Origin of the sequence: Agromyces lapidis (assembly GCF_009749405.1) — a bacterium.
GTDB lineage: Bacteria > Actinomycetota > Actinomycetes > Actinomycetales > Microbacteriaceae > Agromyces > Agromyces lapidis.
Map to the genome: position 1 here is coordinate 280,269 of NZ_WBIQ01000005.1, position 183,108 is coordinate 463,376.

A 183,108-nucleotide genomic window follows, 5' to 3' on the forward strand; every position below is an offset into this window, starting at 1 on the left:
GTGCCGAAGGGCGTCGAGCACTGCCCGCGGGCCGACGCCGAGGTGCACGCCGTGCTCATCGAGCGCCGCGGCACCGTCAACACCGGGGATGCCGGGGGCGAACGCACCTCGCCGCTGCGCGAGCTCGACTGATCTTCAGACCCGCGAACGACGACACCGCCCGCACCCCCTGAGGGGCCGGGCGGCGTTCGAGGTGTTGCGCTCGAGGAGCCGTCAGCTCATCTTGCGCTTGTAGATCGCGATCGCCCAGACGTAGGCGACGACGAGGATGCCGACGAGCCAGGCCAGTGCGACCCAGATGTCGCTGCCGACGGGCTGCCCCGCGAACAGCGCCCGGATCGAGTTGACGATCGAGGTCACCGGCTGGTTCTCGGCGAACCAGGCGACCGGAGCGGGCATCGAGTCGGTCGGCACGAAGGCCGAGCTGATGAACGGGAGGAAGATCAGCGGGTAGCTGAAGGCGCTCGCGCCGTCGACGGTCTTCGCCGAGAGGCCGGCGATCACCGCGAGCCAAGTCAGGGCGAGGGTGAAGAGCACCAGGATGCCCGCGACCGCCAGCCAGACCGCGACGGATGCCCCGGTGCGGAACCCCATGAGCAGCGCGACGCCGATGACGATCGCGACCGAGATCAGGTTCGAGACGAGCGAGGTGAGCACGTGCGCCCAGAGCACGCTCGACCGGGAGATCGGCATCGACTGGAAGCGCTCGAAGATGCCGCCCTGCATGTCGAGGAAGAGCCGGTACGCGGTGTACGCGATGCCCGACGCGATCGTGATGAGCAGGATGCCGGGGAGCATGTAATCGATGTACGACTCGTCGGACCCCGTGTTGATCGCCCCGCCCAGCACGTAGGTGAAGAGCAGCATCAGCGCGATCGGCGTGACCGCGGTGGTGATGATCGTGTCGGGGCTGCGCAGGATGTGGGTGAGCGAGCGGCCCGTGAGAACCCGGGTGTCGCTCAGGACGTGGGTGGTCATCATGAGTCCTTTCCGTTGTCGTTGCCGGCGCCGGCGCCGACGAGCGTGAGGAAGACCTCTTCGAGCGTCGGCTGCTTCTCGACGTACTCGACCGTGGCGGCCGGAAGGAGTTGCTTGAGTTCGGCGAGGGTGCCGTTCTGGATGATCGTGCCCTCGTGGAGGATGGCGATGCGGTCGGCGAGCTGCTCGGCCTCGTCGAGGTACTGGGTCGTGAGCAGCACGGTCGTGCCGCGGTCGGCGAGCTCCTTGACGGTCTGCCACACCTCGATGCGCGCCTGCGGGTCGAGCCCGGTGGTCGGCTCGTCGAGGAAGATGATCGGCGGGTCGCCGATCAGGCTCATCGCGATGTCGAGCCGGCGGCGCATGCCGCCCGAGTAGGTGCCGGCCTTGCGCCCGCCCGCCTCGGTGAGCGAGAACCGGGCCAGCAGTTCGTCGGCGATCGCGCCCGGGTTCTTCAGGTGCCGCAGCTTCGCGATGAGCACGAGGTTCTCGCGGCCGGTGAGCACCTCGTCGACCGCGGCGAACTGCCCGGTGAGGCTGATCGACTCGCGCACGTCGCCGGGGGCGCCGGCGACGTCGAAGCCGTGCACGGTCGCGGTGCCGGCGTCGGACTTCAGCAGCGTCGAGAGGATGCGGACGAGGGTGGTCTTGCCGGCGCCGTTCGAGCCGAGCAGGGCGAAGATGCTGCCCCGCGCGACGTCGAAGTCGACGCCCTTCAGCACCTGGAGGTCTTTGAACGACTTCTCGATGCCCTGGACCCGGATGGCGGGTGCGGTGACGGTGTTCATGACTGCTCCTTCTTCGCCTCGTCGATCGCCGTGTTCAGGCGAGCGCGCTCCTTGTCGATCCACTGCTTGCCGCCGTACGCCTGCGTGAACTCCTCGGCGAAGGCGACGGGGTCGTCGCCGACGATCTCGCTGACGGGCGTGCCGTCGATCGCGGCGCGCTCCCACAGGTCGGCGAAGTCCTCGAGCATCTTCACCATGGTCTCGCCGTCGGTGATGCCGCCGGCGTACATGAAGTACCGGTCGAGCGCCTTCGCGCTGCCGCGATACGGCTCGGGGAGGCCCTCGATGCGGGCCTTGTACTGCTTGTACTGCTTCTTCTGCTCGAGGGAGCCGGTGAGGGCTTCGATCCACTTTGCAGCCATGGTCACTTCTCCGTTTCGTCGGTCTGGTGGAGCTGTTCGATACGTTCTGCGAGGAAGCTCCACGTCCTCCAGAACTCTTCGAGTTCGCCTCGGCCCCGCTCGTTGAGCGTGAAGACCTTGCGCGGCGGGCCCTTCTCGGAGGGCACCTTCTCGACGTCGACGAGACCGCGCTGCTCGACCCGCACCAGGAGGGCGTAGATCGTGCCCTCGGCGATGTCGGTGAAGCCGCGCTCTCGCAGCCGCGCCGTGATGTCGTAGCCGTAAGCCGGCTGTACGGCGAGGATCGCAAGGACGATGCCCTCGAGCGTGCCCTTGAGCATCTCGGTCATCTGCTTGCCCATGGAACGCTCCTTTCACTTTCACTACTTAGTGGTGCTGGTAATCAGTGTTGCTGACTACCACTACAAAGTAACACTGAGTACCGGTACTTAGCAACACTGAATACCAAATTTCGTTCGAGGAGATTTCGAGTGCGGCGAATTCGACGGCGCGCAGCAGGCCGCGGAGGCCTCGGCACCCCGCGGCTCGAGGGCGCGCCGAGAGGCCGCCGTTGCGGACGGGCACGACCCCGACGACCGTCCCCGCGCGAGCCCGGCGTCAGCCGCGGGCGGGTAGGACCGTCTTGCGCATCACGGTTTTGCTCTTGCCGATGTGCCGCTCGAAGGTGAACCCGGCCTTCTCGAACATGGCCCGCGTGCCGTTGTGGAGGAACGACGACGACGTCCTCTTGTCGGGGGCGAGCTCATTGGGGAACGAGACCACCTCGCCCCCGCCGGCCCGCGCGATCAGCTCGAGCGCGCCCTCCAGCGCCTCGCGCGCGACTCCTGACCGTCGGTGATCGCGGTCGACGAAGAAGCAGGTGATGCGCCACGGTGCCGGCGTGGTCTCGCCCGCCTCGTACTGCTTGCGGTGGTAGATGTTCGGCAGCTCGACCGGACTGCCGTACTCGCACCACGCGATCGCACGGTCGCCGTCGAAGACGAGCGCGGCGTGCGCGACACCCTCCGCCACGAGTCGCTGCTTGAACATCGGCCGGTCGAAGTCTTCCTTGGCGGTGTGCTCCGTGTCATCGTGGAAGTACGAGCAGTAGCACCCGCCCCACACCCCGTTGTGCTTCTGCGCGAGCGCCAGCCACGCGGGGAAGGTCTCGAGCGTGAGCGGCTTGATCACGTGCGAGGTCGTAACGCCCCCCATGGCAGTCTCCCTTGCGTCCGTGCCGCCAGTCTGCCGACTGGCTCCGACTTCGACAAGGTCGGGCCAGGACTACATCGGAGCCATGTCAGCGAACTTGGAGAAGTGCCCCTGGAACGCGACCGTGATGGTGCGGGTCGGACCGTTACGGTGCTTGGCCACGATGAGGTCGGCCTCGCCCGCGCGGGGGCTGTCGCGCTCGTAGGCGGCCTCGCGGTGCAGCAGGATCACCATGTCGGCGTCCTGCTCGATCGAACCCGACTCGCGCAGGTCGCTGATCGCGGGCATCTTGTCGGCGCGCTGCTCGGGGCCACGGTTCAGCTGCGAGAGGGCGATGACCGGCACCTGCAGTTCTTTCGCGAGCAGCTTCAGCGCGCGCGAGAACTCCGAGACCTCCTGCTGGCGGCTCTCGACGCGCTTGCCGCTCGTCATGAGCTGCAGGTAGTCGATGACGACCATCTTCAGCCCGACCTTCTGCTTGAGGCGGCGGCACTTCGCGCGGATCTCGACGAGAGTCATGTTGGGGGAGTCGTCGATGTAGAGCGGGGAGTCGTTGATGCGACCGCGGGTCGAGGCGATCGTGGTCCAGTCGCGGGAGTCGACGGTGCCCTTGCGCATGTTCTGCAGGGGCACGTTCGACTCGGCCGAGAGCAGGCGCATGGCGATCTCGCTCTTGCCCATCTCGAGCGAGAAGAAGACGGAGGGCAGGCCGTTGGTGATCGACGCCGCGCGTGCGAAGTCGAGCGCGAGCGTCGACTTGCCCATGGCGGGGCGCGCGGCGACGATGATCATCTGGCCGGGGTGGAACCCGTTCGTCAGGTCGTCGAGGTCGGCGAAGCCGGTCGGAACACCCGTGAACTTGCCGTCGGTGTGCTTGGCCGCTTCGATCTCGTCGATGGCGACGGTGACCGCTTCGGAGAGCGGCACATAGTCTTCGGTCTCGACCGAGCCGGTGACCGAGTAGATCTCGGCCTGGGCGTTGTTCACGAGGTCGACGACCTCGCCCTCGCCGGCGTAGCCCATCTGCACGATGCGCGTGCCCGCCTCGACGAGTCGGCGCAGCAGTGCGCGCTCGGCGACGATCGAGGCGTAGAAGCCGGCGTTCGCGGCGGTCGGCACGAGGCTCGTGAGGGTGTGGAGGTACTCGACGCCGCCGGCGCGCTGCAGGTCGCCGGTCTTCGTCAGCTCGTCGGTGACCGCGATGACGTCGGTCGGCTCGCCGTGCGAGTAGAGCGTGAGCACCGCGTTGAAGACGACCTCGTGCTTGGGCACGTAGAAGTCGATGCCGCGGATCGTCTCGATGACGTCGGCCACGGCGTCTTTCGAGAGCATCATGCCGCCGAGTGCGCTCTGTTCGGCGAGGAGGTCGTGCGGAGGGACTCGTTCGCCTCGTCGGGCGTCGGTCTCATCGACCGGTTCGGCGAGCCCGATATGCGCGATCGACAAGTGAATGACCTCCGTGTTCGAGCTCGTACGGGCGAGCGACCCGCGCCCGCACTTCAGTGTCATCGGAGCCACCGACACCGGCTCATCGACGCGAGGAAGATCCACTGTTCGTGGGACGCTGCTTCACGATATGAGGGGCCCGTCCACAGCACAAGCCGGCCTGTGGATAACTCTGGGGAGAATCTGGGCGAAACGCCGTTCAACATGTGCATTCCACCTGTGGAGAACTGTGGAATTCGTGTGAATTACATTGGTTGAATTCTGATCTGATCAGGCGTAAAAACTGTACACACCTGTGGGGAAAAACTTCTTCAGAAGTATTCCCCACCGAGTTCTCCACCTGTGTACAACAGTCACAGGGAACCCGGATGTGGACTTGCGCGCAGGCCGCGCACGGGTGTAGGCGCAGCGCGCGTTTCCGACACACGCAGCGCCCGTCCGGGGGACGCCCCGAAGCAGCCCGACGCAGCCCCGACGCACCCCGAAGCGACGAAGCGGCGGCCGGGAGCCGAAGCTCCCGACCGCCGCTCGCGATCTCTCGGGCGATTACTTCGCCGCGACCACCTGAAGGGTGATCGTCGCGGTGAGCTCGTCGTGCAGACGAACCGTCGCCTCGTGGTCGCCGACCGACTTGATCGGCGTGGGGATCTGGATCTTGCGCTTGTCGATCGAGCCGAGGCCTGCGGCCTCGACTGCGTCCGCGACATCCGCCGTCTTCACCGAACCGAACAGGCGGCCGCCGAGGCCGGCCTTGACGGCCAGCTTGACCTTGCCCGACTCGAGCTTGGCCTTGAGGGCCTGCGCGTCTTCGAGCGAGTGCAGGGCGCGAGCCGCACGGGCGGCCTTGATCTGCTCGACCTGCTTCTCGCCACCGCGGGTCCACGGCGTCGCGAAGCCCTGGGGAACCAGGTAGTTGCGCGCGTAGCCGTTCTTGACCTCGACGACGTCGCCGGCCGTGCCGAGGCCGGTGACCTCGTGCGTGAGAATAACCTTTGCCATTGTCGTGCTCCTTAGCGGCCGGAGCCCGAGTAGGGCAGGAGGGCCATCTCGCGCGCGTTCTTCACGGCGCGGGCGATGAGGCGCTGCTCCTGCACGGAGACACCGGTGATGCGACGGGCGCGGATCTTTCCACGCTCCGAGATGAACTTGCGAAGGGTCGCAACGTCCTTGTAGTCGATGATGCCGACCTTGATCGACTTCGCCGGGGCGGCGTTCTTCGCGCCCTTCCCGCGGCTCGGCTTGCGGCGATCGCCGCTGCTCTTTCCAGCCATTGGTTTTCCTGTCTTGAGGATGCGGGCCGCAGGGCCCGCCGAATATTAGAAGGGGGTCTCGTCGCCGTAGCCGGTGCCCGGGGTGTTCCAGACATCCCCGCCGCCCTGCTGCTGCTGGGCTGCGGGAGCGCTGGGCGCCCATGCGTCGTCGGACTGGCCGCCCCCGAAGGAGCCACCGCCGCCGACCGCACCGCGGTTCGACTGCGCACGAGTGACGGAAGCGGTGGCGTACCGGAGCGAGGGACCGATCTCGTCGATCTCGAGCTCCATGGTGGTGCGCTTCTCGCCTTCCTTCGTCTCGTAGGAACGCTGCTTGAGACGCCCGGAAGCGATGACCCGGGAACCCTTGGTGAGTGAACCGGCGACGTGCTCGGCGAATTCACGCCAGCAGCTCGCGCGCAGGAACAGCGCTTCACCGTCTTTCCACTCGTTCGCCTGACGGTCGAACGTACGGGGAGTGGAGGCGATGGTGAAGTTGGCAACCGCCAGACCGTTCTGCGTGTAACGCAGCTCGGGATCTGCAGTGAGGTTGCCCACCACGGTGATGATGGTCTCGCCGGCCATGGGGACTAGGCGTCCTTCTTGGCGGTGGCCTTGGCGGCGGCGGCGGCCTTCTTGGCAGCCTTCGCCTCCTGAGCCTTCGCGTGAGCGGCGACCTGTGCGATCGCCTCTTCGGCGCGGAGGACCTTGGTGCGCATGACGGCCTCGCTGAGGTTCAGCTGGCGGTCGAGCTCATCGGTGGTCTTGGACTCGGCGGTGAAGTCGACGACGGCGTAGATGCCCTCGTTCTTCTTGTTGATCTCGTAGGCCAGACGACGACGTCCCCAGATGTCGACCTTGTCGACGGTGCCGCCATCGTTACGGATGACGTTGAGGAACTTGTCAAGGCTGGGAGCAACGGTGCGCTCATCGATCTCGGGATCGAGGATAACCATCAGCTCGTACTGGTGCATGACTAACCCACCTCCTTCGGACTCAAACGGCTACAGGATCTCTGCAGCAGGAGGGTTGTGCATACGTCGCACCGAGGAGGCCTCGCAATCGAGGCGCACGGGCAACCTGTCAATGGTAACGGATGCCCCGCGCTCGCGCCATTCGTGCTGCTCACGCCGCGCCTCCCGACCCCTGCGCCCTGCCCGCCCCTTGCGCTCGGCATCCGCCCCTTGCGCCGTGCATCCGCCCCTTGCGCTCGCTCCGGGGGTCGTTGCCCGACACCGCTCCGGGCCGCGCGCGAGCTCGGTGTCGCGAATCGACCCCGCGAACACCGCGGCGGCTGCGATCACGACGCGGGGAGCTCCCCCGAGACCTGGGGGAGTCCGGATTCGAGGAGCGTCGAGCGAAGCAGCGCGCGAGAGCGCGCGATCGGCCAATCCCATCGGATCGATCGACGCCGATGCCGTCGACAGATCGCATCGGCCCGCTTCTTCTCGTCGAGGATGACCTCTTCGATGGTTCGGCGTCCACGGAACGCCGGGTCGAGGTATTTCAGGTCGCCGTCGAACTCACCGAAGATCCCGTACTCCGGCCAGTCGAAGTCGACGCGATCGATGCGACCGTCGCTCCGCCCGAACTCGACCTGCAGCAGCGGACTCGGAAACCCGAGCAGATGCATCTGACCCCGACTCAGTGATTCACCGACCGACTCCGACCGCGCGTCTGCGAAGGCGATCGCCCGGTCGGCGGAACGGGCGCCGCTCCGACGGCCCGAATCGCGCACCCGCGCAGCGAGTGCCATCGGGTCGACACCCGGCATCCGCCGATCACCATCGGCCCGCAGCACCGGTGCGACTGCGGCGTCGAGCGCGACGACCGCGTTCAGGAACGATCTCGTGCACGCGATGTCCACGAGCGTCTGCGCGAGACCCGTGACGAGGTACCCGTCGAGTTCGACGACTTCGGCGGGATCGAACGGCGTTCTCCTCCAGACGACCCCGTTGCGGGATCGCGGCCTGGTTCCCCGGGCGTCGGCCACCTCGACCGGCTCGGGCCAGCGCCCGAGCCGCGGCAGCCCCCACAACAGCGCCGCGGACTCATGGGAGAGCACGACGCGATCGCGGCGGGTGCAGACGACGGCCGCAACGCGCCCGAGTGCACGTTGCCGGTCTGAGGTCGACCCCCAGGCGCGTGCATTGGCGAATGCCCCTGAGCGAACTCGATGCAGGCGTCCGTCAGAAGCATCCCGTTCGAGGGTTCTCGATGACGTGAACGGCGACTCAGCGGCGCAGGAGAAGAGCAGATCGAGGGCCGGTGCGTCGCGGTGGAACTCGGACATGCCGGTGATCCTCGCAACGAACGGCGGCGCGAGAACCGTTCCGCGGCAGACTGCAGCCGATCCTGCTGACGCTCCTCTGTGGAGGAGGGGTACGCCTCGTTCGCGGGGTCGATTCCCGACAGGGAGCGGCCGCGACGACGAGGATCGTGTCGGGAAGCGACCCCGGGAGCGGCGCAGGTGAGCCCGGACACCCCGGGAGCGGCGCAGGTGAGCCCGAACACCCCGGGAGCGGCGCAGGTGAGCCCGGGAGCGGCGCAGGTGAGCGCTACGCCCCGCGCGCGGCCCACCAGGCGCGCAGGCGATCGGCCGCGGCATCCTCGCCGATGGGACCCTCATCGAGGCGCACCTCGAGCAGGTACTTGTAGGCCTCGCCGACGACGGGGCCGGGCGTGATGTCGAGCAGCTTCATGATCTGCTGGCCGTCGAGCTCGGGCCGCACCGCGGCGAGTTCCTCCTCCTCGGCGAGCATCGCGATGCGCTCCTCGAGGTCGTCGTAGGCGAAGGCGAGCTGGTCGGCCTTGCGGCGGTTGCGGGTGGTGACGTCGGCGCGCGAGAGGATGTGCAGCCGCTCGAGCTGCTCGGCGTCGCCCGCGTCGCGCACGTAGCGGCGCACGGCCGAATCGGTCCACGCGCCGTCGGTGTAGCCGAAGAACCGCAGGTGCAGCTCGATGAGGCGCGAGACCGCGGCGACCGTGTCGTTGTCGAAGCGCAGCGCGCGCAGGCGCTTGCGGGCGAGCTTCGCGCCGACGACGTCGTGGTGATGGAAGCTGACGGCGCCGCCCGACTCGTAGCGGCGCGTGGCCGGCTTGCCGATGTCGTGCAGCAGCGCCGCGAGCCGCAGCACGAGGTCGGGGCGACCCGGCACAGCGCGCTCGCCCTCGTAGTCGATGGCCTGCTCGAGCACGGTGAGGCTGTGCTCGTACACGTCCTTGTGGCGGTGGTGCTCGTCGCGTTCGAGGCGCAGCGCGGGCAGCTCGGGCAGCACGCGGGCGGCGAGCCCCGAGTCGACGAGGAGACGGAGGCCCGGGCGCGGCGCGTCGGTGAGCAGCAGCTTGCCGAGCTCGTCGCGCACGCGCTCGGCCGAGATGCGGTCGATCTCTGGGGCGAGGTCGCTCATCGCCTGCGTCGTGTCGTCGTCGACCTCGAAGCCGAGCTGCGAGGCGAAGCGCGCCGCACGGAGCATGCGCAGCGGGTCGTCGCCGAACGACCGCTCGGGCGAGGACGGGGTGCGCAGCACCCTCGCCACCAGGTCTTCGACGCCGCCCGACGGGTCGACGAGCTCGAGCTTCGGCAGCCGCAGCGCGAGTGCGTTCACGGTGAAGTCGCGGCGGGTGAGATCGGCCTCGAGCGAGTCGCCGAAGACCACCTCGGGCTTGCGCGAGTCGCCGTCGTACGCGTCGGCCCGGTAAGTCGTGATCTCGACGGTCTCGCCGGCGACCTTCGCCCCGATCGTGCCGAAGGCGCGGCCGATGTCCCAGTGGGCCTCCGCGATCGGCTTCACGATCGCGAGGATCTCGTCGGGCGTGGCATCCGTCGTGAAATCGAGGTCGTTCATCTCGCGGCCGAGGAACGCGTCGCGAACCGGGCCCCCGACGAGCGCCAGTTCGTGGCCGGCGCGCTCGAACGCCTCGGCGAGCTTCGCGACGGTCGGCGAAGACGCCGCCTCGGCCAGGCGGTCGAGGGCTGCCGCGACACTCTGCATGCCTCCCATGTTAAGCGGGCGGGTCGACGACGCGGGGGAGCGGCCGCCCGGCGGGAGGGCATCGAGCGGACGCCCGGCTCGCTCACCGTAGAATCGCCTGCATGGCAGCCGACCGGACTCCTGCGCGCGCGCGCGGCGATCGGCTTCCCCCGACGGCATCGGTGGGCGGTGCGGATGCCACGGAGCGACGTGCGCGCCCGATCGACGCGCCGCGCGCATCGGCCCGAGCAGCCGGCACGGGGCGTCGCCGCGGCGTCGCTCTCGGTGTCGCCGCCGCTGCGGTGTGCGCGGTCGTCGCCGCACCGCTCGGGGCGCTGGCCGTCGCGGGCGGGCCCGACGGCGAACGTCGCGCGGCCCCGATCCCGGTGCAGGTCGCCGCCGACGATCCCGAGGGCATCGCACTGCACGTCGCGCCGGTGAGCACGACGACGATCACCGCCGGGCAGCCGCTGACCGTGCAGGTCGAGGTCGAGAACACCACCGCCGAGGCCCTCGCCGCCGGCACGGTGCGCCTCACCCGCGCCGACGGCGTCATCGATGACTCCGACGAGCTCGACGCCTGGCTGGCGAGCGCCGGCTCGACCGACGAGAGCGCCGCCCCAGACGGAGTGGCGCTCGGCGAAGCCGAGACCCGGCCCGTCGCCGCGGGGTCGAACACCATCGTCTCCTTCACGGTTCCCGCGTCGGCGATCACCGCGGCGGGCGACGCCCCCGTGCTCGGGCTCGGCGCCGAGCTCGTGGTCGACGACGTGCTGGTCGCCTCGGGCGCCGACGCCTTCGCCACCTCCACGGCACCTGCCGCGAGCGGCACCTCTGTCGCCCTCGTCTACCCGCTGACCGTGCCCGCGAGCTCCTCAGGACTGTTCGACGCCGAGACGCTCGAAGAGTGGACCTCGCCGCTCGGGCTCCTCGACCGGCAGCTCGACGCCGTCGCAGGGCGTCCGGTCGCGATCGGCGTCGACCCCCGCATCATCGCCTCGATCCGCGTGCTCGGCAGCTCGGCGCCGAGCTCGGCCGTCGACTGGCTGAACCGCCTCGGCGAGGCCGGCAACGAGATATTCCCGCTCGCGTATGCAGATGCGGATGTCGCGTTGCAGGCCCAGCTCGGACTCGCGACCCTGCTCGGACCGACCGGCTTCGCCGACGCGCTCGATCCCGACGACTTCGCCGAGCAGCCCGGCCCCGACGGCGAGGGCGAGGGTGAGGGCGACCAGCCCGGCGAGACCGAGGCCCCGGCCGACGGCGCCACTTCGACGCCCGCGCCGAGCGAGACCGCCCCCGCCGAGCCCGAGCCCACCCCGCCCGCCCCGGGCGAGGTGCCGAGCACCGAGATGCTGCTCGACTGGCCGTATACGCGAACCGACATCGCCTGGCCGGCCGACGACACGGTCGCCGCCGGTGATCTCGCGGTGCTCGACGCCGCCGGACTCACGACGACCGTTTTGTCGCCGGGCAACGTCACCTCACCGGGCGGCCGCGTCGGCGCCGCCGCGTCGATCGACGGCTCGACCGCCGTGGTCGCCGACGCACGGCTGACCGCGCCGCTGCGCGAGGCATCCGTCGCCGACTCCGACACCGAGTGGCGCTCGGCGACCGGTCACCTCCTCGCCGAGCTCGCACTCGATTCGGGCGATTCGCCCTCGGCGCTGCTCGCGACGTTCGGCCGCGACGCGGGCGACCACTCGACTCGTGTCGCCGCGACGCTCGACGAGCTGACGAGAGCGTCGTCGGCTCGCACGGCCGGCCTGGCCGAGGCGATCGGCGCTCCGCCGACCTCCCGCGCACTCGTCGACCTCGCCGAAGACGCATCCCGGGTCGACTCCGCACAGCGGATGCTCGAGGCCGAGGACTCGGTCGCCGAGTTCGCCACCGTGCTCGACGATCCCGCCCTGCTGACCGATCCGGTTCGCCGCGATCTCCTCGCAATGCTCGACGTCGCCTGGCTCACCGACCGTGCGGCGTGGGAGACCGCGGTCGCGGAGTGGCTCGCTGCTCGGCGCGCGACGACCGAGGCCGTGTCGGTCGTGCCCTCCTCGAGTGTCAACATCTTCGCGCGCGAGACGCCGTTGCCCGTCACCGTGCTGAACGCCCTGCCGTACCCGGTGACCGTGATCGTCTCGGCCGACCCGTCGAACGGCCGGCTCGTCGTGGAGGAGAGCGTCACCGCGACCATCCCCGCCGAATCCCGCAGTACCGTGCAGGTTCCGATCACCGCCGGCGTCGGGCGCGGCGAGGTGACGATCGCGATCTCCCTCTCGTCGCCGACCGGGGTCGCCGTCGGGCGCACCGTCTTCATCAGCGGCAACGTGCAGGCCGACTGGGAGGGCCTCGGCGCCGGCATCCTCGCCACCGCGCTCGTGCTCTTCTTCGGCTTCGGCATCTGGCGCAACATCCGTCGGCGTCGCAAGCAGCGCGCGGCGGAAGCGAGCGGTGCGGTCGACGCCCCTGCCCTGCATGACGTCGCGGATGACGCCATTGCCGAGCCGGCCGATGACATTACTGAGACGAACGACCCCGTTGACGACCCCACCGAAACTCCCGACCCCGAGGACCCCAAGCGTGACTGACGACCGTATCGGCCGAGCCAGCCTGTTCCTCGCATCCGGCACGATCGTCTCCCGCGTGCTCGGCTTCGTGAAGGCCGCGGTGCTTGTGAGCGCGATCGGCCTGACGAAGTCGCCGAGCGCCGACGCGTTCGCTGTCGCGAACCAGCTGCCGAACACGGTCTACGTCGTCGTCGCGGGCGGCGTGCTGAGCGCGGTGCTCGTGCCGCAGATCGTCCGGGCTGGACTGCACGCCGACGGCGGCAAGGCCTACATCAACCGCCTGCTCACGCTCGCACTCGTCGTGCTCGCCGGCATCACGATCCTGGCCACGATCGCGGCGCCGCTGCTCACGATGCTCTACGGCATCAGGCTCGACGAGTCGACGCGCAACCTCGCGACGCTCTTCGCCTACTGGTGCCTCCCGCAGATCTTCTTCTACGGCCTCTACACCCTGCTCGGCGAAGTGCTCAACGCCCGGCGCAGCTTCGGCCCCTTCACCTGGGTGCCCGTGCTCAACAACGTGGTCGCGATCGCAGGCCTCGTCGCCTTCATGGCGATCTGGGGCAGCGACCCCGACGGTCACCGCGCACCCGAGGCCTGGGACCCGGCGATGATCGCCGTGCTCGCCGGTTCGGCGACCCTCGGCATCGCCGTGCAGGCACTCGTGCTGTTCTGGTTCTGGCGCCGGATCGGCCTCAGCTACCGCCCCGACTTCCGCTGGCGCGGCGTCGGGCTCGGCGATGCCGGGCGCATGGCGAGCTGGACCTTCGGCATGCTCCTGCTCACGACCTTCGCGGGACTCGTCGAGACGAACGTGGTCGGCATCGCGTCGGGCCAGGGCGCGTCGGTCGCTGCGCTCGGCAACGCGTGGCTCATCTTCATGCTGCCCCACTCGGTCATCACGGTCTCGATCGCGACCGCGTACTTCACGCGAATGAGCGAGCACGCCTCGCACGGCGACCTCGACCGGGTCCGCGCCGATCTCTCGAGCGCCGCGCGCGGCGTCGGCCTCATCATCGTGCTGGCCGCGATCGTGCTCGTGATGTGCAGCTACCCGTTCGCGACCGCCTTCGCGAGCACCGCCTCGTTCGAGACGCACATCGAGTTCGGCAACGTCGTCGTCGCGTACATGCTCGGGCTGCTGCCGTTCAGCCTGCTGTTCATCGTGCAGCGCACCTTCTACGCCCTCGGAGACACGAAGACCCCCTTCTTCTTCACGCTGTTCCAGGTAGTGCTCTTCAGCGCCGGCGCGCTGCTGCTCGTCAACGTCCTGCCAGAGTTCATCGCGATCGGCATCGCCCTGCTCACCTCGCTCGCGTGCTGCGCCCAGGTCGTGCTCGCCTCCGTGCTGTTGCGACGCCGGCTCGGCACCCTCGACGGCTGGCGCATCGCGTCGAGCTTCGTCCGCTACACGCTCGGCGCCATCCCGGCTCTCATCGTCGGCTTCGTCGCCCTCGTGCTGCTCGGTGGCGTCTCGCCCGACGGTTTCGCGATGTCGGGCCTCATCCCGTCGCTCATCTCGATGGCCGTCATCGGCGTCGCGATGTCGGCCGTCTACTTCGCCGTGCTGTGGCTCATCCGCACCCCCGAACTCCGCGGCTTCGCCGAGCCGGTGCTGCGTCGCCTCCGTCGCAGCTGAGTCGCGCGGCGAACGCCCGCCCCGAGGCATCCGTCACACTCTGCGCGCGCTCAGGCGGCAGGAATACCGGCCGCTTAGACTGTGTTGACCATGGCGTGTCCTCCGGAATCTCCGGGGGCCGCACCACTGCAGCACCGCTGAGAGCATCTAGGAGCATCGTTGCGCGACATCATCATCATCGGTTCGGGCCCGGCCGGCTTCACCGCCGCGATCTACGCCGCCCGCGCGCAGCTGAAACCCCTGCTCATCGCGAGCTCGGTCGAGATCGGCGGCGAGCTCATGAACACCACCGAGGTCGAGAACTACCCCGGGTTCCCCGAGGGCATCATGGGCCCCGACCTCATGACGAACTTCCAGCAGCAGGCCGAGCGCTTCGGCACCGAGGTGGTCTACGACGATGTCGTCGAGCTCGAGCTCGACGGCCCGGTCAAGCGCGTCAAGCTCGGCAACGGCGAGACCCACGAGGCCGCGGCCGTCATCTACGCGACGGGCTCGGCGTACCGCAAGCTCGGTCTTCCCGAAGAAGAGGTGCTGTCTGGCCACGGGCTCTCGTGGTGCGCGACCTGCGACGGCTTCTTCTTCCGCCAGAAGACCATCGCGGTCGTCGGCGGCGGCGACTCGGCGATGGAGGAGGCGACCTTCCTCACCCGTTTCGCCGACAAGGTCTACGTGATCCACCGCCGCGACTCGCTCAAGGCGTCGAAGATCATGCAGCAGCGCGCCTTCGACAACGACAAGATCGAGTTCATCTGGAACGCCGAGATCGCGGCGATCCACGGCACCGACGCGGTCACCGGCGTCACCCTGCGCGACACGGTGAACGGCGACGAGCGCGGCCTCGACCTCGACGGGCTGTTCGTCGCGATCGGCAACGACCCCCGCACCCACCTCGTGCACGGCAAGCTCGACCTGACCGCCGAAGGCACCATCGCCGTCGACGGGCGCAGCTCCCGCACGAGCGTTCCCGGCGTCTTCGCCGCGGGCGACGTCATCGACCCCAGCTACCGCCAGGCGATCACCGCCGCCGGCTCCGGCGCCGCAGCGGCCCTCGACGCCGAGCACTACCTCGCCGCACTCGATGCGGGCGACGACGAGGAGGCTGCACCAGTGGCCGCCCCCGAACTCGCCGGCGTCGCGGCCGAATAGACGACCGGCCGCGGCATCCTCCGGGCCCGCGGCGCCGGAACCGACCCAGCATCCACTCTTCCACTAAGGAGAACGCAATGTCCGCACGTGCAGTGACCGAAGCCACCTTCGAGCAGGAGGTCCTCAAGAACGACAAGCCCGTCATCGTCGACTTCTGGGCCGAATGGTGCGGCCCGTGCCGCGCGGTCAGCCCGATCCTCGACCAGATCGCGACCGAGCACGCCGACAAGATCGACATCGTCAAGCTCAACGTCGACGAGCACCCGAACCTCGCGATGAAGTACCAGATCACCGCGATCCCCGCGTTCAAGGTGTTCAAGGGCGGAGAAGTCGTGCAGAGCTTCGTCGGCGCGAAGCCCAAGCCGGCCCTCGAGGCCGACCTCGCCGCCTACATCGCGTAGTCGGCGGTCGATTCGTACGAAGACCCGTCCGGCGAGAGCCGGGCGGGTCTTTCGCATCCCCGGCGGATGCCACGTGTCATCCGTCATCCCGCCGGTTCACCGGCAACTAGCATGGAAATCCCGAGCAGAACGGAACTCGCAGTGACCTCTGACGGCGTCCCCCAGCGGACCGGCAACAATCTCGACCCCTGGTACGCGAACTACGCCGAGCGAGCCGCCGGGCTCGCCGCCTCCGAGGTCCGAGCCCTGTTCGCCGTCGCCTCGCGCCCCGAGGTCGTCTCGCTCGCCGGCGGCATGCCGTTCGTCTCCGCCCTCCCGCAGGATCTGATCGTCTCCTCGATGGACAAGGTCATGCGCGAGCAAGGACCGGTCGCGCTGCAATATGGCTCTGGTCAGGGGATTCCCGCGCTTCGTGAGCAGATCCTCGAAGTCATGGCCATCGAGGGAATCCGTGGTGCGGTCGACGACGTGGTGACGTCGACCGGCTCGCAGCAAGCACTCGATCTCGTCGCAAAGCTCTTCCTCGACCCCGGTGACGTCGTGCTCGCCGAGGCGCCCTCCTATGTCGGGGCCATGGGGGTGTTCCGCTCCTACCAGGCGAACGTGGTGCACGTCGCGATGGACGAGCACGGACTCATCCCCGAAGCCCTCCGCCAGACCATCGCGCATCTGCGCGGACAGGGGCGGCGCATCAAGTTCCTCTACACGATCCCGAACTTCCACAATCCGGCCGGGGTGACGCTCTCCGCCGAGCGGCGGCCCGAGATCCTCGAGATCTGCCGGTCGAACGAGATCCTCATCCTCGAAGACAACCCCTACGGCCTGCTGCACTTCGACGAACCGGCCCCGAACGCGCTGCGTTCGCTCGACCCCGAGGGCGTCATCTACCTCGGCTCGTTCTCGAAGACGCTCGCGCCGGGCTTCCGGGTGGGCTGGGCGCTCGCACCGCACGCGATCCGCGAGAAGCTCATCCTCGCCGCCGAGTCGGCGATCCTCTCGCCGTCGTCGTTCAGCCAGCTCGTCGTCTCCGAATACCTCGCGACCGCCGACTGGCGAGCGCAGATCGACACCTTCCGCGGCGTCTACCGCGAACGCAAAGATGCGATGGTCGAGGCGCTGGGGGAGTATCTGCCGCAGCTGTCGTGGACGAACCCGAACGGCGGTTTCTACGTCTGGGTCACCATGCCCGATGTGCTCGATTCGAAGCAGATGCTTCCGCGTGCGGTGAAGGAGCTCGTCGCCTACACGCCGGGCACCGCCTTCTTCGCCGACGGTCGCGGCCGCCACGCGATGCGACTGTCCTTCTGCTATCCGACGCCCGAGGCGATCCGACTCGGCATCCGCCGGCTCGCGACCGTCGTCAACGGCGAACTCGACCTGCTCGACACCTTCGCCGGCACGGGCACGCTGCAGCTGCCACCGAGCGCGGGCATCGAGTCCGCACCGCCTTCCGACCTCAAGTAGACCCCGATCTCAACCTCTCTGAGCGGAGAATCCCTGATCATGAGCGAATCCACCGGATTGCACGTCGTCGTTCTCGCGGGCGGCATCTCGCATGAGCGGGATGTCTCGCTGCGCTCCGGCCGTCGCGTCGCCGACGCCCTGACCGCGGCGGGCCACCGAGTGACGCTGCGCGATCCCGACGCCGGGCTGCTCCCCTTCCTCGCGAGCGAGCGACCCGATGTCGTGTTCCCGGCCCTGCACGGGTCGAGCGGCGAAGACGGCTCCCTGCTCGATCTACTCGCCGCGCTCGGGGTGCCGACCATCGGCTCCTCCGGCCCGGCCGCCCGGCGCGCCTGGTCGAAGCCGGTCGCGAGTTCCCTGCTCGCCGAGGCGGGCGTCGCCGTGCCCGAGTCGATCGTGCTGTCGCACGAGGCGTTCCGCGAACTCGGTGCCTCGAGCGTGCTGCGCGTCGTGCGCGAGAAGCTCGACGGCGAGCTCGTCGTGAAGCCGGCGTCGGGAGGATCCGCGCAGGGCGTGACCATCGTCGAGACCACCGACGAACTTCCCCGAGCCATGGTCGAGGCGTTCACCTACGCCGACGTCGCCGTCGTCGAACGACGCATCGTCGGCACCGAGATCGCCGTGACGGTCATCGACAACGGCGACGGCCCGACCACCTTGCCTGCCGTCGAGATCGAGCCGACCACCGGAATCTACGGATTCCAGGCTCGCTACAACGCGGGGGAGACCACCTTCTACGCTCCGTCACGCCTCGGCGAGGCCGAACTCGCGGCCGTCACCGACGCGGCGATCATCGCGCACCGCACCCTCGGCCTGCGAGACCTGTCGCGTATCGATTTCATCGTGGATGCCTCGGGCACCCCGTGGTTCCTCGAGGCGAACGTGCTGCCGGGCCTCACCGAGACTTCGCTCGTCCCCCTCGCGATCGAGGCCTCCGGATCGGACGCGGCATCGATCTACGGGCAACTCGTCCGCACTGCGCATGCGCGGTCGAGAGGTTCGGTTTCGGGTTCGGGTCCGGGTTCGGGTTCGCCCCAGAATTGAGCTGACCGACGAGAACGGGGGTGGTCTCAGCCACCCCCGTTCTCGTCTTTCCGCACCCTCGAAACCTACGGTTTCAGTTCGTCAGGAGCGATTCTGCGACGAATTCACTATCAGACGCCGTCGAGTTCCTCACCGAGCTCGCTCAGGATGCGCCGCAAGTCCTGAACCGTGGCGAAATCAATGCTGATCTGGCCTTTTCGAGCGCCGAGCGCGATCTTCACCCGCGTGTTGAGACGATCGCCGAGTCGCGTCGCCAGATCATCGAGAAAGTCCTGTCGCTTGCCGGCCGAGGGCTTGATGCGCGACGGCTTCGGCTCCTTGGTCGCGATCGACTCGGCAGCACGCACCGACAGTTCCTCGTTCACGATCTTGTCGGCGAAGCGCTGCATCTCGTCGGTGTCGCCGCCGACCGAGAGGATCGCACGGGCGTGGCCCGCGGTGAGCACGCCGGCGGCGACGCGAAGCTGCACCGGCTCGGGCAGCTTCAGCAGCCGAAGCGTGTTCGAGATCTGCGGACGCGACCGGCCGATGCGGGTCGCGAGCTCCTCCTGCGTGATGCCGAAGTCGGCGAGCAGCTGCTGGTACGCCGACGCCTCCTCGAGCGGGTTGAGCTGCGAACGGTGGAGGTTCTCGAGAAGGGCATCGCGCAGCATGTCCTCGTTCGCGGTGTCCTTGACGACCGCGGGGATCGTCTCGAGGCCGGCGGCCTTCGTCGCTCGGAGTCGTCGCTCGCCCATGACGAGCTCGTACTTGCCCGCTTGGTCGGGATGCGGACGAACGACGATCGGCTGCAGCACTCCGAATTCGCGGACGCTGTGCACGAGCTCGGCGAGGTCCTCGGGGTCGAAGACGCTTCGCGGCTGCACGGCGTTCGGCACGATGTCGTTCGGGTCGAGTCGGGCCAGGCGCGCGCCGGGCACCGCGATGAGGCCTTCGCTGTCTGCAGCCTGTTCGACGACGGCGACAGCGACGGGGGAGGGGGCGGTGTCCGAATCAGGGAAGAACACGTCGACCGGGCGGCTCGCCCGCGTCGCATCGTCACCGCTCGGGATCAGTGCGCCGATGCCGCGGCCGAGTCCGGTTCGCTTGCTTGCCATCAGTTCGACTCCTCAGTGGTGACCGCGCCACGACGGGCGATCTCGGCGGCGGCTTCTCGGTATGACAGGGATCCGGTCGACGCGAAGTCGTAGCTGATCACGCTCTGCCCGTAGCTGGGAGCTTCGGAGACGCGCACCGACCGCGGGATGATCGTCTGCAGCGTCTGGACCGGGAAGTGATCACGCACCTCTTGCGCGACCTGCTGGGCGAGGTTGGTGCGGGAGTCGTACATCGTCAGCAGGATCGTGGAGAGGCGGAGCTCGGGGTTGAGGTGCTTCTCGATCAGTTCGATGTTGCTGAGCAACTGAGAGAGGCCTTCGAGCGCGTAGTACTCGCATTGAATCGGGATGAGCACCTCGCGCGCGGCGACGAATGCGTTGATCGTCAGCAGACCCAGCGACGGCGGGCAATCGATGAAGACGTAATCGTACGCACGCTCCATCGTTGCGAGATGGGTGTCGAGCGCGCGCCGGAGGCGCTGCTCGCGTGCCACCAGAGAGACGAGTTCGATCTCGGCGCCCGCAAGGTGAATAGTGGCCGGGACGCAGTCGAGTCGTTCGTGCTCGGTGGAGGGACGGATGACCTCTGCGAGGGCGAGATCGGCTACGAGTACTTCGTAGACGCTCTTCTGCTCGGACCGGTGGTCGACTCCGAGAGCCGTTGAGGCATTGCCCTGGGGGTCGAGGTCGATGACGAGCACCTTCGCGCCGGAACGCGCGAGTGCTGCCGCCAGATTCACGGCGGTGGTCGTCTTTCCGACGCCGCCCTTCTGGTTCGAGATCGTGAGCACTCGAGTGGCGGGCGGCAACGGCAACACCGATTCCTCGAGCGCGATACGCCGACGCGTTTCATCGGCAAGTTCGTAAGCCAGGGGAGTTCCTCCGTGATCGATCGACGTTTCACGTGAAACATCGGGGGCTGCGGACGGCTGGGCCTGTGCAGGCGCCGCCGTTTCCGTGGGGATCTCTTCCGGCGAAGCCGGAGAAAATTCTGCGGGCTGAACGGTTTCACTGACGTCGCCCGCGGTGCGGTCTGCAGGGACGGGTACGGCGCGCTCGGCGTCCACTGGCTCGGCTTCGTGCCAGGTCGAGCCCTCCATCGGTGCCGCCGGATGCATGGAGTACTCGGTCTGCGAGTCCTCGGAAGCCTGCGCCGCGCCGACGAGCGACTTCTCGTCTTCAGGCACTGCTCGGGGACTCGTCGCTGTGGCAGGCGCCCCCGAGTCGACGTGCGGCTGCACCGCAACCGGCGCGGTCTGCAGTGCCGTGGCAGTGTCCACGGCGGCATCGCCGACGATCTCACGAATGAGGTCCTCGAGCAGGCGGTCGGCTCCGTGCGCGTGGTCGACGGCATGTGCCGTCGAGCCGCCGTCTTCCACCGGTTCGTCCGAGAGCGCCGCAGCAGTGGCGGCGTCCCAGTCGATACCGGGGGAGTACGCCTGCGCTTGCGGCCGGCTCTGCTCGCTCGGCTCGGAGCGCGGCACCGCAGGGCCCGATTCGGCGCCCGCATCTTCGAGGGGAGCGATCGGATTCGAGGTGGCTGGGACCGGGCTCTCGGGAGCAGGCGGGGGCGAAACGATTGAGGAGTCAGCTGGGCCGTTCGCGCCCGCAGCAGCGTCGTTCTGGTGGGGGCGTTTGCGATGAAACCATCCACGTCCCCCGCCAGGTGTCATGCCCTCTGCTCCAAACCGATGATGCGTCGCGGCCCCTCTTCGTAGGCCTGACCCGAGAGATAAGCCTAACCGCCCCGACTGACTTGCGGAGATCGAAAACCCCGCCAGTGACGATGAGAATCGAGCAAACCATGCCGCGCCCGACGCTGACCCGCGCAGCTCGTGACGAAGAAGTGAGGCTGCAGTGTTTCACGTGAAACATCGTCGAGGGTGAGGTTTGGGGCCGCGTGGTGAAGGCACATCCTCGGCCCGAAACTGCCGGCGAACACCGAGCTGTGTGGCAGTGATCGCGGCTCTCGGCTCGTTGCCCACCACTCACGACCGAAGCTCCCTCCGACATGAGGCGGTCACGCGGAACGGCTTCCAGATGCTCAGTGCTGCCGTGCTCTGGCCGGACGGTTCGACGGTTCAGCGACCGACCGCCATGGGGCGCGTTTCACGTGAAACACTCGTGCCCGGGTGGGGCGGCTGGCCTATGCACCGGGGAACGAGTGATCTGCCCACCCGGGTCCGGCAGGCATCCGAACCCCCAACGGCCGCGTCGGCCGACGATCATGTCATCGCCGACTGCACCGCGTACTCCACCAACAGTGCCCTCGATCCACCATCTCCATCGCCTGCCGTGTCCTCCGCGACGGAACGAGACACGCGACCGCGCCAAAGCCGGTAGGCGAGGCTGCCCCGCCCATACGTCCCCAGTTGCACAGCACCGTAGGCAGGCAGGCCAGCCGCTGACATCCGGCAGGCGTCCGCGTTCTCCCGTCTCTTCATTCGCCCGTCCTCTTGACGAAGCTCAGCCGCACTTCATGAGGTCAATCCGCCTCCCTGGAAGAGAGGCGACGCCACCGTGCCGCCCCGCGGCCCCGGACGCAGCCGCGCCGCTGCCCAGGCCCAGGCTCAGACCCGGCGCGGTCCGGGAGATACTGAGTCATCGCAGCCACCGCGTGCTCCGTGTCCCATGCGCCGCTCGCACCTCCGTTTCACGTGAAACGTCTCGGTCGTCTTCGCGCAGCCCGACCGCGAGCACGTGCGTGCCCAGCTCGACGAGGTCGTCCGGATGCTCGAGCGCGCGCACCCGAAAGCAGCCGCGATGCTTGAGGACGCCCGGGCAGATCTGCTTGCGTTCGCGTTGGTTCCGACTCGGCACTGGCGGCAGGTGAGGCCCGCGAACCCGCTCGAGTGAGTGAACTAGGAGATCAAGCTTCGCGACGATGTCGCTGGAGTGTTTCCCAACCTTGCTGCCCTGCGCCGCATCGCTGGAGCAGTCCCACTGCCTGAACTGAATGCTGCCTAGAGGAGGTCGATACGGAAGACCGGAAACCCCGGGGCGATCTCCGCGATCTTCTCGTTCGGCGAGGTGGCATCGACGCCATCGAAGAAGCGGCCGACCTCCCAAGACCACGCCTTGAGGTACGCCCTCAGGATGGGCGCCTTGTTCACGTCGGCGACCTCGACCGCGCGGAACGACGTCACACGTCCGCGCACCCGCAGCTCACCGCCACCGGCCACGCGAAGATTGCGCACCCACTGCGTCTGTCCACGCGGCGCGACAAGGTACAGGATGCCCTCAACACGCAGCGGGTTCACCGGAGTCGTGCGCCACTCACCGCTGGAGCGCCCACGCACGGCGAGTACGCGGCTCCCCGCGAGCGGAAGCCCGATATGGGTCAAGAAGCCGACGACGCTGTTGAACACCGCGTCCACCGCGGTGGGCCGCACAAACCGCTCGCTCATGCCCTCATTCTGCCGTCGACTCGCAGAGGAGCCACATTCGACACCAGGCACCGCGGTCCGAAGACAGGCGGATCTGACGGCCATTCCGGATGCCGTCCTCAGATATGCCGAAACCGCACACGGCACGGCGTCGAGAGACTCCACCACCCAGCGGAACGCCACGAAGGTCCTCGGCCGGAGAGCTCGAACCACTCCCCACCCCAGAGAGACGCCCACCGGGGAGTACACCCACGCGAAATCTGACGCTTCACGTGAAACACCGGAAGGAGCAAGCGTGGGTGGGGGGCGCTCGGCACGGGCCTGTCTCCATCCACTGCGCCGAGGGCGGCAGACTCCCGCCAACGCTGTACCGAGGCCGACGACGAGCTGGTTCGAGGTCCCCAACAGCTCACCGCCCATACCCGACCCGCAGCGAAGAACGACGCTCAGTTCGACCCGGCTGATGCCACCACTGCATGACAGCGATCGCCGTCGACGAGCGCTGACGAGCCCACCGCATTCAGACGGCCTGAGAGAAACCTCGACGACGACGCGAACGCAGGCAGATCAACGCGCCGTTTCACGTGAAACATCGGTGGGAGGCAGGCAACCCCGGCGCGCATCAGCGGGCGCCCGCGGGCTCTCCGCTCAGTCGACCTTCGCGCGGAAGACCCGGGTCACCTCGGAGTCGGGAACGATTCCCTCACCGAGCACGAGGACCTCGACGTCGCTCAGCTTGTACTTGCGAATGACCTTCTCGGCCGAGCCGATCTCGCCGTCGACACCGGCGCCCTTCATGAGCACGAGTTCGCCACCGGCGCGCAGCAGGGGAGCGGTCACCGGGATCAGCGTGCGCAGCGCGCTCACGGCTCGCGCGGTCACCTGGTCGAGCGAATCACCGAGCTTCGAGTCTTCGGCGCGCGCGCGAACCACCGTGACATTCGTGAGTCCGAGCTCCTCGGCCTGACGCTCGAGCCATGCGACTCGGCGCTCCATCGGCTCGATCAGCGTGAACTCGACATCGGGCCGCATGATCGCGAGCACGAGCCCAGGCAGGCCCGCTCCGGAGCCGACGTCACCGACACGCCCTGGGCGAAGGAGCGGGGCGACGAGCGCGCTGTTCAGCACGTGCCGCGTCCACAGCCTCGGGAGTTCGAGCGGACCGATGAGCCCGAGTTCTTCGCCGTGCCGCGCAAGCGCCGTGGTGAAGGCGCGCCCCTGTTCGAGGTGCGGGCCGAAGAGCTCCGCGGCCGCTGCGGGTTCGGGCTCGAGTCCGTCGATCATCGTTCCGTGCGAGAGGTCAGGCGCCGCGGGTGATGACGGTGTGACGGTCGGAACCCTCGCCGCGCGACTCCGAGTGGAAACCGTGCTCGGCGACGAGGTCGTGCACGAGCTTGCGCTCGTACGACGACATCGGGGGCAGCGAGGCTTCAGCGGCACCGGCCTCGATGCGCTCGACTGCGCGGGTCACGAGAGAGGCGAGTTCATCGCGACGCGCGTCGCGCGAGCCGCCGATGTCGAGGATCAGGCGGGAGAACGCGCCGGTCTTCGTCTGCACGGCGAGGCGAGTGAGCTCCTGCAGCGCGCTGACGGTGTCGGGCTTCGACAGGAGGTTCAGGTTCGCACCGGCGCCGGCGTTCACCGAGATGTAGGCCCGGCCGTTGCGCGCGTCGATGTCGATGTCGCCGTCGAGATCGGTGATGTCGAGGAGCTCTTCGATGTAGTCGGCGGCGATGTCGCCCTCTTCTTCGAGCTGCGAGGTCGAACGTTCGGCTGCGTCGTGCTGCACGTCGGTCATGTCTACTTTCCCTGCTTCTTGGCGCGCGACTTGCCCATCGGCTGCTGGCGCTGAGTCTTCTTGGCCTCTTCGACGACGGTCGTCGTGCCCTCCGCCTTGTCTTCGACGACGAGCTTGCCCTTCTTCGCGAGGCGCGCCTCACGGGCCTTCGCGGCGTCACTGCCCGGCGTCGGCATGTTGCGGATGACCACGAACTGCTGGCCCATCGTCCAGAAGTTCGAGACGAGCCAGTAGAACATGACGCCGAGCGGGAAGGCGACACCCGAGAACGCGAAGACGAGGGGGAGCAGGTACAGCAGGATGCGCTGCTGACGGAACATCGGGCTCGCCTTGGTCTCGGGCGACATGTTCTTCGAGACGATCTGGAGCTGCGTGATGAACTGCGAGGCGGTCATCAGAACGATCATCGTGAGCGCGATGAGCATCACGTTGAGGCTGAAGACATCGCCGGCGACCATGAGGTTCCACTCGCCGATGAACGTCGCCTTCAGCGGGGCACCGAGGAACTCGGCGTTCGCGAACGAGTTCGCGAGCTCCTGCGTGAACACGCCCACGCCGGCCTTGTCGTGCTGCGCGTCGTTGAGCACCGAGAAGAGGCCGAAGAAGATCGGCATCTGCAGCAACAGGGGGAGGCACGAGGAGAGCGGGTTGGTGCCCGTCTTCTTGTAGAGCTCCATCGTCTCGCGCGACATGGCCTCGCGCGAGTACTGGTCCTTCTTGCCCTTGTACTTGTCCTGGATCTTCTTGAGCTGCGGCGCAACCTCGAGCATGCGGCGCTGGCTCTTGATCTGCCGGACGAAGATCGGGATGAGCGCGGCACGAACGACGATCACCAGGCCGACGATCGAGAGGACCCAGGTGACACCCCCGTCGGGATCCATGCCGATGAAGGTCCACAGCGAGTGGAACGCGACGAGGATCAGCTCGATGACCCACTTGATGGGCCAGAGAATCAGGCTGATGATGTCCATTTGGCGGTGTCAGTCCTTCCGGGACATGGTGGGGGAGGCGGTGACGATCGCCGCATCGTTGCGGGTCGAAGACTGAACCGGGGCGAGACCGGCGGATGCCACGTGGTGCGCGTGATCATGGACGTGCGCGTGCGGCGCCGGCGCCGAGGCATCCGTGTGCCCGGAACCCGCCGGCACGACCCAGCCGAAGGGGGTGACGCGATAGCGATCGTGGCGCGCAGCTCGCACGTCGTCGACGCCGCCGGGCGACCAGGGGTTGCAGCGGAGGATCCTCCACGCCGTGAGGGCCGAGCCCACGAGAAGCCCGCGCTGCTGCACGGAGCCGAGTCCGTAGGCCGAGCACGAGGGGTAGTAGCGACAGACGTCGCCGTACAGGGGGGAGATCAACGCGCGGTAGCCGCGGATCAGCAGAACCCCGGCGTTCCGGGGAATGAGCGCGACGAAGAGCAGAGCATCACGCATGTCATCCGCCCTTCACCCGGTCTTGGACGCGGCGGTCCGAAACGGCGCCGATCACATCGGAACGGAGCGCCGTCCAGTCGGCGGCGGCCGCTGACGGCAATGCTCGCACGACGATGTCGACTCCGTTGAACCCGTCGCCGAGCACCTCGTGGCACACGGCCTTGAGCCGGCGACGGACGAGGTTGCGGCGAACGGCACCGCCGACCTTCTTCGAGACGATGAAGCCGAAGCGCGCGTCGGTGCCCGACTCCCGTGAGCGCACGTAGCTCACGGTGTGGGCACCGGCGACCTTCGCACCACGGCGCACGATGACTCGATAGTCGTCGGCGTTCGTGATGCGATTGGCTTTGGCGAGCACCGAGAAGTTACGCGGAGAGTTCGGTGCGGCCCTTGGCGCGACGTGCCGACAGGATGGCACGGCCCGCGCGGGTGCGCATGCGAAGGCGGAAGCCGTGCTTCTTGGCACGACGACGGTTGTTCGGCTGGAACGTACGCTTGCTCATTCTTCTTCTCCGGCTGGTCGAATCTCCTCGCCGGGAGATGGCTGCGACAGGTGCTGCAGCTCGGCGGCGGGAAAACTGGGTGCCCGAAAGGGCTGGGTCAACTGATTAAAACTACGGCCTCGCACGCGAACGGTCAAACCGAGACGCCGAGATCGAGGTGCAGTGCGAACCCGACAGTATCCCGTGAACCTCGACATCACCTGTGGAACGACACGCCGAGGCCATCGAATCCTCGAATCGGCATTTGTCGGCGGGGCCTTCCTCGGATAGCGTTTGACACCAGTTATCCCCAGCTTCGTGCGCGGAAACACGGGCAAGTCCCCGAATCTCCCCACAGGGGGTGGATAACACTGTGAACACTCGCCTCGCGCCGCTTGCTTTCGTCGATGGGGGATCGATGAGCGGCGCACGAGACCACCAGAGCCTGATTGCGGGGAACGATGACAGAACAGCCCATTTCCGACACTTGGGCGACGATCCTCGATCGACTGTCAGACGACGACGCGATCACCCCGATGCTGCAAGGGTTCCTGAACCTGGTCGAACCCAAGGGCATCGCAGCCGGCACCTTCTACCTCGAGGTGCCGAACGACTTCACCGCGAGCATGCTGAACCAGCGCATGAGGGTGTCGCTCCTGTCCGCGATGAGCACCGTCGAGGCGCCCTCACCCGTCACCTCCTTCTACGTCGTCGTGAACCCCGAACTCGAAGAGGCGGCGCGCACGGCCGACGTCCAGCCGGGCTACGGCAACGAGCCAGACCCGGTCGAACTGCCGGCCTCGCCGCAATCGGTGTTCGAGAACACCAGTCCGGTCTCCTCGCGCGATACGCGGCTGAACCCGAAGTACGCCTTCGAGAGCTTCGTCATCGGTCAGTCGAACCGCTTCGCCCATGCGGCGGCGGTCGCGGTGGCCGAGGCGCCGGCCAAGGCGTACAACCCGCTCTTCATCTACGGCGACTCGGGCCTCGGCAAGACCCACCTCCTGCACGCCATCGGCCACTACGCGATGAGCCTGTATCCCGGCATCCGCGTGCGGTACGTCTCCTCCGAGGAGTTCACGAACGACTTCATCAACTCGATCGCGAACAACCGCGGCTCGCTGTTCCAGCAGCGGTACCGCAACATCGACATCCTGCTGATCGACGACATCCAGTTCCTGCAGGGCAAGGCGGAGACGCAGGAGGCGTTCTTCCACACCTTCAACACGCTGCACGACCACAACAAGCAGGTCGTGATCACTTCGGATGTCCCGCCGAAGCACCTCACCGGCTTCGAGGACCGCATGCGCAGCCGCTTCGAGTGGGGGCTCATCACCGATGTCCAGGCGCCCGACCTCGAGACGCGCATCGCGATCCTCCGCAAGAAGGCCCAGTCCGAGCGCCTCCAGGTGCCCGACGACATCCTCGAGTACATGGCGTCGAAGGTGTCGTCGAACATCCGCGAGCTCGAGGGCACCCTCATCCGCGTGACCGCGTTCGCGAGCCTCAACCGCACGCCGGTCGACATGCCGCTCGTGCAGACGGTGCTGAAGGACCTCATCACCGACGACTCCGACAACGTGGTGGCGCCGGTCGACATCATCACGGCGACGGCCGACTACTTCAAGCTCACCGTCGACGACCTCTACGGCTCGAGCCGCTCGCAGGCCGTGGCGACGGCGCGCCAGATCGCGATGTACCTCTGCCGCGAGCTCACGAACCTCTCGCTGCCGAAGATCGGCCAGCTGTTCGGCAACCGCGACCACACGACGGTGATGTACGCGAACAAGAAGATCTCGGAGCTCATGAAGGAGCGTCGCTCGATCTACAACCAGGTCACCGAGCTCACCGCGCGCATCAAGCAGACGACCCGCTACCGCTGATCGTTCGCCGGCCGAGCGCATGCGGTCGTCCCCGGGTCGAGACCTCGACGCTGCGACGACACGCCCGTTCGACGACCCCGAAAGTGCTCTGCAGCACCCGTGCAGACCGATCTCAGCACGCTTCCCACAGTTGTGGAGAACCTGTGGATTGTTAACGAGCAACCGCCTGATGACTGTTGAGACGCGACGCCGGCCTGTGCAGAACGGTGTGCTGCGTTCCCGTTCGCCCCGACGCGGTCGCACTCGAATCCACACACCGTGCACAGATCGAATGGGCCGCGATCGGCGTCGTTCCGGGGGACTCTGAACACCATCCACAGTTTCCACAATGGTTAACACCGTTAAGAGAGAGTTGTTTAAGGGGGATTCCCACAACCTCGTCGTCGGCGAGCCTCGAGCGAGGGCTCGATCCGGTCGAACGAGCTCCGCGATCGCCGGATTCTCCGACGCCGTCAACAGTCGTGCGGATAGCATGGGAGCCACCAAGCGACATCCACGACGGGAGAACCGTGAAGTTCCAGGTCAATCGCGACGTCTTCAGTGAGGCCGTTTCCTTCGCCGTGAAGCTGCTTCCGCAGCGCACGACGCTGCCGATCCTCTCCGGCGTCCTCATCAAGGCGACCACCGATGGACTCGTGCTGTCCTCCTTCGACTACGAGGTGTCCTCGCAGACCGAGATCCAGGCCGACGTCGAAGAGCCCGGTACGGTGCTCGTCTCGGGTCGCCTCCTGGCCGAGATCGCCGGACGCCTTCCGAACGCCCCCGTCCGCATCGCGACCGAAGAGAGCCGCATCTCGGTGAGCTGCGGCTCCGCGAGCTTCACGCTGCTCTCGATGCCGGTCGAGGAGTACCCGTCGATCCCCGAGATCGGCGAGCAGTCCGGGCTCGTTCCCGCAGAGGAGTTCGCGGCCGCCGTGGCGCAGGTCGCCGTCGCGGCCTCGCGCGACGACGTCACTCCCGTCATCACGGGCGTGCAGCTCGAGGTCCGCGAGAACAGCCTCGGGCTCGTCGCGACCGACCGCTACCGCGTCGCCGTGCGCGAGATCGACTGGGACGGCGGCAACGTCGCCGCCGGCGAGGAGGCGATCACCGCGCTCGTCCCGGCCCGCACGCTGCAGGAGGTCGGCAAGACCCTCGGCAACGCCGGCAACATCTCGGTCGCGATCACCAGTCGCGACGACCGCGAGCTCATCGCGTTCAGCGCCGACAAGAAGACCGTGACCTCGCTGCTCATCAAGGGCAACTTCCCGCCCGTGCGCCGGCTCTTCCCCGAGACCGTCGACAACTACGCCGTCATGAACACCGCCGACCTCATCGAGGCGACCCGTCGTGTCGCCCTCGTCCTCGAGCGCGAGGCGGCGCTGCGCTACAGCTTCACGGCCGACGGCCTCACTCTCGAGGCGATCGGTTCCGAGCAGGCCCAGGCATCCGAGTCGATCGACGCGATCCTGACCGGTGACGACACCGTCGTCTCGCTGAAGCCGCAGTTCCTCCTCGACGGCCTCGGCGCCGTGCACTCCGAGTTCGTTCGGATCTCGTTCACGAAGACCGAGAACCCGAACAAGCCCGGCCCGGTGCTCATCACGAGCCAGACCTCGCGCGAGCAGGCAGGCGCCGACAGCTACCGGTACCTGCTGCAGCCGAACCTGCTGCTGCGCTGACCCGCGGGGGCGGCGCGACGTCGACTCGATCTCCACGACCGGGGTCGAGTCGGCTTTCGTCCGGTCGATGAACGGGTGGATGCCACGTGCCGCGCTGTCGGCGGGCGCCGGTAGCGTAGGCGTGGTCGAACGAGAGGAGCGGTGCCCGTGCACGTCGCCCGACTCTCCCTCACCGACTACCGCAACTACGAGCGCGCCGAGCTCGAGCTCGGGCCGGGCGCGACGGTGCTCGTGGGCCGCAACGGCCAGGGCAAGACCAACCTCGTCGAGTCGATCGGCTACCTCGCCACGCTCGGATCGCACCGCGTCTCGGGCGACCAGGCGCTGATCCGGGCGGGCGCCGATGCCGCGATCGTCCGGGCGCTCCTCGCCCACGGCGACCGCGAGCTGCTCGTCGAGTTGCAGCTCAACCGCCAGGGTGCCAACCGGGCGCAGCTCAACCGCTCGCCCGTGAAGACCCGCGAACTGCCGCGCTACGCGCACAGCGTGCTGTTCGCCCCCGAAGACCTCGCGATCGTCCGCGGCGAGCCGGGGGTCCGTCGGCGCATGCTCGACGAGCTCCTCGTGCAGCGCACCCCGCGGCTCGGCGGGGTCATGGCCGACTACGAGCGCGTGCTGAAGCAGCGCAACACCCTGCTGAAGAGCGCTCGCGCCCGGGGCCTCGCGGCCGAGAAGCTCACGACGCTCGACATCTGGGACGAGCGGCTGATCGCGCTCGGCTCGGAGCTCATCGACCAGCGGCTCGCGCTCATCGCCGAACTCGGCGATCCGGTGGCGGCCGCCTACCACTCGATCGTCGATGCCGATCACCGTCCCGAGCTCCGGGCCGTGCTCTCGATCGACGGCGGCGACGCAGAGGGCGACGAAGGCGGTGTCGACGCGAGTCCGAGCGCGTCGGGCACGGCTCCGTCGACGTCGTCGACCGCCGAGCGCTTCGCCGCCGCGCTCGGCGCGCTGCGCGGCAAAGAGCTCGAGCGGGGCGTCACCCTCGTGGGCCCGCACCGCGACGACGTCCTCCTCCTCCTCAACGGGCTGCCGGCGAAGGGCTACGCCAGTCACGGCGAGTCCTGGTCGTTCGCCCTGGCCCTCCGCCTCGCCTCGGCCGAGCTGCTCCGCCGCGACTCGAGCACCGGCGACCCCGTCCTCGTGCTCGACGACGTCTTCGCCGAGCTCGATCGCTTGCGACGCGAGCGGCTCGCGACCGCGATCGCGGGCTTCGAGCAGGTGCTCGTCACGGCGGCGGTCCTCGAAGACGTGCCGTCGCCCCTCGTCGCGCGTATCGTGCACATCGAGTCGGGGCGCATCGTCGAAGCCGCGCAGACGAACGACCTCGACGTCGACGCTCGGTCCGACGTCGGCGAGGCATCCGATCGAGAAGGCGACCATGCCGATGGCTGAGGCATCTGAGGCATCCCGGGTCTACCGGCACTTCCGCGAGATCTTCGGCGGAGAGCCCCGGTTGCGTACCGGGCGTGCGACGAGGGTGCGCACTCGCGACGACGGCGAGAACCAGCCGTTCACCCCGGGTCGCGACCCGAAGGCGCTCGGCGCGACGCTCGACGGACTGAGCGCGCAGCTCGGCTGGACGGGGCCGCTGTCGCAGCACGACGTGCTCGCCTCATGGGCCGAGATCGTCGGCGAGGAGACCGCGCGGCACTCCGAGGCGATCGCGATCGAGGGCGGCGTGCTGCAGGTGCGCTGCGAGTCGACGGCATGGGCGACCCAGCTCAGGCTGATGCGCACGCAGCTCGTCACCGAGATCGTCTCGCGGTACCCGGGGGCGGGCGTCGAGACCATCCGCTTCCAAGGGCCAGACGCCCCCACCTGGAAAAAGGGCCCCAGATCGGTTCCAGGGCGCGGTCCGCGCGATACCTACGGCTGACAAGGCCAAAACGGTCACTGAACCCGATTCGTTGCGCGAGAGCGGCCTTTCACGGCCTTTCGGCACTGCCTCTTTGATAGGATCGAGAGTCGCCAGTGCGACGGTTTGGAGCCTGATTCACCCATGACAGCGGAACCGACGAAGCCCGAGAGCGCGCCCGAATACGGTGCAGACGCGATCCAGGTTCTCGAGGGCCTCGAAGCGGTACGCAAGCGGCCCGGCATGTACATCGGCTCGACCGGGCCACGAGGACTCCACCACCTCGTCTACGAGATCGTCGACAACTCCGTCGATGAAGCACTCGCGGGCTACGCGACCGCGATCGACGTGACGATCCTCGCCGACGGCGGCATCCTCGTCGTCGACGACGGCCGAGGCATTCCGGTCGGCATCCACAAGACCGAGGGCCGCTCGACCGTCGAGGTCGTGCACACGGTGCTGCATGCCGGCGGCAAGTTCGGCGGCGGCGGCTATGCGGTCTCGGGCGGTCTGCACGGTGTCGGCGCCTCCGTCGTCAACGCGCTGTCGTCCCGATTCGAGGTCGAGGTTCGTCGTGAGGGCCATGTCTGGCGCCAGGCGTACGAGATCGGCGTTCCGCTCGCGCCGCTGTCGAAAGACGAGGAGAGCGACCAGACCGGAACCACGACGACGTTCTGGGCGAGTCCCGAGATCTTCGAGACGGTCGAGTACGACTACGAGACCCTTCGAGCGCGCCTGCAGCAGATGGCGTTCCTCAACAAGGGCCTGCGCATCACGCTCACCGATCTGCGACACGCGAGCGACCCGGCGGATCCGGCCGACGTCGAGAACCTGACGGATGCGCCGCTCGAGGGCCCGCGCACCGACACCTTCCACTACGAGCGCGGCCTCGTCGACTACGTCGAGTACATCAACCGCGCGAAGAAGTCCGACGTCGTCAATGACGAGATCATCTCGTTCGAGACCGAGGACACCGAGCGCAAGATCGCGCTCGAGGTCGCGATGCAGTGGACCACGGCGTACACCGAATCGGTGCACACCTACGCGAACACGATCAACACGCACGAGGGCGGCACCCACGAAGAGGGCTTCCGAGCGGCGCTCACGACGCTCGTCAACAAGTACGCCCGCGACAAGAGCATCCTGAAGGAGAAGGACGACAACCTCTCCGGCGACGACGTCCGCGAGGGGCTCACCGCCGTCATCTCGGTGAAGCTCAGCGAGCCGCAGTTCGAGGGGCAGACGAAGACGAAGCTCGGCAACACCGAGGCGAAGTCGTTCGTGCAGAAGGTCACGGCCGACCAGCTCGGCGACTGGTTCGAGCGCAACCCGACCCAGGCCCGTGAGATCATCCGCAAGGCGATCCAGGCCGCGACCGCTCGCATCGCCGCGCGCAAGGCGCGAGAGGCGACCCGTCGCAAGGGACTCCTCGAGTCGGGCGGCATGCCCGGCAAGCTGAAGGACTGCTCCTCGAAGGACCCGTCGCTCTCCGAGATCTTCATCGTCGAGGGCGATTCGGCCGGCGGCTCGGCCGTGCAGGGCCGAAACCCCGAGACCCAGGCGATCCTGCCGTTGCGCGGCAAGATCCTCAACGTCGAGAAGGCCCGCCTCGACCGCGCGCTCGGCAACGCCGAGGTGCAGGCGATGATCACGGCGTTCGGCGCCGGCATCGGCGAGGACTTCAACACCGAGAAGGCCAGGTACCACAAGATCGTGCTCATGGCCGACGCCGACGTCGACGGCCAGCACATCACGACCCTGCTGCTCACGCTGCTGTTCCGGTACATGCGGCCGCTCATCGAGCTCGGCTACGTGTACCTCGCGCAGCCGCCGCTGTATCGCCTGAAGTGGACGAACGCCGACCACGAGTACGTGTACTCCGACAAGGAGCGCGACGCCCTGCTCACCGCGGGCCTCGCGGCGGGCAAGCGCATTCCGAAGGACAACGGGGTGCAGCGCTACAAGGGTCTCGGCGAGATGAACCACCAGGAGCTGTGGGAGACCACGATGAACCCCGAGACCCGCACGCTGCTGCAGGTCACCATGGACGACGCGGCCGCCGCCGACGAGATCTTCTCGACCCTGATGGGCGAAGACGTCGAGAGCCGCCGCAACTTCATCCAGAAGAACGCGAAGGACGTGCGTTTCCTTGACATCTGATGTGATCGAGCCCGGCGCGAACGGCGAAGACCAGAACGGCCCCGGCATCCACGGCAGGATCGACCAGGTCGACCTGCAGCTCGAGATGCAGCGCTCGTACCTCGACTACGCGATGAGCGTGATCGTGGGCCGTGCGCTGCCCGAGGTGCGCGACGGCCTGAAGCCCGTGCACCGCCGCGTGATCTACGCCATGTACGACGGTGGATACCGACCCGACAAGGCGTTCTCGAAGTGCGCCCGTGTCGTCGGCGACGTGATGGGCCAGTTCCACCCGCATGGCGACACCGCGATCTACGACGCGCTCGTGCGACTCGTGCAGCCGTGGAGCCTCCGCTACCCGCTCGCGCTCGGACAGGGCAACTTCGGCTCGCCCGGCAACGACGGCGCGGCCGCCCCCCGGTACACCGAGACGAAGATGGCTCCGCTCGCGCTCGAGATGGTGCGCGACATCGACGAGGAGACCGTCGACTTCCAGGACAACTACGACGGCCGCACCCAGGAGCCGGCGATCCTGCCTGCGCGGTTCCCGAACCTGCTGGTCAACGGCTCGGTCGGCATCGCGGTCGGCATGGCGACGAACATCCCGCCGCACAACCTTCGCGAGGTCGCCTCGGGCGCCCAGTGGTACCTCGAGCACCCCGAGGCATCCCGCGAAGAGCTGCAGGAGGCGCTGCTGCAGCGCATCAAGGGTCCCGACTTCCCGACCGGGGCGCAGATCCTCGGCGTGAAGGGCATCACCGACGCGTACCGCACGGGCCGCGGCTCGATCACGATGCGCGCAGTCGTGAGCGTCGAAGAGCTGCAGGGCCGCACCTGCCTCGTCGTCACCGAGCTGCCGTACCAGGTGAACCCCGACAACCTCGCGATCAAGATCGCCGACCTCGTGAAGGACGGCAAGATCGGCGGCATCGCCGACATCCGCGACGAGACCTCGGGCCGCACCGGTCAGCGCCTCGTGATCGTGCTGAAGCGCGACGCGGTGGCGAAGGTCGTGCTGAACAACCTCTACAAGCACACGCAGCTGCAAGAGAACTTTGGCGCGAACATGCTCGCGATCGTCGACGGGGTGCCCCGCACGCTCTCGATCGACGGCTTCATCGCGCACTGGGTCGACCACCAGATCGACGTCATCGTGCGTCGCACGCGGTACCGCCTCCGCAAGGCGGAGGAGCGCATGCACATCCTGCGCGGGTACCTCAAGGCGCTCGACGCGCTCGACGAGGTCATCGCGCTCATCCGCGCCTCGGCGACGGTCGACGACGCTCGTGCGGGCCTGAAGGACCTGCTCGACATCGACGACCTCCAGGCCGACGCGATCCTCGCGATGCAGCTGCGCCGCCTCGCGGCGCTCGAGCGCCAGAAGATCATCGACGAGGCGCAAGAGCTCGAAGCCGAGATCACCGACTTCAAGGACATCCTCGCCCGCCCCGAGCGCCAGCGCACGATCGTCTCCGAAGAGCTCGCCGAGATCGTCGACAAGTACGGCGACGAGCGTCGCACGCACATCATGCCCGGCTTCGACGGCGACATGTCGGTCGAAGACCTCATCCCCGAAGAGGAGATGGTGGTCACGGTCACCCGCGGCGGCTACGTGAAGCGCACGCGCAGCGACAACTACCGCTCGCAGCACCGCGGCGGCAAGGGCGTGAAGGGTGCGCAGCTGCGCGCCGACGACGTGGTCGAGCACTTCTTCGTGACGACGACGCACCACTGGCTGCTGTTCTTCACGAACATGGGCCGCGTGTACCGGGCGAAGGCGTACGAGATCCAGGAGGCCGGCCGCGACGCGAAGGGCCAGCACGTCGCGAACCTGCTCGAGATGCAGCCCGACGAAGAGATCGCCGAGATCCTCGACATCCGCGACTACGGGGTGGCGAAGTACCTCGTGCTCGCGACCCACGACGGTCTCGTGAAGAAGACCGCGCTCGAGGAGTACGACACCAACCGCTCGCGCGGCGTCATCGCGATCAAGCTCCGCGAGGGCGACGAGCTCGTCTCGGCGATGCTCGTCGACGAGCACGATGAGATCCTGCTCGTCTCGAAGAAGGGCATGTCGCTCCGCTTCGAGGCGACCGACGAGGCGCTGCGTCCGATGGGCCGCTCGACCTCGGGCGTCAAGGGCATGAGCTTCCGCGACGGCGACGCGCTGCTCGAGGCCTCGGTCGTTCCGGGCTCGGGTGCCGCCGGTGAGATCGCTGAGAATGAGCCGGATGTCTCGGGCGACGTCGACGGTGCGCAGTACGTGTTCGTCGTCACCGAGGGCGGCTACGCGAAGCGCACCGCGGTCGACCAGTATCGCCTGCAGAACCGCGGCGGACTCGGCATCAAGGTGGCGAAACTCAACGAGGATCGCGGCGATCTCGCGGGCGCCCTCATCGTCGGTTCCGACGACGAGGTGCTGGTGGTTCTTGCCAGCGGCAAGGTGGTACGCTCCGATGTCGCCGAGGTTCCTGCCAAGGGCAGGGATACCATGGGCGTCGTCTTCGCGAAGTTCGCGGTGGACGACCGCATCATCGCCATCGCGAAGAATTCCGAACGGAATCTCGTGGAGGAGGCGGCAGAGTCCGAAGCGGCCGAATCCGCCGGAGAGGGAGTAACCGTCAATGAGTAGCGTCGCCGAGAAGCTGGCCCGCAAGTCGAGCAAGCGCGCCCCGGCCAAGCAGGTGCGCCTGCGGCTGGTCTACGTCGACTTCTGGTCGGCCGTGAAGCTGTCGTTCCTCGTGGCCGTCTGCCTCGCCGTCGTGTCGATCGTCGCGACCTTCCTCATCTGGACGGTGCTCAACTCGACCGACGTGTTCGCGAAGCTCAACGAGCTCGTGAAGGACGTGGCCGGCACCGGTGGCGACCTGTCGTCGATCCTGTCGCTCGGCAACGTGATGGGCTTCTCGGTCGTCGCTGCGCTGCTGAACCTCGTCGTGACGACCGCGCTCGGCGCGATCGTGGCGGTGCTCTACAACCTCAGTGTGAAGATCACCGGCGGCATCCTGGTCGGGTTCACGAACAACTAGGCGCCCTGGGTGGGGCGCTGCGCGCCCTGCCGATGGCCGAGTTCGGCTCGATTCGGATATTCCTGAACTCTCAGGTAGTCTGTCCTTCGGCCGAAACACGGGGATATAGCTCAGGCGGTTAGAGCGCTTCGCTGATAACGAAGAGGTCCGAGGTTCAAGTCCTCGTATCCCCACTCTGAAAATTCCACAACACCACGGATGCCTCGCATCCGGCCCGGGGCCTTAGCTCAGTTGGTAGAGCGCCTGCTTTGCAAGCAGGATGTCAGGAGTTCGAATCTCCTAGGCTCCACTCCAGAAAAACACCTCCCTCGCGCTGCAGCATTCGATACTGTTGGCTCAACCCGGTGATCTTGCCGCGGTATCGCCGTCAGGGGGAATCTACATGGCATTCGACACCAACTTCTGGGATGTCTTCAGCGGTCTGTTCGGCTTCTTCGTCTTCGTCGCCTATCTGGTGGCGCTCTTCTCGGTCATCGCCGATCTGTTCCGCGACCCGAAGCTCGCCGGTTGGGCGAAGGCGATCTGGCTGCTGTTCCTGATCTTCGTGCCGTTCATCACGGTGCTCGTGTACCTGATCGCTCGCGGCAGCAGCTTCGCGGCCCGCGAGAACGCCCGGCGCAGCGCGTATCACGAGTACATCGACGACCACGGCGACGTGTCGGCGTACAACCCGAATGACGAGGTCGCGAGGGCGCAGGGCCTCGGTGGCGACCCGACGATCAGCGGCGCGCAGTTCGACGAGGTGCAGCGCGACTCGATGCGCGAAGGCTGAGCCGCGCTCGGTGCGCTCGTGATCGATCCTGCTCACGCGGGTAGGGTGACGGGATGGACATCCGCATCGCCGCGTATGGCGTGATCATCCGCGACGAGCACATTCTGCTCGCGCACTGGAACGAGCACGGCCGATCCGGCTGGACGCTGCCGGGTGGCGGTGTCGAGGGCAGCGAGCACCCGGTCCAGGCGGCGCGGCGCGAGATCGCGGAGGAGACCGGGTACGAGGCATCCATCGATCGCCTGCTCGGCATCGACACGATGGTGATCCCGGCGTCGAAGCGTCGGACGGGCGCAGCCCCGCTCTACGCGATGCGGGTGATCTACCGTGCGAGCGTCGTCGGCGGCGAACTGCGCGACGAGGTCGACGGTTCGAGCGATGAGGCGCGGTGGGTGCCGCTCGCGGAAGTCTCGACGCTGCACCGCGTGAGCCTGCTCGACATCGCGCTGCGTCTGAACGCGGCGGAGCCGCCGGACGGGGTGCCGCCGACCGCATAGGGCCGCGACACGCTCGCCCCCGACGTCGAGGCTCCGGCCGCGATGGCGGCCGAATCGTCGGCGACGGGGGCGAGGGCGGCGCAGTGCCGCGCGAACGGCGCCGCCGCGAGGGCGACGGCGCCGTCCGGTGCTGGGCTGGTCGTGATGGCGTTCATGCGATCACGACTCAGAGGTTGGGGCCGAGGAGGGCGATCCGCTGGAGATCGCCGGCACGGACCCGGTGCGCGAGCGCGGTGTTCTGCTGGCGCAGGAGCACGGCTTCGTGCGAGACGCGCTCGCTCTGTCGACGGCTCCACGCGATGAGTGCGAGGCCGGCGCGCAGGGCGATCCGCTCGTTGAGTCGGCGTGCCTGGGCACGCATGGCGATGGCCTGCCCGGAATCGGACTGACCGAGGGCGAGAGAACTGGTGTTCACGTCGTTTCCTTCTTTGGGTGTGGTTGGGTGCACCGGTCGGTGCGGGGCGCCGATCGACCGGGTGGCCGAAGGCGTCGTCTGAGAGGGGTGAGCGCCGGCGCGGGAGCCTCGCAACACGTGCGGGGGAGCGTGCCGGGGAGCGCGGCTGAGCCGCGGGCCTTCGATCGGGCTGCTGGGCGACCCGGCGACCGTGTGATCGACTCGATCAGTCGATGACGGATGCCGCGGATCGCAGCAGCTCACACCTCGAAGGCGGAATGGCAGTCGCGCACGAGAGACGCGTCGCCGGGGCGGAGAACTAGCAGGCCGGAGCGGTGAGGAGGATCACCGTTCGACCAGCGGTAAATGCTGGGGTGAAGATGTGCTTCATCATCGGGATCAACTCCTCTCTGTGGCTCTGGCGCGTTTCGCACCGGTCATTGACACTAGCGGTGGATTCACACCGACCGCAAGGCATTTCTTCAGATTCGTGAAAAATCAGTGCCGGCCCTGAGATCGCGGCGCGTCTCAGGCCTCGGACTCACCGACTGCAGTGGCTGCAGTGGCCGCCTCGGCCACGCGTTCGGCCGACTGGATGACGGCCTCGACGCCGAGCATGAACAGCTCGCGGTCCTCGAGGTCGACGAGACGCGAGTTGATCGAGGTGATCAGCGGGTAGCGTCGAGGGTCGGCGAGGATGGGGCCCTCGAACCAGGGGCTCGGGGCGAACTCGTCTTCCATCACCCCTCGGTCGCGCTGCTCACCGCGGGCGCGGGCGATGCCCGCGGCACTGGAGAGCACGTGCGCGGCGAACAGCGCGTAATGGCGCACGAGGTCGTCGCCGCTGAGGCCGGCGCGGGTGAAGGCGTCGAGCATGAGTTCGACGGCGTCGAGTTCGCCTTGGCCGTGGGTGGTGAGCACGGTCGCCTCGACACCGATGGCCGGATGTTTCGCGAAGAGGTCGAGGGTCGCGATCGCCAGTTGCCGGAGTCGATCGCGCCAGGCTTCGGGCGGGGCCGTGACCGTCTGCAGGCCGCGGAGCGTCAAGGCGTCGAGGAGCGCCTCCATGAGCTGCTCCTTGTTGCGGAAGTGACGGTAGATCGCGGTCGGATCGGCGCCGAGGTGCGCCCCGAGCTCGCGCACCGAGAGCGACGACGAGGCGGCGGTCGCGGCGAGTTCGATCCCGGCGGCCACGATCGAATCGCGATCGAGCCGGGCCTTTCCCTGCCCGCCGTTCGCGCGGCGTCGTGGGGTGCTCGTCGTGGGCATTCGCCCCTCCTCATCGGCTGCAGTGCCTCTTCATGCTGCCACGCCCGCGACCCCTGTGTCGCGATGACCTCGCAGGCGCGGCAGCCGGATCAGCATAACAATCGGATCAAGGGTGATGTCAACGCCGTTGACATCACCTCGGGTGCGGGCTAACGTCGCCTCGTCCGACCCATTCGATGAGGAAACGAGGAGCCGACGTGCCAGCTGATGCGGTGTTCACCGGGGGAGCAGTCTTCACAGGGACGGGGCAGCCCTTGCAGGGTCGTGCCGTCGTGGTGACGGGCGGCGTCATCACCGCGATCGTGGACGAGGCGGAGGCATCCGCCTTCATCGATGACGACACGCGAGTGGTCGAGCTCGGCGGCGCCCTGCTCAGCCCCGGCTTCCAGGACGCGCACATCCACCCCGTCGGCGGCGGCGTCGAGCTGCTGCAGTGCAACCTCACCGAAGCGGGCGACGCCGACGAGGCCGTTGCGATGATCGCGGCCTACGCCGCGGCGAACCCCGACGAGCCGTGGATCCTCGGGGGCGGCTGGTCGATGGATCACTTCCCGGGCGGCGCGCCCGTGCGCGCACTGCTCGACGCGGTCGTGCCCGACCGGCCGGTGCTGCTCGCGAGCCGCGACCACCACAGCGCCTGGGCGAACACCGCGGCGATGCGGATCGCCGGCATCGACGCAGACACCCCCGACCCCGAAGACGGCCGCATCGAACGCGAGAGCGACGGACACCCTGCCGGCACCTTCCACGAAGGTGCCGCGGAGCTCTTCGCCGAGGTGCGGCCCTCGAACGACCCCGAACTCGTCTACCGAGGACTCCTCCGCGCGCAGGAGGAGCTCATCGCCCTCGGCATCACGGGATGGCAGGACGCCCTCATCGGCTCCGCCGCGGGCGTGCCCGACGCGTACGCTGCGTACCTCCGTGCGCTCGACGAGGGCGCCCTCAAGGTGCACGTCGTCGGAGCGCAGTGGTGGGAGCGCTCGGGCGGCCTCGAGCAGGTCGCCGAGATGGTGCGACGCCGCGAGGAACTGCGCGCCCTCGGCCACGGCGACCGGTTCACCCTCGGCGCCACGAAGATCATGGTCGACGGCGTCGCCGAGAACCAGACGGCGGCGATGCTGACGCCCTACCGCGACGCGCACGGCCACGACACGCACAACCACGGGCTCTCGTTCGTCGATCCGGCGATGCTCGCCGAAGCGGTCACGGCGCTCGACGCCGAGGGTCAGCAGGTGCACATGCACGCGCTCGGCGATCGTGCCGTGCGCGAGGCGCTCGACGCCGTCGCGGCCGCCCGCGCCGCGAACGGGCCGAGCGATGCGCGCCACCACCTCGCGCACCTCCAGATCGTCGCCGAAGCCGAGACGGCGCGGTTCGCGGCGCTCGACGCGGTCGCGAACCTGCAGATGCTGTGGGCCACCCACGAGGACCAGATCGACGAGCTGACCCTGCCGTTCCTGCAGGACGGCCAGGAGGCGCGGCAGTACCCGTTCGGCGATCTCGTCCGCGACGGCGCGCGACTCGCGGCCGGCAGCGACTGGCCCGTCTCGACGGCCGACCCGATCGCCGCGATCCACATCGCGGTCACCCGCGTCGCGCCCGGCGTCGACGCGGGCCCGCTCGGAGGCGCGCAGCAGTGCCTCGAGCTCGCCACGGCGCTGGCCGCCTACACCTCCGGCACCGCCTACGTGAACCACCGCGATCACGACACCGGGTACATCCGCGAGGGGTACCTCGCGAACCTCGTCGTGCTCGAACCCGATCCCTTCACCGTTCCCGCCGAGGAGATCCATCGCACGACGGTCGCCTCGACGTGGATCGAGGGTGAAGCGGCCTACCACCGCGACGCCCTGCCCAGCACCGTCCCGTCCCTCACCGCCTGACCCCTGAGGAGAACACCCGCATGTCCAACCTCCGCACCCCCGCCGGCCGGCGCAACGTCGCGCTCGTCGCCGGAGGCGTCGCCGCGTTGCTCGCGCTCACCGGCTGCACCTCCGATCCTGCAGCCGACGAGCCGGCCAGCGCGGAATGGGAGCTCTCGACCGAGACCCCCGCGCCGTCCGGCGACATCGACTCGTACAGCTGGGTGAGCTACGCCGAGCCGTACTCGCTCGACTACGCCTACGCCTTCGACTACGCCGACAACCAGGTGCTCGCGAACGTCTGCGAGTCCCTGCTCCGGCTCAACCCCGACTACTCGCTCAGCCCTGGACTCGCCGAGTCCTTCGAGCAGACGAGCCCGACCACGTGGGTCTACACGCTCCGCGACGGCGTCACCTTCCACGACGGCACGCCGCTCACGGCCGCCGACGCCGTGGCGTCCATGAGCCGCCACCTCGATCCCGCAGTCGGCTCGTCGTGGTTCTCGGTGTACCAGAACGTCGCCTCGATCGAGCAGACCGGCGACCTCGAGGTCACCGTCACCACGACGATCCCCGATTCCCAGTTCAACCAGGGCATGGGCGGCTCGGCCGGAGTCATCGAGTCGGCGGCGACGCTCGCCGAGAAGGGCGCCGACTACGGCAACTCGACCGGCCTCGTGAACTGCACCGGCCCGTTCGAGCTCACCGAGTGGAAGTCGGGCGAGTCGGTCACCCTCACCCGCTACGACGACTACTGGGACGACGAGCTCGCCGCCAAGTCGGGCGAGGTGAAGTTCGTCTTCATGGGCGACTCGACCGCCCGCGTGAACGCGCTGAAGTCGGGCGACGTCGACGGCGGCTGGATGCTTCCCGTCGACGGGATCGCCCAGCTCCAGCAGACCAGCGGCGACGTGTACTTCGGACTCAGCACCGCCGTCTCGAGCCTCATCGTGTCGAACCTCGACGGTCCGCTCGGCGACGTGCGGGTGCGCCAGGCGCTGCTCATGGCGCTCGACCGCGAGGGCATCCTCGACGCGGCGGCGAAGGGCTTCGGCGAGGTGACGAACGCGCTCACCACCGAATCGGTCTGGGGCGCCGCGAGCGACGCGACCCGCGAGGAGGCCTTCGGCGGCCTCGCGGACTACCCCTACGACGTCGAGGCCGCGAAGCAGCTCGTCGAGGAGGCAGGCGCGACCGGCCAGAAGATCGTCATCAAGACGGCGCCGATCGGCAACGACTTCGCCGTGATCTCGCAGGCGACCGTCGCGGCGGCCCAGTCGATCGGGCTCGAGGCCGAGATCGAGACGGTCACGCCGAGTGCGTACACGGCGCTCTTCAGCGACCCGAGCGCACGCGAGGGCGTCGACCTCTTCTACACCGTCTGGTACCTCTCGAGCCCCGACCCGCTCGAGATGTACGGCGTGCTGCGCACCGGCGAGTTCAGCAACTACGGCGAATGGTCGAACCCCGAGTTCGACGCGATCGCGGACGAGGCGGTCGGCATCGTCGACCCCGACGAGCGCGCGCAGAAGTCGGCAGAGCTCCAGCACATCGCGAACGAGGAGCTGCCGTGGCTGCCCCTGTTCACCGGCCCGACGACGCTCTTCCTCGGTGAGCGCATCACCGGCGTCGCACCTTCGATCAACTACCTCTACTACCCCTGGGCGGCCACCATTGGCGCTCGATAGTTCCACGGTCGCGGTCGCCGCTCAGAATGCGGCGGCCGCGAACCCGCGGTTCGGCGGCCGGTTCACGGCCGCCGGACTCCGGCGGGTCGCCGGCAAGCTCGGCAGCCTCGTCCTGACGCTCTTCCTGGCATCCCTGCTCGTCTTCTTCTCGCGCTTCCTCGTGCCGGGCGACCCGGTCACCTTCCTGCTGCGGGGCCGCAAGCCGAGCCCCGAGGCGATCGCCCAGGTGACCGAGCAGTACGGCCTCGACCTGCCGCCGTGGCAGCAGTACCTGAACTGGCTCGTCGGCGCGGTGCAGGGCGACTTCGGCCGTTCGCTGCAGTACCGGCAGGACGTCTCGACGGTGCTCGGCGAACGACTGCCGGTCACCCTGATGCTCGTCGTGATGGCAGGCCTCCTCATCGCGATCGTCGGCCTCTCCGCCGGCATCGTCGCCGCACTCAACCGGGGCAAGGCGCTCGACCGCTTCACCCTCATCGGCCTGACGATGCTCAGCGCAGTCCCGTCGTTCGTCGGTTCGATCGTGCTCATCGCGATCTTCGCGGTGCAGCTCGGCTGGTTCCCGACCTTCGGTTCGGGCGAGGGCTTCGGCGACATGGTCTACCACCTCGTGCTGCCGTCGATCGCGCTCGCGATCGTGTTCGTCGTGCTCGTCGGCAAGGTCACCCGATCCTCGATGGTCGAGCAACTCGACCGCGAGCACGTCGAGGTGGCGATCAGCCGCGGACTCAAGCGGGGCACCGTGATCCGCCGCCACGTGTTCCGCAACGCGCTCGGCCCGATCCTCACCGTGAGCGGCATCCTCGTCGCCGGTCTGCTCGTGGCCTCGACGATCGTCGAGGCCGCCTTCGGACTCGCGGGCATGGGCTCGCTGCTCGTGCAATCGGTCGACCGGCTCGACTTCCCGGTGGTGCAGGCGATCGTCATGTTCGTCGTCACCGCCTTCGTCGTCGTCAACGCGATCATCGACATCGCCGAACCCTGGATCGACCCCCGATCCGCCGCTGGAGCTGCTGCCAGATGACCACCCCGACCCCCACCCTCGCCGTCGAGGTCATGCGGGCGCCGCGCCTGCGGCCCGCGGGCATCACCTTCGGCATCGCCCTCGGCATCGTCTCGGTGATGACGCTCGCTGCGATCTTCGCCCCCTTCATCGCGCCGTACCCGCCCGACCAGCTCGACTTCGCCGCGGTGAACGCCGGGCCGAGCGCCGCCCATTGGCTCGGCACCGACGCACTCGGTCGCGACCTCCTGTCGCGACTGATCTACGGCGCGCGCACCGCCCTCCTCGGTCCGCTCCTCGTCGTGATCGGCTCGACGATCATCGGCATGCTGCTCGGCCTGCTCGCGGGCTGGCGCGGGGGATGGATCGACTCGGTGCTCGGTCGCGTCTTCGACGTGCTGTTCGCCTTCCCGTCGCTCCTCCTCGCGATCATGGCCGTCGCGCTCTTCGGCAAGGGGCTCATCGCGCCGGTGATCGCCATGAGCATCGCCTACGCGCCGTTCGTCGCACGCCTGACCCGGGCGCTCGTGAAAGCCGAGCGCACGCGGCCGTACGTCTCGGCGTACCGGGTGCAGGGCTTCAGCGGTCCGTGGATCGCCCTCCGGCGGGTGCTGCCGAACGTGACGCCGATCGTCGGCGCGCAGTCGACGCTGAACTTCGGCTACGTGCTCGCCGAACTCGCCGGCCTCTCGTTCCTCGGCCTCGGCGTGCAGCCGCCGACGCCCGACTGGGGTGCCATGATCAACGAGGCCCAGCCCGGCATCGTCGGGGGCTTCTTCCTGCCGGCCATCGTTCCCGCCGTCGCGGTCGTGCTCGTGGTCGTCGCCGTCAACATCATCGGAGAAGAACTCTCCGAGCGCATCGGAGGGGAGATCCCCGCATGAGCCTGCTCGACATCTCGGAGCTCACGCTCGACCTGCCGAACGGCACGCGCCTGCTCGACGGCATCTCGCTCTCAGTGGACGCGGGGGAGACCGTCGGCCTCGTCGGCGAGTCGGGTTCGGGCAAGTCGCTCACCGCGCGGTCCGTGCTGGGCCTCACGCCCGACGGGGCCCGGCTCGGCGGCCGCGTCGAGCTCGACGGACGCGAGGTGATCGGTGCGAGCGCCGCCGGCATCCTCGATCTGCGTCGCCACGCGGCATCCATGATCTTCCAGGACCCCAGAGCGGGCATCAATCCGATGCGAACGCTCGGGGACCACATGACCGAGACGCTGCGACTCTGCGAGGGCCGGTCGAAGGCCGACGCGACGGCCCGCGCCGCCGAGCTGCTCGCCTCGGTGCAGCTGCCCCGCCCGGAGGAGCACCTGAAGCAGTACCCGCACGAGTTCTCGGGCGGCATGCTGCAGCGCGTCATGATCGCCGGCGCCCTGACGAGCTCGCCCAAGCTGCTCATCTGCGACGAGCCCACCACGGCGCTCGACGTCACCACGCAGGCCGAGATCATCCGGGTGCTCATCGAGCAGCGTTCGAGCCGCGGCATGGGCATGCTCTTCATCACGCACGACCTCAACCTGGCGGCCTCGATCTGCGACCGGGTCGTCGTGATGAGCGCGGGACGAGTGGAGGAGACGGGTGACGCGCGCCGCGTCTTCAGCGCCCCGCAGGGCGAGTACACGAAGCGCCTCGTCGCGGCGACGCCGACGATCGCGGCCGCCACCGGCGCCACCGGCGTCGACGTGATCGATGTGCGCGCGGTGCCGAGCATCGAGACCGAGCGCTCCGACGCGGAGCCGATGCTCGCGGCGAACGGCATCTCGAAGACGTACCACCTGCGCGGCAAGACCGAGGTCAACGCGGTCGTCGACGCTTCGATCTCGATCGCGCGCGGCGGCGCCCTCGCAGTCGTGGGGGAGTCGGGCTCGGGCAAGTCGACGCTCGCTCGCATGATCGTCGGCCTCGAACAGGCGGATGCCGGAGACATCCGCATCGCCGGCCGCGAACGCACCGAGATCCCGCGCGGACGCGCGGCGCGTCTCGCCCACGCGCGCAGCGTCCAGATGGTGTTCCAGGATCCGTACCTCTCGCTCGATCCGCGCATGACGGCGGGTCGTTCGATCGAGGATGCGCTGCGACTGCATACGAAGCTCTCGACGTCCGACGCGCGAGCCCGTGTGCTGGCCCTCCTCGAGCAGGTCGGCCTCGGTGAGAAGCACGCGCAGGCCCGCCCTCGAACGCTCTCGGGCGGTCAGCGGCAGCGCGTCGCGATCGCCAGGGCGCTCGCCATCGATCCCGATGTGCTCGTGATGGACGAGGCGACTAGTGCACTGGATGTCTCGGTGCAGGCGCAGGTGCTCGACGTGCTCGCCGAGATCCGTCGCGAACGCGGCCTGACCGTGCTCTTCATCAGCCACGACCTCGCCGTCGTGCGTCGGGTGTGCGAGGAGACGGTGGTGATGCGCCGCGGTCGGATCGTCGAGCGCGGGCGCACCGCGGCGCTCCTCGCGGCCCCGGAGCATCCGTACACGCAACTGCTCATCGACTCGGTGCCGCGGCCCGACTGGGCGGTCGACCCCGTCGCCGACCAGAAGTCCGCCTGACCGGGCCGCGGCGAATCCTCGCGGCGCGCTGCAGCGGAAACACGGAACGGCCCCGCACCTGCGGGGCCGTTCTGCGTACTCCTCCGTCGACTCAGACGGTCGTCGTGCCGTTCGGCTCGTCGTCGGCGACCCACAGTTCGTCGTCGGCGCGGAACGTCTGCCAGACGGCGTAGGCGACCCCGGCCGCGGCGATGATGCCGGCCCCGATCGCGAGGTAGGTGCCGACGCCGGGGCCCTGCTTCTTCTCGACGACGGCGACGGCGCGCGGCGAGACGCGCTCGACCGCGCGGCGCACGCGCGCGTCGTTGGCGATGTCGCCGATCGAGAGGATCGAGCCGAGCACATTGCCGAGCCCCTGCTCGACGTTGTCGCCGGCGACCTTCGCGGCCTGACCGACGCGCGCGACGCCCGGCCGGACATAGCTCTCGTAGCCCGTGCGGACCCTCGGCACGACTTCTTCACGCGTGAGGTGCCCCAACTGACGACTGGCCTCCCGTGCGACGGCATTCGCGTGCTCGAGCACGATCTGCTGGTTCCCCCAGAGGTCCTCCGCGCTGCTCTGCAGTCGCTTGAGTTCCTTCCGACGCTTGCGTGACAGGCTCATCTCGACCTCCATCGTTGTGCAGCGAACTCCTCCATCTTGCCACCGAACCGGCTGGAAGCGAGGTGAGAGTCTCATTCCGGCATGCCGCCTTGCGAATCCGTGCATGACAGAATATGAGGATGCCGATTCACACCGCAGTCGCGACGCTCAACACCAACCACGGCCCCATCAAGGTCGACCTCTACGGCGACCACGCACCGAAGACCGTCAAGAACTTCGTGGGCCTCGCCACGGGCGAGATCGAGTGGACGCACCCCGCCACCGGCCAGAAGACCACCGACCCGCTGTACGACGGCGTCATCTTCCACCGCATCATCCCCGGCTTCATGATCCAGGGCGGCGACCCGCTCGGCCAGGGCATCGGCGGCCCCGGCTACCAGTTCGACGACGAGATCAACCCCGAGCTCGACTTCACCGAGCCCTACGTGCTCGCCATGGCCAACGCGGGCATCCAGATGGGTCGCGGCACCAACGGCTCGCAGTTCTTCATCACGGTCGGCCCCACCACCTGGCTGCAGGGCAAGCACTCCATCTTCGGCAAGGTCACGGATGCCGAGAGCCAGGCGGTCGTCGACAAGCTCGCCACCGTGGCGACCGACGGCCGCGACAAGCCGCTCGAGGACATCGTCATCGAGAGCATCACCGTCGAGCAGGTCTGACCGAGCGGTGAGCACGGTTCCTTCAGCCGGTGCCGGTCCGGCTGATCGGTCGAACTTCTGCTATCGGCACCCCGATCGGCAGAGTTTCGTGCTGTGCCAGCGCTGCGGGCGCACCATCTGCCCCGAGTGCATGACGCAGGCGGCGGTCGGCGTCATCTGCCCCGAGTGCATGCGCGAGCAGCGCGCGAGCGCCCCCCGCACCAAGCCGGCCGTGCTCACGCGAGTGCGCTCGGCGGCGGGGCGCGGGGCCCCGGTCGTGACGTATTCGCTGATCGGCATCACGCTCGCGGTGTTCGTGCTGCAGCTGATCCCGGGGCTCGCGATCACCGATCGCCTGCTGTACGCCGGCGTCTACTCGATCCCGGGCAACCTCGAGCCGTGGCGCATGATCACCTCGGTGTTCGTGCACTCGACCGGGCTCATCTTCCACGTGCTGCTCAACATGTACACGCTGTGGATCTTCGGCCAGCTGCTCGAGGGCCTGCTCGGACGCTGGCGGTTCCTCGCGCTGTACCTGATCTCGGGCCTCGGTGGTTCGGTCGGCGTGCTCTGGCTCTCCGACCCGCGCGTCGGCGTCGTCGGGGCATCCGGTGCCATCTTCGGCCTGATGGGCGCGTTCCTCGTGATCCAGCGCCGTCTCGGCGGCCAGACCACGCAGTTGTTCGTGCTGCTCGGCATCAACCTCGTGATCGGCTTCGTGCCGGGGTTCAACGTCGCGTGGCAGGCGCACCTCGGCGGGCTCGTGACCGGCGCGCTCATCGGACTGATCTTCGTCGAGACGCGCAAGCGCTCGCAGCAGGCGCTGCAGGTCTGGCTGCTCGTGGGCGTGGTCGCCGTGCTCCTCGTGCTCAGCCTGCGGTACTTCTTCTTCCCGGTCTTCTGAGGGCGGGGCGAGGCGCTCCGCCCGCACGGGCACTTATCCACAGCACTGTCCACAGCTGTTGAGAGTTACACCGGTGTTATTCCCGAGATCCCAGTAATCACGCGGAATTCCACTTGTGCACAACTGTGGAGAACTGTGGAGAAGCTTGTGGATGGGGTCCGGAGGCATACAGAAAGGGCGGATGCCGAAGCATCCGCCCTTCGCGTGTCGAGCGCCGGCGTCAGCGCCAGCGAGTGGTCATGAGGAAGCCGACGAAGGCGATGCCGAAGCCGATCAGGATGTTCCACGAGCCGAGGTCGGCGATGGGGTAGCGGCCCTGGCTGATGTAGAAGACCAGGATCCACGCGAGTCCGAGCAGCATGAAGCCGAACATGACGGGCTTGAACCAGACGGGGTTCGGCGCCTCTTCGCCGCTCGCTGCGACTTCAGCGCGCGCCGGCTTCGATGATTTCGTACGTGCCATGCCCGCGATTCTATCCGAGGCTGCCGTGCGCTCACAGCGAGAAGTCGTTTCGGCCGAATAGAATCGCCCCTATGTCCGAGTCGCTGCCCGACGGCCGGCGCGCGCGTCGTGCCGCCGAGGAAGCCCCCCGCACGCGCCCGAAGCCGCGCGTGAGCGTGGTCGGCGTCCTCGGCGAACTGCTGCTGACCGCGGGCGTGCTCATCCTGCTGTTCCTCGGCTGGCAGTTGTGGTGGAACGACGCGATCATGGCCGGGCAGCAGTCGCAGGCGGCCTCGGCGCTGAGCGACGACTGGGCCGCGCAGGATCGCGGTGCCCGCGGCGACACCCCGCCGCCCGCGCCCGAAGACGCGGGTGAGCCCGTCGTCGACACCACCGAGTACGCGAACGCCGAGCCGTTCGCCGTGATGTACGTGCCGCGCTTCGATACTCCCGGCACGCACGACTCGGTGCGCAACATCGCCGAGGGCTACGGCCTCGACGTGCTCAACAGCTTCGAGCTCGGCGTGGGCCACTACCCGGGCACCCAGATGCCCGGCGAGGTCGGCAACTTCGCGATCGCCGCGCACCGCAGCGCCTACGGCGGCGGCATGCACGAGATCGAGCAGCTCCAGCTCGGCGACGCGATCTACATCCAGACGAAGGACGGCTGGTACACGTACCGCTTCCGCGACTTCGAGTACGTGACGCCGGCGACGACCGAGGTGCTCTCGCCCGTGCCGCACCACCCCGAGCTCCAGCCGACCGACCGCATCATCACGCTCACGAGCTGCAACCCGCTCTACTCGACCGACGAGCGCATCATCGCGTACGGGGTGCTCGAGTCGTGGCAGCCCGGGGCCGCGAACCCGCCCGCCGAGATCGCCTCGGTCGTCGCAGAATGGGGTGACTGAGATGTACGGCGCACTCTGGCGCATCCTTCCCGGCCCGGTGTGGCTACGAATCATCCTGCTGCTCGTGCTCATCGTCGCAGCCGTCTACGCGCTCTTCACGTGGGTGTTCCCGTGGGTCGACGCGCAGCTCAATCCGATCAACGTCACGGTGGAAGAATGACCCGCATCCTCGTCATCGACAATTACGACAGCTTCGTCTACACGCTGAACGGATACCTGCGCGAACTCGGTGCAGAGACCGACGTGGTGCGCAACGACGAGATCCCGGTCGACGAGGTCGCCGAGCGCATCGCGCAGTACGACGCCGTACTGATCTCGCCCGGCCCCGGCAAGCCCTCCGACGCGGGCGTCTCCATCCCCGTCGTCGAGGCGGCGCTCGCGAGCGGACAGCCGATCCTCGGCGTCTGCCTCGGACATCAGGCCATCGCCGAGGCGTTCGGCGCGGTCGTGACCAACGCCGAAGAGCTCATGCACGGCAAGACCTCGCGCATCGAGCACGACGGCAGCGCGTTCTACGACGGCGTGCCGCAGCCGTTCACCGCCACGAGGTATCACTCGCTGGCGGTGGTGGATGACACGGTGCCGCCCTCGCTCGTCGTGACGAGTCGCACGAGCGGCGGCGTGATCATGGGACTCCGGCACGAGTCGGCGCCGATCTTCGGTGTGCAGTTCCACCCCGAGTCGGTGCTCACCGAGGGCGGTTACCGCATGCTCGGCAACTGGCTCGCCGTCGCGGGGCTGCCCGAGGCGCGCGAGCGCGCCGAGCACCTGAGCCCGCTGGTCCGCGCGAACGCCTGACTTCGCACTGGGCGGCGCCTCTCGTAGTTCGGCCGATCTTCGCGCCTGCGCCTGCGCCGTCGCCGTCGCGGTGCGATGCCGCCGTGGTGAACCGCGGTCGCGCCGCGGCCCGAACCGTGCCCGGAGTCAGCCCGCGCAGTAGGTCAGCTCGACGTCGGAGCGCTGCGGAACGCCGCCGGGAGCGAGCGACTGCTGCGTGACGGGTGAACCGGGCGCCGTCGGGCACGAGGGGTCGGGCTTCGGGATCGGGTTCAGCTGCAGCTCGTCGGAGGTCAGGAAGTCGGATGCCGCGGACAGCGTCTGCCCGGTCAGGTCGGGCAGCGTGACCTGGCCGTTCGACAGCACGAATTCGACGGTCGAACCCTTCTCGACCGATGTTCCGCCCTCGGGCGAGGTCTGCATCACGGTGTCGGCCGCGACGCTCGGCGAGTTCTCGCGCATCTCTTTGCCGGCGACGAGGCCGGCGGCCTCGAGCGCGGCCTTGGCTTCGGTCAGCGACATGTTCACGGTGTCGGGTACCGTGACGGCCTCGCGCCCGGTCGAGATGTAGACCGAGATCGCGGTGTTCGCGTCGACGATCTCGCCTGCAGCGGGATCGGTGCGGACCACCTGATCGGCCGGCACCGTCTCGCTCGTCTCCTCGAGGCGGGTGGCGGGAAGCCCCAGCGACTGGAGCTCTTCGACGGCCTGCTCGTAGGTCATTCCGGTGAGTACCGGTACCTCGCGCGCATTCGACGGGAGGTCGTCCTTCGGCTGCAGGTTGAAGGCCCAGTACATCACTGCGATCACGATCACGACGACGGCGATGATGCCCGCCCAGATCCAGATCGCCGGCGGGCGTCGCTGCGTGCGCGACATCGTCTCGTCCTCGGTGAGCTGGCGCAGTGCGAGCTCCGAGCTCGAGAGCGACGCCGTCGGCGCGCCGAAGAGCATCGTGGCCTGGTCGGGTTCGCGGTGCACGGGCACCCGACCGGCCGCGGCGGTGTCGACGTCGGCACGGAACTCGACGGCCGTCTGGTAGCGCTGCTCGCGATCCTTCGTGAGCGCGTGCAGCACGACCGCGTCGAGTGCGGGAGACACCTTCGGATTGATGATGCTCGGCTTGACCGGTCGTTCGCTGACGTGCTGATAGGCGACGGCGACCGGGGTGTCGCCGCGGAACGGCGGACGCCCGGTGAGCATCTCGAAGAGCACGACGCCCGTCGAGTAGAGGTCGGTGCGCGCATCGACCGTCTCGCCCTTCGCCTGCTCGGGCGAGAAGTACGAGGCGGTGCCGAGAATCGCGGTCGTCTGGGCGACGGTCGTCGCCGAGTCGGAGACCGCACGTGCGATGCCGAAGTCCATCACCTTCACCTGGCCGGTGGTGGTGATCATGATGTTGCCCGGCTTGATGTCGCGGTGAACGACCCCGGCGCGGTGGGAGTACTCGAGCGCGGTCAGCACCCCGTCGATGACGCGCACGGCCGCCGCGGGCTCGAGCGGACCGTCGTGGATGATGTCCTTGAGAAGGCGCCCCTCGACGAACTCCATGACGATGAACGGCAGCTGCACCTCTTGGCCGGCCGAGTCGACCACGGTCTCCTCGCCGGCGTCGAACACGCGCACGATCGTCGGGTGCGCCATGCGCGCGGCCGACTGCGCCTCCTGGCGGAAGCGCATGCGGAACGCCGGGTCGGTCGCGAGCTGCGGCTTCAGCAGCTTGATCGCGACCTGGCGGCCGAGCCGGGTGTCGGTGCCGACGTGCACATCGGACATGCCTCCGCGACCGATGAGGGCGCCCACGCGATAACGTCCGGCGAGGACGCGTCCTTCATCGCTCACGGGGGCGGTTCCTTTCATTCGGTCGGAAGGTCGATGTTCTACTTCTGCAGTCGCGTTGCGGAGCGCTCGACGGGACGAGCGCCCACAGTCAATCGGTCGCGGGCCCCTCGATGATCGTCACCGTCGCGGCGGGCGACGTCGGGGAGTTCAGCTGACCGCAGAAGTACTGGTAGGTCACGTTGATCGTGTCACCGGGTGCCGCGTCGGCGTTCGTCGTGATCGTCACGTTCGTCGCGCCGGCGCCGAGCGGCGGTGCCGCCGCGGCGGGGCCGTCGACGTTCACCTGATATCCCGAGAGCGTCTGCCCGGCAGGGCACTGCGCAGCCGACCACTTCACCTCGAACGAGGCACCTGGAGCGACCTCGGCCGGTGTCACGGTCGGCGCCGAGCCCGGAGCAGCGGGCGTCTCGGGCGAGGCGTAGTACGTGATCGTCACTTCGCTGCCGATCGGAACCGGCCCGGTCGGGTTGACCTCGTACACGATGCCGGCCTGCGACGGGTCGGTCGCCGCATTGCCCTCGACCGCGTTCGCGACCATGTCGAGACCATCGAGCTTGGCGCGTGCGTCGTCGACCGACAGGCCGACGAAGTCGGCGCTGTTGATCTGTGCCGTCGTCGGTGCCTCGCTCGTCGGCGGAGGGGTCGTGGCGGTCTCAGATGGGGTCGACGGCGGCGTCGACGGGGTCGACGACTTGACCGGGTCCTTCTCGCCAGAGTTCAGCGCGATGGCGATGATGGTGCCGATCAGCACGATGGCGAGCAGCGCGATGAGCACGATCAGCGGCCACGTCCACGGGCTGCGCTTCTTCTTCTCGGGCTCGCCGTCCTCGCCGAGCTCCTCGCCGTCGGCGGCCGTCGGGAGGATCGTCGTGGCGGCGGTCGCGCCGGCCTGCGGCATGAGCATCGTCGCTGCGGTGAGACCGGCCGCACCGAGCACCGCCGGCACCGCCGCAGAGGCCGCCTGCACGTCGCCGCGTCGGAGCGCGGTCGCAGCACGGGCGAGGTGCGCCGCGGTCTGCGGCCGGTCGGCCGGGTTCTTCGCGATGCACGAGTAGACGAGGTTGCGCACCGGCTCGGAGACCGTGACCGGAAGATCGGGCGGCGTCTCGTTGATCTGCGCCATGGCGATGGCCACCTGCGACTCGCCCGTGAACGGGCGACGGCCGGCGAGGGCCTCGTAGGCGACGATGCCGAGCGAGTAGATGTCGGTCGTCGGCGACGCCGGGTGTCCGGAGGCCTGCTCGGGCGAGAGGTACTGCACCGTGCCCATGACCTGGCCGGTCGCGGTCAGCGGCACCTGGTCGGCGATGCGCGCGATGCCGAAGTCGGTGATCTTGACGCGTCCGTCTGGCGTGATCAGCAGGTTGCCGGGTTTGATGTCGCGGTGCACGAGGCCCGCCGCGTGCGCGGCCTGCAGGGCAGCAGCGGTCTGCGCCACGATGTCGAGGACCTTGTCGGTCGACAGCACGTGCTCGCGCTCGAGGATGGTCGAGAGCGCCTCGCCCGGAACGAGCTCCATCACGAGGTAGGCGCTGCCCTCCTCCTCGCCGTAGTCGAAGACGTTGGCGATGCCCTCGTGGTTGACGAGTGCGGCGTGACGGGCCTCGGCGCGGAAGCGCTCGAGGAAGCCCGGGTCGCCGAGGTACTCGTCCTTCAGGATCTTGATCGCGACCTGACGGCCGATGACGAGGTCGGTGGCCTGCCACACCTCGCCCATCCCGCCGATCGCGATGCGGGATTGCAGCTCGTAGCGCCCTCCGAAGGTGAGCCCTGCGCTCGGTCTCATTTGTTCAGCACCGCCTCTAGTACCTGCTTTGCGATGGGTGCGGCTATGAGATTGCCGTACCCCTCCTGACCAAGTCCCCCGCCATCCTCCACGAGCACCGTGATTGCATACTGAGGGTCGTCCGCGGGGGCGAACCCGGTGAACCACAAGGTATACGGGTCATCCTCGCCGTTCTCCGCGGTTCCGGTCTTCCCGGCCACGCTGACGCCGTCTATTCTTGCATTACTCGCGGCCCCGTTCTCGACGCCGTTGACCATCATCTGCACCATGGTGTCGGCCGTCGCCTCGCTGATCGCCCGACCGAACTCGCTCGGCTCGAACTCCTCCAGCGGGCGGAGGTCGGGCGCCGTGATCTGATCGACGAGGTCGGGGTTCATCACGATGCCGTCGTTCGCGATCGCGGCCGACACCATCGCCATCTGCAGCGGGGTCGCACGCACGTCGCCCTGGCCGAACGCCGTGAGCGCGGTCTGCGCGTCGTCGAGCCCCTGCGGGTAGGTGCTCGGCTCGGTCTCGGTGGGGATGAGGAACTCGCTGTCGAAGCCGAACTTCTCGGCCTGGTCGCGGATCGCGTTGTCGCCGAGTTCGATGCCGAGCTCGGCGAACGGGATGTTGCACGACAGTCGAAGCGCGTCGGCGAGGGTGACGGTCGCGCCGCCGCCGCAGGTGCCGCCGCCGGAGTTGCGCACGACCGAGGTCGACCCGGGAAGGGTGAACTCGCCGGGGTTCGGGAAGGTGGAATCGGGGGTGTACCGGCCCGACTCGAGGGCGGCGGCCGTGACGACGAGCTTGAAGACCGAGCCGGGCGGGTTCATGTCGCCGCCCGTCGCACGGTTGAACAGGGGGTCGCCCGGGTCGGCGAGGAGGCCCTCGTAGGTCGCCTGCACCTGCTCGCCGTCGTGCACGGTCATGGTGTTCGGGTCGAAGGTGGGCTTCGTGACCATCGCGAGGATCCGCCCGGTCTCGGGCTCGGTGACGATGACGGCGCCGGTGTAGTCGCCGAGCGCATCCCAGGCGGCCTGCTGCGCGACCGGGTCGATCGCCACCTCGACCGAGGCGCCGACCGGGTCCTGTCCGGAGATCAGGCGGTTCAGCTGGTCGAAGAACTGGCTCGACGACTGCCCGCTCAGGTAGTCGTTGAGCGAGCGCTCGAGGCCGGTCGCCTCGCCGTTGACCGGGATGTATCCGGTGACGGGCGCGTAGAGCGGGCCGTTCGAGTACGTGCGCTGGAAGCGGTAGAAGTCGTCGGTCGCCGTCGAGTAGGCGATGGGGTCGCCGTCGACGAGGATCGGTCCGCGCTCGACCGAGTAGCTCTCGTACAGCGTGCGCGAGTTGCGGGGGTCGGCGGCGAGGCTGTCGGCCTGCACGAACTGGATCAGCGTCGACGACACGAGGAGCGTCACGAACATGATCAGTGCGACGATCGAGACGCGCTTGAGCTCCCGGTTCATCCGTCGATCACCAGCCTCGGATGGTTGCGGACGGTGTCGGAGAGCCGCAGCAGCAGGGCGACGATGATCCAGTTGGCCACGAGCGAGGAACCGCCCGCCGCGAGGAACGGCGTCGTGAGGCCGGTCAGCGGGATGACCCGGGTCACGCCGCCGACGACGATGAACACCTGCAGGGCCACGACGAAGGCGAGGCCGACGCCGAGCAGCTTGCCGAAGTCGTCCTGGCCGGCGAAGCCGATGCGGAAGCCGCGCGCCACGAACAGCAGGTAGAGGGCGAGGATGGCGAAGATGCCGGCGAGGCCGAGCTCCTCGCCGAGGCTCGCGATGATGTAGTCGCTCTGCGGCACCGGCGTGAGGTCGGGGCGCCCCTGGCCCCACCCGGTGCCGATGAGTCCGCCGTTGGCGAGGCCGAACAGCCCCTGCACCAGCTGATAGCTGCCGCCCGGGTCGGCGTTGAAGCGCTCGTCGCTGAAGGGGGTGAGCCAGTTCGCGAAGCGGTTGCCGACGTAGTCGAGCGTCTGGCTCGCGATGATCGCGCCGGCGAGGAACAGCGAGAGTCCGAGCACGACCCACGAGAGCCGGCTCGTCGCGACGTAGAGCATCACGAGGAACAGGCCGAAGTAGAGCAGGGCCGTGCCGAGATCGCGCTGGAACACGATGACCGACATCGAGAGCGCCCACACGATGAGCAGCGGGCCGAGATCGCGGGCGCGGGGGAACTGCATGCCGAGGAACTTCTTGCCCACCATCGACAGGGAGTCGCGGTTGCGCACGAGGTATCCGGCGAAGAAGACCGCGAGGGCGATCTTCGCGATCTCACCGGGCTGGAAGGTCGCGATGTCGCCGAAGCCGATCCAGACCTGGGCGCCGCCGCGCGACTGCCCGAGCCCGGGGACGAGCGGCAGGATGAGCAGGATGATGGCGACGAGGCCCGCGAGGTAGGTGTAGCGGAAGAGCACCCGGTGGTTGCGGATGACGAAGATCGTCGCGATCGCGCAGATGATGGCGATCGCGCTCCACGCGATCTGACGCACCGCCGCGCTCTCCCAGCCGGCGTCGCCCTCGGCGATGTCGATGCGGTAGATCATCGCGATGCCGAGGCCGTTCAGCACCGTCGCGATCGGCAGCAGGAAGGGGTCGGCGTCGCGGGCGACGAAGCGCATCGCGATGTGCAGGCCGAACACGAGGACCGAGAGGCCCGCACCGAGGAGCACGAGCTGGGTGTCGATGCGGCCGAGGGCGCCGAGCTGCACGAGCACGATCGCCGAGGCGTTGATGAAGCACGCCACGATGAGCAGCCAGAACTCGAGATTGCGCAGCTTCTGGGGGATCCGGATGCGCCGGATGCCGCTCGGCGGCGTCGCAGGGCGCGCCGGAGCCCCGCCGTCGCCGGCGGTGGTCACGCGACCCGTCGCGGCGTGGTCAGTCAAGGGACTCCTCCAAGCGCTGCACGATCTGGAAGGCCTCCGTGAACGACCCCGCGCTGATCGTCTGCACGACGCGCTGCTGGTCGTAGGTGCGCAGTTCGGCGATGTCGATGTCGGTCTCGGTGTGCAGCTCGTGCAGCGAGATCGGGCCGAGATTCTGCTGGATGCCCTGGTAGATGGCGACCCGGCCGTTCGACTCGCCCACGTAGTAGCGGGTCTGGGTCCACTGATAGCTGAGCAGGATCGCGGCGAAGATCGCCGCGATGAACATCGCGATCCAGAAGCCCCACACCCAACGGCGGCGACGGCGGCGACGGGCGTCCTCTTCGATGATCTCGTCGAAGTAGTCGGCCGAGTCGGGTTCGAAGTGCGTCTCCTGCACGGGGTGCGGCCTGAACGGCGTCAGTCGGATGCCTCGTGGCCGCACCGGTTCGAGGGCCGCGCCGAAGGCGAGCGGAGCCGCGGCCGAACCGACGATGAGCGGCGGCGTCGCGGGCGCGGCGGGCTCGCCGATGTCGACGAGCACGACCGTGACGTTGTCGGGGGCGCCGCCGTCGAGCGAGGCCTTCACGAGGCGGTCGGCGACCTGCTTCGCGCCGACGTCGGCCGACATGAACTCGTGGATCTCGTCGAAGGAGACGACGCCCGACAATCCGTCGGAGCACAGCATCCACCGGTCGCCGTCTCGGGTGTCGAGCACCATCTGGTCGATCTCGGGTGACGCCTCGACGTCGCCGAGCACGCGCATGAGCACCGAGCGGCGGGGGTGCACCATGGCCTCTTCGGCGGTGATGCGGCCGGCGTCGACGAGGCGCTGCACGAAGGTGTGGTCGGTCGAGATCTGGCTGAGCTCGCCCGAGCGCAGCAGGTAGATGCGCGAGTCGCCGATGTGCGAGATGACGACGCGGTCGCCGAGGTACAGCATCGAGCTGACCGTCGTGCCCATGCCGGTCAGCTCGGAGTGCTCGGCCACCGTCTCGGCGAGGCGCCGGTTCGCGGCGATGAGGGCGCCCTCGAGCGCCGCCGCAGCCTCGGGTGCGCTGTCGTAGTCGACATCGGCCTCGGCGATGCGACGCGTCGCGATCGCGCTCGCGACGTCACCGCCGGCGTGGCCGCCCATGCCGTCGGCGACGAGGAACAACCGGCGCCCGGCGTAACCGGAGTCCTGATTGTTCGAGCGGATCCGCCCGACGTGCGAGACCGCTGCGCTCGCCTTCACCGTCGGCATGGACTACCGCCGCAGCTCGAACGTCGTCGCTCCGACCTTCACGGTGGCTCCGAGCGGGATCGGGGTGGGCACGGTCACTCGGGAGCCGTTGAGGAAGGTGCCGTTCGTCGAGTCGAGGTCCTGGATCATCCAGCGGTCGTTCCAGAGCATCAGCCGCGCGTGGTGGGTCGAGGTGTAGTCGTCGCGGATGATGATCGCCGAGTCGCTCGAGCGGCCGATGGTGATCTCGTCGCGCCCGAGCGGGAACTCGACGCCCGACTTCGCGCCGCTCGTGATCACGAGCCGCGTCGCGTTGCTGCTCGACGCGAGCTCACCGGCGCCGCCGGAGGCGGTCGGCGTCGAGACCGGCGCCGTGGGCGCCGCAGCGGGCACGGGGGAGCTCGGGAACGCGGAGGCCGCGGCGGGGGCGGCGGTCGCCGTCTCGGGCTGCAGCTTGCGCACGCGCTGGCCGAACAGGTCGCTGCGCAGCGCGTAGACGATCGCGAAGATGAACACCCACAGGAGGATCAGGAAGCCCAGTTGCAGGACGACCAGGGTCAGTTCGCTCATTCGCCGGCTCCCCAGAATCCGCCCATGTCGTGGCGCTGCGTCGCCGGCGCGGCGCGGCGCGGTTCGCCTGCGCCGCCTGCGGCCTGCGCGAGCACCCGGAACACGATACGCGAGCGACCGATCGTGATGACCGAGTCGGGTTCGAGGATCGACTCCTTCACGGCGGCACCGTCGAGCTGCGTGCCGTTCGTCGAGCCGAGGTCGCGCACCCGGGCGCGCGAGCCGTCCCACTGGACTTCGGCGTGGCGGCGCGAAGCGCCGGAGTCGTCGAGGGTGACGTCGGCCTCGCTGCCGCGACCGATGACCGTGCGGCCCTTGAGGATCGGGTAGCGCTTGCCGTCGACGTCGAGCACCGGGGTCCAGGCGACCTGGCCCTTCACGTTCTGCGAGTCGACCTGCACCATTCCGACGCTGAGGCTCTCGTCGGAGCGGAGCCCGATCGTGATGCCGCCGGCGAACTGGAAGTGCTGGCTCGCCGCGTGCCGCTGCACGAGGTCGACGAGCTCGTCGATGAGCGCCGGCCCGAGCGACGACATGCGCTCGTGGTCGGCCGGCGACATGCGCACGGTGAAGTTGTTCGGCACGAGCACGCGGTCGCGCGACACGACCGCCGCCTTGGTGTCGATCTCTCGCTTGAGCGCCGAGGTGATCTCGACCGGCTGCAGCCCCGAGCGGAAGGTCTTCGCGAACGCGCCGTTGACGGCGCGCTCGAGACCTTTCTCGAAGTTGTCCAGTAGGCCCACAGGTCTCCCGATTCCGGTGTCTGACTTCGCGTCATGTTAGCGCGAGCGGCTGGCAACACCCCGGATCAGTCGATCGGGATGACCGTTTCGATGTCGTCGGCGTCGAGTGACAGGGTCGGGATCGACGCCGTCAGCAGGGTACCGTCCGCCCGCCTGGTGCCCGTGACATCCCGCATCGTCGGCGAGCCGTAGCGGCGCGGACCCTGCCCGTCGAGCGGCACCGTCACCGGGAGGCCGGACGAGATCGTCACCTCGGTGCCGCGCACCGAGACGGTCGCCTCGATGCCCTCCTCGACCGCGAACGTGATGGCCTCGGGCTCGAGCTCGGCGCGCAACCGGGTGCCGCGCAGCGTCACCCGGAAGGTGAGCCGCGACCAGCCGTCGGGCAGGCGCGGATCGAAGGTGAACCGTCCGCCGTGGTCGCGGAATCCGCCGAAGCCCGAGACCAGCGCGCTCCAGACGCCACCGGTGGATGCCACGTGCACGCCGTCGGCCGCGTTGTGATGCAGGTCGGCGAGGTCGACGAACAGCGCCGAACGGAAGTAGCGCATCGCGAGCTCGTGATACCCGACCTCGGCCGCGATGATCGACTGCACGACGGCCGACAGCGTGGAGTCGCCCGTCGTCAGCGGGTCGTAGTACTCGAAGTTGGCCCGCTTCGCCTCGGCCGAGAAGCGGTCGCCCTGCAGGTACAGGGCGAGCACGACGTCGGCCTGCTTCAGCACCTGGAAGCGGTAGATGACGAGCGGGTGGTAGTGCAGCAGCAGCGGCCGGCGGTCGTCGGGGGTGTTCTCGAGGTCCCACAGCTCCTTCTGGAGGAAGGCGGAGTCCTGCGGGTGGATGCCCAGCTGCTCGTCGAAGGGGATGTGCATGTGCGCGGCGGCGCGGCGCCAGCTCGCGACCTCGGACGGCGTCACGCCGAGCCGCTCGACGAGCCGGTGGTAGCCCGGGGCGTCGTGCACCTGCAGGGTGTCGATCGCGGCGGCCGCCGCGGCGAGGTTCGCCCGTGCCATCACGTTCGTGTACAGGTTGTCGTTCACGACCGTCGTGTACTCGTCGGGGCCGGTGACGCCGTGGATGTGGAACACGTCGTCGGCGTTCGAGCGCCAGAACCCGAGGTCCTCCCACATGCGGGCCGTCTCGACGAGGATGTCGATCGCGCCGCGCGCGAGGAACTCCTCGTCGCCCGTGGCCGCCACGTACTGGCAGAGCGCGTAGGAGACGTCGGCGTCGATGTGGTACTGCGCCGTGCCCGCCGCGTAGTAGGCGCTCGACTCCTGCCCGTTGATCGTGCGCCAGGGGAAGAGCGCGCCGCGCTGGTTCAGCTCGAGCGCGCGCGACCGGGCGGCGTCGAGCATGCGCTGCCGGAAGCGCAGCACGTTGCGGGCGACGATCGGGGCGGTGTAGCTGAGGAACGGCATCACGTACACCTCGGTGTCCCAGAAGTAGTGGCCGCCGTAGCCCGAGCCGCTCACGCCCTTCGCGGCGACCCCGCCGCCGTCGGTGCGCGCGGTCGCCTGTGCGAGCTGGAAGAGGTTCCACCTGGTCGCCTGCTGCAGCACCGGCTCGCCCGCGATCTCGACGTCGGACCGCGCCCAGTAGTCGTCGAGCCAGGCCCGCTGCTGTGCGAACAGCTCGCCCGTGCCGAGCTCGGCCGCCCGGTCGAGGGTGCGGTCGCAGCGGTCGACGAGCTCGCGAGCCGGCACCTTGCGGGCCGTGTGGTAGCTCACCGTCTTCGTGATGCGGATCGGCATGCCCTGCTTCGCCTGCACCCGGTACACGTGCTTGGCGAGGTCGTCGCCGATCGTGCCCGTCTCGGTGAACGGGTTGTCGGTCGTGATCTGGTGCTCGGCGCCGACCGCGAGGGTCATGCCCGAGTTCGTGCACTGGTAGCCGAGCACGTAGCGACCGCCCTGGGCGCGATTCACGCGCGGCTGCAGCACCCGCTCGGTGAACTGCTCGGCCCGCCGCGGGTCGAACGTGCCCGGCGACTCCTGCATCACGCCGCCGCGGTACTCGTCGCGGCCATCCTGACGGTTCAGGATCTGGCTCGAGATCGTCACCGCCGCATCGGCGTCGAGCAGCTCGACCTCGTAGTCGATGACTGCGAGGTGGCGGTCGGTGAAGCTCGTCATGCGGCGGCTCGTGATGAGCACGCGCTTGCCTGCGGGCGTGCGCCACTCGATCGACCGGCTGAGCGCCCCCAGGCGGAAGTCGAGTCGGCGCTCGTACGAGCGCAGCTCGGCCTCGGTGAGCACGAGCGGCTCGTCGTCGACGTAGAGGCGGATGATCTTGGCATCCGGCGCGTTGACGATCGTCTGCCCGACCCGGGCGAAGCCGAACGCCTCCTCGGCGTGGCGGATCGGCCACGTCTCGTGGAACCCGTTCACGAACGTGCCGTGCATGTGGCCGTCGCGGCCCTCCTCGACGTTGCCGCGCAGGCCCAGGTAGCCGTTGCCGACCCCGAAGAGCGTCTCGGTGCGACCCATGTCGGCGTCGCCGAACTCGGTCTCGACGAGCGCCCACTCGTCGATCGGGAAGCGGCTGCGGTTCAGCGGGTCGTCGTCGGCGAACCTCATGCGTCGTCCTCTCGGGTGGCGGGTGAACTCTCTTCTGGCGAGAAGTCGAGTGTCGGGATCAGTTCGTCGAGCTCGTCGACCACGACGTCGGCGCCGAGGCGCTCGAGCGTGCCTCGTCCGACCCCGCGGTCGACGCCGACCACGAGCCCGAAGTCGCCGGCGGCGCCGGCCTGCACGCCCGACTCGGCGTCCTCGACGACGGCGCACGCGGTCGTCGGCAGTCCGAGCAGTTCGGCGGCCCGCTCGTAGGTGTCGGGGGCCGGCTTGCCGGGCAGGCCCTCGGCCGCGGCGTAGCCGCCGTCGACGACGACCTCGAAGCGATCGGCGAGGCCTGCTGCGGCGAGCACGGCCGGGGCGTTCTTCGAGCTCGAGACGACGGCCACGAGGCATCCGGCCGCCTCGACCGCGTCGAGGAATGCGACGCTCGCCGGATACGGCGCGACGCCCTCGTCGGCCAGGGTCTCGTTGAAGGCGGCGTTCTTGCGGTTGCCGAGACCGTGCACGGTGTCGAGCTCGGGCGCGTCGCTCACCTCGCCCTCGGCGATGCGGATGCCGCGACTCGCGAGCAGGCTGCGGACCCCGTCGTAGCGCGGCTTGCCGTCGATGTGGGCGAAGTAGTCGCCCTCGGAGTACGGGGCGGCGCCGTGCAGCTCGAGGTAGGGGGTGAAGAGCCGCGCCCAGGCGTGCATGTGCACGATCGCCGTGGGCGTGAGCACGCCGTCGAGGTCGAAGAGCCAGCCGCGGATGCCACGGAGATCGAGTCGCTCGTCGGGGGAGTGGGTCACGTGGGCGCTCCTTTCGTCGCATCGGTCGTGGGCGCCGGTACCCGGGTCTCGATGCTATTCCCGGGCGGCGGCCCGGCGCGAGGTACGGCCGGGACTCTGAGGGGATGCCAAGGGTTCGTGCGGGTCGCCGCCGCGCGCTTTCGTCGAGTCGTACGACGATCCGGTCGACGCGCCGGGGGGTCGCGGCGGGTCGCGCGGATCATGGTGCAACTCGACACGCACTGGGGCCGTTGGGACGGGCGGATGCGTGGGCTGCCGCCTCGAATGGAGTTGTGGCGCGCGAGATGTTAGGCTCTCGTGGCTGGACGCACTTCGGTGCGACCACACATGCGCGAGTGGCGGAATTGGCAGACGCGCTGGCTTCAGGTGCCAGTACTCGCAAGGGTGTGGGGGTTCAAGTCCCCCCTCGCGCACAAACGAAGGCCCCCGATCCGTCGGGGGCCTTTCGCGTTCCCGGGAGGAGTGCGGCGTCTCACGTGAAAGTCGATCACGATTCGGGATCGGACCCCGGCGCATCGATCCTCCAGATGCTTGGATGGATCGCCCGACCGTCCCCGGTGCGCCCCCGAAGGCGCACCGCCCCTACTCCGAGGTGATGATTGACCGACCCTGCACCCCCGAAATACGGTGTCCGCCTCCCGAGCGAGGAGTCTCCGACGGAGTCCGTGCTGCCGACCCCGGATTCCCTCGCCGTCGATGCCGAGGCATCCGTCGCCCCCGTGCGACGCCGGCGGTGGGGCGCGATCATCGCGATCTCGCTGCTGGGCGTCGCGCTCGCCGGTGCCGTGGCCGGGTGCGCCTGGTTCTTCCTCCAGCTCGACGCCGCGCAGAACCGGATCTCCGAGCAGGAGCAGGAGCTCGAGCAGCAGCGTGAGCTCATCGACGAGAAGGAGACGTTCGGCGCGGCAATGGATGCCCTGCTCGAGTCGACCGTCAAGTTCGACGACGTGCTCACCGCCTCGGTCGTGCCGTGGGAGGACTACCGGCGTCTCGCCGTGCAGGCGTGGGCGCATCGTTGGGACGCCGATGCGGTCGCGAGCGACACCCGGGCCGTCGAGCAGGCGGCCGCCGAGCTCGACGCCAGCTGGAACGAGGCTCAGCAGCAGGCGGGGTCGAACGCGAGCGGTTCGGGCTACGAGGCGGTCATCGACCGACTCTCGGGCGGCTTCGTGAGCTCCGTCGTCGATGACGCGAAGGCGATCTGCGCAGATGGCGACGACGGCGGCGACCGCGAACTGCTCGCGTGCGTCTTCAACGACGACCCGTACGTCGTGCACTTCGACGCGGCAGCGGATTCGGTGCCCTACATGAACGACGAACTCCGTGCCGGGATCGCGTACCACGAGTTCGCGCACGTGCTGCAGATCACGAACCCCACCGCCACCCGGGAGGCGCTGCCCGCGTTCGACGGCGACGGCGAAGTCATGGCCGACTGCTTCGCCCTCACCTTCCTCGACGGATGGCAGCTCGACCACCGCATCTGGACCAGCGACTACGAGTACTGGGACGTGAACATCGGCTACGGCACGGCCTGCACCGGTGCACAGCAGCAGGTGGTCCGCGACTGGCACGCGAAGCTCGGTGTCGAGCTCCAGCCCGTGTCGAGCAAGGCGCTCTGAGGCGACGGGCGCGGCACGCGGCATCCGCTGCCTCGGAACGGAAGAGTCCCCGCCGCAGCGGGGCTCTTCGTCGTTCGGGGGCACCTGCGGCCGAGGCTACTTCGCGAGGAAGGCGAGCAGCGCCTCGGTGACCTCGTCGCCGTGCGTCCACAGCAGTCCGTGAGGAGCGCCCTCGATCTCGACGTACTCGGCCGAGGGGAGTCGCTTGGCGAACTCGCGGGCGGTCGCGTCGATCGGGAGGATGCGGTCGGCCGTGCCGTGCAGGATCAGGCTCGGCACCGAGACCTTCGCGATGTCATCGCGGAAGTCGGTGAGCCACGACTGCACGACCGCCGAGGAGGCGAACCAGGAGGCGCCTGCCGCAGTGTTCCAGCTCGCGCGCACCGCGGCCTCGCTGATTCGGCTGCCGAGCGTCTCGTCGAGGTTGTAGAAGTTCTGGAAGAAGTCGTCGAACCAGGCGTAGCGGTCGGCCTTCGCCGCCTGCTCGATGCCCGCGAAGACCTCGGCGGGAACGCCGGTCGGGTTGTCGTCGGTCTGCAGCAGGAACGGCTCGAGCGAGGCGAGGAACGCGGCCTTCGCGATGCGCTCGTCGCCGTAGGTGCCGAGGTAGCGGCCGAGTTCGCCGGTGCCCATCGAGAAGCCGACGAGCACGACGTCGCGCAGGTCGAGGGTCTCGAGCACCGCATTCAGGTCGCGCGCGAACGTGTCGTAGTCGTAGCCGGTGGTGGGCTGGCTCGACTTGCCGAAGCCCCGACGGTCGTACGTGATGACGCGGTAGCCGGCCTCGAGGAGCGCGGCCGACTGCTTCTCCCAGGATGCTCCGCTGAGCGGGTAGCCGTGGATGAGCACGACGGGCTGACCGGAGCCGTGGTCCTCGTAGTACAGGTCGATGTTCTGCGAGTTCTCGGTTCCGACGGTGATGTACGACATGGCGTCCTCCTGCTTGCTCGTTCATATCTAACTGGAATAGTGAATTGATCCGGTTAGTTCTGGTGAGTGCAACGCTATAACCCGATAGCTATTCCATGCAAGTTAGAATTTGGACACACTGGTTGAACCCCGAGGAGTCGACATGACGGAACCCATTGAGACGGCAGGGTTGCTGCTCGACCTCGTCAACTCCCGTCTCGTCTACGACGAGCGGGTCGAAGACGAGCTCGACGACGAGCACGGGCCGACCTGGCTGCGCGCGCACGGAGCGCCCGCCGAAGCCGCGGACCTCGCCGACGCCCGAGAGGTGCGCGACGCTCTCGTCGCAGTCTTGCGGGGCACTCGCTCGCCCGACGCGCTCGCGCCCTGGCTCGCCGAGATGGCCAGTCGGCCGGAGCTCGACGCCGAGGCCGGGCTCGTCTGGCGCGATCGCGACGGCGACGGCCGCCGTATCGGCGGCGCGGCCATCCGCGAGTGGGCGGCGTTGCAGTCACCGTCGGGCTCCCGCATCCGCCCGTGCGCGGCACCCGACTGCCAGCACTTCTTCATCGACACGAGCCGTGCGAACGCGCGACGCTGGCACTCGATGGAGACCTGCGGCAATCGCGAGAAGGCTCGTCGGCACTACGCGAAGACGGTCGTCTGAAGCCGGGCCGCGCCCCGGAGACTCCGCCGGTTCAGCGTGCCGTGGCCGATCGCGCCTTGCCCTCGTCGGACATGAGCAGCTGTCGAGCCGTCTCATAGACGTGGTGCCAGCGACGCTCGAACTCGAGCTCGTCGATCTTGCCGTCGCTCAGCTGCGACTCCGCGGCGTTCATCGTCGCGACGAGCCGGTTCGCGGTGGCCTGGCGCGCGAGCAGCCCGCCGTCGCGGGTTCCCGGCGGCACCTCGGTCATCAGCTGGACGACGGAGCGGCGCAGGCGCCGGCAGCGGGAGCCGAGGGCGACCAGGAGCGCGATGATCACCCCCGCTGTGACCGCGAAGGCGGCCGGTATCGGCATGGTCGTGCTGAATCCGGCCAGACACAGCCAGAAGAGCATGACGGCGAACAGGGGAGCGGATCTCCAGGCGCGAAGCCATCGTCGTTCGCCGGTCGAGGATCCGGGCGGGTAGACGGTGACCGTGCGGACGACGACGCCGTACCTGCCCACGATCGCCGAGGTGTCGCCCCAGCGGTGACGGCCGTCTCGGAGCGCGACCCACTCGCGGGCGCACGCGGCTGTGATGGTCATGTTCCCGGTCTACGCCGAGCAACCCTGCGGCGGCTCGGTCTCGACGATTCCGAAACGCCCGGGGGCCGGAATCAAACGCTCTCCTCACGCTCGCCCGGTCGGAGGCCCTCGCGGACTCGGGCGCGGCACGCGGCATCCAGTACCTCGGAATGATTGCGCCGGGGAGCCGGGCCAGACATCCTTGATCGGAGCCTTGCCCGAACCCACCCGAACGAAGGAACCCCGTGCTCGAGTTCTTCGCCGCTGCCCCGATCATCGGCATCATCGTCCTCGTCGTCATCGCCGCCATCATCCTGTGGATCTGGGCGAAGGTGCTGTACCGCAACGTCTCGCCCGACGAGGCGATCGTCGTCACCGGCAAGCGTTCGCGCCGCCGCATGGTCGACGGCGTCGACACCGAGGAGTCGGGCCAGCGCGTCGTGCATGGCCAGGGCGTGTGGATCATGCCCTTCTTCCAGAAGGCGCACAAGATCTCGCTGCGCTCGCGGGCGATCGAGATCCGCGCCGAGGCGCAGACCAACAACGGCATCACCGTGCACGTCGACGCCGTCGCGATCGTGAAGGTCGGCGACTCGGCCGCCTCGATCCGCGCCGCCGCGCAGCGGTTCCTCGGGCAGGACAAGAACATCGACATGTTCGCCCAGGAGGTGCTCTCGGGTTCGCTTCGCGCCTCGATCGGCGCGACCGACGTGCTCACGATCATCAACCGCCGCGACGAGCTCTCGGCCGCCGTGCTCGGCGTCGCCCGCGAGTCGCTCGTCAACCAGGGCCTCGACGTCGACTCGTTCGAGATCAAGGGCATCTCCGACACCAACGGCTACATCGACGACCTCGGCCGTGCCGAGCAGGCGAAGGTGCGCAAGCAGGCCGAGATCGCCGAGGCCGTCGCGCAGCGCGAGGCCCGCGAGGCCGTGATCGCCGCCGAGCAGACCGTCGCCGAGCGCGAGGCCGAGCTCGCCCAGCGCAAGGCCGCGCTGCAGCGCGAGACCGACAAGGCGATGGCCGAGGCCGCCGCCGCCCGCCCGCTCGCCGAGGCGCTCTCGCAGCAGGAGGTCGTCGCCCAGCAGGAGATCACCGCCCAGAAGAAGGCTGCGCTACGCGCCGCCGAGCTCGACTCCGAGGTCAAGGCCGTCGCCGACGCGCAGGCGTACAAGGTGAAGGTCGAGGCCGAGGCCTCCGCCGAGGCGGTGCGCATCGCCGCCGACGCCGACCGCATCGCCCGCACCGCCTCCGCCGAGGCGCTCAAGGCCGAGGGCCTCGCCGAGGCCGACGCGATCCAGGCGAAGGGTGCCGCCGAGGCAGCTGCCACGAAGGCCGCGGCCGAGGCCGTCGCCCAGCAGTCCGAGGCGCTGCTGCAGATGCGGGTCATCGACGCGCTGCCGCTCATCGCCCGCGAGCTCGCCGCGCCGATGTCGAACATCGACCAGCTCACCGTCGTCTCGACCGACGGCGCCTCGCAGCTCGCGAAGAACGCCGTCTCGGGCATCACCGAGGTCGACGCGATGCTGAGCTCGACGATGGGCGTGGGCCTCCGCGAACTCCTGGGCTCGATCATCGGCGGTGCCGCCGCCGGCGGTGCCGCCGCGCGCGCCTCCGAGCGCGACGGTGCCGAGGTCGTCGCCGGACTCGGCGCGAGCGTCGGAGCCGGTGTCGGCGCCGGCGTCGCCGAGGCGATCTCGCCGATCGCCGACCGGCTCGAGGGGCTGCAGTCGCAGCTCGACGACGACGCCGCCGACGCGAACCGCTCCTGACCGGCCCGCGGTTCCGACCGCGCTGATCGATGCCGAGTGCCCCGTACCCGGGTGCTCGGCATCGTGCGCGCGTCGATCGTGCGAGCGGCGGAGCGGCATCGCGGCAGGGCGGTAGAGCAGCCGAGCGGCACGGCGTCAGCCCGGCGCGGTCGGCTCAATCGTTCGATCGATGTGGCGCGCGCGGCATCCGGCCATGCTTGAAGGAACGCCGGAAGGGATCGTCATGCTCAAGTTGTTCTACGCCGCGTTCGCGTACATGGTCGTCGGGGTGGCCTCGGGCCTGTACTACCGCGAGCTCACGAAGTCGCAGGGCTTCCCCGAGGGGGAGTTCACGCAGCTGGGGCTCGCGCACACGCACCTCCTGACGCTCGGTTTCATCGTGCTGCTCATCGTGCTCGTGCTCGAGAAGGTGTTCGAGCTGTCGAAGAGCCCGCTGTTCGGCTGGTTCTTCTGGGTCTACAACGCGGGCGTGATTCTGACCTCGGCGATGCTCGTCTGGCATGGCACGCTCACGGTGCTGGGCGAGGATTCGGGCGCCGCCATCGCGGGCATCGCGGGCCTCGGCCACATCGTGGTGACGGCGGGCATGGTGCTGCTGTTCCTCGCGCTGCGCACCCGCGTCGTCGCCGCGGTCGCCGCCAAGCGCGCTGCCGACACGGTCGACGCGGGAGTTGCGGGGTAGCTCGCCGCACCGTGGCGGAGCCCGGTACCCGCTTGCCATTGGAGAGTTTTGTTGCAAAACTATCTCTGCGCAGCGGGCACGAGCGACGAGTCCGATGACGCGCACCTGACAAGGAGGCCATGGTGAAGATCGTCATCGCAGGAGCGGGTATCGGCGGGCTCGCCGCAGCACTCAGCCTGCACCGCGCCGGATTCCGCGACATCACGATCTACGAGCGGGTGCGCGAGCTGAAGCCCCTCGGCGTCGGCATCAACCTGCTGCCCCACGCGGTGCGCGAACTGACCGAGCTCGGCCTCGCCGACGAGGTGGCCGCGATCGGGGTGCCGCCGAGCCGGCTCTCGTACTACAACCGGTTCGGCCAGCCGATCTGGTCCGAGCCGCGCGGACTCGACGCGGGCTACCGCTGGCCGCAGCTGTCGGTGCATCGCGGCGAGTTCCAGCTGCTGCTCGCGCGCGAGGTCGAGCGCCGCCTCGGCTCCGACGCCATCCGGCTCGGCTGCCGGCTCGTCTCGGTCGAGCACCTCGACCCCGCGTCGCCCGAGGCTCGAGCCGCCGGCCACGCCGAGTTCGCGCGCTTCGTGCGCGAGGGGGCCGGGGGCGGGGCCGAGGAGGTCGAGGTGGCCGCGGACGTCGTGATCGGCGCCGACGGCATCCACTCGGCGATGCGCGCCCAGGCCTGCCCCGACGAGGGCGGGCCCGTGTGGAACGGGCTCATCCTCTGGCGCGGCACCGCGACCGTGCCCACGTACCTCGACGGCCGCACCATGATCATGGCGGGCGACGGCGAGCAGAAGTTCGTCTCGTATCCGCTCGTCGCGCCGGGGGCCGATGCGGGCGCCACCCGACTCAATTTCATCGCCGAGCGCCGCGCCCCCGAGGGCGTCGACGAGACGGCCGACTGGAACCACGCCGTCGACCCGGGCCCGATCGAGCAGCTCTTCGCCGACTGGAGCTTCGACTGGCTCGACGTGCCCGCGGTCATCGCCGCAGCCGACGAGATCCTCGAGTACCCGATGGTCGACCGGAACGCCCTGCCGCAGTGGACCTTCGGCGGTTCGACCCTCATCGGCGATGCCGCGCACGCGATGTACCCGAACGGGTCGAACGGCGCCTCGCAGGCGATCATCGACGGGCGCACGCTCGCGTTCCACCTCGCGAACGAGACGGCGGGTCGGGATGTCTCGACCGACGTCGCCCGGGCGAACGCGGTGCGCACCGCGCTCGAGGCGTACGAGGCCGACCGTCGTCCGGCCACTGCCCGCCTGCTCGAGATGACCCGCCAGCTCGGCCCGGAGAAGGTGATGCAGCTCGCGTACGACCGCGCACCGCAGGGCTTCGCGCACGTCAACGACGTCATCCCGGCCGACGAGCTGCAGGAGGTCGCCGACGGCTACAAGCGCGCCGCCGGCTTCCACCCGTCGGCCCTCAACGAGCGGGCGTCGCTCACGCCCGAGTCGGCACCCGAGGTGGAAGACTGAGGCGATGGAACAGCGCCGGCACGAGGCCTCCGAGGTCGAGAACACGGATGCCCCGGACCCGGCCGATTCCTCGGCCGGACTCGCGCGGCTGAACCAGGTCATCTCGCCGCTCCGGCGAGGCTTGCTGAAGGCCGCCCGGGCCGCCGAGCAGCTGCCCGATCTGCCCGACGCGCAGATCGAGGTGCTGCGCGCCCTGCCCGCCGGCGTCGTGCGATCGCCCGGCGAGCTCGCGGTCGACCTCGGCCTCAGCCGGCCGACCGTGAGCAACCTGCTGAAGGCGATGGAGGCGGCGGGCCTCGTGACGAGGGAGGTGCCGACCGGCGACCGGCGGCGGGTCGAGGTGCACGCGTCGAAGCGGGCGCTCGGCCTCTTCGATCGATTCGATCGGGCGAGCGCGAACGTGCTCGACGAGGCGCTCGCGGCCCTCAGCGACGATGACCGCGCCTTGCTCGCCGACGCGCTGCCGGCGCTCGAGCGACTGCGCGACGTCGTGCAGGACGCGGCGCGCGGGAGCGCCTCGTGAGCGGGACGGTCGCAGGGGCATCCCACCCCCTGATGGCACCCGAGCTCGAGTTCGTCTTCGAGCTGCGCGTGGCGGTCGGGCCGGAACAGCACGTCGGCCGCGGACCTGGCGAAGAGCTCGGCTTCACGCCGATCACCGGCGGCACCGTGTCGGGCCCCGCGCTCGACGGCGAGGTGGTCGCGGGCGGCGGTGACTGGTGGGTCTACCGCGGCGACACCACGCAGCTCGATGCGCGCTACCTGCTGCGCGCGTCCGACGGTGCGGTGATCGACGTGATGAACCGCGGCTACCATCGCGCCGATGAGGCGCTCGCGCGACGGCTCGAGGCAGGCGAGCCGGTGACGGAACAGGAGCTGTACTACCGCACGGCGCCGGTGTTCCAGACGGATGCGCCGGCGCACCGCTGGCTCGCCGAGCACCAGTTCATCGGCCTCGCGCGGCCCGAGCCGGGGCACGTCTGCATCCGCGTCTTCGTCGTACGGTGACGGGGCCGGTCTGGCGCCCCGGTGAGGTGCGTCAATCGACCCCGCTGGGCGATCACGCGTCGAGAGGCCGCCACATGGTGGTGACCGGGGCGCCGTCCAGGGGAGAGGCGAAGCCGCCGACCCGGCGGAATCCGGCCCGCTCGTAGCGGCGGTCGTTCTCGGGGTTCGTCGATTCGAGGTAGGCCGGGAGGCCCTCGGCGGCGAAGGACCGCAGGTTCTCGGCGAGCATGCGCTGCCCCAGCCCCTCACCGCGGCGCGACGGGTTCGACGCGAGCAGGCTCAGGTACATGTGCCTCTCGCCGTGAGGGTGGTTCGACTCGAACGCCGCCATGAGCCCGTCGAACGCGCGCCGCTGTTCGGCGTCGAGCCGGGCCTCGACGATCGCCTCGACCTCGGCGAACTGCTGCTCGGTCATCTCGGGCTCGCCCGAGGGCAGCCACACCGCGACCGCGTCGCCGTCGTCGACGACCCACACCGTCCGGTACGGCAGGGCGCCTTCGACGAAGCGGCGCCAGAGGGGTTCGAGATGACTCGTGTCGCCGTCGGGGCGGCGCAGCACCGGACCCCAGACGGGGTCTTCGGCGAAGGCGAGGGCGAGCGTGGTGGCGATTGCGGGGGCGTCGGCGTCGTCGGCGAGTCTGAGGTGCACGGGTTCATCGTCGCACGGCGCACGCGCCCGCGCCGCTGTCAGCCGCGTGAGGCACACTGGTGCGGTGATCGCCGACCATGCCCTCGAATGGCGGCCGCGGCATCCGACCGATCTCCGACAGACCCTCGGAAGCCTGCGCCGGGGCTTCGGCGACCCCGCGTTCCACCTCGACCGGGCGGGTGCGGTGTGGCGCGCGGTGCGCACCGTCGACGGCGATGCCACGATCCGCGTGCGGCAGCTGCCGGGCGGTCTGCTGCGCTGCGAGGGCTGGGGGCCCGGGGCGGGCCTCGCGGTCGAGCAGGCGCCCGAACTGCTCGGCGAGCACGACGACCCGAGCGGGTTCGTGCCGCTGCTGCCCGTGCTCGACACAGCCCACCGCCGCAATCCGGGGTTGCGGGTGCCGCGCACGGCGCAGGTCTTCGAAGCGCTCGCCGCCTCGATCCTCGAGCAGAAGGTGATCACCCAGCAGGCGCACGACTCGTGGCGCCGACTCGTCGTCCGCTTCGGCGCGGTCGCGCCCGGGCCGACGCCCCGGCCCATGCACGTGGTGCCGAGCCCCGAGCAGTGGCGGGCGATTCCGAGCTGGGAATGGCACAAGGCCGGCGTCGACCCGCGACGCGCGGCGACGGTGCAGAACGCGGCCCGGCATGGGCGGCGCCTCGAGGAGGCGGCAGGCATGAGTCAGGCGGATGCCACGGCGCGCCTGGTGCTCATGCCCGGCGTCGGGCCGTGGACCGCCGCGGAAGTCGCGCAGCGCGCCCTCGGCGATGCCGATGCCGTGTCGGTCGGCGACTACCACCTCTCGAACTACATCGGGCATGCGCTCGCCGGGCGTGACATGAGCGACGAGGAGATGCTCGAGGCGTTGGCGCCCTGGGCCGGGCACCGGTACCGAGTGGTGCGCCTGCTCGGCGCGGCCGGCGTGCGCGGGCGACCGCGGCGCGGACCGCGGATGCCCTTCGTCGACCACCGAGCCATCTGAGGCGGGCCCCGGCCCGGGGCCCGCGGGGCGGGGCCCGCGGGGCGGGGGTCGAGGGCAGGTGGCGGGCGGTGTGCGGTTCGGCATCGGCGGGGAGACCTATCATCCGTCGAACCTTCGGTACTTCGGTACCGGTGTCGCGCAAGAGAAGGTCCCGGTGGCGCGGTGGGGGCGGTGGGGCGTTGGCCCGGAGCATCCGCAGTGGGGCGTCGGCCGGGCGTCCTGCGGGGGTACGGCGACGTCACCGGGAGAGCTCGCCCGAGCGGACTCGCCCGCGTTGCCGGCCCCGAGCGGCTACGAGCCGAGCGGGCGGTGCAGCAGCGCGGCGGCGGTACTGGTGAACTCGTCGAGGATCGCGGCGACGGGGCGCGATTCGCGCAGGAGTCCGACGCCCTGACCGGCGTCGACCGGAATGAGCGCATGGTCGCCGTCGCGGTTGGCCGCCACGATCGCGGCGCGCAGGGCGACGAGGTCGGCGCCGTCGATCGCGACCGCCTCAGTGCGCAGCTCGTCGACGCGTTCGAGCCACTCGTCGACCAGGTCGTTGCGGATGACACGCTCGGGGAACCGTTCGGGCCACGGGAGCCCGAGCGCGGCATCGAGCGCGCTCGTGTTCACGGTGTCGTCGCCGGTCGCGGCGAGCAGCACCTCGATCGCCGCGGGCGGGGTGAGCGTCTCGGTCGAGGCGGAGAGCGCGGTGCCGATCCAGGCGCCCGCGGCGCCGGCCGCGAGCACGGCCGCGAGGGTGCGGCCCGAGCCGATGCCGCCGGCCGCGAGCACCGCCGGCCGGTCGGGCGTCGGAGCACCGCCCGTCGTCGTGCCCCCGCCCGGCGTGACCCCCAGCGGCTCGATCGCATCGAGCACGGCGTCGAGGAGTGCGAGCGTGCCGATGCGGGGATCGCCGTGCCCGCCGCCGTCGGATCCGCGCGCCACGATGACGTCGACGCCGGCGTCGGCCGCGATCAGGGCCTCGGCCGCCGTGTAGACCTGCGTCGCCGCGAGGGCGCCGATGGCGTGCACGCGGTCGACCCACTCGAAGCGTTCGGCGAAGCTCACCGAGACGAGCGCCGGGCGCGCCTCGAGCGCCACGTCGAGCAGCGCGGGATCGCGTTCGATGCCCCAGTGCACGAGCCCGATGCCGAAGGGCTCGCCCGCGCGGTCGCGTTCGAGTTCGACGAGTTGCGCGGCGAGCTTCGCCGCCGACCCCGCACTGCCCATGCCGATCATGCCGAGGGCCCCGGCCCGCGACACCGCGCTCGCGAAGCGGCCGCCCGCGACCCCGCCCATCGGCGCGCTCACGATCGGGGTCGTGAGACCGAGCGACGCCGACCACGGTGTCGAGAGCGTCGGGGGAGCGGCCGGGTGCCGGCTCACGGCTGCAACTCCTGCCGCGCGGCCCACTCGAGGAACGCGGGGTCGGCCGAGACGATGCGCGACACCTCTTCGCCGCCGTCGCAGCGGCAGAGGCTCACGATCGCCCCGTCGGCGCCGAGCTGACGCACGGCCCAGGTGCCGCCGAAGCCCTCCCACCGGTCGAGCTCGTCGAGCGGGGAGGCGGGCAAGGCGGGCGACGCGGGCCAGGCGGAAGCGGGCGATGCGGAATCCGGAGCGGATGCCGCATCCGGCACCGGCTCGCGCGTGTCGGGCGGGCCCGGCGCGATGGGCGACTTGCGGGTCCAGCCGACGTGCTCGCCGCGGTCGAAGAAGTGGCGGAAGCTGTAGATCAGCGGGTGCCAGGCGTGCGGGTCGATGTGGTTCGTGCCGGGCACGACGAGTTCGGGCAGCGCATGCACGCGCACCACCTCGACCTCGACCATGAAGTAGCCGGGATCGACGCCGGCGGTGGTGCGCCGCACCTCGCCCTCGAACTGCAGCGGTGCCTCGCGCACGCGCGGAGGGGACACCAGCTCCGAGGGTTTCGTCGTGAATCCGGCGAGTTCGAACTTGCGCGGTTCGAAACGATACTGCCCGGCCTTCGCCTCGGGCACCGGATCGCGGCCGGTCGCCGCCGAGAGCCGCTCGACCCCGCGCCACTGCGTCGCGGCCGGGAAGTTCACCGTCAGCTGAGGACGTTCGGCGAGGTTCGCCGCCGTCTGCCCGTCGGCCTCGAGCCCGAGCACGAGCATGCGGCCGAGCGCCCAGTGCGAGGAGGCGGGGGCGAGGTTCGGCGTGCCGTCGGGGTTCTCGGTGACGACGAGGTAGACCGGCGTGCCGACGTAGAGGACGCTCGGCTCGATCACGAGGTGGTCGGAGGTCTCGGCATCCATCGTGCGCCCTTCTCTGCGGATGCCCTCACGCTACGCCCGCCCGTGGGCGATCTCGGCTCTGTGACGCCCTTCACCGGAGAGGCATAGCCAACACATACCTTCGTCGCCTACGGTCGTCAGGGCGGCGAGCCGCGCCGCACCCCCGACCCGAAGGACCACTGTGACCTCGAACACCCCGACCCGCGCCCTGCCCAACCTGCCGCTCATCGGCACCTGGGTCGCCGCCCTCGCACTGCTCGGCGTCGGCCTCTGGCTGCTCAACACGTCGAACGCGTCGCAGGTCGAGCTGTACACGTCGCAGTCGCAGGACTACGCGGCCTACCTCGGCGCCCAGACCGGCACGACCGTCGGCGGCCTGCTGATCGCGGTCGGCGCGCTCGCCATCGTCATCGCCGCGGCGACGCAGGCGGTCGCCTGGTCGATCGCGCGCCGCGCATCGCAGGTGGAGGCCGCGGCGCCGGTCGAGTTCGACGAGGTCGACGAGTTCGAGGTCGAATTCGCCGAGGCCCCGGTCGCCACGGCCGAAGCTGCGCCCGAGGCGCCCGAGGCGCCCGAGGCGCCCGAGGCGCCCGCCGCCGAGCCGGTCGCGCCCGCCGCCGAGCAGGTCGCGCCCGCAGAGCCCGCCGCCGAGCAGGTCGAGGCCGACGCACCCGAGCAGGCCGACAAGAAGTAACCCGCAGAACAGGTGTCAGCCGGCCGGGCGCTCGATCGAGCGCCCGGCCGCTGCGTTCCCGGCTCCTGTCGCGCTCTCGAGGCCCCACTCGACGAGCGGCTGCAGCAGCTCGATGAGCCTGAGCCCCGCCGCGCTCGGCGTGTAGGCGATCGTCACCGGCGTCGTCGCCTTCACGTGCCGCTCGATCATGCCCTCGGCCTCGAGTTCGCGCAGCCTGGCCGCGAGCAGGCGATCGGAGATGCCCGTCACCGTGGCCCGGTACTCCGAGAACCGTCGGGCGCCGCGGACGCCCGCGAGCAGGATCGCGCCGTTCCACTTGCGGCCGGCGAACTCGATCGTCGTCTGGAATCGTCGGCACGCCTCGTCGTCGATGTGCCCGAGCCCCTCGAGTCGCGCGCGATGCGCGGCGAGATCGTCGCTGCCCGGGGCGGGCGCGGGAATGATCGGCTGCTCAATCTCGCTTACCACAAGTAAGCAGCTTACCCGAGAGGCGCGGATGAGGCATCCGTGCAGCATGCTGGGGGAGACGTGGAAAGGGACCCGCACGATGCACTACGGCCATGAACTCGAGTTCGGCACCTTCATCACCCCGACGAACGACCCGCCGCAGGCGCCGGTGCGCCTCGCCGAGCTCAGCGAGGCCGCAGGCTACGACCTGGTCACCTTCCAGGACCACCCGTACCAGCCGCGCTTCCACGACACGCAGACGCTCATGACGTGGGTCGCCGCACGCACCGAACGCATCCGCATCGCGGCGAACGTCGCGAACGTGCCGCTGCGCCCGCCCGCCGTGCTCGCCCGCTCGGCGGCGAGCATCGACCTGCTCTCGGACGGGCGCTTCGAACTCGCGCTCGGCGCCGGCGGCTTCTGGGACGCGATCGAGGCGATGGGCGGCCGCCGACTCACGCCCGGGCAGGCGGTCGACGCGCTCTCCGAGGCGATCGACGTGATCCGCGGCGTGTGGGATCAGGGCGAGCGCGCCCGGTTCCAGCTCGACGGCGACTACTACCGCATCGACGGCGCCAAGCGCGGACCGGCTCCGGCGCACAACATCCCCATCTGGATCGGCGCGTTGAAGCCCCGCATGCTCCGCCTCATCGGCCGTAAGGGCGACGGCTGGCTGCCCTCGCTCGCCTACCTGCAACCCGGCGACCTCGCCCGTGCGAACGCGACGATCGACGAGGCGGCCACCGCCGCCGGGCGCGACCCGCGCGAGATCCGCCGCCTGCTGAACGTCGGCGGCCGCTTCTCAGCGGGCGGTCGCGGCGGCATGCTCGACGGACCCGCCGAGCAGTGGGTCGAGCAGCTGCTGCCGTACGTCGTCGACGACGGCGTCAGCACCTTCATCCTCGCGAGCGACGACCCCGGCACCATCCGTCACTTCGCCGACGAGGTCGCGCCAGGCCTCCGCGAGGCGGCCGCACGCGAGCTGGGGGCGAGCGCCGGCACGGCATCGGATGCCTCGGGGTCGACCTCGCTCGCCGGCGCCGCGCCCGGTCGCAGCACCGCGGTGCGGGCCAAGCGCCGCGACGGCATCGATTACGACGCACTGCCCGCCCGGCTCGCCGCCCGGGCGATCGAGCCGGGCGACGCGGGCTACGCCCGGGTGAAGTCGACCTATCTCCGGGGCGGCGCCCCCGGTCTCGTGCTGCAGCCGACCACCGCGACCGAGGTCGCCGACGCCGTGCGCTTCGCGGCGCGGCACCCCGAGGTGCCGTTCGGCGTGCGCAGCGGCGGCCACGGCATCAGCGGCCGCTCGACGAACGACGGCGGCATCGTCGTCGACCTCTCGAAGATGCACGGCATGAGCGTGCTCGACGAGGCGAGCCGGCTCGTGCGCATCGAGGCCGGTGCGCGCTGGAAGGACGTCGCCGCGTTCCTCGCCCCGCACGGCTGGGCGCTCAGCTCGGGCGACTACGGCGGCGTCGGCGTCGGCGGCCTCGCGACGGCGGGCGGCATCGGCTACCTCGCCCGCGAGCACGGACTCACCATCGACCACCTGCGGGCCGCCGAGCTCGTGCTGGCCGACGGTCGGGTCGTGCGGGCCGATGCCACGGAGCATCCCGAACTCTTCTGGGCCGTGCGGGGGGCCGGTGCGAGCTTCGGCATCGTGACCGCGTTCGAGTTCGAGGTCGGCTTCGCGCAGCTCGCGTTCGATGCGAGCGACCGCGCCGGGTTTCTCGAGGCGTGGGGCAGGTGGGTGGTCGAGTCGCCGCGCGACGTGACGAGCTTCCTCATCATGGGCGGCACCCGGCCCGGGCAGCCGCCCGTCGCGAACGTCATGACGATGATCGACTCCGACGACCCCGACACCGTGCTCGAACGCCTGCAGCCGCTCGCCGACGCCGCCCCGCTCATCGGGCAGGACGTGCGCCTCTCCACCTACGACGCCGTGATGGCGAACGCGGGCGACGAGAGCCACGGCGCCGAGGGCGAGCCGACCTCGCGCTCCGGCCTCATCGGCCGGGTCACCCCCGAGTTCGCGCGTGCTGCGGCCCGGTACCTCGACGAGGGGGCGAGCTACTTCTTCCAGCTGCGCGCGGTCGGCGGGGCCGTGCACGACGTGCCCGCCGACGCGACCGCGTTCGCGCACCGGTCGGCCGAGTTCTCGGTCGTCGCGTTCGGCTCGTCGAGCATGCGCACGAGCGAGCGGTGGGACGAGCTCATCGCCCCGCACACCGCGGGCGCCTACCTCAGCTTCGAGACGATGCAGGGCGAGCGGGCCGTCGCGGCGGCGTTCCCGCCGGCGACGCTCGAGCGCCTGCGGGCGCTCAAGGCCGAGGTCGACCCGGGCAACCTGTTCCGCGACAACGCGAACCTCGGGGCGGCGGCCGGGTAGCGCGCGCCGCCGGCGTCAGGCCCCGAGCAGGGCGTCGAGGCTCGGGTGCAGGTGCCGGGTGACGAGCACGGATGCCGCGTGCCGGGCGCCCGCCTCGAGCGCCTCGTCGAGCCCGGAGCCGGCGAGGGTCGCGTCGAGCACGCCCGCCATGAACGCGTCGCCCGCGCCGTTCGTATCGCGCACCGTGGTCGGCACGGCCGCGACGTCGTGCCGGGTCATCCGCTCGTCGAGCGCCACGGCCCCGTCGGCGCCGAGCGTGCAGACGACGAGCGAGGCGCCGCCCTCGATGCACGAGCGCATGAACGGCAGCGGATCGTCGCCGATGCGGTCGGCGTTCATGAAGATCGCGTCGGCCGCCTCGATGAAGGGGCGGTGGAACCCGCTCTCGCCGTCGTAGTCGTGGATATCGGTCCAGATGGGCCGTCCGCTCGCCTTCGCCGCCGGGATCAGCCGGCGCGAGAGCTCGGAGAGGTCGAGGATCAGCGCCGAGGCATCCGCCATCGTGTGCCGCAGCTCGGCGTCGAGCTCGGCGTCGCTGCCCTCGCCGGGGTCGGCGGGAGTCGAGAGGAACAGCGAGACCCGCTCGCCCGCGCGCGTCATGAGGTTGACGTGGCGTTCGGTGACGCCGCCGTCGCCCGCGATGAGCGCGACGCCCGCCTGCGCGAGCAGCCGCTTCACGCGCGCGCCGTCGTCGTCGGCGCCGAAGAGCGCGTGCAGGCGGACCCGACGGCCGAGGCCGACGAGGCCGAGGGCCTTGCCCGCCGAGGTCGCGCCGACGGTCTCGTACTCCTCGAGTGCGAACTGCATGTGCGGCACCGGCTCGGGCAGCCGGTCGAGGACGACGATGCGGTTCCACGAGGCCGGCCCCGCGATGAAGACGTGTTCGCTCACCCGCCCCATTCTGGCGGATCGCCGCTCCGATACGCTGAATTCTCCGCCGAGCGAAGGATGCCACGTGCCACGACTTGATGCGCCGATCGACGAGCTGCGCGACTACCGCCCCGCGGTCGCCGAGCCGGCCGACTTCGATGCGTTCTGGGCGCGCACGATCGCGGATTCGCGGGCCCTCGCACGTGCGCCGCGGCTCGAACGCGTGGCGTCGCCGCTCACGGCGGTCGAGGTGTACGACCTCGAGTTCAGCGGCTTCGGGGGCGACCCGGTGCGCGGGTGGTTCCTCGTTCCTTCGGGCACCCGAGGGCGGTTGCCCGCGGTGGTCGAGTACCTCGGCTACGGCGGCGGCCGGGGCCTGCCGCACGAGCGGCTCAGCTGGGCGGCATCCGGCTACGCCTACCTGCTCATGGACACCCGCGGGCAGGGGTCGGTCTGGGGCACCGGCGGCGCGACGCCCGACCCCCACGGCACCGGCTCGTCGGCGCCCGGGTTCATGACGCGCGGCATCGACGACCCCGCTGCGTACTACTACCGGCGCGTGTTCACCGACGCCGTGCTCGCGATCGACGCCGTGCGCAGCCTCGAGCGCGTCGACCCCGATCGGGTCGCCGTCGCCGGCACCAGCCAGGGCGGCGGCATCTCGATCGCGGCGGCCGCGCTCGCCGAGGGGCTCGTCGGGGCGATGCCCGACGTCCCGTTCCTCTGCCACTTCGAGCGCGCGGTCGGCCTCACCGATCGCGACCCGTACCAGGAGATCGTGCGGTACCTCGCCGTGCACCGCGGTGCGAGCGAGCGGGTGTTCGAGACGCTCTCGTACTTCGACGGCGCGAACTTCGCCAAGCGCGCCCGCGTGCCCGCGCTGTTCTCGGTCGCGCTCATGGACCCGGTGTGCCCGCCGTCGACGGTGTACGCCGCGCGCAACCTCTGGGGGGCGAGCGCCGAGATCGTCGAGTACGCGTTCAACGAGCACGAGGGCGGCCAGGGCGAGCAGTGGCAGCGCCAGGCGGCGTGGCTGGCGGCGGCGCTCGCGGGCTGAGCCCCGTCTCCCGGGTTCCGGGGCACCCCTGATTCGGTGCGCCGGCGTGAGGAGTACACCCGAAGCTGAGTGAACCTCAGTGAAAGGGGTGCATCATGCCACTGCGCATCGGCGGCGTCGAGTTGTTCATGGGGCCCAGCTCGGTCGGCGGACCAGACGACCTCGACCTCGCCGTCCGCGAGTTCATCGCGGGCGCGAAGCACAGCCTCGCGATCGCGGTGCAGGAGATCGACTCCCGGCCCATCACCCAAGCCGTGCTCGACGCGAAGCGGCGGGGCCTCAGGGTGCGCGTCATCCTCGAGGGCGACTACCTCACCGAGGAGAAGGCGCTCGCCGACCCCTGGAACAGCCTCGGCGCCCACGAGGAGAACCGCACCATCCACGGCGCGCTGCTCAAGGCGAAGGTCGACGTCATCAGCGACCTGAACCCGAAGATCTTCCACCAGAAGTTCATCGTGCGGGACTCGGGCAAGACCAAGGCCGCCGTCCTCACGGGCTCGACGAACTTCACCCACACCGACACCGGCACGAACGCCACCTCGGGCCGGGGGAGCGGCCAGAACCTCAACCACGTCGTCGTGCTGCACGGGCAGCGCGCCGCGACCGAGTACCTGCGCGAGTTCGAGCGCATGCGGTCGGGCACCTTCGGCGAGCTCCACGAGCGGGTCGAACCGAAGCCGAAGGAGTTCGGCCTGCCCGCCGTGCGCGTGAAGCCGCTGTTCGCGCCCCGCCACGGGCCCGAGATGGAGATCATGAAGCAGATGCTGAAGGCCCGCGAGTCGATCGACTTCGCGATGTTCACCTTCGCCCAGTCGTCGGGGATCGACGACACGATGATCCGCCTGCGGCCGCTCGTGCAGCGGATCCGCGGCGTGCTCGATCGCGACCAGGGCGCCGCGAAGTGGGCGGCGACGAGCGACCTCGGTCGCGGCGACGTCGAGCTGTACGCCAACAAGCGCGGCACCGGGGTGCGCAAGCTCCACCACAAGCTCATGGTCATCGACGAGCGGCTGCTCATCGTCGGCAGCTTCAACTACACCGAGCCCGCCAACACGATCAACGACGAGAACATCATCGTCATCGGCGACCTCGAAGAGCAGGATGCCGCGGCGGAGGCCGCGCAACGGCAGCTCGCCGCCTACGCGCTCACCGAGATCCAGCGCATCGTCGACGAGCTCGCCGTGCCGATCCCGGTCGCCTGAGCGGCGGCGCCGCGGCGCCCGTCACATCGTGTCGAGGATCGAGACCAGCTGCTCGAACGTCGTCATCGGGTTCACGATCGCGAATCGGGTGTTCGGCCGGCCGGCGTGCGAGCTCGGCGTCACGAACGCGCGCTGCTCGTCGAGCAGCTTCGCCGACCAGCGCTCGTAGTCGTCCATCGTCCACCCCTCGCGTTCGAAGACGACGATCGAGAGCTGCGGGTCGCGCACGAGCTTCAGCTCGGGGCGGTTGCGGATCTCGTCGGCGATGCGCTGGGCGAGCTCGAGCGAGTTCGTGATCGCGTCGCGGTACGCCGCCGCGCCGTACGTCGCGAGCGAGAACCAGAACGGCAGCCCGCGGGGGCGGCGGGTGAGCTGCACCGCGTAGTCCGACGGGCTCCACTCGGGCTTGCCGGTGAGGGTGTCGAGGTACTCGGCGTGCTGGGTGTGCGCGCGGCGCCCGATCTCGGGGTCGCGGTAGATGAGCGCGCACGCGTCGAAGGGGGCGAAGAGCCATTTGTGCGGGTCGACGATGACCGAGTCGGCGCGCTCGACGCCCGCGTAGCGCTCGCGGGCGAGCGGCGAGAGCATGCCGGTCAGGCCGTAGGCGCCGTCGATGTGCAGCCAGAAGTCGAACTCGTCCTTCAGTGCCGCGATGGAGGCGACGTCGTCGACGATGCCGAAGTTCGTCGAGCCGGTGGTCGCGATGACCGCGAAGACGTCGTCGCCGTGCTCCTCGAGCGCCGCGCGCACGGCGTCGCCCCGGAGCATCCCATCGTCGCCCGCGGGCACGAGCACGACGTCGACGTCCATGACCTTCGCGGCCGACTTGTTCGACGAGTGCGCCTCGCTCGAGCAGACGAGCTTCCAGCGTGCGGGCATGGGCTCGCCCGCGGCGGTGCGCTTCTCGCGGGCGACCTCGCGCGCGGCGACGAGCGCCGAGAGGTTGCCGATCGTGCCGCCCTGCACGAAGACGCCGCCGGCGCCGGCAGGCAGGCCGAACTCGTGCGCGAGCCAGGTGAGCACCTCGTTCTCGGCGTGCACCGCGCCCGAGCCCTCCATCCAGCTGCCGCCGTAGAGGCTCGATGCCGAGACGACGAGGTCGAACGCCATGGCGGCCTTCGTCGGCGCCGCGGGGATGAACGAGAGGTACTGCGGGTGGTCGATCGTGATGCACGCGGGCGCGAGCACGTGCTCGAAGATCGAGAGCGCGCGCGTCGCGCCGATGCCCTGCTCGTCGATGGTGCGGCCGGCGAGGCGGGTGAGCTCGGCCTCGGTCTCGGGCTTGTCGAGCGGGGTGTCGGTCGAGAGCAGGCGGCGCCGCGAGTAGTCGAGCACGAGGTCGACGATGGCCTCGGTCTCGCCGGTGACGGCGTGCATGCGGGTGGGGCCCTGGGATGCCTCGGGCCGGCGACGCCCGAGGGAGGCGTCGTTCTCGGGCGCGAGTTCGTGGTCGATGGTCACTGGAGTCTCCGGCGGGTACGTCAGGTGGTGGCGACACAAGTGTGAACACCCGCGCGCCAGAACGCAAACTTTCGGCAGAGAATCATGTTCTGGCGCACGATCCCGACGAACTGGACGAGGTCTCGCAAGAATCATGCGCCCTGCGACGGATCCGCGCAGCCCACCTCGACTGCTCGCTTGCGCAGCGAGGTTCACCGTTCTAGACTGACTAGTCAGTACAAAACGAAGGATGCATCGTGCCGATCATCGTGCGGGCGCATGAACTCGCCCTCCACTCCAAGCGCGGCCCCGTCTACGGGCCCGTCTCGCTCGTCGCCGACTCCGGCCTCACCGTCGTCGCCGGCCCGGCCGGCAGCGGCCGCACGAGCCTCCTGCTCACGCTCGCCGCGCGCATGAAGCCCTCGAGCGGCCACCTCGAGACCCTCGGCTACGACCTGCCCCGCCGTGCGCGGCCGGTGCAGCGCGCCACCGCCATCGCGGGGTTCCAGGGCATCGACACCCTCGAGGAGTCGGTCACCGTGGGCGCTGCGATCCGTGAGCGGGCCGCCTGGCTCTCGCCGTGGTGGGCCTTCATCCGGCGCACCGACGAGGCAGAGCTCCGTCGCGTGCTCGCCCCGGTCTTCGGCGAGGTGCCGCTGCCCGCCGTCGACACCCTCATCTGGGACCTCGACGAGGTGCAGACCGTGCTTCTCCGCATCGCCCTCGCGATGATGAGCGAGCCCGACGCGCTCTTCTTCGACCAGATCGAGCAGTTGCAGTCGCCAGAGGCGCGCCGCACGCTCTGGCTGCGCCTCGACGCGATCACCCGCGCGGGCACCGCCGTCATCGCCTCGGCGGCCGCACCCGAACTCGAACTCTGGGCCGAGCTCGGCCTCGCCCCGCACGTCGTCGACCTCACCGCAGCGGCGGGCGAGGCATCCGCTGCACCGCGCGACGACGCGTCCGACCTCACCGACCTCATCCTGGAGCACGCCTGATGTTCGCCTTCCTCTCCTCCGGCACCGAGCTGCGCCGCTTCCGCAAGGGCGTGCTGCCCAAGATCGCGCTCGTCGTGCTGCTGTTCATCCCGCTCATCTACGGCGCCCTCTACCTCTGGGCGTTCTGGGCGCCCACCGACGAGATGAAGAACCTCCCGGTCGCCCTCGTCAACGAGGACGCGGGCGCCACGGTCGGCGGTGAGCGGCTGACGGCCGGCGACGACCTCGTCACCGAGCTCACCGACCGCGGCGACCTCGACTGGCAGGTCACCGACGCGGCGGATGCCACCACCGGCGTGCAGGACGGCGACTACTACTTCTCGGTGACCATCCCCGAGGACTTCTCGGCCGACGCCGTCTCCGTCGCCGACGACGACCCGACGCCCGCGACGGTCGAGGTCGAGTACAACGACGCGAACAGCTTCCTCGCCTCGACCCTCGGCAAGCAGGCCATGGTGCAGCTGCGCGACACCGTCGCCGAGAACGTGAGCAAGCAGACCGCCGACACCATGCTCGTCGCGATCGGGGAGGCGGGCGACGGCATCCGCGAGGCCGCCGACGGTGCGGGCACCCTCGCCGACGGCCTCGCGACCGCCGACGCCGGCGCCGGCCGACTCGTCGTCGGCCTCGGCGACCTCACGAGCGGGGCGGGGGCGCTCGACGCGGGCGCGATCCGGCTCGCCGACGGCTCGGGCACTCTTGCCGACGGGCTCGACCAGCTTTCCGCGGGTGCGGGCAGCCTCTCGAGCGGTACGGGCACCCTCGCGGGCGGGCTCGGGCAGCTCGCCGGCGGCGCGGGAACGCTCTCGAACGGCACCTCGACCCTCGCGGGCGGGCTCGACCAGCTCGCCGCCGGTGCGAGCGGGCTCTCGACCGGTGCGACGAAGGTCGCCGACGGGGCCGGGGCGCTCTCGACGCAGCTCGGCACGGCCGCCGCCGGCGCAGGGCAGCTCGCGACCGGTTCGCACCAGCTCGCCGACGGTGCAGGGCAGATCGCCACGCAGACCGAACAGCTCGCCGGCGGCAGCGCCCAGCTCAGCGGCTCGCTCGACGCGCTGCTCGCCGCCGCGCAGGCGAACCCCGACGTCCCCGTCTCCGCCTACCTCGATTCCCTCCAGCAGGCGGCCGACGGCGCCGCGACCCTCGACGCCGGGGCGCAGGCCGCGGTTCCGCAGGTGCAGGGCTACGCCGCAGGCACCACCGCGTTCGCCGGCAAGGTCGACGCCCTCTCGGCCGGGCTGAACGCCGGCGTCCCGAAGGCCGCCGACCTCGCCAGCGGCTCCGCGCAGCTGCGCGACGGCGCGGCGACGCTCGCCCAGAAGTCGGGCACCGCCGCATCCGGAGCGCACGACCTCGCGAACGGTGCCGCGACCCTCGCCCAGAAGTCCGGCGACGCGGCATCCGGTGCGACGACCCTCGCGAACGGCGCGGCGACCCTCGCCGGCAAATCGGGCGACGCCGCCTCCGGCGCACACACCGTCGCCGACGGCGCCGCCCAGCTGAGCGCCGGCACCGGCGACCTCGCCGACGGCGCCTCGCAGCTCGCCGAGGGCGGCACCACCCTCGCGGCGGGCACCGGCAAGCTGGCCGACGGCAGCCGCACCCTCGCGGACGGGCTCGACGAGGGTGCCGAAGCCGCACCGAACATGAGCGAGTCCGACATCGAGGCGAAGGCCGAGGTGATGGCCGCGCCCGTGCAGCTCGACGAGAGCTCGCAGAACGCGGCGTCGAGCTTCGGCGAAGGGTTCGCCCCCTTCTTCATCGCGCTCGCGACCTTCGTCGGCGGCCTGATCATGTGGCTCATCCTGCGTGCGCTGCCGACCCGCGCGCTCGCCGCCTCGGCCAGCGGTCTCCGCGCCGTGATGACCGGGTTCCTCCCGGCGATGGCGATCGGCCTCGGGCAGGTCGTGATCATGGTGCTGGTGCTCGTCTACGGCATCGGCCTCGAACCCGAGTACTGGCTCGCGACGAGCGCGTTCATCTACCTCGTGACCCTTGCGTTCCTCGCCCTGCAGCAGATGTTCATCATCGTGCTCGGCACCGCGGCCGGCCGCGTCGTCAGCCTCGTGCTGCTCATGCTGCAGCTGAGCTCGTCGGGCGGCACGTACCCCGTCGAGACGACGCCCGAGTTCTTCCAGGTGCTGCACCCGTTCATGCCCGCCTCCTACGTGGTGAGCGGCCTGCGCGAGCTCATCACCGGCGGGGTGGACTCTAGACTGTGGCTCTCGGTGCTCGTGATGGCCGGCATCCTCGTCGGCTCGCTCGCGATCAGCGCGGGGAGCGCCGGCAAGCAGCGGATGTGGAGCGTCAGCCGCCTGCACCCCGAGCTCGCGATCTGACCTGAGGAGCGACCATGGCCCGCGCGAACACCACCAAGCGCGCCATCCTCGACGCCGCGCTCGAGCTGGCGGCGACGAAGGGCATCACCGGCACCACGATGGACGAGGTCGCCGAGCTCGCCGGAGTCGCGAAGGGCAGCCTGTACTACAACTTCAGCTCGAAGGACCAGCTGTTCGAGGCCATGCTGCAGGAGGGGGTCGGCTCGCTCGCCGACTCCCTCCGCACGGCCAAGGGCGAGCTGCGCGGCTGGCCGGCGATCGAGGCGCTCGTGCGCCAGCTGCTCGACCGGATCGCCGCGAACGCACCGCTCGCGAAGCTCATGGCCTCCGAGATCTTCCGCACCGACCGGGCCTGGCAGCAGACGCTGTTCGCCCTGCGGCACGAGGCGCTCGCCGTGTTCGAGGCGGCGATCGACGAGACGGAGGTGCCGGCGGGCCGTGCGGGCATCATGGCCTCGAGCGTCTTCGGGGCGGTGCTCCTCGCCGGTCTCGAGTGGCTCGTCTTCGAACCCGAGCGGTCGCGCGACGAGGTCGCCGCCGGCATCCTCGCGACGCTGAACACGTCGGCGCCCATCGAGTAGCGTCGTGCCTGCCAGACTCATCGGATGGCCTGGCTCTTCCTCACGCTCGCGATCGCCTTCGAAGTCGCGGCCACCAGTTTCATCGGCAAGACCGAGGGCTTCACGAAGCCCTGGTGGACGGTCGGCGTGCTCGGCCTCTACGGCGTCTCGTTCGCGATGCTCGCCCAAGCGGTGCGCGAACTCGAGATCGGCATGGTCTACGCCATCTGGTCGGGCGTCGGCACCGCGGCCATCGTCGCGATCGGCGTGCTGTTCCTCGGCGAGAGCCTCACGGTGCCGAAGCTGTTCGGCATCGGCCTGATCGTCGCCGGGGTGCTCGTGCTGAACCTCTTCGCGGCGCCCGCAGCGCACGGCTGAGCCTGTTCATCGCCGCGGGCGTCGCGCACCGAGCACCTGACCGCGACTGGCTCGCGTGCGCGCGGACCATGCCGCAGTGCGATGGGTGGCCTCCGATTCGGTGAGGTCGGTTGCGCCTCACCCGGTGAGCGTCAGCGCCCCGTGCTGCGATGGATGCTTCCTCTTTCGCGTATGCCAGTTGCGCCTCAGCCGGTGGGCGCGCGAGTCGCGTGCGGCTCAGGGCGCCTCATTCGAGCGAATGACCCACCCAGTGAATGAGGCGGAACTGGCATTGCGTGAAGGGCAACCTCTCCGCGAGTCGGCGGGGGCGAGCCAAGCGAAGGCGGCTCGGACAGAGCCGCGCGCAGAGCGGGCCGGCCTCGGGGGATGCCGGGCATCCTGCCTCAGATGCCTCGACTCACTCGTCGTCCTTGCGGCTGCCGAAGCGCGGCGGGTTGTCGACCGCCGGCCGTTCGGCCACGACCGGGAACGCCCCGGTGTGCCCCTCGCGCTCCTTCGCCGCGGCGGCGATGCGCCCGCGGAACGCGAACCACCCGATGATGAGCATCGGGATGAGTGCAAGGCTGCAGAGCAGCACCCATCGGCCGGTCTCGGAGAACGCCATGGTGACGAGCACGAACGCGAGGAAGGCGAGCGTGAGGTATCCCGTATAGGGGGCGCCCCACAGGCGGAACGCCGGCCGCTCGAGGCGGCCCTGCCTCGCCCATCTCGCGAGCTGCATCTGGCACAGGATGATCGTCGCCCAGCCGCCGATGATGCCGATCGCGGCGACCTCGAGCACGATCTCGAACGCCTGCGAGGGCACGATCGCGTTGAGCCCGACGCCGAGCAGCGTGACGACCGCGGTGAGCAGGATGCCGCCGTACGGCACGCCGTTGCCGCTCATCCGCTCGGTGAACCGCGGCGCCGAGCCGTTGACCGCCATCGAGCGCAGGATGCGCCCGGTCGAGTAGAGTCCGGCGTTCAGTGACGAGAGCGCCGCCGTCAGCACCACGAAGTTCATGACCGAGGCCGAGACCGCGGCCGCGTCGGGGGAGCCGAGGTGCGAGAAGAAGGTGACGAACGGCGACTCGCCGGCCTCGTACGAGGTGTACGGCAGCAGCAGCGAGAGCAGCAGCACCGAGCCGAGGTAGAACACCGCGATGCGGAGTACGACGGTGTTGACGGCCTTCGGCATGACCTTGCGCGGTTCGGCCGTCTCACCGGCCGCGGTGCCCACGAGCTCGATCGCGGCGTACGCGAAGACGACGCCCGAGATCGCGAGGATCGGCGCGACCGCGCCCATCGGGAACCAGCCGCCGTTGTCGGCGATGACCGAGAAGCCGGTCGGGCCGACGTCGGTCTGGCCGCCGAAGACGATGAACAGGATGCCGAAGACGAGGAAGACGAGGAGGGCGGCGACCTTGATGAGCGCGAACCAGAACTCCATCTCGCCGAACATCTTCACCGAGACGAGGTTCAACGAGAGCACCACGACGAGGGCGATGAGCGCGATCACCCATTGCGGAATCGCCTGCAGCGGGGGCCAGTACTGGGCCCAGAACTTCACGTACAGGGCCGCGGCCGTGACATCCACGATGGAGGTGAACGCCCAGTTGAGGAAGTACAGCCAACCCGCGGTGTACGCCATCTTCTCGCCGTAGAACTCGCGCGCGTACGAGACGAACGAGCCCGAGCTCGGTCGATGCAGCACGAGCTCGCCGAGTGCACGCAGGATGAGGAACGCGAAGAACCCGCATACCGCGTAGACGATGAGCAGCGACGGCCCCGAGCTGTTCAGCCGCCCGCCCGCACCCATGAACAGGCCCGTGCCGATCGCGCCGCCGATCGCGATCATCTGGATCTGCCGCGCCTTCAGCGTCTTGTGGTAGCCGTGCTCCTCGTTCGAGAAGTCCTGCACGGCGAGCATCTCGTCGCCGATGCGCTCCCGGTAGTTCTCGAAGTCGTCGGCCGGGTCGTGCTCCGGGATGTGGTCGGGCGTGTGCTGCGTCGTCATCGTGCTCCCCCTCAACCAAGGGCGGTCACGGTGACGGGAACGTCACATGCGCGACCTCCGGCTTGGTCACACGATACGCGCGGGAGGGTTTCGCGTGGATGCCGCGGGGTGCTCCGCTGCCGCGCGTCAGGCTGCGCGCCGCGCGTGCACTCCGGTGGACGGGACGAAGGTGAACCGCGTGCGCGGCTGTGCCCGTCGGCCGGGGCGCATCCGCTCGGCGCGCCGCGCGGGCAGCGCGGCCGCGAGGCGCGCTTCGTCGAACTCGTCGGCGACGCGGCTCTCGGAGTTCGGCCGCAGGTGGCTGCCGTCGCGCGGGCAGGCGCAGGCGAGGCGGGTCTCCTCGCCGAGCGGTCCGTACACGAACTCGATGTGGTGGGCCATGGCGCTTCCCCTTCCCGTCGGCAGAACAGATGGCTCTGCTTGAGAGATGCGCGCGGGCGCAGATCATGACGCGGGTCGGGGATGCTTCGTTCCGCACGTTTCAGGACGAGCGGGCGCTCAGGCGCCGTCGAGGCCCTTCAGCTCGACGCTGATCTGCTCGGCGTCGAGGTCTTCGAGGGCGGCGCTCAGCGCGGCGGCGCTGAACCGGCCCTCGTCGCGGGCGTCGAGCAGGGCGGTGCGCTCGGCCTCGATCATGCGCAGGCGAAGTCGGCGCACCTGCTCGGGGTCGACACGGGGCGCGGATGCCTCGCGGCCGGTGGGTTTCGCACCGCCGATGCCGCCGACGCCCGCGGCATCGGCCTCGTCCGTGGCATCCGTCTCGCCGGCGCCCTCGTCGTTGGAGACCTGCCAGGCCGCACGCATGCGCTCGGCGATCATGCGCGACTGCGCGTCGCCCGACTCGGCGAGCTCGTGCATCGCGGCCGCGCGCAGCAGGTCGCGGAGCTCGCGCCGCTCGGCGGCGCCCGGGCCGGGATCGCGTGCGGGGATGAGCCAGCGCACGAGCCAGGGCAGCGTGCTGCCCTGGACGAGCAGCGAGGTCACCGCGACGAGGAACGCGATGAAGACGAGCATCGAACGGTTCGGGGTGTCGGCCGGCAGGGTCTGCGCGGCGACGAGCGTCACGACGCCGCGCATGCCGGCCCACACGATGATCGTGCCGTCGCGCCAGTCGAGCGACTCGTCGACGTAGTAGTCGAGGTCGGCGACCCGCCGCCGCAGCATCGAACGGAATCGTGCCGACCTCGCGTGGTCGGGTGCACGGCCCGCGCGCAGCGCGAACGCTGCGGTGTCGGTGGGGAGCGCCTGCAGCTGCTCCTTCACGCGGGCGCCGCGCTGCGCGCGCCGTCCGAGCGTCCGGATCAGCGGGGCCACGTACGCGGCGCGGACCAGCGTGACCGCGACGAGCGCGATCGCCGCGATGCCGACCGCCCCCCAGGTGCCGGTGTGCCCCTGCTCGACGTCGTCGACGAGGGCGGTCAGCTCGAGCCCCATCACGAGGAACACCGCGCCCTCGAGCACGAGCTCGACGGTGCGCCAGTTCTGCACGTCGGAGAGGCGATGCCGGGGACTCAGGTACTTCGCCGCCCCGCGCCCGGTGATGAGACCGGCGACGACCGCCGCGACGAGCCCCGAGGCGCCGAGGAGCTCGGCGGGGATCGAGGCGAGGAACGGCATCGTGAACGAGATGACCGTGTTCACCGTCGGGTTCGAGACCCGGGCGCGGACCCGCAGGCTCACCCAGCCGACGACCGCGCCGATGGCGGTCGCCACGGCGACCGAGTACACGAAGGTTCCGGTCACGCCCCAGATCGAGACGGATGCCGCGGCCGCGGCGATCGCGGAACGCAGGAGCACGAGCGCCGTCGCGTCGTTGAGCAGGCTCTCGCCCTCGAGCATCGCGACGACCCGCGGCGAGACGCCGAGGCGTTTCACGATCGAGGTCGCGACCGCGTCGGTCGGGCTCACGATGGCGCCGAGGGCGATGCCGATCGCGAGGTCGATACCCGGGATGATCCACGTGAACAGCAGCCCGAGCAGCACCGAGCTCACGACCACGAGCACGACCGAGAGGCCGCCGATCGCGCCGAAGTCGCGGCGGAACTCCATCGCCGGCATCGACACCGCCGCCGAGTACAGCAGCGGCGGCAGCACCCCGGCGATGATCCACTCGGGGTCGATCTCGATCGGCGGCACCGAGGGGAGCAGGCTGACCCCGAGCCCGGCGACGACGAGCAGCAGCGGCGCCGCGACGCCGAGCTTCGGTCCGATCGCGGTCGCGGCGGCGATGGCGAGGAGCGCGAGCACCCCGGCCAGCAGCAGGTCCATTCGCCCATTCTGGCTCCCTCCGCGACCGCGGCGGCATCGGCGTCGGCGGTGTGTGGTGTGCTGGGCGCATGGGTTTCGACGCGCAGTTCCTGGGAGTGACGGCCCCGATGCCGCGGCCGAAGCCCGGCCCCGAGGCATCCGAGTGCGTCGACCTCGCCTACGTGCACTTCTCGGTCGTGCTCGACCCGGTGCGGCGGTTCGCCCGGGTCACCGGCGTGAACGTCGACGGGGCCGCACTGCTCGATCTCGCGCGCGGCGGCGACGAGTGGCGGCTCGACGAGCGGGTGCCCGCCGACTGGCAGGCCGGCCCGGCGGTCTACGCCGCGAACGACCTCGATCGCGGCCATCTCGTGCGCCGCCGCGACCCGGTCTGGGGCGAGCCGGTCGTCGCCGCCCGGGCGAACGCCGACACCTTCCACTACACGAACGCCGCGCCCCAGGCCGCCGGGTTCAACCAGTCGAAGGAGCTCTGGCTCGGCCTCGAAGACCATGTACTCGCCTACGCCGAGACGACGGCGCAGCGGCTGAGCGTCTTCACCGCCCCCGTGCTCGGCGACGACGATCCCGGGTACCGCGGCATCCGGGTGCCGCTGCAGTTCTGGAAGGTGGTCGCGTGGAACACGGGCGCCGCGCTCGCCGCGACCGCGTTCGTGCTCGACCAGTCGCCCCTCGTCGACACGAGCGAGGTGCGCCCGCCCGAACCCGGTGCCGTGCCGCCGCTCGGCCCGTTCCGCACCTTCCAGGTTCCCGTGGCCGATGTCGCGGCGCTGGCCGGCCTCGAGATGCCCGAGCTCGTCGCGGCCGACGTGCTGCCCCCGACCGCGGTCGTCACCGGCTGGCGCAGGATCGAGTCGGCCGAAGAAGTGCTGCTGCCCGGGGTGCCGTCGGTCGGGTAGGCGCCGTGCGATGTAGCGCGAGCACGTGCCGCTGGTCTCGATACGCGCGCTCGTTCGTCGCGGCTACTCGACAGGCGGGTGTACTCGTTCGTCGCGCGCTACTCGACCGGCGGTAGCGGCGGTGCCACGATGGAGGCATGGACGCAGTGAGCGGCTCCATCACGACCGACGTGCTCATCGTGGGTGCCGGCCCGAGCGGGCTCATGCTCGCGGCCAGCCTTGCGAGACTCGGCGTCGACGCCGCGATCGTCGACGGCAAGGACGGCCCCACCCGTGAGTCGCGGGCCCTCGGCGTGCAGGCCCGATCGATGGAGCTCTACGACCAGCTCGGCCTCATCGACCGTGTGCTCGCCGAGCGTGCCCCGGCTGCCGCGATCGCGCCCGGCGCGGGTCGGCGGGCGTTCGGCACGATCGAGTTCCGCGGGCTCGGCGCCGGCATCACGCCGTACCCCGACATCACGGTGTTCGAGCAGAGCCGCAACGAGCATCTGCTCGTCGACGCGCTCGCCGAGGCGGGCCGCGAGGTGCTGTGGGGGCATCGCCTCGAACGACTCGTGGTCGAGCCCGGCGCTGGCGCCGAGGCATCCACCGTCGTCACCGAACTGGCCGCGCCGGGCGGTGAGCGCCGCACGGTGCGTGCGCGGTACTGCGTAGGCGCCGACGGGGCGCACTCGCGGGTGCGCGAGTCGCTCGGCATCGCCTTCGAGGGCGTGACGAACGAGTACACCTTCTACATCGCCGACGCGCTCGACGTGACCGGGCTCGTCGGCGACGCCATCAACCTGCGCTTCACGACCGAGCACTTCATCCTGGCGTTCCCGATGGGCGGCATGCGCATGCGGCTGCTCGGCGTCGTGCGCGATGCCGACCTCGACGCCGACGGGAGCCTGCGGGAGGAGCGCGTGCGCGAGCTCGTCGGCCGCGAATTCGGGGTCGAGTACTCCGACAGCGCGTGGTTCACGACGTATCGCGTTCACCACCGGCTCGCGGCCCGGTTCCGGGAGGGCCCGTGCTTCATCGTCGGCGACGCGGCGCACATCCACTCTCCGGTCGGTGCGCAGGGCATGAACACCGGACTGCAGGAGGCGCACAACCTCGCCTGCGCGCTCGCCGACGTCATCGTCGGCGGCATGCCCGACGCCCGGCTCGACCGGTACGAAGCAGAGCGTCGCCCGGTCGGCGAGACGCTCGTCGCGACGACCGATCGGCTCTTCGGCGAGGTCACCTCGCAGTCGAGGTTCGCCCGATTCCTGCGCGGCCGTGCCCTGCCGGCGCTCGGCCCGATCGGGGTGCGGCTGCTGCCCGTCATGGCGGGCCGCCGCGTGTTCGGCTACCTCTCCCAGACGCGCATCAGGTACGAGGTGCCGGATGCCTCGGGCTCGCGCCGATCGCGGCGCGAGCGCCGCCACAGCGGAGTCGTCGGGGTGCGGCTGCCGTGGACCGGTGACAACTTCGACGCGCTGCGGTCGATGCAGTGGCAGGTGCACGGGTACGGCGTGCCCGAGCGGGTGGTGCTGCGCATCGCGCGCGAGCTCGGCGTCGAGGCGCACGTGTTCCCCAGCGATCGCGGGGTGCGGGGTCGCCCGCGGCTGCGGCACGACCGGGTGTACCTCGTGCGCCGCGACGGCTTCGTCATGGCAGAAATTCGCGCGCCGGGGGTCGGCGCCGACCTCGACGCGGCGAGGGCCGCACTGTTCGCGCCCGCGTCGGTCGAGTAGGCGCGACGCGCCGCCCCAGGCGGATCCCGGCGTATCGTGGGAGCGCGAAAGCACTTCACGTCGACGAGGTCGGGAGGGCAGGCCCATGGCGAACATCGCCTGGATCGGACTGGGGCACATGGGCGGACCCATGTCGGGGAATCTCGTGGCGGCCGGCCATGCGGTCCGCGGCGTCGATCCGATGCCCGAGGCGCGGGAGGCCGCCGCAGCGCACGGTGTGCGCGTGGTCGACTCGATCGCCGATGCGGTCGCCGACGCCGACGCGGTCTTCACGAGCCTGCCCCGCAGCGAGCACGTGCGCGAGGTCTACGCCGGTGACGGCGCGGTGTGGTCGACCGCGCCCGCGGGCGCGCTGCTGCTCGACACCTCGACCGTCGACGTCGAGACATCGCGCTGGTGCCATGAGGAGTCGGGGTCGCGCGGCTTCCGCTTCGTCGATTCGCCCGTCTCGGGCGGGATCGCGGGCGCGGCGGCCGGCAGCCTCACGTTCATGCTCGGCGGCGCACCGGATGCCACGGCCGACGCTCGCGAGCTCGTCGAACCGATGGCCGGTCATGTCTTCGAGCTCGGCGGCCCGACGCTCGGCATCGCGGCGAAGCTCGCCAACAACCTCATGCTGTTCGTGTCACTGCTCGGAGTCTCGGAGGGTGCCGCGCTGGCCGACTCGCTCGGGCTCGACCCCGCGAAGTTCTTCGAGGTCGCGTCGGTCTCATCGGGGGAGTCCTGGCCGCTGCGCATCTGGTATCCGGCGCCGGGCGTGGTCGAGACGAGCCCGGCGAACCGCAACTACGATGCGACGTTCACGACCCTCCTCGCGGAGAAGGACCTGTCGTTCGCCGTCGCGGCCGGCACCGAGGCCGGCCTGCCGATGCCGGCCTCGCGCATCGCGCTCGAGCAGTTCGGGCGCCTCATCGAGGAGGGCTTCGGCGGCAAGGACGCCAGCCTCATCGCGAAGTTCGCAACCGCCGACGGTGGTGTTCGGGGGTTCACGCCGCCCGTTGCCTGACGCCGCGCGCCGCAGCGCGCCGCAGCGTGCCGCTGCCCGGCGCTGCGTGCCGCAGCCCGGCGGCGTGGCCGTCTGCTCCCGGCGTCGGAACCCTCATCGACCTCGATTCAGAAGGGTGGCGGGTCGGTGTAGTCGCGACCCGTCGGGCTCGTCCAGGTGACGGTGTCGTCGGGGTTCTTCGTCGGCGTGAGCCAGGTCGTGTGTTTGAGGCGATGGTCGCCGCGGCATTCGGGGCAGAGATTGTCGGGATTCGATCGGCCGAGGCGGGCCCAGTCGTCGATGTGGTCGATGTCGGCAGTGACCGCGAGGCGGTTGCAACCGGGGCGAGTGCAGCGGCCGTGGACGAGAGCGAGCCAGATGCGCTGCGCCCTCGTGGGGCGGTACCGCTTGCGGTCGAGCGCGAGAGGTGCGGCGGTGATGGGGTCGACGGCGAGACGCCGGAACGAAGACGCATCGGCGAACAATTCGCGAGCGGTGGCGTCGTCGATGGGGCCGACGCCGTCGAGCATCGGGAGCTGGGCGGAGGCGGCGGCGATCGCACCATCGAGCGCGGTCGGGTCGAGCACCGGGTCACTGGGCGGGTTTGCGGCCGCCTCGGACGCGCCCTCGGAAGGCCCGCAGCCGGAGTGACCGGCGAACGGGATGTCGGTGGTGTGGCCGCGCATCGCCGAGGCCGACTCGGCCACGGTGAGGATCGGCACGGTGACGATGATCTCCGTGCGGGCCGCGGTCGGCGTGCCCTTGCCGGTGAGCCAAGCGGTCGCGGTGTCGGCGCGGAGCTGGTCGAAGCTTCGGGACTCGTCGGGGACGCCCCGGTCGCGGCGGGCGGTCGCGTCGAGCCGTGCAGTGATCTTCGCGATCTCGATCTGGGAGGTGTAGAGGTGCAGCCAGCCCATGCCGTCGTCGACGTGCTCGACCGTGACGCGTCGATCGTTCATGCCGCGGGCGTGGCGCTCTTCGAGTCGATCGCGTTCGAGCTTCGCGCGCACGATTCGGGCCTTCTGGCGCAACCGGGTCGTGGTGACGGTGCCGATGATCGCGGCCAGTACCTCATCGAGTTCGGGCAGGCGGGCGTCACCCGTGGGAAACCCGGTCGCCGTATCGACCGCGACTCTGGCGTCGAGGTAGCAGACGACCCCGTCGACGAACCTCGCCCAGACGGCGGGAAGCCGGTCTTGGAGGACGGCCGCCTCATGGGCGCGGCCGCGGATCGTGCCGACCGGGACATGCAGCCGCATCGAGAGTTCGGTCGCGGCGGCCCGCACCGCGAGTTCGGTCGCGTCTGGCGCGCCGAGCTGTTGGGGTCGGAGGTACACGGCGGGGTTGCGTGCCGCGACGTCGAGCGCGCGGCGGGCGGCGGCGAGGTGGGCGGCCATCGCCCGGTTCGCGGCGAACTGCGCCGCTTCGGCGCCGTCGAGCGCGCTGCAGAGCTCGGCGAATGCGTCGACCGAAGCCGCGACCCCGGCGAACTCGTGCGCGGCGTCGAGCGCGAACGGGTCGGTGACCAGGTCGGCCGGGTCGATCGCGTCGGCCGGGTCGATCAGGTCGGCCGGGTCGATCAGGTCGGCCGGGTCGATCGCGTCGGCCGTGTCGAGCAACGCGACCTCCGCCGATCCGGTCTCGAACACCTCCGCCATGAAGCGATCCTCGCACCACCCACCGACATCGGGGAGCTGGTCGGAAAGCCAGGTCAGCCGGCCGATCGGCGCCACTCCGAGGCATCCGCGAGCGACCGGTGCGAACCCGCCGCACCGGTTCGGCTGCCCCGATCGCGAAAGAGATCGCGGCAGGTGTCGATCCGCGACATCCTCATTCGACGCCTGAGTGAGGGTGCCTCCGAATCGCACCCGAAGACGAGAGGGAACAGAACCATGACGCAGTACTTCCTGACCATGCCGCACGATTCCGCCGAGGAGCCGACCATGGAATCGATGCAGGCGTTCGACCCGGCCGAGTTCGAGGCCGTGATCGCCGCGGTCGGCGCGTTCAACACCGCCCTGAAGGACTCGGGGGCGTGGCTGTTCGCCGGCGGGCTCAACCCGCCCTCGACCGCGAAGACGGTCGATGCGTCGGGCGGTGACGTGCGCGTGCGCGACGAGCCGTTCGTCGAAGCCTCGTCGTACGTCGGCGGCTTCTGGGTGATCGAGGCGGTCGACGAGGCCGCCGCCGTCGAGTGGGCGGCGCAGGCCTCGACGGCCCTCGGCAGCCGGATCGAGGTGCGCGCGCTGCAGGAGGCTCCCGCGTGACCCGAGCCCGGCAGCGTGTCAGGCGGTGTGTCAGGAGGGCCGCTGCACTGCCGCGATCACCTCGGTGAGCCGGTCGCGCAGGGCGCCGAGTTCGGCGAGGTCCATGCCGAGGCGGTCGACGACCTGGGGCGGGATCGCGAGCGCGCGCTCGCGGAGCGCGCGGCCGGTCTCGGTGAGGGCCACGTCGAGGGCGCGCTCGTCGCGTGCATTGCGCTCGCGCGTGAGGTAGCCCTGCGCCTCGAGGCGCTTGAGCAGCGGCGAGAGGGTCGCCGGTTCGAGCTGCAGCGCCTCGCCGAGGTCGCGCACGGTGCGGGGGCTGCGCTGCCAGAGCGCGAGCATGACGAGGTACTGCGGGTGGGTGAGCCCGAGGGGCTCGAGGATCGGCCGGTAGATGCCGATCACGCCGCGTGCGGCGACGGCGAGGGCGAAGCAGACCTGGTTCTCGAGGGCGAGCAGGTCGGTGCCCTCCTCGACGGGCCCGGTGGATGCCTCGGGGCCCGCGTGTGCGGCGGGTGCTGCCTGCGTGGTCATGGGGCTCCATCGTGCGCCGGGTTTGGTTAGTACCCTAACGATTCTGCCATGGGAGTGGACGCGGCGTCGAGAGTTCGTCGGCTTTCGCGCGTGAGGCAGGGCTGCGGGCCGCTGGGTCGCTCAGGCGCGGGGCCGCTCGGGCGCGGGGCCGCTAGGGCGTGACGCTGCGGCGGCGGGCGAGCTGTCGCAGTCGCACGACGAGGAACGTGCCGACGGCGGCCGCACCCACCACGATCACGATCCACTTGAACACCTCGGCGTACTGCTCGACCACGTGCCAGTTCTCGCCGAGGAGGAAGCCCGCGACGACGAAGATCGTGTTCCAGATCGCGCTGCCCGCGGTCGTGAGGAGGGTGAAGCGCAGCAGCGGCATCCGCTCGACCCCCGCCGGAACCGAGATCAGGCTGCGGAACAGCGGAATCATGCGGCCGAAGAACACGGCCTTGTCTCCGTGCCGCTCGAACCAGGCCTCGGCACGCTCGACATCGGAGACGTTCACGAGCGGCATGCGGTCGACGATGCGGATCAGCCGGTCGCGGCCGAGCCACGCGCCGAGGCCGTAGAGCGCGAGCGCGCCGAGCACCGAGCCGAGCGTCGTCCAGAAGAGCACCTCGATGAGCCCGAAGCTGCCGAGGCTCGCCGTGAACCCCGCCATGGGCAGGATGATCTCGCTCGGCAGCGGCGGGAAGAGATTCTCGGCCGCGATCGCGAGGCCGGCGCCGGGCGCGCCGAGCCACTCCATGAGCGAGACCGCCCATTGGGCGATCGCATTCAGGTTCTCGGTCTCGGCTGCCATGCCCTCGACGCTACGGCGGCGCGGCTGGGAAGCCGGTGCACGGGGCTCAGTCGCGCGACGGCCGTGCCAGCCGACGACTCACCCAGCGGGAGTACTGCGCCCACGGGTCGTGCACCCCGGCCGAGAGCCCCGCGATGTGCTCGAGCAGCGCCTCGTGCACCTCGAACCACTCGGTGCCCGCGCCGCGGAACGCGGCGAACTGCTCGTGCCGCGCACGCTCGAGGAGACGGCCGCCCTGCTCGAACGCGAGCACCTCGTCGTGCGGCAGGCTTGCGACCCGGCGCCGCGGATTCGCCGAAGTGCCGATCTTCACCTGGTCGCGGTAGCGCAGGTAGTAGACGACCTCGACCGGATCGTCGTCGAGCGTGCGGTCGGGCAGCTCGCCGTAGCGCCACTCGCACTCGGCGCAGATCCAGCCGCTCGGGTAGCGCACGCCGACGCGCGAGCCGCAGGCCGGGCACGGGCCCGGCAGCAGGTCGGTCGTGCCGACCTCGCGCTCGACCCAGTCGTGGGCGAGCAGCAGGTGCCCGGCGCACAGCGGCAGCGGCGCGGCCGGCTGGGCCGGGTGCGGGCAGGCGCGGCCGTCGTCGTCGACGAGCCCGCAGCGTCGTTCGACGTCTGCCCCGCCGCTCGCCCCGCTCGGCCCGCCGTTCGCCCTGACCGCCACTCACGCAGGCTACGCCCGACCGGCGACACCGGCGCGAGACCGCCGTCGGTCGCCCCGGGCGCCGCGTCGGTCGCCCGCGATAGGCTCGTTCTCCGACGCCGATCGGCGTCGGACATCGACGTTCACGGGGTGGGGTCATGCCGTTCTGGCGCAAGAGGCGGGCGAAGCGGTTCAAGCCGTTCGACCGCAGCGCCCTGCCCGAAGTCACCCCTCCGACCTTCGACGAGATGCTCGCCGAAGGCCTGCTCGTCGCCGAGGCCGCCGGGCGCATGGCCCTGCGCAACCGCTTCGTCATGCATGCGCTGCGCGGCGACGAACCCTTCGACGCCGAGCGCGCCGCGGCCGCCGCGCGCGAGGTGCTCTACGAGCTCGTGCAGGAGGCCGACGAGGTCGCCGAGCGCACGGCAGAAGACCGCGCCGCCGCGGCACGCCGCGAGGGTCGTGCATCGAACGAACACGACTACCGACGGGCCGATGCTGCGAACCTGCGTCGGCGCGAGCAGGTCTACGCCGCGGTGGCGAAAGAGCTGTGGGCCAGGCGCGGCGACCCCGAGTACCTCGCCGCCTTCGCCGAACGGGCCCGCGCCGAGGCGTGGGACGACGTCGCCGGAGCGATCGACGCGCGTCTCGCCCGCGAGTGGGGCGGCGGCTGGCCCGAGATCGAGGTCGACGAAGAGTACGAGGCCGAGCGCGAGACACGGCTGGCCGGTCTGCTGCTCGACCTCGACGACGAGCTGCGCGCGGTCGAGCGCGAGCGCGAGCGGCGCGCCGAGCAGAACGACCCCTTCCGGGGGTTCGTGGGCTGAAAGGTGCCGACGAGGCATCCTGCACTGCGAACGTCGCGCACCGCAGCATGCTCGGGCTGTCATGATGGCCTCATCGACGACCGGGGGCCGCATGATGAGCGAGGTGTTCAGCGAGCCGGGGCGCATTCGCCCGCTCGTCGACCGCGACCGCTTCGGGCGCGTGATCGAGCGGGCCGACGGCGTCGACTTCCCCTTCTACGACGGGGCGCCGATCGAACTCGCGACCTGGCGCTGGGTCGTCGTCTGGGCGGCGTGCATCGCGGGATTCCTCGTGCTGACCTTCTTTCCCCAGCCCGGCAACGTCGTCGCGATCGTGCCGCGAACCCTCTTCGTCGCGATTCCGCTCGCCGTGCTCGCGCTCGTCGCCGGACGCCACTGGACCGCGCCGTTCCGCAGGGTGGGCTGGCGCGACCTGCTCGCAATGGTCTTCTTCGCCGTGCTGAACATCGTCATCACGTTCACGGTGGGTGCGATCGTCTCGATGCTGTTCCGGGTGACCCCGAATACGACGATCGCCGCAGCGGGAGAGGCAGGAAGCGTCGACGCGATCGCCTTGTACGCGGGCAGCGCCATCCAGCTCGTCGGCGAGGAGGTGTTCACCCTGCTCCCGTTCCTCGCGGTGCTGTACCTGCTCTTCGCGAAGGGCGGGCTCTCGCGCAGGGCGGCGGTGGTGCTGGCGTGGATCGCCTCCGCGCTGTGGTTCGGGGCGGCGCACCTGCCGACCTACGACTGGAACGTCGCCCAGGCGTTCCTCGTCATCGGCTCGGCACGCATCGCGTTCACGCTCGCGTTCATCCGCACGAAGAACCTGTGGGTCGCGGCCGGGGCGCACATCCTCAGCGACTGGGTGTTCCTCACGGCGGCGGTGGCGGGGCTCGCCGGGGCTTCCGCGCTAACGTGATCGGCATGTCTGCGCGCGCGATGGAGTGGAACGACGGCCGATGGACCCGGGAGCCCGAATCGGTGCGGCCCGACGGCGACGCGCTCGTCGTCACCGCAGCCGAGGGCAGCGACTACTGGCGCACCACCCACTACGGCTTCGTGCACGACGACGGGCACGGGCTGCTCGCCGACTGGCCGACGGGCAGCGCGTTCGAGGTGAGTTTCGACACCTCGACGCTCACCGGGCTCTATGACCAGGCCGGCATCCTGCTCTTCGCAGGCGAGGAGCATTGGGTGAAGGCGGGACTCGAGGTCTCGGACGGGGTGCTGCACCTCGGTGCGGTCGTCACGAACGGCGTCAGCGACTGGTCGATGGCACCCGTGCCCGACTGGGCAGGCGAGGTCGTCACCATCCGCGCGAGCCGCGGCGGCGTGGCAGGCGACGCGATCACCCTGCGCGCGCGCACCGAGACGAGCGGGTGGCGCACCCTTCGCGTCGCCCCGTTCACCGCCGGAGCGGCGCAGGCCGGGCCGATGATCTGCGCGCCGCTGCGGGCCGACCTCACCGTGCGGTTCACCCGGTGGGTGCTCACCGACGCCGATCTCGACCTGCACGAGGATCCGCCGGTCGCCTGAAGGTGGCTCGACGGGGCTCGACGGCTCAGGCCGGTTCGAGCATCGAGCCGATCTCGGGGACCGACGTCGCGTAGGTGTCGAGCAACGATCGGGCGACGCTGACCGAGTCGACCAGTGGATGCGCGGCGAACGCTCGCCACGCGAGCTCGCGCGACCGTTCGTTCACGGCGCCGATGATCAGTCGCTCGGCGGACTTGACCTGCGTCATCAGCCCGAGCATCTCGCCGGTGACCGGGGCGATCGGCCACGGGTGCACGCCGTCCGCGTCGACGACGCAGCCGACCTCGACGACCGCGTCGTCGGGCAACTGCGGGACGAGGCTGTTGTTGCGCACGTTGAGGATCATCGTCGACGGACGTCCGCTCGCGAGTGCGGCCATCAGGTCGAGCGCGACCTGGTGGTAGCCGCCGCCGTCGACGTCGGACTCGTGGCGTTGTTCGTCGTCGCCGCGGCTCTCGGCCATGTAGCTCGACTCCCGCTCGTGGCGGGCGCGCAGCCAGGTCTCGAGGGGGTCGTCGCCGGGCGCGGCGTAGAAGGTTGACTGCTGCCGGTCGAGGAACTCGCCCCTCGTCGACTCCGCCGCCCGGATGCTGGCCGTCGCCTCGCGGGTGAAGTAGTAGTAGTACAGGTACTCGTTCGGCAGCGCTCCGATGGCCCGCACCCAGTCGAAGCCCATCAACCGGGCCTCCTCGATGGTCGCCAGCGAGGTGTCCGACGCGAGCAGGCGCGGGAGGAGGTCTTCGCCCCCTGCGGTGATCGACCGCAGCCACCCGAGGTGGTTGAGCCCGACGTAGTCGAACGCGATGCCGTTCGCCGCACTGCCGGTCGCGGACGCAGCTCGGCGCATGAGCCCGATCGGAGTGTCGCAGATGCCGACGACCCGGTCGCCGAGCACTCGTTGCATCGCCTCGGTGACGATGCCGGCCGGGTTCGTGAAGTTGATCACCCACGCCTCGGGTGCGACCCGGCGGATCGTCTCGGCGAGCCGCGTCATGAACGGCACGGTGCGCAGCGCGTAGGCAAGCCCGCCCGGGCCGACCGTCTCCTGGCCGAGCACGCCGAGGTCGAGCGCGGTGCGCTCGTCGAGGATGCGGCCGCGGGTGCCGCCGATGCGCACGGCGCTGAAGACGAAGTCGGCGCCGCGCAGCGCTTCGTCGAGGTCGGTGGTGGTGGTGATCGCCGGCACGTGCCGACGCTCCCGGGCGAGGCGCGTGAGGATCGCGCCGATCGTCTCGAGCCGCGACGCCGACACGTCGTAGAGGGCGAGCTCGTCGATGCGCACGGGGGCGTCGTCGGCGGCGACCGCCTCGAACACCTGGGGCACGCGGAACCCGCCGCCGCCGATGATGGTGAGCTTCACGCGGTCATCACCTCGACTCCCGATCCGCGGAGGAGGTCGAGGGTCGCGGAGTCCGCGTCGTCGTTCGTGACGACCGCCGAGATCCGGTCGGGTCCGCACACGCTCAGCACCCCGACGCCGGGGAACTTCGAGGAGTCGGCCAGCACGACGGTGCGCTGGGACGACTCGATCATGGCCCGTTTGACGGGCACCTCCATGCCCGTGGTGTCGCTGATGGTGCCATCAGAGCGGATGCCGCTCGTGCCGAGGAAGCACGTCGTCGCCCGGATCTGCGCGAGCGCCTGCTCGGTGAGCGTGCCGATCATCGAGTTGTAGTTCTTGCGCACGGCACCGCCGAGCACGATCAGCTCGACGACGTCGTCATCGCGCAGTTCGTCGATGACCGCGAGGCTCGAGGTGATGACCGTGATGCGGCGGCCGCGCAGCTGCGCGGCGAGCAGCGCGGTGGTCGTGCCGATGTCGATGATGACCACATCGCCCTCCGCTACGAGTTCGGCCGCGCGTTCGGCGACCCGCGACTTCTCGGGTGCGTGCTGGCGCTCGACGTCGGTGAACGGGATCTGGTCGGGCTCGATGCTGCCGCCGCCGCGCACGCGACGCAGGAGGCCCTCTGCGCTGAGGGCGTTGAGGTCGCGGCGGATCGTCGAGAGCGAGACGCCGAACTGCACGGCGAGCTCTTCGACGGTGACTTCGCCGTCGGTGCGCAGGGAGTTCAGGATCTGAGCCTGTCGCGTTGCTGTGAGCATGAGCACGATGTTAGCAGTCAACTTCGAGCATGAATCGACGCTTTCGAGCACGAATTGACGCAGAACCGTTCATTCGAGAGTATGTTCAGTCAAAGCCGATCTCGTGATCGCGCGGGTGATGCACTCAAGGAGGATGCGTGGCAGAACGGGTGGCCGACGGCACCGTCGACGTGCTCCTCACCGGGTCGGTCTTCTTCGACCTGGTGCTCACCGACTTGGCCGGAACGCCTCGGCCCGGCACCGAGATCTACGCCGACGGCCTCGACTCGAGTCCCGGCGGGGTCGCCAACCTCGCCGTCGCCACCGCACGGCTCGGCCTCACCACGTCGCTGGCGGCGACGCTCGGCGACGACGTCTACGGTCGCTGGTGCTGGGAGTTCCTCGCCGATCGCGAGGGCATCGACCTCGGCCGATCGCGGCTCGTGCCCGGCTGGCCGACGCCCGTCACGGTCTCCATCGCCTCCGGTGGGGACCGCAGCATGGTCACCCGCGAGAAGCCCGCGCCGTACACCGCCGGCGAGCTCGTCGGCGACGACGCGCGGGCTCGCGCGGCCTTCGTCGACCTCGGTGCCGCTCGCGGTGGCCGGGCCGACGACGCATGGTGGCGTACCGCAGCGCACGCGGGCACCAAGGTCTTCGCCGACCTCGGCTGGGATGCGACCGAGCGGTGGGACCCGGCCGACCTCAGCCCTCTCGCCGACTGCTTCGCCTTCACCCCCAATGAGACCGAGGCCATGGCGTACACGCGCACCGACTCCGCCGTCGCCGCGGCCCGCGCGCTCGCCGAACTTGTGCCGCTCGTCGTGGTCACCCGCGGTGAGCACGGCGCCGTCGCGATCGACTCGACCCGCGGCGAAGAGGTCGTCGTGGACGCGGTGCCGTCGAACGGACGGGATGCCACGGGCGCCGGCGACGTCTTCGGCGCAGCCCTCGTCTACGGAACCCTGCACGAGCTGCCGCTCGTCGACCGGCTCTCGTTCGCGGCGCTGTGCGCAGCGCTCGCGGTCGAGCACCCGGGCGGGGCCGTCGGTGCGCCCGGCTGGGGCGACCTCGCCGACTGGTGGGATCGCACGCAGCACGGCACCGACGCGGCGCTCGCGGCGCGATTCGGCTTCCTCGACGACGCCGTCCCCGAGGCATCCGGGCGCCGCAGAGCGGAGCTCGCCTTCCCCTTCGCCGACTACGCCACCACAGCGGCCCGGCGATCGAATCCCGAGAAGAGAGGTACATCATGAGACGGAACACCCGACTGACCGCGGTGGCGCTGAGCGGCGCCGCTCTCGTCGTCGCCCTCACGAGCTGCGCCCCCGGCACCGGTGCCGACACCGGCAGCACCGCCGACACGGGCGACATCAGCACCGACATCTCGGGCGTCGGCGACGTGACGCTCACCGTCTGGGACCAGGAGGTGCGCGGCGGCCAGAACGAGCAGATGGAGCAGCTCAACGAGGCGTTCATGGAGAAGTACCCAAACGTCACGATCGACCGCAACTCCCAGTCGTTCGACGACCTCGCCACGACGCTGCGGCTCGCCCTCACCGACGCCGACGCGCCCGACGTCGTGCAGGCGAACAACGGTCGCAACACGATGGGTCAGTTCGTCGCCGCCGAGCAGCTGCGCGCGCTCGACGACTACGCCGAGGCGTACGGCTGGTTCGACCGCTATTCGCCGTCGGTGCTGCAGTACTCGACCTACAGCGACGACGCCAAGGTGTTCGGCGACGGCAATCTCTACGGCCTCCCGCAGGTCGGCGAGGTCGTCGGCGTCTTCTACTCGAAGCAGAAGCTCGCCGACCTCGGCCTCGAGGTGCCCGCCGACTGGACCGAGTTCGACGCCGCGCTGAAGACGGCGAAGGCCGCGGGGGAGACCCCGATGCTGCTCGGCAACATCGAGAAATGGCCGGCGCTGCACGTGTTCGGACCGGTGCAGGGTGATGACGTCGAGGCCGACGTCATCACCGACCTCGGCCTCGGCAACGCCGGCCAGAGCTGGACGACGCCCGAGAACGTCGCGGCCGCGACGACGCTGCAGGACTGGGTGAACGCCGGCTACTTCAACGAGGGCGTGAACGGCACCGACTACGACGCGGCCTGGCAGTCGCTCGCGGCCGGCGACGGCGTGTTCCTGATCGGCGGCTCGTGGCTCGCCGCCGACCTCGCCGACGCGATGGGCGATGACGTCGGCTTCTTCATCCCGAACACGGGCGACGGCACGCCGGCCACCACGGGCGGCACCGGCCTGCCCTTCACCATCACCTCAGCCGCCGAGAACACTGACGTGGCCGCCGCGTACATCGACTTCATCACGAGCGACGAGGCGATGGACGTGCTCGCCGAGACCGGCAACCTGCCGGTCAACCGCACGGCCGAGCTCGCTCCGAGCGAGGGCGTGATGGCCGACGTGTTCACCGTCTTCGGCGAGGTCACCGGCAACGGCAGCCTGCTGCCCTACCTCGACTACGCGACGCCGACCTTCGGCGACACGATGGGGCAGGCGCTGCAGGACCTGCTCGCGGGCCAGACGACGCCCGAGAAGTTCACGGAGACCCTCGAGGCCGACTACTCGGAGTTCGTCGCAAGCAATGAGTGACGGCACGACCACGATCGGGCGGAGCGCCTCGCGGCGTTCCGCCCGATCGGCGTGGGTCCCCTGGGCGTACCTGGCCCCCGCCCTCCTGCTCTACGGCGCCTTCCTGCTCTTCCCGCTCGTGCGGGCTGCGCAGTTCTCGCTCTTCGAATGGGACGGGCTCGGGGCATCCACCTTCGTCGGCTTCGACAATTACGTCGAGATCCTCGCCGACCAACGCCTGCGCGAGGCCTTCTGGCATGCCCTCGTGCTCGTGTTCTTCTACGCGGTGCTGCCGCTCGTGATCGGCCTGCTGCTCGCGAGCCTGCTGACGCGTGCACAGGTGCGCGGGCTCGGCTTCTTCCGCAGCGTGATCTTCCTGCCGCAGGTCATCGCGATGGTCGTCGTCGCCGTCACCTGGCGGCAGATCTACGCCCCCGACGGGCCGCTCAACGGGTTCCTCCGCATGATCGGGCTCGGGTCGCTCGCGCGGCCGTGGCTCGGCGACTACGTGTTCACCCTGCCCGCGGTCGGACTCATCGGAACCTGGGTCTGCACGGGCCTCGTGACCGTGCTGCTCATGGCCGGCATGAGCCGCGTGCCGCGCGAGCTGTACGAGGCGGCGCGCCTCGACGGCTCCGGGCCCGTGCGCGAGTTCTTCGCGATCACGCTGCCGATGGTGCGCGGCGAGATCACGGTCGCGCTCACGCTCACGATCGTCGCCGCGCTCAAGACGTTCGACCTCGTGTACGTCACGACGAGCGGCGGACCTGGCACCTCGACCACGGTGCCGAGCTACGAGATCTACCGCCGGGCCTTCGAGCTCGGCGAGGTCGGCGTCGCGACCGCCGTCGGCGTCGTGCTCACCCTCATCGTCTTCGCCATCAACGGCGTCGTGAACATGATCGGAGACCGCAAGTGAAGGTGTCCCCGATCGAACGCGGCGCGAACTACGTCGTGCTCGTCGCGTTCGCGCTCATCGTGCTCGGCCCGGTCGCCGTGATCGTCTCGCTCGCGTTCGGGCCGCAGAGCGCCTCGGTCGCCCGCGAGGGCGGCTGGTTCCACCCCGAGAACTTCCCCGAGGCGTGGGAGATCGGCCGCTTCGGCCAGTACATGCTGACCTCGGTCGTCGTCGCGGTCGTCGTCGTCGTGATCTCGGTGCTCGCGTCGATCCTCGCGGGGTACGCGCTCGGCACGATGAGATTCCGCGGCGCGACCGTCATGTTCTACGTGTTCCTGCTCGGCATCATGGTGCCGACCGAGGCGTTCATCGTCCCGCTGTACTTCGACCTGCGGGTCGTCGGCCTCACGAACACCGTCTGGGGCGTCGCCGCCCCGCAGATCGCGATGTCGATCGCGTTCGGCACCTACTGGATGCGTACGTACTTCCGCACGTCGAGCCGCGCGCTCATCGACGCTGCGCGGCTCGACGGCGCCGGCTCGATGCGCATCCTCTGGCAGGTGCTCGTGCCGATCGGCCGGCCCGCGATCCTCACCCTGGTGCTCCTCACCTTCATGTGGACGTGGAACGAGTTCCTGATCCCCCTCGTGATGTCGCCGAACGGCTCGGTGCGCACGGCGCCGCTCGGTCTCGCGTTCTTCCAGGGCCAGTACACGCAGGGCACGGCGCTGCTCGCCGCGGGCGCCGTCATGGTCGCGCTGCCGGTCGTGCTGCTCTACGTCTTCCTGCAACGGCACTTCATCAAGGGCATGATCGAGGGCGCCGTGCGCGAGTGAGCCGGGCGCGCCGACCGGCGCGGGAGCGGGGTGCGCGCGTCGCGTGGGCGCGACCCTGCTCCCGCCTGCCTTCGCGAGCAGATACGCGCAAATCAGAATGCGTGATACTGCGCGAAACTGCTTGATTCTTCGATCGTTCCTGCTCTAGCTTGAGGGGAATGATCGGACGGCAGTCCGTCGTCCGAGTGTCCAACGGAGGACCTCATGAAACGACCTCACGCCATACTGCTGACCTCGCTGGTCGCGGCAGCCGTGCTCATGGCGCCCGGTACCGCACTCGCCGCGACGGCGGCTGCCGCTCCGGCGGCGCCCGCCGACGCCGCCACCAAGCTCGAGGTCGGCGACCCCGCGGTCGCCGTCGACACCGATCGCGGAAAGATCGACGTCATGGGCATCTGGGCCCATCCCGACGACGACGCCGGATTCACCACGCCCTGCGGCGTGTGGAATGACCTCTACGGCGTGCGCTGCGGCATCATCATGGCCACGCGCGGCGAAGGCGGCTCGAACTCGGTCGGCCCCGAGGCGGGGCCCGACCTCGGCGTCCGCCGCGAGAACGAGGACCGCACCTCGCACATCCGCTCGGGCACGGTAGACATCTTCAACCTCGACCGCGTCGACTTCTACTACAACACCTCGGCGGCGCTGACCGCACAGGTGTGGGACGCCGAGGAGACGCTGCGGCGCACGGTGCGCATCATCCGCGAGACGCAGCCCGAGATCCTCGTCGGCTCGACGCCGTCGCTCGCGGCCGGGCACGGAAACCACCAGTACGCGCAGGGCCGCATGATCTGGGAGGCCGCTGCGGCCGCCGCCGATCCCGGGATGTTCCCCGAGCAGCTCGAGGGCACCGGCGCGGTCGACGCCTGGCAGGTGAAGAAGATCCTCGCCGGCGGCCTGACGACCGGTTCGGGCGGCGCCGCGGCGCCGAACTGCAACACGGGCTTCGCTCCGGCCGCGACGAATCCGTTCACGGTCGTCGGCACCTGGACCGGCTACGACTCGCCGTACGCCTGGGCAGAGGGCAACGTGCAGGGCCAGCAGGCCGGCACCGCCAAGACGTGGGCGCAGGTGGGCCGCGAGGGCGGCCGCGCGCACCCGACGCAGGCGCGCGTGATGGAGAAGGGCCTCGTCAACCCGAGCTGCCAGCGCTACGGCGCCTCGCAGTCGATCGTGCCGATGCAGCCGAACAGCTCACCGGCCTCCGCGAACGACGATGCCGTGCTCTACGGCGCCGTCGTCGCCGACCCGGGCGGCATGCCGCTGGGCTCGGAGTTCTCGCTCGCGGTCGACGAGTACTACCAGGCTCCGGGCGAGCCGTTCGAGGTCACCGTCTCGGCGCGGTCCGGCGAGGGCCGGCTCGGCGGCGGCACGGTGAGCCTCACGGCGCCGGCCGGGTGGCAGGTCTCCGAGCCCGTCGAGCTCGACGGCATCGGCGACGAGGATGTCTCGGAGGCGACGTTCACCGTCACCCCGGCGGCGGACGCCGCCGTGGGCGTCTCCAAGCTCGCAGCCTCCTTCGACGGCGAGGTCACGGCGTACAACGACACCCGCGTCGCGCTCGTCGCGCCCGTCGAGGGCCGTTTCGAGCGCTGGGGCAACATGGCCGAGTACGAGCAGTGGACCCGCGATCACGACGCCTACGTGGGCGGCCGCTCGAACGCCGTGGCGCAGATCGGCGCGGGCGAGACCATGACCGTGCCGGTCGAGGTGACCAACCGCACCGCCGCGACCGAGTCGGGCGAGGTCGCGCTGACGGTGCCCGCCGGATTCGTCGTCGATGCGGCGTCGAAGCCGTTCGAGGGCCTCGCCCCGGGCGACACGACGACGGTCGAATTCGTCGTCACGCACACCGACCCGGCCGACCCGGGCAGCCGCACGGTGACCTTCACCGCGACGACGACCTCGGGCGCGGGAACGTCGAGTGAGAACGAGACGGTCTACCTCGTGCCGACGGTCGTGATCCCCGAGCTCGCCTCGGCACCCGCGATCGACGGCGCGGCCGACGACGTCTACACCGGTGACGCGGTCGACGTCGGCACCCGCTGGGAGGGCGCAGCCTGCGCCGTGGAGGGCGTCGACTGCGGCGACGGAAGCCTGGCGAAGCTCGGGTGGTTCGACGACGCGCTGTACGCGCAGATCCGCGTGACCGACGACATCGCGAGCGCGGCGGCGACGCCCGACCGCTGCTTCGGCCACTGGCTCGTCGACTCGGTCGAGCTGCTGCTCGATCCGCGCGGCGACTCGGTCGACACCTCGTCGACGTTCAAGCTCGGCATGTTCCCGTTCACCGACGACGCCGAGGGAACGAACGGCAACGGCGAGGACGGCCCGTGCTGGTCGCGCGATGCCGACAACCACCAGGGCTTCTCGACGGGTCCGCTCGCCGAGACCGTCGAGGGCGGGCTCAACGCCGTCGGCGTCGAGGTGGCGGTTCACGTGGCTCGCCAGGCCGATGGCACGTACGCCGGTGGCGGCTACGAGCTCGAGGTCAAGGTGCCGCTCTCGGCGCTGCCCGCCGCGGCCGGCCCGACGAGCGCCGTCCCGTCGGGCGACGCCGCGGCGAACGAGGTCGACCCGACGTATCTCGGACTCAATGTCACGCCGTACGACTCCGACACGCAGGACTTCATCGGGCAGACCCGTACGGCGTGGTCGGCCTTCGGAAGCCAGCAGTCGGAGCCGTACCGCTGGGGACATGCGTACCTCGACGGCTACGTGCCTCCGGCCGACCGGTCGACCGAGCCCTCGGCGCCGATCATCCCCGACACCGCCCTGCAGGGCGTGCAGTCGCCGCAGACGGTCGCCCAGTCGGCCACACGCGGCGGCACGATCTCGGGGGTGCAGCCGAGTGACGCGCTGAACGTCACGGACGTCAAGATCCAGCAGAAGCACGTGCGCGTCTCGTACGCGGCGAAGGAGGCGGGCGCAGTGCGCGTGTTCCTCTGGAAGGGCGACACGACGTTCATCCCGGTCTGGACGACGAGCTGCGCAGGCGACGTGTACGGCTTCGAGGCGTGCTCGGCGACCGACGGCGCGGCCCCGCCGTGGGCGCCCGACATGAGCGGCCGCCTGCTGGGCTCGTTCGAGGAGGCGGTCGACGCCGGCACGGGCAGGCTGACCATCCCGCTCGACGCCGCCACGCGGGCCGCGCTCGCCGATGACGCCAGGATCCTCGTGTCGTACGCGGAGCAGGACGGCATCGACTCGGGCACCGGGGACGGCGTGAACGCATGGAGCTTCCCGATCGAGGCGACTCGGCCGGGCAAGGGCTGAGCCGACGCCGCACCGAACACCCGGCCCTCCTCGCGAGGGCCGGGTGTTCGCATGTTCGGCGACGAATGTCACCCGACTTGTAAATATGTCAGAACCTAGTATCTTGAGTTCTCGGAAGACGCGCAGTGGCGTCCTCCAGGTCGAGAGGAAGCTCGGTTGATCCGAACAGCGAACGCCCCAGTCAGCTACGGCGTCTTCGAACTGTCCATCCCCGGTCTCGTGCCGCTGCCCGACGGCGATCAGCTCGCCGCCTGGGTCGCCGAGGCGGGCTACGAAGGCATCGATCTGGGCCCCGTCGGCCTGTTCGGCGACCGCGACACCCTTCCCGAGCTCCTCGGGCGGCACGGCCTCGCCCTCGCCGGCGGTTGGGTCGATCTGCCCTTCGCCGCCGCCGACGACGAGTTCGACGCATCGTTCGCCGGGCTCGCACCCGTGCTCGACCTGTTCGCCGCTGCGGCCGCTGCGGCACCGGCCGGCACCTTCGCGCCGAAGCCCACGATCGCCGACTCCGGAGCCGCCGAGCGGAAGGCCCGCCCCGGCGGGGCACCCGAGCTCGAACTCGACGACGAGCGTTGGGCCCGCTTCGCCGCCCGCGTGCAGCGCGTGGCCGACGAGACCCGCGCCGCGGGTCTCGAACCCACCTTCCACCACCACGCCTGCACCTACGTCGAGACCCCGCGTGAGATCGACCGGCTGCTCGCCGACACCGACATCGATCTGACCTTCGACACCGGCCACCTGCTCATCGGCGGCGGCGACCCGGTCGCCGACTTCGCGCGCTGGGCGGGCCGCATCAACCACGTGCATCTCAAGGACGCCGACCGATCCGTGCTCGCCGCCGCCGAGGGCTCCGATGACCCCATGCGCGACGTCTGGCAGCGCCGGATGTTCGTCGCGCTCGGCGAGGGCGACCTCGACGTCGACCGCATCGTCGACGAGATCGTCGACTCCGGCTACGACGGCTGGCTGGTCGTCGAGCAGGACGTGATCCTGCAGGACGCGGCCGACGTCGACCGCGCCCGCACCGATCAGGTCGCCAACCGCGAGCGTCTCCGGCGGTGGTTCGCATGACCGGCTTCGACGCACCCGACCGCACGGGCGAACAGGCGGATGCGACGGCCCACGAGCGCGTGAACCTCGCGGTCATCGGGCTCGGCGCGATCAGCCAGAGCGTGCACCTGCCGCTCATCCGTCGCAACGCCGACCGCATCGCGCTCACCGCCGTCGTCGACCTCTCGCCCTCGCGGGCGCACGGCATGGCCGCCGCCTCGGGCGCCGGCGTCGCCGCGTTCGACTCGATCGACGCGCTCATCGCGGCCGTCACGGCGGGCGAGGTCGCCGTCGACGGCGCGATCCTCGCGACCAGCGGTTCCCACGCCCCCGACGTCGCGAAGCTCGTCGGTGCCGGAATCCGCGTGCTCGCCGAGAAGCCGCTCGCGTTCTCGCTCGCCGAGGTGGAGGTGCTGCGCGCCGTCGCCGACGAGCGCGGCGTCGACCTCGCCGACTGGGTGCGGGTCGGCTACATGAAGGAGCACGACCCGGCCACCGCCGAGGCGAAGGCCCTCCTCGAGCGCGTCGAGCTGCGCGCGGTGACGGTCGAGGTGCTGCATCCCGCCGACGGCGCCCAGCTCGCCTTCGCGAACCTGCAGGCACCGCCGACCGACGTTCCCGCCGACCTCGTCGCCGCGCTCTCGGCGGCCACCGACGCTGCGGTCGAGACCGCGATCGGCGACGCAGCCGGCGACCTGCCCAAGCTCTACACGAACGTGGTGCTCGGCTCGATCGTGCACGACACGGGCCTTCTCCGGCACGTGGTCGGCGGCATCGGCACGGTCGACCGCGCCCGCCACACGGGCGGGTTCCCCGGCTCGCTGAGCCTCGGCGGCGCCCTCGCGGAGCACGCCGACGTGCAGTGGTCGGTCGACTGGCACTTCATCCCGAAGTACCCCGAGTACCGCGAGACCGTCACCTTCCACCACGAGGAGGGCAGCATCTCGCTCGTCTTCGCGGTGCCGTACGTGCTCAACGTGCCGACCGTGCTCACCGTCGTCGAGAACGCCGACCGGCTCGGCGCCCGCCGCTCCGAGACCCGCTGGATGCAGGAGGAGGCGTTCGAGCACGAGCTCCGCGCCTTCGCGGCGCTCGTCGCCGGGCTCCCGGCACCGGGGCCCTCCGTCGACGAGGGCGCCGCCGACATCGTCGTGGGCCAGCGGATGCTCCGCGCCCTCGCCGAGGCACTCGGCACGCCGATCGACGCCGGCAGCGAGGCATCCGCCTCGTACCCCTGAGCGCACGCGCTCGGGACGCACGCACCGAACCCGACAGCACCACCCGACCGCCGGTCACCCTGCCGGCGGCGTACCAGAGAGAGGTCGAAGATGATCCATCACAGCAGGCGCAAGACCGTCGCGGCGATCGCACTCGCCGCGGCCGGAGCACTCGTGTTCACCGGATGCTCCGGTGACTCGGGCGAGGACGAGAACGGGCCCGTCACCCTCACCATCACGGCGAACGCCATCACCGGCGGCAAGAACGCGGCCGAGGCCGACTGGGTCACCGACTGGGTGATCCCGAACTTCGAAGCCGCGATGGAGGACGAGGGCAAGGACGTCACCGTCGAGTTCGAGCCGCAGGGCGTCGACGACGAGAACTACAAGACGAAGATCGCGCTCGACCTGCAGTCGGGTGAGGGCGCCGACATCATCGGCATGGACGGCATCTGGGTCGGCGAGTTCGCCGAGGCCGGCTACATCAAGCCGCTCAGCGACGTCGGCGGCGACGCGGTCGACGGCTGGGAGGGCTGGGACCAGATCCCCGAGGCCGTGCAGAACGCGGTGTCGTTCGACGGCGACCGCTACGGCGTGCCGCAGGGTGCCGACGGCCGTGTGCTCTACTACAACAAGGACCTGTTCGAGCAGGCCGGGCTCCCGGCCGACTGGCAGCCCGAGAGCTGGGACGACGTGCTCGAGGCCGGGGAGGCGCTGAAGAAGCTCGACGGCGTGACCCCGATCCAGCTCAACGCGGGCACCGCGATGGGCGAGGCGACGACCATGCAGGGCATGCTTCCGGCGCTCGTCGGCACCGGTGAGCAGGTCTACGAGGACGACAAGTGGGTCGGCGACACCGACGGCATGCGCGACGTGCTCGACCTGTACAAGACGATCTACGTCGACGAGAAGCTCGGCGACGCCGTGCTCCAGCAGGAGGCGGCCGGCCGCGACACCTCGTTCCAGATGTTCGCCGCGAACCAGATCGGCATCCTTCTCGAGGGCGACTACTTCTGGCGCAGCGTGATCAACCCCGAGGAGGGCGTCGGAACCGCGCCGATGGCGAACCGCGACGAGGTCGTCGGCTACACCAAGATCCCCGCGATGGAGCCGGGCGACGGCATCAACGGCCAGGACTTCGTGTCGATGTCGGGCGGCACGGGCCGCGTGCTCAACCCGAACAGCGACCACCCTGAGCTCGCCTGGGAGCTGCTCGCGTTCATGAACTCGAAGGAGGCCTACGAGGCCCGCAACGAGGGCACGATCTCGATCACCCCGCGTACCGACGTCAACGACGAGATCCTCGCCGAGGACCCGATGCTGACCTACGTGAGCGAAGAGGTCCTGCCGATCACCGCCTACCGTCCGCCGCTCGCGGCGTACCCGCAGGTGTCGACGGCCATGCAGCAGGCCAGCCTCGACGTCGTCTCGGGCACGAGCGTGGACGACGCGCTCGCGAGTTACGTCGACTCCCTCAAGGACATCGTCGGCGACGACGCGGTCTCGGGTGACTGATGTCCACTAGCACCACCACGACGCCGGCGGGGAGCGCGATCGCTCCCCGCCGGCGGCGGGCCGACGACGTCGCGGGCCTGGGCACGGCCCGCGCCGGGATCTTCGTCGCCCCCGCCCTGATCCTCATCGGCCTGTTCCTCCTGTTCCCGGCGATCTGGACCATCTGGCTCGGCATGACCGACTACCGGCTGACGGGCCTGCAGGCCGCGTCGCCCGAGTTCGTCGGCCTCGACAACTACGTCGAGGCGCTCACGGACCCGTCGTTCTGGAACTCGCTCTGGTTGACCCTCGTCTTCGTGGTCGCCTCGGGCATCGTCGGCCAGACGCTCATCGGCTTCGCGCTCGCCTGGTCGGTGCGCAACATCCACGGCTGGGTGAAGGCGCTCATCGAGGGCCTCGTGCTCGCCGCCTGGGTGATCCCGGCCTCGGTCGCCTCGTTCCTGTGGCTCGTGCTCATGGATCGGCGCTCGGGAACGCTCAACGGCCTCCTCGGCACCGACGGCTATGCGTGGCTGATCGAGCACCCGATGGAGGCGATCATCCTCTTCAACATCTGGGTGGGCACCGCCTTCTCGATGCAGCTGTTCTCCTCGGCGCTCAGCGCCGTGCCGCCCTCGCAGATCGAGAGCGCGAAGATGGTCGGCGCGTCGGGCTGGCAGCAGCTGCGCGACGTGATCATCCCGAACATCAAGGGCCACATCCTCACGAACACCCTGCTCATCACGCTGTGGACGTTCAACACCTTCACGCCCTACCTCGTGACGGCGGGCGGCCCGAACGGCAAGACCGAGATCCTCTCGGTGTACATCTACGAGACCGCGATCCCCGGCGGCCAGCTCGGCCTCGGCGCGGCGATCTCGCTCATCATGCTGCTCATCAACCTCGTCATCGCGCTCGCCTACATCCGCGTGTCGAGAGGAAGGAAGAAGGCATGACCGCCACCACCGCAACCGTGCGCAAGGTCGCGGCGAACACGTCCGTCCGGCACTACCTCGCCCGTGTCGCCTTCGGCCTCGTGCTCACGATCGTCGGCCTGCTGTTCGCGCTGCCGCTCGTGTGGCTCGTGCTCGCGCCCTTCGACGCGACGCCGTCGCTCTCGCTCCAGTGGCCCGACTGGACGCTCGACAACTTCGCTCGCCTCTTCCAGAACCCGTACGCCATGCGCTCGATCGGCAACTCGCTGCTCCTCGGCATCGGCACGATGATCATCGTCGTCGTGCTCGGCGCGCTCGCCGCCTACGCGATGAGCCGCATCCGCATCCCGGGGCGCGACGGCATCCTCTACGGGCTGCTGCTGCTCTCGTCGATCGTGACCGGCACCGCCGCGATGGTGCCCACGTTCCAGATCATCACGTCGCTCGGGCTCATCAACACCTACACCGGCGTGCTGCTCGTGCTCGCCGGCGGAATCCTGCCGACCGTCATCTTCATCCTCAAGGACTTCATGGACTCCATCCCGAAGTCCTACGAGGAGTCGGCGCGACTGTACGGCGCCGGGCCGTTCCGCATCCTCCGCGACGTGGTCGTGCCGATCGCCCGCCCGGGCCTCGCGTTCATCGCGATCTGGACGATCGTGCAGGTGTGGGGCAACTTCCTGGTCCCGTTCATCCTGCTGCGCAGCCCCGACCTCCAGCCGGCGGCCGTGCTCATGTACACCTTCTACACCGAGAGCGGACAGGCCGACCTCCGGCTCATCTCGGCCTTCGCCCTGCTGTTCTCCGCTCCCGTCCTCATCATCTACTTCGTCGTGAACCGTCGCTACGGGTTCCGCTTCCATGGAGGTATCAAGTCCTGATGGCCGGTATCAACGCCACCCGACTCGTCAAGGAGTACCCCGGCGGGGTGCGCGGCGTCGACGAGGTCGACGTCGAGATCATCGACGGCGAGTTCTTCGCCCTGCTCGGCCCCTCCGGCTGCGGCAAGACCACCCTGCTCCGCTCGATCGCGGGCCTCGAGGCGATCTCGTCGGGGCAGCTCATCATCGGCGACCGGGATGTCACGGACGCCGAGCCCGGTGCCCGCGGCGTTGCGATGGTCTTCCAGGACTACGCGCTGTTCCCGCACATGGACGTCGCCGACAACATCGCCTACCCGCTGCGCATCAAGCGTGTGAAGCGCGACGAGCGCCGGGCGACGGCCGAGAGGGTCGGCGACGGGCTCAGCCTGCAGGGGTTGATCGAGCGCCGCCCCGGCCAGCTCTCGGGCGGCCAGCAGCAGCGCGTCGCCCTCGCTCGCGCGGTCGCGACACGGCCCGACGTGCTGCTGCTCGACGAGCCGCTCTCGAACCTCGACGCCCGCCTGCGGCTCGAGGCGCGCACCTTCCTCAAGGAACTGCAGCGCGACCTCGGCGTCACGACGGTGTTCGTCACGCACGACCAGGCCGAGGCGCTCGCGCTCGCCGACCGCATCGCGGTCATGAAGGCCGGCAAGCTGCAGCAGATCGGCACGCCGCGCGAGGTGTTCCAGCGCCCGAACAACACCTTCGTCGCCGGGTTCATCGGGTCGAACCCGATGAACCTCGTGCCGGCGACCGTGTCGGCCGGCTCCATCGCGATCGGCGACGGTGTCTCGACGGCGCTGCCGCCCGGCACCGAGGACCACGTGCGCGAGGGCCAGGCGGTCGTCTGGGGCGTGCGCCCCGAGTACCTGCGCTGGACCACGACCGAGGAGCCGGGCGCGATCGCCGCCGAGGTCAGCGTCGTCGAGAACCTCGGCGCGAGCGTGCTCATCGCGGTGAACGTCGACGGCCACAAGCTGCAGGTCGTCGTGCCCGAGGACCACGAGCCCGCCCCGGGTGACCGTGGCTTCGTCGTGCCGACGGGCTCGAAGACCCTGCTGTTCGACGCCGAGTCGACCGAGCGCATCGGCTGACGCGGTGACCACGATCCGCCGCACGATCCCGGTCACGGTCGAGCTCCAGAACGAGCAGCGCTACCTGAACGTGCCGTTCGAGGTGCCGCCGGGCACCGACTCGCTCGAGGTCGTCATCCGCTTCGACCCGAGCGAGTCGGGCATCGACCTCGGCTGCGTCGGCGCGGGCGGATGGCGCGGCTGGTCGGGCGGCGCACGCACCGAATACCTCATCACCGCGACGGATGCCACGCCGGGCTACCTGCCCGGCGTCCCCGAGCCGGGGGAGTGGAACGTCGTGCTCGGCCTGCACCGGGTGCCGAGCGCGGGGGTCGCCGTCGAGGTCGAGATCACGATGCCCGCCTCGCGCCCGGTGCCGCCCGTGCCCGAGTCGGCGCCCGTCGCCCGTGCGGTGCGCGGCAGCGACCGCGCGCTCCCGGCCGAGCCGGGCCTCACCTGGTTCGCGGGCGACTTCCACGGGCACACGATCCACTCCGACGGGCGCCTCCCGATCGGCGGGCTCGCGGCGCTGGGCGTGGCATCCGGCCTCGACTTCATGGCCGTGACCGACCACAACACGGTGAGCCACCACGCCCACCTGCCGGGCGAGGGCGCGAAGCACGGAATCACGTTGCTGCCCGGCCAGGAGGTGACGACCCACCGCGGGCACGCGAATGCGTTCGGCGACATCGGCTGGATCGACTTCCGGGAGCCCGCGCAGCACTGGGTCGACGAGGTCGAGCGTCGCGGCGGAACGCTGAGCATCAACCACCCCATCTCGGGCGACTGCTCCTGGCTGCACCGCCTCGAGCGGCGCCCGGCCGCCGTCGAGCTGTGGCACGCGACCTGGTACCGCGAACTGATCTCGACGGCGCCGTTCGCATGGTTCCGCACCTGGCCGGCGGGCGCGACCCTGCTCGGCGGCAGCGATGTGCACATGCTCGAGGAGCCGCAGCGGCCGGGCACCCCGACGACCTGGGTCGCCGCCGAGGACGCCTCGGCCGAGGCCATCCTCGAGGGCGTGCGCGCCGGTCGGACCGCCATCACGGGCAGCGCCCATCTCGACGGTGCCGCGCTCATGCCCGAGCTGATGCGGGCGCCCGCACTCGTGCGGCTCGGCGACGAGGTCATGGCGGTCGACGCCGAGGGCCTCGTACTCGTCGACGGCTTCGGCCGCCGCCGCTCGGTGCGGTCGGCGCGCGAGTCGTTCTCGGCCGACCCGGCCGACGGGCCGTTCGCGCTCCTGCTCGCCGACCGGAGCATCATGGCGCTCTGCGCCTGAACACGCTGATCGCCTTCCTTCCCTGCACCCTTCCCACTTCACTCTGGAGCCACCCATGGAGACCCCCGACGAACTCGTGATCGTGCCGCACACGCACTGGGACCGAGAGTGGTACGAGCCGCACGACGTGTTCCGGCTGCGGCTCGTGCACATGGTCGACCGCCTGCTCGACACGCTCGAGCAGAACCCGGGGTACCGCTTCACGCTCGACGGGCAGGCCGCCGCGGTCGACGACTACCTCGAGATGCGGCCCGAGCAGCGTGAGCGCGTCGCGTCGGCGGTCGAACGGGGACAGCTCGCGGTGGGCCCGTTCCTGATCCTGCTCGACGAGTTCCTCTGCGACGGCGAGACGATCGTGCGCAACCTCGAACTCGGCCTGCGGTCGAGTCGCAGCCTCGGCCCCGAGATGCGGCTCGGCTACCTGCCCGACATGTTCGGGCACTCGGCGCAGATGCCGCAGCTGCTTCGCGGGTTCGGCGTGCGCGACGCGATGATGTGGCGGGGCGTGCCCGCCCGGATCGACTCGCACGCCTTCGCGTGGGTGGCCCCAGATGGGTCGACGGTGCGCGCCGAGTACCTCATGGACGGCTACGGCAACGCCCTCGACCTGTTCGCGCTGCCCGGCCAGCTCGACGGGCTCGTGCGCGAGTACCGCGACCAGGTCGCGAGCCGGTACGGCTCCGAGCCGATCCTCGGGATGCTCGGCACCGACCACAGCGCACCGCCGGCCGACCTCATGCAGGTCGTGGCGGCGGCGAACGGCGATGCCGGCGACGGCGGACGCGCCGACGCCGGTCGCGTCGTGCTCACCGTCGACACCGCCGAGGGCTACGTGCGCCGGGTCGCGCCCGAGTGGGCCGCGGGCGACGACGACGCGCTCGCCGGACTCCCCGTCGTCGAGGGCGAACTGCGCTCACACGCGCGGGGGAACCTGCTGCCGGGCGTCTTCTCGATCCGCACCAACCTGAAGCAGGCGATGGCCGACGCCGAGCGCCGATTGAGCGTCGCCGAGCGGCTCGACGCCGCGTTCGGCTCCGACGACCACCGCGCGTTCTTCGACACGGCGTGGTATCGCCTCGTCGAGTCGACCGCGCACGACTCGGTGACCGGCTGCGGCGTCGACGCGACCGCGAACGAGGTCGAGGGCCGGCTCGCGACCGCCGCCCACGTCGCGCGGGGCGTCGGGCTGCGCACGATGGAGCGCATCGCCGCCTCGACCACGCCCGACCGGCACGTCGTCGCCAACCCGACCGGGTTCGCCCGCCGCGCCCATGTCGAGATCCGCCTGCACGACCCGGCCCGGCTCGAGCTCGGCAGCGGCGTGCAGCTGCTCGACGCGCTGCCCGAGGTGCTCGGCGACGAGACCATGCCGACCCGCGAGCTGCGCAAGCTGCTCGCCCGCATCCACGGGCGCGAGCTCTTCGGCCAGCTCATCAACGACTGGACCTTCACCGACGAGGGGGTGCGCTTCCAGGTCGCGGAGGCGCCCGTCGGCGACTTCGACCTCGCCGCGTTCACCGAGGAGCTCGAGCGCCGCATCGCCTCCGACCCGTCGGGTGAGCGCACCTGGCGCGTCGAGATCATCGCCGACCCGCGACGCGTCGCCCTCGTCGGCGTCGACGTCGGCGGCGTCGCGCTCGCGGAACTCGACCCGACGACGGCGACCGCGACCGCCGATCCCGTGACGGTCGGCGACCGCACGCTCGCCAATCGGCAGCTCACGGCCACCGTCGACGAGCGCGGCAACGTCACCATCGAGGCGGCCGACGGCACCGTCCTGCGCGATGCGCTGCGCCTCGTCGACGAGGGCGACCGCGGCGACTCGTACAACTACGGCCCGGTCGCCTCGGCGTCGGCCGTCACGGACCCAGACGAGGTCGAGATCTCGGTGCTCGAGGCCGGGCCGCTGCGCGGCCGTCTGCGCGTGCGACGCCGCTACGCCGTGCCCGCGCGGCTCGACGCCCGTGATCCCGACACCCGCTCCGAGGCATCCGTACCGCTGGTCGTCGACACCGTGCTCGAACTGCGCGAGGGCGAGCCGATGCTGCGGGTCGACGTCGACTTCGTGAACGCCGCCGCCGACCACCGCCTGCGCGTGCTCGTGCCGACGGTCGAGCGCGACCTGCCCGGATCGTCGGCCGCCGGCCAGTACGTCGTGACCGAGCGCGGTCGGGACGGCGAGGGCGGCTGGGGCGAGTTCCCGCTCCCGACCTACCCGGTCGCGCGCTTCGTGCACGCCGGCCGTACGAGCGTGCTCGTCACGAAGCACTCGGAGTACGAGGTCGTCGCCGATGAGCGCTCGGGTGACGACGCCATCGCGCTCACGCTCGTGCGCGCGGTCGGCATGATGAGCGTGAACGTGCACCCGCTGCGCGACGAGCCCGCGGGCGCCCAGTTCGAGGTGCCCGGCGCCCAGTATCTCGGCACGCGCGTGCGCACCTCGTTCGCCGTGCTTCCGTCGGCGGCCGGATGGGCCGAGTCGGGTGCCGCGCGCTGGGCCGAGCTGCTCCGCACCGAGCCCGAGGTCGTGCGCGGAACGCGCGGCGGGCCGGCGGTCGTGGGCGGGGTCGCGGGTGCCGGAGGGGCGGCCGGGGCCGCCGACGATCTGCCCGACGGTGCGGTCGTCGAGGTCGGCGGCGACGTCGTGCTCGAATCGCTGCGCACGGTGACGGATGCCTCGGGCGAGGCCGTGCTCGAGGCGCGCTTCGTGAACTACCGGGGTGCGGCTGCGCCGCTCGCCGCACGGGCCGCCGGCGTGTGGGATCGCACCGATCTCACCGGCGCGGTGCTCGAGCACGGGGTCGACCTCGCGACGTTCGAGATGGGTGCAGCGCGGATCGAGACGTTCCGACGACGCGCCGAATGACCCCCCGGTCGCGGGTGAGCCCAGGGCGCCGTCGACCGTCTACTGTCAGAACAACCGAACAACTGGAGTAATGATGGCCCAGCTCCCCGAGCAGCGACTTCCCGTCGAGCTGTTCCTCGATCTCGACCGCTCCGGGCCCGTTCCGCTGTACTACCAGATCTCGAGCCGGCTCGAGCAGGCCATTCGCGACGAGACCCTGCCCGCGGGGTCGCGCCTCGAGAACGAGGTCGCGCTGGCGGCACGGCTCGGGCTCAGCCGCCCGACGATTCGCCGCGCCATCCAGGAGCTCGTCGACCAGGGCCTGCTCGTGCGCCGGCGGGGCATCGGCACGCAGGTCGTGCACGGCAAGGTCACCCGCAACGTCGAGCTGACGAGCCTCTACGAGGACCTCGAGCGATCGGGCCAGACGCCCGAGACGACCGTGCTCGCCGTCGAGCACGGTACCGCCGACGATCGGGTCGCCGAGGCGCTCGGCGTCGAGCTCGGCAGCCCCGTGCTGCACATCAGGCGCCTTCGCAGCGCCGACGGCGTGCCGCTCGCGATTCTCGACAACGTGCTGCCCGAGCCGTTCATCGACCTCGATGAGGAGTCGCTCGAGAAGCACGGGCTCTACCAGCTGCTGCGGGCCCGTGGCGTGACGATGCGGGTCGCCAAGCAGCGCATCGGCGCCCGTGCCGCGACCGCCGGCGAGGCCGAGCTGCTCGATCTCTCGCGTGGGGCGCCGGTGCTCACGATGTCGCGCACCGCCTTCGACAACTCGGGGGTCGCCGTCGAGTTCGGCCAGCACTGCTACCGGCCCGACCGGTACTCGTTCGAGGTGACGCTCGTCGATCGGTGAGTGGCGGCGCCCCGCCGTTCGTGAGGAAAGTTTCGCTGGTCTCTCCGGTCACGGTGACGCTAACGTTTCACCACTTCGATGGTCTCGACGATGAGGTTGGAGCACGATGATGAAGCGATCGATCGCGGTAGTGGTGGGTGCGGCGGTCGCGGTGGCGCTGTCGGGGTGCAGCCCGGCCGAGGCGGGCGATGCGTCCGCGTTTCCGATGAGTCGGGGCAGTGAGCTCTGCGCCCCGGTCGAGGCAGGTGGCAGGCTTTTCATCGGCGACGTGCTCCCGACCACGGCGGGCGACCTCATCGTGCGCGACGTGCAGCTCATTCGCGCCGACGGGCTGTCGGTCGTCGAGTCGTACGTGATCTCGAACCAAGGAGGGATCATGGCGGCGGAGTACCCGCCGGCGATTCCTGAACTGGAATCGCGAGTGCCGGCGCAGGGAGCGAAGGTGAGCGAGGGCGCGCCGCTGTCGGTCGCGGTCGTCGTCGAACGTGGTGATGCCCCGGGCCACGCCGAGGGAATCCGGGTCGTCTACGAGATTGCCGGCGTCGAGTCCGCCGCGATCGGCGGCGTGCACTACGACCTCGTCGACCACTGCCCCTGAAGCCTCCGCGAGCCGGCTCGACGGGGCTCGCTAGGCTGGCCCGCATGACCGCGAGCCGAATGCCGCCGAGCGCGGTGCGCGCGATCGCGTGGGGTCGGATCGTCGCGGGCGCGCTCTGCATCGCGGTACTCGCGTACGCGTACGCCCTGCGCATCGCGGCGAGCGACGGCAACCCGTTCGACTTCTTCGGCTACTTCACGAACCAGACGAGCCTGCTGACCAGTCTCGTGCTGATCGGCACGGGCACGGCGGTCGTCGCCGGTCGCGTCGTGCCCGGCTGGCTCTCCACCGTTCGAGGCGTCGCGGTCGCCTGCCTCATCGTCGTCGCGCTCGTCTACAACCTGCTCGTGCCGGGCACCGGTTCGGCACCGCCGTGGGTGAGCACCGTGCTCCACGTCGTGTTCCCGATCGCCGTCGTGCTCGACTGGGTGCTCGTCGCCGATCGCTCGGCGCTGCCCTGGCACCGGCTGTGGCTCGTGCTGCCGTATCCGGTCGCGTGGCTCGCCGTCGTCCTCGTGCGCGGCGTCACCGACGGCTGGGTGCCGTACGGCTTCCTGCTGCCCCAGCACGGGCTGCCGTCACTCGTGCTGCACGTGGTCGGCCTGCTCGCCGCCGCGCTCGCGTCGGGTGCGCTCGTCTGGGCCGCCAGCCGGCTGACCGTCTTCGCCCCGGATGCCGCGGGCGAGGTCGATCGGCAACCCGTCGGCGCGCACGGCTGAGCGCGGGGGCTCAGCCGAGCAACGGCCGCTGCGCCGTGCGTGCCTCCTCGTACTCGGAACGCGCCTCCTGGATGCTCGGCGTCGACGAGACCTCCGACACGGGCACGTCCCACCAGCCGCCGCCGTCGGGGCCGCCGAGCAGCGGGTCGCTCTCGACGTGGATGAGCGTCGTCGTCACCGACGCCTTCGCCGTCGCCATCGCGCGGCCGAGGTCGGAGATCACGTCGGGGCCCGGCGTGATCTCGATGACGTCGACGCCGTAGCTGCGTGCGTTGGCGGCGAGGTCGACGGGCAGCACCGCACCGTCCTGGAAGTTGCGTGCCGCCTCGTCGTACTGCCGGTACCGGGTGCCGAAGCGCTGCGAGCCGACCGACTCCGAGAGGTTGCCGATCGAGGCGAAGCCCTGGTTCTGCACGAGCACGACGATGAGCTTCTGCCCCTCGGCGACCGCGGTCACGAGCTCGGTGTGCAGCATGAGGTACGAGCCGTCGCCGACCATGACGATGACGTCGCGGTCGGGCGCCGCGCGGCGCACGCCGAGGCCGCCCGCGATCTCGTAGCCCATGCACGAGAACGCGTACTCGACGTGGTAGCCGAGCGGGTCGCGAACGCGCCACATCCGGTGCAGGTCGCCCGGCAGTGATCCGGCGGCCTGCACGACCACATCGCGGGGGTCGCTCGCGGACTGCACGGCGCCGATGATCTCGGCCTGGCTCGGCCGCTCGCGGCCAGACGGCACGAACGCGGCGTCGACCGCGGCATCCCATTCGGCCTTCTCACGGGCCATGCGCTCGCGCAGCCCATCGCTCACCCGGTAACCCGAGAGCGACCGGGCCAGGGCCGAAAGCCCCTCGCGGGCGTCGGCGATGAGCGGCAGTTGCGTGCCGTGCTTGTAGGCGTCGAAGCTCGCGACATTGAGGTTCACGAACTTCACGTCGGGGTGCTGGAAGGCCGAGCGACTCGCGGTCGTGAAGTCGCTGTAGCGCGTGCCGACGCCGATCACGAGGTCGGCCTCGGCGGCGAGCCGGTTCGCAGCGGTCGTGCCGGTCGCGCCGACGGCGCCGAGGTACGCCGGGTGGTCCCAGGGCAGCGAGCCTCCGCCCGCCTGCGTCGTGCCGACGGGGATGCCGGTCTTCTCGACGAGCGCGCGAAGCACGTCTTCGGCGCCCGAATAGAGGACCCCGCCGCCGGCGACGATGAACGGCGCCTTCGCCGTCCGGATCGCGGCGACCGCACGCTCGAGCGGGCCGGCCTCGGGCACGGGCCGGCGCACATGCCACTCGCGGTCGGCCAGGAACGCGAGCGGCACGTCGATCGCCTCGGCTTGCACGTCTTCTGGCAGCGCGATCGTCACGGCGCCCGTCTCGGCGGGGTCGATGAGCACGCGCATCGCCGCGAGGGCGATCGAGAACAGCTGCTCGGGCCGCTCGACCCGGTCGAAGAACCGCGACAGCGGACGGAACGCATCGGTCACCTGCACGCTCGTGTCGTGCGGCAGTTCGAGCTGCTGCAGCACGGGGTCGGCGACTCGGGTCGCGAAGGTGTCGCTCGGCAGCAGCAGCGCCGGCAGCCGGTTGCTCGTCGCGAGGGCGGCGCCCGTGAGCATGTTCGCGGCGCCCGGTCCGACCGACGCGGTGCTCGCGAACGTCGCGCGGCGGCGCCGCATGCGCGCGTAGCCGACCGACTGGTGCACCATCGCCTGCTCGTTGCGCGCCTGGTAGTACGGCATGAGCTCGGGGTCGGCGGTGTTCGACTCCATGAGCGCCTGGCCGAGCCCGGCGACGTTGCCGTGCCCGAAGATGCCGATCACACCCGGGATCGTGCGCTCGCGGACGTCGCCGTCGACGGTCCACTGGTGCGCCAGGAACTCGACGAGGGCCTGGCCGACGGTCATGCGCTTCGTGGTCACTGCTGGGGTCCTTCGTTCGTTGCGGGCTGGTTTGCGGGCTGGTTCGCGGCAGGTGGGTTCATGGCGGTCGGGTACGGCAGTCGTGGGTCGACGACTTCGTCGACCCAGGCGTCGCGCACCCAGGCGTGGGCGGGCTCGTCGGTGATGCGCCACACGCGCTCGCCGGGGCCCGCCATGACATTGAGGTAGTACAGGTCGTAGCCGGGGGCGGCCGCGGCCGGCCCATGGTAGCCGCCGGGCAGCAGGGCGACGTCGCCGGTCGTGACGCGCTCGTCGACCGCGATCTCGGTCACCGACGAGGATGACGCGGAGAACAGGGCGAACGGTTGAGCGGCGCCGCTCGGGGGAACCGGGGCCGGCCGCGAGGCATCCGCGCACGTCGCCGCCGCCTCGAAGTAATAGATCTCCTCGAGCTGCGACTCGATGCCGGGCACCTCTTCGTCGTGCTTGTGCGGCGGGTACGACGACCAGTTTCCTGCGGGCGTGATGACCTCGCACACGATGAGGCGCTCGGCCGCCATCACCGCGGGCGTGCCGAGGTCGTGCACCTGCCGGCTCGCCTGACCGCGCCCGCGCAGCTCGACCGGCGCCTCGTCGCGATCGATCAGGCGCAGCGGATGCCTCGTGGTCGCCGGTGCCTCGGCGACGGCGAGCCGTCCGGCGCCGCGGACGACGGCGCTCGCACCGACCGGGAGGTAGAGGGTGTCGGTCGGGCCGTCGAACACCGAGTCGCGGCCGACGAGGTCGAACGCGTGCGTCGAGCCGTCGGGCTCGACGACGTCGACGTGCACGCCGCCGCCCGCGAGCGGCACGAGCTGGCGCTCGACGTCACCGGCCCGCAGTTCGAGACCGGCGTCGCCGTGGTCCCCGAGCTCCGCGACCCGAAGGCCCGTGCGGTGCCATCCGGGGAGCGAGCCGTCGACGACGACGCTCCAGCCGTCGCGGGCGAGCGAGCCGTGCGGATGGAACCACCGGGCGTCGTTGCTCATCTCTCGTCCTCCTCGGGCAGGTCGGTGCGTCAGGCGTCGTGCACGAGCGCGGCCGCGGTGTCGACGGCGCGCTGCACATCGTGATCGGGCGGATAGAGCAGGGTGCGCCCGACGACCAGGCCGCGCACTCCCGGCAGCGAGAGCGCATCGCGCCAGCTCGCGTAGGCGGCATCGGGGTCGTCGGTGCGCTCGCCGCCGAGCAGCAGCGTCGGCAGCGTGGTCGCCGCCATCACGCGCTCCATGTCGTCGACGACGGGCAGCTTCATCCAGGTGCACGCCGAGCTCGACCCGAGACCTGCGGCGATCGCCACCGACGTGATGACGGCGTCGGTGCCGAGGTCGTTCACGACGCGGCCGCCCTGCCGGGTGCTCATGAACGGCTCGAGCATGATGGGAAGCTTCGCCGCCGAGGCATCCGTCACTGCCCTCGCCGTCGCTTCGATCGTCGCCGCGGTCGCGGGGTCGTCGAGGTCGATGCGCACGAGCGCCTTCGCGAAATCGAGCCGGTCGCGCACGATGCCGTCGACGTCGTACGCCGTGAACCGGTCGTCGAGCTCGAAGCTCGCCCCGCGGAGGCCTCCGCGGTTCATCGAGCCGACGACGACCTTGCCGTCGAGGAGCCCCAGCAGGGCCAGGTCGTCGATGATGTCGGGTGTGCCGAGCACGCCGTCGACACCGGGTCGTGAGAGCGCGAGGGCGATCCGGTCGAGCAGTTCGTAGCGATCCGCCATCGCCATCGGCTCGTCGCCGACCCCGAGGGCTCCGCGGGCCGGGTGGTCGGCGGCGAGGATGAACAAGCGCCCGTCGTCGGCGAGCAACGGCCGGCGGGTGCGGGAGGTGTGGGCCTCGGCGATCGCCGCGGGGCCCGACGCGCGCAGTTCGCGCAACTGCGCGAACCGGTCGGCGTCGAGGTATCGGTCACCGTGCGACATCGGATGCCCCCTCCGTCAGGCTCGTCGCGGGGCCGGCGGCGTGTCGCGCCTCGACCTCGGCGGTGGTGGGCATCGCCGTCGAGCACTCGCGGCGGGATGCGACGATCGCTCCGGCGACGTTGGCGAAGGCGATCGCGCGTTCGAGGGGCCACCCGGCGAGCAGCCCGTGGCAGAGGGCGCCGCCGAAGCCGTCGCCCGCGCCGAGCCCGTTCACGACGTCGACCGGGAAGCTCGGGGCCTCGATCGTCTCGTCACGGGTCTTCGCGAGTACGCCGTCGGGCCCGCGCTTGACGACGGCGAGCTCGACCCCGCGGTCGAGCAGCGCATCGGCGGCCCGGTGCGGGTCGCGCTCGCCGACGGCGATCTCGCACTCCTCCTGGTTGCCGACGGCGACGGTGACCTGGTCGAGTGCGCGGCCGACCTCGCGACGTGCTTCGTCGGGCGACGCCCAGAACATCGGCCGGTAGTCGAGATCGAGGATCGTGAGCGGCCGCCGTCCGCGCGCCGCCCAAGCGGCGTGGTGGGCGGCGCGGCTCGGTTCTGCGCTGAGCCCGGTCACGGTCGCCCAGAAGACGCCGGCGTCGCGGATCGCGTCGAGCGGAAGGCTCTCGGCCGCGATCTCGAGGTCGGGCGCCTTCGGGCTGCGGTAGAACGTCAGCGGGAAGTGGTCGGGCGGGAAGATCTCGCAGAAGGTGATCGGGGTCTGCAGGGCGCCGATGGTGCCGACGTACGCGGTCTCCACTCCGAAGCCGTCCAGTTCGCGCCGGATGTAGCGGCCGAAGGCGTCGTCTCCGGTGCGCGTGATCACGGCCGCCGTGCGCCCGTGGCGGGCCGCCGCGATCGCGACGTTGGTCGCACTGCCGCCGACGGACTTCGAGAAGGTGTCGACATCCTCGAGGTGCACCCCGTCCTGCAGGGGGTAGAGGTCGATGCCGACCCGCCCCATCGTCATGATCTCGAAGGGCTTCGCCGCTTGGCTCCTGGTCATACTGCGCCGTACAACTTTCTCTCGGTGCCGCGCGCGCTTCCCCTGCGCTCGCGGTGCGATCAGTCTACACAGAATGTCCTAACAAACTCTCGTACGCGCGACGGACGAAACGGTGATCCCGTCGCATCGGCACCTGTGATGCGACGGGATCGTTCCGTGTCGTTCTGCTCAGCCGGCGGGCCTGATGTTGTGGTTGCGCCGGAACGAGTTGCCGGGGTCGACTGCGGCCTTCACGCGCCGCAGCCGTTCGAGCGTCGCCGGCGGGTACATCGACGCCGTGATCTCGTCACTGCGGTTCGCCTCGAAGCCGCCGTAGGAGCCCGTCGTGAGCGCGATCACTGCGTCGCTGCCCGCCTTCACGGCGGTGACGAGCTCGGGCTCGGCGTCGGCCGGCAGCACGCCGTTGACGATGACGAGGGCCTCGGCGTCGCGGTGGGCGATCGCCGTGGCGTCGGCATCGACCCGCGAGAACGCGCCGCCGAGCGCACGCAGCAGCACCATGGTCGGCACGTCGCGAGCGTACGCGGCCGCGACCGCCTCGAGCAGCTCGTCGGAGACCTCGGGTGCGAAGCCGTTGCCGCCGACGAACTGGAACGGCGGACGCCCGGGCGGGGCGTCTTCGAGCAGGTCGCCGTAGGCGACCGGCGCGAGATCGACCTTCGCGACCGACGGCAGCGCGAGCAGCGGCGCGAGCAGGTCGCGCAGCTCGGACTCGGTGCCGCGGAGGGCGATGCCGACCTGCGGGCCGCCGGGCATCTCGGGCCCCATCGGGGGCATGAGCATGAGCGACGAGTTGAGGCCGTCGCCGCCGGCCCGCATCACCTCGCGCCACGCGCGCAGCACGGTCGGCACGTCGGAGCGGTCGAAGTGGATCGAGCCGCCGACGAGCCCGTCGACGGGGCTCGCCTGCACGGTGAACCGCGTGACGACGCCGAAGTTGCCGCCGCCGCCGCGGAGCGCCCAGAAGAGCTCGGGATGCGACTCGGCGTTCACGGTGAGCACCTCGCCCGCGGCGGTCACGAGCTCGACCTCGCGCAGCGCGTCGATGGTGAGGCCGTGGGTGCGCACGAGCCAGCCGACGCCGCCGCCGAGCAGGAGCCCGCCGACGCCCACCTGACGGGTGTCGCCGGAGCTGATGCCGAGGCCGCGCGACGCGAGCGCCGCGGCGACGTCACCCCAGTGGGCGGCCGGGCCGAGTGTGACGAGGCCGGCGTCGTCGACTTCGATCGTGTCGAACTCCGCCAGGTCGATGACGAGGCCGTCGTCGACCGGGAGCAGGCCGTGACCGCCGCTGCGCACCGCGATGGAGAGGCCGGCGGCCGCGGCACGCGCGACCGCGGTCGCGACCTCGTCGACCGTGTGCGGTCGCACGACGACGTCGGGTTCGCCGACACCTGCGAAGACGGTGCGGCCGGTGTCGAATTCGGATGCGCCGGGACCGTAGGCCCGGCCTGGAAGTTGCTCGCTCAGTTCGGTGAGAAGAGACATTTCGTCAGTCTCGCAGCGGCCTGCGACATCCGGAACCGTGCTCGCTCAGCGCGGAATCGATGCACTCGCATGGGGCTGCCGCCGCGACGTGGCGGGTGTCGGCGCCGCGGCGTAGGGTGCACCGCATGACGTTCGACGACGGCCTCGTCACGGCCAACCTCTCCATCTCGCTCGACGGTTTCGTCGCAGGCCCGAACCAGACGCTCGACGACCCGCTCGGCGAGGGCGGCGAAGCGGTGCACCGCTGGATGTTCGAGCAACCCGACGAGGCGCAGCCCATCGTCGACCAGATCCTCGCGCCGCGCGCGTACATCATGGGCCGCAACATGTTCGGCCCGGTCAGGGGCGAATGGCCGGATGACTCGTGGAAGGGCTGGTGGGGCGACGACCCGCCGTACCACGCGCCCGTCTTCGTGCTCACGCACCACCCGCGCGAGCCCATCGAGATGGCGGGCGGCACGACGTTCCACTTCGTGACGACCGGCATCCACGACGCGCTCGAGCGCGCGAAAGCGGCGGCCGGCACCGGCCGCGTCTCGGTCGCGGGCGGCGCGGGCACCGTGCGGCAGTACCTCGCCGCCGGCCTCATCGACCGCATCATCGTGAGCGTCTCGCCGATTACCCTCGGCTCGGGCGAGCGCCTGTTCGAGGGTCTCGACCTCGACCTCACCCCGGTCGACGTGCTGCAGACCGAGCTCGTGACGCACATCACCTACGACGTGCCGCGGGCCTGACCGCCCCCGCTCGGGGTCGACCGGCCGGGCCGGCCGGCGCCTACTCCCCGCTCGGGTGCGCCCCCGCCGCATCGATGAGCCACGCGTACGAGAACGCGCGCTCGCGCCATGCGGCATACCGCCCCGAGACGCCGCCGTGCCCGGCCGCCATCTCGATCTTGAGCAGCGCGTCGGCGCCGACCTCGCGGAGCCGCGCCACCCACTTCGCCGGCTCGACGTAGAGCACACGGGTGTCGTTGAGCGAGGTGACGGCGAGGATCGGCGGGTAGTGCCGCCCGCCGTGGGCGCCGTCGTGCACGTTCTCGAGGGGCGAGTACGACTTCATGTACGAGTACACCTCTTCGTCGTCGAGCGGATTGCCCCACTCGTCCCACTCGATGACCGTGAGCGGCAGCGAGGGGTCGAGGATCGAGGTCAGCGGGTCGACGAACGGCACCTCGGCGAGGAATCCCGAGAAGTACTTCGCGGCGAGGTTCGCGACCGCGCCGATGAGGAGCCCTCCGGCGCTGCCGCCCTGCGCGACGAGCCGGTCGGGCGCCGTGATGTCCTCGTCGATCAGATGGCGCGCGGCAGCCGCGAAGTCGGTGAAGGTGTTGCGCTTCTCGAGCTTCTTGCCGTGCTCGTACCAGAGCCGCCCCATCTCGCCGCCGCCGCGCACATGGGCGACGGCGAACACCATGCCGCGGTCGAGCAGCGACAGCCGGGGGATGCCGAAGCCCGGGTCGATGGAGTGCTCGTAGGCGCCGTACCCGTAGAGCAGGGTCGGCGCGGGCACGCCGAGATCGACGAGGTCGTGCCGGTAGACGAGCGAGATCGGGATGCGCGTGCCGTCGTCGGCGGTCGCCCACTCGCGGCGCTGCGCGTAGCGGGTGGCGTCGTAGTCGCCGAGCACGGCCTGGCGCTTGCGCAGCTTGCGCTCGCCCGTCGCGACGACGAGGTCGAGCACGGTCGAGGGGGTCACGAAGCTCGTGTAGCCGAGGCGCAGCGTGGGCTGCGCCCAGTCGGGGTTGCCGCCGAGGCCGACCGAGAACAGCTCCTCGTCGAAGGCGAGTTCGTGCAGGGTGTCGTCGACGGTCGCGCCGGCCGGCAGGCCGTTCGCGGGCACCTTCGCGACCGCGACCCGCGGCAGCCCGTCGCGGCGGTACTCGAGGGCGACGAAGTCGCGGAACCCGTCGACGCCCTCGATGCGCACCTCGGGGTTGTGGGCCAGCAGCATGCGGCGCGGCCCCTGCGGGTCGTCGGCCGCGACCGAGACGAGCTCGAAGTTCACGGCCCCGTCGTTGTGGGTGATGAGCAGCCGGTCCCGGTCGCCCGCGACGACGTGCTCGACGTCGTACTCGACGCCGTCCTTGCGCGGCCAGACCACCTCGAACGAACCGGTCGGGTCCGAGGAATCCAGCAGCAGGGTTTCGCTCGTGACGTTCGAGCCCGCCTCGATGACCAGGTACTTGCGGCTGCGGGTGAGCCCGACGCCGAGCCAGAAGCGCTCGTCGGGCTCGCTGAAGATCGCCACATCGGCGGATGCCTCGGTGCCGACCTCGTGCCGCCAGATGGTGTCGGGGCGCCAGGCCTCGTCGACCGTCGCGTAGAAGAGGTAGCGGCCGCTCGGGTCGAACACGGCGCCCGCCGCGGTGCCCTCGATCACATCGGAGAACTCGCGGCCCGAGTCATCCAATGATCGAAGCCGGATCGTGTACCGCTCGTCGCCCTCGACGTCGACGGCGTAGAGCAGCGTTCGCCCGTCGGCCGTGAGGTCGAAGCTGCCGAGCGCGTAGAACTCGTGCCCTTCGGCCTCGACGTTGTCGTCGAGCAGGATCTGCTCGTCGGGCAGCGGAGCGCCCGAGTCGTCGGTGACGGGCGGCTCCCAGTCGTCGGCGCCGCTGGCGGGCACCCGGCAGTGGATGCCGTACTGCTGCCCCTCGACGGTGCGGCTGTAGTACCACCAGTCGCCCTCGCGGGTGGGCACCGAGAGATCGGTCTCCTTCGTGCGGTGCTTGATCTCCTCGAAGATCTGCTCCTGCAGGATGGAGAGGTGCTCGGTGCGCGCCTTGGTGAAGGCGTTCTCCTCGTGGAGGTGGGCGAGCACCTCGGGGTCGTCCTTGTCGCGCAGCCATTCGTAGTCGTCGACCACGACGTCGCCGTGGTGCTCGCGTTCGATCGGTCGCTTCTTCGGCACGGGAGGAGTCAGCACCTTCCCCACGCTACGTGCTCGCTCGCGTTTCGGGAACGCCCCGTCGGTCGGCGGCTGTTCGACTGACCCGGCTCGTTCAGAACTCGACGAGCTCCCACCGGTCGCCGGAGACATGGCGGAGCTCCCCGAGCTCACCGTGCTGTCCGTCGAGCACGCCGACGAACTCGAGCACCGGCTGGTCACCCGACCGGTCGCCGTCGGTCGTGAACTCGGTCTCGGTGTAGCCGTACCCGTCGAGCACGCTGCGCCGGGCCTCGGCGTCCCATGCCTGCGAGAGTCCCCAGGTCATGAGCCCGCCGGCGATGACGCCGCCGACGGCGACGAACACGCCGAGCTCGATCAGGCGCGACTTCTTGCGGCTGACGCCGATGACGATCACGACGGCGCCGGCGATCAGCACGAGCAGCGGGAACACGAGCGGCCATGGGTTCCACGGCGCGATGGTGACGACCTCGGTCATGCCGGCCTCCTCGCCGTCTCGGGTGCTCCCACCAGAGTGCTGTTCCGACGATATCGTCGCCCGGGGGCGGATGGGGAGTGCTGCCCATTCTCCGGGTTTCGGGGGACGGTTAGTCTCATGGAGGTCGCCCGTCCGGGCGGCGAGGATTCTGATGGATGGGGTTGATGATGGCTGATTTCAAGGCGTCGTACGGTGAGATGGAGTCGATGGCCGGTCGTCTCGACTCGGGCCGTGAGGAGATCGGCGACGTGCTGCGTCGTCTGAAGGACGATGTGGACCGTCTGCTCGGTGACGACTTCAAGACGCAGCACGCGTCGGGCAAGTTCGGCGAGGGCTACACGGAGCTGACCACCGGTCTCGAGAAGGCGATCGAGGGCATCTCCGACATGGGCGAGTCGCTGCGCAAGATGATGCAGGCGATCAAGGACACCGACCAGGCACTGGCCGGCAACTAGTCCGCTCGGCGGGGAGGGCATCCTCCCCGCCGCCCACCGGCGGGCCTGCGAGGAACGGGATGGAGGCATCCGCCCGCGGCAGCCCGATCAGGTGTCGTCTTCGATCTCGGCGATCTCCCACTGCGAGTCGCCCTGGTGCCTGAGCACACCGCGCACGCGTTCGCCGTCGCGCTCGGCCTGGAACGCGACGGCCGCAGGTTCGCCCGGGCCGACGACCTGCTCGCCTGAGAACGTCGGCGAGGCGTAGCCGACCGCGATCAGCGCCTTCGCGCGCTCGCCCTGATCCCAGGAGCCCGGCATCACGCCGAACATCGCGGCGAAGGCCACGATCGCGATCAGGAAGACCCCCGAGCCGAGCTCGCGCACGGGCTTCGACCGTCGCCGGGTACCGAGGCTCGACACGACGATGCCGGCCACGGCGATCACGATGGGGATCGCGAGCGGCCACGGGTTCCACGGTTCGATCGTGACGATCTCGTTCACATCCGGATGCCTCGCCCTCAGCCCCACCCTAGCCCTCGCGTCGGGCGGGGTCGAGGGCGTCGATGAGCGCCGCACGGATGCGTGAGAGCCCTTCGCCGAGCAGGGCGTCGCCGACGCCCGCGTAGCCGAAGACGATCCCGCCCGGCCGATCGCTCGGGACCGCGGAGTAGTCGGCGAGCGGAGCCACGCCGATGCCCTCGTCGGCGAGGCGGGCGACGATCGCGGCGGAGGTCTCGGCATCCTCCAGCCCGACGACCGCGTGCAAGCCGCCGTCGAGCCCGCTGAGCGGTGCGCCGGGCAGTTCGCCGAGCACCGATTGCACCATGCGTCGACGGTGCGCGTAGTCGCGTCGGGTGGCGGCGATGTGACGGCGGAGGGCGCCTGAGGCGAGGAACGCCCGCATGGCCTCCTGCATCGGACCGGCGACGGGGCACGGTTCGTCGGCACGGATCCGGAGGACGGCGGCGCGCAGCGCCGCGTCGCCCGGCATCACGAGGTAGCCGAGGCGCAGCCAGGGGGTGAGCACCTTCGAGAAGCTGCCGACGAGCACGGTGCGTTCGGCGCTGCGCTCGGTGCCGGGCCCCGTGCCGCCGCTCGCCGCGCCGAGCCGGTCGAGCGACGCGAGCGCGGGCAACGGCGCCCCGAGGTGGCGGAACTCGCTGTCGTAGTCGTCCTCGATGACGAGCGCCCCGGTCGCGCGCGCCCAGTCGATGAGTTCGAGCCGGGATGCCACGGGCAGCCGCCCGCCGAGCGGGTACTGGTGACTCGGGGTGACCATGACGGCCTGCGGAGGGCGGGGCATCCGCCGCAGCGCGTCGAGATCGAGGCCGTCGGCGTCGACCGGCAGCGGGGCGATCAGGAGTCCCCGCCGTTCGAGCAGGCGCCGCGCCGAGGGGTAGCCGGGGTGCTCGACGGCGACCGTCGGCGCGTCGCGCGGTCCACCGTGTTCGCCGCGCTCGCGCGCGAGCTCGATGAGCGCGGCGCCGAGCAGGCCCAGCGCGTCGCTCGTGCCCGCGGTGACGACGATGTCGTCGCTCGTGCAGCCGACCCCGCGGGCCTGGCGGAGGTGGGAGGCGATCTCGGCGCGCAGGCCGGCGAGACCCGCGCGCGGCGGCGACACCCGGGGGATCGGTGCCGCGGCGGCCCGGCGCCAGGCGGAGCGCCAGGCCCGTTCATCGATGCGGGCGGTCGACGGGCTGCCCGGGAGCAGGTCGATGCGATGGTGCGCGCGTTCTTCGTCGTGCGGGAGGTTGGCCGGAGCGGTTCGGCCCGTCGGTCTCGGCGAGTCGGGCGACGATGCGGATGCCCCTGGCTCGACGACGAGCCGGGCCACTCGGGTCGGCGCGCCCTGACGCAGTTCGAGGTAGCCCTCTCCGGCGAGCTGTTCGTACGCGGCGACGACCGAGCTGCGCGAGATGCCGAGTTCGGCCGCGAGCGACCGCGTGGAGGGAACGGGATCGCCGGGGGCGAGGAGTCCGCCGAGGATGCCCCGACGGAGCCCGTCGACGAGTTGGGCACCGAGCGGCACGCCGTCGCGGCGGTCGAGCACGAGCAGGGGGCCGTCCACGGGAGACTCCTCACTGGACTGGTCGAAACTGCAGCAACTGGATTGCAGGCGAGGCCAGTGTACGTCCGAAACTCGATCCATGACCACGATCGACACATCCGCCGACCGCCCGGCACGACGCATCCGCCGCCTCGCCGAACGCCAGACCACCGACCGCGCCGCCCTCGTCGAGCTGCTCGACGGCGAATTCGTCGGCCACCTCGCCGCCGTCGCCGACGGCGTGCCGATCGTCGTGCCGATGGGCTACGCGCGCATCGGCGAGGCGATCTACGTGCACGGCTCGACCGGCGGCGGGTTCGCCCTCCGCGCCGCCGCCGAACGGGCCACGGTCGCCTTCTCGGTCACCGCGCTCGACGCCCTCGTCTACGCGCGCTCGCTCTTCGACAGCTCGATGAACTACCGCAGTGCGGTCGCGTACGGCGTGCTCGACGAGGTCGGCCCCGACGAGGCGGATGCCGCGTTGCTCGCGCTCTCCGAGCGGCTCATGCCCGGGCGCTCCGCCGAGGTGCGCGGGATGCGGCGCAAGGAGGTCGCGGCGACGCGGGTGCTCCGGCTCGCGCTGGACGACGTCGTCATGAAGACGCGTGCGCACGGGGCATCCGAGGCCCTCGACGACGGCGAGGACCACGCGCAGTGGGCGGGCGTCGTGCCGCTCGAGCGGGTGTGGGGCCGGCCGCAGCCCTCCGGGCTGACCCCGGCGGGTACGCCCCTGCCCGAATCGGTGCGTGCGCTGACGACGCGCGCGGTGGGCTCCCGCAGGCTTTCGTGATGAAAGGGGGTTCACCATGCTCGCGACCATGCTCATGCTGGGGCTGATCGGCGCGTCGGCGCTCGTCGCCGCGTTCGTGCAGTTCCGCCGCGACGGCCTGCGCCGTCTGCCGACGATGCCCCGCTGACGCGGCGGCCGGGAGCGCCCTCCGAGGCGCCCCGACACGAAATAGGGCGATCGTCCGATGAGCCCCGGGTGCCTTAGCGAGCACCATCGGAACATCAGATCGAACGATCGACCGAGACGAAGGAATGACCATGCAGTACTCAGCGGAACTGCTCGCCGTGCACACCCACGAGGCGAACCTGCTGCAGGCCGAGCGGCGCATCGCCCACCGCCTCGCAGCCGAGGAGCGGGCGGTCGCGAGCGAGCAGGCGCACCAGGCCGAGCCGGTCGCCCGTCACCGCGCGCTCGGTCGCCGCGGCCTGCGTCTCGCCGTGCGGTGAGCGCCATGGCGGCGGCGGCCGCATCGGCGCTCGAGGCCGCCGACGACTCGGGTCGCGCCGAGGCGCATGTCGCCGGGCCGTGGCACGATGAGATCGTGACCATGTCAGCAGCGGCCATGATCGGCCGCGGCGCCGACCTCTCGCGGCTCGACGAGCGCCTCGACGAGGTGCGCGCGGGCGCGCCGTTCACCGTGATCGTGGGCGGCGAGGCCGGCATCGGCAAGACCCGCCTCATCCGCGAATTCGAGCGGCACCTCCCGAGCGACGTGAGGCTGCTCGCTGGCCAGTGCGTCGACCTCGGCAGTGTCGCGGCGCCGTACGCCCCGGTCAAGACGGCGCTGCGGGCGCTCGTCGCCGACGTCGGCGCGGCGCCCGTGCTCGAGGCGGTCGGCCCGGGCCGGGCGGCGCTCGTCGCCCTGCTGCCCGAGCTCGCTGCCGAATCGGGCGAGGTCGGTGCGCCTGGGGCGGGCATCGCCGCGGGGCAGCTGCACGAGGGCATCGCGGTGCTCCTCGAGACCTTCTCGCGCGAGCGGCCGATCGTGTTCGTGATCGAAGACCTCCACTGGATCGACGCGGCGAGCCTCGCGCTGCTGCGCTTCCTGCTGCGCGCCCTCGGCTCCAGCCGGGTGCTCACCGTCCTCAGCTACCGCACCGAAGACGTCACCCGCGGGCACCCGGTGCGTTCCTTCCTCTCCGAGGCCGAGCGCGACCGCTGGGTCGAGCGCCTCGAGCTCGGGCGGCTGTCGAAGGCGCAGGTGAAGCGGCTCGTGAAGTCGCTCATCGTCGACGAGGCGCCGAACGACCGGGTGCTCGAGACGGTCTTCCGTCGCAGCGACGGCATCCCCTTCTTCGTCGAAGAGCTCGTCGGCATCGACGGCTGCCGCGACGAGGGCTTCGTGCCCGACACCCTCCGCGAACTGCTGCTCGCCCGGTACGAGCGGCTGCCCGAGTCCGCCCAGGCGCTGCTGCGCCTCATCTCGACCGGCGGGGTGCGGGTCTCGCACGCCCTGCTCGCGCAGGTCTACCACGGCGATGACGCCGAGCTCGACGACGCCGCCCGCCAGTGCGTGCTCTACGGCGTCATCACGATCGACGGCGACGATTACTCGTTCCGCCACGCGCTCGTGCGCGAGGCGATCCTCGACGATCTGCTGCCGGGGGAGCGAGCCCGGTTCCACGCCCGCTACGCCGAGGCGTACGAGGCCGCAGCCGAGGCCGGCTCGCGCCGCCTGGCCGCCGAGATCTCGTACCACTGGCTCGGTGCGCACAACGCGGTCCGCGCGTTCCCGGCGACGCTGCAGGCCATGCGCGAGGCCCGCGCCGCAGCGGCCTACGCCACGGCAGCCCAACTGGGCGAGCGCGCACTCGAACTGTGGGACGTCGTGCCCGACCCCGAGACGGCCGCCGGTATGGGCAAGCTCGAGCTCATGGGCCGCACGGCCTCGCACCTGCGCAACGCGGGTGAGGTCGAGCGCGGGCTCGCCCTGGTGAAGGCCGCGCTCGCCGAGTGCCCCAGAGACGAGCCGCAGTACCCGAGGTTCCTCCGTGACAAGGCGCTCTACCTCGCGGCGATCGGTAAGCCCGGCTCGATCCCCCTTCTCGAAGAGGGGCTCGAGGTGCTCGGCGACGACGGCGACCCCGAGATCCTGGCGGGGTCGCTCGCGACGCTCGCGGGGCGACTCATGATCGAAGGGCGCACCGGTGAGGCGATCGAGACGGCCGAGCGCGGTCTCGCCGTCGCGCTCGAACACGACCTGCCGCGCTCGGCCTCGATCTCGATGAACATCGCGGCCGTCAGCCGTGCTGTGCGCGGCGAGGTCGACCGCGGACTCGAGATGCTCGCCGAGGCCCGCGAGCTCGCCGAGGGCGACGGAGCCGCACTCCTGCGGTACTGGGTCAACGCCTCCGACATCGCGTACCTCATCGGCGACTACACCGAGGCCGTGCGCCTCGCCGAAGACGGGCTCGGGCGGGCCCGCGCCCAGGGCGTCGAGCGAAGCTCCGGCGTGCTGCTCGCGTCGAACGCGGTCGACCCGCTCTTCGCGCTCGGCGAATGGGAGCGCGGGGGCGAGATCATCGAGCGGGCGCTCTCGCTCGACCCTCCTGGGCCGTTCACCGTCTACCTGCAGCGGGCCCGCATCTGGTCGATGCTGTGGCGCGGCGACCCCACCGGCGCGGCCGATGCGCTGCGCCGCGTCAGGCCGATGATGGCGGCGGTGCAGGAGGTCGAGATGCAGACCCGGCTCGCGGTCGGGCAGATGGCCGCCGAGGTCGCGCTCGCGAACGACGACCTCGCGGGCGCGTGGGGCGAGATCCGCGGCATCCTCCATGAACAGCACCCGCTGCACCCCGGCTACGCCCACCCGGGATTCTGGGTCGCCGCTCGCATCATCGCCGCGATCGCCGCGCGGCCGCATGCGGTGCCCGAGGGGGTCGCCGACGAGGCCGGGTCGTCGGTCGCCAGGATCCGCCAGCTGCTCGAGGCGGCGTCGTTCTGGCCGCACCACGAGATCTGGGTCGCGCTGGTCGAGGCCGAACTCGCCGAGGCGTCCGAGGGAGCCGGCGCGCAGGTACCCGGGACCGATGCAGCTGCGTGGCGGCGAGCGGTCGACGTCACCGAGCGCGAAGGCGTCCCCCGCTACCTCCACCCGTACGCACTGCTGCGCCTCGGCGAGGCGCAACTGGCGGCGGCCGATCGCGCCTCCGCCCGGGCGACGCTGCAACTCGCGCTCGACCGCGCCGAGGCCGGCGGGGTCACCGCCGTTCGCGAGCGGGTCGAACGCGTCGCGGCGACCGCGGCGATCGTGCTCGACGGTGCCCATCGCGCGGCCGGGGGCGAGGTCGCGGGCATCGCCGGGGCGGCGGCATCCGACGCCGATGCCGCCGCGACGGCCGAACTCACCGCGCGCGAGCGTCAGGTGCTCGAACTCATCGCCGAGGGCCTCAGCAACCGCCAGATCGGCGAGCGGCTCTTCATCAGCGGCAAGACGGCCTCCGTGCACGTCTCGGCCATCCTGCGCAAGCTCGGCGCCGCGACCCGCACCGAAGCCGCCTACCGCGCCGGCGCGTTGCGCTGAACGGACCGTCGGCGCGGTGAACCGGCCGCCAGAGTGCGGGTTCGCCGGCCGAGCCGCGAAGCGGACGACCCCGTCGCGCCGACTACGTCACTGATATGCGGGTGGTATCGGTGGTTGGGCGGTCGGAGAGATCTATCGCGGGTCGGGAGGTGATACCGCTCGCGTATCAGTGACGTAATGGTCGACACCCGTGGTCCCCGGCGCTCGCCCTTGGTGATTCGACGGGGCGGCGCCGGGTCGTGCGTGTGAATGGGTCCGGTAGCGTCGAGCGCATGACGCGTCGCATGAGCTGGGCCGAGCTTCCGAACACGTGGGATCTCGGCGGGCTCGACGGTGCACGTGGAACCACCCGGCGCGGGCGGATCTATCGCTCGGCGAAGCTCGACGGGCTCGGCGCAGCAGGGCGCGCCGAACTCTACGACGAGGGCGTGCGCGCCATCATCGACCTTCGCAACGACGACGAGGTCGGCGCCGCGATCGACGCTCCGTTCACGAGGCACCACCGCCCGATCGAGGACCAGTCCGACGCCGAGTTCATGGCCAGGTGGCCGCGGCTCGACACGCCCGGCTACTACTCCGAAGTGCTCGAACGATGGCCCGAGCTCGTGACGGCGGTGTTCGGCGACCTCGCCGACCGAGGCGCAGAAGCCGGTGACGGCGCCGTGATCTTCCACTGCGCCCACGGCCGGGATCGCACGGGCATGATCGCCGCGATGCTGTTGCAGCTGTGCGAGGTCGACCGGGGGGCGATCGTCGCCGACTATCTCGCCGCCGTCAACGCGATCGCCGAGCACACCGTCGCGAGTGGTGAGGAGATCGCCGCCGACGAGTCGGGCGAGCTCGAATCCCGCCGCGTCCGAGAGCTCGAGGAGTTCCTCGACGGCCTCGATGTCGCCGGGTTCCTCCTCGGCAACGGGCTCACCGCATCCGACCTCGAGCGCCTCCGCGCGCGCCTGCTCGATTGACGACTCCTCCGATGACGCCCGCCGACGAGCGCACCACCTCCGGCGCCTCCCCGATGATCCGCGCGGCGCGGCCCGACGACGCGCCCGGCATCGCCCGGATGCACTGGGAGAGCCACCAGGCGACCTACATCGACTCGGGGTTCGTCACGCGCGAGCGCATCGAGGCGTGGACGCTCGAACAGCGCATCGAGGGGTGGCGGCAGGTGCTCGACGACGCCGACGGGCCCGAGCGGACCGTCGTCGTCGCCGTCGACGGCGACCGGATCGTCGGCTTCGCCGACGCCCGCTCCGTCGATGCCGCCGACGATCCCGACGCGCCGCGCGATCTCGAGCTCAAGGGGCTGTACCTGCTCGAGGCCCATCAGGGCACGGGACTCGGCCAGGCGCTGCTCGACGCCGCGATCGGCGAGCGACCCGCCTTCCTCTGGGCGATGGCGGGCGAGACGAGGGCCCGGGCGTTCTATCGACGGAACGGCTTCGAACCCGACGGTGCCGAAGCTCCGTTCGAGCTGTGGGACATCATGACCGTGCGGCTGGTTCGCTGACGCGTGCTCTCCGGGCTGTTCGCGCGTGTGCGGCGACGTGGTCACGCGCCCGCCCGGAACCCCCGAGCCACCTCGATGAGGATGCGGGCACCGAACCCGGTGGCGCCCTTCGAACGCCACGAGTCGTCCGTGTCGGACTGCATCGTGCCGGCGATGTCGAGATGGGCCCACGGGGTCTCGCCGACGAAGTGCGCGAGGAACAGCGCGGCCGTCGTCGCCCCGGCATACGGACCGCCCAGGTTCGAGATGTCGGCGATCTCCGAATCGAGCTGCTTGCGATAGCGGCGTTCGAGGGCCGGCGGCGTGCCCGGGGTCGAGTACCGTTGATCGTCGACCACGAGGAGCATCACCGCATATGAAGCCCGGCCCCAGGCGCAGCGTCAGCCAGTCCGACATCGTCGACGCCGCCTTCGAGATCCTCGAGGAGAAGGGCGTCGCCGCCGTCTCGGTGCGCGGTGTCGCCGGTGCGCTCGGCCTCACCCCGACGGCCATGTACACCTACTTCGCGTCGAAGAACGCCCTGCTTCAGGCGATGGTCGAGCATCTGCTCACCGGCGTCTCGGATGCCTCGGCGCCCGACTGGCGCGACCGGGTCGTCGCGGTCGCGCTCGCGCTGCGTGCGAAGCTCGCCGAGCACTCGGGATCGCTCGTGCTCGTCACGAGCGGGCCTCTCGACGGCCCGAACGCGCTCTCGCTCGCCGAACGCCTCATCGAGAGCTTCGTCGAGGCCGGCCTCACCGTCGATGACGCGGCTCGCGCCGGCCACGCCGTGCGCGCCTTCGTCGTCGGCCAGTCGGCGCTCGAGACGGCCCGCCGCGCGGCGCCGGTCGAGGTGTCGGCGGTGCAGCCGCTCTGGTCGGATTCACGCCATCCGCTCGTCGAGCAGACCACCGGTCTCGCACTGGACGGCGGCGGCGATGAAGAGTTCGCGGCGATGCTGGAACGGGTGATCGACGGGTTCGCCAGGGCGTAGCCCCGGCGTCCGCGCCCGCCCGGTGTCTCCGTTCGCCCGCCCTGCGTCCGCGCCCGCCCGGCCTCCCCGTTCGCCCGCCGAACGCGGCGAGGCGCCGACCCCCGGAGGGGCCGACGCCTCGTCGGTACTGCGTTGGTGCGTTGCCGCTCAGCCCGCCGCGGGGGGCGTGATGCTGATGAGCGCCGCGGTGTTGCCCTTGAAGGCCTTCTTCACCGAGATGACGGTGCCGTAGCCCACGCCGTCGTCGGCCGGGTTGCCCGAGCCGAACGGCCCGACACCCACGTCGACGCCGTCGTAGTCGGGCAGACGGTTTCCGGCGAGGTCGTACAGCGGGGTGCTGTACTGGGCGTTGCCGACCGACGGAACGACGGTCGACGCGTCACGGTCGCGGTAGAAGAGCCCGCCGGTCGCCTCGTTGAGTGCGAAGCCGGGCACCCAGCCGCGGTCGTCGGTGAAGGTGCTCACCGGGTCGAGGGCCGCGATGTCGGTGCAGAACTCGTCACCGGTGCCACCGATGAAGCACTCCGTGAACGGGTACGTCTTGGTGAGACCGAACGACGCGTTCGACGACTGGGCACGCGACGGCATGATGTTCAGCGTCGACGGGTCGGCGTCGGCCGCGGCACCGGTGCGCTGCAGCGGGTTGAAGTGGCTGTCGACGAGCAGGAGCCCGCCCTTCGCACCGTAGCTCGGCAGCGCCGCCTCGTTCGAGAGGATCTGGTTCGAGTTGCCGTACGTGGTGTCGCGGTACCAGACCAGAGCGCCCGGCGCGTTGTACGCGAGCTTCTCGACCTTCCAGGCGCCGTCGCTGTAGACGGAGTTGTAGCCGTACTTCAGGCCCTCGTCGAAGCCGTCGAAGTTGCGCCACTCGACCAGGTAGTACTGCGCCTTGACCGAGGTGCCGGTGTCGATGCGCCAGCCGGGGCCGGTGGTGTCGGCGAAGCTGCCGACCTTGGGCGTCCAGCCGTTCTCGCCCGACTCCACGTCGTCGCTCCACGTGGTGGTGTCGCCGCTCGTGAGCGAGAAGTCGTCGGCGAACCAGCCGCGCTCCTGGAAGGCGGCGTCGGTCGCCATGCGGAGGCGGAGGTCGATCGACTGGCCGGCGTAGGCCGAGAGGTCGACGTACTGGTGCTGCCAGCCGTGCGAGTCACCCGTGAGGCCGTACTTGCGGTCGCCGAAGCCGTGCAGGTTGCCGTTCGGGTCGGGGTAGCCGTCGGGGGTCGTGGCCTCCGTGCCGTCGGTGTTGAACACCTTCTGGTCGGTCCACGTGGTGCCGCCGTCGGTCGAGATCTCGACGAAGCCGAAGTCCCAGTCGGACTCGATCACGAAGTTGTTCCACATCCAGAACTTGGCGTCGGCGCCCACGTCGAGCTTGCGCTCGATGCGGATGTCGCCCCAGTCCTGGTCGGCGCCGGTGTACCACATGTTCTCGCCGCCGTGCGGGGCGGCGAGGGTGACGGTCTTGTCGGGGAGGTTCACCTTCACGCCGTCTTCGCTGCCCTTGAGGGGGCGCGAGTTCTGGCCGACCTTGACGGTGGTCTCGTCGTCACCGGGGTTCACGACCTGCGGGTCGGCCCAGCCGAGCACCCACTTGTCCCAGAGGCCCATGTGCGTCGGCATCGACTGGAAGATGGGGCCCGCGTGCGAGCCGGAGCTCATGAGGTCCCAGAAGTCGATGTCGCTGCTGCCGGCGTTCGAGGTGTCGTAGAGGTCGGGCAGACCGAGGTCGTGGCCGTACTCGTGAGCGAACACGCCGACGCCCGAGTCCTCGGGCTGCACGATGTAGTTCGAGAGCTGGAGGTCGGTGCCGGGGATCGTCGCGCCGCCGAGGACCGCCGAGGAGTGCGCCCACAGGGCGTACGTGCCCTGCGCGCCGCCGCCGCCGGACTTGTCTTCACCGGCGTGCACGAGCACGACGTGGTCGATCACGCCGTCGGGCTCGTTGACGTTGCCGTCGCCGTCGCGGTCGCCCTGGTCCTCGATGTCGTAGTCGGCCCAGGGGAAGTCGGGCTGCGCCTCGGCGAGGGCTGCGACCGCGTCGATCGGCAGCTGGCCGGGACCCTTGGGGTTGGAGGGGTGGCCCTGCTGGTCCTGCATGGGACCGGCCTCGTAGACGCCCTCTTCGTTCTGGTGGCACACCGTGGCGCCGTAGTACGCCTCGGAGTGCGGGACCGTGATCCACGGGGTCGCCTCACCGGTGACGGTGTAGGCGCCGCGCGACATCTCTTCGTACATCGACTTCATCGTGTAGCCCGAGATGTCGAAGCCGGGCTTGCCGTCGGGGCCGGTGAGGTCGGTGCGGACGCGCTCGGTGATGCCTTCGTCGGTGAAGAGCATCTTGTTGAAGTGCTCCGACGAGAAGTCGGGCACCCACATCGAGTTGTTGTCCTCGAGCTCGTAGTCGGCGGGGTTGGGGATGCCGTTGTGGAGGGGGCCGTTCTGGACGTTGCCGGGCTTGCAGGTGGTCGCACCGAACTCGGTCGGGACGTAGCTGCCGGTGAAGTCGTCGTTCGCCGCGTCGTTGAACTCGACGAGGATCGTGAGGAGCTTGGCCTCCTGGGTGACGTCGGCCTGCTTGTAGTTGGGGGACTTCTTCGGCTTCTTGGCGTCCTTGTTCGCCTTCAGCTGCTCCTGCTTGAGCTGCTTCGGGCTCTTGCCCGTCTCGTTCGACTTGTTCTCGAGCTTCGCGAGGCCGCCCGCGGCCTGCGGGTTGCCTGCGGCGAACTTCGCGTCGATCTCCATGGCGGTCGCCAGCGCGTCCTCGGCGCTCGGGGTGACGACCTTGTTGCCGTGGATGTCGAAGGCGGCTTCGTCGTCGGCACCCACGACCGCCTCCGCACGGGGGGCGACGTAGTTCATGTAGTACTCCGAGTCGCTGATCACCGGCGGCGATACCGGTGATTCAGCCGCGGCAGCGGTGCTGACTCCGAACGACACCATTCCGGTGGCGGCGAGTGCGAGCACCGGGACGACCGCGACCGCACGCTTGCGCGCGCGGCTGGTGAATCCAGACATGCTTCTCCCTTCGAGTGACTCGGCGGAGGTGACCGTCGAGACACGCACGGCGCCCGTCGGTGGACGGACGTAATCGGCATACTGCCGTGAGCAGACGTGTCTATGGAAGAGCTGTATCGAATCTGTGGAGAACTTCGCACGGTCGTTGCGCGGAACGGCGCGGATCGGACGACGCGTGCGGTTTTCTGGTGTCGTGATCCCGCCACTTGGCGGAATTACGACAGCTGCGCGGTGGTGATTCCGAGTCGGGCCCCTCGTCCTCGAGGGTGCTCGATCGCGGAGCGCTCAGCCGAGCAGCAGGGAGCGCAGCTGGTCGGCCGAGTGCACGACCGCCATCGCGTCGCCGGCCTCGGCGGGCGAGCCGTAGCCCCATTCGACGAGGATCGTCGGCACCCCGTTGGCGAGCGCGCCGAGGGTGTCGTAGCCGCGGTCGCCGACCATGACGGAGTTCGCGGTGTCGACGCCCTGCGACTGCAGGCGGCGCAGTGCCTCGGCGACGACGTCGGCCTTCGTGCTGCGCGACTCGTCGTCGCTCGCCCCGGTGATCACGGTGAAGTACTCGCTGAGGCCGGCGTGGTCGAGCACCTGGCGTGCCATCCGCTCGGGCTTCGAGGTCGCGAGGGCGATCGGCACCCCCGCCGCGTGGAGCCGCTCGAGCACGCCGGCGACGCCGGGGAACACGGGCGAGCGCAGCACGTGCTCGCCGTAGTGGTCGCGGTAGACGTTCAGAGCCTCCCAGGCCTCGGCGTCGTCGAAGCCGGCCGTCATGCGGAGGCTGTCGAGCAGCGGGGGGCCGACGTAGGTGCGCAGCGTGTCGTCGGAGGGCACCGGCAGGCCCATCTCGGCGAACATGTGCGCGAGGGAGCCCGTGATGTCGGCGGCGGAGTCGATGATGGTGCCGTCGAGATCGAACAGCACGGCCGACCACGTACGAGTGGGGGAGAGGGTCGGGGAAGTCACCGTGACATCCTAGGACGCGAGAATTCGAGTGATGCTCGTATTGCGGCAGGCCTCAGCGAACCCGCAGCGAGTGTTCAGGCGGTGAGTTCGGCACGCGGATGCCGCTGCGCCGCGCCGTGACGGACGACGGGATCACGGCGCGCGGCCCGCTCAGAACAGCCGCGAGTCGCCGTCGTCGACGCCGCGCATCGCGTCGTAGTCGAGCACCAGGCAGCGGATTCCGCGGTCTTCGGCGAGGGTGCGCGCCTGCGGCTTGATCTCCTGCGCGGCGAACACCCCGGTGACGGGGGCGAGCAGTGGGTCGCGGTTCATGAGCTCGAGGTAGCGGGTCAGCTGCTCGACGCCGTCGATGTCGCCGCGACGCTTCAGCTCGACGGCGACGCTCGCGCCCGAGGCATCCGTCGCGAGGATGTCGACCGGGCCGATCGCCGTCATGTACTCGCGTCGCACCAGGCGGTGCCCCTCGCCGAGCAGCTCGATCTGCTCGGCGAGCAGCTTCTGCAGGTGCGCCTCGACGCCGTTCTTCTGGAGGCCGGGGTCGATGCCGAGCTCGTGCGCGGAGTCGTGCAGCACCTCGTGGATCGAGACGATCAGGCGGTCGGCCGTCTTCTTGTGCGTGACCGTCCACAGCTCGACGATGCCGGCCGCGCGCTGCTCGTCGTCGGGCTCGCTCGTCGCGAGGGTGCAGGGCGGGCTCATCCAGTTGAGGGGCTTGTAGCTGCCGCCGTCGGAGTGCACGAGGAGGCTGCCGTCGCCCTTCACCATGAGCAGGCGGGTCGCGAGCGGGAGGTGGGCTTGGAGCCGCCCCGCGTAGTCGACGGAGCAGCGGGCGATGACGAGACGCACCCGACGAGTGTATCCGCCGCTCGGGGGGTCGTTCTGCGACAGCGCGGCCGTGAGTGCGCCCTGATCCTGACGGAATCCGACCCCCGGAACGGGTGTGCTCGGGCGAACCCCGGAAGGGGTGCTCGGGCGAACCGCGGAACGGGTGCTCGGGCGACCCCCGGAACGGGTGTGCTCGGGCGACCCCCGGAACGGGTGTGCTCGGGCGCCAGGCCGGCGGGCGGGTCAGGAGGATGCGACGCGGCTGCGTTCGCGCGCGGCCGGGGCCGCGAGGAACGAGAGCACGAGCAGCACGAGGATGACGAGGAGCGCGTTGAGGATGCCGAACTGCTGGCCGATGAACCCGAGCAGGGGCGGGCCCGTGAGGAAGGCGCAGTAGCCGATGATCGCGACCGCGCTCACGCGCGCCGCCGAGTCGGTCGGGTGGTCGGCGGCGGCCGACATGCCCACTGGGAACCCGAGCGAGGAGCCGACTCCCCAGAGCACGGTGCCCACGACGAGCATCCAGGTCTCGGTGCCGAAGATGAAGAGCGAGAGCCCGATGATGCCGACGATCGCGAGGACGCGCAGCACCGGCACGCGCCCGTACCGGTCGAGCACCGGCCCGCCGACGACGCGGGCTGCCGTGATCGAGACCGTGAACACGCCGAACATGATCGCGCCGATCGTCGCGTCGAAGCCGTGCCCGTCGACGACGGCGAGGGCGAGCCAGTCGTTGGCCGAGCCCTCGGCGAACGACATGCCGAGCATGATGACCCCGATGAGGAGGAGGCGCACATCGCCCCAGACGGCGAGGTTGGCCCTGAGGCGCTCGGCGAACGGCGGGCGGGGGGTGTCCGCGTGGGTGTCGTCGCCGACCTCGGCTCGCAGGGGCACTGAGCGCACCGCGACGAAGATGGCGACGGCGATGCCGAGCGCGATGGCCAGGAGGTGGATCGACACCGGCACCTCGGCAGCGGAGGCGGCCGCCGCGACCCCCGCGCCCGCGACCGTGCCGAAGGAGAAGAAGGCGTGCATGAGCGGCATGACCGTTCGGCCGATCTCGCGCTCGGCCTCGGCGCCCTCGACGTTCATCATCACGTCGACGGCGCCGTTGCCGAAGCCGAAGAGGGCGAGGCCGATGACCACGAGCGGCACCGAGGGAAGGAGGGCGGAACCCCCGATGCCGGTGAACACGAGCCCCGCCGAGACGGTCACGAGCGCGCCGATCATGCCGAGGCGCGCGCCGAGCCGGGCGAGCAGCCACGGTGCGGCGATGAGTCCGAGCACCGCGCCGGCCGAGGAGGCGAGGATGACGAGACCGACCCCCTGCGTGCTGAGCCCGGTGTCGTCGCGGATCGCGGGGATGCGCGCGACCCAGCTCGCCATGCCGAGCCCCGAGAGGAAGAAGATCGCGAAGATGGCGTTGCGCCAGGCGACGAGTTCGCGCGGGCGGCGGGTCGCGGTCGGTTCTGCCATCGGGGAGTCCTCATCGGTGTCGCGGTCGAGTCATCGAATCGATTCGATCACTGTACCCGAGCCGTCGGGATGTCGCATCCCGGAACCGCTCGTGCGGCCCGGAGGACCGGGCCGCACGAGGGTTCGGGATTGGCCGGAAGGCTCAGAAGCTCGCCGTGACGCTCACCCCCGCGAAGTCGGTCACGCCGGTGAGGGCGACGTAGTTCCATCCGGCCTGCGGCCACTCGACGACGACCCGCTCGGTGGTGCTGCCGGGAACGGTCGAGCGTGCGACGTGCGCATTGCGGTCGGCCCAGCCGTAGCAGTTGTAGTACAGGTCGAGGTCGCCGGTGCCGCCCGAGGTCTCGACCGTCACACGGGGCGTGCCGGCCGGAACCCAGACGAACAGGTGGTCGGTCCCGCCGGCCGAGCCCGAGCGCGCCGACCGCACGCACCCGTTCTCGAGCATGCGCAGGTCGGCGGCGTCGCACTCGGGCAGCCCGGGGCCGGGCCCGTCGTCGCCCTCGACGATCACCTGGTGCGTCGTCGTCGCGGTCGCGCCGTCGTCGTCGGTGACGGTGAGCCGCACCGTGTAGTCGCCCGCGGCGGCGTAGCTCGCCACGGGGTTCTGCTCGGTCGAGGTCTGCCCGTCGCCGAACGACCAGCTCCACGCGGCGATCGTGCCGTCGGCGTCGGTCGAGGCATCCGTGAACGCGACCGCGAGGCCGTCGATGCTCGTCTCGAAGGCGGCGACCGGCGCAGTGTTCTCGGGGTCGGTGCCGCCCCCGCCGAGGTCGTCGCTGCAGTCGCCCGCGGCGCAGCGCGTGAGGTAGTCCGCGAACTCCGCGTCGTAGCGCGTGCCGATCGTCTGGGTGAGGTAGCTGCGCGCCTCGTCCCAGCGGCCCGCGCGATACGAGCCGAGCACCGTCTGCAGCTCGCTCGGGTGCTCGTTCAGCAGGAACGCCGCAGCGAGGTAGCCCCAGCGGTAGACCCGCTCGGTGCCGTGGTCGTACGAGGTGTCGAACAGCTCGCTCAGCTTGTAGGTGCCGAGCGCCGCGGCCGACTGCGCCGCGGTGTACGCCTCGCCGCGGTAGTGGTACGAGATGTACTCGGCGAAGCCCTCGACCCACCAGATCGTCGGGGTCTGCATGTTCTCGGCGAAGTCGCCGTGCATGTTGAACCGGCCGTCGAGGTAGTGGGTGTACTCGTGGTTGAGGTTCCACACCGCGAACGCGGGGCGCAGCCATTCGGCCTCGTAGGCGATGAAGCGGGCGATGTTGTCGGATGCCGCGGGGTCGCCCTCGAGGTACATGCCGCCGTTGTTCGTGTCGATGTCGAAGATCGCACCGGCGTAGTCGCCGTAATCGGCGCTCGAGTCGAACACGACGACCTCGATCTGGTCGTTGACGTCGTTCGGCACCGGACCCGGGTCCTTCGCGACCGCGTGGAAGTAGCGGTCCTGGGCGAGCAGGCTCTCGCAGCTCGTCGCGAGCTCCTGCGTGCTCATCTCCTGGGCCCGGATGGTGATGCCCGCGGAGCAGTCGTGGCGCACGGGCAGCACCGCGTCGGCGACACGGTCGGCGAGGTCGCACGTGCCGTACTCGGCGCAGGCGTCGCCGTCGTAGTAGTTCACGACGGTCGCGGTCGCGATCCAGAGCGGCGCGGTCGGGCTGCCGAGCGAGGTGCGGCCGAGCAGGTCGATCACGAGCGGCTTCGCCGCAGCGCGGATGGCGTCGTCGCCGAGGAACCGGGCGAGTTCGCGGCCCGCGTTCGACGGCAGGAAGCCGGAGTCGCCGCCGACGAGGTCGAGGTGGGCCACGGCGAAGTCGCGCAGCGTGGTGAGTACGCCCGGGTCGGCCGCGATGGCCGAGACGAAGGCCGGCACCTGGTGGCCCCGGAACAGCACGGTGAAGGTGTTGTTCACAGCGTTGCGCATCCACCAGGATGCCTCGTAGTCGGCGTCGTAGCCGGTGAGCAGCCGCTCGACGACGTCGAGGTAGCGCGCGTTGAGCTCGGAGCTGTCGATCAGGATGACCGCCTCGCTCAGGATCTCGCCGTTCGCGTCGGTGACGTCGCGCGAGCGTGCGTTGCCGAAGTAGGCGTCGAGCGCCCCGGCGGTGGCGTTCGACAGCGTGCTGCCGTAGTCGCCCACGTTCTCGGCGTCGTAGTACTGCACGTAGTAGCCGGCGCGGAGGAACAGCACGAGCTGCGCCGCCGAGGTGGAGTTGTCACCGGGGTAGTTCTGCGCGACCGTGCGCAGCGCGTTCGCGACCGAGACCATCTGCGACTCGGCGAAGATCGCCTTCGCCTCAGCGCCCTTCACCGAGAACAGCCCGTTCACGCAGTCGGTGGTGCTCGCGCGGACCAGGTCGACGAGCGCCTGGCCCTGCACTGCGGCGAACGCGGCGGCACTGCACTCCGCCGCCGCGGCTCGGGCCGTCGACCGGCTCGCGGTCCCGGCCGAGGGCCGGTCGGGCAGTTCGACCTCGCGGCCGGCCTCGGTGCGGTGCACCGCCTCGTTGGCGGTCAGCGGGGCCGTCGCCTCGAGGGCGTCGGCGCCTGAGGAGTCGCTCGCGCCCGCGGCGTCGGCCGTGCCGATCTCGGACGCTGGCCCGAAGCCGGTCTCCGCCGTGGCGGCGGGGAGTGCGGCGTTCGCCGCGAGTGGGGTGCAGAGACTGAACAGGAGCGTGAGCGACAGTGCGACTGCCGCCCCCGCCCCGCCTCGTCGTCGGAACGTCGTGGTCATCGTTGACCTCCATCGGTTGTCTGCCTTGCGGTCGGAGAAACCGGCACTTCGGGTTCCCGACCCTGTGCTGACCCCGGCGCGAGCCGGAGACGGCGCGTCATCGTCGAGCGCCGCGGACATACTGTCATGTATTACACATCACGCGCTACATATTGAACACAAATTTGTCCCCCGATCGAGGGAGTGACCCTGCGCTCAGCGCGCGCCGGAACCGCCCGCCCCCCGAGGAATCACGGCCATCGTGGCGATTCGCACGGGCTGCGGATGTCCCCCGGGGGCCTGCGGAGGCGAGGCGGCAGGCGCGCGCCGCCGGCGCTGGTCCGGAGGCGCGCGACGGCGACCTTGTCGCGGGGCGATGCGCCGGACTAGGGTGCTGCTAATCGATTAACAACTCGAAGGGGAGTGCGATGCCGGCCCTGCTCAGCGGCGAAGAGCGTGATGACGCGAACTCCGGGGGAGCGGCCCGACCGCGCCCGAACATCCTCCTGATCGTCTCCGACGATCACGGCTACGCCGACCGCTCGGCGCTCGGCCTCGACCCCGAGGTGCGCACCCCGGCGCTCGACCGCCTCGCCGCCGAGGGGGTCGGCTGCGACGAGGCCTACGTCACCGCACCCGTCTGCTCGCCCTCGCGCGCCGGCCTCATCGCCGGCGCCTACCAGCAACGCTGGGGCGCGCACTGGTTCGACGACTCGTCGATGGCGGGCCCCGAGCACCCCTCGCTCGCCGAACGGCTCCGCGACGTCGGGTACAGCACCGGGTACTACGGCAAGGTGCACTACGGCGCCGAGCGCGAGGGTGATCGCGGTGCACCGCCGCAGCACGGCTTCGACGACAGCTTCTACGGGCTCGCCGGTCAGTCGATGGGGCGCCTCAACTACCTGCGTCACTCGGGCGCGGCCGTCGCCGAGTACGGCGGGGCGGCGAAGGCCATGGCGGTGCAGCCCATGTCGGCGGGCGGGGAGCCGGTCGAGGTCGAGCGGTTCCTCACCGACGAGATCGCCGACCGCGCCGCCGCCTTCATCGCCGCCGTCGACGAGCGGCCGTTCTTCGCGATGGTCGCCTTCAACGCGGTGCACAACTTCTGCTGGCAGCTGCCAGACGACGAGCTCGAGGCGCGCGGGCTGCCGAAGCTCGAGGACTGGTACCCCGGGGCATCCGAGTACCTCGACTGGTACGACGGCGCGATCAGCCCGAACCTGCCGAACGGACGGGCCTACTACCTGGCCCAGCTCGAGCTGATGGACCGCCAGGTCGGCCGCCTGCTCGAACTGCTCGATGAGCTGGGCGTCGGCGACGACACGATCGTCGTCTACACGACCGACAACGGCGGCTCCCGGTGCAACTTCGGGGTGAACACCCCGCTCCGCGGTTCGAAGTACACGCTCTACGAGGGCGGGGTCCGCGTGCCGTTCCTCGTGCGCTGGCCGGCGGCCCTGCCCGGCGGCGTCGTGCGCGACGGGCTCGTGAGCTCGATGGACATCGCGGCGACCGCGCTCGCCGCGGCGGGCGGCGACGTCGACGGGCTCGACGGGCACGATCTCCTGGGCTTCCTCCGCGGCGACGACGGCCCGGTTCGCGACGAGCTGCACTGGGACTGCCGCTGGCAGTGGTCGGTGCGGCAGGGTCGGTGGAAGCTCGGCTGGGTCGAGCCCGGCTCGCCGCACGCCGAGGAGATCCGGCGGGTCGAGCACACCGAGCCGGGCGACGGCCTCCGCCTCGTCGATCTCGTCGCGGACCCCTCGGAGGAGCGCGACGTGCGGGCCGAGCACCCCGAGGTCGTCGCCGAACTCACCGCGGCGCGTCGGCGATGGCGCGCCGAGATGGACCGATCGTCCGCGGTTCCGAGCTGACGCTTGCGTCGTTCGGCGTCCGCCGCTACAGTCACGTGTTAATCGTTTAGCTAAACGATTAACATTCGGCGGGCGCAGCACCGCCATCCCTCACCAAGAGACAGATCCAAAGGAGGATCGGATGCTTCGAAGTGCAATCACCCGTCGCGGGGCCGCCGCGGTGGCCCTGGCCGCCACGGCCGCACTCGCGCTCAGCGCCTGCAGCGACTCAGGTTCGGCCGCGGGCGACGGCGAGGCCGTCACGCTCGAGTACGGCGTCTGGGACCAGAAACAGGAGGCCGCGATGAAGGAGATCGCCGCCGCCTTCACGGAGGAGCACCCCGAGGTCACCGTCAAGCTCGTCACCACGCCGTACAAGGAGTACTTCACGAAGCTGCAGACCTCGGTCTCGGGCGGCTCGGCACCCGATGTCTTCTGGATGAACGGCCCGAACTTCCAGCTCTACGCCTCGAACGGCGTGCTCGCCCCGCTCGACGACCAGGGCATCGACCCGGCCGACTACCCGCAGGGGCTCGTCGACCTCTACACCTTCGACGGCGCGCTCTTCGGCGCCCCGAAGGACTTCGACACCGTCGGGCTCTGGTACAACACGGAGCTCTTCGACGCCGCGGGCGTCGCCTACCCCGAGGCCGGCTGGACCTGGGACGACCTCAAGGCGACCGCCGCGAAGCTCACCGACCCCGCCAAGGGGCAGTTCGGCATCGCCGCCTCGCAGTTCGGCCAGGAGAACTACTACAACTCCATCGCGCAGGCCGGCGGCGAGGTCATCAGCCCCGACGGCACCGAGTCGGGCTACGGCAGCCCCGAAGCGCTCGCGGGCATCGAGCTCTGGACCGACCTCATCGCGGCCGGCTCCTCGCCCACCGCGCAGCAGATGACCGACACCAACCCCGAGGACCTCTTCTTCTCGGGCAAGGTCGCCATGTTCCAGAACGGCTCCTGGGCCGCCGGCGCCTACGCCGACAACCCCGACATCGCCGACAAGGTGAACGTCGCGCCGCTGGCCGCGGGCCCCGACGGCAACCAGAGCGTCATCCACGGTCTCGCCAACGTCGTGAACGCGAAGAGCGACCAGCTCGAGCTCGCCAAGGAGTTCGCCGCCTTCGCGAGCGGCGAGGCGGCGTCCGACATCATGGCCGACTCGGGCACCGTCATCCCGGCGTTCGACGGCAAGCAGCAGGCCTGGGTCGACGCGCTGCCGCAGTACGACCTCCAGGTCTACATCGACGCGCTCGACACCGCCGTGGCCTACCCCGTCTCGAAGAACACCGCCGCGTGGACCTCGATCGAGAGCGAGATCCTCTCGCAGGTCTGGGCGGGCTCGATCTCGCCGAAGGACGGCCTCCAGCAGCTCGCCACCGAGATGCAGGCGGCGCTCGACTCGGAGTCGGAGTAGCACCATGACCGAGCTGATCGCGCAGCGCGCGAGCGCGCCGATCTCCGAACTCGACCGGGGGCGGCTCGGCGCCGCCCCCGGTCGGGGGCGCCGGCGCGGGCGTGGGCCCGGCCAGTCGCCGTGGTGGGCGCTGCTGTTCATCGGCCCGACGGCCGCGGGCCTCCTCGCCTTCTACCTCTGGCCGACGGTGCGCACCTTCTTCATGTCGTTCACCGAGTCGGGCCCCTTCGGCGGCTCGGAGTTCGTCGGCATCGACAACTACGTGCGCCTCTTCCAGGACCCCGAACTGCTCGGCGCGCTCCGCAACACGGCGCTGTACACGGTCATCGCCCTCGTCGGCATCCCGCTCGCGGTCGCCATCGCGGCACTGCTGAACACGACCGGCCTGCGCGGCCGCGGCGTCTACCGCACGCTCTACTTCATTCCGGTCGTCACCATGCCGGCCGCGATCGCGCTCGTCTGGCGCATGATCTACAACGGCGACTACGGCGTGCTCAACGAGGTGCTCGGGGTCTTCGGTATCGACGGCAAGAGCTGGCTGACCGACCCGAGCACGGCGCTCGTCGCCATCGCCGTCGTCGGCATCTGGGCGGGCCTCGGCACGAACATCGTCATCTTCCTCGCGGGGCTCCAGGGAATCCCGGACACGGTCATGGAGGCCGCCGACCTCGACGGCGCCGGCCCCGTGCGCAAGTTCTTCTCGATCACCATCCCGCTGCTGAGCCCGAGCATCTTCTTCGTCAGCGTGATCAGCGTCATCGGCGCGCTGCAGGTGTTCGACCTCATCTACATGATGCTCGGCCAGTCGAACCCGGCGATGCCGAACACCCGCACGATCGTGTACCTCTTCTACCAGGCGGGGTTCATCGACAACGAGAAGGGCTACGCGGCGGCGATCGCGTTCCTCCTGCTCATCATCATCCTGGTGCTGACGGTCGTGCAGTTCCGCCTGCAGAAGAAGTGGGTGCACTATGAGTGACCTCTCCCTCGACACCCGGGCGATGACCGGCGCGGATGCCGCGAGCGAACGCGGGCGCGGGGCATCCGCCGCACGCGGCCGACGGGGTCGCGGTCATTGGCTCGTCCACCTCCTGCTCGCGGGCGGCGCGATCCTGATGGTCTTCCCGTTCGTCTGGCAGACCCTCACCGCGTTCAAGACGTTCCAGGACTCGGTGCAGGTGCCCCCCGTCGTCATCCCCGACCCGTGGGTGTTCACGAACTTCGCCGAGGTCTTCGACTCGATGCCGTTCGGGCAGATGTTCCTCAACTCGGTGCTGCTCACCGTCGGCCGCACCGTCGGTCAGGTCGTGCTCTGCACGATGGCGGGCTACGCGTTCGCGCGCATCCCGTTCCGCGGGCGCAACGTGGTGTTCGTGCTGTTCCTCTCGGTGCTCATGGTGCCCTCGCAGCTCTACCTGCTGCCGCAGTACGAGATCATCCAGAGCCTGGGCTGGCTCAACACCCTGCAGGCGCTCATCGTGCCGGGTATCTTCAGCGCGTTCGGCACCTTCCTCATGCGGCAGTTCTTCATGTCGATGCCGGCCGAGCTCGAAGAGGCGGCGCGCATCGACGGCGCGAACCCGTGGCAGACCTTCTGGCGCGTCATGGTGCCGCTCGCGAAGCCCGGCATCGTGGCGCTCACCGTCTTCACGGTGCTCTGGTCGTGGAACGACCTGCTGTGGCCGCTCGTCGTCACGACCGACCCCGAGAAGATGCCGCTCTCGGTGGGCCTGTCGCAGCTCGTCGGCCTCCACGGCACTGACTACCCTGTGCTGATGGCGGGCGCACTGCTGGCGACGCTGCCCATGCTGATCACGTTCATGATCCTGCAGAAGCAGTTCATCCAGGGCATCGCCTTCTCGGGAACGAAGGGGTGACGTGATGGTGCGGACGAACGCGGACGGATCGGCGACGGGCGGCGGCCACGTCGGCAACGGCGGTGGCGGCAGCAGTGCCGCGGCGCGCCGACGGCCGACGCTGCGCATGGTCGCCGAGCTCGCGGGCGTCTCGACGGCGACCGTGTCGTACGTGTTCTCGGGCCGCAACGGCGGCGGCTCGGGGGTCGCCGAGCCGACCGCGAAGCGCGTGCTGGAGGCGGCCGAGCAGCTCAACTACCGTCCCAACCGCGCCGCCCGCACGATCCGCACCGGGCGCAGCGACACGGTGCAGCTCTCGCTGCACATGCTGAGCGACCCGTGGTCGCTCGCCGTCGCCGCCGCCGTCAACGAGGAGGCGAACCGGCATGGGCTCACGACGCTCATCCTCGCCGACGGCGACTGGTACGCGGCGCTCGACCGGGTCGAGAGCGACGTCGCCTACCTCGACGGGGCGATCGGCACCGACGACGCCGAGCGCAAGGTGCAGGCCCTCGCCGAGCGCGGGCAGCGCCTGGTGGTCTTCAGCGAGACGCTCGAGCCGAACGGCTTCGACGTGATCCGCTCCGACGCGATCCCCGGCTGCTACCTCGCGATGGACCACCTGCTCGAACGGCACACCGCGATCGGATGCCTCGTGGCCGAGGACGCCGTGCACGCGGCCGAGGGCTCGCGGTACACCCCGTACCTCGAACGCATGCGCGAGCGCGGGCTGCCGGTGGTGCCCGAGCACACGGCGACCTACGCGAACACGCAGGCGAGCGCGTTCACCGCGGCGGCGGCGCTGCTCTCGCGCGACGACCGGCCCACCGCGATCTACGCGACGACCGACTTCGCGGCGATCGCGGCGATCAACGCGGCGCACATGCTCGGGCTGCGGGTGCCGCACGACGTCGCCGTGATCGGCGTCGGCAACACCCCCGACGCCCAGGCGGTCGCGCCGACCCTGACCACCGTCGGCCCGACCGACTTCTACCGCAGGCAGGCCGAGATCATCGTCTCCCGGGCCCTCGAGCCCGATGACGAGTTCCGGCTGCACGAGTTCGCCTGGTCGCTCGTGCCGGGCGGCTCGACCGATCTCGACGCACCGCCGCGCGCGGTGCGCACGCTTTGACCCCGCGAGTGCGGGAACACCTGAAGGAGCACCACCCCGTGGATCTGAACATCGGCATCGTCGGCTTCGGCGCGCGCTCGACCCTCGTGAACGAGGCGCACCGCCCCGGGCGCGGTTCGCGCGTGACGGCCGTCTGCGACCTCTCCGAGCGCTCGCGGGCCGAAGCCCGCGCGGCGCTGCCCGAGGCATCCGTCACCGACTCGCTCGACGAGCTGCTCGCGAGCGGAATCGACGCCGTCATGGTGCTCACCCCCGATCACCAGCACGCCCCCGTCGCGATCGCGGCGCTCGAGGCGGGCGTGCCCGTCTTCTGCGAGAAGCCGCTCGCCGTGACGGTCGAGGACGCGGACGCGATCCTCGAGACCGCCCGCCGCACCGGCACGCGCCTCTACGTCGGGCACAACATGCGCCACATGTCGGTGGTGCTGCTCATGCGCCGGCTCATCCTCGAGGGGCGGATCGGCGAGGTCAAGGCCGTCTGGTGCCGCCACTTCGTGGGCAACGGCGGCGACTACTACTTCAAGGACTGGCACGCCGAGCGCGCGAAGACGACGGGACTGCTGCTGCAGAAGGGGGCGCACGACCTCGACGTCATCCACTGGCTCGCGGGCGCCTACACGACCGAGGTGCAGGCGATGGGCTCGCTCAGCGTCTACGGCGACATCGACGACCGGCGCGACCGCTCGGGCGAGCGGATGCGCGACTGGTTCAGCCTCGACAACTGGCCGCCGACCGCGCAGACCGGACTGAACCCGGTGATCGACGTCGAGGACATCTCGATGGTGAACATGCGGCTCGGCAACGGAGTGCTCGCGAGCTACCAGCAGTGCCACTTCACGCCCGACTACTGGCGCAACTACACGGTCATCGGCACCGAGGGCCGCATCGAGAACTTCGGGGATGTCTCGGGCTCCGAGGTCGGGCTCTGGAACCGCCGCCACCACGGTGCGGCCCCTGCCGACGAGACGTTCATCGTGCCCGAATCGCCCGAGGACGTCGGGCACGACGGCGCCGATGCGCTGCTCGTGGCCGAGTTCCTGCGCTTCGTGCGCGACGGCGGGGTCACGTCGACCTCGCCGGTCGCGGCGCGCGAGGCGGTCGCGGTCGGCATCAGGGCGACCGATTCGCTGCGCGGCGAGGCCGGCACCCTCGAGGTGCCGCAGCTCGAGGGCGACCTCGTCGCCTACTTCGAGGCGGGCCAAGTCGAGGCGTCCGCCGGCGTTCCGAGCTGACGGCGCCCCGAAACAATCCACTTCGCGCCGGTACGATGGCTGAGTCATCCGGCGCACCCACCGGACCTCTCGCATGAGCCGCCGCACCCAGCGGTTCGTGCGCCGAACACTGGAGTTTCCCTGCGATGAAGGCACTGTACAAGTCCGCGCCCGGCGCCGGTTTCGAGTTCGTCGAGCGGCCCGAGCCCACGCCCGGCCCCGCAGAGGTGAAGATCCGGGTGCTCCGCACCGGCATCTGCGGCACCGACCTGCACATCGAGCAGTGGGACGACTGGGCCGCGTCGAACATCGCCACGCCGCTCATCGCGGGTCACGAGTTCTACGGCGAGGTCGTCGAGGTCGGCCCGCTCGTGCACGACGTCGCGGTCGGCGACCGCGTCTCGGGCGAGGGCCACGTCGTCTGCGGCATGTGCCGCAACTGCCGCGCCGGCCGCCGCCAGATGTGCATCCGCACGCTCGGGGTCGGGCTGCACCGCGACGGTGCGTTCGCCGAGTACATCGTCATCCCGGGCGAGAACGTGTGGGTGCACCACTCGCCGGTCGACCCCGAGGTCGGCGCGATCTTCGACCCCTTCGGCAACGCCGTGCACACGGCGCTCGCGTTCTCGGTCGTGGGAGAAGACGTGCTCGTCACCGGGTGCGGCCCGATCGGGCTCATGTCGATCGCGGTCGCGCGCCATGTCGGCGCCCGCTTCATCGTCGCCTCGGACGTCTCGCCCGCGCGCCTCGAGCTCGCCAGGCAGATGGGCGCCGACGACGTCGTCGACGTCTCGAAGGAGCGCGTGCGCGAGGCGCAGGGCCGCCTCGGGATGCGCGAGGGCTTCGACGTCGGCTTCGAGATGAGCGGGGCGCCTGCGGCGCTGCCGGAGATGATCGAGAACATGAACCACGGCGGCCGCATCGCGATGCTCGGCCTGCCGAGCGAGCCCTACGCGATCGACTGGGGCAAGGTCGTCACGCACATGCTGACGCTGAAGGGCATCTACGGTCGCGAGATGTTCGAGACGTGGAACTCGATGAGCGCGATGCTGCAGACCAGTTCCGAGCTGCGCGGGCGCGTGGCATCCATCATCAGCGACCGCTACGCGGCGCGCGACTGGCGCGAGGCGTTCGACGTCGCCGCCTCGGGCGGCGTGGGCAAGGTCATCCTCGACTGGACGGAGGTCTGAACATGTTCGGAGACGTGAAGGCGCAGCTGCGGGCCGAGCTCGACGAGATCGAGGCCGCGGGCCTCACGAAGCGCGAGCGCGGCATCCACGGACCGCAGTCCTCGGAGATCGAGGTCGCCGGACGCGAGGTGCTGAACTTCTGCGCCAACAACTACCTCGGCCTCGCGAACGACCCGCGCATCGTCGCGGCGGCGCACCGCGGGCTGGACGAGTGGGGTTACGGCCTCGCGAGCGTGCGATTCATCTGCGGCACGCAGGAGCTGCACCTCGAGCTCGAGCGGCGCGTGTCCGAGTTCCTCGGCTACGACGACACGATCCTCTTCTCCTCCTGCTTCGACGCGAACGGCGGCGTCTTCGAGACACTCCTCGGCGCCGACGACGCGATCATCTCCGACGAGCTCAACCACGCGTCGATCATCGACGGCATCCGGCTGTCGAAGGCCCGCCGGTTCCGGTACCGGAACCGCGACATGGCCGACCTCGAGGCCCGCCTCGTCGAAGCCGCCGACGCCCGCCGCCGCGTGATCGTGACCGACGGCGTCTTCTCGATGGACGGCTACATCGCGCCGCTGCAGGAGATCTGCGATCTCGCCGAGCGGTACGACGCGCTCGTCTTCGTCGACGACTCGCACGCCGTCGGCTTCGTCGGCGCGAACGGTCGCGGCACCCCCGAGTACTGCGGCGTCGAGGGCCGGGTCGACATCACGACCGGCACCTTCGGCAAGGCGCTCGGCGGGGCATCCGGCGGCTATGTCGCCGCCCGCCAGGAGATCGTCGACCTGCTGCGCCAGCGCGCCCGGCCCTACCTCTTCTCGAACACGCTCGCACCCGCGATCGTCGCGGGCACGATCGAGGCGCTCTCGCTCCTCGCGTCCTCGGGCGAGCTGCGCACGCGCCTGAACGCGAACGCGGCGCTGTTCCGCGAGCTCATGGATGCCTCGGGCTTCGAGCTGCTGCCCGGCGAGCACGCGATCGTGCCGGTCATGTTCGGCGACGCCGCACTCACCGCCCGGATCGCCGACGAGCTGCAGGCCAGGGGCGTCTTCGTCACCGCGTTCTCGTACCCGGTGGTCCCGAAGGGCGCCGCCCGCATCCGCGTGCAGCTCTCCGCGGCCCACACCGAGGACGAGATCCGTCGCTGCGTCGCCGCGTTCATCGAGGCGCGCGACGCGGTCACCGCCACGGTCTGAGGCCCGGGGCCGGTCGGCTTCGAGGCGCTGCCGTCGGAGGCGGCGACCGACCGCACCGGCGTCTTCGAATCGATTCGGCCTAGAATCGGGCGCATGCAGCCCGAACCCCCCGCACCGGCTCCCGCACCGGCCCCCGCATCGGCCCAGTCCCGCCCGACGCTCGCCGATGTCGCCGCGCACGCCGGGGTCTCGGCGTCGACGGCCTCGCTCGCGTTCAGCGGCGCCGGCCCGGTGTCGGATGCCACGAAGCAGCGGGTCTTCGACGCCGCCGCCGAACTCGGCTACGGCGGACCCGACCCGCGCGCCCGCTCGCTGCGGCGCGGTCGTTCGGGCATCGTCGGGGTCGTGCTCGAAGAGCGCGTCCGGGCGGCGTTCCTCGACCCGGTGAAGATCCAGATGCTCGACGGCATCACCGAGGGCATCGCGCCGCTCGGCGCCGGCCTGCTCCTGCTCACCGACACCGGTGAGCCCGGCGACAACGCGGTGAGCATCGAGAGCGCACCGGTCGATGCGGTCGTGCTCATCGGGTGCAGCCCGCGCCTGGCCGAATCGGTCGACGCACTGCGGCGGCGGGGCATCCCGGCCGTCGCGATCGAGGGCGCGACCGGCGACGGCATCCCCGAGATCTCCATCGACAACCGCCAGGCGACCCGACGCGGAGCCGAGTACCTGCGCGAACTCGGGCACTCGCGGGTCGCGCTCGTGACCCTGCCCTTCGACGCTGCGCGCACGCGCGGTGCGCTCACGCCCGAGCTCGAGCGCGCCGGCACCGCGGCGACGACGCTCGAGCGGCTCGCCGGGGCCCGCGAGGTGTTCCCCGATGCGCCGGCGCAGGTCGCAGGGGCGAGCTCGATCGAGGAGGGGCTCGAGGCGGGGCGCGCCGTGCTCGCCGACCCCGCGGCCAGGCCGACCGCGATCATCGCGCAGAGCGACCTGCTCGCGGCGGGCGTCATCCTCGCCGCGGAGGAGTACGGCATCGCGGTCCCGGCCGAGCTCAGCGTGCTCGGGTTCGACGGCATCCGCGTCGACGGTCTGCAGCACGACCTGACGACGCTCGCGCAACCCTCCGCGGCGAAGGGCCGCGCGGCCGGCGAGGCCGTCGTACGGCTGCTCGCGGGTGAGGTGCCCGAGTCGGTGTGCTTCACGAGCACCCTCCACGTCGGCGACACGACGGCCGCGGCGCCGCGCTGACTCCGCTCGTTCCGCCGGAAGCCAGCGCCCCGGTCCTAGGCTGACGGCATGCCTCTCGACCTCGGTGCCGTCTACCGCGACCTGCACGCCAACCCCGAGCTGTCCTTCCAGGAGCACCGCACCGCCGGTCTCGTCGCCGAGATCCTGACCTCGCTCGAGCTCGAGGTGACGACCGGCATCGGCGGCACCGGTGTCACCGGGGTGCTGGCGAACGGCCCCGGGCCGACGGTGCTGCTGCGCGCCGACATGGACGGCCTGCCCGTGCTCGAGGCGACGGGACTGCCGTACGCGAGCACGGCACGATCGACCGACCCCGACGGCAACGACGTGCCGGTGATGCACGCGTGCGGACACGACGTGCACGTGACGTGCCTGCTCGGGGCGACCGAACGCCTCGTCGCCGACCGTGCGGCCTGGTCGGGCACGCTCGTCGTGCTCTTCCAGCCTGCCGAGGAGCAGGGCGGCGGGGCCGAGGCGATGGTAGCCGACGGGCTCTACGACCGCGTGCCCGCCCCCGACGTCGTGCTCGGCCAGCACGTCGCACCCCTGCCCGCCGGCTTCGTCGGACTGCGGCCGGGCCCTGCAATGGCCGCGGCCGACTCGCTCTCGGTGCTGGTGCACGGCACGGGCGGGCACGGATCCCGGCCCGAGGCGACCGTCGACCCGGTGCTGCTCGCCGCCGCCATCACGGTACGGCTCCAGGGCATCGTGGCCCGCGAGATCGCGGCCACCGACGCGGCGGTGGTGACGGTCGGGCAGCTGCACGCCGGCACGAAGAACAACATCATCCCGGCGGAGGCGAAGCTCGGCCTCAGCGTGCGCACCTTCGACGAATCCGTGCGCGAGAAGGTGGTCGCCGCGATCGAGCGCATCGCCAAGGGCGAGGCGACCGCCTCGGGTGCGCCGCGCGAGCCCGAGCTCGTGTTCGAGGAGCGCTTCCCGCTCACCGTCAACGAGCCGGCCGCGTCCGAGCGCACCGCCGCCGCCCTTCGCGGGGCGCTCGGAGAGCAGCGCGTGTTCGACCCGGGCGTCGTCTCGGGCAGCGAGGACGTCGGGGTGCTCGCGACCGCGGCCGGCGCACCGCTCGTGTACTGGCTCCTCGGCGGGTTCGACCCGGCTCGCTTCGACCCCGCGGCGCTCGCCGCCGGGCGTCTGCCCGACGACCTGCCCTCGAATCACTCCCCGCACTTCGCGCCGGTGATCGATCCCACGCTCGAGGTCGGGGTGACGGCGCTCGTCGCCGCGGCCCGCGAGTGGCTCGGAGCCGGCGCGGCCTGAGGTGCGGCCGGCGCTCAGTCGGGAGCGCCGGTGACCATCCAGCGGTCGCCCCGCGCACGCAGCCCGAGGGTCACCGCGCGCGCCGCGAGGTAGCCGATGGCGAACGCCGCCATGAGCCAGGCGGGTCCGGCCGCGCCCGGCGGGGCGATCGCTACGACGCCGAGCGCGAGCGGCACGAAGGCGGCGAGGTTCACGAGACCCGTCCAGGCGAGGTAGCGGGCGTCGCCCGCGCCGATGAGCACCCCGTCGAGCACGAAGACGAGGCCGCCGAGCGGTGCCGAGAGGCCGAGCACGACGAATGCGGGCGGCAGCAGGGCGGCCACCTCGGCGGAGCTCGTGAAGAGGCCGGGCAGCACCCACGCCGTCGCGATGAGGATCGCACCGAGGACGGCGCCCGCGCCGACGCCCCACTCGACGCAGCGGCGCAGGATCTGCCGCACGACGACGACGTCGCCGACGCCGAGCCCGCGCCCGATGAGCGCCTGCGCGGCGATCGCGAGGGCGTCGAGCGCGAAGCCGAGGGTGAAGTAGATCGTCATCGCGACCTGGAACGCCGCCAGCTCGTTCGAGCCGAGCGAGGTCGCCGCCCAGGTCGCGAGCAGCAGCGCGACGCGCAGGCTCGCGGTGCGCAGCAGCAGCCAGCCGCCCGACGCGGCGCCCCGCAGCACCCCGGCGTGGTGCGGCCACGGGCTCGCCCCGGCGCGCGCAGCATGACGCGCGACGACGACGAGGTACACCGCGACCATGCCCCACTGGGCGACGACGGTGCCGACGGCCGAGCCGGCGATGCCCCACCCGGCGACGTAGATGAACACGTAGTTCAGCACGATGTTGACGGCGAAGCCGATGCTCGCCACCCAGAGCGGCGTGCGCGTGTCCTGCAGGCCGCGCAGCAGGCCCGTCGCGGCGAACACGACGAGCATCGCCGGCAGCCCCGCCATCGAGATCGAGAGGTAGACGGATGCCTCGGCGGCGACCTCGTTCGCCGCCCCGAAGAGCGAGACGAGCCAGGGCGCCGCGAACCAGCCGGCGACGGCGAGCACGACGCCGATGCCGAGCGCGAGCCAGAGCCCGTCGATGCCCGCAGCGACCGCGCCTCGCAGATCGCCGGTGCCGACCCGCCGGGCGACCGCCGGGGTCGTCGCGTAAGCGAGGAACACCATGAGGCCGATGATCGTCTGCAGCACGGCGCTCGCGAGCCCGAGGCCCGCGAGCGGCGTCGCGCCGAGGTGCCCGACCATCGCGGTGTCGGCGAGCAGGAAGAGCGGTTCGGCGATGAGCGCGCCGAGCGCGGGCACCGCGAGCCGCAGGATGTCTCTATCGACGGTGCGGGGCGAGGGCGTCTCGGTGCTCATGCTCCTAGCAGCCTAGGGGCGCCCGCAGACCGGTCGCCGACCGTGCGTCGAGCACCGCGCGACCGCGCCACTCGGGCGGCGGCGTGACGTCAGGCGTCGACGATCTCCTTGCCGAGCGGCGCGAGCGACACCGGCACCAGCTTGAAGTTCGCGATGCCGAGCGGGATTCCGATGATCGTGATGCAGAGCAGCACGCCGGCGACGAGATGCTCGAGAGCGAGCCACCAGCCGGCGAGGATCACCCAGATGATGTTGCCGATGAACGACCAGGCGCCCGAGGTCGGCTTCTGCACGACGGTGCGGCCGAACGGCCAGAGCGCGTACCCGGCGATGCGGAACGAGGCGATGCCCCAGGGGATCGTCACGATGAGGATGCACATGACGACGCCTGCGAGCACGTAGCCGAGGAACAGCCAGATGCCCGAGAGCACCAGCCAGATGATATTGAGGAGCGTGTTCATGTCGCCTCCATCCAAGCACGCCGACCGTCTAGAGTACGTGGGGTGACCACTGGCACGTCGACGACGGCGAAGCGGCGGCGGCTCCGACGAGGCGCCTTCCGACTGCACCCGGCGCAGGTCGTGGTCGCGGGCTTCGCAGCGGCCGTGGCGGTCGGAACCGCGCTGCTCATGCTGCCGATCTCGAAGGCCGGCCCGGGAGGCGCCGGGCTCGTCGACGCCCTCTTCACGGCGACCTCGGCGGTCTGCGTGACGGGGCTCACGGTCGTCGACACCGTGACGTACTGGACGCCCTTCGGGCAGGTCGTGATCCTGCTGCTCATCCAGCTCGGCGGCCTCGGCATCATGATCTTCGCCGCGCTCATCGGGCTCGTGCTCGCACGCAAGCTCTCGGTCCGCGCCAGGCTCAACACGGCGGCCGAGGCGAAGGCGGTGGGCTTCGACGACGTGCGCGGGCTCGTGCGCGGCATCGTGCTCATCTCGCTCGCCATCGAGGCCGGCACCTTCGTGCTGCTCTTCCTCCGGTTCCTCCTCGGCTACGGGTACGACCTCGGCGAGGCCGTGTGGCACGGTGCCTTCCATGCGGTCTCGTCCTTCAACAACGCGGGGTTCGCGCTCTACTCCGACAACCTGATGGGCTTCGTGAGCGACCCGTTCATCTGCCTGCCGATCGCGGCGGCGATCATTCTCGGCGGGCTGGGGTTCCCCGTGATCATGCAGCTGCGGAAGGAGTTCACGAAGCCGCTGCACTGGTCGATGAACACGAAGCTCGTGCTCTGGGGCACCGTGGTCCTGCTCGTGGCCGGCACGGTGTACATCACCGTCATCGAGTGGGACAACCCGAAGACGCTCGGCGCGCTCGACCCGGCCGCCCGGGTGCTGACCGGCTTCTTCCACTCGGTGCAGACCCGCACCGCCGGCTTCAACGCGCTCGACATCGGCGCGATGCACGACGAGACCTGGCTCGGCATGGACGTGCTCATGTTCATCGGCGGCGGCCCCGCCGGAACCGCGGGCGGCATCAAGGTCACCACGTTCGCCGTGCTCTTCTTCATCATGATGACCGAGCTGCGCGGCGAAGGGGCCGTGAACATCTTCGGCAAGCGGCTCTCCCGCGCGGTGCACCGTCAGGCCATCACGGTCGTGCTCATCGCCGTCGCCGCAGTCCTCACGGCGACCGTCGCGCTCATGCTGCTGTCGGGCGAGGATCTCGACCGCATGCTCTTCGAGGCCGTCTCGGCCTTCGGCACCGTGGGACTGTCCACGGGCGTCACCCCCGGTCTCCCGGATCCTGCGAAGCTCGTACTCGTGCTCCTGATGTTCATCGGGCGCCTCGGGCCGTTGACGCTCGGCACGGCGATCGCACTCCGCGAGCGTCGCATCCTCTACGAGTACCCGAAGGAAAGGCCGGCAATTGGCTAGACTCCCGTTCTTCGGCGGCGACACGGGTCGCCGCATCGCCGAGGCCGACTCGGTCGCCGTCATCGGACTCGGGCGCTTCGGCAGTTCGCTCGCCCTCGAGCTCATGGCAGCAGGCACCGAGGTGCTCGGCATCGACGTCGACGAGGACCTGGTGCAGGCCCTGAACGGCCGGCTCACCCAGGTCGTGCGCGCCGACTCCACCAACGAGGAGGCGCTGCGCCAGCTCGCCGTCGACGAGTTCGACCGCGTGGTCGTCGCGATCGGCGGCGAGATCTCGGCCTCGATCCTCACCTGCTCGGTGCTGCTCGGCATGGGCATCCCCGTGATCTGGGCGAAGGTCGCCGACGACCGGCACGGGCTCATCCTCGAGCAGCTCGGCGTGCACCACGTCATCTACCCCGAGAAGGAGATGGGCCGTCGGGTCGCGCATCTCGTGCGAGGCGCGGCGCTCGACTACATCGAGGTCGATCCGGGCTACGCGCTCGTGAAGGCGTCGGCCCCCGTGATGCTCGTCGGCAAGCGCCTCGGCGACACCGGGCTGCGCGTCGCCTACGACGTCACCGTCGCCGCGTTCAAGCGCGCCGACGGGGAGTGGCGGAACGCCGATGCCGACACGGTGCTGCACACGGGCGACACCATCCTCGTCGTCGGTCCGACCGCCAGCGCCGAGAGCTTCGCGCAGCTGCGCTGAGAGTTCGATGGGCCGAGTGGGCCGCAGCAGACGCGCGGCCTAGGCTGGGAGGATGACCGACGTCGCGCTCCCCTCCGGAATCAAGCAGGACGAACTCGATACGGCGGTGCGTCCGCAGGACGACCTCTTCCGCCACGTGAACGGCGCCTGGATCGAACGCACCGAGATCCCGGCCGACAAGGCGCGCTTCGGCTCCTTCATCGAGCTGCACGAAGAAGCCGAGCAGGCGGTGCGCGACATCATCCACGAGTCGCAGGAGGCCGCGCCCGGCACGGAGGCGCGCAAGGTCGGCGACCTCTTCTCGAGCTTCATGAACGAGGAGCGCGCCGAGCTCCTCGGCGTCACGCCCATCGCCGGCCAGCTCGTCGACGTCTCGCTCGTGAGCTCGGTGCCGAGCCTGCTCGAGACCCTCGGCCGGCTCGAACGCCAGGGCGTCGCGGGCTTCGCCCAGCTCTACGTCGACAACGATCCGGGCGACCCCGAGCGCTATCTCGTCTTCGTCGAGCAGGGCGGCATCGGCCTGCCCGACGAGAGCTACTTCCGCGAGGAGCGCTTCGAGAGCGTTCGCGAGGCGTACCGCTCGCACCTCGAGCGGATGCTCCGGCTCGCGCAGCTCGACGAACCGGCCGAGCGGGCGGCCCGCGTGTTCGAGCTCGAGTCCGCGATCGCGGCCGCGCACTGGAGCAACGTGGAGTCCCGCGACAGCGAGAAGACCTACAACCTGAAGTCCTGGCAGGGCGTCGTCGACGAGGCATCCGTCGACCTCGCGATCTGGCGCGACGCGATGGGAGTGCCCCCGCGCGCCTTCGACGAGCTCGTGGTCCGCCAGCCCTCGTTCCTCGCGGGGCTCGGCGCCCTGCTCACCGACGAGCACCTCGCCGCCTGGAAGGACTGGCTCGCCTGGCAGGTCGTGCGCTCGAACGCGGCGTACCTCTCGAGCGATCTCGTCGAGGCGAACTTCGACTTCTACGGCCGCACCCTCACCGGCACCCCGCAGATGCGCGAGCGGTGGAAGCGCGGCGTCTCGCTCGTCGAGGGCGCGATGGGCGAGGCGGTCGGCCGCATCTACGTCGAGCGGCACTTCCCGCCCGCCGCGAAGGAGGCGATGGACGAGCTCGTCGCGAACCTCGTGCTCGCGTACCGCGAGTCGATCGAGGCGCTCGACTGGATGGGCGAGGCGACGAAGACGAAGGCGCTCGACAAGCTCGAGAAGTTCACGCCGAAGATCGGGTACCCCGTGAAGTGGCGCGACTACTCGGTGCTCGAGATCACGTCCGACGATCTCGTCGGCAACGTGCGCGCGACCGCCGAGTTCGAGTTCAACCGCGAGCTCGGCAAGATCGGCAAGCCGATCGACCGCGACGAGTGGTTCATGACGCCGCAGACGATCAACGCGTACTACAACCCGGGCTTCAACGAGATCGTGTTCCCCGCGGCGATCCTGCAGTACCCGTTCTTCGACGCCGAGCGCGACGCGGCCGCGAACTACGGCGCGATCGGCGCGGTCATCGGGCACGAGATCGGGCACGGCTTCGACGACCAGGGCTCGAAGTACGACGGCGACGGACGTCTCACCGACTGGTGGACGGCCGACGACCGCGCCGCCTTCGAGGCGCGCACGAAGGCGCTCATCGAGCAGTACGACGCGCTCGTCCCGGCGCAGCTGCAGACCGAGGATGCCGGGGACGACGAGCCGCACGTGAACGGCGCCCTCACGATCGGCGAGAACATCGGCGACCTCGGCGGGCTCGCCATCGCCTGGAAGGCCTACGTGCTGTCGCAGGGCGGCAGCGTCGAGCAGGCGCCCGTGATCGACGGGCTCACCCCGGCGCAGCGGTTCTTCCTGTCGTGGGCGCAGGCCTGGCAGATGAAGGGCCGCGACGAAGAGGTGGTGCGTCTGCTCGCGATCGACCCGCACTCGCCGAACGAGTTCCGGTGCAACCAGATCGTCCGCAACATCGATGAGTTCTACACTGGCTTCGGAGTGACTGCCGACGACGCCCTCTGGCTCGACCCTGCCGAGCGGGTGACGATCTGGTAATCACCGATCCGAAGTCCGAGTATCCGAACAACTCGTGCGCGCCGCAGCCCGCGGTGGGGGAGCGCCGACCGTCTGAGGAAGAGCGTGCAAGCACCGTGGTGACGTCGTCGCAGGGATCCGAGCGACGTGCACGTCATGCCGATCTGCGCAAGGGCAAGCACCGCACCGAGGAGCCCAACGAGAACTTCGCCCGCGGCTTCGCGGCGCTCGGCGAGCTCGCGCTCGCCGGCGTGCAGGTGTCGGCCCGGGCGACCGACCTCGCGACCGGCAAGGTGCTGTTCTCGGTCGACGACCACGTCGTGATGCCGACGGCGTCGATCGGCAAGGTGCTGCTGCTCGTCGAGGTCGCCTCGCGACTCGTCGGCGCGAGCGCCGAGTCGTTCACCGTGCTCGACCGGGCGCCGCGCGACGCCGTCGGCGATTCGGGCATCTGGCAGCACCTCCAGTCGCCGTCGCTGCCGATCGCCGACCTCGCCGCGCTCATCGGCGCGACCAGCGACAACCTCGCCACGAACGTGCTGATCCGCCACATCGGGCTCGAGGCCGTGCGCGCCCGCACCGAGACGCTCGGGCTCACCCGCACCGCGCTCCTCGACCTCGTGCGCGACCACCGCGGCCCCGACGACGCCCCGCAGCTCTCGATCGGCTCGGCGAAAGAACTGACCTGGCTCTTCGCCTCCCTCGCGCGCGGCGAGATCGTCTCGCCCGAGGTGTCGCAGCGCGTCGTCGGCTGGCTCTCGCTCAACGCCGACCTCTCGATGGTCGCGTCGGCGTTCGGGCTCGACCCGCTCGCGCACCGCTCGCCCGACCACGGCCTGCTGCTCATGAACAAGACCGGCACCGACGGCGGGGTGCGCAGCGAGGTCGGCGTGCTGCGCGGCCCGCGGGCGAGCGTCGCCTATGCGGTGTCGATGTACTACGCCGACACGATGCTCTCGTCGCGGTTGGCGGTGCTCGACGGCATGCGCCAGGTCGGCCTCGACCTGCTCGAGTTCGTGCACTGAGCCCGGCCGCTCAGCGCACCGGGGTGAGCCGGGCGATGCCTGCGAGCACCGCGGCCGCCGTCTCGGGCGCCCCGAGCAGCCGGAAGTGACCCGCGACGGGCACTTGCACATTCATCGCCCCCTCGAGCGCGCTGCCGTCGGGCACGTGCGGGTCGAAGGTGCCGAACACCGACACGATGCGCGCGTTCACGGATGCCGCGTCCTCGAGCATCACGATCGTCTCGTCGCTCGGCAGGAGCGCCCGGATGCTCGGGTCGCCGAAGAGGCGAGCGCGCCGGGCACCCGCGAACGGCGTGCAGATCGCCACGACGCCGCGGATCCCGAGCAACTCGCCCTCGTCGTCGATGAGCACGTGCTTGCCGATGAGGCCGCCCTTGCTGTGCGCCACGATGACTCGCCCGGCCGCCGGGGGAGCGGACCGTGCGAGCGCCTTCGCGACGCGTGCCGCGGTCTCGGCGATCGGGCGGCGGTTCGCGCGCATGCCGTGCACGACGACGACGCGGTGGCCGGCGGCGTTGAGTGCGTCGCCGAGCGGCCGCATGAAGGACCAGTGCTCGTACACGCCGGGCAGGAGTACGATCTGCGGCTTGTCGGGCTCGCCCCGGCGCCAGGCGCGCGGTTCGTGCCGGGCGCCGAGCCAGGCGAGCTGACGCAACCCGGCGTAGGCGTAGTCGCGGGCCATCGTGCCGAGGGCCTTCGGCAGTCCGAGCGTCGGCGCGGCCGGCGGCGGGTCGAGCAGCGAGACCGGGCGCCCGGCGGGCAGCCCCCCTGCGTGCCGCACGATCAGCTCGCCGACGCGGCGGCCCGCCCGGATCATCGTCTCGTGCCCGCGGCCCGGTACCTCGGCGTAGCGGCCGCCGGGCACGAGCCGGGCCACCTCCTCGGCCCAGTCGCGGGGCACGACGCGGTCGTGCTCGCCGCGGATGACGAGGGTCGGAGCGGTGATCTCGGGGAGGACCAGCTCGATGCGGTGCTCGAGCATCGGGAGCAGGTTGGCCGCGTACCAGCGCGGACCGGCCTTCGCGTAGAGCGCGAGGCCGTAGCCGAGGGCTTTCGGGTGCACCAGGGCGAGGTCCTGCACGAACCGCATGGTCTGCTTCGCGAGGGTGCGCTCGCGCGGGTTGACGGTGGGCGCGATGAGCACGAGGCGATCGACGAGCTCGGGATGCCGCGCCGCGGTCTCGGCGACGACCTGCGCCCCGGTGGAGTGGCCGATGAGCACGGCACGGTCGATCCGCTCGGCGACGAGGAGCTCGGCGAGGAGTTCGCCGGCCGCAGGCATGCCGAGCGGCGCGGGCGGTTCGGGTGCGTCGCCGAAGCCCGGCAGGTCGAGCGCATGCACGGTGCCGGTGGGCTCGAGCACGGCGGCGAGTTCCGACCAGTAGTCGTGCGCCATGCCGAGCCCGTGCACGAGCACGTAGTCGGGTCCGTCGGGACGGCCCGACTCGTGGATCACGACCACGTTCTCGCCGCGGCGGAATTCGCGGGTCGGCGACATGACCGAAGTCTAGGCGCGGCTCAGTCGATGAGCCCGGATGCCGCGAGGCGGCGCAGCACTTCGGCTCCGGCCGGCGGGCAGCGGTCGAGCTCGCTCGTCGTCACCCAGTGCACGGAGCCCACCTCGGCCGAGGCTCGCGGCGAGGCATCCGTCTCTGCCCGGAAGACGCGCATGCGCACGAGCCGGCCGTCGGGTTCGCCGTGCGCCTGCGTCACGACCTCGAAGAGCTCGTCGAGCGCAACGGGGTCGAGCTCGAGCGCGACCTCCTCGTACGCCTCGCGGGCGGCGGCCTCCGCAGCGGTCTCGCCGGGGTCGATCTTGCCGCCGGGCATGTAGTACACCTCGCGGTCGCGCGCGGTCACCATGAGCACCCGCCGGTCGCGCACGAGTGCGATGGCGGAGACGAGGAGGTCGGGGAGAGGCATCGCTTCAACCCTAGGCGGCGTCGCCGCTACGCTGGCTCGCACGTGCAGGGCACCGACGATCGCGAAGGAGCGGATCGATGTCAGACGACGGTCGCGGGTACGGGCGCGCCACGCAGTCCGAGGTGTACCGGGCGGGGCTCTCGGGCATCCGGCCCGCGGTGCCGGTCGACGTCCATGCGCTCGAGCGCGCCGCCCGCAAGGCCGTGTCGGCCGAGGCGTTCGCGTACCTCGCGGGCGGCGCGGGCGCCGAGGCCACCATGGCCGCGAATCGCGCGGCGTTCGCGCGCCGGCAGATCTGGCCCCGCGTGCTTCGCGACGTCTCGACGCGGGACCTGTCGATCGAGCTCCTCGGCCGCCGCCGCGCCACGCCGTTCATCCTCTCGCCGATCGGGGTCGCCGAACTGGCTCACCCCGAGGCCGATGTCGCGGTCGGCCGGGCGGCGGCGGCGCTCGACGTGCCGTACGTGCTCTCCAACCAGGCGTCGCGCCCGATGGAGGAGGTCGCCGCGGCGATGGGCTCGCGGTCACGATGGTTCCAGCTGTACTGGAGCGCCTCCGACGAGCTGAACGAGTCGTTCGTGCGGCGCGCGGAGGCGGCCGGATGCGAGGCGATCGTCGTCACCCTCGACACGCACCTGCTGGGCTGGCGCACCCGCGATCTCGACGCCGCCTTCCTCCCGTTCACGCGCGGGCAGGGCATCGCGCAGTACACGAGCGACCCGGTGTTCGCCGGGCTCGTCCGCGAGCGTGCGGCCAGGTCGGCCGGTGCGGGCGCAGCTTCGGCCGCCCGCCCGAAGGTCACACCCACCCTGCTCGCCTCGGCGTTCGCGATCGCCCGCTCGGGTGCGCACACGCGACTCGTCGACGGCGGCGTCCGGGAGGCGCTGCGCTCGCCGTTGCCGCGCGCGGCCGTCGAGACCTTCCTCGACGTGTTCAGCGATCCTGCGCTCACGTGGAAGTCGCTCGCGAAACTGCGCGAGTGGACGTCGTTGCCGGTGCTGCTCAAGGGCGTCATGCATCCGGATGACGCAGCGCGAGCCCTCGACCACGGCGTCGGCGGTCTCGTGGTGTCGAATCACGGCGGTCGTCAGATCGACGGATCCGTCGCGACGCTCGACGCGCTGCCCGGCGTGGTCGAACGGGTCGCCGGGCGGGTTCCCGTGATCCTCGACAGCGGGGTGCGGGGCGGGGCGGATGCGTTCATCGCGCTCGCGCTCGGCGCGACCGCGGTGGGCATCGGCCGGCCCTACGCGTACGGGCTCGCGGTCGCCGGCGCAGACGGCGTGCGCGAGGTGGTTCGCAACCACATCGCCGAACTCGACCTCACGATGGGGCTCGCGGGCCATCGCTCGGTCTCGGAGATCGGGCCCGACTCGCTGCGGGCGGCCTGAGCTGCGGCATCCGCTCGCCTGCCGTCGACCGCTCGCCGGAACCTGCGGGCCCGCGACCGCCCGTAGGATGGTGGCACCGTGTCGTTTCCGGGAATCCCCCGATCTCTAGGACCATTGGAGCCACCGTGGCCGCACCCAGCCGTCTCGAATCCGTCATCGCCCTCGCCCAGCACCGGGGCTTCGTCTTCCAGGCCGGCGAGATCTACGGCGGTTCCCGTTCTGCGTGGGACTACGGCCCCCTCGGTGTCGAGCTGAAGGAGAACATCAAGCGCCAGTGGTGGCGCTACATGGTCACCCGCCGCGACGACGTCGTCGGCCTCGACTCGAGCGTCATCCTGCCGAAGCAGGTCTGGGTCGCCTCGGGTCACGTCGGGGTCTTCACCGACCCGCTCGTCGAGTGCCTCCACTGCCACAAGCGCTTCCGCGAAGATCACCTCCTCGAGGCCTTCGAAGAGAAGAAGGGCCGTGCCCCCGAGAACGGCATGGGCGACATCGCCTGCCCGAACTGCGGTACCCGGGGCCAGTGGACCCCGCCCCGCGACTTCAACATGATGCTGCAGACCTACCTCGGGCCCGTGCAGGACGAATCGGGCATGCACTACCTCCGCCCCGAGACCGCGCAGGGCATCTTCACCAACTTCGCGAACGTGCTCCAGGCTGCGCGCATGAAGCCGCCGTTCGGCATCGGCCAGATCGGCAAGTCGTTCCGCAACGAGATCACGCCGGGCAACTTCATCTTCCGCACGCGCGAGTTCGAGCAGATGGAGCTCGAGTTCTTCGTCGAGCCCGGCACCGACGACGAGTGGTTCCAGTACTGGCTCGACTACCGCTGGAACTGGTACGTCGACCTCGGCGTCGACCCCGAGAACCTGCGCCGCTTCGAGCACCCGCAGGAGAAGCTCAGCCACTACTCGAAGCGCACCGTCGACATCGAGTACCGCTTCGGCTTCACCGGCGGCGAGTGGGGCGAGCTCGAGGGCGTCGCCAACCGCACCGACTTCGACCTCTCGACCCATTCCGAGCACTCGGGCAAAGAGCTGAGCTACTTCGACCAGTCGAAGAACGAGCGCTGGATCCCGTACGTGATCGAGCCCGCGGCGGGCCTCACCCGCTCGCTCATGGCGTTCCTCGTCGACGCGTACCACGTCGAAGAGGTGCCGAACGCGAAGGGCGGCGTCGACACCCGCACCGTGCTGAAGCTCGACCCGCGCCTGTCGCCGGTCAAGGCCGCGGTGCTGCCGCTCAGCCGCAACGAGAAGCTCTCGCCGCTCGCTCGCGAGGTCGCCGCCTCGCTGCGCCAGCACTGGAACGTCGACTTCGACGACGCCGGTGCGATCGGCCGCCGCTACCGCCGTCAAGACGAGATCGGCACCCCGTTCTGCATCACGGTCGACTTCGACTCGCTCGACGACAACGCCGTCACGGTCCGCGACCGCGACACCATGGAGCAGCAGCGCGTGCCGCTCGCCGAGCTCGAGGGCTTCCTCGCCGCGCGTCTCGTCGGGGCGTAGCAGCCGTCTCGCGAAGGCGGGTGCCCGAGTGGCGCCCGCCTTCGGCGTTCTCGCCCGCCCGGCTCAGCCCTTCGCGGCGAGCACCTTGGTGATCCGCTGCAGCGACACGCTCTCGGCCGCCCGCAGCTCTTGCGCGAAGAGGCTGATCCGCAGCTCCTCGATGAGCCAGCGCGCCCGCACGAGGTTCGCGGGCGAGCGCGGCGCGAGGGGGATCGTGCCGCCGGCGTCGGCGAAGCGCCCGAGCGCGACCTGCACCTCGTTCATCCAGACGCGGTCGCGGCCCGGGTTCTGCTCGAGCTTGCCGACGCGCATCGTGACGCCCTCGAGGTAGCGCGGCAGGTGCCGCAGCCGTTCGAGTCCGGTGCGCGAGACGTAGCCGGAGAACACGAGCCCGTCGAGCTGTGCGCGCGCGTCGCCGAGCGCGGGCAGCAGGGCGAGGCTCGTCGCCGACTTGACCGCCTTCTCGGCGGCCCGCAGGGCGACGAGGGTGCTCGCGACGAGCGAGACGGTCTCGAACATCGTGTTCATGACGACGCCCGAGATGCGGTCGCGCACGGTGTCGAACTCGAGCTTCGTGAAGAGCATGCCGTCGTCCTTCACCCGGTACAGCACGTCGTCGACGCAGGCGACGAGGCAGTCGGCGAAGAGCGCCGCGGTGTTCGGGTAGGGGCTCGTGGCGAGCACGAGCTTCTCGTTGCCGGTGAGGTGCTGCTGCACGTAGTTCACGGGCGACGGGGTCGCGAGCATGAGCAGTCGGCGGATGCCCCCGGGCATCGCGGCGGCCTGGTCCTCGGGGGTCGCGAGCAGGCGGATGCTCACGGTCTCGCCGTCGTCGACGAGCGCGGGGTAGGCGCGCACCCGGTTGCCGCCGACGTCGGTGTCGACGTGGCGCGGGAGCTCGGGGAAGTCCCACTTCGTGAGCCCGCTGCGCTCGAGTCCGCCGCCGGCGCCCGGGCCGCCGCCGAGGGCCGAGGGGCTGATCGGTCCCTGCCCGGCTGCGACGTCGACGGCTCTCGGCCCGCGTCGCCGCTGCTCGCCCGCGCCGCCCGCCGCGAAGGTGCCGGCGACGGCGTCGCGCGCACGGTCGGAGAACTGCGCCTGGAGCGCCCGCAGGTCCTTGCCCACGCCGAGCTGCTTGCCACGCCCCTCGACCACGCGGAACGACATCTGCAGGTGCGGCGGGATCCGGTCCATCGCGAAGTCGGCGCCCGTGACGGGTGTGTGGGTCAGCCGCTTGATGACGCCGGCGACCTCGTCGGCGAAGGAGGTCTGCGCCGTGGCATCCTGCCCGTCGAGCTCGGCGACGATCTTCGCAGCCCAGTCGGCCGCGGGCACGACGTTGCGCCGGATCACCTTCGGGAGCGCCTTGATCATCGCGGTCACCAGCTCGGCGCGGAGGCCCGGCACCTGCCGGTCGAAGCCCTCGGGCCGCAGCCGCGCGAGCAGCACGAGCGGCACCTGCACGGTCACCCCGTCGTCGGATGCCCCGGGCTCGAAGCGGTAGCGGAGGGTCAGCGTCTGGTCGTCCTGCTGCCAGGTCGGCGGGAACGCCTCGTCGTCGATCGCCGGCGCATCGTCGGGCGCGAGCGTCTCGGCGGTCATCGTGAGCAGGCCCTGGTCGAGCTTCTTCGCGTCGCGCCACCAGGTCTCGAACAGCCGCGTCGACGTCACCTCGGCCGGGATCCGTGCGTTGTAGAAGTCGTAGACGGCCTCGTCGTCGAAGAGGATGTCCCGCCGGCGGCTGCGCTCCTCGACCGCCTCGAGTTCGGCGCGCAGCCGGCGGTTGCGCCGGTCGAACTCGAACAGCGGGTCGCGTCGGGTCTCGTTCGGCCAATCGCCCTCGACGAGGGCGTGGCGGATGAACAGTTCGCGCGCGTAGGGCGCGTCGATGCGGGCGAGCTGGATGCGTCGGCGCTCGACGATCGGCACGCCGTAGAGCGTGACCTTCTCGTACGCGACGGCCGAGCCCTGGCGCTTCTCCCAGTGCGGTTCGCTGTGGCTGCGCTTCACGAGGGCTCCGGCGAGCGGTTCGGCCCACGCCGGGTCGATCGCCGCGTTGGTGCGGGCGAACAGGCGACTGGTCTCGACGAGTTCGGCGCTCATGACCGCGGCCGGCGGCTTCTTGGCGAGTGCCGAGCCCGGGAACACGACGAAGCGGGTTCCGCGGGCGCCCAGGAACTCGGACTGCTGGCGGCGGCCGCGACGTTCGGCGTCGCGCGCCGCCCCGGTGCCGCCGCGCCCGCTGCCGGTCTTCGCGTCGTCGCGGAGGCCGAGCTGCGAGAGCAGCCCCGAGAGCAGCGCCTTGTGGATGCCGTCGGCCTTCGCTCCAGCGGGCGCTGCCGGTTCGGATGCCTCGCGCGCGACCTGCAGGCCGAGCGGCTTCGCGAGCCGCACGAGCTGGCGGTACAGGTCCTGCCACTCGCGCACGCGCAGGTAGTTCAGGAACTCCGAGCGGCACATGCGGCGGAAGGCGCTGCCCGAGAGCTCTCGCTGCTTCTCCTCGAGGTGGTTCCAGAGGTTCAGGAGCGTGAGGAAATCGCTGGTCGGGTCGACGAAACGGGCGTGGAACCCGTCGGCCTGCTCGCGCCGGTCGAGCGGGCGCTCCCGCGGGTCCTGCACGGTGAGGCCGGCGACGATCGCGAGCACCTCGCGCGAGACGTCCTGCGTCTTCGACTCGAGCACCATGCGGGCGAAGCGCGGCTCGATGGGCAGTCGCGAGAGCTGCCGTCCGACGCGCGTGAGCTTCGGGCCCTCGCTCGACGCGCCGCCCTCGAGCGCGCCGAGTTCGCGCAGCAGGTCGACGCCGTCGCGGATGCCTCGGCTGTCGGGCGGGGTGAGGAACGGGAACTCCTCGATCGGGCCGAGTCCGAGCGAGGCCATCTGCAGGATGACCGCGGCGAGGTTCGTGCGCAGGATCTCGGGGTCGGTGAACTCGGGGCGGCGCTCGAAGTCCTCTTCGGAGTACAGGCGGATCGCAATGCCGTCGCTCGTGCGGCCCGAGCGACCCGAGCGCTGATTCGCCGAGGCCTGGGAGATCGCCTCGATCGGCAGGCGCTGCACCTTCGACCGCACCGAGTACCGGCTGATGCGCGCCGTACCGGCGTCGACGACGTAACGGATGCCGGGCACCGTCAGGCTCGTCTCGGCCACGTTCGTCGCGAGCACGACCCGGCGGCGGAGCCCCGCCACCTTCGACGGCTCGAACACCTTGTGCTGGTCGGCCGATGAGAGCCGGCCGTAGAGCGGCAGCACCTCGGTCTCGCCGCCGCGCCCGCCGCCTGCGGACGCGTAGTGCCCGCGCACCGCCTGCTCGGCGTCGCGGATCTCGCCCTCGCCCGAGAGGAAGACGAGCACGTCGCCGCGCGACTCGCGGTCGAGTTCGTCGAGGGCGTCGAGGATGCCCCGTTGCACGTCCTTGTCCTCGGCTGCGGCGCCCTCGTCGTCGGCGTCCTCGCCGGTCTCGCCCGACGCCTCCGCGACGAGTGGGCGGTAGCGCACCTCGACGGGGTAGGTGCGACCCGAGACCTCGATGACGGGAGCGGGCGTGCCCGAGCCACCTTCAACTGGCACAGTCTCGAAGTGTCTCGCGAAGCTCTCGGGGTCGATCGTCGCGCTCGTGACGATCACCTTGAGGTCGGGGCGGCGGGGGAGCAGCCGCTTCAGGTAGCCGAGCAGGAAGTCGATGTTGAGGCTGCGCTCGTGCGCCTCGTCGATGATGATCGTGTCGTAGCGACGCAGCTCGCGATCGCGGTGGATCTCGTTCAGCAGGATGCCGTCGGTCATCACCTTGATGCGGGTCGCCTCGCTCACCTGGTCGGTGAAGCGCACCTGGTAGCCGACGAGTCCGCCGAGCTCGACGTCGAGCTCCTCCGAGATGCGTTCGGCGATCGTGCGCGCCGCGATGCGGCGGGGCTGGGTGTGCGCGATGGAGGTGCGCCCGAGCTCGAGGCAGATCTTCGGCAGCTGGGTGGTCTTGCCCGACCCCGTCGCGCCCGCGACGATGACGACCTGGTGCGCCTCGAGCGCGCGCGCGATCTCCTCGCGCTGCGCGGAGACGGGCAGCTCGGCGGGGTACGTGATCGCGGGGATCGGGCTCGGCGAAGTCATCAGCCCTCCATCGTAGGACGGCGCCTTCCTCGGCGCCCCCTCGACCGCATCCATCGGGATTCGCGGGGAGCGAACCGCCCTGTCGCACCGCCCGGCCGGCGTGGTGGGATGGCGGGCATGACGGTTCCCCGTATTCAGCTCAACGACGGCCATTCGATCCCGCAGCTCGGATTCGGAGTGTTCAAGGTCGATCCGAAGGAGACCGAGCGCATCGTGGCCGATGCGCTCGAGGTCGGCTACCGGCACCTCGACACTGCGCGCATCTACGGCAACGAGGAGGGGGTCGGCCGGGCGATCGCCGCCTCGGGCATCCCGCGCGAGCAGTTGTACGTGACGACGAAGCTCTGGAACGACGACCAGGGCACCGCATCGGTGCACGAGGCGTTCGACGCGAGTCTCGAGCGCCTCGGCCTCGAGTACGTCGACCTCTACCTGATCCACTGGCCGTCGCCCGCACGGGATCGATACGTCGAGACCTGGCACGCCTTCGAAGAACTGCGCGGCTCGGGGCGCGTGCGCTCGATCGGCGTCTCGAACTTCCTCGTGCCGCACCTCGAGCGGCTGCTCGGCGAGAGCGATGTCGTGCCGGCGGTCGACCAGATCGAGCTGCACCCGGCGCACCAGCAGCCGGCGACCGCCGCCTTCGCGGAGGAGCACGGCATCGCGATCGAGGCGTGGGGTCCGCTCGGGCAGGGCAAGTACCCGCTCTTCGAGCTGCCCGAGATCGCCGGAGCGGCGGCGGCCCACGGCAAGTCGCCGGCGCAGGTCGTCATCCGCTGGCACCTGCAGCGCGGGCACATCCTCTTCCCGAAGTCGTCGACCCGAGCTCGCATGGCCGAGAACTTCGACGTCTTCGACTTCGAGCTCGGCGAGCCCGAGATGAATGCCATCACCGCACTCGAACGCGAGGGCCGCGTGAGCGCACACCCCGACGAGGTGAACTGAGCCTCGAGCGGCGGATTCGCGGATCCGGTCGGCATCGCCGGCCGGATTTCGCGCTTCACCGGGGCTGTTTCAGCCGGTCGATCGTCGACCGCCGTTCGCGACACGCCCGGGATGCGGGGTGGATTTGTGGGTGGTGGGGGTGGTCGCGTAGATTTTCTCTTGTCGCCGCGGCGGCCGGGAAGCGCGAGAGTGGGGCCCGGGTCGAGCGGTGGTGGTTCTAGCCAAATAACCTCGAAGGCGCAGGATTGCGACTCGGTGATTTC

General features: G+C 70.4%; 162 protein-coding genes, 3 tRNA genes and 1 pseudogene (1 of these 166 cut by a window edge). 95 read left to right on the plus strand and 71 right to left on the minus strand.

Annotated features, from left to right (window positions below):
* Nucleotides 1-132 carry the 3' end of a cupin domain-containing protein gene (locus tag GQQ93_RS08285; protein ID WP_157423758.1) on the plus strand. 234 nt of this gene lie to the left of the window's left edge, so only the last 132 of its 366 coding nucleotides appear in the window; the start codon falls outside the window, past its left edge; it ends in the stop codon at nt 130-132.
* An 81-nt stretch (nt 133-213) separates the two neighbouring features.
* Here GQQ93_RS08285 and GQQ93_RS08290 read toward each other — a convergent pair whose 3' ends face one another.
* The 12 genes from GQQ93_RS08290 to GQQ93_RS08345 all read right to left on the minus strand — a co-directional run bounded on the left by GQQ93_RS08290 (nt 214) and on the right by GQQ93_RS08345 (nt 10,010).
* Nucleotides 214-978, minus strand: a complete 765-nt coding sequence (locus GQQ93_RS08290) for an ABC transporter permease (RefSeq protein WP_157423759.1) — start codon at nt 976-978, stop codon at nt 214-216.
* On the minus strand, nt 978-1,766 hold the full coding sequence (locus GQQ93_RS08295; RefSeq protein WP_157423760.1) for an ABC transporter ATP-binding protein: 789 nt from the start codon (nt 1,764-1,766) through the stop codon (nt 978-980). The genes GQQ93_RS08290 and GQQ93_RS08295 overlap by 1 nt, the downstream gene beginning before the upstream one ends.
* Nucleotides 1,763-2,128 carry a DUF1048 domain-containing protein gene (locus GQQ93_RS08300; protein ID WP_157423761.1) on the minus strand — a complete coding sequence of 122 codons (366 nt, stop codon included), beginning with the start codon at nt 2,126-2,128 and terminating at the stop codon, nt 1,763-1,765. Before GQQ93_RS08300 ends, GQQ93_RS08295 begins: the two co-directional genes overlap by 4 nt.
* Before the next feature lie 2 nt (nt 2,129-2,130).
* Nucleotides 2,131-2,469, minus strand: coding sequence for a PadR family transcriptional regulator (locus GQQ93_RS08305; RefSeq protein ID WP_157423762.1), 339 nt, complete (start codon nt 2,467-2,469; stop codon nt 2,131-2,133).
* A 256-nt stretch (nt 2,470-2,725) separates the two neighbouring features.
* Nucleotides 2,726-3,322, minus strand: a complete 597-nt coding sequence (locus GQQ93_RS08310; protein WP_157423763.1) for a GNAT family N-acetyltransferase — start codon at nt 3,320-3,322, stop codon at nt 2,726-2,728.
* 69 nt (nt 3,323-3,391) lie between these two features.
* A complete protein-coding gene (gene dnaB / locus GQQ93_RS08315) occupies nt 3,392-4,765 on the minus strand; it encodes a replicative DNA helicase (RefSeq protein WP_157423764.1) in 1,374 nt (457 codons plus the stop codon).
* Between the two features lie 546 nt (nt 4,766-5,311).
* Nucleotides 5,312-5,764 (minus strand): 50S ribosomal protein L9, encoded by a 453-nt coding sequence (gene rplI, locus GQQ93_RS08320; RefSeq protein WP_157423765.1) that lies wholly within the window; start codon nt 5,762-5,764, stop codon nt 5,312-5,314.
* Nucleotides 5,765-5,775: 11 nt separating this feature from the next.
* Nucleotides 5,776-6,036 carry a 30S ribosomal protein S18 gene (gene rpsR / locus GQQ93_RS08325; protein WP_022889097.1) on the minus strand — a complete coding sequence of 87 codons (261 nt, stop codon included), beginning with the start codon at nt 6,034-6,036 and terminating at the stop codon, nt 5,776-5,778.
* Between the two features lie 45 nt (nt 6,037-6,081).
* The gene (locus tag GQQ93_RS08330) at nt 6,082-6,600 is read right to left on the minus strand and encodes a single-stranded DNA-binding protein (protein ID WP_157423766.1); all 519 of its coding nucleotides are present in this window, start codon (nt 6,598-6,600) and stop codon (nt 6,082-6,084) included.
* A 5-nt stretch (nt 6,601-6,605) separates the two neighbouring features.
* The gene (rpsF, locus tag GQQ93_RS08335; protein ID WP_157423767.1) at nt 6,606-6,989 is read right to left on the minus strand and encodes a 30S ribosomal protein S6; all 384 of its coding nucleotides are present in this window, start codon (nt 6,987-6,989) and stop codon (nt 6,606-6,608) included.
* A 326-nt stretch (nt 6,990-7,315) separates the two neighbouring features.
* A complete protein-coding gene (locus GQQ93_RS08340; protein WP_157423768.1) occupies nt 7,316-8,080 on the minus strand; it encodes a hypothetical protein in 765 nt (254 codons plus the stop codon).
* Between the two features lie 493 nt (nt 8,081-8,573).
* Nucleotides 8,574-10,010 carry a CCA tRNA nucleotidyltransferase gene (locus tag GQQ93_RS08345; RefSeq protein ID WP_157423769.1) on the minus strand — a complete coding sequence of 479 codons (1,437 nt, stop codon included), beginning with the start codon at nt 10,008-10,010 and terminating at the stop codon, nt 8,574-8,576.
* Nucleotides 10,011-10,111: 101 nt separating this feature from the next.
* Between GQQ93_RS08345 and GQQ93_RS08350 the strand changes: the two genes are divergently transcribed.
* From GQQ93_RS08350 to GQQ93_RS08375, 6 genes are all read left to right on the plus strand, one after another.
* Nucleotides 10,112-12,577 carry a DUF6049 family protein gene (locus GQQ93_RS08350; protein ID WP_157423770.1) on the plus strand — a complete coding sequence of 822 codons (2,466 nt, stop codon included), beginning with the start codon at nt 10,112-10,114 and terminating at the stop codon, nt 12,575-12,577.
* Complete coding sequence (gene murJ, locus GQQ93_RS08355) at nt 12,570-14,195, plus strand: murein biosynthesis integral membrane protein MurJ (RefSeq protein WP_246192196.1); 1,626 nt, start codon at nt 12,570-12,572, stop codon at nt 14,193-14,195. Before GQQ93_RS08350 ends, murJ begins: the two co-directional genes overlap by 8 nt.
* Before the next feature lie 159 nt (nt 14,196-14,354).
* The gene (gene trxB / locus GQQ93_RS08360) at nt 14,355-15,341 is read left to right on the plus strand and encodes a thioredoxin-disulfide reductase (protein ID WP_157423772.1); all 987 of its coding nucleotides are present in this window, start codon (nt 14,355-14,357) and stop codon (nt 15,339-15,341) included.
* A 77-nt stretch (nt 15,342-15,418) separates the two neighbouring features.
* Complete coding sequence (gene trxA, locus GQQ93_RS08365) at nt 15,419-15,742, plus strand: thioredoxin (RefSeq protein WP_157423773.1); 324 nt, start codon at nt 15,419-15,421, stop codon at nt 15,740-15,742.
* A 141-nt stretch (nt 15,743-15,883) separates the two neighbouring features.
* Complete coding sequence (locus GQQ93_RS08370; RefSeq protein ID WP_246192197.1) at nt 15,884-17,206, plus strand: aminotransferase-like domain-containing protein; 1,323 nt, start codon at nt 15,884-15,886, stop codon at nt 17,204-17,206.
* A 39-nt stretch (nt 17,207-17,245) separates the two neighbouring features.
* The gene (locus GQQ93_RS08375) at nt 17,246-18,250 is read left to right on the plus strand and encodes a D-alanine--D-alanine ligase family protein (protein ID WP_157423775.1); all 1,005 of its coding nucleotides are present in this window, start codon (nt 17,246-17,248) and stop codon (nt 18,248-18,250) included.
* A gap of 110 nt (nt 18,251-18,360) precedes the next feature.
* On the opposite strand, the gene GQQ93_RS08380 is transcribed toward GQQ93_RS08375, so the two are convergent.
* Both GQQ93_RS08380 and GQQ93_RS08385 read right to left on the minus strand, forming a co-directional pair.
* On the minus strand, nt 18,361-19,347 hold the full coding sequence (locus tag GQQ93_RS08380) for a ParB/RepB/Spo0J family partition protein (RefSeq protein ID WP_157423776.1): 987 nt from the start codon (nt 19,345-19,347) through the stop codon (nt 18,361-18,363).
* Nucleotides 19,347-20,240, minus strand: coding sequence for a ParA family protein (locus GQQ93_RS08385; protein WP_281349896.1), 894 nt, complete (start codon nt 20,238-20,240; stop codon nt 19,347-19,349). The genes GQQ93_RS08380 and GQQ93_RS08385 overlap by 1 nt, the downstream gene beginning before the upstream one ends.
* A 1,771-nt stretch (nt 20,241-22,011) precedes the next feature.
* Here GQQ93_RS08385 and GQQ93_RS18245 point away from each other — a divergent pair.
* Nucleotides 22,012-22,287, plus strand: a pseudogene (locus tag GQQ93_RS18245) (transposase); the annotation flags it as partial.
* A gap of 23 nt (nt 22,288-22,310) precedes the next feature.
* On the opposite strand, the gene GQQ93_RS08395 reads toward GQQ93_RS18245, so the two are convergent.
* The 7 genes from GQQ93_RS08395 to rpmH form a co-directional block, all read right to left on the minus strand.
* Complete coding sequence (locus tag GQQ93_RS08395) at nt 22,311-22,754, minus strand: nitroreductase/quinone reductase family protein (protein ID WP_157423778.1); 444 nt, start codon at nt 22,752-22,754, stop codon at nt 22,311-22,313.
* 627 nt (nt 22,755-23,381) lie between these two features.
* Complete coding sequence (gene rsmG / locus GQQ93_RS08400; protein WP_170296155.1) at nt 23,382-24,017, minus strand: 16S rRNA (guanine(527)-N(7))-methyltransferase RsmG; 636 nt, start codon at nt 24,015-24,017, stop codon at nt 23,382-23,384.
* Between the two features lie 16 nt (nt 24,018-24,033).
* Entirely contained in the window at nt 24,034-24,531 is a 498-nt protein-coding gene (locus GQQ93_RS08405) for a Jag family protein (protein WP_157423779.1), read from the minus strand.
* 2 nt (nt 24,532-24,533) lie between these two features.
* Nucleotides 24,534-25,502: a membrane protein insertase YidC gene (gene yidC / locus GQQ93_RS08410; protein WP_157423780.1), complete on the minus strand. Its 969-nt coding sequence runs from the start codon at nt 25,500-25,502 to the stop codon at nt 24,534-24,536.
* A 9-nt stretch (nt 25,503-25,511) separates the two neighbouring features.
* A complete protein-coding gene (yidD, locus tag GQQ93_RS18250; RefSeq protein ID WP_157423781.1) occupies nt 25,512-25,964 on the minus strand; it encodes a membrane protein insertion efficiency factor YidD in 453 nt (150 codons plus the stop codon).
* A gap of 1 nt (nt 25,965) precedes the next feature.
* Nucleotides 25,966-26,322 carry a ribonuclease P protein component gene (gene rnpA, locus GQQ93_RS08420; RefSeq protein WP_157423782.1) on the minus strand — a complete coding sequence of 119 codons (357 nt, stop codon included), beginning with the start codon at nt 26,320-26,322 and terminating at the stop codon, nt 25,966-25,968.
* Between the two features lie 7 nt (nt 26,323-26,329).
* Complete coding sequence (gene rpmH, locus GQQ93_RS08425) at nt 26,330-26,467, minus strand: 50S ribosomal protein L34 (protein ID WP_022889115.1); 138 nt, start codon at nt 26,465-26,467, stop codon at nt 26,330-26,332.
* A 515-nt stretch (nt 26,468-26,982) separates the two neighbouring features.
* Here rpmH and dnaA point away from each other — a divergent pair.
* The 11 genes from dnaA to GQQ93_RS08480 all read left to right on the plus strand — a co-directional run bounded on the left by dnaA (nt 26,983) and on the right by GQQ93_RS08480 (nt 38,288).
* The gene (dnaA, locus tag GQQ93_RS08430) at nt 26,983-28,329 is read left to right on the plus strand and encodes a chromosomal replication initiator protein DnaA (protein ID WP_425482266.1); all 1,347 of its coding nucleotides are present in this window, start codon (nt 26,983-26,985) and stop codon (nt 28,327-28,329) included.
* 509 nt (nt 28,330-28,838) lie between these two features.
* Nucleotides 28,839-29,990 (plus strand): DNA polymerase III subunit beta, encoded by a 1,152-nt coding sequence (gene dnaN / locus GQQ93_RS08435; protein ID WP_157423784.1) that lies wholly within the window; start codon nt 28,839-28,841, stop codon nt 29,988-29,990.
* A gap of 147 nt (nt 29,991-30,137) precedes the next feature.
* A complete protein-coding gene (recF, locus tag GQQ93_RS08440; RefSeq protein WP_157423926.1) occupies nt 30,138-31,388 on the plus strand; it encodes a DNA replication/repair protein RecF in 1,251 nt (416 codons plus the stop codon).
* Entirely contained in the window at nt 31,375-31,872 is a 498-nt protein-coding gene (locus tag GQQ93_RS08445) for a DciA family protein (protein ID WP_157423785.1), read from the plus strand. The genes recF and GQQ93_RS08445 overlap by 14 nt, the downstream gene beginning before the upstream one ends.
* Before the next feature lie 123 nt (nt 31,873-31,995).
* On the plus strand, nt 31,996-34,011 hold the full coding sequence (gene gyrB / locus GQQ93_RS08450) for a DNA topoisomerase (ATP-hydrolyzing) subunit B (RefSeq protein ID WP_157423786.1): 2,016 nt from the start codon (nt 31,996-31,998) through the stop codon (nt 34,009-34,011).
* An 85-nt stretch (nt 34,012-34,096) separates the two neighbouring features.
* Complete coding sequence (gene gyrA / locus GQQ93_RS08455) at nt 34,097-36,622, plus strand: DNA gyrase subunit A (protein WP_212277295.1); 2,526 nt, start codon at nt 34,097-34,099, stop codon at nt 36,620-36,622.
* Entirely contained in the window at nt 36,615-37,019 is a 405-nt protein-coding gene (locus GQQ93_RS08460; RefSeq protein ID WP_157423788.1) for a DUF3566 domain-containing protein, read from the plus strand. Before gyrA ends, GQQ93_RS08460 begins: the two co-directional genes overlap by 8 nt.
* A gap of 99 nt (nt 37,020-37,118) precedes the next feature.
* Nucleotides 37,119-37,192: transfer RNA gene (locus GQQ93_RS08465), tRNA-Ile, on the plus strand.
* Nucleotides 37,193-37,235: 43 nt separating this feature from the next.
* Nucleotides 37,236-37,308, plus strand: a tRNA-Ala gene (locus GQQ93_RS08470).
* Nucleotides 37,309-37,401: 93 nt separating this feature from the next.
* Entirely contained in the window at nt 37,402-37,791 is a 390-nt protein-coding gene (locus tag GQQ93_RS08475) for a PLDc N-terminal domain-containing protein (RefSeq protein ID WP_157423789.1), read from the plus strand.
* Nucleotides 37,792-37,844: 53 nt separating this feature from the next.
* A complete protein-coding gene (locus GQQ93_RS08480) occupies nt 37,845-38,288 on the plus strand; it encodes an NUDIX hydrolase (RefSeq protein ID WP_170296156.1) in 444 nt (147 codons plus the stop codon).
* 166 nt (nt 38,289-38,454) lie between these two features.
* Here the strand turns inward: GQQ93_RS08480 and GQQ93_RS08485 are convergent, their stop codons facing one another.
* Together GQQ93_RS08485 and GQQ93_RS08490 are read right to left on the minus strand one after the other, a co-directional pair.
* The gene (locus GQQ93_RS08485) at nt 38,455-38,703 is read right to left on the minus strand and encodes a hypothetical protein (RefSeq protein WP_157423790.1); all 249 of its coding nucleotides are present in this window, start codon (nt 38,701-38,703) and stop codon (nt 38,455-38,457) included.
* 507 nt (nt 38,704-39,210) lie between these two features.
* Nucleotides 39,211-39,951 carry a TetR/AcrR family transcriptional regulator gene (locus GQQ93_RS08490; RefSeq protein ID WP_157423791.1) on the minus strand — a complete coding sequence of 247 codons (741 nt, stop codon included), beginning with the start codon at nt 39,949-39,951 and terminating at the stop codon, nt 39,211-39,213.
* A gap of 176 nt (nt 39,952-40,127) precedes the next feature.
* Here GQQ93_RS08490 and GQQ93_RS08495 point away from each other — a divergent pair, with 176 nt between their 5' ends.
* Genes GQQ93_RS08495 through GQQ93_RS08515 form a run of 5 tightly spaced genes read left to right on the plus strand, consistent with a single transcriptional unit; the run spans nt 40,128 to nt 47,043 of the window.
* A complete protein-coding gene (locus GQQ93_RS08495) occupies nt 40,128-41,834 on the plus strand; it encodes an amidohydrolase (RefSeq protein WP_157423792.1) in 1,707 nt (568 codons plus the stop codon).
* A gap of 20 nt (nt 41,835-41,854) precedes the next feature.
* A complete protein-coding gene (locus GQQ93_RS08500) occupies nt 41,855-43,501 on the plus strand; it encodes an ABC transporter substrate-binding protein (RefSeq protein ID WP_157423793.1) in 1,647 nt (548 codons plus the stop codon).
* The gene (locus tag GQQ93_RS08505) at nt 43,488-44,525 is read left to right on the plus strand and encodes an ABC transporter permease (RefSeq protein ID WP_157423794.1); all 1,038 of its coding nucleotides are present in this window, start codon (nt 43,488-43,490) and stop codon (nt 44,523-44,525) included. Before GQQ93_RS08500 ends, GQQ93_RS08505 begins: the two co-directional genes overlap by 14 nt.
* Entirely contained in the window at nt 44,522-45,388 is an 867-nt protein-coding gene (locus GQQ93_RS08510) for an ABC transporter permease (RefSeq protein ID WP_157423795.1), read from the plus strand. The genes GQQ93_RS08505 and GQQ93_RS08510 overlap by 4 nt, the downstream gene beginning before the upstream one ends.
* The gene (locus GQQ93_RS08515) at nt 45,385-47,043 is read left to right on the plus strand and encodes a dipeptide ABC transporter ATP-binding protein (protein ID WP_157423796.1); all 1,659 of its coding nucleotides are present in this window, start codon (nt 45,385-45,387) and stop codon (nt 47,041-47,043) included. Before GQQ93_RS08510 ends, GQQ93_RS08515 begins: the two co-directional genes overlap by 4 nt.
* A gap of 91 nt (nt 47,044-47,134) precedes the next feature.
* On the opposite strand, the gene GQQ93_RS08520 is transcribed toward GQQ93_RS08515, so the two are convergent.
* Nucleotides 47,135-47,647: a hypothetical protein gene (locus GQQ93_RS08520; RefSeq protein ID WP_157423797.1), complete on the minus strand. Its 513-nt coding sequence runs from the start codon at nt 47,645-47,647 to the stop codon at nt 47,135-47,137.
* Between the two features lie 119 nt (nt 47,648-47,766).
* Between GQQ93_RS08520 and GQQ93_RS08525 the strand changes: the two genes are divergently transcribed.
* Nucleotides 47,767-48,306, plus strand: a complete 540-nt coding sequence (locus GQQ93_RS08525; RefSeq protein ID WP_157423798.1) for a peptidylprolyl isomerase — start codon at nt 47,767-47,769, stop codon at nt 48,304-48,306.
* A 130-nt stretch (nt 48,307-48,436) separates the two neighbouring features.
* Complete coding sequence (locus GQQ93_RS08530; protein ID WP_246192203.1) at nt 48,437-49,189, plus strand: rhomboid family intramembrane serine protease; 753 nt, start codon at nt 48,437-48,439, stop codon at nt 49,187-49,189.
* 220 nt (nt 49,190-49,409) lie between these two features.
* Here GQQ93_RS08530 and GQQ93_RS08535 read toward each other — a convergent pair whose 3' ends face one another.
* A complete protein-coding gene (locus tag GQQ93_RS08535) occupies nt 49,410-49,652 on the minus strand; it encodes a cell division protein CrgA (RefSeq protein ID WP_157423800.1) in 243 nt (80 codons plus the stop codon).
* A 71-nt stretch (nt 49,653-49,723) separates the two neighbouring features.
* Between GQQ93_RS08535 and GQQ93_RS08540 the strand changes: the two genes are divergently transcribed.
* Genes GQQ93_RS08540 through GQQ93_RS08550 form a run of 3 tightly spaced genes read left to right on the plus strand, consistent with a single transcriptional unit; the run spans nt 49,724 to nt 51,340 of the window.
* Nucleotides 49,724-50,542: a class E sortase gene (locus GQQ93_RS08540; protein ID WP_170296157.1), complete on the plus strand. Its 819-nt coding sequence runs from the start codon at nt 49,724-49,726 to the stop codon at nt 50,540-50,542.
* Nucleotides 50,535-50,702, plus strand: coding sequence for a hypothetical protein (locus GQQ93_RS08545; protein WP_157423802.1), 168 nt, complete (start codon nt 50,535-50,537; stop codon nt 50,700-50,702). The genes GQQ93_RS08540 and GQQ93_RS08545 overlap by 8 nt, the downstream gene beginning before the upstream one ends.
* Nucleotides 50,699-51,340, plus strand: coding sequence for an anthranilate synthase component II (locus GQQ93_RS08550; RefSeq protein WP_157423803.1), 642 nt, complete (start codon nt 50,699-50,701; stop codon nt 51,338-51,340). Before GQQ93_RS08545 ends, GQQ93_RS08550 begins: the two co-directional genes overlap by 4 nt.
* A 126-nt stretch (nt 51,341-51,466) precedes the next feature.
* Here GQQ93_RS08550 and pknB read toward each other — a convergent pair whose 3' ends face one another.
* The 9 genes from pknB to GQQ93_RS08595 all read right to left on the minus strand — a co-directional run bounded on the left by pknB (nt 51,467) and on the right by GQQ93_RS08595 (nt 63,709).
* Nucleotides 51,467-53,179 (minus strand): Stk1 family PASTA domain-containing Ser/Thr kinase, encoded by a 1,713-nt coding sequence (gene pknB / locus GQQ93_RS08555; protein ID WP_157423804.1) that lies wholly within the window; start codon nt 53,177-53,179, stop codon nt 51,467-51,469.
* A gap of 70 nt (nt 53,180-53,249) precedes the next feature.
* A complete protein-coding gene (locus GQQ93_RS08560) occupies nt 53,250-54,947 on the minus strand; it encodes a protein kinase domain-containing protein (RefSeq protein WP_157423805.1) in 1,698 nt (565 codons plus the stop codon).
* Nucleotides 54,944-56,398: a peptidoglycan D,D-transpeptidase FtsI family protein gene (locus GQQ93_RS08565; RefSeq protein ID WP_157423806.1), complete on the minus strand. Its 1,455-nt coding sequence runs from the start codon at nt 56,396-56,398 to the stop codon at nt 54,944-54,946. The genes GQQ93_RS08560 and GQQ93_RS08565 overlap by 4 nt, the downstream gene beginning before the upstream one ends.
* Nucleotides 56,395-57,801 carry an FtsW/RodA/SpoVE family cell cycle protein gene (locus tag GQQ93_RS08570; RefSeq protein WP_246192230.1) on the minus strand — a complete coding sequence of 469 codons (1,407 nt, stop codon included), beginning with the start codon at nt 57,799-57,801 and terminating at the stop codon, nt 56,395-56,397. Before GQQ93_RS08570 ends, GQQ93_RS08565 begins: the two co-directional genes overlap by 4 nt.
* Before the next feature lie 19 nt (nt 57,802-57,820).
* Nucleotides 57,821-59,053: a PP2C family protein-serine/threonine phosphatase gene (locus tag GQQ93_RS08575; RefSeq protein ID WP_157423807.1), complete on the minus strand. Its 1,233-nt coding sequence runs from the start codon at nt 59,051-59,053 to the stop codon at nt 57,821-57,823.
* 3 nt (nt 59,054-59,056) lie between these two features.
* On the minus strand, nt 59,057-59,602 hold the full coding sequence (locus GQQ93_RS08580; RefSeq protein WP_157423808.1) for an FHA domain-containing protein FhaB/FipA: 546 nt from the start codon (nt 59,600-59,602) through the stop codon (nt 59,057-59,059).
* The gene (locus GQQ93_RS08585; protein WP_157423809.1) at nt 59,599-60,345 is read right to left on the minus strand and encodes an FHA domain-containing protein; all 747 of its coding nucleotides are present in this window, start codon (nt 60,343-60,345) and stop codon (nt 59,599-59,601) included. Before GQQ93_RS08585 ends, GQQ93_RS08580 begins: the two co-directional genes overlap by 4 nt.
* A gap of 65 nt (nt 60,346-60,410) precedes the next feature.
* Complete coding sequence (locus tag GQQ93_RS08590; RefSeq protein WP_157423810.1) at nt 60,411-62,924, minus strand: glycoside hydrolase family 65 protein; 2,514 nt, start codon at nt 62,922-62,924, stop codon at nt 60,411-60,413.
* Nucleotides 62,921-63,709 carry an HAD family hydrolase gene (locus GQQ93_RS08595; protein ID WP_281349894.1) on the minus strand — a complete coding sequence of 263 codons (789 nt, stop codon included), beginning with the start codon at nt 63,707-63,709 and terminating at the stop codon, nt 62,921-62,923. The genes GQQ93_RS08590 and GQQ93_RS08595 overlap by 4 nt, the downstream gene beginning before the upstream one ends.
* Nucleotides 63,710-64,038: 329 nt before the next feature.
* On the opposite strand from GQQ93_RS08595, the gene GQQ93_RS08600 reads away from it, so the two are divergent.
* Both GQQ93_RS08600 and GQQ93_RS08605 read left to right on the plus strand, forming a co-directional pair.
* Nucleotides 64,039-64,122, plus strand: a tRNA-Leu gene (locus tag GQQ93_RS08600).
* Between the two features lie 252 nt (nt 64,123-64,374).
* Nucleotides 64,375-65,328 (plus strand): hypothetical protein, encoded by a 954-nt coding sequence (locus GQQ93_RS08605; protein ID WP_157423811.1) that lies wholly within the window; start codon nt 64,375-64,377, stop codon nt 65,326-65,328.
* A 96-nt stretch (nt 65,329-65,424) separates the two neighbouring features.
* Here the strand turns inward: GQQ93_RS08605 and GQQ93_RS08610 are convergent, their stop codons facing one another.
* Complete coding sequence (locus GQQ93_RS08610) at nt 65,425-66,258, minus strand: alpha/beta fold hydrolase (RefSeq protein ID WP_157423812.1); 834 nt, start codon at nt 66,256-66,258, stop codon at nt 65,425-65,427.
* A 142-nt stretch (nt 66,259-66,400) separates the two neighbouring features.
* Between GQQ93_RS08610 and GQQ93_RS08615 the strand changes: the two genes are divergently transcribed.
* On the plus strand, nt 66,401-66,904 hold the full coding sequence (locus GQQ93_RS08615) for a CGNR zinc finger domain-containing protein (protein WP_157423813.1): 504 nt from the start codon (nt 66,401-66,403) through the stop codon (nt 66,902-66,904).
* Nucleotides 66,905-66,935: 31 nt separating this feature from the next.
* Here the strand turns inward: GQQ93_RS08615 and GQQ93_RS08620 are convergent, their stop codons facing one another.
* Nucleotides 66,936-67,490: a DUF6611 family protein gene (locus GQQ93_RS08620; RefSeq protein ID WP_157423814.1), complete on the minus strand. Its 555-nt coding sequence runs from the start codon at nt 67,488-67,490 to the stop codon at nt 66,936-66,938.
* Nucleotides 67,491-67,714: 224 nt separating this feature from the next.
* On the opposite strand from GQQ93_RS08620, the gene GQQ93_RS08625 reads away from it, so the two are divergent.
* The 5 genes from GQQ93_RS08625 (at nt 67,715) to GQQ93_RS08645 (ending at nt 72,409) form a co-directional block, all read left to right on the plus strand.
* Nucleotides 67,715-69,241 carry an SPFH domain-containing protein gene (locus GQQ93_RS08625; protein WP_157423815.1) on the plus strand — a complete coding sequence of 509 codons (1,527 nt, stop codon included), beginning with the start codon at nt 67,715-67,717 and terminating at the stop codon, nt 69,239-69,241.
* Between the two features lie 223 nt (nt 69,242-69,464).
* Nucleotides 69,465-69,923, plus strand: coding sequence for a DUF2871 domain-containing protein (locus GQQ93_RS08630; RefSeq protein WP_157423816.1), 459 nt, complete (start codon nt 69,465-69,467; stop codon nt 69,921-69,923).
* 122 nt (nt 69,924-70,045) lie between these two features.
* The gene (locus tag GQQ93_RS08635) at nt 70,046-71,401 is read left to right on the plus strand and encodes a flavin-dependent oxidoreductase (RefSeq protein WP_157423817.1); all 1,356 of its coding nucleotides are present in this window, start codon (nt 70,046-70,048) and stop codon (nt 71,399-71,401) included.
* 4 nt (nt 71,402-71,405) lie between these two features.
* Complete coding sequence (locus tag GQQ93_RS08640) at nt 71,406-71,924, plus strand: MarR family winged helix-turn-helix transcriptional regulator (protein WP_157423818.1); 519 nt, start codon at nt 71,406-71,408, stop codon at nt 71,922-71,924.
* Entirely contained in the window at nt 71,921-72,409 is a 489-nt protein-coding gene (locus GQQ93_RS08645; RefSeq protein ID WP_246192204.1) for a DUF3237 domain-containing protein, read from the plus strand. Before GQQ93_RS08640 ends, GQQ93_RS08645 begins: the two co-directional genes overlap by 4 nt.
* 52 nt (nt 72,410-72,461) lie before the next feature.
* On the opposite strand, the gene GQQ93_RS08650 is transcribed toward GQQ93_RS08645, so the two are convergent.
* Nucleotides 72,462-73,058 (minus strand): GNAT family N-acetyltransferase, encoded by a 597-nt coding sequence (locus GQQ93_RS08650; protein ID WP_157423819.1) that lies wholly within the window; start codon nt 73,056-73,058, stop codon nt 72,462-72,464.
* 64 nt (nt 73,059-73,122) lie between these two features.
* Here GQQ93_RS08650 and GQQ93_RS08655 point away from each other — a divergent pair, with 64 nt between their 5' ends.
* On the plus strand, nt 73,123-74,040 hold the full coding sequence (locus tag GQQ93_RS08655; RefSeq protein WP_212277284.1) for a DNA-3-methyladenine glycosylase family protein: 918 nt from the start codon (nt 73,123-73,125) through the stop codon (nt 74,038-74,040).
* Between the two features lie 291 nt (nt 74,041-74,331).
* Here the strand turns inward: GQQ93_RS08655 and GQQ93_RS08660 are convergent, their stop codons facing one another.
* On the minus strand, nt 74,332-75,411 hold the full coding sequence (locus GQQ93_RS08660; protein ID WP_246192206.1) for an NAD(P)H-dependent flavin oxidoreductase: 1,080 nt from the start codon (nt 75,409-75,411) through the stop codon (nt 74,332-74,334).
* On the minus strand, nt 75,408-76,304 hold the full coding sequence (locus GQQ93_RS08665) for a flavin reductase family protein (protein ID WP_246192208.1): 897 nt from the start codon (nt 76,302-76,304) through the stop codon (nt 75,408-75,410). Before GQQ93_RS08665 ends, GQQ93_RS08660 begins: the two co-directional genes overlap by 4 nt.
* Nucleotides 76,305-76,464: 160 nt before the next feature.
* Here GQQ93_RS08665 and GQQ93_RS17925 point away from each other — a divergent pair, with 160 nt between their 5' ends.
* Nucleotides 76,465-76,977 (plus strand): tetraspanin family protein, encoded by a 513-nt coding sequence (locus GQQ93_RS17925; protein ID WP_212277285.1) that lies wholly within the window; start codon nt 76,465-76,467, stop codon nt 76,975-76,977.
* A gap of 15 nt (nt 76,978-76,992) precedes the next feature.
* Here the strand turns inward: GQQ93_RS17925 and GQQ93_RS08675 are convergent, their stop codons facing one another.
* Nucleotides 76,993-77,445 carry a winged helix-turn-helix transcriptional regulator gene (locus GQQ93_RS08675; protein WP_246192209.1) on the minus strand — a complete coding sequence of 151 codons (453 nt, stop codon included), beginning with the start codon at nt 77,443-77,445 and terminating at the stop codon, nt 76,993-76,995.
* 79 nt (nt 77,446-77,524) lie between these two features.
* On the opposite strand from GQQ93_RS08675, the gene GQQ93_RS08680 reads away from it, so the two are divergent.
* A complete protein-coding gene (locus tag GQQ93_RS08680) occupies nt 77,525-79,816 on the plus strand; it encodes an LLM class flavin-dependent oxidoreductase (protein ID WP_157423820.1) in 2,292 nt (763 codons plus the stop codon).
* Nucleotides 79,817-79,831: 15 nt separating this feature from the next.
* Here GQQ93_RS08680 and GQQ93_RS08685 read toward each other — a convergent pair whose 3' ends face one another.
* Nucleotides 79,832-80,707: a carbohydrate kinase family protein gene (locus GQQ93_RS08685; RefSeq protein ID WP_246192210.1), complete on the minus strand. Its 876-nt coding sequence runs from the start codon at nt 80,705-80,707 to the stop codon at nt 79,832-79,834.
* A 64-nt stretch (nt 80,708-80,771) separates the two neighbouring features.
* On the opposite strand from GQQ93_RS08685, the gene GQQ93_RS08690 reads away from it, so the two are divergent.
* Both GQQ93_RS08690 and GQQ93_RS08695 read left to right on the plus strand, forming a co-directional pair.
* On the plus strand, nt 80,772-81,743 hold the full coding sequence (locus tag GQQ93_RS08690) for an acetylxylan esterase (protein ID WP_157423822.1): 972 nt from the start codon (nt 80,772-80,774) through the stop codon (nt 81,741-81,743).
* 95 nt (nt 81,744-81,838) lie between these two features.
* A complete protein-coding gene (locus GQQ93_RS08695) occupies nt 81,839-82,945 on the plus strand; it encodes a phospholipase D-like domain-containing protein (protein ID WP_157423823.1) in 1,107 nt (368 codons plus the stop codon).
* Between the two features lie 21 nt (nt 82,946-82,966).
* Here the strand turns inward: GQQ93_RS08695 and GQQ93_RS08700 are convergent, their stop codons facing one another.
* Entirely contained in the window at nt 82,967-84,322 is a 1,356-nt protein-coding gene (locus GQQ93_RS08700; RefSeq protein ID WP_157423934.1) for a pyridoxal phosphate-dependent decarboxylase family protein, read from the minus strand.
* A gap of 320 nt (nt 84,323-84,642) precedes the next feature.
* Here GQQ93_RS08700 and GQQ93_RS08705 point away from each other — a divergent pair, with 320 nt between their 5' ends.
* Genes GQQ93_RS08705 through GQQ93_RS08720 form a run of 4 tightly spaced genes read left to right on the plus strand, consistent with a single transcriptional unit; the run spans nt 84,643 to nt 88,660 of the window.
* Entirely contained in the window at nt 84,643-85,383 is a 741-nt protein-coding gene (locus GQQ93_RS08705; protein ID WP_170296158.1) for an ATP-binding cassette domain-containing protein, read from the plus strand.
* A complete protein-coding gene (locus GQQ93_RS08710; RefSeq protein ID WP_157423825.1) occupies nt 85,383-87,722 on the plus strand; it encodes a YhgE/Pip domain-containing protein in 2,340 nt (779 codons plus the stop codon). Before GQQ93_RS08705 ends, GQQ93_RS08710 begins: the two co-directional genes overlap by 1 nt.
* Before the next feature lie 14 nt (nt 87,723-87,736).
* The gene (locus GQQ93_RS08715; RefSeq protein WP_157423826.1) at nt 87,737-88,303 is read left to right on the plus strand and encodes a TetR/AcrR family transcriptional regulator; all 567 of its coding nucleotides are present in this window, start codon (nt 87,737-87,739) and stop codon (nt 88,301-88,303) included.
* Between the two features lie 24 nt (nt 88,304-88,327).
* Nucleotides 88,328-88,660 carry a DMT family transporter gene (locus GQQ93_RS08720; RefSeq protein ID WP_157423827.1) on the plus strand — a complete coding sequence of 111 codons (333 nt, stop codon included), beginning with the start codon at nt 88,328-88,330 and terminating at the stop codon, nt 88,658-88,660.
* 397 nt (nt 88,661-89,057) lie between these two features.
* On the opposite strand, the gene GQQ93_RS08725 is transcribed toward GQQ93_RS08720, so the two are convergent.
* The 3 genes from GQQ93_RS08725 to GQQ93_RS08735 form a co-directional block, all read right to left on the minus strand.
* Nucleotides 89,058-90,569: an amino acid permease gene (locus GQQ93_RS08725; RefSeq protein WP_246192231.1), complete on the minus strand. Its 1,512-nt coding sequence runs from the start codon at nt 90,567-90,569 to the stop codon at nt 89,058-89,060.
* A gap of 213 nt (nt 90,570-90,782) precedes the next feature.
* Nucleotides 90,783-91,037, minus strand: a complete 255-nt coding sequence (locus tag GQQ93_RS08730) for a hypothetical protein (RefSeq protein ID WP_157423829.1) — start codon at nt 91,035-91,037, stop codon at nt 90,783-90,785.
* Nucleotides 91,038-91,154: 117 nt separating this feature from the next.
* A complete protein-coding gene (locus GQQ93_RS08735) occupies nt 91,155-92,924 on the minus strand; it encodes a cation:proton antiporter (RefSeq protein ID WP_157423830.1) in 1,770 nt (589 codons plus the stop codon).
* Nucleotides 92,925-92,992: 68 nt separating this feature from the next.
* Here GQQ93_RS08735 and GQQ93_RS08740 point away from each other — a divergent pair, with 68 nt between their 5' ends.
* The 3 genes from GQQ93_RS08740 to GQQ93_RS08750 all read left to right on the plus strand — a co-directional run bounded on the left by GQQ93_RS08740 (nt 92,993) and on the right by GQQ93_RS08750 (nt 96,544).
* A complete protein-coding gene (locus tag GQQ93_RS08740) occupies nt 92,993-93,820 on the plus strand; it encodes a DNA/RNA non-specific endonuclease (protein WP_157423831.1) in 828 nt (275 codons plus the stop codon).
* A 137-nt stretch (nt 93,821-93,957) separates the two neighbouring features.
* The gene (locus tag GQQ93_RS08745; RefSeq protein WP_157423832.1) at nt 93,958-95,538 is read left to right on the plus strand and encodes an FAD-dependent monooxygenase; all 1,581 of its coding nucleotides are present in this window, start codon (nt 93,958-93,960) and stop codon (nt 95,536-95,538) included.
* An 85-nt stretch (nt 95,539-95,623) separates the two neighbouring features.
* Nucleotides 95,624-96,544, plus strand: coding sequence for an NAD(P)-dependent oxidoreductase (locus GQQ93_RS08750; RefSeq protein WP_157423833.1), 921 nt, complete (start codon nt 95,624-95,626; stop codon nt 96,542-96,544).
* A 107-nt stretch (nt 96,545-96,651) separates the two neighbouring features.
* Here GQQ93_RS08750 and GQQ93_RS08755 read toward each other — a convergent pair whose 3' ends face one another.
* Nucleotides 96,652-98,181, minus strand: coding sequence for an HNH endonuclease signature motif containing protein (locus GQQ93_RS08755; protein ID WP_157423834.1), 1,530 nt, complete (start codon nt 98,179-98,181; stop codon nt 96,652-96,654).
* Nucleotides 98,182-98,415: 234 nt separating this feature from the next.
* Between GQQ93_RS08755 and GQQ93_RS08760 the strand changes: the two genes are divergently transcribed.
* Nucleotides 98,416-98,790 (plus strand): YciI family protein, encoded by a 375-nt coding sequence (locus GQQ93_RS08760; protein WP_157423835.1) that lies wholly within the window; start codon nt 98,416-98,418, stop codon nt 98,788-98,790.
* A 30-nt stretch (nt 98,791-98,820) separates the two neighbouring features.
* Here GQQ93_RS08760 and GQQ93_RS08765 read toward each other — a convergent pair whose 3' ends face one another.
* From GQQ93_RS08765 to GQQ93_RS08775, 3 genes are all read right to left on the minus strand, one after another.
* The gene (locus tag GQQ93_RS08765; RefSeq protein WP_157423836.1) at nt 98,821-99,321 is read right to left on the minus strand and encodes a MarR family winged helix-turn-helix transcriptional regulator; all 501 of its coding nucleotides are present in this window, start codon (nt 99,319-99,321) and stop codon (nt 98,821-98,823) included.
* Nucleotides 99,322-99,472: 151 nt separating this feature from the next.
* On the minus strand, nt 99,473-100,117 hold the full coding sequence (locus GQQ93_RS08770) for a DedA family protein (RefSeq protein ID WP_157423837.1): 645 nt from the start codon (nt 100,115-100,117) through the stop codon (nt 99,473-99,475).
* Nucleotides 100,118-100,163: 46 nt separating this feature from the next.
* Nucleotides 100,164-100,784: a GIY-YIG nuclease family protein gene (locus tag GQQ93_RS08775; protein ID WP_157423838.1), complete on the minus strand. Its 621-nt coding sequence runs from the start codon at nt 100,782-100,784 to the stop codon at nt 100,164-100,166.
* A 137-nt stretch (nt 100,785-100,921) separates the two neighbouring features.
* On the opposite strand from GQQ93_RS08775, the gene GQQ93_RS08780 reads away from it, so the two are divergent.
* From GQQ93_RS08780 to GQQ93_RS08790, 3 genes are all read left to right on the plus strand, one after another.
* A complete protein-coding gene (locus GQQ93_RS08780; protein ID WP_157423839.1) occupies nt 100,922-101,590 on the plus strand; it encodes a hypothetical protein in 669 nt (222 codons plus the stop codon).
* A gap of 61 nt (nt 101,591-101,651) precedes the next feature.
* On the plus strand, nt 101,652-102,491 hold the full coding sequence (locus GQQ93_RS08785; RefSeq protein WP_212277286.1) for a CPBP family intramembrane glutamic endopeptidase: 840 nt from the start codon (nt 101,652-101,654) through the stop codon (nt 102,489-102,491).
* Between the two features lie 5 nt (nt 102,492-102,496).
* Nucleotides 102,497-103,108 carry a DUF1349 domain-containing protein gene (locus GQQ93_RS08790; RefSeq protein WP_157423840.1) on the plus strand — a complete coding sequence of 204 codons (612 nt, stop codon included), beginning with the start codon at nt 102,497-102,499 and terminating at the stop codon, nt 103,106-103,108.
* Between the two features lie 25 nt (nt 103,109-103,133).
* Here GQQ93_RS08790 and GQQ93_RS08795 read toward each other — a convergent pair whose 3' ends face one another.
* Together GQQ93_RS08795 and GQQ93_RS08800 are read right to left on the minus strand one after the other, a co-directional pair.
* A complete protein-coding gene (locus GQQ93_RS08795; RefSeq protein WP_157423841.1) occupies nt 103,134-104,468 on the minus strand; it encodes a 6-phospho-beta-glucosidase in 1,335 nt (444 codons plus the stop codon).
* Nucleotides 104,465-105,214, minus strand: coding sequence for a DeoR/GlpR family DNA-binding transcription regulator (locus GQQ93_RS08800; protein ID WP_157423842.1), 750 nt, complete (start codon nt 105,212-105,214; stop codon nt 104,465-104,467). Before GQQ93_RS08800 ends, GQQ93_RS08795 begins: the two co-directional genes overlap by 4 nt.
* Before the next feature lie 137 nt (nt 105,215-105,351).
* On the opposite strand from GQQ93_RS08800, the gene GQQ93_RS08805 reads away from it, so the two are divergent.
* The 16 genes from GQQ93_RS08805 to GQQ93_RS08880 all read left to right on the plus strand — a co-directional run bounded on the left by GQQ93_RS08805 (nt 105,352) and on the right by GQQ93_RS08880 (nt 125,728).
* Complete coding sequence (locus GQQ93_RS08805; RefSeq protein WP_157423843.1) at nt 105,352-106,449, plus strand: PfkB family carbohydrate kinase; 1,098 nt, start codon at nt 105,352-105,354, stop codon at nt 106,447-106,449.
* Nucleotides 106,446-107,804: an ABC transporter substrate-binding protein gene (locus GQQ93_RS08810; RefSeq protein ID WP_157423844.1), complete on the plus strand. Its 1,359-nt coding sequence runs from the start codon at nt 106,446-106,448 to the stop codon at nt 107,802-107,804. The genes GQQ93_RS08805 and GQQ93_RS08810 overlap by 4 nt, the downstream gene beginning before the upstream one ends.
* On the plus strand, nt 107,797-108,702 hold the full coding sequence (locus GQQ93_RS08815; protein WP_157423845.1) for a carbohydrate ABC transporter permease: 906 nt from the start codon (nt 107,797-107,799) through the stop codon (nt 108,700-108,702). Before GQQ93_RS08810 ends, GQQ93_RS08815 begins: the two co-directional genes overlap by 8 nt.
* Entirely contained in the window at nt 108,699-109,517 is an 819-nt protein-coding gene (locus GQQ93_RS08820) for a carbohydrate ABC transporter permease (RefSeq protein WP_157423846.1), read from the plus strand. Before GQQ93_RS08815 ends, GQQ93_RS08820 begins: the two co-directional genes overlap by 4 nt.
* A gap of 204 nt (nt 109,518-109,721) precedes the next feature.
* Nucleotides 109,722-112,793 (plus strand): NEW3 domain-containing protein, encoded by a 3,072-nt coding sequence (locus GQQ93_RS08825; protein ID WP_157423847.1) that lies wholly within the window; start codon nt 109,722-109,724, stop codon nt 112,791-112,793.
* A gap of 156 nt (nt 112,794-112,949) precedes the next feature.
* Nucleotides 112,950-113,864: a TIM barrel protein gene (locus GQQ93_RS08830; RefSeq protein WP_212277287.1), complete on the plus strand. Its 915-nt coding sequence runs from the start codon at nt 112,950-112,952 to the stop codon at nt 113,862-113,864.
* Nucleotides 113,861-115,081, plus strand: a complete 1,221-nt coding sequence (locus tag GQQ93_RS08835) for a Gfo/Idh/MocA family protein (protein ID WP_157423848.1) — start codon at nt 113,861-113,863, stop codon at nt 115,079-115,081. Before GQQ93_RS08830 ends, GQQ93_RS08835 begins: the two co-directional genes overlap by 4 nt.
* A 90-nt stretch (nt 115,082-115,171) precedes the next feature.
* Nucleotides 115,172-116,575 carry an extracellular solute-binding protein gene (locus GQQ93_RS08840; RefSeq protein WP_157423849.1) on the plus strand — a complete coding sequence of 468 codons (1,404 nt, stop codon included), beginning with the start codon at nt 115,172-115,174 and terminating at the stop codon, nt 116,573-116,575.
* Nucleotides 116,575-117,510 (plus strand): carbohydrate ABC transporter permease, encoded by a 936-nt coding sequence (locus GQQ93_RS08845; RefSeq protein ID WP_157423850.1) that lies wholly within the window; start codon nt 116,575-116,577, stop codon nt 117,508-117,510. The genes GQQ93_RS08840 and GQQ93_RS08845 overlap by 1 nt, the downstream gene beginning before the upstream one ends.
* Nucleotides 117,507-118,370 (plus strand): carbohydrate ABC transporter permease, encoded by an 864-nt coding sequence (locus tag GQQ93_RS08850; RefSeq protein WP_157423851.1) that lies wholly within the window; start codon nt 117,507-117,509, stop codon nt 118,368-118,370. Before GQQ93_RS08845 ends, GQQ93_RS08850 begins: the two co-directional genes overlap by 4 nt.
* Nucleotides 118,370-119,446 carry an ABC transporter ATP-binding protein gene (locus GQQ93_RS08855; protein ID WP_157423852.1) on the plus strand — a complete coding sequence of 359 codons (1,077 nt, stop codon included), beginning with the start codon at nt 118,370-118,372 and terminating at the stop codon, nt 119,444-119,446. The genes GQQ93_RS08850 and GQQ93_RS08855 overlap by 1 nt, the downstream gene beginning before the upstream one ends.
* 4 nt (nt 119,447-119,450) lie before the next feature.
* Entirely contained in the window at nt 119,451-120,707 is a 1,257-nt protein-coding gene (locus GQQ93_RS08860) for a CehA/McbA family metallohydrolase (protein ID WP_157423853.1), read from the plus strand.
* Between the two features lie 55 nt (nt 120,708-120,762).
* Nucleotides 120,763-123,573, plus strand: a complete 2,811-nt coding sequence (locus GQQ93_RS08865) for a glycoside hydrolase family 38 N-terminal domain-containing protein (protein ID WP_157423854.1) — start codon at nt 120,763-120,765, stop codon at nt 123,571-123,573.
* A 70-nt stretch (nt 123,574-123,643) separates the two neighbouring features.
* Entirely contained in the window at nt 123,644-124,411 is a 768-nt protein-coding gene (locus GQQ93_RS08870; protein ID WP_376862689.1) for a GntR family transcriptional regulator, read from the plus strand.
* Nucleotides 124,412-124,679: 268 nt separating this feature from the next.
* Nucleotides 124,680-125,009 (plus strand): hypothetical protein, encoded by a 330-nt coding sequence (locus GQQ93_RS08875; RefSeq protein WP_157423855.1) that lies wholly within the window; start codon nt 124,680-124,682, stop codon nt 125,007-125,009.
* Between the two features lie 44 nt (nt 125,010-125,053).
* Nucleotides 125,054-125,728: a Pr6Pr family membrane protein gene (locus tag GQQ93_RS08880; RefSeq protein ID WP_157423856.1), complete on the plus strand. Its 675-nt coding sequence runs from the start codon at nt 125,054-125,056 to the stop codon at nt 125,726-125,728.
* A 10-nt stretch (nt 125,729-125,738) separates the two neighbouring features.
* Here GQQ93_RS08880 and iolD read toward each other — a convergent pair whose 3' ends face one another.
* The 5 genes from iolD to GQQ93_RS08905 all read right to left on the minus strand — a co-directional run bounded on the left by iolD (nt 125,739) and on the right by GQQ93_RS08905 (nt 132,034).
* On the minus strand, nt 125,739-127,622 hold the full coding sequence (iolD, locus tag GQQ93_RS08885; RefSeq protein ID WP_157423938.1) for a 3D-(3,5/4)-trihydroxycyclohexane-1,2-dione acylhydrolase (decyclizing): 1,884 nt from the start codon (nt 127,620-127,622) through the stop codon (nt 125,739-125,741).
* A gap of 11 nt (nt 127,623-127,633) precedes the next feature.
* Nucleotides 127,634-128,626 carry a 5-deoxy-glucuronate isomerase gene (iolB, locus tag GQQ93_RS08890; RefSeq protein ID WP_157423857.1) on the minus strand — a complete coding sequence of 331 codons (993 nt, stop codon included), beginning with the start codon at nt 128,624-128,626 and terminating at the stop codon, nt 127,634-127,636.
* A gap of 29 nt (nt 128,627-128,655) precedes the next feature.
* Entirely contained in the window at nt 128,656-129,558 is a 903-nt protein-coding gene (locus GQQ93_RS08895) for a class I fructose-bisphosphate aldolase (protein WP_157423858.1), read from the minus strand.
* On the minus strand, nt 129,545-130,546 hold the full coding sequence (gene iolC / locus GQQ93_RS08900) for a 5-dehydro-2-deoxygluconokinase (RefSeq protein WP_157423859.1): 1,002 nt from the start codon (nt 130,544-130,546) through the stop codon (nt 129,545-129,547). Before iolC ends, GQQ93_RS08895 begins: the two co-directional genes overlap by 14 nt.
* Before the next feature lie 168 nt (nt 130,547-130,714).
* Nucleotides 130,715-132,034 (minus strand): FAD-binding oxidoreductase, encoded by a 1,320-nt coding sequence (locus GQQ93_RS08905; protein WP_157423939.1) that lies wholly within the window; start codon nt 132,032-132,034, stop codon nt 130,715-130,717.
* Nucleotides 132,035-132,159: 125 nt separating this feature from the next.
* On the opposite strand from GQQ93_RS08905, the gene GQQ93_RS08910 reads away from it, so the two are divergent.
* Entirely contained in the window at nt 132,160-132,768 is a 609-nt protein-coding gene (locus tag GQQ93_RS08910; RefSeq protein WP_157423860.1) for a dihydrofolate reductase family protein, read from the plus strand.
* A gap of 40 nt (nt 132,769-132,808) precedes the next feature.
* Here GQQ93_RS08910 and GQQ93_RS08915 read toward each other — a convergent pair whose 3' ends face one another.
* Both GQQ93_RS08915 and GQQ93_RS08920 read right to left on the minus strand, forming a co-directional pair.
* Nucleotides 132,809-134,959 (minus strand): S9 family peptidase, encoded by a 2,151-nt coding sequence (locus GQQ93_RS08915; RefSeq protein ID WP_157423861.1) that lies wholly within the window; start codon nt 134,957-134,959, stop codon nt 132,809-132,811.
* 76 nt (nt 134,960-135,035) lie between these two features.
* Nucleotides 135,036-135,419 (minus strand): hypothetical protein, encoded by a 384-nt coding sequence (locus GQQ93_RS08920; protein WP_157423862.1) that lies wholly within the window; start codon nt 135,417-135,419, stop codon nt 135,036-135,038.
* Between the two features lie 167 nt (nt 135,420-135,586).
* On the opposite strand from GQQ93_RS08920, the gene GQQ93_RS08925 reads away from it, so the two are divergent.
* Complete coding sequence (locus GQQ93_RS08925; protein WP_157423389.1) at nt 135,587-135,874, plus strand: WXG100 family type VII secretion target; 288 nt, start codon at nt 135,587-135,589, stop codon at nt 135,872-135,874.
* A gap of 87 nt (nt 135,875-135,961) precedes the next feature.
* Here the strand turns inward: GQQ93_RS08925 and GQQ93_RS08930 are convergent, their stop codons facing one another.
* Both GQQ93_RS08930 and pdxR read right to left on the minus strand, forming a co-directional pair.
* Nucleotides 135,962-136,357, minus strand: coding sequence for a TMEM8 family protein (locus GQQ93_RS08930; RefSeq protein WP_157423863.1), 396 nt, complete (start codon nt 136,355-136,357; stop codon nt 135,962-135,964).
* Nucleotides 136,358-136,385: 28 nt separating this feature from the next.
* The gene (gene pdxR / locus GQQ93_RS08935) at nt 136,386-137,924 is read right to left on the minus strand and encodes a MocR-like pyridoxine biosynthesis transcription factor PdxR (protein ID WP_170296160.1); all 1,539 of its coding nucleotides are present in this window, start codon (nt 137,922-137,924) and stop codon (nt 136,386-136,388) included.
* Between the two features lie 79 nt (nt 137,925-138,003).
* Here pdxR and GQQ93_RS08940 point away from each other — a divergent pair, with 79 nt between their 5' ends.
* The 6 genes from GQQ93_RS08940 to GQQ93_RS08955 all read left to right on the plus strand — a co-directional run bounded on the left by GQQ93_RS08940 (nt 138,004) and on the right by GQQ93_RS08955 (nt 143,726).
* Nucleotides 138,004-138,693, plus strand: coding sequence for a pyridoxamine 5'-phosphate oxidase family protein (locus GQQ93_RS08940; RefSeq protein ID WP_157423865.1), 690 nt, complete (start codon nt 138,004-138,006; stop codon nt 138,691-138,693).
* Nucleotides 138,694-138,709: 16 nt separating this feature from the next.
* Nucleotides 138,710-138,820, plus strand: a complete 111-nt coding sequence (locus GQQ93_RS18070) for a Rax2 family protein (protein ID WP_246192212.1) — start codon at nt 138,710-138,712, stop codon at nt 138,818-138,820.
* 130 nt (nt 138,821-138,950) lie between these two features.
* Nucleotides 138,951-139,139: a hypothetical protein gene (locus GQQ93_RS17875; protein ID WP_170296161.1), complete on the plus strand. Its 189-nt coding sequence runs from the start codon at nt 138,951-138,953 to the stop codon at nt 139,137-139,139.
* A 5-nt stretch (nt 139,140-139,144) separates the two neighbouring features.
* A complete protein-coding gene (locus GQQ93_RS08945; protein ID WP_170296162.1) occupies nt 139,145-142,216 on the plus strand; it encodes a helix-turn-helix transcriptional regulator in 3,072 nt (1,023 codons plus the stop codon).
* A 272-nt stretch (nt 142,217-142,488) separates the two neighbouring features.
* The gene (locus tag GQQ93_RS08950) at nt 142,489-143,181 is read left to right on the plus strand and encodes a tyrosine-protein phosphatase (RefSeq protein WP_157423867.1); all 693 of its coding nucleotides are present in this window, start codon (nt 142,489-142,491) and stop codon (nt 143,179-143,181) included.
* A gap of 11 nt (nt 143,182-143,192) precedes the next feature.
* Nucleotides 143,193-143,726: a GNAT family N-acetyltransferase gene (locus GQQ93_RS08955; RefSeq protein WP_246192213.1), complete on the plus strand. Its 534-nt coding sequence runs from the start codon at nt 143,193-143,195 to the stop codon at nt 143,724-143,726.
* Between the two features lie 41 nt (nt 143,727-143,767).
* On the opposite strand, the gene GQQ93_RS08960 is transcribed toward GQQ93_RS08955, so the two are convergent.
* Nucleotides 143,768-144,073 carry a hypothetical protein gene (locus GQQ93_RS08960; RefSeq protein ID WP_157423868.1) on the minus strand — a complete coding sequence of 102 codons (306 nt, stop codon included), beginning with the start codon at nt 144,071-144,073 and terminating at the stop codon, nt 143,768-143,770.
* An 8-nt stretch (nt 144,074-144,081) separates the two neighbouring features.
* Between GQQ93_RS08960 and GQQ93_RS08965 the strand changes: the two genes are divergently transcribed.
* Nucleotides 144,082-144,699 carry a TetR/AcrR family transcriptional regulator gene (locus tag GQQ93_RS08965; RefSeq protein WP_157423869.1) on the plus strand — a complete coding sequence of 206 codons (618 nt, stop codon included), beginning with the start codon at nt 144,082-144,084 and terminating at the stop codon, nt 144,697-144,699.
* A 147-nt stretch (nt 144,700-144,846) separates the two neighbouring features.
* On the opposite strand, the gene GQQ93_RS08970 is transcribed toward GQQ93_RS08965, so the two are convergent.
* The 5 genes from GQQ93_RS08970 to GQQ93_RS08990 form a co-directional block, all read right to left on the minus strand.
* On the minus strand, nt 144,847-147,714 hold the full coding sequence (locus GQQ93_RS08970) for an immune inhibitor A domain-containing protein (RefSeq protein WP_157423870.1): 2,868 nt from the start codon (nt 147,712-147,714) through the stop codon (nt 144,847-144,849).
* Between the two features lie 285 nt (nt 147,715-147,999).
* Entirely contained in the window at nt 148,000-148,674 is a 675-nt protein-coding gene (locus tag GQQ93_RS08975) for an HAD hydrolase-like protein (RefSeq protein ID WP_157423871.1), read from the minus strand.
* Nucleotides 148,675-148,824: 150 nt separating this feature from the next.
* Nucleotides 148,825-149,520 carry an endonuclease NucS gene (nucS, locus tag GQQ93_RS08980; protein WP_157423872.1) on the minus strand — a complete coding sequence of 232 codons (696 nt, stop codon included), beginning with the start codon at nt 149,518-149,520 and terminating at the stop codon, nt 148,825-148,827.
* 222 nt (nt 149,521-149,742) lie between these two features.
* Nucleotides 149,743-150,975, minus strand: coding sequence for an MFS transporter (locus tag GQQ93_RS08985; RefSeq protein ID WP_157423873.1), 1,233 nt, complete (start codon nt 150,973-150,975; stop codon nt 149,743-149,745).
* 142 nt (nt 150,976-151,117) lie between these two features.
* Entirely contained in the window at nt 151,118-153,700 is a 2,583-nt protein-coding gene (locus GQQ93_RS08990; protein WP_157423874.1) for a collagenase, read from the minus strand.
* Nucleotides 153,701-154,107: 407 nt separating this feature from the next.
* Between GQQ93_RS08990 and GQQ93_RS08995 the strand changes: the two genes are divergently transcribed.
* The 10 genes from GQQ93_RS08995 to GQQ93_RS09040 all read left to right on the plus strand — a co-directional run bounded on the left by GQQ93_RS08995 (nt 154,108) and on the right by GQQ93_RS09040 (nt 165,997).
* Nucleotides 154,108-155,553 carry a sulfatase family protein gene (locus GQQ93_RS08995; protein ID WP_157423875.1) on the plus strand — a complete coding sequence of 482 codons (1,446 nt, stop codon included), beginning with the start codon at nt 154,108-154,110 and terminating at the stop codon, nt 155,551-155,553.
* A 121-nt stretch (nt 155,554-155,674) separates the two neighbouring features.
* Entirely contained in the window at nt 155,675-156,949 is a 1,275-nt protein-coding gene (locus GQQ93_RS09000) for an ABC transporter substrate-binding protein (protein ID WP_157423876.1), read from the plus strand.
* Between the two features lie 4 nt (nt 156,950-156,953).
* Nucleotides 156,954-157,928 carry a carbohydrate ABC transporter permease gene (locus GQQ93_RS09005; RefSeq protein ID WP_157423877.1) on the plus strand — a complete coding sequence of 325 codons (975 nt, stop codon included), beginning with the start codon at nt 156,954-156,956 and terminating at the stop codon, nt 157,926-157,928.
* The gene (locus GQQ93_RS09010) at nt 157,921-158,826 is read left to right on the plus strand and encodes a carbohydrate ABC transporter permease (RefSeq protein ID WP_157423878.1); all 906 of its coding nucleotides are present in this window, start codon (nt 157,921-157,923) and stop codon (nt 158,824-158,826) included. The genes GQQ93_RS09005 and GQQ93_RS09010 overlap by 8 nt, the downstream gene beginning before the upstream one ends.
* Nucleotides 158,827-158,830: 4 nt before the next feature.
* Nucleotides 158,831-159,937: a LacI family DNA-binding transcriptional regulator gene (locus GQQ93_RS09015; protein ID WP_157423879.1), complete on the plus strand. Its 1,107-nt coding sequence runs from the start codon at nt 158,831-158,833 to the stop codon at nt 159,935-159,937.
* Nucleotides 159,938-159,975: 38 nt separating this feature from the next.
* On the plus strand, nt 159,976-161,169 hold the full coding sequence (locus GQQ93_RS09020) for a Gfo/Idh/MocA family protein (RefSeq protein WP_157423880.1): 1,194 nt from the start codon (nt 159,976-159,978) through the stop codon (nt 161,167-161,169).
* 125 nt (nt 161,170-161,294) lie between these two features.
* Nucleotides 161,295-162,338 carry an L-threonine 3-dehydrogenase gene (gene tdh, locus GQQ93_RS09025; RefSeq protein WP_157423881.1) on the plus strand — a complete coding sequence of 348 codons (1,044 nt, stop codon included), beginning with the start codon at nt 161,295-161,297 and terminating at the stop codon, nt 162,336-162,338.
* A gap of 2 nt (nt 162,339-162,340) precedes the next feature.
* Nucleotides 162,341-163,528, plus strand: a complete 1,188-nt coding sequence (locus tag GQQ93_RS09030; RefSeq protein ID WP_157423882.1) for a glycine C-acetyltransferase — start codon at nt 162,341-162,343, stop codon at nt 163,526-163,528.
* 93 nt (nt 163,529-163,621) lie between these two features.
* Nucleotides 163,622-164,719, plus strand: a complete 1,098-nt coding sequence (locus GQQ93_RS09035; protein ID WP_157423883.1) for a LacI family DNA-binding transcriptional regulator — start codon at nt 163,622-163,624, stop codon at nt 164,717-164,719.
* A gap of 48 nt (nt 164,720-164,767) precedes the next feature.
* Nucleotides 164,768-165,997: an amidohydrolase gene (locus tag GQQ93_RS09040; protein ID WP_157423884.1), complete on the plus strand. Its 1,230-nt coding sequence runs from the start codon at nt 164,768-164,770 to the stop codon at nt 165,995-165,997.
* A gap of 14 nt (nt 165,998-166,011) precedes the next feature.
* Here the strand turns inward: GQQ93_RS09040 and GQQ93_RS09045 are convergent, their stop codons facing one another.
* Both GQQ93_RS09045 and GQQ93_RS09050 read right to left on the minus strand, forming a co-directional pair.
* On the minus strand, nt 166,012-167,352 hold the full coding sequence (locus GQQ93_RS09045; RefSeq protein ID WP_157423885.1) for an MATE family efflux transporter: 1,341 nt from the start codon (nt 167,350-167,352) through the stop codon (nt 166,012-166,014).
* 89 nt (nt 167,353-167,441) lie between these two features.
* Nucleotides 167,442-167,813: a YccF domain-containing protein gene (locus tag GQQ93_RS09050; RefSeq protein ID WP_157423886.1), complete on the minus strand. Its 372-nt coding sequence runs from the start codon at nt 167,811-167,813 to the stop codon at nt 167,442-167,444.
* Between the two features lie 42 nt (nt 167,814-167,855).
* Between GQQ93_RS09050 and GQQ93_RS09055 the strand changes: the two genes are divergently transcribed.
* The 4 genes from GQQ93_RS09055 (at nt 167,856) to GQQ93_RS09070 (ending at nt 172,968) form a co-directional block, all read left to right on the plus strand.
* Nucleotides 167,856-169,232: a TrkH family potassium uptake protein gene (locus GQQ93_RS09055; protein WP_212277288.1), complete on the plus strand. Its 1,377-nt coding sequence runs from the start codon at nt 167,856-167,858 to the stop codon at nt 169,230-169,232.
* Entirely contained in the window at nt 169,225-169,923 is a 699-nt protein-coding gene (locus GQQ93_RS09060; protein ID WP_246192215.1) for a potassium channel family protein, read from the plus strand. The genes GQQ93_RS09055 and GQQ93_RS09060 overlap by 8 nt, the downstream gene beginning before the upstream one ends.
* A gap of 52 nt (nt 169,924-169,975) precedes the next feature.
* On the plus strand, nt 169,976-171,964 hold the full coding sequence (locus GQQ93_RS09065; RefSeq protein WP_157423887.1) for a M13 family metallopeptidase: 1,989 nt from the start codon (nt 169,976-169,978) through the stop codon (nt 171,962-171,964).
* A gap of 98 nt (nt 171,965-172,062) precedes the next feature.
* Nucleotides 172,063-172,968, plus strand: a complete 906-nt coding sequence (locus GQQ93_RS09070; RefSeq protein ID WP_425482265.1) for a serine hydrolase — start codon at nt 172,063-172,065, stop codon at nt 172,966-172,968.
* Between the two features lie 10 nt (nt 172,969-172,978).
* On the opposite strand, the gene GQQ93_RS18075 is transcribed toward GQQ93_RS09070, so the two are convergent.
* On the minus strand, nt 172,979-174,466 hold the full coding sequence (locus GQQ93_RS18075) for an alpha/beta hydrolase (protein WP_246192217.1): 1,488 nt from the start codon (nt 174,464-174,466) through the stop codon (nt 172,979-172,981).
* A 20-nt stretch (nt 174,467-174,486) separates the two neighbouring features.
* The gene (locus GQQ93_RS09085; protein ID WP_157423889.1) at nt 174,487-174,891 is read right to left on the minus strand and encodes an NUDIX domain-containing protein; all 405 of its coding nucleotides are present in this window, start codon (nt 174,889-174,891) and stop codon (nt 174,487-174,489) included.
* 77 nt (nt 174,892-174,968) lie between these two features.
* Here GQQ93_RS09085 and GQQ93_RS09090 point away from each other — a divergent pair, with 77 nt between their 5' ends.
* Nucleotides 174,969-176,282, plus strand: coding sequence for an alpha-hydroxy-acid oxidizing protein (locus GQQ93_RS09090; RefSeq protein ID WP_157423890.1), 1,314 nt, complete (start codon nt 174,969-174,971; stop codon nt 176,280-176,282).
* 125 nt (nt 176,283-176,407) lie between these two features.
* Entirely contained in the window at nt 176,408-177,793 is a 1,386-nt protein-coding gene (locus GQQ93_RS09095) for a glycine--tRNA ligase (RefSeq protein WP_157423891.1), read from the plus strand.
* A 63-nt stretch (nt 177,794-177,856) separates the two neighbouring features.
* Here GQQ93_RS09095 and hrpA read toward each other — a convergent pair whose 3' ends face one another.
* Nucleotides 177,857-181,900: an ATP-dependent RNA helicase HrpA gene (hrpA, locus tag GQQ93_RS09100; protein WP_157423892.1), complete on the minus strand. Its 4,044-nt coding sequence runs from the start codon at nt 181,898-181,900 to the stop codon at nt 177,857-177,859.
* A gap of 117 nt (nt 181,901-182,017) precedes the next feature.
* Between hrpA and GQQ93_RS09105 the strand changes: the two genes are divergently transcribed.
* Nucleotides 182,018-182,845, plus strand: coding sequence for an aldo/keto reductase (locus GQQ93_RS09105; RefSeq protein WP_157423893.1), 828 nt, complete (start codon nt 182,018-182,020; stop codon nt 182,843-182,845).
* The last annotated feature ends 263 nt before the right edge of the window (nt 182,846-183,108 follow it).

Excerpts from the sequence above, each read along its gene's own strand:
- GQQ93_RS08560 (WP_157423805.1), bottom strand. The coding sequence starts at position 54,947 with ATGAGACCGAGCGCAGGGCTCACCTTCGGAGGGCGCTACGAGCTGCAA.
- gyrA (WP_212277295.1), top strand. The coding sequence starts at position 34,097 with ATGCAGCGCTCGTACCTCGACTACGCGATGAGCGTGATCGTGGGCCGT.
- GQQ93_RS08785 (WP_212277286.1), top strand. The coding sequence starts at position 101,652 with ATGATGGCCTCATCGACGACCGGGGGCCGCATGATGAGCGAGGTGTTC.
- GQQ93_RS08300 (WP_157423761.1), bottom strand. The coding sequence starts at position 2,128 with ATGGCTGCAAAGTGGATCGAAGCCCTCACCGGCTCCCTCGAGCAGAAG.
- GQQ93_RS08790 (WP_157423840.1), top strand. The coding sequence starts at position 102,497 with ATGTCTGCGCGCGCGATGGAGTGGAACGACGGCCGATGGACCCGGGAG.
- rpsF (WP_157423767.1), bottom strand. The coding sequence starts at position 6,989 with ATGCACCAGTACGAGCTGATGGTTATCCTCGATCCCGAGATCGATGAG.
- GQQ93_RS08290 (WP_157423759.1), bottom strand. The coding sequence starts at position 978 with ATGACCACCCACGTCCTGAGCGACACCCGGGTTCTCACGGGCCGCTCG.
- GQQ93_RS08640 (WP_157423818.1), top strand. The coding sequence starts at position 71,406 with ATGGAACAGCGCCGGCACGAGGCCTCCGAGGTCGAGAACACGGATGCC.
- GQQ93_RS08870 (WP_376862689.1), top strand. The coding sequence starts at position 123,644 with ATGATGGCCCAGCTCCCCGAGCAGCGACTTCCCGTCGAGCTGTTCCTC.
- GQQ93_RS08520 (WP_157423797.1), bottom strand. The coding sequence starts at position 47,647 with ATGAGCCTGTCACGCAAGCGTCGGAAGGAACTCAAGCGACTGCAGAGC.
- GQQ93_RS08525 (WP_157423798.1), top strand. The coding sequence starts at position 47,767 with ATGCCGATTCACACCGCAGTCGCGACGCTCAACACCAACCACGGCCCC.
- GQQ93_RS08960 (WP_157423868.1), bottom strand. The coding sequence starts at position 144,073 with ATGCTCCTCGTGGTCGACGATCAACGGTACTCGACCCCGGGCACGCCG.
- GQQ93_RS08750 (WP_157423833.1), top strand. The coding sequence starts at position 95,624 with ATGGCGAACATCGCCTGGATCGGACTGGGGCACATGGGCGGACCCATG.
- GQQ93_RS08475 (WP_157423789.1), top strand. The coding sequence starts at position 37,402 with ATGGCATTCGACACCAACTTCTGGGATGTCTTCAGCGGTCTGTTCGGC.
- yidC (WP_157423780.1), bottom strand. The coding sequence starts at position 25,502 with ATGGACATCATCAGCCTGATTCTCTGGCCCATCAAGTGGGTCATCGAG.
- GQQ93_RS09030 (WP_157423882.1), top strand. The coding sequence starts at position 162,341 with ATGTTCGGAGACGTGAAGGCGCAGCTGCGGGCCGAGCTCGACGAGATC.
- GQQ93_RS08730 (WP_157423829.1), bottom strand. The coding sequence starts at position 91,037 with ATGGCCCACCACATCGAGTTCGTGTACGGACCGCTCGGCGAGGAGACC.
- GQQ93_RS08500 (WP_157423793.1), top strand. The coding sequence starts at position 41,855 with ATGTCCAACCTCCGCACCCCCGCCGGCCGGCGCAACGTCGCGCTCGTC.
- GQQ93_RS08815 (WP_157423845.1), top strand. The coding sequence starts at position 107,797 with ATGAGTGACGGCACGACCACGATCGGGCGGAGCGCCTCGCGGCGTTCC.
- GQQ93_RS08735 (WP_157423830.1), bottom strand. The coding sequence starts at position 92,924 with ATGGACCTGCTGCTGGCCGGGGTGCTCGCGCTCCTCGCCATCGCCGCC.
- GQQ93_RS08835 (WP_157423848.1), top strand. The coding sequence starts at position 113,861 with ATGACCGGCTTCGACGCACCCGACCGCACGGGCGAACAGGCGGATGCG.
- GQQ93_RS08855 (WP_157423852.1), top strand. The coding sequence starts at position 118,370 with ATGGCCGGTATCAACGCCACCCGACTCGTCAAGGAGTACCCCGGCGGG.
- GQQ93_RS08780 (WP_157423839.1), top strand. The coding sequence starts at position 100,922 with ATGCCGTTCTGGCGCAAGAGGCGGGCGAAGCGGTTCAAGCCGTTCGAC.
- GQQ93_RS08745 (WP_157423832.1), top strand. The coding sequence starts at position 93,958 with ATGGACGCAGTGAGCGGCTCCATCACGACCGACGTGCTCATCGTGGGT.
- GQQ93_RS08945 (WP_170296162.1), top strand. The coding sequence starts at position 139,145 with ATGGCGGCGGCGGCCGCATCGGCGCTCGAGGCCGCCGACGACTCGGGT.
- GQQ93_RS08310 (WP_157423763.1), bottom strand. The coding sequence starts at position 3,322 with ATGGGGGGCGTTACGACCTCGCACGTGATCAAGCCGCTCACGCTCGAG.
- GQQ93_RS08510 (WP_157423795.1), top strand. The coding sequence starts at position 44,522 with ATGACCACCCCGACCCCCACCCTCGCCGTCGAGGTCATGCGGGCGCCG.
- rpmH (WP_022889115.1), bottom strand. The coding sequence starts at position 26,467 with ATGAGCAAGCGTACGTTCCAGCCGAACAACCGTCGTCGTGCCAAGAAG.
- GQQ93_RS08720 (WP_157423827.1), top strand. The coding sequence starts at position 88,328 with ATGGCCTGGCTCTTCCTCACGCTCGCGATCGCCTTCGAAGTCGCGGCC.
- GQQ93_RS08375 (WP_157423775.1), top strand. The coding sequence starts at position 17,246 with ATGAGCGAATCCACCGGATTGCACGTCGTCGTTCTCGCGGGCGGCATC.
- GQQ93_RS08350 (WP_157423770.1), top strand. The coding sequence starts at position 10,112 with ATGGCAGCCGACCGGACTCCTGCGCGCGCGCGCGGCGATCGGCTTCCC.
- GQQ93_RS17875 (WP_170296161.1), top strand. The coding sequence starts at position 138,951 with ATGCAGTACTCAGCGGAACTGCTCGCCGTGCACACCCACGAGGCGAAC.
- GQQ93_RS08925 (WP_157423389.1), top strand. The coding sequence starts at position 135,587 with ATGGCTGATTTCAAGGCGTCGTACGGTGAGATGGAGTCGATGGCCGGT.
- GQQ93_RS08715 (WP_157423826.1), top strand. The coding sequence starts at position 87,737 with ATGGCCCGCGCGAACACCACCAAGCGCGCCATCCTCGACGCCGCGCTC.
- GQQ93_RS08615 (WP_157423813.1), top strand. The coding sequence starts at position 66,401 with ATGACGGAACCCATTGAGACGGCAGGGTTGCTGCTCGACCTCGTCAAC.
- iolC (WP_157423859.1), bottom strand. The coding sequence starts at position 130,546 with ATGACCAGGAGCCAAGCGGCGAAGCCCTTCGAGATCATGACGATGGGG.
- GQQ93_RS08550 (WP_157423803.1), top strand. The coding sequence starts at position 50,699 with ATGACCCGCATCCTCGTCATCGACAATTACGACAGCTTCGTCTACACG.
- gyrB (WP_157423786.1), top strand. The coding sequence starts at position 31,996 with ATGACAGCGGAACCGACGAAGCCCGAGAGCGCGCCCGAATACGGTGCA.
- GQQ93_RS08620 (WP_157423814.1), bottom strand. The coding sequence starts at position 67,490 with ATGACCATCACAGCCGCGTGCGCCCGCGAGTGGGTCGCGCTCCGAGAC.
- GQQ93_RS08810 (WP_157423844.1), top strand. The coding sequence starts at position 106,446 with ATGAGACGGAACACCCGACTGACCGCGGTGGCGCTGAGCGGCGCCGCT.
- GQQ93_RS08295 (WP_157423760.1), bottom strand. The coding sequence starts at position 1,766 with ATGAACACCGTCACCGCACCCGCCATCCGGGTCCAGGGCATCGAGAAG.
- GQQ93_RS08840 (WP_157423849.1), top strand. The coding sequence starts at position 115,172 with ATGATCCATCACAGCAGGCGCAAGACCGTCGCGGCGATCGCACTCGCC.
- iolD (WP_157423938.1), bottom strand. The coding sequence starts at position 127,622 with ATGACCGTCGGCCAGGCCCTCGTCGAGTTCCTGGCGCACCAGTGGACC.
- iolB (WP_157423857.1), bottom strand. The coding sequence starts at position 128,626 with ATGAGCAACGACGCCCGGTGGTTCCATCCGCACGGCTCGCTCGCCCGC.
- GQQ93_RS09040 (WP_157423884.1), top strand. The coding sequence starts at position 164,768 with ATGCCTCTCGACCTCGGTGCCGTCTACCGCGACCTGCACGCCAACCCC.
- GQQ93_RS08850 (WP_157423851.1), top strand. The coding sequence starts at position 117,507 with ATGACCGCCACCACCGCAACCGTGCGCAAGGTCGCGGCGAACACGTCC.
- dnaA (WP_425482266.1), top strand. The coding sequence starts at position 26,983 with ATGCTGCAAGGGTTCCTGAACCTGGTCGAACCCAAGGGCATCGCAGCC.
- GQQ93_RS08995 (WP_157423875.1), top strand. The coding sequence starts at position 154,108 with ATGCCGGCCCTGCTCAGCGGCGAAGAGCGTGATGACGCGAACTCCGGG.
- GQQ93_RS09065 (WP_157423887.1), top strand. The coding sequence starts at position 169,976 with ATGACCGACGTCGCGCTCCCCTCCGGAATCAAGCAGGACGAACTCGAT.
- GQQ93_RS08490 (WP_157423791.1), bottom strand. The coding sequence starts at position 39,951 with ATGCCCACGACGAGCACCCCACGACGCCGCGCGAACGGCGGGCAGGGA.
- GQQ93_RS08460 (WP_157423788.1), top strand. The coding sequence starts at position 36,615 with ATGAGTAGCGTCGCCGAGAAGCTGGCCCGCAAGTCGAGCAAGCGCGCC.
- GQQ93_RS08630 (WP_157423816.1), top strand. The coding sequence starts at position 69,465 with ATGCTCAAGTTGTTCTACGCCGCGTTCGCGTACATGGTCGTCGGGGTG.
- GQQ93_RS08695 (WP_157423823.1), top strand. The coding sequence starts at position 81,839 with ATGCCACTGCGCATCGGCGGCGTCGAGTTGTTCATGGGGCCCAGCTCG.
- GQQ93_RS08990 (WP_157423874.1), bottom strand. The coding sequence starts at position 153,700 with ATGACCACGACGTTCCGACGACGAGGCGGGGCGGGGGCGGCAGTCGCA.
- GQQ93_RS08940 (WP_157423865.1), top strand. The coding sequence starts at position 138,004 with ATGACCACGATCGACACATCCGCCGACCGCCCGGCACGACGCATCCGC.
- GQQ93_RS08680 (WP_157423820.1), top strand. The coding sequence starts at position 77,525 with ATGCACTACGGCCATGAACTCGAGTTCGGCACCTTCATCACCCCGACG.
- GQQ93_RS08955 (WP_246192213.1), top strand. The coding sequence starts at position 143,193 with ATGACGCCCGCCGACGAGCGCACCACCTCCGGCGCCTCCCCGATGATC.
- tdh (WP_157423881.1), top strand. The coding sequence starts at position 161,295 with ATGAAGGCACTGTACAAGTCCGCGCCCGGCGCCGGTTTCGAGTTCGTC.
- GQQ93_RS09005 (WP_157423877.1), top strand. The coding sequence starts at position 156,954 with ATGACCGAGCTGATCGCGCAGCGCGCGAGCGCGCCGATCTCCGAACTC.
- GQQ93_RS08530 (WP_246192203.1), top strand. The coding sequence starts at position 48,437 with ATGACGCAGGCGGCGGTCGGCGTCATCTGCCCCGAGTGCATGCGCGAG.
- GQQ93_RS08405 (WP_157423779.1), bottom strand. The coding sequence starts at position 24,531 with ATGACCGACGTGCAGCACGACGCAGCCGAACGTTCGACCTCGCAGCTC.
- hrpA (WP_157423892.1), bottom strand. The coding sequence starts at position 181,900 with ATGACTTCGCCGAGCCCGATCCCCGCGATCACGTACCCCGCCGAGCTG.
- GQQ93_RS08580 (WP_157423808.1), bottom strand. The coding sequence starts at position 59,602 with ATGAGCGAACTGACCCTGGTCGTCCTGCAACTGGGCTTCCTGATCCTC.
- GQQ93_RS18070 (WP_246192212.1), top strand. The coding sequence starts at position 138,710 with ATGCTCGCGACCATGCTCATGCTGGGGCTGATCGGCGCGTCGGCGCTC.
- GQQ93_RS08950 (WP_157423867.1), top strand. The coding sequence starts at position 142,489 with ATGACGCGTCGCATGAGCTGGGCCGAGCTTCCGAACACGTGGGATCTC.
- GQQ93_RS09045 (WP_157423885.1), bottom strand. The coding sequence starts at position 167,352 with ATGAGCACCGAGACGCCCTCGCCCCGCACCGTCGATAGAGACATCCTG.
- GQQ93_RS08760 (WP_157423835.1), top strand. The coding sequence starts at position 98,416 with ATGACGCAGTACTTCCTGACCATGCCGCACGATTCCGCCGAGGAGCCG.
- GQQ93_RS08380 (WP_157423776.1), bottom strand. The coding sequence starts at position 19,347 with ATGGCAAGCAAGCGAACCGGACTCGGCCGCGGCATCGGCGCACTGATC.
- yidD (WP_157423781.1), bottom strand. The coding sequence starts at position 25,964 with ATGCGTGATGCTCTGCTCTTCGTCGCGCTCATTCCCCGGAACGCCGGG.
- GQQ93_RS09000 (WP_157423876.1), top strand. The coding sequence starts at position 155,675 with ATGCTTCGAAGTGCAATCACCCGTCGCGGGGCCGCCGCGGTGGCCCTG.
- GQQ93_RS08395 (WP_157423778.1), bottom strand. The coding sequence starts at position 22,754 with ATGAGCGAGCGGTTTGTGCGGCCCACCGCGGTGGACGCGGTGTTCAAC.
- GQQ93_RS09050 (WP_157423886.1), bottom strand. The coding sequence starts at position 167,813 with ATGAACACGCTCCTCAATATCATCTGGCTGGTGCTCTCGGGCATCTGG.
- GQQ93_RS08845 (WP_157423850.1), top strand. The coding sequence starts at position 116,575 with ATGTCCACTAGCACCACCACGACGCCGGCGGGGAGCGCGATCGCTCCC.
- GQQ93_RS08740 (WP_157423831.1), top strand. The coding sequence starts at position 92,993 with ATGGGTTTCGACGCGCAGTTCCTGGGAGTGACGGCCCCGATGCCGCGG.
- pknB (WP_157423804.1), bottom strand. The coding sequence starts at position 53,179 with ATGAAAGGAACCGCCCCCGTGAGCGATGAAGGACGCGTCCTCGCCGGA.
- GQQ93_RS08895 (WP_157423858.1), bottom strand. The coding sequence starts at position 129,558 with ATGTCGCACGGTGACCGATACCTCGACGCCGACCGGTTCGCGCAGTTG.
- GQQ93_RS09035 (WP_157423883.1), top strand. The coding sequence starts at position 163,622 with ATGCAGCCCGAACCCCCCGCACCGGCTCCCGCACCGGCCCCCGCATCG.
- GQQ93_RS09085 (WP_157423889.1), bottom strand. The coding sequence starts at position 174,891 with ATGCCTCTCCCCGACCTCCTCGTCTCCGCCATCGCACTCGTGCGCGAC.
- GQQ93_RS08920 (WP_157423862.1), bottom strand. The coding sequence starts at position 135,419 with ATGACCGAGGTCGTCACCATCGCGCCGTGGAACCCATGGCCGCTCGTG.
- GQQ93_RS08445 (WP_157423785.1), top strand. The coding sequence starts at position 31,375 with ATGCCGATGGCTGAGGCATCTGAGGCATCCCGGGTCTACCGGCACTTC.
- GQQ93_RS08495 (WP_157423792.1), top strand. The coding sequence starts at position 40,128 with ATGAGGAAACGAGGAGCCGACGTGCCAGCTGATGCGGTGTTCACCGGG.
- GQQ93_RS18075 (WP_246192217.1), bottom strand. The coding sequence starts at position 174,466 with ATGTCGCCGACCCGCGAATTCCGCCGCGGCGAGAACGTGGTCGTGATC.
- GQQ93_RS09090 (WP_157423890.1), top strand. The coding sequence starts at position 174,969 with ATGTCAGACGACGGTCGCGGGTACGGGCGCGCCACGCAGTCCGAGGTG.
- trxA (WP_157423773.1), top strand. The coding sequence starts at position 15,419 with ATGTCCGCACGTGCAGTGACCGAAGCCACCTTCGAGCAGGAGGTCCTC.
- GQQ93_RS08590 (WP_157423810.1), bottom strand. The coding sequence starts at position 62,924 with ATGAGGTTCGCCGACGACGACCCGCTGAACCGCAGCCGCTTCCCGATC.
- GQQ93_RS08480 (WP_170296156.1), top strand. The coding sequence starts at position 37,845 with ATGGACATCCGCATCGCCGCGTATGGCGTGATCATCCGCGACGAGCAC.
- GQQ93_RS08535 (WP_157423800.1), bottom strand. The coding sequence starts at position 49,652 with ATGGCACGTACGAAATCATCGAAGCCGGCGCGCGCTGAAGTCGCAGCG.
- rplI (WP_157423765.1), bottom strand. The coding sequence starts at position 5,764 with ATGGCAAAGGTTATTCTCACGCACGAGGTCACCGGCCTCGGCACGGCC.
- GQQ93_RS08610 (WP_157423812.1), bottom strand. The coding sequence starts at position 66,258 with ATGTCGTACATCACCGTCGGAACCGAGAACTCGCAGAACATCGACCTG.
- GQQ93_RS08910 (WP_157423860.1), top strand. The coding sequence starts at position 132,160 with ATGACGTTCGACGACGGCCTCGTCACGGCCAACCTCTCCATCTCGCTC.
- GQQ93_RS08865 (WP_157423854.1), top strand. The coding sequence starts at position 120,763 with ATGGAGACCCCCGACGAACTCGTGATCGTGCCGCACACGCACTGGGAC.
- GQQ93_RS08905 (WP_157423939.1), bottom strand. The coding sequence starts at position 132,034 with ATGTCTCTTCTCACCGAACTGAGCGAGCAACTTCCAGGCCGGGCCTAC.
- GQQ93_RS08985 (WP_157423873.1), bottom strand. The coding sequence starts at position 150,975 with ATGGCAGAACCGACCGCGACCCGCCGCCCGCGCGAACTCGTCGCCTGG.
- GQQ93_RS08880 (WP_157423856.1), top strand. The coding sequence starts at position 125,054 with ATGACCGCGAGCCGAATGCCGCCGAGCGCGGTGCGCGCGATCGCGTGG.
- GQQ93_RS08515 (WP_157423796.1), top strand. The coding sequence starts at position 45,385 with ATGAGCCTGCTCGACATCTCGGAGCTCACGCTCGACCTGCCGAACGGC.
- GQQ93_RS08330 (WP_157423766.1), bottom strand. The coding sequence starts at position 6,600 with ATGGCCGGCGAGACCATCATCACCGTGGTGGGCAACCTCACTGCAGAT.
- GQQ93_RS09010 (WP_157423878.1), top strand. The coding sequence starts at position 157,921 with ATGAGTGACCTCTCCCTCGACACCCGGGCGATGACCGGCGCGGATGCC.
- GQQ93_RS09105 (WP_157423893.1), top strand. The coding sequence starts at position 182,018 with ATGACGGTTCCCCGTATTCAGCTCAACGACGGCCATTCGATCCCGCAG.
- GQQ93_RS08755 (WP_157423834.1), bottom strand. The coding sequence starts at position 98,181 with ATGGCGGAGGTGTTCGAGACCGGATCGGCGGAGGTCGCGTTGCTCGAC.
- GQQ93_RS09015 (WP_157423879.1), top strand. The coding sequence starts at position 158,831 with ATGGTGCGGACGAACGCGGACGGATCGGCGACGGGCGGCGGCCACGTC.
- GQQ93_RS08770 (WP_157423837.1), bottom strand. The coding sequence starts at position 100,117 with ATGGCAGCCGAGACCGAGAACCTGAATGCGATCGCCCAATGGGCGGTC.
- GQQ93_RS08725 (WP_246192231.1), bottom strand. The coding sequence starts at position 90,569 with ATGCTCGCCGTGCAGGACTTCTCGAACGAGGAGCACGGCTACCACAAG.
- GQQ93_RS08825 (WP_157423847.1), top strand. The coding sequence starts at position 109,722 with ATGAAACGACCTCACGCCATACTGCTGACCTCGCTGGTCGCGGCAGCC.
- GQQ93_RS08800 (WP_157423842.1), bottom strand. The coding sequence starts at position 105,214 with ATGCTCACAGCAACGCGACAGGCTCAGATCCTGAACTCCCTGCGCACC.
- GQQ93_RS08540 (WP_170296157.1), top strand. The coding sequence starts at position 49,724 with ATGTCCGAGTCGCTGCCCGACGGCCGGCGCGCGCGTCGTGCCGCCGAG.
- GQQ93_RS08965 (WP_157423869.1), top strand. The coding sequence starts at position 144,082 with ATGAAGCCCGGCCCCAGGCGCAGCGTCAGCCAGTCCGACATCGTCGAC.
- GQQ93_RS08700 (WP_157423934.1), bottom strand. The coding sequence starts at position 84,322 with ATGCACGCCGTCACCGGCGAGACCGAGGCCATCGTCGACCTCGTGCTC.
- GQQ93_RS08345 (WP_157423769.1), bottom strand. The coding sequence starts at position 10,010 with ATGCAGAGTGTCGCGGCAGCCCTCGACCGCCTGGCCGAGGCGGCGTCT.
- GQQ93_RS08575 (WP_157423807.1), bottom strand. The coding sequence starts at position 59,053 with ATGCCGACGGTGAAGGCGAGCGCAGCGGTCTCGCACGTCGGGCGGATC.
- GQQ93_RS08665 (WP_246192208.1), bottom strand. The coding sequence starts at position 76,304 with ATGGATGCCGAGACCTCCGACCACCTCGTGATCGAGCCGAGCGTCCTC.
- GQQ93_RS08765 (WP_157423836.1), bottom strand. The coding sequence starts at position 99,321 with ATGACCACGCAGGCAGCACCCGCCGCACACGCGGGCCCCGAGGCATCC.
- GQQ93_RS08565 (WP_157423806.1), bottom strand. The coding sequence starts at position 56,398 with ATGAACCGGGAGCTCAAGCGCGTCTCGATCGTCGCACTGATCATGTTC.
- rsmG (WP_170296155.1), bottom strand. The coding sequence starts at position 24,017 with ATGATCGACGGACTCGAGCCCGAACCCGCAGCGGCCGCGGAGCTCTTC.
- GQQ93_RS08305 (WP_157423762.1), bottom strand. The coding sequence starts at position 2,469 with ATGGGCAAGCAGATGACCGAGATGCTCAAGGGCACGCTCGAGGGCATC.
- GQQ93_RS08710 (WP_157423825.1), top strand. The coding sequence starts at position 85,383 with ATGTTCGCCTTCCTCTCCTCCGGCACCGAGCTGCGCCGCTTCCGCAAG.
- rpsR (WP_022889097.1), bottom strand. The coding sequence starts at position 6,036 with ATGGCTGGAAAGAGCAGCGGCGATCGCCGCAAGCCGAGCCGCGGGAAG.
- GQQ93_RS08970 (WP_157423870.1), bottom strand. The coding sequence starts at position 147,714 with ATGTCTGGATTCACCAGCCGCGCGCGCAAGCGTGCGGTCGCGGTCGTC.